Here is a 230,686-nt window from a genome sequence, read left to right as displayed (position 1 = left end):
TGCCTAATCAATGGAGTGTTGCGAACTGATCCGGCTCAGGCCGAATCTCCAATGTCTGTGCGTACAATTATTTTTGTGTACACAAGACAAAACCATAAAAGCCAACCGTCAGTTAAGCCGGTCAATTCGCACCCATAATGGTTTCAGCCTGGACAGCTTCCCCATCTCCATGTGCCCTGACCGACTGATTAACCGGTAATCATCGGCAGGTTCAGGCCTTGTTCCTTGGCGCAGTCGATCGCGATCTGGTAACCCGCATCGGCGTGACGCATAACGCCGGTCGCCGGGTCGTTGTGCAGGACGCGAGCGATACGCTCGGCCGCTTCGTCCGTACCGTCGCAGACAATCACCATGCCCGAGTGCTGGGAGAAGCCCATGCCGACGCCGCCGCCGTGGTGCAGGGAAACCCAGGTCGCGCCGCTCGCGGTGTTCAGCAGGGCGTTGAGCAGTGGCCAGTCGGACACAGCGTCGGAACCGTCTTGCATCGACTCGGTTTCGCGGTTCGGGCTGGCTACCGAACCGGAGTCCAGGTGGTCGCGACCGATGACGATTGGCGCGGACAATTCACCGCTGCGAACCATTTCGTTGAACGCCAGACCGAGCTTGGCGCGCAGGCCCAGGCCAACCCAGCAGATACGTGCCGGCAAACCCTGGAAGCTGATGCGCTCGCGGGCCATGTCCAGCCAGTTGTGCAGGTGAGCGTCGTCCGGGATCAGTTCTTTGACCTTGGCGTCGGTCTTGTAGATGTCTTGCGGATCGCCCGACAGTGCAGCCCAACGGAACGGACCGATGCCGCGGCAGAACAGCGGACGGATGTAAGCCGGGACGAAGCCTGGGAAGTCGAATGCGTTTTCCACGCCTTCTTCTTGTGCCATCTGACGGATGTTGTTGCCGTAGTCGAAAGTCGGTACGCCCATTTTCTGGAAGTCCAACATCGCTTGAACGTGCACCGCCATCGATTGCTTGGCGGCTTTCACCACGGCAGCCGGCTCGGTCTTGGCGCGAGCGCGGTACTCTTCCCAAGTCCAGCCGGCTGGCAGGTAGCCGTTGAGCGGATCGTGGGCGCTGGTCTGGTCGGTGACCATGTCCGGGCGCACGCCGCGCTTGACCAGTTCCGGCAGGATTTCAGCCGCGTTGCCCAGCAGGGCGATGGAAATCGCCTTGCCTTCCTTGGTGTATTTGGCGATGCGGGCCAGCGCGTCGTCGAGGTCGGTGGCTTGTTCATCGACATAACGGCTGTTCAGACGGAAATCGATGCTGACCTGCTGGCATTCGATGTTCAGCGAGCAAGCGCCGGCCAGGGTCGCGGCCAAAGGCTGAGCGCCGCCCATGCCGCCGAGGCCGGCAGTCAGGACCCAACGACCGGCGAGGTTGTCGTTGTAGTGTTGGCGACCGGCTTCGACGAAGGTTTCGTAGGTGCCTTGAACGATGCCCTGGCTGCCGATGTAGATCCAGCTGCCGGCGGTCATCTGGCCGTACATGGCCAGGCCTTTGGCGTCGAGTTCGTTGAAGTGTTCCCAGCTCGCCCAGTGTGGCACCAGGTTGGAGTTGGCGATCAGTACGCGCGGTGCATTGGTGTGGGTCTTGAACACGCCGACCGGCTTGCCGGACTGCACTAGCAGGGTCTCGTCGTCGTTCAGGTTGGTCAGACTTTCAACGATCTTGTCGTAGCATTCCCAGTTACGCGCTGCACGACCGATACCACCGTAAACCACCAGTTCTTTAGGGTTCTCGGCGACAGCAGGGTCGAGGTTGTTCATCAACATGCGCAGCGGCGCTTCAGTCATCCAGCTCTTGGCGGTCAACTTGTTACCGCGGGCAGCGCGGATTTCGACGTCACGCCGCTTTGTAAACGTAGGCGTAGGTTTCTGGGTATTGTCAGTCACGAAAAAGACTCCTCAGCAATCAATCCAAACCAACCCTGGCAGTGGGCAAACAGTGGACGATGGTCGAGTCTCCGTGACTCATACTCATACGTCTTTACTTGTACATACAAGCATATGCAATCAAGCGGCCAACTTGTTGGTGTGGCGTTCAATAAAACTCGGGTTTTTGCTGAAACGCCCTTGATACAAGGGTTTGCCGGGAGGCGTTTTTTTTTCTGAGGTTTTTTGCGGCGGGGGGCGATTGTTACTTGAGCCTGGAATTGCGCCACTCTGGGGCGCTCGGTGACAGTTTGGGAGAATTTAGTGCGCGTTGGGAAACAGTTGGAGCCCATGAGTGTGTGGCGAGGAGGGAGGGTGCGCGGCACTGCAAAGCCCGGATTCGGTTCCAGGCTCGGCCCCAAGGCAATCCTTCAGTCGTCGAGAAGCCGCGAAACGCATCCTCTTGACGGCCAAAGGACAGCCCTGGAGTACAACCGTTTTACTTCAGGGTTTTCTGCACCGTGGCCAGGATTTCACCACTGCGTACCTGTTCGGTAACACTCACCATGTCCAAATAGAATGCACGATCATTGTCGGCGACCGGCACTCGGCTACGCACCAGATCATAAACGGCCTTGGTGACACTGGAAGCCTTGTGCACATCATGGAAGTCCAAGGCTTGGCAGCCCACCAGCAGTTCAATCGCCAGCACCGACTCAAGTTTTTCGGAAACCTTGTAAGCCTTGATGACGGCGTTATAGGCGAGGCTGACCAGATCCTCCTGGTTGCCGCAGGTCGAGAAACTGTCAACAGAAGAAGGGAACGACAGCGTCTTCATTTCCGCATACAGGCCAGCGGCCGTGTATTGAAGGATCATGTACCCGCTGTTAAGGCCCGGGTTGCGTACCAGGAAGGCCGGCATTTCACTGAAGTGCGAGTTGACCATGCGGTCGATACGGCGCTCGGAAATCTTCGCCAGGCTGGCCAGCGCCACGCACAACGAATCCGCTGACATGCCGATGTAGGTGCCGTCGAAGTTGGCGCCTGAGATGGCAATGCCGTCGCCGTCATCAAGCGGGTAGATGACCGGGTTGTCGCCCGAGGAGTGAATTTCGTTTTCGATATTTTCCCGGGCGTGATCAATGAATTTTTTCGAAGCACCATGCACCTGGGGAATGGCGCGCAGGCTGTAGGCGTCCTGAAGTCGGTAATCGATGTTTTCGGCGACCAGTTGGCTATCGTGCAGCATTGCTTTTATATGCTTGGCAGTTTGCGCCTGTTCTTTGTGTGCCTTGACCGAATGATAGCGAGGGTCGAATGCGCGAATCGTGCCCTTTAACGCTTCAAGCGAAAGCGCCGCGGCGACATCGGCAACGGAGGCTGTCTGCATGGCGTTGTAGAGCGCCAGAATAGCGATAGCTGTAACTGACGTGGTGCCATTGAGCATGGCTAATCCTTCTTTGCACTGCAGGTCTGTCGGTTGCAGGCCGACCTGTTCAAGTGCAGTGGCGCCATCCACCCATTCGCCGCCGTTGACCCTGGCTTTGCCTTCGCCCAGCAGTACCAATGCCAGGTGCCCCTCGACTGCCAAATAGCCCACCGAGCCCTCGCCTGGCGCAAACGGCACCACTTCGTTGTTGAGCAGGCTGGCAATCAGCTCCAACAACTCCAGGCGCACCCCCGAAAAACCTTTGCCAAGACTGATCAGAATCATCAACTGGATAGCACGAACCTGTTCACGCTTGAGCGGCTCTCCCACTGCGACAGCGTGGGAGCGCACGATGTTGACCTGAAGCTCCTTGGCATTCTGCGGCGAAATCACGTGCCGAACGTTATCGCCGAACCCTGTGGTCACTCCATAGACCAAGCGATTCTCTTCGAGGAAACGCTCAACCAAACCACGGGATTTTTTCACGCGGTTCTTGTAGGTCTCGGAAAACGACACCTTGGCTGAATAACGGGAAACAGCTACGAACTCTTCGATGGAAGGTTCTCTATCACCGAGGACGACCTGAGTGATCTGCTGAGGATGAGCTTTCATTGCGAACTCCCAAAAAACCAAATGATTGAGGGTGCCGGGCCGACTGAGCTGTCAGCCCGATTGAGTGCGCAAGAAGACTAAAACGATTTAATAATTAAGAAAATATGGTAATTTCTGTCAGTTTTATTAGAAAAACTAAACATAAAATACTTTCGAGACCTTCGCATCGCCATGAGCCGCTTACCGCCCTTACGAGCCCTCCAAATATTCGAAACCGTTGGTCACTGCGGCGGTATATCCCAAGCCGCAAAGCGATTGAACATCTCTGTGGGCGCGGTGAGTCAGCAGATGAAGTTGCTTGATGAGGCGCTGGGCATGAGCTTGACGGTCAAGGAGGGACAGCGCTTGCGACTGAATGCCATTGGCCAGCGTTTTCATGCGCGGTGTTCTATCGCGTTTGAAGAATTGAGAGCCGCCGTTTCCGAAGTAGAGCGTTCGAAAAACCCCAACAATTTGTATGTCAGTGGCCTGCCTTCGCTCATGACCAAGTGGCTGGCGCCGCTCACTTACGAATGGCGGCACGAGGATGGTGATCTCGACATCTATCTCGATGGCACGCTGGCAGATACTTCGGAGGAGGAAAACGCAGATTTTCGTATCGGCTATGGCGAACCTGGCCAATATGCCGGGCATAGCGTTGTGCTGTTTCGCGATTGTGTGGTGCCGGCATGTTCACCGACGCTTTTAGGCCATCCGGGCAATGTGGAACACGCCGGTGACCTGCTCCAATACCCACTTATCCGTATCGATTCGCGGCCGAAATTTGACTCACCCCCCTCATGGGCCGAATGGTTTGAACTGGAGGGCGCTGCCGTCGAGCAGACGATTGCCATACGTCGTAGCTTTTCTTCGTCCAGCATGGCTATTCAAGCCGCCATCGATCACCAGGGAATAGTGCTGGCGCAGTTTTCGATGATTGCCCGTGACATCGATGAAGGGCGCTTGATCATTCCTTGGCAGCGAGCCATGCCGCTGCCCTCGCCGTATTACCTGAGTTGGCACCCGAATACTTTGCAGAAAGCGCAATGCCGGGCATTTCAACGCTGGCTGATTGGCCGAGGGAGAGCACAAGAGAACATTACCGACGCCTTGATAGCGGCACAGCCCGCTGGCAAAAAGTGATTCGCAACCACAGGGTGCTAGCGGGTTTCGAGCTTTGACAATCAGGGCCGATTGCACACTGGGCCAACACGCGTGAGCGCAACGGCATAAGTCAGCACGTTTGATTATTGGACAGGGAAAGTTCACCCGGTCGATGCTGGGGATCATCTTGAATAGGGAGTGTTTGCCGACCCGGCAACCGCCGGCACCACCGATCGGGAAAAGGCCATCGTGCAGTTCGCCATTGACCTGACCCTGGAGCCGGCGTCGCTGAGCGCCCGTCACATCCTCACGCTTCGCGATCAAGGGCTGGACGATGCACAGGTTTTGGATCTGATCCACGCGATCTCGATTTTCGCCTGGGCCAATCGACTGATGTTGAATCTGGGGGCGCCGGTGTTTAACTCTCCATAACACCATCACGCGGTTTTTTGCTTAGAACAGCAAACCCATCAAGGACGCTTTGACCGCTGCTTCGGCTTTGTTCGAAGCTTGAAGTTTGCGCATGGAATTGACCAAATGAAATTTCACAGTCCGCGTGTCGATATTTAGAATAATGCTGATTTCGACATAGGTTTTTCCAATGGCCGTCCACTTCAAGGTTTCTTTTTCGCGTGCGGTCAGTGGCCTATACATTCCAGGTATGCTTTTTTCGGAAAAAAAACGCGTCATGGACTCATGCACTAACTGGGTCAGCCAAATTAACTTGGTTTCTTTATTTTCCAGTTCTGTCGGTGAAATATATTCACTGGAACGGGAAACGGAGAGTAAGCCAATGCTGTTGAATCCGCGTTGCGAAGAAAGACACCAGCCATGATTGAGGTTGTAATGTCGCGCTTCTTCCCAGAATTTCAGACTTTGACTTTGTTGTTCAGCAGACCAAGTCATGGGGATGGAGCGTGTTAGCCCATGTTCAACGGTGGGGTCTTGGGAGAAATAATTTTCGGCTACATATCTTTTTTCCCAAGGGGCGGGATAGTTTGAAAGTAGAAAATATTGCGGGGATGTTAACGGCAAGTGGGTTTTTAGTCCGTAGGAACAGAACTCGAACCCCAAGTTGGAAGTTATTTTAATCAGTTCATTGAATAATTCATTTTCTGAGCAGCAGCCAGAAACTAACTCAATGAAGTCTTCGCGCCATTCTTTCACCAATATTACCTTCCGTGGTCAGCGCCCTTAGTGAGAAGGGCGGCGGCTATTATACAGAATTGGAGCGCGGCAGGGAGGTAGCCCTGATTTGTATCGGTTTTGATGTAGGCATTGGCAACACCACGTTCGGTAAGGGCTGTAGCCCAGATGACTCTCCTGCAAGGGCGCAGTAGTGCGCTATATTTTTTAGTACTGAAGTACTAGAAAGTCTGTATTTTTAAGTTTCGGAATTTTTGTCCTCGCCACGGGGATGACAGACTTTTCAATTCGTCCAGCTAAAAAATTAATCATTACCGAGCGATCGGTGTTGCTCGTTATTGGATGTTGATTTAATTAACCTGCCCATTTGGGCAGCTACTAACACAGCATTCGATTTGTTGTACTGGTTAAATAATATTTGCTGAGTGACTGTCATGCTAGCTGCGGTAACAGGGACTGTTAGTGATCTATTGCCTGGGATGGCTTTTGCGCTCGCTAAATATAGATATCAGGTGTTCGTTAAAGAGTTAGGGTGGCCGTTGCATTGTGAGGAAGGGATGGAGTTAGATGCTTTCGATCGCCCTGATACGGTGTATGTGCTGGCCTGTGATAATGAACGCGAAATATTTGGTTGTGCCCGGTTAATTCCCACTAATCGTCCATACCTGTTGAGGGATGTTTTCCCTCACTTAATGGGCGGGAGTCCGCCGCCGTTCTCTGAGGGTATATGGGAACTCTCTCGGTTCGCCATCAGCCAACCGAAAGGTCAGGTGTTGAGTGCTGAGCAAGCCTGGAAAAACACGGTGAGGTTAGTGAAGGAAGTGATTGACGTTGCACGCTCAAAGGGTGCGTTTCGATTGATCGCGTTTAGTGCGGTAGGGAATGAGCGTCTGCTAAAACGGATGGGAGTCAATACACTCCGAATTTCGCCACCGCAGCTTATCGATAACAAAAGTATCGTTCCCTTCTGGATCGAAATCGATGACAAAACCACCAGCGCTTTGTGTCTGGCCGCCTAGAAACCGTTCAGCAAATGATGGTCGAGAATACCGATGAGTAGAGTCATAGGCCTGGCGGCATGCGATTGGTATGCCCTGGAATGTTTGGATAAGCGTGTTTCGGTAGTGGGCCGCACCCAAGAGCAACTTGAGCAGCGAGTAACGGCTGCCTGCGAATACTCCGCAACTGAGCATAATTTACCGGTAGCCTGGAAGGATGAGCGTGGCGAGATCGTTGCTTTTTGCATCGTGCATTTCGACAAACAGTTCACGGTCAACGGGCTTGGCAATGCGTACTTTTCAACGCTGATAGCACTACCAGTGGCGAGTGTCTTGCAACAACTGATGCGCAGTTCGGTTGAGTATATAAACAGTACGCGGTTGCTACCTCGACAGGTGTCTGACTTGGTTGGCCCAATTCACAGTTCATTTTTGATTGAGCGAGGGCTGCGCACCTTTGAGTCTGATTTCAATGTGTTTTCCTTGCCATCAAATACGATTGAATTGACTGATGCCTTGGTACAAGCAGGATTGCGAAAGGAAAAAGACCTGGTTGAAATTGTCTTTCAACCGCCTGCCCAAGGCTATCAACAGCATGCGCTGGAAGAAAAACTCACTCAGCGGTTGACGGGTATTGAGTTTCATCACTATGGGCAAGATGAACTGGTCGCCAAAAGCCAATTGCTAGCCGATTGTTATAATCAATCCTGGGAGCGAAACTGGGGGTACAGTCCAGCATCCAAAGAGCAGTTTGAAATTGCTTCGCGCAATATTAAAAGCATATCGGCGCTGATTGCCGAGCATGACGCTAAAGTTGTTGGCTTTACGATGTTCGCTCCCGCCATGAATGAGCAGGGGTTGTACGGTCGCGCTTTTTTTACGGGCGTCGCGCCTGAGTATCAACGAAAAGGATTGTCGATAGCGCTGACCTTAAAGTTAGCTGCTATCGCGTTGAATAAGGTCGGTCGTAGCAAAATCAGCCTGTCCTGGATGCTGGAGGATAACGTCATGGTTCTTCGAACGATGCGCCATCTCACCAGGGACGGTATTTGCAATGAAAGAGCCTATCGCATTTATAGATATACCGCGCCGGTAGAATGAGAGCCTTATGCGTATTGATGACGTTGCATTAAAATCGAAAGAGTTGGGTTTTTACACATATTTTCCTAAAGTCCGTTCAGCCTGTGGTCGGGACATGACGCTCGCTGATGGTCGGAAAATGTTGAACTTTGCATCGTGCGATTATTTAGGGCTTTCAAATCACGAGCGCATGAAGGAATCAGCGATTACTGCCATTCGGGAATACGGTTCAAACATCGGCGGCCCGATGATTTTCAGTGGTTTTACCGAATACCACGAGCGTCTGCAAAATGGCTTTAGCGAATTGTATGCAGGACGTACATCGCTCATGTTTACTACCTCTTATCAGGCGAATTTTGGTGTTATCCCATTGGCCGCCGAGCGTGCTGACCTGATTTTGTTGGACAAGTTGTCACATGTGTCGATCTGGGACGGCGTGAAATTGTCGGGCTGTCCATTCAGGGCCTACAGTCATGCCAATGTCGAAATGCTCGAGCAATTAGTTCGACTGAATCAAGACAAGAAAATTTTAATCATTACCGACGGGGTTTTCTCGGCAGACGGTGATGTCGCTGATCTCAGAAAAATCGCCCGGTTGAAACAGATCCATCCGAGCCTCGAAATCTACATCGATGATGCTCACGGTGTCGGTATGTTGGGTGGCTCCGGCCAAGGGGCTTGCGAATCGGCTGGAGTGGTCTCGGAGATCGATTACATCGTCGGCACCATGAGCAAAGCCTTTGGCTCATCCGGTGGGTTTGTTGTATTCAAGGATGAGGCGTTCGCTGAAAGAGTCCGGTTCCGCTGTCCCACCTACAACGCTTCCCGATCGGTTTCACCGGGTGTCGCTTCAGCTTCATGTACGGCACTGGAGATCAACGCCACGGAAGGCGCTGCGCGTCGGCTTCAACTTGCTGAACTCACTCGTTATACACATGAGCAAATAGACTCACTTGGCGTTGATAAGCTCTATTCGAAGACTGCCGTGATCCCGGTGATATTCAAAGATCCGATGGAGGCCGCCCGGGTCAATGCCGAGTTGGTTGGCAAAGGGATCATGGGTTCACTGTTCGTGCCGCCCTTTGTGCCGAATCATCAATCCAGGATCAGATTGTGTCTGACGTACAACCACACCATTGCCGACGTGGATTACTGTGTTGATGCATTGCGAAAAATTATTTAAGCAGCTTGTATTTATCCGCTAGTCGTAACGGTGCGGTGCGGTGCAGGCCTGCCTATTATTTAAGATATCGATGAAGTGGTAATAAAATGGTCCAGGTCGGTTCGGCTCTGTTAGGTATTGTTCTTTTCTATTTTATGCTATGCAAGGGTTTGGGGCTGTTGGTCATCAATAAAGGAGTGCGGGTCAACTATACGAGGAAGGTGGGGCATTTTGCGATGTTCCTGCTACCCAGCCTTTTTTTCGCTTTATTCAACATTCAAAGTACTCATGAGCGGTTACTGCTATCTGTGGTGTCCACCGCTATTCTGTTCTTGGCTATGTGCGGCTGGGCGCGTCGCCGTTATTTGCTTGCTCAACATATGTTTGCGAGTATCGATCGGCCCGAAGACTCGCCGCATACACTTTCCTGGTTGGTGAGCCAAACCGTGGCGGGGTTGCTGGTATTGTGGGTGACGCAATATGTCTGGTTGGCAGCCGGTGTTCCGATTGAGTTGATCTATATCACTATTTTAGCCACCACTTTCGGTGATGGTTTGGCAGAACCTGTCGGCATCCGATTTGGAAAGCATGAATACGTCGCCAAAGGGTTTTTTGTCGATAAGAAATTCAAGAGAACCCTGGAGGGATCTGCAACCGTATTCGTGATGTCGATGTTGTTTTGTGTACTGTTTAAAGATTATTTTGAGTGGCGTCAGTTTGTATTGCTGTGTGCTATTTTTCCTCTTGCCCTTACCCTGACGGAAGCAAAGTCCCCTCACACGTGGGATACACCGTTTCTGTTTATTGTCGGTAATGCGATTGTAACGGGGGTCTATTTACTGTGATTTATTTAATACGTCACGCTTCACCGTTGGTCAATTACGAGCGCTGCAACTCCGCCTCGGCCAAAGTGCTTCTGGATGAATATAACCAGACCTCAACTATCGATGAGGATGAAATAAAAGGGTTCTTGAATCGGTCGGACTTGTCGCAGCCACTGTTAACGTCCGAAGCCAATGTCATTTCCTCACCTGTCAACAGAGCCTATGCAACGGCGTGCAGGCTGTTTGAGGTTGCGCGTATTCAACAGGATAGCCGATTACAAGAGTACGACCTGCGGTTAAGCGCCATTCCCTTCCTGAAAATGGGGTTAAGGCAATGGTTCGCTGTGCACAGAATTCTGTGGTTGCTAGGGGTTTCGCTGGGAGCTGTTTCCCGAAAAGCAGAATACCTTCGGGCTGTAGGTGTCGCCGAGGAGCTTTACAAGTCCAGCGCCGAGGCAGGGAAAACGATGATTGTCATATCCCACGGTATGTTCCTTAGAACCGTCAGGAAAACACTGCAAAAACAGGGCATGCAGGCCCGCACAATTTATCGCTCAGGGTGTTTCACGGTTGAGTCTTTAACACCATGAAAGGGATTGCGCACACGTGAAGAAGTTACTGCTTTTAGGGGCCAGTGGTTTTATTGGACGGGGCGTCTACGAGGCCCTGAGTCAGGAGAAGGATATCCAGGTCATCCGCCATTCACGCATGCCGCAGGCTGGTTATGATGTTTGCGAAATCGGTTCCACGGAATTTATCGAGTTAGTTAACGACAGTGACTTTATTGTCAACTGTACGGGGATCGGGCTTAGTCGCTTGGGGGCGGGCACCGACAGTAACAAGGTACTCACGGAGCAGATACTGGCGTCGATTCAAGCTGGTGCCGCTGACAAGAAGCATTTTTTTCATTTAAGCAGCGTCAAAGCGCATAACCCTGAAAAAAGACTGGATGCTTACGCCGACGATAAGTGGGCGGCCGAGCAAGCTATCCAATTAAATAGCCACAAAGTGCAAGGCGTGATTTTGCGGGTGCCGACAGTACTGGGTCGTCACGACAAAAACCTGTTGCCGATGATTTCACTGTGCAAATTGAAACTGCTGCCATTGGTGATAGATGAACTCCCGGCACTGCATGTCATTGGCGTGGATAGTATTGCGAAGTGCATTATCCAATGGTTGGCGCGCCGCCCTGACCAGGCACTGCAGACGTATTACCTACTCAGCGATGACACGGTGACCTATAACGATCTGGTAGGCGAAGTGTACGGCAGGCTCCAAACGGTTGAGGGCATTGCCAGGCTGCGAAGAGTAAAAGTACGCTCCCTGTTCAGGATTTACAAAGTACTGTCTTTTATGGACACCTTCAGGCGCCAGAGAAAATTATTTCCATGGGCTCGCTTCAACGATCTTTTCATCTATCCGTGGCATATCGAAAAGGGTGTGAGCGTGATCATGACTCCGACGAAATTATCGGTATTGGTAGGAGGATATTTTGAAAACATTCAGAGTTGATGTCGCCGCCAGTTTGCTGATGCCGCTATTGTGTTCTTCTGTGGTGCTGCTTTATTGCAGCGGTGTTGCGTTACTTCAGCCGATCATCATGGCAAGTGTTTTGCTGTTTGCAGAATTTTATTTCCTACAGGAGACCGACAGCGAAAGCACTTTTGATAAAGGTATCAAAAGTGGGTTTTTGGTGTCGTGTGCAATATCGATTGTCATGTTGTTGCAGTTGTTGATACGCAGTGATGTCTTATTTCAAATGATGGGCTCATTTATCATCTTGTGTGGCATCGGTCTGCGGGCTCATGGAAAAATCATACTGGGTCGGCATTTTTCGCACTCACTGCGCTTGTTGACCGATCATGAGTTGGTTAAGGCCGGTGCCTTCAGGTACATCAGGCATCCGGCGTATTTAGGAACACTTCTTGTGGTCACGGGTTTTGCTTTCTACACCAGTCTTTATGCTGCGTTGATTGTCTTCTCTGTCGCACTGTTGTTGATTCTTAAACGAGTCCATGGCGAAGAGAAAATGCTGGTTGGTTATTTTGGTGCGGACTACACGCAGTACCAACTCGATAGCTTCAAAGTAATTCCTTTTATCATCTGATACCGTCATTCCAGGAGGTTTTATGACTCATGTTCACGAAGCAAAAATCAAGGAGATTGTTTCTCAAGTATTGGGCGTCAGCGTCGCAGAGATCCGAAATAACGAAGACTTCATAGAGGCTTACGGTGCTGACTCGATGTCAGGAATAGAAATCCTGGCCGGTATCGAGGGCGCTTTTCAAGTTCGAGTCGATGAGGCTTACATTCCACGGATAACCAGCGTCGATTCAATTCTCTCGTTTATCGACAAGACCCTGCTTGAGGCTGAGTGTGCATGATGAGCTCCGACAAGGGCAGAAGGGTCGTCGTCACTGGGTTGGGGCCGGTCAGCCCGATCGGGATTGGGAAAGCTGCGTTCTTCCATGCGTTGAAAACAGGGGTGAACGGCACGGGACCGCTTTCGAAAGTCAACACGGACCGGTTTGAAAGAAAGTATGGATGTGAGGTGAAATCCAACATCAGCACATTGATTCCGGATTTCGGTTCTTTCGCTCGGTCCGGAACTCCCAGCCATTTTGCCCTTGCCGCCACCGGGTTGGCGCTCGCGGATGCGGGAATTGAGCGGGCAGCGATTTCCGGCAAGCGGGTCAATTGTTACTTCGGCACGACCTATGGTGAGTCCAATCTGATTGACGACATGGTGACGGCAATGGCCGAGCCCCGGGCAGGCCTGCATGCGGCGGTGCAGCATACGTTTGCGTCTGAAATAAGCCGCGATGTCTTGAGATCGATAGGTTCGACCGGCGAGTCAGTCACGATTGGCAACGCGTGTTCGGCCAGTAACACAGCGTTGATATTCGGTTATGAGGCCATCAAGTCCGGGGACTGCGAACTTGCCATTTGCGGTGGAAGCGATGCGGTCTACAAGGCGACGTTTGCAACATTCCATCGATTGGGCAGCATGACAGACAAAAACTGCACGCCTTTCAATTCGGGCCGTAAAGGCGTTTTGACCGCAGAAGGTGGCAGTGCACTGGTCCTTGAAGATTACGATCGGGCAATGCGTCGTGGGGCGCCGATATATGCCGAAGTCCTTGGGTTTTCGATGAACTGTGATGCCGATCATATGGTGAGACTCAATCATCATAGCGTTGGCGATTGCATGAAGTCGGCGCTTGGAAATGCATCGGTCGCGCCTGGAGCTGTTGGCTATATTTGCGCTCACGGTACCGGCACGGTTGCCAATGACAGCAATGAGTACAAGGCAATTGAGGCAGTCTTCGGCCATTCGCCACCGCCGGTTAGTTCTATCAAGTCAATGATGGGGCACAGCATGGGCGCGGCGGCTGGTTTTGGAGCAATTGCCTGCATGCTCGCACTAGGCGAAGGATTGCCTCCTACGATCAATGTTTGCGAACAGGACCCTGAAATACCCATCGACATCGTCGCGGAAGGCTTCAGACCCGGAAAAGTCGACGTGGTGGTTAATAATGCTTTCGCTTTTGGCGGGAATAATTCAATTCTTGTATTCGGTAATCTCAAATGACGGGTGACGCTATCGTTGCATTGGTCCTGAGCGATTGGGTCATGTTGCAAATGCCTGGTGTATTCGAGCACGGGGGAGTGGAGTTACATCGGGGAAGCAGGCCTGCGTGGGACCTGGCTTCCAGCGAACTTGTGCCGAGCCGTGAGCTGAAAAATTTCGATCGGCAATCCCTGTTGCTATTGGCCGCGATGTCGCTGATTGAAGATGGTAACCACGGTGACTCCCTGGCGCGTTCGGCCATTATCGGTGCAACGTCCAATGGTTCCATCGACACGGTTATCCAGCTGATAAAAGAGTCGAACGAGAGTCGTTTTGCATTTCAGGTGAATCCGGCACAGATCCCCAATACCGTCATCAATTCCTCATTGGGTCAGTTGGCGATCAAATATGGCATTAAGGGACCGAATGTTTCTCTGTGCGCGAAAGAGTTGAGTTTCTATAACGCCTTGGTACAAGCGTCAAGAATTGCCATGCGAGGCGAGTCTGACTATATCTACACGACGGCGATGGAAACGTTTAGCGGTGAGTTCGGAACGCTTTACGCACAGAGCATTAATCTCCCTGCTGAAGAACGGCTGGATACGGCAGCGATTTTCAGCTTTCAGGTATGTATTGACTTGAAAGCGCCGGGACTGATCGTCAGGTCATGCATGACGGGGCGTCTCTTACCCTCAAACGCGGCCGGGCTGATCGATCTGGTACTCTCGTTTCTAGCAGAGCAGGGTGTTGATCTTGATGAACTCAGCCGGATAAATCTCGCAGCTCCGGATTCATGGCAGATGTCCTCGAACATCCTGAATCTGGCCTTTGGGGGGCGGTTCGAGATGCTGGATCGGTCAAAGGCTTTGAGTCTGTCTTTGGTGGGCGCCTATCAATTGGCCGAAATCGCGAACGGCCTCCGGCCCCAAAGTTTTGGGGTGATGGTGTGTGTTGATGACGAAGGTTTTTATGGTGTCGCACTGATTGAACGTGTCGATGTTCGAGAGGGTTTTTTCACCGGCTCAAGTGATTCAGGCAAGGCGGATAATCTATGATTTCGTTTGTAAGATGGTTGCTGGTGCTGCTGTTCATTGTCCTGAGTTTTCCTTTTTTATGCTTATACATGCTAATCAACCCTGTAAAGAATAGAAATTTGCATGTGGCCTGCCGGTCATACTCGGTGATCAATAAAATATTCTCGGTTCGTGTCGCCGTCAGTGGATTCGACACGATCTCCAACGCCCAGCCTTACATCTATGTGGCCAACCACCAATGTAACTATGATGTTCTGATTGTTGCTGAGGCGCTGAAACCAGGTACGGTTATTGTCGGTAAAAAATCACTCAAATGGTTGCCTCTGGTTGGGCAACTGTATTGGCTGACGGGCAGTCTGTTCATTGACAGAAATAGCCCCCGGGCTTCTATTCTGAGCTTGCGCAAAATTAGCAAGAGTGTGGTTGCAGACAATACTTCCATCTGGATCTTTCCTGAAGGCACCCGAAACAACGGTGGGGAAATGCTGCCTTTCAAGGCAGGGGCCTTTCGGATTGCCAAGGACATGGGCGTGGGGATCATTCCCGTTACGATCAGTCCTGCTGTTGGGAGCATCGCTTACAACTCATTGCGCTCTACTGAAGTCAGTATCGTCGCCCATCAACCCATTGAGGCGGATGAGGTCGCAAGCATGAGTGCCAAGGAACTGGCTCGTTACACACGGGAGATCATCAACAATATGATCCCGGTCATTTAGTTGGGCGGCCCCCGCAAACCTATCCCTAAACCCTCTATTTTCGGGCTGTAAGAGCCTTGATGAGCTGCATCCCAAAGGTTGGATGCAACCGAAAAGCGCCCACTCAATCGAGTGGCGCTTTTATTTGCGCGTTTGGCGGGATTATCAGCCAGCGACTTGTGGCTGCATCTGCAGGTTGCCATCCACATCCTTGACCAACCCGCTGGCCAGAAACAGTGGGGCCAGCCGCTTGTGCAACTCGGGCTCGACAAACTCTTTGACGGTCGCCAGCGCCAGGTGGCCGTGAAGCTCCAGCTCCGCTTTGGTATACGACAGCCAGGCCTTCTTCAGCACCATTAGCACATCGCTACCGGCGGTGGATGCGAAGCGGCGGTTGAGCACTTGCCCGGCGAGGTTGAAAGTATGCGCGTTCTCGTAGCCGGTCTCGTCGCCAACGCTGTCGACACAACGGATGCAGGTACATTTACCCTCGCCGAAGGCCGCGCGCAGGTAGGTGTTGAAGTCCACGACAGGTTTGAGCCCCAGGCGTTTATCGACTTCGAACAAGTCCCCGGTCAGTTTTTCTTCAGTGCTCAACGTCAAATCCTCACAGTCATACGGCGTATTTTTACAGCGCTGCACAATACCAGCCGGATCGGCTTTGCGGGTATTTTCCGGGCGGCCAAAGGATCGCGAGCCAAAAAAGCCACTCAAGTGAGTGGCGTTTTTGTTTGGGCTACAGGGGTTGATCAGCTCAACCAATTCCCCCCATCAACGTTGTACGTCTGCGCGACGATGTACTCACTCTCGGACGACGCCAGGAATATCGCCATGCCCACCAGATCGTCTGCGGTGGCCATGCGCCCAAAAGGCACTTCCTCGCCAACCAGTTTTTTCTTCTCCCCGAGCGGTCGGCTTTCATATTTGGCGAACAACGCATCGACGCCATCCCAATGCTCGCCGTCGACCACACCCGGTGCAATGGCGTTGACGTTGATCCCATGCTTGATCAGATTCAAACCGGCCGATTGCGTCAGGCTGATCACCGCCGCTTTGGTCGCGCAATACACCGCCACCAGCGACTCACCCCGGCGACCGGCCTGGCTGGCCATGTTGATGATCTTGCCACCGTGCCCTTGGGCAATCATTTGCCGGGCGGCGGCCTGCAACGTGAACAGGGTGCCGGCGACGTTGATCGAGAACAGGCGCTCGTAGCTGTCGCGGGTGATGTCAGTGATTGGCGCCAGATCAAACAGCGCGGCGTTGTTTATCAGAATATCGAGCTTGCCGACTTTTGCGACGACGGCTGCAATGGCGGCGTCGATGGATGCCTGATTAGTGACGTCCATCTCCACCGCATAGGCCTGGGAACCCAATTCGGCTGCGGTCGCTTGCGCCCGCTCCAGGTTGATATCGGCAATCGCGACGTTAGCACCCTCGCGAATGTAAGCCTGTGCGAAGGCTCTGCCGATGCCCCTGGCGGACCCGGTAATCAGCGTGCTTTTTCCTTCCAGACGTTTCATTTCTTTCTCCGCTTATTGAAGCCATAGAGACGATCCAATGTGGGAGCGGGCTTGCTCGCGAAAGGGCCCCGTCAGTCAGCATTAATGTTGAATGACACACGGCATTCGCGAGCAAGCCCGCTCCCACATTGATTGCTACTTGGGGTACCCGGCGCGTTTCATCTCGCGTTCGGTGCTCTGTTGGGCATTGGCCAATGCTTGTTCAACCGACATCTGCCCGGTGAGGGCCGCAGACATCTGCTTGCCGACCGATGTGCCGATGGCCTGGAACTCGGGAATGGTCACGTACTGGATGCCGACGTAGGGCACAGGCTGGGCGGACGGATGCGCTGGGTCGGCGTTCTGCATCATTTGCAGCGTGACCTTGGCGAAGGGCGCGGCCTGCAAGTAAGCGTCGCTGTAGGTCGACTTCCGGGTGCCCGGCGGTACGTTGGTGATGCCATCCTTCTCGGCGACCAGCTGGATGTATTCCTTGGAGGTGGCCCAAGTCACGAAGGCTTTTGCAGCTAATTTGTGTTGGGAGCTGGTCGGGATGGCCAACGACCAGGCATACAGCCACGATGAACCCTTGTCCGTGACCTCGGTGGGCGCCGCAACGAAGCCGGCCTTGTCGGCGACATTGCTCTGGGTTTTGTCTGTGATGAAGGAACCCGCCACACTGGCATCGACCCACATCGCGCACTTGCCGCTGTTGAACAGGGCCAGGGTCTCGTTGAAACCATTGCTCGAGGCACCCGGCGGGCCGTAACGCTTCAGCGTATCGACGTAGAAGTTGGCAGCGGCGGTCCATTCAGGTCCGGTGAGTTGCGGTTGCCACTTTTCGTCGAACCAGCGCGCACCAAAGGCATTGGCCATGGTCGAGAGCAACGCCATGTTTTCACCCCAGCCGGCCTTGCCGCGCAGGCACATGCCGTATTGCTCTTTGTCCGGATGGTTCAGCTTGCCGGCAAACTCGCCGAGCTGGGTCCAGGTCGGGTGCTCGGGCATGCTCAGCCCGGCGTCCTTGAACAGGTCGGTGCGGTAATAAGTGACCGTGCTTTCGCCATAGAACGGCAGGGCGTAGAGCGTGTCGTTGAGCGAAAGCCCCTGGCGCACCGAAGGAAAGATGTCCTCGACGTCATAGCTGGCGGGCAGGTCCTTCATCGGTTCCAGCCAGCGCTTTGCCGCCCACAGCGGCGTTTCGTAAGTGCCAATGGTCAGCACGTCAAATTGACCGCCCTGAGTGGCGATGTCGGTGGTCAGGCGTTGGCGCAAGACATTCTCCTCCAGCACCACCCAATTGAGCTTGATGTCGGGGTGCGAAGCCTCGAAGGTTTTCGAGAGCTTTTGCATGCGGATCATGTCGCTGTTGTTCACTGTGGCGATGGTGACGGTTTCGCCGGCCTGGCAGAGCAGGGCGAAGGAAATACCGGCGGACAGGAATAGGACGTTGGGCAATAGCTTCATCGTGTTCTCCGCTCTGCGGCGTGGGCAGCAGAATCTTTTATTGTTGTAATCCGGGATGGCGAACCGATTACAACAGCTACCCACGTGCCCAACAAATGAACGGCATACGCACTACTGATACTTTTTTAACCGAGCACTTGCGCGGCAAAAAAGTATCAGTCACCACCGCTTATAGGGCTAGGCAACCCATACGCTTTGGTGTGAACCTTGGGCCAACGCTTGCCGGAGACTGTCCACAGTGACGAGCCAATACACAAAAACGGACAAACCGCCCGCGCTCGAAGTCATTCTCAACGAGCCACAGCACAGCTTTCGCTGGTATCAGCATGACTATCCCTTCGATCTGGCGCGCTGGAATCATCATCCCGAGTTCGAGATCCATCTGATTCGCGAAGGCAGCGGTCGGCTGTTGGCGGGTGATTACATCGGCCTGTTCGAGGCCGGCCATGTGGCGCTGATCGGGCCGGGCCTGCCGCACGACTGGATCAGCGATCTGGGTAAAGGCGAGCTGATTGCTGGGCGTGACGTGGTGTTGCAGTTCGACGGCCAGGCGCTGATGCAACTGCGCAACCTGGTGCCTGAGCTCAATGAGTTGCAGAGCCTGTTCCGGCAAGCGGCCCGGGGAATCGAGTTTGGTGGCGTTACCCGAAAGAAAGCCGCCGAGCTTCTGGAACAGATCGGGTTGAGCCAGGGGTTTGAGCGGTTGTGCCTGTTTTTGTCGTTGCTGCAACTGCTGGCCTCAGCGCCTGAAGCCGAAAGAAAGACCCTCGCCAGCCTGCAATACGCGCCGATGCTCGACGCCTTGACGGCCCAGCGCATGAGCATCGTTTTTGACTACATCCTCAACGACCTCGCCGACGAACTGCGGCTGTCCGTCATCGCCCAGCGTCTGGACATGAGCGAACCGGCGTTTTCCAAGTTCTTCAAGCGTGCCACCGGCCACACCTTCGTCGACCTGACCCGCAAGCTGCGGGTGCAGCGAGCCTGCCGGTTGTTGGCGCAAAGCGGCTTGAGTGTCGCCAACATCTGCTTTGAGGTGGGTTACGCCAATCTGTCGAATTTCAATCGGCACTTTCGGCATGAAATGCAGGAGACGCCGAGCGAATATCGGCAGCGGTTGCAAAAGGCCGTGGCGGCCGGTTAAAGAATCCCGGCAATCACGTACTGGATCAGCGCGTAAAGCTCGCCTGAATCTGGTGCATTGCTCACAGCTGCTCGCGGGCGTGTTGTTTGATCCAGGTTATATCAAGGCCGCGCAAATAGAGTGCAGTTGTGGGCATTTTATAACAACTAGATAAATTCGATAGATAACGCGTTTTAATTCTCCGCGGTCATAAATTCAATCGCGAAAAAAGAGAATAGGGCGCCCGCGTGCCCTCATCAGTTTAAATACTCAAAATAATTATCAGACCTTTCAGTCGAGAGCGTCTAACGGAGGATTAATGGATTTTTGGACGACCCTGCAAGTATTGATTTTAGGGATGGTTGAAGGCCTCACGGAATTTTTACCCGTCTCCAGTACAGGTCATCAGATTATTGCCGCGGATTTGCTCGACTTCGGCGGAGAGCGAGCCATGGCCTTTAATATCATCATTCAGTTGGGGGCTATCCTGGCTGTCGTCTGGGAGTTTCGCCGCAAAATTCTCGAGATCATCACGGGCTTGCCAACCGAGCGTAATGCTCAACGTTTCAGCCTGAATGTGTTGATCGGATTCTTGCCGGCCGTTGTACTGGGGGTGATGTTTGCCGACAGCATCCATGCACATCTTTTTAATCCGATCACGGTGGCCATAGCGCTGGTGGTGGGCGGGATTGTCATGTTGTGGGCTGAACAACGTGAACATGTGGTGCGCATCGTTCACATTGACGATATGCGCTGGACCGATGCCTTGAAGGTCGGTTTTGCACAGTGTCTGGCGATGATCCCCGGCACTTCGCGCTCCGGGTCGACGATTATCGGCGGGCTGCTGTTTGGTCTGTCACGCAAGGTGGCTACCGAGTATTCGTTTTTTCTGGCGATGCCGACGATGGTCGGGGCCGCGGTTTACTCCGGCTTCAAATATCGCCATTTGTTCCAGGCCAGCGACCTGCCGGTGTTTATCTTGGGGTTTGTGGTGGCATTCTTCTTCGCGATGATTGCCGTACGTGGTTTGCTCAAATTCATCGCTAACCATAGCTATGCCGTGTTTGCCTGGTATCGGATCGGGTTTGGCTTGCTGATTTTGGTAACCTGGTGGTTGGGCTGGATTCAATGGTCTGATCAACCCTAGGCAAGCCGATCCCCTGCGGCTGGAAGAGCAGGGGGGTTATCTGCCGTTGCAGGACGCCAGCCGAAGCTTGCTGATGCCTGCCAGCGGCAGGCTGATTCGCTGTTCACGGTGCAGAAAGTTCATCAGCAGCAACACGCGTTCCTCACCCTCCATGGCCAGGAACACTGCTTCGAGTTCGGCAAACGGGCCTTCATTGATGCGCACGTTTTCCCCAGGTTTCAATAGTGTTGTCACGATGGCCTGGTTGTCCCGCTCCTGGAGATCGTCGATCAGCGTATCGCTGATTGGCATTGGATGACCGCCGAATGCGACGACTCGTGACACGCCACGGGTCGAACGCAGAGGGCTCCAGCTGTCTTGCTGGCTCAGTTGAATAAACAGGTAGCCAGGAAACAGCGACTCGCTGATCAGCTGTCGCCGCCCCTTTAAAATGCGCTCACGTTTGTAGGTCGAGCGAAAACAGGCATAGCCTTGGCGCTGCAGATGTTCTTCGGCGCGTTCGTCTTGCCGGGATTTGCACTGGACCAGATACCAGGCTTTGGCGGCGTGTTGTGCATTGGCGTTCATGCGATGTCCTTCGTGTCTATGTGTCGATGTTCAGTCGACCGGAGTAGCAGGCGGGCGACAGGGAACCCCATCGTCAGCCTGCGCCGCCTCGTGGTTTCAGTCTGTTGCTGCGTCGATCTGCTCCAGCAGCTCGACAGTTTTACGCTGCATCAACGTGATGTCGCCGCGACTTTCCACATTCAGGCACGTCGTGCCGCCATTACCCGAAAGGCACAAGCTGAAGCGCCAGTCTGCAAAAACCAGGCTCAGCCCGTCGTCCTCGTTGATTTCCAGCGCTTGGGTGATGTAGCAGTTCTTGATACTTGCCAGCAGCGTGGCGCCATCCTTGACCTCACGGCGAATCTCCCCGGAAGAAGGAAAGACGCCGATGCGCTCTACCAGCAACGCCGGCGTTTTCGGCGCGCGGGGGAAGATCAGCTCCGAGGCGTAGGCACGGACGATAAGGTACGCAAGGTTGTTTTTAAGGTCAGCGCCATACGGCTGGCGACTGTCACCGGCCTTGAAACCGCTCAATGTCTTCATAGAGGTTTCATTCCTCGGGAAGAGAGGTCGCGTTGATGGCACTCAATCTGACGCGGGGCCAGATCCATCACAGGTTGTTTTGATGCAGGTTTTCGAAGCAGAAATTGGTCGCTTCGATATACCCTTCGGCACCTCCGCAATCGAAGCGTCGGCCCTTGAATTTGTAAGCCAGCACACAACCGTCCTTGGCCTGTTTCATCAGCGCATCGGTAATCTGGATTTCACCGCCCTTGCCAGGTTCGGTGTCGGCGATCAGGTCAAAGATGTCGGGAGTCAGAATGTATCGGCCGATGATTGCCAGATTGGAAGGTGCGTCCTCCGGACGAGGTTTCTCAACCATGCTGCTGACCCGATAAATGCCCTCACTCAGCAACTGGCCGGCAATCACACCGTACTTTTGAGTCTGCTCGAGGGGGACTTCCTGGATCGCCACGATTGAACAGCGGTACTGCTCGTAGAGCTTGAGCATTTGCGCCAGTACGCCATCACCACCCAGGTTCAGGCACAGGTCGTCCGCCAGGACCACCGCGAAGGGTTCATCACCGATCAGCGGGCGACCGCTGAGAATGGCGTGCCCCAGGCCCTTCATCTCTACCTGACGGGTATAGGAAAAACTGCAGGTGTCGATCAGCTCCCGAGTACCGGCCAGAAACATCTCCTTATCGGTGCCGCGAATTTGATGTTCCAACTCGAAGCTGACATCGAAATGGTCTTCCAGCGCTCGCTTGCCGCGACCGGTGACGATGGCCATATGTTGCAGGCCGGCATCGCGCGCTTCCTCGACGGCGTACTGGATCAGCGGCTTGTTGACGATCGGCAGCATTTCCTTGGGCATGGCCTTGGTCGCGGGTAAAAAACGGGTTCCATAGCCGGCAGCGGGGAACAGACATTTACGAATCATGAAAGCGTCCTTGAAAGTAGACTTATGTATTGGCTAGTGGCAGTAAGAAAATTCGATCCAGGCTGGCGGAACCGGCAACGCTGGGTGATTGGGAGCACTAAGCACGACCAATCACTTGACAAAAAATGCTCGCAACGCGAACTGCTAGAACGGCTATACATTATCCATTCGCTAAGTACCGGGTAATTTAGATGGATCGCCCGCGGGAAAACCGCAACTGTTAGAAACTGTCTGAATAAATATCGGTGATTGCTAACTTCTGCTTGTCTTCAGGCTGAGGTGTTATTTTTTGTCCGGAGAAAAACATGGGTGCAACTCAAGTGTCGTGGTAATAAATATGTCCTTGGTGTTGTAAAGCTGATGCTGCAATTCCTGGGCTTATAGAGGCTCAGGTTTATCCGTGGTTAAAAACTCTTATGTTCGGCAAGTGCATGTCACCGCCAATGTTGACAAGACGGGGAAATTTATCTTGCTTAAAAGGGTTTTGATTGTCTGTGTTGGCAATATATGCCGAAGCCCTACCGCGGAAAATCTACTGCGCGGGGCACTCGCTCATTCCGATATCCACGTCAGTTCAGCCGGTCTTGCCGCTTTGGTCGGTAAACCGATCGAGCCAACGGCGCGTGCGGTACTTGAAGCGCATGGTCATTCGCCCGATGAACACCAGGCCATTCAGCTTGAGCCTCAAGCGATCAGCGAGGCCGACCTGATTCTGGTCATGGAACGACAGCATGTCAGCGGCGTGCTCAACCTCGCCCCTGAAGCACGGGGCAAGGTGCTGATGCTTGGGAAATGGCAAGGCGAGCGCGAGATCGGCGACCCCTACCGGCAAGGCAAACCCGCTTTTTTTCACGCTTATGCGTTGATCGAAGAAGCCGTAAACGCATGGGCACAGCGCCTAGCACGCTGACGCCACTACTTTTTGAATCGTAATAAAGGCAAAGAATCCGACTTATGCAACAAGCGCCAGTAGTCACCGTACGGGAAGACGACAACGACGAGATCGATATCCTCGGTCTGTTTGGAACACTGATCGACCATAAATGGTTGATAGCCGCGATCACTGGCGCCTTTATGGTGGCAGGGGCCGCTTATGCGGTGCTGGCAACGCCGGTTTTTCAGGCGAATGCACTGTTGCAGGTCGAAGCAAAAAAGAATGACCTACTGGGTTTTTCGGATATTGGCAGCATGCTCGGCAAGGAGTCGCCGTCGGCCACCGAGATTGAGTTGATCCAGTCGCGCTCGGTGATTGGCAAAACGGTCGATAACCTCAAGCTCGATATTGTCATACAGCCCATTTACTTCCCCGTTATAGGCGAGTTTCTGGCACGTCGATTCAAAAATAACAACCCGGGTGAAATAGCCGATGCCTGGCTGGGACTTAACAGTTTTGCCTGGGGAGGGGAGTCGCTGAAGATATTCAAGCTGGACCTTCCCGAGTCGCAACTGGGCAAAAAGTTGACGCTGACGGCGGGTGAAAATGGTTATTTCACCTTGGTCGATGAAGATGACAAGTTACTGGCCGCGAGCCAGGCTGGTCAACTGTTCGAGAAAAACGGCGTCACGTTTCAGATCGAGGAAATGCGTGCCAATCCCGGGACTCGCTTCAGAATCGTCCGTAATTCTCGCCTGACCAGTATCCTTGACTATCAAGAGGCACTGGATGTCCTGGAGCGCGGAAAAGAGTCGGGCATGATTGGCTTGGCACTGGAAAGCACCGACCCGGACCAGGCTATAAAAATCCTCAATGAGATCGCCGACATCTATGTGCGGCAAAACGTCGAGCGTACTTCAGCAGAGGCAGCACAGAGCCTGGCTTTTCTGAAAGAGCAACTTCCAGTGGTCAAAAAGGACCTGGAAAGGGCTGGAAACGCCTTGAATGAATACCAGACTCGCAGCAAGTCGGTGGATATCACCCTCGAAACCAAAGCCATTCTTGATCAAATTGTCGGCCTGGATACCAGCATCTCCGAGTTGAAATTGCAGCAAGCCGAGATGGACCGCAAGTTCACCCGGCAACATCCGGCTTATCGCGCGTTGTTGACTCAGATCGGCGAGTTGAGCAGTAAGCAGAAAAGCCTGGCCAGCAAGGTCGAAAGCCTTCCGTCCACCCAGCAGGAACTGCTGAGCCTTACCCGGGATGTTGAGGTCGGCACCGCCATTTATACCCAACTGTTAAACAAGGCCCAAGAACTGGACGTGATGCGGGCAGGGACCGTGGGTAACGTGCGTCTGATCGACACGGCGGACGTCAATTTCCTGAAACCGGTCAAACCTAAAAAGGCCTTGATTGTATTGGTCGCCACGATTCTCGGCGGCTTCCTGGCGGTAGCTCTGGTCCTTGTGCGCAAGGCATTGAACCGTGGTCTTGAAAGCCCGGAAGCCATCGAGCAACTTGGCTTGCCGGTATACGCGTCGATTCCCTACAGCATCTTGCAGAAGGCCGAAGAAGAAAAAATCGGCCGCGCAAAGGGACGTGCCGCTACAGGTTATCCGTTGCTGGCCATCAACCACCCCACTGATTTGGCGGTCGAAGCACTGCGCAGCCTGCGTACCAGTCTGCACTTCGCCATGCACGAGACCGACAATAATCGGCTGATGATTTCCGGTCCAAGTCCGCAGGTGGGCAAAACGTTCGTCTCGGCAAATCTCGCTGTGGTAATAGCGCAAACCGGCCTGCGGGTATTACTGGTCGATGTTGATATGCGCAAAGGCTATCTGCACAAAGTCATGGGCATTTCTTCGGATAACGGGCTCTCCGATATTCTGGCGCGTCGCTGCGATTTGGCCACCGCAATCCATAAGACCGACATCGAGAATTTTGACTTTGTCAGTCGAGGGCAGATCCCGCCCAACCCTTCAGAGTTGTTGATGCATGCCAACTTCAGCGCGCTGTTGGCGCAGGTGAGTGAGCTTTATGACCTGGTGATTCTCGACACGCCACCTCTACTGGCGGTAACGGATGCGGCAATCGTGGGACGCCAGTCAGGGACCAACTTGATCGTTACGCGCTTCGGTCTGAACCCCGCGAAGGAGATCGAATTGACGGTCCGTCGGTTCTCCCAGAATGGCGTTGCCATCAAAGGGGCGATTTTCAACGGTGTGGAGAAAAAGGCCTCCAATAAGTATGGCTACAACGATTATGGCTACTATCACTATGAATATGCTTCCGACAATGCTTGATGCTTATTGATTAACTCAGCACGACAGTTGCTCAAGATGCTGAAGTTATAAACGCTGTCAGTGGTTATTGCCGAACGGGTTCAACAGCCTTTTAGGCACGAATAAGCCGACATTTCATAGATGCACCACGTCCTGAGGAATATGACGAAAAATCCTGGGGCGGTAGCGTGATCACAAATGACATAGGTTAATGAATAAGACAACAGCGTTCAAAGCTATATCGCTTCTCTGGATGGGCTCGCTGGCAGGCGCCGGATTTGCTTTTTTAACTCAGGTGTTACTGGCCAGGAAACTGGGCAGCAATGATTTTGGTGCTTTTTCGTCAGCACTCACGACCATTACCTTGCTCGCGCCACTGGCGGGCTTCGGAATATCGCAATATTGGCTCAAGGCTTTTGGCCAAGAGGGCTGGGCAGCCAAACGCTGGTTAAAGCCTTCTTTCGAATTCATTGCTCTGAGTACCTTGTTTCTCATCTGCGCCATCGTCGCCTGGGCTCTGCTTACAAACCATGACCGGTTAACGCAGCACCTGCTTCTGATACTTTCCCTGTACATATTGGGGCAGCTATCAGTGGAGTTGGTAAGCAGTAAATTACAACTTGAAGAGCGCTATCTGCGTCTGGCTCTTTGGCAGTTTTTGCCGCACTTTCTTCGTTGCTCGATGGTTTTCATCGCTGCGGTCGTAAGCGCTACGCCAATCGCCGCGGAGCTTTATGCGGTATTTTTCTCCGTTATTGCCCTGGTGTTTTTTTTGTTGGCAATCCCCCAGTTGCTGCAGATGATCAATGGGCGTTTGACCTTGAAGGGGCACGAGCTGACCGCTGAATTCAAGGATTTTGCTGCAAGGCCGGGGATGTTAAGTGTTGCCAGTGCCAGTTGGCCATTTGGGATCGCGGCGTTCTCCCATCTGATTTATTTCCAAAGCAACATTATTTTGCTAAAACACCTTTCAAGTAACAGCGCCGCAGGCATATACAGCGTTGCCTTTACCATCATGACAGCGGTGTACTTGCTGCCCAGTGTGATTTATCAACGCTTTCTACTGCCGAAAATGCACCGTTGGGCCAACCACGATCCAGACATGTTTTATCAGATATACCGTAAGGGTAACTGGATGATGTTGCTGCTCGGAACGCTGGCCATGTTGGTTATTTTGTTATTTGCAGACTGGGCAGTCCCTCTGCTGTTTGGTGAGGCGTATCGCGGCGCCGCAGCGGTGTTGAAAATTCTTTCCATTTGCGCGCCGGTTATATTCCTGGCCTTCAGTGCGGGGGCTACATTGGTAACCCAGGAACACATGAAAGTGAAAGTCAAATACATGGCGCTGGTTGCGGTCATCAATGTGCTGCTCAACCTTACATTAATTCCCCTGTTTGACCTGCGTGGCGCTGCGATCGCGACGGTTGTCAGTAATGTACTGTTGTTGTCCTTATATTTTTATGGCGCACAACGACTGGTTTTCAAAAGCAGACTTCGATAGCAGGTGCAGTCCCATATTTAAACTAACCATGACTATCGACTATCTGGAGATCAATTTACATGATGGATAACGTAAAAATTTATGCCCGGACAGTATTGGCAGGGTTCGGCTTTTTGTATGACCTGAGCCGATATGTAAGGTACTCGGGATGGCGATCTTCACTCAGTTCGGTGGAGGCCAGAAACTATTACATGGTCAAGGTGTATCACACACTTGAAAAGAGTCTGAGCTTTACCAATCGCAAACCAGGTTCCGGTTGGGCGGGTGCCAATACGCTTATTCATGCATTGGAACGTTCATTCATGCTCAATGGTGCGGGCTACCACGATCTGGTAGCAATCACCGTATTAAAGAAGTTTGCTGAAGCCGAAAAGGCCCACCAGCCGGAAAAAACCGCTGAACTTATAAAGCGTCTGGTAAAAGTTGAGAGTCTTAGCAACAACGCCGTTCCTTTTTTCTACAACAGTGGTGCAATCAACCATTCCAAGTCGGAATTCAATCAGGGACGACTGCTGGTTCCGGAGAGTTTCTTCATGTCTCGCTATTCGCTTCGTGAATTCTCTGATGCAGAGATCAGTGCGCAAGAGTTGAGAAGGGCGATGGAAATGGCCATGAAATCACCTTCTGCCTGTAACCGGCAATCGTGGCATGTTTATCATGTGGAAGGTGAATTGGCACAACAGGCTCTGGCGTTCCAGGATGGTAACCGCGGCTTCGGGCATAAAATAAAAGACTTGCTGATTATCACCACCGACTTGCGTGCCTTTGTTTCTCCGCGAGAGCGCTACCAGCACTGGATCGACGGCGGGATGTTCTCGATGTCGCTGATTCTGGCGTTGCACTCAATAGGCATAGCCTCGTGCTGTTTGAATTGGAGTCAGTCGGGCAGCGCGGATATTAAGTTTCGCAAGGTGATCAAGATAAGCCCGCAACATACAGTGATGATGATGTTGGCGATAGGTTATCCGAATGCGCAGAATACCGTATGTGCTTCTCCGCGGCGCCCTGTTGATGAAGTTTATACAAAACTCTCAAGTTAATACGTACTCATTCCGGGTTACAAAGGATTCAGCACCTTGAAAATTGCATTGATTACGATTCATCACGCCAACAGTTATGGCGGAACTTTACAAGCGCTCGCGAGTCAGGCAGTTCTGTCAAAATACGGTGATGTAAAAATTATTGATTACAAAAGCAAGGAGTTGGAACAGACCTTGAATTTGATTCGGATTGACCGTAATCCTCGCAGCATTTTTAGAGCGGGCAAGGATTTCTTTCGACTCCTGCCCAGAAAGAGACTGATCGCCAAGTTTAAAGAGTTTATGCGGGTCAACTATAAGCTGACCCCGGCATGTCCCGACTTACAAAGCCTTCAATCGATATCCAGTGATTTCGATTGCGTGGTGTGTGGTAGCGATCAGATATGGAACCCGAATATTACGGGGCAACTGGACCTGAACTACATGCTGGCGTTCTCCCGAGCGAAAAGGAAGATTTCGTTTTCCTCAAGTGCAGGCTCCTATAGCTATTCCGACGAGGAGACGGCCAAGGTCAGGAAGGCGCTGTCTACTTTTGACAGTATTTCCGTGCGCGAAGAAGACACGGCGCGCAAGTTGCGCAGCATGCTAGGCAACCAAAAGGTCGCTCACACCCTCGACCCTACTTTGATGCTCGACAAGCGCCAGTGGATGCAGGGTTTGCTGCTTACCGAAAAAGCGCCGGTACCTGCTGATCAATACATTCTCGTGTACACGCTGAAGAAAGACGCCTTGGTCAGGGAAACAATCAATCGGATAAAGACCCTGTTGGGGCTGCGAGTAGTGGCCATCGATCAGGACCCTTTCCTGGGATACAAGAGCGACAGGCATATCATGGATGCCAGCCCTGTTGATTATGTTTCGTTATTCGCCAACGCCTCTTTCGTCATCACCAATTCGTTCCACGGCACTGCATTTGCGTTGAACTTCGCCATTCCCTTTGTCACGGTGCTGCCCGAGAGCGGGTTGAATAGAATCAAGGGCCTTCTGGATAAAGTTGATTTGGCCGATCGCTTGGTCAGTCACCTGAGTGAAGTCGGCTCGGTAGTGGGGAAGCCCATAGACTTTACCTCCAGCCATAAAAAGCTGGATGCGTTGAGGTTGGTAACTTGGGATTACCTCGATGGCGCATTTTCAATCAATACAGTTAAAAAGCCCGTTAAGACTTCATGATGAATCAGCGTTCCGCCAGCTTGAAATTCCCGAGTGTCAGCCCACGTTACGTGCTGGCTGTCATCATCGGCATAACAGTGGTTTTTAACAATATTGAATGGTCGTTGGGCGGCAATAACCTGACGTTGGAACGATTGCTGGCTGCGCCAATATTTTTGATGGTCGTATTGCTGTTGGTTAGCTCGAACATCCCCCTGCGCCTGCCAAAAACAGGGGTTGTCCTGAGCATCTGGATTGTACTGGCTTTTTACGCGTCTGCTTCGGGCCCGGTTGCGGCCTGGTCGCTGAAAATGTATGCAGGTTTACTGTTCGCGGCCTCGTTTTATTATGTGGTTATCTGGTTAAAGGCTAATCCCTTTACGATTTTTAAATCCAGGACCTATCTGCTTCTGGCATGGTTTTGTGGCCCGTTTTTGTCGTTGATTTATATTCTTTCAATCTTGAAATTTCAACTTCCGGATTTGGCCGTTCACTGGTTGCAGGAAGGCAGTGGGGGGACTCGCATCCGCGGCGGGATTTATGAGGCCAATCTGTTCGGGGTATTTATATCGCTGATTACGCTGACGGTGCTGGCGCTGGCTTACCACCGAAAATTGTGGTGGTGGGTCCTCGTTATCGGTTTGCACACCTCGCTACTGTTTTCGTTCTCAAGAGCACCGTGGGTTTCCTACATTATTTCCGTCTGGCTTTACCACGGGCTGAGTTACCCAAGGAAATACAAAAACAGGGACTTGGTGAAGTATTTGCTGGGCGCTGTCCTGTTAGTCGTCGTCATGATGTCCTTGTCTTACTTGATCGTTTCTTCTTTTGGTGATTATGAGCTGATCGGCAGAACCCACTCGGTCAAGACGCGGTTCATCATGTGGGCGTTGGCGGCGAATTCCATTCTGGAAAACCCCATGTTCGGAAATGGTATCTACAGCTTTAGCGAAATATATTCTTTTGCACCGGAGTTGGTCGGCTCGGAGAATCATCGCAGTGCATGGATATCCAACCTGCCCTTGGCAATACTTAATGACACTGGCGCTGTTGGCTTCATCGTCTTTTTCACGTTTATCATTTTGGTGATCAAGCGCAGTTGGACCGCGGTCAGAAGAATAGCGGTTGATCCGGATGTCGATCGCTATCACGTCAGAGTGGGGGCGGCCCTGGTTGCATTTTTTCTGGCCATGGGTTTCTCAAGTCAAACCATTCCCGCGCATTCGATCGCTATTTTTTGGGTGTGTATGGCCCTTACCGAGCGATTCTCAACACTTAGTCGCTCCCTCATCAAAAGAGCATAAGCATGCCTGTAAAGAAGATGGTTTTCATTCATCTGTTCAACGACAGAAGTGGAAGCCCCAAGGTTTTGTCGCAAGTGATCAAGGCCGCGGCTGATAACAATATAGCCACCGAAGTGATTACCAGTGCTCATGGCGACGGTTTCTTGTCAGGGGTGGCGGATATCCAGAGCAAGCTTTTTTATAAACGATCGGAGAACAAGCTGCTGACCCTGGGTTATTACGTGATTTCTCAGGCGTTATTATTTATTCAGTGCTTGAAGTACAAGAAGCAGGATGTGGTGTTTTATGTTAATACCATGATGCCTTTTGGCGCGGCTCTGGCGGGGAAGTTACGAGGCATACCGGTTTACTATCATGTGCATGAGACATCGATAAAACCCAATATCTTGAAGAAGTTTCTCAGATTCATCATTGAAAAAACCAGCACAAAGGTTGTCTTTGTTTCGCATTACTTGATGCAGGCGGAACGCTTTGCCAGGCTCCCCCAGATAGTTATTCATAATGCTTTGGATGCGCTGGATGCAACGCCCTTTCCGATCAAGGAAGAGGCGGGCTTTACTTGTTTAATGATCTGCTCCTTGAAGGCTTACAAGGGAGTCCATGAGTTTCTGGCGCTTGCCCGCCGCAGCCAGAATGACAAAAACCTGAACTTCACCCTGGTGCTCAATGCCAGCCGAACTGAAATCGATAGTTACTTTTCGGGTGTCGATGTTCCGGGCAATCTGGCGATTTACCCGCGTCAGATCGATATGTCGGACTTTTATTCAAGATCCGATTTGCTGCTGAACCTCTCCCGGCCGGATGGCTGGATAGAAACATTTGGTTTGACCATTCTTGAGGGGATGTCACATGGCTTGCCCGTTATCGTTCCCCCGGTGGGTGGGCCTGCCGAGTTGGTCCGCAGCGATGTCGAAGGTTATCTGATTTCTTCATATGACATAGAAGAACTCTACCGCACGATTTGCAGAATCTCGTCGGACCCGAAGAAATATAAGTTGTTATCTGATAATGCCTTGTCCCGCACTCGGGATTTTAGCCTGCAAGCTTTTGAAGATAAATTCTTGAAATTATTTAACGAGATGCAGCATGACGTCTAAAAAACTTTATATTCTGGGCATAAGAGGCGTACCCGCCCAGCATGGTGGTTTCGAAACCTTTGCAGAAAAGTTATCTCTTTATCTGACAGCGCAAGGCTGGCAAGTCTTTGTCTACTGTCAGGAAGAGGGGAGCGGGGGAATCACCCACAGTACCTGGAATGATATCAACAGGATTCATATTCCGGTTACCCAGGGGGGCGCGTCAGGCACGGTTGTTTTTGACTGGAAGGCTACGCGGCATGCGACATCGCAACAGGGGTTGTTTCTGACCCTTGGTTACAACACGGCTGTCTTCAGCTTGCTGCAAAGGCTTAAAGGGCAAACCAACATTATTAATATGGATGGTATCGAGTGGCGGCGCGACAAGTGGGGAGTCATCGCCAAGACCTGGTTCTGGCTCAATGAGCGAGCGGGCTGCTGGATGGGCAATCATCTGGTCGCGGATCATCCCAAGATAAAAGAGCACTTGGCGACGCGGGTTTCTGAATCCAGGATCACCATGATTCCCTATGGTGGCGATGAGGTCAGCGGTGCAGACGCGACGTTACTGGCACGTTACGCCATAGAGCCCGGCAAGTTTTCGGTCATCATTGCGCGGCCGGAGCCTGAGAATTCGTTTCTGGAGATGGTTCGCGCGTTCAGCTCCAGGCCTCGCAATCACAAGCTCGTTGTACTGGGCAACTTTCAACCGAACAATACTCCATACCATAAACAGGTCATGGCAGCGGGCAGCGCAGAAGTCATCTTTCCGGGTGCTATCTATGAGACCGCGGTGGTCCAGGCACTGCGTTACTACTCTCGGTTTTACCTGCACGGACATCGTGTCGGCGGGACCAATCCATCGTTAGTGGAAGCGCTCGGTGCGGGTTGTGCGGTCATCGCCCATGACAACCCATTCAATCGCTGGGTGACGGAAAGCGCTGCTGCTTACTTTAAGGATGAAGCGGCTTGTGCCGCGTTATTTGACCAACTGCTTACCGACGATTCAGCGCTGGAGCAAATGAAAGCCGCCAGTGCTGCACGCTTTCGTCAGCGCTTTACGTGGAATCAAATCTTGCTCCAGTACGAAAAACTATTGACTGACTGGTATCCGAACAATCGATAGAGAGGCCGTTATGACTATCCGTATCCTGCTGACTGGCGGAGCCGGTTTTATTGGTTCTGCGGTCGTTCGTCATCTGATCCAAAATACTCGATATGAAGTTGCCAACCTCGACAAGTTGACCTACGCCGGTAATCTGGAGTCCTTGGCCAGCATCGCCGAGTCGCCGCGATATCATTTCTTTAGCGTCGATATTTGCGACGCTCAGTCGCTGGATCGTGTATTCACGGAGTTTCAGCCGGATGCGGTAATGCACTTGGCCGCAGAGTCGCACGTTGATCGTTCCATCGATAGTCCCGCGGACTTTATCCAGACCAACATCGTCGGGACCTATGTTTTGCTTGAAGCGGTCCGGCGTTACTGGAGCGGATTGCTGCCGGAGATCAAGCAGTCGTTTCGCTTCCACCATGTCTCGACGGACGAAGTCTATGGCGACCTGGAAGGCACTGACAGTCTGTTCACTGAAACCACGCCCTATGCGCCCAGTTCCCCCTATTCGGCGTCCAAGGCCAGTTCAGACCATCTGGTTCGGGCCTGGCAACGTACTTACGGCCTGCCAGTGCTGGTGACCCATTGCTCGAATAACTATGGTCCTTATCACTTCCCCGAGAAGTTGATTCCCCACGTGATTTTGAATGCCATTCAGGGCCGGCCTTTGCCGGTCTATGGCGATGGTTTGCAGGTTCGTGACTGGTTGTTTGTGGAAGATCATGCGCGCGCGCTGTGCGAGGTTCTATGTCGGGGCAAGATCGGCGAAACCTACAATATTGGTGGCCACAACGAGAAAACCAATATTGAGGTGGTGGAAACCCTTTGCGATCTGCTCGAAGAATTGGCTCCCGACAAACCTGCTGGCGTCGAGCGTTATCGTGACCTGATTACCTTTGTTGAAGATCGGCCAGGTCATGATCTTCGTTATGCCATTGATACCAGCAAAATTGCCCGCGATATCGGTTGGCAGCCAGAGGAAACCTTTGGAAGCGGCATTCGAAAAACCGTTCAGTGGTATTTGCACAATAAAGAATGGTGGCAACGCGTACTCAACGGCCAGTATCGGCCAGAGCGCTTGGGCCAGAAACACTGTCTCCCCAGTTCTCGACATTCATAGAAGGGAATCCTAGATGAAAGGTATTATTCTCGCGGGCGGCTCCGGCACTCGCTTGCACCCCATTACACGCGGCGTGTCCAAGCAACTGCTACCGATATACGACAAGCCGATGATCTACTACCCATTGTCGGTTTTGATGCTCGCGGGTATTCGCGAGGTCTTGATTATCTCCACCCCGCAAGACTTGCCCAATTTCCGCAATTTGTTGGGTGATGGTTCTTCTTTTGGTATCGAGCTCAGCTATGCCGAGCAGTCCTCCCCAGATGGTTTGGCACAAGCCTTTATTATTGGCGAGAGTTTTATCGGCGACAGTAATGTCGCACTGATTCTGGGCGATAACATCTTCTACGGTTATGGCTTCAGCGCCTTACTGCACGAAGCCTCGCAACGAAAGACTGGCGCTACCGTTTTTGGTTATCACGTCAGCGATCCGCAGCGTTTTGGCGTTGTCGAGTTCGACAGTGACGGCAAGGCGGTTTCAATCCAAGAGAAGCCTGAGCGTCCGAAGTCCAATTACGCGGTCACCGGCTTGTACTTCTATGACAACGATGTGGTGAGCATTGCCAGGCAAGTCAAACCGTCGATTCGCGGCGAACTTGAAATCACTGATGTGAACAATGCGTATCTGCAGCGCGGGGATCTGCACGTCAGCGTGCTGGGGCGCGGTTTCGCCTGGCTGGACACCGGGACCCATGATTCGTTGATGGAGGCCGGGCATTTCGTCCAGACCATCGAAGCGCGCCAGGGAATGAAAGTGGCCTGCCTTGAGGAGGTTGCTTACCGCCAGGGTTGGTTGTCGGCTGAACAACTGGATAGACAAGCCACCGCTTTACACAAAACCGGTTACGGCCAGTATCTGGCACAGGTGCTATCGACGGAGCCTGCGAAATGAATGTGATCAAAACCAGGTTGCCAGGCGTACTGATAATCGAGCCTAAGGTGTACGGCGATGACCGCGGGTTCTTTCTTGAGAGCTATCACCACCAGCGTTATCGCGACGCCGGTATCGAGTTGCCGTTCGTGCAGGACAATCACTCGCGCTCCCAACGTGGCGTATTGCGCGGTCTGCATTTCCAGCGCACCCGGCCTCAGGGCAAGTTGGTCCGGGTCACTCGCGGCGCGGTTTACGACGTCGTCGTAGACATCGATCCGGCGTCTGCAACGTGCGGTGAACACGTAGGGATCGAATTGACCGCCGAGGACCATCTCCAGCTGTGGGTGCCGCCGGGTTACGCCCACGGTTTCTGCGTGCTGACTGATACCGCCGATTTTCAATACAAGTGCACCGATCTGTATTACCCGGAGGACGAGGGTGGCTTGCTCTGGAATGATCCGGATCTGGACATAGCCTGGCCTCTGAGTTCACCACAACTCTCGGAAAAAGACCGGCAGCATCCGCGCCTGCGCGCGCTGTTGAAAGGGGAATGACCATGCGGGTTCTAGTGACCGGAGCACAAGGGCAGGTCGGGCGCGAGTTGCTGCAGAGAGTGCCGTCCGGGTTCAGCGTGATTGGCTATGGTTCGGGCGAACTGGATATCAGCGACCCGGCTCAGGTCCAGGATGTTTTGGTCCGGACCAAGCCGCAGTTAGTGATCAATGCGGCGGCCTATACCGCAGTGGACAAGGCTGAAAACGAGATCGAGCGAGCTTATGCGGTGAACCGCGACGGTGTTACGCACCTGGCGCTTGCAGCCGAGGAGCGGGGTATCGCGCTGCTGCATATTTCCACCGATTACGTGTTCAGTGGCGACAGCGATTGCGCCTACAAACCCGACGATGTCACTGCGCCTACAGGCGTGTATGGGTTGAGCAAGCTGGCTGGTGAGCAGCAACTGCAGCAACACTGTTCACGCCATTTGATTCTGCGAACCAGTTGGGTGTTCGGCGTCCAAGGCAACAACTTCGTCAAAACCATGCTTCGCCTTGGTCGCGACCGCGATGAACTCGCCGTGGTAGCGGATCAGCGTGGCTGTCCGACTTCCGCTGGCAGTATTGCCGATACCCTGTGGGCGCTGGCGGCGATTTTTCAACGTGATGGTGCGCTCAAGTGGGGCTTGTATCACTACAGCGGCGAACCCGCCTGTACTTGGTACGACTTTGCAGATGAGATTTTCAGCCAGGCCCAGGCGCTGGGTTTGCTTGAAAAGAGCCCAAGTTTGAAGGCGATTACCACCGCAGGTTTTCCGACTCCGGCCAAGCGACCCGCCTGGTCGGTGCTCGATTGCCAAGCCCTGGAACTCGACTATGGTTTGGCACCGCGAAGCTGGAAGCGCGAGTTGCATCAGGTATTACAACAACTGAGCTGAACCGCCTCCGAATTTTAATATATCGCTCACCGTCACAGCTCTGAATGTTCAGGCTATTGTTACTAATGGTCTATGTTTATTCGGCGGATGTTGTTGTCAGTCGCTGTTTTTTTCTGAAACTTACGGCTGTGCAAACACTTCAAGGGCCATTGGCCAGAAAGAATCCTGACGAATAATAACAATCAGTGCCGGGTTCGAATGACGCCCACTTGAAACTTTGCACGGAAAACGCCTTGTCAGGGGGTGGATGTCGTAAAACGTCGCCAATATCCTCCAATAAGCCCGTTCGTGCAGCTATTTTGCTCCAAGGGCATGAGGCGGGCGGTCTATGGCTTGCGACACCTATAAATGACATGCTCCAAAGGAGGAAAGTGCAGGGGCTGGCGCATTCGACCCTTGGGTTTGAGTCCATATACCTGCTGTTCCATTACTAGTCCCTTAGTATCAAATCTTATATAGAGATGATGTCGAGAAGGAGTCTGATATGAAAAAACTGTTTGCTGTCGGCTTGCTGGCGTTGATAAGTACCGCGGCGCTGGCCGAAGAGCCTCTGAGCTTGAACACCCCGTTGGTCGGGTCTGTCACTGTCGGGCATGGTGTCCTGGCAGGCGTGGCCATTATTGGTGGCGCGGTGGCCGCATCCAACTCCGGTGGTAGTTCCAATGGCGGGACCACTGGGTCCACGGGCACTACCGGAACTACAGGTACTAACTGATTCTCCCTGCGAAGTGTGTTGTTCAAGATCACTCAGAGTTCTCTGGGTGATCTTTTTTTAGCCTTGCCCTCGACTAGCGTAGTGCCATTATGATCCGTAGGTTTTCTGTTGTGATGCTGGCAAGTATTACCTTGCACGGTTGCATGTTTTCCCCTGGCCAACATATGGATACCAGCCAACTGGTTCGTGACGGTTCTCCCGAGAGTAGTCGGGTAGAGCTTATTCCCATCACGCCTAAATTGATTGCCATGGATGCCGCCTCGCAAGTTCGCGAGTCGGTGCCTTCTGAGTTGTTGTCCTATACGCCGGGTGGTTATCGCGTAGGCGCCAATGACTTATTGTTTATCACGGTTTGGGATCATCCCGAATTGACGGCACCTTCGGGGCCGCAACAACAAATTGATGCCAACGGTCGTCTGGTTCGTCCGGACGGTACGCTGTTTTACCCCTATATCGGTAATGTCCAGGCCGCCGGTAAAACCATCGAAGAGTTACGGGCCTTTATCGCCGAACGCTTGTCGCAGTTTATCGAAAGCCCTCAGGTTGACGTCAGCGTATTGCGTTTCGCCAGCCAGACCGTGGTGATTTCCGGTGCGGTGGCGAGAGCGGGTCAACAGTCGATCACCACCAATCCGCTTAGCCTGGTGGAAGCCATCGGCGCGGCCGGTGTGGATCCGCTGAATGCGGACCTGGCAGGGTTGACGCTGACGCGCGACGGGCGCGAGTACCGGCTTGATCTGGACACCCTCAATCGACGGGACTCGCAGTTGCACAAGGTCTACCTCAAAGGGGGCGACCAGTTGTACCTGCCCTATAACGATCTGAAGCGGATTTATGTCATGGGCGAGGTCAACCAGCCACGTGCCCTGAGTTTCAAGAGCAAATCGATGAACCTTTCCGATGCCCTGGGCACGGTGGGTGGCTTGAATCAGACCACCTCAAATGGCAACGCGGTGTACGTGATTCGGGGCGCGGATAATCTGGAAACCGAGCCGGCCAAGGTGTTCCAGCTCAATGCTGAATCACCTTCTGCGATGGTATTGGCTACTCGTTTCGACCTGCAGCCGCAAGACATCGTCTATGTCGGCCCGGCCGGCGTAACGCGCTGGAATCGCTTGATCAGCCAGCTTCTGCCTACGGCCAGTGTCCTCGGGACCGGTGCCAGCTCTGTCAACAATCTCAGTGAAGCCAACAGCAGATAAGGCTCAATCAATCCGTGAAAACTTTGCATACCTGCGCCTATCTGACGACGGCGCTCTTGCTGTGTGGGTGCAATCCGTTGATGACGGCCTCTTGGCAGACGCTTAAAGCGTCTGCCACCGGGCCAGCTCCGATCGAGTTGACCCGCGCCGGGGTCGATGCCGTGCCGTATCCGCAGATTCTGGTCACCACTACCACCAGCGAAGGGGTGATGGCCATGGCACGTCGGCGTGGCGACCTGGAGTTCTGGGTCGCTTCCGGCAAGCAAGTATTGATGATGCGTGACGGCCTGGTGGTGCGCAGTGTCGGACTGGGCGTTTCCCTGGACGGCACGCGTTTCAATGGCGAATCACCATTCAAGCGCGGTCTTCAACATTTGCCCGACGGTTATACCAGCACTCGCTGGATCGATATCTACGATGGCTACCGCGTCGGCATTGCGGTCAATAGCCGTTTCAGCATGCACGACATCGAACGCATCAGCATTTTGGACAAGGATTACGCCTTGCTGCGCATTGATGAGCAGGTGGATGCACCCGCCCTGGATTTCCACGCAACCAACCGCTACTGGGTCGACCCTCAGGACGGTTTTATCATGCGTAGCGAGCAACATCTGACGCCGCAGATTTCCCTGAAGATCGTGCAATTGCGCCCTGATCGGGGAGCGGTTCGGTGAAGTGCCAACAACTGTTATTGCTTGGCCTGCTATTGATCGGCCCGGGCTTGAGCCAAGCGGCCGTTACGGTCAGTGGCGATGTTCGAAGCCCCGGCGACCTCACCCTGAAACCCGGCACACGCCTGCGGGATGTGATCATCGCCACCCAACCCAACGCTGAAAGTTACTGGCTGGGCGCCGCGTGGCTGCACCGCTCACTGGAAGACAAGCAGACTCGGTTGAAGGCCGGGGTGTTATTCGATTTGAAACTGCTGCAGCGGGTGGCCTTGCTGGATGGACGGGACACACGAGCAGCCTTGAGCGCGCGCCTGTACGAGCAGATTGAGCGGATGCCGGTCACCGGCCGCCAGATCGCGGCGCTCGATCCGATCGCCCTGGAAACCGGGTTCGCGCTCAATGCGCTACTCGACGATGGCGACCGTCTGATTTATCCAGCCCGACCCTCCACCGTGGAAGTCTGGGGGGCCGTCGCGCAACCTTGTCATGTGCCTTTTGACGCCATGCAAGAGGCCCGTGCCTATGCCGAACATTGTGCCGTCCTCAGCGACGCTGAAAGCGATTATCTGTGGCTGATCCAGCCCGATGGCCAGGTGCGGCGCGTCGGCGTGGCGGCATGGAATCGTGAGGAAGGCATCGTGCCTGCTCCCGGCAGCAGGATCCTGGTGCCAATCAGGATAGACGATCTGGAATCGCCGACTCCTGAGCTCAATCAACAATTGGCCGAGTTTCTCGCCACGCAACCGCTGGCTGAGGTGGCCCCTTGAAGATACGTTTTGCTGCTGTTTTGCTCCTTCCCTGTGGATTGGTTCATGGCGAACCGCGTTACACCCAGAGTGATTTTGGTGGTGTCGGTTTATTGCAGACCCCTACAGCGCGGATGGCCCCGGCGGGCGAGTTGAGCGTCACTGCCAGTCGTACCGATCCCTATTCGCGTTACAGCTTATCCCTGCAACCGTTCGATTGGCTGGAAGGCTCGTTCCGTTACACCGCGATCACCAACCGCAAGTACGGCACCGAGGCGTTGAGCGGCGATCAGTCTTTCAAAGACAAGGCCATTGACGTGAAGGCTCGGCTTTGGGAAGAAAGTCACTGGGCGCCGCAAATCGCGTTGGGGGCTCGGGACATCGGCGGCACCGGATTGTTTTCGAGCGAATATTTCGTCGCCAACAAGCGTTATGCCGACCTTGATTTCAGCCTCGGTATTGCCTGGGGCTATTTGGGTAACCGGGGGGATTTCAGCAACCCGCTGGCGGTACTCGACAGCAAGTTCAATGATCGGCCCCAGAGCGATGCGGCCGTCGCCAGGGCCGGGGGGGTGAACTCCAACGCTTACTTCAGGGGGCATCCTTCGTTGTTTGGCGGTGTTGCCTATCAAACGCCCTGGAAACCGCTGAGCCTGAAACTCGAATACGAGGGTAACGACTACAAGAATGAGCCACTGGACAACCCGATCAAGCAAGACTTGCCGATCAATATCGGTGTGGTCTACAAGTTGGCCGACAGTATCGATTTGAGTGCGGCCTGGGAGCGCGGCAATACCGCGATGTTCGGCATCACCTTGCACACCAATTTTGTCAGCCGCAAGGCTCCGGCCAAAACCTACGACCCGCCTGCCGAGCCACTGCCGGCACAGGCGCCGTCGACCCCGCTCGATCAGGTCAACTGGGCGAATGTCTCCAGCCGACTGCAGCAAAATGCCGGTTACAAGGTCAAGCGTATTGCCCAGCGCGGTTCGGAGTTGTTGGTGTATGGCGAACAGTCCCGCTACTTCAACCCGGCCAAGGGCGTGGGGCGGGCCAGCCGGATTCTCGATAACAGCGTTAATCAGGACATCGACTGGTTCACCCTGATTGACCAGCGTTATGACATGTCGATAGAGGAAACCAGCGTGCCTCGGGAAACGTTCCGCGCGGTGGTGAACAATGATCAACCACTGAAGGATCTGCACCGCTCGACTGAGGTCAATCCGGCACTGGCGCACCAGGAAAACACCCTCTATTCCCAGGCCCTGGACCCGTTCAACTACGGCTTTGGCCTCGGCTACAAACAGAACATCGGCGGCCCCGACGGACTGCTCTATCAGTTCACCGCCGACGCCGATGCGCAGTACCGTTTGACCCGAAATATCTGGTTGAGCGGCATGCTGAGCGCCAACCTGCTAAACAACTACGACAAGTTCACCTACGATGCGCCGAGCGGGTTGCCCCGTGTGCGTACCGATCTGCGCAAATACCTGACCACCTCTGATGTAACGATGCCGACGTTCCAGCTCAACCACGCTGTGCAGCTGGATCAGAACCTGTATGGCATGGTTTACGGCGGCTACCTGGAATCCATGTTTGCCGGGGTCGGCAGTGAAGTCCTGTATCGGCCCATGGGGCAACGTTGGTCGGTGGGTGCCGACTTGAACTTCGTCCGCCAGCGCGACTTCAATCAGGGCTTTGGACTGCGTGATTACCAGACTGTCACGGGGCATGTGACCGGCTACACCGAGCTGCCCGGTGATGTGCATGCGGCAGTCAGTGTCGGGCGTTATCTGGCTCGTGACTGGGGCACTACCGTGGATTTGTCGCGCGAGTTCAACAACGGCGTGAAGTTCGGTGGCTGGGTTACGCTGACCACCGCCTCGAAAGAAGACTATGGCGAGGGCAGCTTCGATAAGGGGATCTACATTTCCATTCCGTTTGACGAATTGATGAGTACCTCGACGATGCGCCGGGCCAATGTAGTCTGGGCACCATTGACCCGCGATGGTGGCGCACGCCTGAACCGCGCCTACTCTTTACAGACCATGACTGACGGGCGTGACAGCGACCTGTTCTACAACAACTTCGAGAAAATCACTGAATGATTGTGCGGCTCAAGCGTTTGGTCGAATTGCCATTCTGGTGTCGGGGGCTGGCCTTTGCCGTGGTGAGCTTGATCCTGTTGACTGCCGGGTTGCGCCCGCAGCCAATCCCGGAGCTGTTTGTCCAGGAAGATAAGCTCCATCACTGGGTGGGTTTCCTGGTCTTTGCGTGTAGCTGTCGCCTGGCGTTCCCGGAAGTGAAGTTGCTGTGGATAGCCCTGGGGTGTTTGCTCACGGGCGTGCTCATCGAGGGTGCGCAGGGCTTGATGCCGCTGCGCACAGCTTCGCCTTACGACATGCTGGCAAACAGTCTGGGCGTGCTGACGGGATTGCTGATTGCCTGGCGCTGGATGCGCTGAGGAGAGGGCGGGTCGGGTTTGCTAACTCATACCAGCCCTATGCATTGCCAGGCGGCGACGCCTGGTGCGTCGGTTCGAATGAAGGTGATCGCGGAGCCTGGCGCCAACACTTTAAAAGGGCCCTGGTTCCCGAGCGCGAGGTTGCCCCCAGAGATGAATCTCACCGGATTGGAGCTCACCAGCAGGGTCAGGGTTTCGCCCGGCATGTGGTAGCCGTTGATGGTGTCGATTGTCAGCCCCGGGCCAAACTCGACGTTGACGAAGGCATGAGCTTTTACCTCCAACCCGCGTCCAGCGTTGAACGACACAGTAGAATGCACCCCCGTCGTCCCGACGCCGGCCTTGGACGGTGAGTCGAGCCTGACGCCGCCATGATTCTTGCCGACCACCAGGTTCGACATGCTGCCTGCCACGATAGGGGAGCGAATCGACGCCATGCAGTTTTTGCCGCAATCCAGGCCAGTGACGACGTTGGCGAAACGCGGTGCGATCAACTCCAGCCCGGACGACGAGTTATTTTGCCGGACGGCGGTAATGACCGTTTCAAACCATGGCGCAATCATCACGATATTTTCGCAACGGTCGATATCGATGCCGACGCTGGCGCGCTGAAAACTGGGGTTGGTGAAGGTAATGTTGTTGGGCCGTATGTCGTAGGCGGGATTGAACCTGCCGATGTAGGAGCCGACACCCACGGAACCCAGCCCGTACACACCGTCAAATCGACACTCGTCGAATTCGATATGTTCGCATTGTCCCATCAGCACCAACCCTCGCGATTTCGCCAGCGGCCGCTCGATCAGTACGTGGTCCACAAGACCAAATTGAATGGGCGCCTGAGTATTTTTATACCCCCCCACGAGCCGTAAACCGTCACCGGCAAATCCTTTGACGAATAGTCGCCGCAGCTCGAAATCCCACAAGCCACCGTCCGGCCCGCTCACCTTGCCCTCCAGGCTGATGCCATCTTGCAAAGGGTTATGTACGTAGTCGCCGGCGAGGGTAAAACCCTCCAGCAATACGCCCCTGATTTTCCCCTCCTGCATGCGCACGAATTGTGTGTGCGCAGACGCCAGGGCGCGGATCACGGTGCCGCTCCACTGACGTGTATCCTGGCGTCCCGCAATGTGCCCTTTGCCTATGGCGCGCGTGCCGTCGACCAGTTCGATGTACTGGGCATTGAGCACCCCGTCAGGCAATTCGATTTCATAACCCGAGGACAGGGCTCGATTGATCGCTGTCGTGTGGTCGAGGAGCGAGGCACCGGAGGTCACATCGCCTCGCTCGGCTTTCGTCATGAAGTCCAGCAGGCTGTGACTTTCCCGCAGCTTATCGCCAACGGTGCGTGATTCAGCGCCCGTTCCCGATTGCAGAAAACCCACCATGTTCGGCCCCATCTTGGGGTCCATGGAGTTGGCAAGGTCTTGCTGTAAATCCTGTGTGGGAACCAACGCCTGATTGGTATCGGCTTTGCGATTGCTCAGAGATGGCTGCGAGCCAGGCTCCGTGGGAATCCTTTCATCGGCCCCCAGCGCCAGGCCAGCGGTGGCGCCGGCGGTGGCAGCGAGTAGCTGGCGTCTGGTGAGAGGGCGCATGATCATCCTGATAGTGGAAGGACGGCGATCCGGGGCAGTCCGGCGCCGTCAGTGGCGTTATTGCCCGCGCCGGGGCGCCGTCGGGAACAGGCTCAAGCGTAGACCGCGTATGGGCGCAGGGGCGCCGTTGTTAATAGATGTCCTTGGAAAACAGCGTGAAGGGCGTCTTGATCAGAATCTTGATATCAAGCCACAACGACCAGTTGTTGATGTAGTTGAGGTCGATTTCCACGCGTTTTTGCATCTTGTCGATGGTCTCGGTTTCGCCGCGGCAGCCACTGATCTGCGCAAGCCCGGTGATGCCCGGTTTGATCCGATGGCGCGCCATGTATGCGCGAATTTTGCCGGTGTAGTAGTCGTTATGGGCGACGGCATGCGGACGAGGTCCGACCAACGCCATATGCCCTTGCAGAACATTGAAGAACTGCGGCAATTCATCGATGGAGGTGCGCCGTATAAAGCGCCCGATCGGTGTAATGCGAGTGTCCTGACGGCTGGCCTGTTGGACCTCGTGATCATCGTGCAGGCGCATGGAGCGAAACTTCCAGACCTTGATGATCTTGCCATTCCAGCCGTGGCGCTCCTGTTTGAAGATGACCGGGCCGGGAGAGGAGATTTTCACCGCTAGCGCAACAACCAGAAGCAGCGGACTGAAGCCGATCAGTGCCAGGGCCGCCAGGCTTCGATCGAGCAGGGCCTTGCTCAGCGCCGCCGTAGGGTAACTGGTCAACGGACTTTCATTGAGGTGGATGGCCGGCAAGCCATCCACCTCACTGATGGAATGATTGAGCAGGGTCATGCTGCCCAGGTCGGGAACCCAGACGACGTCCACATTCGAGTCAAGAAGATCGATGTACAGCGCTTCGACCTGTTTGGCTTCGCTCAACGACAGCGCAATGTATAGCCGCCGGATGTCGTGAACCCTGATGAGTTCGCGCAGCTCCTCCAGCGGGCCTATGACCCTGTGGGTGTTGACGCTGGTCGACAATTGGTTCGGTTTAGAACTGATCAGGCCAATCAGCGGCGGATACTCGGTCATGGCCAGCTTGTCCGCCAGTTTTACCGCCAATGGGTCGGTGCCGATAATCAGCGTGTTGTTTTGGCTGTGCAACTGCCGATGGTAGTGTCTGGAAATGGTGTGCAGTGGCAGATACAGCAAAGCCTGCAGGAAATAACCGGCAAAGGCCCAGATCAGGATCACCTCCCGGGAAAACAGCTCGCTGGTCTTGCTCAGGAATCCGATGCTGGTCAATCCCGTTAACGTCAGCATCCAGCCAAGCAACAGCCGTCCCAGGCCGTTAAGGTAACCATGCCGTTTGTGATAGACCTGCAGCAGCGAATAGGACGGAACCGAACCCAGGAAGGTGAGAACCGTCAGCACCCGATAGTGGGCGTCGATTTCACCGGTTTGATACAACGCGAGCGCAAATAGCAGTGCATTGACCGAAGTAATGGCAATTGCCCATTGCCCCCAAAAAGTGAGCCCTTTGGTTATGCTTTTGCGATTAATACGATGATGTTCCATAGCGGTATCCCTCGGGGCGTGCGCCACGTTGTATTCAAGTCGACGGTTAATAACTGGCAGCCGCGCGCAAAGAGCCAATGTGATTCCACCAACAGTTTTATTGTCGGGAAGGAATAACGACGGGCATCTAATGAGTCAGGTAGTTTTATTCTTATGAGGGCATCAGTTGGCAAGCTTTCTCAGTGAACGGTTTTATACTAATGCCTTAATCTTTGCGGGTGTCAGACGAATTATAACGGTCGTGGTTTTTCCAGGGAGTTATAAAAGGTCGTGTATTTTTATTTGGCGTGTGACGCAAAGGCTTCTATAACGATATGGCATTTACGTGTGTGCTTGCCGAATAGCAAGCAGGCGGCGGGGGGATGAAAAAAGACGGGTGTCATAACCGTTGCGCGCGGCAGGACAGGAGAGGCGAGAACACAGGGAGGGTCGGCAGTGAAAGTACGCGGTGTATCTGTTGGTGTGGGTTGTCGCTATATTCTTGTTTTTGTCGCGACGTCAATAATCAGTGAGCCACTCTAATCCTTTGTGCCAGGCAGTAGCCGCGATTCCGGACTGAACGTAGCAGCCGCTCTCCATTCGCCGCATTCTTGAACTTTGTCTGAAGCCGGCTCAAGCACATCTCCAAGCCACTGTAGTGTTCAGGGTCTTTATCAATACGCAGAATGAGATCTGTCTTGCTGAGTACTCGTTGGTCGTTAAGTACCAGTTGTGTGAGCATCAACGCTTCAGTGCCAGTCAGGGGGATAGTGATATCTTCTTTGACCAACGTGCGCTCATCGCCGTTGAACCACCAGGTTTCGGGGTTATGCGGTAATTCTTTAATTCGACTGACCGCAGAGATGAACTCTTCATCGGCCACCGGTTTTTTCAGAAAACCATCGACGCCAAAGTGAGAGAAGTGATTGAGTTCAGAGTGCTCTGAGTTGAGTGTGATCAAGATGATTTCTGCGTCTTTCTGGTTTTTTCGAATAAAGCTGACGTCGTTCAACGATATGTCTGCCTGATCGAGCAGAATATGACTGAAGCGTTTCTTTTTTATCCGTTCACAGCTGAGTTTCCCAGACTCGATTTCGAATTGAGAACACAGGCGTTGTGCAAGTAGCGCCTCTATAGCTTGTCGGGCAAGTTGGTCGCGGGTAAAAACTAGAAAGTTACTGCTGGGGGTATTCACAATTAAGGCTCCTTCCTACATAGGTGAAATCATTAAGGCTTAAGTAACCTCGGTGGGCGAGTAGTACCTGCCCTGGAAAAAATCGAAGGGCATGCTTCGGGCCAGCGTATGCAGCGCGCTATGCTCTACGCGGTCGGCGATGAATTTGATTTTGCTGTTGTGGATCATGCTGCTCAGGCAGTCATAGGACCGGTTGAAAAAGTCCTGGCTTTTGTCGACCATGATGTCGAAGTTCGATTTTGTCAGGTCGACTTTTACATAGTCGAAAAAGTCCAGGCTGATCAGTGTCTCGGCACTGTCATCGCTCAGGTCATAACCATCGAATGCGATTTCGACCCCGTTATCCTTCAACAAATGAATGTGACTGATAATGGTTCTTTTTTCTTTTAAGTTGATAGCCCTGAACGAGCCTTCCTGAATGCTGGGTACTAATTGTTGCCCAAGACCCTTAAGTGTCACCTGCAGGCTGGTCATTTCCTTGATCAAGGCGTTATCCAATAAAGAAGAATGACTCATGGTCACAAACTTCCGGTTCGGGGTCGTCGCGAACGCTGTTGGAGTAGCGGCAGAATGCGGAGTGGCATTCAATTGAATTCGCGCCAGTACCTCACGATAGAGGGCCAGCGGATGAGTAGGGCGCAGTGGCTGATACGCGTTAAGGTGCGCGTGATGTTTTATGGCCTTGGCATAAAACTCACTACCAAACAAATCATTGTTGCGTCTGAGTATCGACTGCCTGAAAAAACTTAAGGTGAAGCTTTCTTGAATTGAGTGTTGCTTGCTTGGTTCCATGACTCAGCTCCTTTGAGGGGATTAAGTTTTCTATTTGGCAGACATGACGCCTCGTAACAGTCGGTAGCCATAACCTCGAACGCTATGGATAATGTTGATTCCAAAGTTTCTTTTTATTTTGTTTCGAAGGCGGCTGATGGACTTTTCCAGGACGCGCGAATCGTAGAGTCTTATATTCAGTCCCATGGCTTCGGCAATACTGTCATGGTGCAAAATATTGCCTTGCGCGTTGATAAGCGCATCCAGTACTTTCATTTCTTGATAAGCAAGGTCCAGTTTTAGTTTGTCGTCACTTAAATGCAGGCACGTTTGATCCAGGGTTAACCTGATCGAAGGTCGCCATTCAGGACTGTCGAACAAGACAGATATCAACTCTGCCTTTTTGTCCGGGTCGTTAGGTGCGTAGATGCAATGATCGGCGCCGGCCCGGTAACATTCAATCTTGGCGTGCGGAGAATTATAGTTAATATTGGTGATGACAACTAACTCTGCATATTTCTCGCGTAACGTTCCGATAAGTTCCAGAGTGTCACTAAGAGCATAGGCATCGTCGATTTCTATCACTATGGCGCCAGGCGCCTCGCCTTCAACATCAGGTTTTAGAACATTAGTGCGATCTAATGTATGCGCGTGTATAGGGTTTGTTACGCTTCGCGGCTCTAACGCCTCTCCCGAATTCCAATTGTGTCCAATGGCAAGAATGCTCTTTTGGTCATTTTTGATCGTGTTATCCGTACTCATCATGCTAATGACTCTTATGTGCTGGCGTCGCAATCTTAATACACAAAATACTGAAGTTATCTGACGTTTTATAACATTCGCCTCGCTGGGAGACCCGCCGAACTGGTCAATTCGTAGCGATCAATTTCATTCGGCTCAACGACATAGCTACTTATCGAGGTTGTATCTCGCTTGTTTTTGTGAGAGGCGACTAGTTGATACGAGATTTGTCAGGCTGCCCGGGATCTCCGGGTTGACTTTTTCAAGGCTGCACTAGCAAGGGCTTCAAAAGTGGGATATGAGTGGGCCGCGTATCAGGCGCCATAAGGGGGCAGATCCAGAGAATTTCGGGTAGAAACTGTGCAGTGTTCGCATTTTTTATGCCTTGAAATTCACTTATAAGAATATTCTAGAATGTTCTATGAGTGATGCCGGTGCGCCGTTCAGAGTAGTCACCGCAATATCGCCTCTTTTTAGGGCGGAATGAGTGGTGGCGTATTTTAGTTAAGGTTTTTTGTATTGAGTTTGTAATGCGCAGCTAAAAAAGTCGGTTTTTTAACTAGTAGGTATTCTGCCTGATTATCGAAGAAACGATAAGTACTGATATCATTATGATATTGAAGTGACATCAATTTGACGTCATTCTTTATGTTGTTCGGAGCATCGCGTTTCGCTGTAGTGCTCGTGGGCACCAAGAGGGATGGCAGCGATGCATTCTGGTGCAGAAAGCAGATGATCCAGCGCCAAACCCGATCAGCTCTGGTAATCAAGAGCACTGACTTAGTGTCGGCCCAACGCAATGGGGTCGGTGTACGGCGACTGCAGATCCCGCTCCGGGATTTCCCAGATGATCAGGTTCGGCGGTGTCTCTTTGAAGGCTGGGTTATTGATATAGCTGTTTACGGCACCGGAAAACGCCCCCCCATCTTTTGCGAAATTGCCCACGGTGGCGCCCAGTGCCTGCTGCATGAACCCTGCGAAGTTCGAGTTGCGCGAAAATGAGGTTCCGATCAGAGCAGTGCCGGGCAGGTTGGCATCGCCAAACAGGGTGCCTTCATCGTCGGGGTTGTTGGCTGACACACCGGGAAGTTCGCGGATGCTGGTTTGGGCGACCATTTCGGGCGTCGGTTGCCATTTGAGCGGCAGCCAGTCGATGCCTGCCAGATGCACCAGATCCCCAGGCCGTAGCGCGAACGGAGCATGACTTTCGGTGAACGACCTGCGTGGCGTTGCGCTAATACCCAGGGTTTTCAGGTGCTGTGCGATGGACTCGGCGGCAGCCTTGGCGCCGGATTCGCTCCAGTGCGTGTCGGTACGTAAGTAGGCTCGGGGCCCCAGCGATGTCAGTGCGCCGGTCAGGTCCAGATTCGCCACCCCGGCCACATTCAGCTTCGAGGTCCATGCCTGGATTCGCCCTTCGAGAGACGCCGGGCGGTACAGTGAACAACGTTGCACAGAAGCGATGCGGCTCTTGTCTGGAACGATGACTACGAGCAGGTTGATGCCTTGTCGGAAGAGCTGCTCCTTCAGATCAATGACGGCCTGGGCCTTGGCATCGGCATTGAGTTGCGCCTGATGGTTGACCTTGAGTTCATCAGCCAGAAATAACCAGTCAGTGCAGCCTGTACGAACCCTCGGCCCCGTGTCGCCCAGGAGCAGCCAACTCGCCCCGCGCTCCAGCTCGGCGAACAGGGTCGCAACGGAAGCTTTCGACAGCGCCTTGGCGATTTCATGGGTGACACCTCCGTCGAGAGTCTGCGCAGTAGATAAATTTGCCGATACTGCGTCGAGTTGCCCTGATCCGATCAGCCGTCCAGAGGACAACAGCCCGAAGAACAGAAATATCAACAGCGCCGCGCCTGCCAATGGGCTGCCGCGTGCAGCCAAATCATCTGGCTGAGTTGGGGGAGTGCTGTGCTCTGTCATTGTCATCAGAATTGAAAGTACAGGAAGGGTACGGTTTCGCGACTGGCGATCAGCGCGAACGACAGCATGAAACCGACGATGGGCCAAAGGGCTGCGGTGCAGAACGCCAGGCCGGCCAGTTGTTTTTCAGCATAAGGGCGTAGCAGCGGCGCAACGACACCGAATACACCCAGCAAGGCCGCAAGGCCGTGTATCGGGCGCAGGGTCGTGGACAGTTCCTCGCCGAGAGCGATGCCTTGCAGGCCGAACTGTCCGGAATAGAGGCGCAGCGCGCTGTGAAAATCGGGGGCGCGGAACAGGGTCCAGGCCAGGCAGACGAACAGCAGTGTCAGCCCATGGGCAAGCACTGGCGGTATCGGGGGCAGGGTGGAACGGCTCCAGGCACGATCAATACACAATGCGATGCCATGGACGCAGCCCCAAAGCAGATAATTCCAACTATCGCCACCATGCCAGAGGCCGGCGATGGCCATGATCAGGAACAGGTTGCGATACGTTGTCCAGGGACCGTTGCGATTGCCGCCTAGCGGAATATAAAGATAGTCGCGTAACCAGCTGGACAGTGACATATGCCAGCGGCGCCAGAAGTCCTGGATACTGTTGGCCAGATAAGGACGGTTGAAGTTCTCCGGAAAGTGGAAGCCGAGCATCAGTCCCAGACCAATGGCCATGGCGCTGTAGCCGGCGAAGTCGAAGAACAGCTGCAAGGAATAGGCAAGGCAGCCCAGCCAGGCGTCAGCCAAGCTTGGGTTCTGCACCTTGAACGCCACATCGACCACGGGCGACAGGGTGTCGGCCACCAGAACCTTCATGCACATCCCGACCATGAACCGGCGTGCACCCAGCGAAAAGTTCTGCACGTTGAAGTAACGCCGGCGCAACTCTTGCCGGACCCAGTCATAGCGAATGATGGGGCCGGCGACCGAATGGCCAAACATCGAAATATAGGTCGCGTAATTGATGAAACTGCGTTCGACCGGCACGGTGCGACGATGCACATCCACCAGATAGGAAATCGCTTGTAACACGATAAATGACAAGCCGGCCGGCATGATCACTCGCTGCCAGGACAACGGCATGGCCCCGTACCAGACAATGGTTTCGTTCAACGTGCTGGCGACGATGTTGGCGTACTTGTACCAGCAGAGCACGGCGGTGTTGAGCACGATCAGTGCCACGAGTCTCCGCACACGGCCCTTGTCATCTTGTCGTGAAGCATCAATCAGCAAGCCGCCCACCCACGCCGTGATGGTCAGCATCACATGCACCGCGAGGAACCGTGGGCTCAGCCAACCATAAAACAGCCAACTGCCGATCAGTAGCGTGACGTTGCGCCAGTCGGGTGGGCTCAAAGCGTAGGCGAACAGGAACAGCGGCAGGAACAACGTCAGAAACTCGAGAGAGGCAAAAACCATGGTGGTGACGCAATCCGATTAGTGGGCCAGGACGTCAGTCGCAAGCAACAGGTACGGGCCATTAGCGCCAGGCAGGAGCACCACGCTGTAGCGCTCGCCGGCCTTGAGCTGACCGAGATCCAGCGGCACACCGACATCGGTCTGGGAGCAGACCAGTTGCACCGAAAGGCTGACGGGATTAATCGCGCGGCGCTGCACGCTACCGCTGGCCACATCCTTGAACAATTCAGCGTTCACCCGTGCGGCGCGCAAGCCGGCCTGGGGGCAAGTGGGATCGGCGTTAATAAACGCCAGTGAGGCTCTCAGGCTATTGAAATCATCGGGCTGCTCGCGGATGACAATCGGGCGCAGACCGTCAGTGCCGTCCGGCAATGCAATCACCGTAGCGAATTCACCGGCCATGACCTGAATGTTCAGCGGCTGGCTTTTGCCGCTGCGTTCAAGGGTGCCCTTGATCGGCTTGCCGACGGGCACCGAGAGGTAGTCGGACACGGCATTCTGGCCTTCGAGTTGCAGGTTTGCCCGCGAGCCTTCGGCCTGAATCTGCAGCGGTTGGTCGGCGGCGTTGATGAAGCGCAGGAACGCCGAGTCCTGATCCGGGCCCGTCGGGTACAAAGTAATGTCAGCGCCTTGGGCATGCAGGCTCAGCAACAAGGACAGGGCCGCTGCAAGTTCGGCTCGGGTCATTTGCCGGCTCCTTTGCTGGCGAGGCTGGCGGCGGGCAGTTTGGCCAGTGCGCTGCCGATCGCAGTGCCCCACGATTGATAGCCAGCGACGGTGAAATGCTGCCCGTCGGTGGTTATCCATTGCCCGGGTTTGGAGAACGCCAGCGAATCGATGAAGGTGCACGGCGCAACGTTGGCGGCCAGAAACTGAGACATCAACTGGGTGCGGGCATCGTTTTTCTGGTACATGCCACCCGCTTTGCCCCAGGCAGGACCTACCCAGGCGCAACGGGTGCCTGTGGCGGCGATGGCCTTGGCCAGGCCGGTGACGCTTTGCCAGGCCCAGGCTTTCGGAAACACCGGTTTGTCAAAGGACGCCATGGTGTCGCCGATGACCAGTACCACTAGGTCGGGTTTGTCGGCGGCGATCAGGTCCTGGATCGGTGTGGTGCTGGCTTCGCGGCCCTTGATCACCATCTTGTCGCTGCCTTTGCGCTCGGCACCGCAGTCGACCTTCTTGCTGATCAGCCAGTCGGCTGCGCTGGCACCGCAGGCACCAATGGAGTGAACGAGGGCGCCTTGGCGGGTCAGGTTGTCGTGCAGTGGCTCCAGCAAATGGTCCGAAAGGCTCATATGGCTCTCCCCAAGGACAAGGAGGGTCAGGCCGGCGAGGGCAGAAGTGGGCATCGAAAACTCCTGAATGATCAGTTGGAATAAGGTGAGGTATAGGGGCTGACCGGCAGGCTCATGGGGCCGCTGATGTCCTCGAAGAGGTAGCGCAGCGACAAGGCGCCGCTGAGTTGCTGGTAGTCGCGGGCGTTGTCCAGGCCCAGGTTGGCGCCCAGCAGGAAGTTCGAACCGAACTTGTATTCGGCCGCCGCGGCGAGGCTGTAACCGATCCCGGTTTTACTTTGCTCGGCGTAGCGCAGTCCCGATGCCGCTTGCAGGGTTTTTTCGGTAGGGAAATAGTCGGCGCTGTCTTGCTCGAAATGCTGCACGCCGACAGACGTCTTGACTTGATAGGTCAAGCGCCCGGTGCGTTGTGACCAGATCACCGGGATGCCCAGGGCAAAGAATGTCTGTGGGCTGAAATAGCCGCCGTGGCCGTAGGTGAAATAATCCTGATTGTTGGCGTAGCTCATGCCGGTCATGCTCAGGCCGACGGTCAGCTTGCTGTCTGTCACATTTTGCAGATACCAGTAGACGCCGCTGCCCAGTTCACTGCGGTTGTTGGCCTCGACATGGTTGCCCAGCAGTTGGTGCCAGGATGCGTAGCCATAGGCGCCGACTTCGCTGTCGTCATAACTCAACTGGCCGCGCGCGCCATTGGCGGTGACACCACCCCAGGACTGGCCGCTGCGTTTGTCTGTGGTGCCGGCAAACGAGGTGACGCTGTCGGTCACCGGGCGCCGGGAAATGTTCACGCCGTAACGGACATTGGAGGTGTCGCTCAGCGCTCGGTCGACGCTGATGCCACCCGTGGCGGTGGTGTATTTGAAGCCGAGCGGGGTGCTTCCAAGATCGGCTTTGAGTCCTTCAGCGGGTCTTTCAATAGCGACGGCAACGCCGACACCCTGGGCTTTTTGCGAACCGGCACTGCCGCCCTGTGCTCCGTTGCCAAACCGCTGCAATGACTCGCCGCTGACGCTGCCCGCGTTCAGCGAGACCGGCGTCACGCGCAAGGCGAGGCGACTCTCTTCCAGCGGGATGTTGATTTGCAGGGGCGTTTCAATATCCGTCAGTTTGCTCAGGCCGGACTCACTGTTGTTGGTGCGTATGCTCAGTCCCTGGACGACGTAGGCGCTACGCTCCTGGAGGAGCTGATTCAGTGCTCGTTGTGCGGGGCTGATGTCCTCGCTCACCACCACGGTGCGCGGCAGTCGCGACTCGAATGGATTACTCACCAGTGGTTGCCTCGCAGAGGCATCGACGCCCATGACAGGGGACGTGGGCGTTTCCTTGGCCGGCGGCGGAATGACGTCCGAGGATGTTTTGCGGCTGACATCGCTGCGTTGGCCGGATATCCCCGAAAAAGGGTTGGGCGCCACCCCCGAATCTGTCAGTTGGCCGTTCTGGAGTCGGCGTTTTTCGCTCTGCTCGATGGCCACGGCTTTGCTCAGTAGATCAGTCGCCGTGCCGGTCTGGCCCATGTTCTGGTAAAGGCGTGCGGCTTGCGTGAGCATTTCAGGGCTGTTGGAATCGATCTTGAGCAACTGTTGCAGCGCTTGTTGGGCAAATGCAGTGTCATGGGCCAGCACCGCGGCGTTGGCGGCACCCAGCAGCAATTGCGGGTCGGCGGGCTGGCGCTGCAACAGCGGCTTGTAGAGTTCAAAAGCTTTTGCCGTGTCGCCATTGGCCGAGTACATCCGCGCCAGGGCCGCGACTGCCGCGCTGTCACCGGGACGTTGCGCCAGTGCGGGCGCCAGCGTGTCATAGGCACTGACCAGATCGCCTCGTTCGCGCAACTGGTCAGCCTGACGGATGCGATAAAGGAAAAGCAGGTCGTCGAAACGCTTGCGAGTCGGCACGCTTAAAGGCTGGTTCTGAAGGTCACGCAGAATCGCGTTGACCTGGGCATCCTCTCCGGATTTCAGCAGCAGGGTGGCGTATTGCAGAACGAAGTCTGCCGTGGGCGCCGTTGCCTGATGCAGTTGGCTGCGCATAAGGTTGAGCGCTTTGCCCGAATCACCGACGTCGAGATAGGCCGAGGCCAGGCTGGCGGTGCGCTGCGGGCTATTGCTGGCCAGCAGTTGAAGGCGATCGAGCAGTGCCAGGGCTTCCTGACGTTGCCCGCGTTTACCTAACTCGATCGCATGGCTCAGTTGCAGGTTGAGATCGACATCCGCGGCCAGCGCGTCCATGTCCGGTGTGCGCTGGTCAGGACGCAAGCGTCTCAGGGTCGATTGGGCGTTGTTCCAGTCGCCCATCTGAACTGACAACAATGCGCTGACATACAGCGCATCGGCATTGTCGGGCCGGGCTTCAAGCATCGTGTTGATTAGACTTCGGGCCTTTTGCGGCTCGCCCATCGCCAGAGTCAGGCGGGCCAGGGCGAAGCGCGTCCAGATGTTGTCCGGCTCGTATTGCAAGGCATCCTGCAAGGCGCTTCGCGCGGCAGGCAGGTCGTTACGTTGCTCGGCGAGATTGGCCAGTTGCACCGAACGCAAGGCTTGCAGGCGTCCCGACTGACTAAACGTTGCCTGTTGGGACGCCGGCAAGGTGTTGAGCAGTTGCAGAGCTTCATCGCCTTTGCCATTCGCCACCAGAACATTCACCAGCCCTTCCAGTGCCTGCGGGTCATCCTTGCGCTGGCTTAGCACATGGCGATAGCTACGTTGTGCGTCATCGAACGCGCTCTCGCGGGTCTGAACATCGGCCAGGGTGAGACGAGCATCCAGCCCGTTAGGGACCAGCTGCAGCGCCTGGTTTACCAAGCTCCGCGCCTGCGTTGCCTGGCCTTTGACCAGAGCGTCCCGAGCCTGCTGCAATGCAAGCCAGTAGCGAACATCGGTCAGCGCTGTTTGCCATTGGTTGGCGCCATTTTGTCGTGTGGCCTTGGCCAAGAGCTTTTCCGCTTCGGCCAGTCGCTGTTGTTGCTGGCGGATAACACCAAGCCCACCCAACGCATCGGCATCGTCCGGCCGGGTATTCAACCGCGCCTCAAAGGCTTGTTCGGCCGTGACCTGATCGCCTTCTTTCAATGCTTTCAGACCGCGAGCCACCTCGGCTGGCGGTTGCCAGTCCTTGCTGCCCGCCGTCGTTACCTGTTGCTTGCCCTTGTTCATTTGCGCCCGGATTTCTACGTCATCCGGATGAGTCTTGAGGTACGTCTCGAACAACGGGGTTTGCGTGGCATCGGGCGGGCCGATCCAGCTCAACGCCAGGCGCCAGCTTTCGTCGGCATCCCCGCTGATATCGGCACGCCGGGTCAGCCTGGCCAAGGTGCGGATGCCCTCGGCGCGGCTGTCTTCATGGCGTACCAGATGCTTGGCGTAAAACAGCGCGACGATCGAGTCGTCGGGCATTTCACGCTGCAGGCGCTGAAACCCGCTTCGCGCTTCGGGCCAGTCAGCCTGATTGAAGGCCAGGTTGTTGTAATACTCTCGGCCGATCACGCCTTGAGCGGAACTGGCGCCAAATAGCCCACGAAACACGGCGGTTGCCTTGTCACGCTCGCCGGCATCGACGAGACGGCGTGCCTCTTCCAGACGCTGGCGGTTCTGCGGTTGTGCCAGAGCGATGTCCTGCGCCAGTTGCAGTGCCTGGCGCGGCAGTGGCTGGACCGCTTGCAGGCGGACGAGGTATTGCTGCGCCTGCTGTGGCTTTTCCAGCTGCACACCGATCAGGCCCAGGCCATACAGGGCATCGACCTGGACAGGGTCCAGCAGCAGCACTTTGAGCCAGACTTCCGCCGCGCGTTGTGGGTTTTTATGCAACTGCCAGTATTGTCCCTGCTCGATGAGCAATGTCTGCGGCGTCGGGTTTTGGGCGTGGGCAGCCGTGGCTGTCAACGCGCTCATCACGGCGATGGTTAGCGTGCGGTGGTGCGCGTGCATGGGGTCTCCCAGGACAGTTTTAGCGTTCCGTCTTCCCGGAATCGGTAGTTTTTATCTGCCCAGCCGAGCGCGAACAGGCTGAGCATCAAGTTGTAGTAGCGAGGCGGGCCCGCGCTGGCATCGGGTCTGGCCAGCGCTTCACGCAAGGCTTGTTCCGTGTTGTGCCGCAGCATGAGGGCGACACTGGATTGTCCCTTGGCATGAAAGTAAGGAATCAGGGCTGCGTGGAATCCGAACGGGCCCTGACCTTGAACACGGCCATGCAGAACCTGTACTGATTCCGGTGGGAAACCGTTCGCGGCACTGAGGCGTGCCATACCGTCGAGCTGCTTTAACAGTGGCGTCGCAAGTCTTTCCCTGGCGTCACTCATACCCAGCCAGAGGTATACGCGAATGGCGTCGTAACTCCCCGTTTCGCCCTTGATCGGATCGCTGACGAAGCCCCCCGATTGGGTTGAAGTACCTTGATAGCCGACCCAGTCGGCAACGAAACCGTGGTGGCTTGATTGGCTAATCATCGTCGCCGTGTTGCGTGCAATGGCTTGCCAGGGGCCGGAAGGTGCTTGCTTGGCCAGTCGCCGCAACAGGGGGAGTGGCAGATAACTGGGGTTCAGCCGCCAGAGATGATTGGGCTGGATGAAGCCCTCTGGTCCGGGCAATAGCATCGGCCCCAGACCGGGCAGATCAACGACCAATTGCGTTTCGATTATCGCCATGAGCCGCAGGGCGTCCTGGCGGTAGTCCGGCCGATGCCACAGGCGTGCGGCTTCGAGCAGGGCGTAGGCGAACCACAGGTCGGCGTCGGAGGCCGAGTGGTTGTCTTGCAGACGCCATTGACCGTCCTCGCCTTGCCCCCATAACCAGCCCGGCAGGCGTGTGCCAATGGATGACTCGGCGAGGTTCGCGGTGGTCCAGCGCCACAATTTGTCGAAGCGTTGCGGATCGTTGCCGATAAGGGCGAAGAGCATGCCGTAGGACTGGCCTTCAGACGTGCTGTGGTTTTTCTCGAGGCTGGACTCCAGAACCCGGCCATCGGCCTGAACGAAGCGCGATGCATAGGCTTGCCACAGCGGCCAGGCCGGCTCCGCGCAAGGTTGGCCGGCCGCCATCGCGGGTGTTACCAGCGCCAGCGCCAAAACGTTCAACCAGCGCACGGACCCGCGCAGGCACTGACGTAATGACGCGCGCTGGCAGTCCATGGCCGACGACGGCATGCGCGGCTTACTGACCAAGACGACGCTTGGCCCGCATGCGCAGGGACAGGTAGGCCAACGAGGCCAACAGCAGGACTCCGATAAGTGTGACCAGTGTGAGCGCCAATACGTTTTGCGAGAGATACCACTGCACAAAACGCAACGGCCCCAATCGCCCGACGTAGTAATCCTGTTCGGCGACCAGCGATTCAACGTGCTTGCCTTTGATCACCACCAGACTGCCTTGCAGTGCGTGGGTGTTTGCCTCGCTGCTGAGCAAGGCATCGGTCACATCGGCGAGGCCACTGGGCCTTGCGCTGGCGATAAACACCACACTGCGCCCACTCTTGAGTGGCGATTCGAATCCCGTCAGATAAGCACCGCCGTCTTCGGCGGAGAACCTGAGGCTGTTGCGCGCCTTGCGCACATTGATTTGCGTATCCGGGCTGAACCAGTTGCGCACGCGCAAGGACAGGTCGGACAGCTCGACGTACTGCTCATCCCCTTCGGCCCTGGCCGGCAGAAAACTCTGCCATTGCTCCAGCAGCGGCTGGTTATTGCCTGACGCGAGGACCAGTAAATCCCGATCGCGTTGCTCGGCCAGTTGGTCGGCGTGGACCACTTTCAGGCCCGTGGCCGGGTATCCGGTGGAGTCGCCGAAGCGACCGAGCAGGGTCAGGTAGGTGCTGAGGTCGGCCGGGCCCGGATCATTGGGTAAAATCACCGAGGTTTCGGAAAGATCGGCCATGCGTGTGAACGGAAAACCGCTGTCCTTGAACACACCGAGATTGGGCATGGCCATAAAGTGGTCGTAATGGCTGAGGTCCAGCGTCGAGTCCGGATCGATCGCACCGCGCATGTTGTCGATAATGATGTCGCGGCAATCGCCCTGCTTGATGTAGTCATACATAAAGCGCAATTGCAGGCGCGATTGCAGGGCTACCGAATTGAGCGGTAAAAGCATGCGCGATGTGCGGGCCAGGCTGTCGTCGGTTTTGAGCATCGCCAGCAGGCTGTCGCTATTGCCGAGTTTCTCGATGGAGGGGAGTTCGATCGACTTGATCAAAGTGTCGTTGAAGCTGACAAGTAACGAAGAGTTGGTGGCAATCGGTTGGGGTGTGTATCGGTACTTCAAATCAAGCTGCGCACCAGGCTCACGCCAGTTGAACAGGTCCGGTGGCAAACGCAGGGCAACCGTCATTTGCCCCGGGTTATAGCCCGACACGTTGAGTTCGGCAGCCTTCGCCAGTTCACCCAGACGAACCGGGCGATCAGAGGGCAGCCAGTTGGGCGCATCGTAAGGCTGGCGTGGCTTGATCGAGTCGATGCGATCAATCGCCACGCTTTGTCCGGAAAAGGCTGATCCGCCGAGCGCCAGTGCTGTTGCGGCGATTTTCAGATCGGCGCCATCACGCCCGGAAACGACCAGAAGCTTACCTTGAGGGTCATTCGGGTTGCTGATGATCGTCAATCTCGGACCCGCGACCTCTTTGATCTTGAGACCACTCAACGTCGCTGATTCGTTACTGCTGACAAACACCACGGCGTTGCCCGTGGGCGGCAGCTGGGTGAGATTGACGGGGAAGTTCGCGCCACGATAGCTGGCCAGGGCGCCAAACCAGGAGGACAGGATACCGGCGGCTTCCAGTTCGGCTGTACCAGGCTGTGAGATAAACACGAACGGCAGCTTTAAGGGCAAGGCGTCTCGTGGATCGAACAAGGGCAGCGGCAGCGAGGACAGATCATTGGGCTGTGGCACCGAAGACACTTGGAGGCTCAACTGGCTGGCGTTGTCGATCCTGGCCCAGAGACTGGAGTGCAAAGGGTCTTCGCATTGCATCGTGTAGTGACCGATGAATTGCAGGCTGAGCCGATTGAATTCGGTAATCATCTGCGGCGGGATCTGCACGGTCCTGGTCTGCGACCTGCCGGCCTCTTCCTTGGGCAGGGGCAGGCTGGCGGCTACCTGATCGTTAACCAGCACGTTGATCTGCGAAAGGTCGGCCAGCAGTGCCGGCGAGTAGCTGTATTGCAGCGTGACCTGCGCCGCCGTGACGACTTCATCGGCGCGCACATCGAAGTTCACGCTGTCCGTTGCCTCCACACCCTTGAGACTCATCGAATAGTTCTTGCCCAATTCCTTGAGCGTGCGGGTATAGCGGCTGGTCGCCGCATCGGTCAGAGGCTGCGGTGTGATCGTCGCCGTTGTGGTGCTGGTTTGGGTGACAACACTCAAGGCCACATCGCTCCAGCCCAATAGGGTGCAGGCGATAAACATGAGTGAGCGGCGAGGGGTAGAGGTCTGGCGAGAGGAGCGGTTCAAGATCGGTGCATTTCCGCAGTAGAGTCGATAGGTGATGGTGTGTTCGAACGCTTGCGCAGCAGCGCCTGGCCGTCTTTAAGGGTGGCCATGAACAAGCCGAGAATGGCGCGCAGGCCGATGCGGCTGACTTCCCGCAGCGCCGACATCGGGGCGTCGAGACGGCCGTTACCCCAAGAGCTGGCCCAGGTATCGGCCCGTGAAAACGTGAGTCGCACCAGTTCGCTTTGCAGGCGCAGCGGCATGGCATCGAATTGCACGCCTGCCACATTGCCGTGGTTGAACATCGCAGTTGCAGGAAAGAGGCTTGAGGGCGGTGTACACAGAATGCTGAGTTGCAGCGACTCATCGGGACAGAGTCGAGTGTCGTCTGGCAGGTTGAGACCAACGCCTTTCTGCGAGAAATTCTGGGTTGTGCAATCGAACCACGTGCCATCTTGACGGTGGACGCGCACGGGAAGATCGGCGGGCACCCTGGGTTCGGAGCGTATCTGGGAGGACTCACTGGCGACCGCTACGGCGGTGCTGACGATGATGATGTTGTAGAGAGTCCAGACCAGATTGATCATCAGGGTAGCGACCTCGGCGCCATCACCCCCGATCAGTTTCACCGAACCGATTGCCAGGCCAAGCATGTTTAAGGTCAGCAAAACGATGTAGGGCCGCGCGAGCTTCCAGTCGAAATATTCCTTTTCGGTGGTGCCACCCTTATCGGTCACGTTGAAGGTCCCCAGCGAAGGGTTGATCAGGGCGAACAGCACGGGCCGCATGATGTACCAGGCCAAAACCGACTCATAGACTTCGTTCCAGAAGGAATGACGAAAGCGTCCCTGGATGCTGGAGTTGGTCAGGCTGGAATGAAAAATATGTGGCAGCACATAGACCGTCACCATCAACGCGGAGGCGTGGAAAATCTGCGCGCCGAAAATCAGATAGGCCAAAGGTGCGGTCAAGAACACCAGGCGAGGCAGGCTGTAGAAAAAATGCATCATGGCGTTGAGGTAACAAATGCGCTGGCCCAGGTTCAGGCCTTTGCCAAGCAGCGGGTTGTCGGTGCGAAAAATCTGCGCCATGCCCCGCGCCCAGCGTATGCGCTGACTGATGTGGCGAGAAAGGTTTTCCGTGGCAAGACCCGCCGCCTGCGGAATAGCGAGATAGGCGGTATTGAAGCCCCGGCGATTGAGCTTGAGCGCAGTGTGCGCATCCTCTGTCACGGTTTCTGTGGCGATACCGCCGACTTCCAGTAGATGAGTGCGTCGCATGACCGCGCAGGAGCCACAGAAGAATGTCGCGTTCCAAAGGTCGTTGCCATCCTGCACCAGGCCGTAGAACAACTCACCTTCGTTGGGGACCGATCGAAATGTATCGAGGTTTTTTTCGAATGGATCGGGTGAATAGAAAAAATGCGGTGTTTGCAACAATGCCAGGTTCGGATCCTTGAAAAACCAGCCCATGGAAACTTGCAAAAAGGAGCGGGTGGGAACGTGGTCAGCGTCAAATATGGCGATGAACTCGCCATCGGTAACTTTCAGCGCTTCGTTGAGGTTACCGGCCTTGGCATGCTGATTGTTGTCGCGGGTGATGTAGTTGACACCGATCTGCTCGCAGAAAACCCTGAACTCCTCCCGACGTCCGTCATCGAGGACATGCACCCGCAACTTGGCCTCTGGCCAGTCGATGGATTGGGAGGCGAGCACGACCAGTTTGACGATGCTCAAGGCTTCGTTATACGTGGGTATAAAGATGTCTACCGTCGGCCATTGATCGGGCGCCTGCTGCAAAATCTGTGGCTTGCGGTGCAGCGGCCAGGCTGTCTGGACATAGCCAAATACCAGGACGAGCAAGGCGTACAGCTCGGCCAGCACCAACCCGTAGCCAAATACGGCATCCAGCCAACTGTCAAAATCCAGGGTGTCGGTCAGGCGCCAGTACATATAGCGTAACGATGCAATCAACGAGAGGGTGATCAGGGTCAGGATCGCTAATCGCCCGGCGTGTTTGCGGATGATCAGGCTCACGGTGAAACACACCGCGGCGAACGCAGCCTGGGAATACAGATCAAGGGGGGCGGTAAGGATGCCCAGCAGCAACAATGCTGCCATCAGCCCGGCCGAAATTTTCAGGCCCTGGCGACAGCGCTCGGGCCATCGGCTGAATCGAGCGTGGAATGTTTCCAGTAGCCCCTGCAACCGCCAGGTCTGCGCGGGACGCACATTGAGCTGGGCCGTCATGGCGCGAGCTGCCCGTCGGCTACATCCGGCGCAAGCAAGGCGCGAACCATGCGCGCGAGCGAAAATATGTCCTGACAGCCAATGCCATCCGGTGAGAACTGCAGCGGGTCGCGGTTATAAGCCAACGATTCGTTGAGCTGGTGATCGAGACGAATCGTGCTGATCAGATCACTGCCGAGGCGCCGCTGAAACAGCAGGCTCATGTCCCGGCTGAACGAACGGGAACCCTCCTGTTGGTTGAGCACATACCGGTGCTGTTGCGCACGTCTTCTGCTGGTTTCAAGCCACTGCGCCATGGTATCGAGCGCCAGGTAGGAGGCCGCATCGGCCACCGTGATGACCAACACCAGATCGGCAGCATCCAATGCCTGTTGCGAATAGACGTTCGCACCTGAAGGCGTGTCCAGGATCACGGTATCGTTTTCACTGAGATTCATCGACACAAGGTGCTGATTCAGCCAGTCAGAATCCTCGAACATCTGCAGCTTGAGCGACCTGCGATCGTTTGCGCTGCCAGCCCCAAAGGGCAGGTACTCGCTGTCGCAATAGCCAGGCAGACAATGGGCGCTCCAGTCGGCGTCGGGCTGTTTCAGCTGGATCAGCCCAGGCCCCTGTTTAATGGCGCTCAAGTGACTGGCCAGGGCGTTTTGAGGATCGAGGTCAATCGCGATGGTTCGCCCGCCAGGGTGCCCTAGTGCTTTTGCCAGCCCGGCAGCGACAGTGCTTTTACCCACACCGCCGTTTGCAGAAACGATAGCAATGACCTTTGCTTTGGTCTGCTTGCGGGGCATTGGCAGACCGTCTCTGCGAATCTGGTTCAGTTCGCGCAAGAGTTCGCTCAAGCGTTGGTTGTCACCCGGTGTGGAGGCCGTCGTTGCCTCGTTCGGCAAGGGGGCCGTCACGGGTGAAGGTAACGAAGTGACAATGTTTGTTGCACGTTCCATGTGCGGGCCAATCAGTAATAAAGGGGGGGTGGGTGCATCAAGCAGAAACACTGCGGTAGTTGCTTGGGGCAACGCCTCGGTGAAGTCTTGCTCAATCATGGATGTTGCAAGTGGGGTCAAGCCATCTTTGAAATTTTTGTAGCTGGGTTGTATTTCCTGGTAACTACCCGCAGTCTCACCGAAACTTTCAAAAAGTTTAGTCACGTCGTCTACATATTTCATGCGTTATACCGGGAATGAAATAATTCAGGAACTCAGAGTTCGTTAACCTGACGAGGCGGCTGCTTTTTGGTTGATGGCGTTATGGCGCCATCTTCTGGTGTCTGTGTCTGGGTGTCAATGATTGTTATAAAATGTCAGAGATAGTTGTGGGTCGTCCGATGCTGAAGTTTTTGATACAGCGGAGGCTATCGATGATGAGCCTGTAGGCCTTGTGCTAGACGCTGTACTGTGGAAGCTATTTAGGGGTTGGAAGTTTTATTCCGTCAATAGATGAGTGCGCTGAATTAAATGAGTTTCCCTGAAGGAATGACGGGTGGTGAGGGTTTTATATATGCGAGAAGTACTGGGTAGTTGGTTTTGTGATGGATGCGTATCTATTGAAATGTGGGGTTTGATAGGGGCGGGGTTTGTTATTGGGCTGGTGGCCGCAAATCTTCTATTGTTTTGCGGGGAGCGAGTGCAACACACCCGTCTTGTCGTCCGGGCGGTTGCGTTGCTGTTTAGTCTTTGAGTCAACAACTAGTTGCTGTCACCATTATTGTTCAGGTGATGCCAGCCATTCACCGACAACTTTCTGATAGTTTCCGGTAACCTTGGTCAGGTGCAGCCACTGATCGACGTATTGCTTCCAGGTAATGTCATCGCGTGGCAGCAAATAGGCTTTTTCGCCGTACTGGAAGTAGTGGCCTGGGTTGACCGCGCAGAGCCCGGGTTTGAGTTTCTGCTGATAGAGCGCCTCTGAAGCATCAGTGATCATCACGTCAGCCTTCTTGTCCAGCAGCGCCTGGAACAGCGTCACATTGTCGTGAAGCATCAGCTGCGCCTTGGGCAGGAAGGCATGCACGAACGCCTCATTGGTGCCGCCCGCCGGCTCGATCAACCGCACCGACGGCTGGTTGATTTGCTCGATGGTCTGGTAACGCGCCTGATCTTCACAGCGCACCAATGGAACCTTGCCATCGACATCCAGAGTGCTACTGAAATAGGCCTTTTTCTGCCGTTCCAGCGTCACCGAAATCCCGCCCATCGCGATGTCGCATTTGCCCGCGAGCAGGTCGGGCATCAGGGTTTTCCAGGTGGTCTGTACCCAATTAACCTTGGCCCCGAGGCTGTCGGCCAGGGAGCGGGCCATCGCGATGTCGATGCCTTCGTACTCGCCGTTTTCATTTTTGTAGGTGTAGGGCTTGTAGTCGCCGGTGGTGCAGACCGTCAGCAGACCTTGCTGCATGACGCTGTCCAGATGCGAAGGCGTTTCCTGTGCTTGCACGCCCCAGGGCAGGGCGAGCAATCCACAGAGGAGCAGGGCGTGTGGTTTGTTATTCATATGGTCGGCGCTCACTTTCAAATCCTATGAGAGGTGCGCCGAGTATCGCTGAAACCGACTGTCGTTTGTTGCTTCAACGATCAGTCTGAGGAAGACATCCCAATCCCTTCAACGTGGCTTCAACCGCTTGAGCCAACGGCGTGTGGGGTTCTGTTCCGAGCCCGGCCAGCAGGCGACGGTTGTCCATGCGCAGCGGTTGTTGCCACAGGTAACGCATCTCCATCAATTCCCGCAGGGTGACCATGAAGGGGGAGGCCAGACGCGTCAGCCACCACGGGAAGGCACGTTGTTTGGCGTGCCCGCCAGCCTGTTCGACGCACCGGGCAATGGCTGCGGCCATTTGCCTGCCATCGGCGTCCCAATGCCCGGCCATGTGGAAAGTCGAGAAGGGCGCAAGACCTTCCCGAACGTTTAGCAGTTGCACCATGGTCTGCGCGACATCCGGCAGATAATTCCACTGATGACCGACGCCAGGATCACCCGGCAAGTTGATGTGTTTTACTGCTTGCCCAGGCTTGATCAGGCCCATGGAAAACCAGTTGTTGCCGGACTGCGGACCAAAGAAATCCCCGGCCCGCAACACAATTGCCCGCGCACCTTGCTGCGTCGCGGCGTGCAATCGCTGTTCGAGTTGCACGCGGATCTTGCCTTTGCGAGTCAGTGGCCGCTGCGCAGCGTCTTCGGTCAACAGCGGGAAAGCGTCCGGGCCGTAGTTGTAGACCGTGCCGGGCAAGACAATGGTTGCGCCTTCTTTCTGGGCCGCGGCGATGGTGTTGTCGATCATCGGCAGCACCCATTCATTCCAGCGACGATAGCCCGGCGGATTGACCGCGTGGACCAGCACGCTGCAACCCTGCGCGGCGTGCATTACGTCCGCGCGATTCATTGCATCGCCTCGCAGATAAAGGATGCCTTCGCGAGTTTCGCTGCTCTGCGTGAGCCCGCGCTGCAAGGCCTGGACTTGCCATCCAGCGTCGCGCAACTGACGCGCCACTTCGCCGCCGATGCCGCCCGTTGCGCCCAGTACTAAAACCTTATTGCTCAGCGTCATTTCAGGAACTCCCAAAGTTGAGAGTCGATTCTGCTGCGCGGGCGTGATGAAAGAAATTGCCGAATTCTCTGTACTAGCTATACATTTATGTATGACTAAAAATATCGGTTGGGAACTCTATCGAAGCTTTCTGGCGGTGCTGAGCCACGGCTCGCTGTCGGCTGCTGCCCGTGCGCTGGGCATTACTCAGCCGACCGTGGGCCGGCACATCGCCGAGCTGGAAGCGTCGTTCAAACAAACCCTGTTCACCCGGTCAAGGACCGGGTTGATGCCCACCGAGGCGGCGCAGACCCTGCGCACTTACGCCGAAGCCATGCACAGCAATGCGGCCGCCCTGGAGCGAGCGATGGCCGGGCAGGGGCAAACCACGGGCGGCACGGTGCGTATTACCGCCAGCGAAGTGATTGCCGTGGAGGTGCTGCCATCTGCTTTGGCCCAACTGCGCCAGGCGTATCCGCAACTGACGATTGAACTGGTCGCTACCAACCGCGTGCAGGATTTGTTGCAGCGCGAGGCTGACATCGCGGTGCGCATGACCCCACCGAAACAGGAGCAACTGATTGCGCGCAGCGTCGGCAATATCGAGGTCGGGCTCTATGCGCGCGCCGATTACCTGAGCCGCGAGGGCACGCCGGCGATGCCGGCGGACCTGGCGCGGCACACGTTGATCGGTTTCGATACTGAAACACCGTTCGTGCGCGCTGCCAGCAAGCATGCGCCAGGCTGGACGCGTGAAGGGCTTTCACTGCGCGCCGACAGCGACCTGGCCCAGCTCGCCCTGATCCGCGCGGGCGCGGGCATTGGATTTTGCCAGTCGGCACTGGCCAAACGCGACACCCGCCTGGTGCGGGTATTACCCGAGCACTTCCCCTTCCATCTGGAAGCCTGGGTCACCATGCATGAAGACCTGCGCAACAGTCCGCGCTGCAAAGTGGTCTTCGATGCCTTGGTTCAGTGTTTGCTGGGGCATACCGCTATTTAACGGCATACACCTTGCGCACATACCGCGTGCTTTTCCAGGCGCACGGCGCACCTTGCGGCACGAACACACTGTCGCCGGTGCTGACCGTCACGCTGGATCCGGCGGGTGCGAGTAGCGTCACGCTGCCTTCGATCAAGTGCATCAGTTCATTGAGCTTGTGCGCCCGGCCGTGGCGTTCGTAAGGCGTCGAATCCCAGACCCCCACGCGCAGATCGGTTGCCGCGTCTTCGAAAGCATTGCGCGACCGGCATTGCGGCGCTGGGCCGATCAGGATTTGCGGTTCGGGCGCGGCGGAAGGCGAGAGCATCGCCAGCGGATCGAGAAAGGTCAGGCCGGGAGTCGGTGTTTCGGTGCTCATGGCACAAAAGGCCCATTGTGTGCCGGCGTGCGCTTCAATCCGCAAGGTGGTCCCGCGACCGATCACTGCGCTGGCGCCAACCCCCAGTTCCAATGTCTGCTCCTGGGTTATCAGCTTCACGTGGCCGGCATGCACCACGATCACTTCGGTGTGCGGGAAATCCTCGATATCAACGACTTCGCCTGCGTCGACGATACCGGCAGATACACCATCTGCCCCGGACCAGGCGATCTGGCGGGTATCCATAAACGGATCGGCCGCATTCAATGGCAGGGTTTTGAAAGGCGTGGCAACGCGGCTGCCGTCGGCGCGAGCCAACAGCAGAACGGTAGGTTGGGACATACGGGTGATGCTCCGTGTAAATGAAGGTGTCAGGTAGTCCGTCAGCCGATGGCTTGGGTCACCAGTGCAAACTGGCGCACGCCGTTGGCCGCTTGCGGCGGTGTGCCGCGAGCCATTTGTGCCACGGTGTCGACTTGCTTGAGGCCGGCGTCTGCCAGCCAGTCGCTCAAGCCGCAGTCCGATGGAATGTCGATGCGCACAAAGGTGTCCGGCACTTGAGCCAGCAATACGGCAATAAGGTGTTGCGCCTGTTCGAGGTTTTCTGCGACTACCGGGCCAATCCCGCGGCCACGGCCGTAGGGGCGGAGTATGGCGAAGGCGCGCACTTGACCGCCGCGCTCGATAACGACCGAATGCTCGACGACATCAAACAGATCGGTGAGCACTGCATGACGGTCCAGTCCGGTACCGGCGTTAGCCAGTTCCAGCACACGAGGCTTGTCGGTCTCTCGCAGCGGCCGACATTCTTCTCCGTCGGCCAGCGGCGCAGGGATTGGAGCTTGGGCCAAGCCCTGACACTGCTGAATCCGCCCAAACTCGACAAAACCCTGACTGACATAAAGCGGCGCACCGGCGAGGGTCGCATTCAAGATTGGCGTGCGCGATTGGCACGCCTCAAGCGCCAGTTCCATCAGCTTGCGACCGACGCCCTTGCCTTGATAATCATCGCTGACAATCACCAAACCGATGGTCGCGAAATCGCCTTGTGGGCAGGCGAACGCCGTGCCGATCAAACGCTCGCCATCCAGTGCCACAAAGCCGTCGCTGATGCGCAGCACCATGGCCCAGTCGTCCAGCCGATGGGGCCACTTCAACTGCACGGACAAGGCATGCGCTGCCGGGAGATCGGCCTCGGTCATCGGGCGATAAAGATAAGCAGAAGGTTGCGGGGCGGACATGGCGAGTCTCCGTTGAACAGTGTGCGCGAACGGCCGGTTTTCCGGCGTGATGGTGCCTGTATCCCATCTGTACGAAGGCCTGACAAGGGGCCTTGGAACATTCGGCAGATTCCGCGAGGCAGAGCCCACAAGACCACACTTACTACTTAATTGCACCGCAAGGTCGGCAGCAAATGCTTGGGCTTTTTTTCTACGATGGAGGCCTGAGTAAACGCCCCGCCGATCCTTTTTTGGAGTGCTCCATGGATAGCTTCGATCCTCGTTTTATCGCTGTGCGCAGCGCTCACTTTATCGGCGGAAAATACCGCGACGCTCAACCGGGACTGGAAGTGGTGCGGCCCTCGGATGGACAGGTGTATGCGGGGTTGCCGATTGCCGATGCCAATCTGGTGGACGAGGCGGTCAACGGTGCCTGGCAGGCGTTCAACCGCAGCGATTGGGCCAGCCGTCCACCACGGGAGCGCGCGCGGGTTATGCGCCGTTGGGCCGATCTGATCGAAGCAGATGCCGAGATCCTTGCACCGCTTGAAGCCGTCGGCTCGACCCGTCCGCATAAAGATGTGATCGCGTGGGACATTCCCTATGTCGCCGAAGGCATTCGTTTCTTTGCCGAACTGGCAGACAAGCACGGCGGCCAGGTCGCCGCGACCCAGACCGATCGCCTGGGCATGCAGATCGCCGAACCTTACGGCGTGATCGCGGCCATCGCGCCGTGGAATTTTCCGTTGAGCATGGCCTCCTGGAAAGTCGCCCCGGCGCTGGCCGCAGGAAATGCCGTGGTGCTCAAACCATCGGAACTGACACCGTTCTCCAGCCTGCGCTTTGCCGAACTGGCGTTGCAGGCGGGTATTCCGGCGGGGATTTTCAACGTGGTTCAGGGCGATGGTCGCACCACCGGCGATGCCTTGTGCCGCCACCCGCGTGTGGGCAAGGTGACCTTTACCGGCTCCACCGCCACCGGGTCGAGCATCATGTCGACCTGCGCGCTGGTGGGGCCGAAACCGGTGACCCTGGAACTTGGCGGCAAGAGTCCGCAACTGGTGTTCGCCGATATCCCGGACATCGCCAAAACCGCGCGCACCGTGGCACTGGCAATTACCGGTAATGCCGGACAGGTTTGCGTGTCCGGTTCGCGGCTGCTGATTCAGCGTTCGATCATGGAACCGTTTGTTGCGCACTTGCAGGCGTACTTCGAGGAGCTGCGTCCTGGCCCGACCTGGTCGCCGGAAAGCACGCTGTCGCCGATCATTTCCCGGCTTCAGGCCAGTCGTATTGACGGCATCGTCCAGCGTTCGCGCCAGGCCGGGGCTGAAGTGCTGACCGGTGGCGGATTGTTTGAAGGTTTGGGCGGTGCTTATTACCAGCCGACGCTGCTGGCCGGCCTCGATAATGAAAACCCGGCAGTCTGCGAGGAAATCTTCGGCCCGGTGCTGACCGTGCAGGCATTCGATGACGAAGAACAGGCGCTGAGCCTGGCTGCCCACGCGACTTATGGCTTGGCGGCGGGTGTGCACACTGCCGACATCAATCGCGCCTTGCGCCTGGTCCGCAAGTTGGAAGCAGGCACAGTCTGGGTCAACCGTTATGGCCGCAGTAACGACTACATCCTGCCGACTGGCGGCTACAAACGCTCAGGCATCGGCAAGGACCTGGGCCGCGAAGCGTTCGAAGCCAACCTGCGCTTTAAAAGCGTGCTGATCGACATCCTCCAATAACCCACAGTGGATCGGTTTTGTCTGCGAGGATTGGGCTTCACGCCGGACAAATGTGGGAGCGGGCTCGCTCGCGAAAGCGGTGCATCAGCCAGCATTGATGTCGACTGACACTCCCTCTTCGCGAGCAAGCCCGCTCCCACAGGTTCTCGGCAACTTCCGGATCTTCAATCAGCACCCAAACGGGCGCTTCCTCAGGGAAGCGCCCGTTTTCATTCACCCCGGCGCAGTTTCTGCGGCCAATGGCGGCACATGCAGGCCGCACAGGGCTATAAAGGTCCATAAGAGCGCACAAATACGGGGTTTGCCCAAGGCTGGAGCGGGCCGCAAAGTCTGCTGAGGGGGACGGCTAAAACGGTGGTTTGTATCGAGCGGAGGTCGCTTTTAACGCCATCTGCTGATTTCACGGTGTTGTAATGACGGTGTGCTGCAGCGTTGCATCACCGCTTCGAAACCGAAGCGAATGCTTGTCGCGCCATGACCTCAACGAACTTCAGGACCGCACTCAATGAGCTTCCTTCGCCCCAAATTCATTACGTTCGACTGCTACGGTACGCTGACCAACTTCCACATGGGCACGATGACCCGCGAGATCTTCGCTGAGCGCGTCCCGGCGGAGCAGATGGACCAATTCGTCAAGGATTTCTCGGCCTATCGCCTGGACCAGGTCATGGGTGACTGGATGCCTTACGACGAAATTCTCAAGACCGCCCTGGCGCGGACCTGCAAACGTTGGGGCATCGAATACCGCGACGAAGGTCAGCTGTATTACGACGCCGTCCCGACCTGGGGCCCGCACCCGGACGTACCGGCGGGCCTGTCGAAAATCGCCGACAAGATCCCCCTGGTGATTTTTTCCAACGCCAGCGACAGCCAGATCATGTCCAACGTCGACAAGCTCGGCGCGCCGTTCCACAAGGTCTTCACCGCCGAACAGGCCCAGGCCTACAAGCCGCGTCTGGCCGCGTTCGAGTACATGCTCGACAACCTCAACTGCGGCCCGGAAGACATCTTGCATGTGTCCTCCAGCTTCCGTTACGACCTGATGCCGGCCCACGACATGAAGATCAAGAACAAGGCCTTCGTCGCCCGTGGCCATGAAGTGCCGGGCAACGCGTTCTACGGCTACCAGCAGATCACCGATATCGGCGGTCTGGCTGCGTTGGTCGGGCTCTGAGTCGCAACGGTAACGGCACTTTTCCTGGCATAGGCGGATAGACATGGGCAGTGAATCCTACTGGCTCGACACCGCACCGGCCTTCACCGGTGCACAGCTCGGCGCATTGCCCGGGCAGGTCGACGTGGCCATCGTCGGTGGCGGTTTCACCGGGTTGGCGGCGGCTCGGGCGTTGGCCTTGAAGGGCGCCAGTGTGGTGGTGATCGAAGCCGGGCGAGTGATCGGCGAAGCCTCGGGGCGCAACGGAGGGCAGTGCAACACCGGGGTGGCCCAGGATTACGCCGGCCTCAGCGCCAGCCTCGGTGCCGATAAAGCGCGGGCCTATTACCAGGCCTACGAAAGTGCAGTGCAGAGCGTGGTGACGCTGGTGGAACAGGAGCAGATCGCCTGCGACCTGATCCGCAACGGCAAGCTCAAGTTGGCCGCCAAGCCGATGCACTACGAAGGCCTGGCACGGACCTGCGAGTTGATTCGCAAGGAAGTCGATGCCGACGTCGAGTTGCTGTCCGCCGAACAGACCCGTGCCGAAGTGAATTCGGCGCAGTTCCACGGTGGCTTGCTGCAACGCAACGGTGTGCAGATGCATGTCGGACGCTTCGGCGTCGGGCTGGCCGAAGCGGCGGCGCGTCACGGTGCGCTGGTCCATCAAGGCACCTCGGTGCTGGACTGGAAAGCCCAGGCCGGCGGCTATCAGGTCAACACCAGCAAGGGTTCGTTGCACGCCGGGCAAGTACTGCTGGCCACCGGCGCCTGTCAGCACGGTGGCTTGGGCTGGTATCGGCGGCGGATCGTGCCGGTGGGCAGTTTTGTCATAGCCACTGAAGTGCTCTCAAAGGAGCTGATCGAGCAGTTGCTGCCCGGCCGTCGTGCCTATGTCACCAGCCGCATGATCGGTAACTACTTCCGCCTGACTCCAGACAACCGCCTGCTGTTCGGCGGCCGTGCGCGGTTTGCCATGTCGGACAGCGTCAACGACGCCAAGAGCGGCAAGGTGCTGCAAGCCGCGATGGTGCAGATGTTCCCGCAGTTGACCAACGTGAAAATCGACTACTGCTGGGGCGGACTGGTGGACATGACGTCCGACCGCTTGCCGCGGGCCGGCCAGCACGGCGGGGTTTATCACTCCATGGGCTACAGCGGCCACGGGGTGCAGATGTCAGTGCACATGGGCCAGGTCATGGCCGAGGTGATGGCCGGCAACGTCGAGGCCAACCCTTGGCGTGAACTCGACTGGCCGGCGATCCCCGGACACTTCGGCAAGCCGTGGTTCCTGCCGTTCGTGGGCGCTTATTACCGCTTCCAGGACTATTTGCATTGAGTTGATGTTGTGGCGTCACCGTCGTTTGCGTTTCAACGCCCCGGATAACCGGAGCCTTCTCCTTCTCGACAGGTACAACTGATATGACTGACAACAAGATCGACTCACCCCTGATCTCCGGCCAGGACAGCATGCGCGTGTTCGAAGGCCTCAATCGCGGCATGTCGCGCCGCAACGCCCTGCAAATGCTCGGCGTGGCGGGCGTTGCCGCCGTGGGCGCCGGCAGCCTGTTCGGCGCCGCCGGCAAGCTGTTCGCTGACGAAGCCGCGACCCCGGGCAAAGGCAAACCCGGCGGGCGGATTCGTGTAGCCGGCATGTCCAGCTCCACCGCCGACACCCTCGATCCGGCCAAAGGCGCGCTGTCCACCGACTACGCACGCCACTACATGTTCTACAACGGCCTGACACGTTTTGACCCGCACCTGGTGCCGCAACTGGAACTGGCCGAGCGCATCGATAACACCGACGCGACGCTGTGGACCATCACCCTGCGCAAGGACGTGACCTTCCACAACGGCAAAACCCTTAGCGCCGCCGACGTGGTGTTCTCGCTGTCGCGGCACAAAGACCCGCTGACCGGTTCCAAAGTCATGCCGCTGATGGAGCAGTTCGTCGAGATTAAGGCCACCGGCACCAATGAAGTGCAGATCCGCCTCAGCGCGCCGAACGCCGAATTGCCGTCGATCCTCGCCGTGTCGCACCTTTTGATCGTTCCCGAAGGCACCACCGACTTCAATGCGGGCGTCGGCACCGGGCCGTTCAAGGTCAAGGAATTCAAACCGGGCGTGCGTTCGGTGGCTGTGCGCAACACCGGCTACTGGAAACCGGGCCTGCCATACCTCGACGAGATCGAATTCATCGCCATTGGCGACGAAGCGTCACGGGTCAACGCGCTGCTGTCTGGCGACGTGCACATGATCAACGAGGTCAACCCGCGTTCCACCACTCGGATCAAGGCCAGCGCCAAGCACCGGGTCGTCGATGCGCCGTCGGGCAACTACACTGACTTGATCATTCGCCAGGACCAGATGCCGGGTAAAAGTGCGGAATTCACTCAGGCGATGAAGCACCTGATGGACCGCGAGCAGATCAAATCCGCGGTGTTCCGTGGCTTTGCCGTGGTCGGTAACGACCATCCGATTGCCCCCGGTTCGCGCTACTACAACGCTGACCTGCCGCAAACCGTCTACGACCCGGAGAAAGCCAAGTTCCTGCTGAAGAAGGCCGGCATGGAAAGCATCAGCATGCCGCTGGTCGCGTCTCCAGCCGCCACCGGTTCGGTGGACATCGCGGTGCTGTTGCAGCAGTCGGCGAAACAGGCCGGGCTCAAGCTTGACGTCAACCGCTTGCCGAGCGACGGCTATTGGTCCAACCACTGGATGAAGCACCCGCTGAGCTTCGGCAACATCAACCCACGGCCGAACGCCGACGTGATGTTCTCGCAGTTCTTCCAGTCGAAGGCGCCGTGGAACGAGTCCGGTTGGCAGAACGACCAGTTCGACCAGTTGCTGATGCTCGCCCGCGGTGAAACCGACGACGCCAAGCGCAGCAAGATGTACGCGGACATGCAAACCCTGGTGCACGACCACTGTGGCATCGGCGTGCCGGTGTTCATCAGCAACATCGATGGCGTCGACCAGCGCATTAAAGGCTACGGCAGCAATCCGCTGGGTGGCTTCATGGGCTACATGTTCGCCGAGCAGGTCTGGCTGGACGCTTGATAGGGCCTTGATGGGCAGTCGGTAGTACGTCAGGGACAGTGCAGGAGGGTAGGCGATGAATAGCAACACACTGTGGTTGATCGGCCGGCGTCTGGGCGCCGCGATCGTGACCTTGTTGATCGTGTCCATGGTCGTGTTTGCGATCACGGCGGTACTGCCGGGGGACGCGGCGCAACAATCGCTCGGGCAGTTCGCCACACCGGAACAAGTGGCGGCGCTGCGCCTGAAACTGGGGCTCGACCAGCCCGGTGTGCTGCGTTACCTGCACTGGCTGATGAACCTGCTCAGCGGCGACATGGGCTTGTCGGTGTCCAACGCGATGCCGGTCACCGAACTGATGGCCGGCCGCGTACCGAACACGCTGATGCTGGCGGCCGCTACGGCGCTGGTCTCAGTGCCGGTGGCGCTGGTGTTGGGCATCGGTTCGGCGATGGGCCGCGGTGGGCGGATCGACAGCTTTCTGAGCTTCTTCACCCTGGCCATGGTCGCGGTTCCGGAGTTTCTGGTGGCGACCCTGGCGGTGCTGATTTTCGCGGTAAACCTCGGTTGGTTGTCGGCGCTGTCCTATGCCAGCGACATCACCTCGCCGTGGCAATTCATGCGCACCTACGCTTTGCCGGTGATGACGCTGTGCTGCGTGATCGTCGCGCAAATGTCGCGCATGACCCGCGCTGCAGTCATCGATCAACTCGACAGCCCCTACGTGGAAATGGCCCGGCTAAAAGGCGTCAGCCCGATGCGTATCGTGCTGCGCCATGCCTTGCCCAATGCGATCGGGCCGATAGCCAACGCCATCGCCCTGAGCCTTTCGTATCTGCTGGGCGGGGTGGTTATTGTCGAAACAATATTCAACTATCCCGGTATCGCCAGCCTGATGGTCGATGCCGTGACCAACCGTGACATGGCGCTGGTCCAGGCTTGCACCATGCTGTTTTGCACGGCGTACCTGGGGTTGGTGCTGATTGCCGACCTGTGCGCGATTCTGTCCAATCCGAGGCTGAGAAACCAATGAACAATCTCATTGTGAAATCGACGCCCAAGACCCCCGACCTGTCGGCTGGCAAGGTGTCCCATGGCCCGGCATGGCTGGGCCTGATCGGCGCAGCGATGTGTGTGGTCTGGTTGCTGGTGGCGATCTTCGGTCCGTGGCTGGCGCCGCACCCGGTGGGTGAAGTGGTCTCTGACAATGTCTTCGACAGCATCAGTGCGCTTTACCCGTTTGGCACCGATTACCTGGGCCGCGACATGCTCAGCCGGGTGCTGGTTGGCGCGCGGTTTACCGTGGGCCTGGCGTTGGTGGCGGCGATATTGGCCAGTGGCCTGGGCACCAGTTGCGCGCTGCTGTCGGTGGTTTCGCCGAAGTGGCTGGACGAAGTGATCAGTCGCTTGATGGATGCCTTTATCTCGATCCCGAGCAAGATGTTGGCGCTGATCATGGTCTCGGCGTTTGGCTCCTCGGTGACGTTGCTGATCTGCACCGCAGTCCTGAGTTTCGCCCCCGGCGCGTTCCGTATTGCTCGCAGCATGGCGGTGAACATCGAAGCGCTGGAGTACGTGCAAGTCGCCCGCACCCGTGGCGAACGCCGGTTGTACATTGCTTGCGTGGAAATCCTGCCGAACATGCTCAACCCGGTGCTGACTGACCTCGGCCTGCGTTTCGGCTTCATCGTCTTGCTGCTCAGCGGCATGAGCTTCCTCGGCCTCGGTGTACAACCGCCGGATGCCGACCTTGGTTCGCTGGTACGGGAAAACATCGGCGGCCTCAACCAGGGCGCGCCGGCCATCGTGATTCCGGCGCTGGCTATCGGCACGCTGACCATTGGTGTGAATCTGTTTATCGACAGACTGTCGTCCCGACGTAGTCGCCGTACGGGAGGTCATTGAGATGAGTGAATTGATTCGAGTCGAAGACCTGCGCGTCGTCGCCTGTGGCGAGCGCGGCGAGACGGAAATCGTCAAAGGCGTGAGCTTTTCCCTGGAAAAAGGTGAAGTACTGGCGTTGATCGGTGAGTCCGGTTCCGGCAAGACCACCATCGCATTGGCGCTGCTGGGCTATGCACGTCGCGGTTGCCGGTTGTCCGGCGGCGTGGTGCAAGTCGGCGAGCACGACATGCTGGCGCTGAGTGAAAAGGAACTGCAAGGCCTGCGCGGCAATCGGGTGTCGTACATCGCCCAAAGCGCGGCGGCCGCCTTCAACCCGGCGAAGAAACTGATCGATCAAGTGGTGGAGGGCGCGTTGATTCATGGCCTCGGTACTCGTGCGGTACTCGAAGCCAAAGCCATCGAACTGTTCCGCGACCTGGCGTTGCCGGACCCGGATCACATCGGCCAGCGCTACCCGCATCAGGTGTCTGGCGGGCAACTGCAACGGGTGATGGCGGCGATGGCGCTGATCAGCGATCCATTGCTGGTGGTGCTCGACGAACCGACCACTGCCCTCGACGTCACCACCCAGATCGACGTGCTCCGTGCCTTTAAACGCGTGGTGCGGGAACGTGGGGCGACGGCGGTTTATGTCTCCCATGACCTCGCGGTTGTTGCTCAGATGGCCGACCAGATTGTCGTGCTTAACGGTGGCCAGATCTTCGAACAGAGCGCTACCGCGCCGCTGCTCAAGGCCCCAGCGCACGAATACACCCGCAGCCTGCTGGCAGCGGCCCGGCCCGACACGACGATTCGTCCACCCAGCGGCATCGCCGAAGACGAACCGCTGCTGACGATCAAAGGCCTGACTGCCGGTTACGGCAACAAGAACATGCAAGGCATGCCAGCGATTCGGGTGCTCGAAGACATCGACCTGACCGTGCGCCGGGGCCAGGCTATCGGCGTGATTGGTGAGTCGGGTTCCGGCAAGTCGACCCTGGCGCGGGTAGTCGCAGGGTTGCTGACCCCGGCGCTCGGCGGATTGACCTTTGACGGCCAGCCGTTGGGCGGCTGCCTCTCCGAGCGGACTGACGAACAGTTCCGCCGCATCCAAATGGTCTTCCAGAACGCCGACACGGCGCTCAACCCGATGCACAGCGTCAGCACCATTCTGAGCCGTCCGCTGAAGATGTATTTCGGGCTCAAAGGTGCGGCGTTGCGCGAACGTATCGACGAACTGCTGGACTTGGTGCGATTGCCTCGGACCCTGGCAGAACGGCGGCCAAATGAGTTGTCCGGCGGGCAAAAGCAACGGGTCAACCTGGCTCGGGCCTTGGCGGCCAAACCGGATTTGATTCTCTGCGATGAAGTGACCTCGGCGCTGGACACAGTGGTCGGCGCGGCGATTCTCGAACTGCTGCGCGATCTGCGTCAGCAACTGGGGGTTTCCTATCTGTTCATCAGTCATGACATCTCCACGGTGCGGGCGCTGTGCGACGACATTGTGGTGATGTACAGCGGCCACAAGATTCAGGCCGGCTCCCGACAGTCGTTTGCCCAGGCACCGTTTCATCCGTACACCGATTTGTTGATTCATTCCGTGCCGGAACTGCGCCAAGGCTGGCTGGAAAACTGCGGCACCACCTGTGGCGAGCTGCCGCCGATTGGCGCCCGAGCCAACGTGCCAGAGCTGTGTACCTTCCTCAGTCGCTGCCCGGTTCGGGTCGATGGCTTGTGCAATCGCACCGCGCCGAACCGTCGGCTCATCGACGGTGGCAGTGAAATCCTCTGCCACCACGACAGCGCCGAGTTGCTGAAAACCCAGCAGGATCTGATCACCATGACCCAGGGAGCCTATGCATGAAGGGGCGTTTTGTGAGACTGGCCGAGCAGGGCCGGCCGACCGTCAGTTTGACGGTGGACGGCGCAGCCATCGAGGCGTTGCAAGGCGATACGTTGATGGTCGCGTTGCTGACCCAGGGCAATGCGTTGCGCCAGTCGGAATTTGATTCGGGGCGACGTGCCGGTTTCTGCCTGATGGGCGCGTGTCAGGATTGTTGGGTCTGGACCCGCAGCGGCGAGCGTTTGCGTGCCTGTTCCAATGAAGTCCGCGAAGGGCTGGACATCGTCACCACACAACCGGAGGCGACATGGCCACTGCACGGATAGTCATTGTGGGCGCCGGGCCGGCGGGTATTCGCTGTGCCGAAACCCTGGTGGCGGCGGGGTTCAAACCGATGTTGATCGATGAAAATCGCCGGGACGGTGGGCAGATTTACCGTCGGCAACCGCAAGGGTTTACCCGTAATTACGCCACGCTGTACGGCACCGAGGCACGCAAGGCGCAGGACCTGCACGAAAGTTTTGATCGCCTGCGCGGTGCTATTGATTACCGCCCCGACACCTTGGTGTGGAACCTGACAGCGGGGCAGTTGTGCTGCGTCAGCCAGGGCAAACATTCGACGGTGGATTACGACGCGCTGATCCTCTGCACCGGCGCCACCGACCGCTTGATGCCGATTGAAGGCTGGCAGTTGGCGGGCACCTATAGCCTCGGCGGGGCGCAAATTGCGCTCAAGTCCCAAGCGGTGTCCATTGGTCACAGCGTGGTGTTTATGGGCAGTGGGCCGTTGCTGTACCTGGTCGCGAGCCAGTACGTTAAGGCCGGCGCGAAGGTGGCGGCGGTGCTCGACACGTCGCCGTTCAGCAAGCGCATTGGCGCATTGCCAAAACTGCTGGCGCGGCCCGGATTGCTGTTCACCGGGATGAAGCTGTTGGCACAGCTGTATCGGGCGAAGATTCCGGTGCACCTGGGGATCAAACCGCTGGTAGTGCAGGGCGATGCGGAGACCGGCGTCAGCGGTGTGCGGGTACTGACTGCGCGTGGCGAGACGTTGAATGTGGATTGTGATGCCGTGGCTTTGGGGTACCACCTGCGCCCGGAAACCCAATTGGCCGATCTGGCTGGTTGTCGCATGCGTTTCGATGAAGCCTCCGGCCAATGGTGGCTGGCAGTGGATGAAGAAGGTCGGACCTCGGTCAGCGGCGTGTATGCCGCTGGTGACGGCTCGAAAATTCGCGGTGCTGACGCCGCTGAATACGCCGGACGCCTGGCGGCCATGGCACTGCTGGAAGACCTGCATCAACCCATCAACGCCGGATTGCGCGACGAACAACGCCAGGCATTGGCGGTGATGGACCAGTTTCGCCTCGGTCTGGCCCAGGCGTTTCCCTGGCCTGCCGAGCAAGCCAAAGCCTTGCCCGACACCGCCATCGTTTGCCGGTGCGAGATGATCAGCGCCGGTGAATTGCGTGCGGTGGTCAGCGAGAAGGGCGCCTGCGAAGTCAATCGGGCCAAAGCTTTTAGCCGAGTCGGCATGGGCCGTTGTCAGGGCCGTTATTGCTCCCAGGCTGGGGCCGAAGTGATTGCCGCCGCCGCTGGAGTCAGCGTGCAACAGGTCGGCCGCCAACGTGGCCAGGCGCCGGTCAAACCCCTTTCGATACTCACCGAGGAGGTCTCGCCATGACCGTTCAAAAAGCCGATGTGGTGATTGTCGGCGGCGGCTTGATGGGCTCGGCGGCAGCGTTTTTCCTGCGTCGTCGCGGGCAGTCGGTGATCCTGCTGGAACGTGACCAGATCGGTCAGTACGCCAGCGGCGTGAACTTCGGCAACGTCCGGCGTCAGGGTCGCTATTTGGGGCAACTGGAACTGGCCAACCGTTCCTGGGCGCTGTGGAAGCGCTTGCCGGAACTGATCGACGATGACCTCGAATTCATCGCCAGCGGGCACATGCGCGTGTGTTATCGCGAAGACGAAATCGCTGAGCTTGAGGCCTATGCCGCGGCACCTGAGGCGGCGCAACTCGACCTGAAAATCTATCGCGGCGCTGAGTTGCATCAGCGCTTTCCGTTCCTCGGGCCGGACGTGAAGGGTGGTTCCTACGCGCCTCACGATGGCCACGCCAACCCGCGTCTGGCCGCCCCGGCGTTTGCCCGTGCTGCCCGTCGACTCGGCGCGCAGATTGAAGAACAGACCGAAGTCGCCGAAGTGCAGAAGGTCGGCGGCGAGTTCAATATCACCACCACCGATGGTCGTCAGTTCAACGCCGCACAACTGCTGATTACCGCCGGGGCCTGGGGGCAGAAGCTGTCCCAGCAGTTTGGCGAGCCGGTGCCACTCGACACCCACGGCCCGCAAATGGCTGTGACCGAACCGGTGCCCTACGCCTTGCCAACGGTAATCGGCGTGTACACCAAGATTCCCGAGGAAGTGATCTACTTCCGGCAGATCCCCCGCGGCAACATCGTCATCGGCGGCGGGTACCGCAGCAAACCGGACATGCTCAATCGTCGGGCCTACGTTGAGCCGCGCAGCATCCTCAACCAGATGGAGCAAATGCGCCGTCTGCTGCCGGGCATCGGCAACCTGAACATCATCCGGGTCTGGAGCGGTATCGAAGGTTACCTGCCGGATTCCTTGCCGATCATGGGCCCAAGCGGTACGGTCGACGGCTTGTTCTACGCGTTCGGCTTCTGCGGCCACGGCTTCCAGCTCGGCCCCGGCGTCGGCGACGTGATGGCCGAACTGATCAGCACCGGCAGCACCAGTACTTCGATAGAGCCGTTCTCTATCCGTCGGTTCGCCCATTTAGCCGAGCAACGGAGCAAGGCCTCATGAAAGCCCGTGTACTGGATATTCTCAAACGTTTGATGGCGTTCGACACCGTCTCTTCGGAGTCGAACATGGCCCTGATCGAGTATGTGCGCGACCTGCTGCTGACCAAGGGCATCGAGTCGCTGATCGTCAAGGATGAAACCGGGAAGAAGGCCAACCTGTTTGCCAGCACCGGGCCGAAGTCGTTGCCGGGGATTCTGCTGTCCGGGCACACCGACGTGGTGCCGGCGGCCGGGCAGGCCTGGACCGTCCCGGCGTTTCAGGCGACGGTGCAGGACGGCAAGATTTACGGGCGCGGGAGTTGCGACATGAAAGGCTTCATTGCCCTGGCCATCGACGCGATGCTCGATGCCGCCGACCATTCCCTGAGCCGGCCGCTGCAACTGGCGCTGTCCCATGACGAAGAAACCGGCTGCGTTGGCGTACGTCGTTTGCTTGACGTGTTGCACTTGGCGCCGGTGCGGCCGTTTTTGTGCTTGATCGGTGAGCCGACCAATATGCAATTCGTGCTCGGGCACAAGGGCAAGGGCTCGTATCGCACCTATTGCCGGGGGCTGGAGGCGCATTCGTCGCTGGCACCGCGTTCGGTCAATGCGATCCACGTGGCTTGCGATTTCATCGCGGCGCTGCGTCAAAGTCAGCAACAACTGCAAGAACAAGGCGCTCAGGATGCCGATTACGACGTGCCTTACAGCACCGTGCATGTCGGGCAGATTGGCGGCGGCCGGGCGCTGAACATTGTGCCGAACCTGTGCACCCTGGATTTCGAAGTGCGCAATTTGCCGGCGGATAATCTGGATCAGTTTTTGGAACAAATGCAGGAGCGGGCGGAAGTGATCGTGCGCGAGGCCCGGTTGTTGTCGAGTGTCGCCGCCATCGAAATTGAAACCCTCAACGTTTATCCCGGCCTCGATACGCATCCGAGCGTTGAAGCGGTGCGCTTTCTGAAAAACTTCGCGGCGCCGGATACCGGCACCGCCAAGGTTTCGTTCGGCACCGAAGGAGGATTGTTCAAGCAGCGGCTGGATGTGCCGGTGGTGGTCTGCGGACCGGGCTCGATTGAACAGGCGCATAAGCCGGATGAGTTTATCGAGATCAGCCAGATGGAAGCCGGGGAGCGGTTTCTTGAAGGCCTGCTCCATTCCCTGAAGCAGTGATGTTCCCCTGTGGGAGCGGGCTTGCTCGCGAAGGCGTCGTGTCAGTTGATATTGATGTCGACTGATACACCGCTTTCGCGAGCAAGCCCGATCCCACAGGGTTTTGTGTTTTCTAACGGGCCACAATTCTGCCGTTACACCGCAAATTTCAGCATCCGAAGCTGTACTCAAATCGCTTTCAGCATCCTCCCCCGCAGCACCTCCATAGACTTAAGCATGTCTCGGATCAGGACTCGACCATGCTCAAGAATCGTTTGAAAGACCCCAGCCTTCTGGCAGAACTCGCCTATGTGAACGGGCAGTGGATCGGCGCCGATAACGCCGCGACCCTGGACGTCATAGACCCGGCCAGCGGCCAGTTGCTCGCCCGGGTGCCGGCCATGCAAGGCGCGGAAACCCGTCGGGCCATCGAGGCCGCCGACAAAGCCTGGCCCGCCTGGCGTGCACGGCCAGCAGCCGAACGTGCGGCACTGCTGGAGCGCTGGTATCAGGCCATGATCGACAACCTCGACGACCTGGCGCTGATCATGACCTGCGAACAGGGCAAACCGCTGAACGAGGCCAAAGGTGAAATCCGCTACGGCGCCGGTTTCGTTAAATGGTTCGCCGAAGAAGCCCGACGGGTCTACGGCGAAACCATGCCGGCCCCCAGCGGCGACCGCCGGTTGCTGACCTTGAAGCAACCGGTGGGCGTCTGCGCCGCGATCACCCCGTGGAACTTCCCCAACGCGATGATCACCCGCAAATGCGCGCCGGCCTTGGCAGCGGGCTGCCCGATCATCGTCAAACCTTCGGACCTGACCCCGTTGTCGGCCCTGGCGTTGGCAGTTTTGGCCGAACGCGTCGGCATCCCGGCCGGGGTGTTCAACGTGTTGACCGGCATGCCGACCGGCATCGGCGAAGAGCTGACCAGTAACCCGACGGTACGCAAGATTTCCTTTACCGGTTCCACCGCTGTCGGCCGTTTGTTGATGCGCCAGAGCGCTGAACACATCAAGCGCTTGAGCCTGGAACTGGGCGGTAACGCGCCATTTATCGTGTTTGACGACGCGGACCTGGAACAGGCCGTCGCCGGGATCATGCTCAGCAAGTTCCGCAACGCCGGCCAGACCTGCGTCTGCGCCAACCGGATTCTGGTGCAAAACGGCATCTACGAACGCTTCGCCCGACGCCTGGTGGAGGAGGTGGGCAAGCTCAAGGTCGGCAACGGCCTCGACGCCGACGTCACCATCGGCCCACTGATCAACCCGGCCGCCGTGAGCAAAGTCGCCCGGCACATCGATGATGCCCTGAGCCAGGGCGCGCGGTTGCTCTGCGGCGGCATTCCCGAGGGAGACAGCCAGTTTGTGCTGCCTACGGTGCTCGGCGAGACCCACGCCGGCATGCTGCTGGCCAACGAAGAAACCTTCGGCCCGGTGGCGCCGCTGATGCGCTTCACCGACGAAGCCGAAGCCCTCGCATTGGCCAACGCCACGCCTTACGGTTTGGGCGCCTACTATTTCACTCAGGACTTGCGCCGTTCATGGCGTTTCGGCGAGGCGCTGGAGTTCGGCATGGTCGGGCTCAACACCGGAATCATTTCCATGGAAGTCGCGCCGTTCGGCGGCATCAAGCAATCGGGCCTGGGCCGCGAAGGCAGCAAGTACGGTTTGGATGAATACCTTGAAGTCAAAGCCTTCCACATCGGCGGGCTGTAATTCACAGACACTGGGGGAGGCAAGTTGATGAGCAAGACATTCAGAATCGCTGCGATTGCCGGCGATGGCATTGGCAAGGAAGTCCTTCCGGAAGGCTTGCGGGTGCTGGAGCAAGCGGCGAAGAAATGGCAGCTGGATTTGAGCATCGAAGTGCTCGACTGGGCGCACTGCGATTACTACCTGGAACACGGGCAGATGATGCCCGACGACTGGTTCGAACAGCTCAAGGGTTTCGACGCGATCTACTTTGGCGCCGTGGGCTGGCCGGACAAAGTGCCGGATCATATTTCCCTGTGGGGTTCGTTACTGAAGTTTCGCCGCGACTTCGACCAATACGTGAACATTCGCCCGGTGCGGCTGTTTCCCGGTGTTCCGTGCCCGCTGGCCGGACGCAAGCCGGGGGACATCGATTTTGTGGTGATCCGAGAAAACACGGAAGGCGAGTATTCCTCGGTCGGCGGCAAAATGTTCGAAGGCACCGAGCATGAATTCGTGCTGCAAGAGTCGGTGTTCACCCGCCGTGGCGTGGACCGGATTCTCAAGTACGCCTTCGAACTGGCCCAGACCCGGCCGCGCAAGCGCCTGACGGCAGCGACCAAATCCAACGGGATATCCATCAGCATGCCGTACTGGGACGAGCGCACGGCATTGATGGCGGCGAAGTACCCGGAGATCACCTGGGACAAGCAGCACATCGACATTCTGTGCGCGCGTTTCGTGCTGCAACCGGACCGGTTTGATGTGGTGGTGGCGTCAAATCTGTTTGGCGATATCCTTTCCGACCTTGGGCCGGCGTGTGCCGGGACCATTGGCATTGCGCCTTCGGCGAATCTTGATCCGGAGCGGCGGTTTCCGTCGTTGTTTGAGCCGGTGCACGGCTCGGCGCCGGATATTTATGGGCAGAACATTGCCAATCCGATTGCGATGATCTGGTCGGGGGCGTTGATGCTGGATTTCCTGGGCAATGGCGATGAGCGCTATCGCGCGGCGCATGATGGGATTCTGCAGGCCATCGAACGGGTGATTGCAGAAGGGCCGATCACGCCGGATCTGGGCGGGAAGGGCTCCACTCAAGACGTGGGCAAAGCCATCGCCGCCAAACTCTAAACCCAACACATAACCAATTGTGGGAGCGAGCTTACTCGCGAAGGCGTCTTTCCAGTCAATATTGATGTCGACTGACACACCGCTTTCGCGAGCAAGCCCGCTCCCACAGTTGTTATGTGTTCTGGTCAGTAACCTTGGGTGCGGTTGATCTGGCCCACCATTGGCTCGCCCCGTTCAAACCGCCGAATATTCTCCAGCAACACCCCAAACGCGCTCTCCGGCTGGGTCATCGCCGCAATATGCGGGGTCAGCAGAATCTGCGGATGCCCCCAAAACGGATGATCCGCTGGCGCCGGTTCTTCCTGCAGCACATCCAGCACCGCGCCGCTGAGCTGCCCGCTGTCCAGCGCGGCCAGCAGATCAGCTTCCACCAGATGCCCACCCCGACCCATGTTGATCAACGCCGCACCGTGGGGCAGTTGCCGAAACAGCTCACGATCAAGAATGCCCTGCGTCTGCTCGGTCAGCGGCAACACGCACAACAGGATGTCGCACTGGCTAAGAAACGCCGGCAGTTGCTCATTACCGGCATAGCAATCCACGCCATCAATCCGATGCGCACTGCGCGCCCAGCCCTTCAACGCAAACCCCATCGGCTGCAACGTCGCCAGAATCTGCTGCGCCTGGGTGCCCAGCCCCATCACGCCGACCCGACGCTTGCTTGCCGGTTGCAGCAAGTGCGCCTGCCAGCACCGCGCCAACTGCTGCTGACGATAACGCAGCATGTCCCGGTGCAAACTCAGCACGGCAAAACTGGCGTACTCGCACATGCCTCGGGTGATGCCCGGGTCCAGCAGACGCACCACCGGCAGGCTCTGCGGAATGCGACTGAGGTCCAGTTGATCGACCCCGGCGGACAGCGCGAACAGTACCTTCAGATTTGGCAGCAAAGCTTCGAGATCATCCGGCGCCTGCCACGCGGCCAGGTATTCAATCTGCGAAGGATCGCCAATGTCCGGCCAGGCACGCCATTCGATATCCGGGGCGTGTTCGGCGAACAGCGCTTTCCACTGTTCGCCGCGTACAGGGTCAGCTTTATAAACCAGGGCCATGGGCATTTCCTGAAAGGGTGAAGGTGCTCTCATCATCGCGCACTGCCGGCGCAGGATCTGTCGAAAGCGCCGGGTTAAACGGCTTGCGTCACGCTGGATCAGTATGGCTGCGGCAGATTCGGCGGGCTGAAGGAATCTGCCGTTTGGCAGGGTGAAAACAGTCGATCCGAATTTCTCAGGGGCCAAGTTCGGCGTAGTTCGTTTCGCGCAAGCCTTAACCTGAACACCATCGCAACCACCTCCCGGTTGCCGGACTCACGATGGGAAATGCCATGAATAGCAAAGTCGACGACACCCCACATTTGCTCCGTCAGCGCGATCAATTCGTGCCGCGTGGCCTGGTTACCGCTCACCCGCTGGTGATCGATCGCGCCCAAGGCGCCGAGTTGTGGGACGTGGACGGCAAGCGCTACCTGGATTTTGTCGGCGGCATTGGTGTGCTGAACATCGGTCACAACCACCCGAAAGTGGTCGCGGCGGTGCAGGCGCAACTGCAGAAGGTTTCTCACGCCTGCTTCCAGGTGGTCGCCTATAAACCCTACCTCGATCTGGCCCAGCGCCTGTGCGAAATGATCGGCGGCAAAGAAGCCTATAAAGCAGCGTTCTTCACCTCCGGCGCCGAGGCCGTGGAGAACGCGGTGAAGATCGCTCGCGCTCACACCAATCGTTCGGCGGTGATTGCCTTTCGCGGCGGTTTCCATGGTCGGACGTTACTCGGTACCACGCTGACCGGCATGAGCCAGCCGTACAAACAGAACTTCGGGCCATTCGCGCCAGAGGTGTTTCACACGCCTTATCCGAATGCCTATCGCGGTGTCACCAGCGAGATGGCGCTCAAGGCGCTGGACGAATTGCTCGCGACCCAGGTTGCGCCGGAGCGAGTCGCGGCGATCATCATCGAACCGGTGCAGGGCGACGGCGGTTTCCTGTCGGCACCTGTCGAGTTCCTCAAGGGGCTGCGTGCGTTGACTGAAAAACACGGCATCGTGCTGATTCTCGATGAAATCCAGACCGGTTTCGGTCGTACCGGCAAGTGGTTCGGTTTCCAGCACGCCGGCATCCAGCCGGACCTGGTGACCGTCGCCAAAAGCCTGGCCGGTGGTTTGCCGTTATCCGGAGTGGTTGGTAAAGCCGACATCATGGATGCGCCGTTGCCCGGTGGTTTGGGCGGTACCTATGGCGGTAACGCGTTGTCTTGTGCAGCGGCGTTGGCGGTGATCGATGCCTTTGAAGAAGAAAAACTGCTGGCACGCGGCGAAGCGTTGGGCGAGCGGCTGCGCCAGGGACTGCTGCGCTTGCAGAGCCGTCACCCACAAATCGGCGACGTGCGCGGCGCCGGGTTCATGCTGGCCATCGAGCTGATCAAGAACGACGAGGCCCGTACCCCGGACGCCGACTTGAACCAGCGCCTGATCGATGAAGCCCGCAAGGGTGGTTTGCTGGTGATCAAGTGTGGCGTGTACCGCAACGTCCTGCGCTTCCTCGCGCCACTGGTGGCCACCGAAGCACAGGTCGACGAAGCCCTGCAAATTCTGGATGTCGCTTTGGCACGCGTCTTGAACTGAGCTCCTGCAGGCTCGGGGCGCTGCTGCAAGGCATCGCCCGTGAGCCTTTATGGAGCATGGAGGGATGGAATGCATCATTGGAGGCTTTGCACACCATGGGGCTGACTGATTATCGAGCGCTGCTCATCGATTGCGATGAAGTCCTGGTCGATCGCGACTCGGGCGTCTGGGCGGCGTTGCAACCGCTGCTCGACAGCCGGGGCGGGCACCCGGACAAGGAACAGGTGCTGGCCGAATACGGCGAGGTGGTGCGCGCACTGTATCCGCGCTTCGGTGAGCTAGGCTTCAGTGGACTGCTGTGTTTCGCCCATCGCCAGTTGGCCGAGCGCTGGGGCCTGAAAGCCAGTTGGGAGGAGGGCATGAGCTTCGCCCGTTCGGTGGCCGGCTGGTCGCTGTTCGAGGACGCGCCGGGGGCGATGTTGTACCTGCGCAAGTTCTATCGCTTGCTGGTACAGGGCGACCGGGATGCCGAGGATCGTGGGCTGCTTTGCGAACGATTGGGGATCATGGCCGACGATTTTATTTCACTGGCCAGCGACCCTTTGCAGGACCCGGACTGGCTCCAGGCCAATACGCTTAAGCCAAGCGAAATCCTGCAAGTGACTCGGCCTTCAGCCAGTCGGCAGGCGAGCAGCGATGTGTGCCTGATCTGTCGCAGCCGGGTCAAACACCCGACGCCATGTGCTGCGGATTACTGCATCAACAGCATGGCGGATCTGGTCGCTCAGCATCAGCTGTCTTTACGGCGCTGATTTTGCTAGAAGATTGTCTTACAAACGGCAGTCAAGAGGTACGCAATGGAAGGTTTAGTCAAACTGGACCGGATCGACATCAGCATTTTGGTCGAGCTGCAAAAGGACGGGCGCATGACCAACGTCAGCCTCGCCGATGCGGTGGGATTGTCGGCCAGCCCCTGCCTGCAACGGGTCAAGCGGCTGGAATCGGCTGGTTATATTTCCAGCTACAAGGCGCACCTGAACCTGGCGAAGATCACCGATTCGGTGACGGTCTTCACCGAGATCACCCTGAGCGATCACAAGCGCGAAGACTTCGCCAAATTCGAGTCCAACATTCGCCTGGTCGATGAAGTGCTCGAATGCCATTTGATCAGCGGTGGCTACGATTACCTGGTGCGCTTCATGACCCGCAGCATCCAGCATTATCAGGAAGTGATTGAAAGCCTGTTGGACAAGAACATCGGCATCTCCAAGTACTTCAGCTACATCGTCATCAAATCCCCCGTGCTCAAGGACGGCGTGCCGTTGCGTAAATTGCTGCGGCACTGACAGCCCCATTCCCAATCCCAACACAAATCCCCCGTGGGAGCGGGCTTGCTCGCGAAGAGGCCGTGTCAGTCGATAGAGATGTCGACTGACACACCGCTTTCGCGAGCAAGCCCGCTCCCACATTTGTTTTGCAGCGCTGCATGCACTGCGTTTGGACATTGCCTCGCTTGAACTCCTCAACCCGCCTCATCCTGGCGCAAGCCGCATAAACATCTGTTTCAACCCGCAAAAACAGTCACCGATGACTCCTCACGTACCGATTTCAGAACAAAGCGCAAAAGTCTCTGCGCTGTAATGCGTGCAGAGAGAGGGGAGCGGTTTGTGAAGTTGCTGATTTCGGGAGGATGAAGCGACTGCAACGAACCGCTGAATAACACCAATCGGAGCCAAAAAAATGCGAATGAGCAACGCAAAAGCACTATTGGGTTACGGCGTCTTCATGCTGGCCAGCAGCAGCGAGGCGCACCAGATCTGGTACGAGCAGCCACCGGGGCAACCCTTGGCGTTGTACTACGGCGAATATGACAAGAACATGCTGGAAGTCACACCGGGCGGGATGGACCGGTTCCAGCAACTCAAGGGCTGGTCGATTGGCAACAATTCGAAACCATTGAATCTGACCTTACAGCGTCAAGCGTTTGCGGTGGCGCATCAGGCGTCGGGCGATGACTCGCTGTTGGCCCAGGACCCGCATTATCCGATCTTTGACCTGCATGAAGCCGACAAAACCCTGAAAACCCACTGGACGCCGGCGACCCGATGGGTCGGCGATTTGCGTGTGCGAACCCCGGAACTGACTCTGGACATCGTGCCCACCGGCCGCGTCGACGGCAACAAGGCCCAATTTCAAGTGTACTATTCGCAAAAACCGCTGGCGGATCAGGACGTTATGCTGGAAACCGGCTCCGGCGAAGTCTTCACCCAGCGGACCGATGCGGCGGGCAAGGTCACCTTCGAGTTGCCCTGGCAGGGCACGTATGTGGTGGCGGTGGAATACAAGGACCGCACCCCCGGTGAACGCGTGAGTCCCCAAGGCAAGACCGAGCAGTACGACTTGAAGAGCTTCAGCTCGACGCTGTCGTTCTATCGCACGCAAGGCAAACAATCGTTGCCACGGGCCCCGTCGCAACTGCCAGCCTCCGAAGTCGCCCGGTTGAAGAAACAGGCCTGATCCATCGCCCCTACAGGAGTTACCGATATGTCCCAATCATCAGGATTGGCCGGGCAGGCGGGAAGTGTTTCCGCTGCGCTGGCTGCCCCGCTGGTAAAAGCCAACACCCGGATGTTGGCCATCGATGCCTTGCGCGGTTTCGTCATGCTGTTGATGTTGATCGACCACGTGCGCGAAACCTTTCTGCTGCATCGCCAGGTCACCGATCCAATCGACGCCTTGAGCGTAACGCCCGACTTGTACTTCACCCGGATGCTCAGCGAAATCTGCGCGCCAGTCTTCATCTTCCTCACTGGCCTGTCGGCCTGGCTCTACAGCCAGAAACACACCGCCAGTGAAACCTCAGTGTTCCTGCTCAAGCGCGGGTTCTTCCTGGTGTTTCTGGAAATCACCTTCGTCTGCTTCGCCTGGAACGCCGAGTTCCCGCCCAAGACCTTGTGGTTGCAGGTGATCTGGTGCATCGGCATCTGCATGATCGTCCTCGCCGGGTTGCTGCACTTCAAGCGCAGTTGGCTGATTGTGCTGGGGCTGGTCATCGTCGCCGGGCATAACCTGTTCGATAACGTCGTCGTCGGGTCAGAGTCGTCATTCTATGTGCCGTGGTCGATCCTGCATCAACGGGTGTTTATCGACATCACCGAGTTCACCCGGGCGCGCACTACGTACCCGGTGTTGCCGTGGATCGGGGTGATTCTGCTGGGGTGGGGCATCGGGCCATGGTTTGGCAAGGACATGGAGCCGGCCGAGCGCATTTCCCGGCTGGTCAAACTTGGCGTCGGCTTGCTGGTGGCGTTCGTGTTCATCCGGTACCTGAACGTCTACGGCGAGAAACCTTGGGTGCAGACCGGTGACTCGTTGCGCACCTTCATGAGTTTCATGAGCGCCAAGAAGTACCCGCCGTCGCTGATGTTCCTGATGCCTACCCTCGGTTTGGGGCTGCTCCTGCTGGCGTTGTTCGAGAAGCTGCAGGATCGCTGGTCCACCGCGACGCTGGCGATCTACGGCGGGGCGCCGATGTTTTTCTATCTGCTGCACCTGTATGTGCTCAAGGCCATGTACCTGGCGGCGGTCGCAATCTGGGGCGCCAATCAGGGCGCGTATTACGGCTTCGATAACCTGCCCACGGTGTGGCTGTGGAGCGTGATTCTCGGGGTGTTGTTGTTCTTCCCGACACGCTGGTTCGCTGCCCTCAAGCAGCGGCGTCGCGACATCGCGATTCTCAAATACCTCTGATTTGCCGAACGGTGTCCCCCGTTCGGCGGGACACCTTGCAGACCTCGAATTCTGTGGAGTTGCACTGTGAAAACCCTATCGACGCATACCCTGCTATTGGCATTGGGCGGGCAGTCGCTGCTCGCCTTCGCTTCAGAGCAAGACAACGCAAAAGGCTTTGTCGAGGACAGTCAGTGGAGCCTGCTCAACCGCAGCGTCTACGACCGCCGCGACTATGAGCACGGTTCGCTGAGCAATGGCGCACGCAATGCCTACAAACCTCGCGCCCAACGCAGCGACCTCGCCGAGGAATGGGCCTACGGCTTGATGGCCGATTTTACCTCCGGCTACACCCGCGGCACCGTAGGATTTGGCCTCGATGCTCACGCCTATTCCGGTTGGGAGCTGGACAGCGGAGGCGGGCGGGCCGGCAAGGCGCGGCTGCTCGGCGTCGACAATGACGGCCACCCCAAGGATGAATTCAGTCGCGGTGGCGCCGTGGCCAAACTGCGGTTTTTCTCCACCGAACTGCGCTACGGCGAACAGCGAGTGAAAACCCCGGTGTTCGGCTCATCTGATAGCCGCCTGCTGCCCGAAACCGCCACTGGCTGGTTGCTGACCAGCCGCGAACTTCCGGCCACCACGCTGTACGGCGGCCACTTCAACGAAAGCACCGACCGCAACGCCAGCAGCCATGACCAAGGCTTTGTGGTCAATTACTCCAATGGAAAACAGGGCGACAGCTTTGATCTGGTGGGCGTGCGCAACACGGCACTCAAAGGGCTCAACGCCAGCCTGTTCAGTGCGGTCTACGCCGACACTTGGCGCCAGCACTACCTCGGCGCGGTTTATACCCAGCCGTTGGCCGACGGCCAGGACCTGACTTTCGACCTTAACCTCTATCGCACCCAAGACACCGGTAAAGCCTTGTCCGGCCGGATCGACAACACCACCTGGAGTTTTCTCACAACCTACAAGGCCGGCTCCCACAGCTTCGGCCTGGGTTATCAGAAAGTCGACGGCGACACGCCCTACGACTACGTCACCCGCGGCGCAATCTACCTGAGCAACGCCGTGGCGCTGTCCGACTTCAACGCCCCGCAAGAAGCGTCCTGGCAAGCTCGCTACGACCTGAACATGACCGGCTACGGCATTCCCGGCCTGACCTTCGGCGCACTCTATGTCCGCGGCAGCGGCATCGACGGCAGCCACATGGACCCGAATGGCGGCTACAAATGGCTGGGTTACGGGCAGGGCGGCAAACATTGGGAACGCGACATCCAGGCCAAATACGTGGTGCAATCCGGCGCGGCGAAGAATCTCGCGTTTACCTTGCGCCACGCGGTACATCGCGGGAATGCGGCGCAAGCGGAACTGGATGCGAACCAGATCAGGCTGGCGATTGAGTATCCGCTGGGTGGGGAATTCTGATTCGCGAACATGACGTAGCGTGAAACCGGGTGCGATCAAGCGGGCAGAAATTTTTTTGAAATCAAGGGGTTGCCAGCCTCGGGAAATCAGTACATAATTCACGCCATCGAAAGCACAGACGGCTGAAAAAGCCTAATGTTTTCAAAGAGTTAGAGAATGATTTAATCAACTCTCGAAGCTCAGCGTTTGTACGCATTTGGTGTCGTGCTACTGACATCAGATGTTTGAGGCCGAGTAGCAAAATGGTTATGCAGTGGATTGCAAATCCACCTACGCCGGTTCGATTCCGACCTCGGCCTCCACTTTAAACGAGCTCCGTAGATCTTTGATCTACGGAGCTTTTTTATTTTCGCAGTCCTGCAAGATTTTGTCTTGAAAAGGGCATTTGCGAACTTGCTTCACCGGGGCGGGGTGTATATATTTCCCCCTCTGTTGCACAAGCGTCAGAACTGCCAGGTTTTTTGGGCAGCCGTAAGACCGCTTGATCGCGCTACCGCCCGAATGGCGAAATTGGTAGACGCATGGGACTTAAAATCCCCCGCTCGTAAGGGCGTGCCGGTTCGATTCCGGCTTCGGGCACCATATATATCAAGGGCTTGCGTGAGATTTCTCATGCAGGCCCTTATCTTTTGTGCTCCGCAATTTTAGAGCCTGCTCCGCAACTCACTTGGTCGGGGTGACTTTTTTACCGATCCTTTTCCGGATGTAATTCTCCGTCATCACCACGGTTGTGTGCCCGAGCTGATCCTTGGCTTGCATTATGTCTCCGCTGGATTCTGCTTTGTCGGTGCCGGCCTTGGCGCGAAGATCGCGCATCTGGAAATCTGCTTTATCCACTCCTGCGGCCTCGCGCGCCGCGTCAAATCGCCCTCGCAACATGCTGCTAGTCATTGGCTGGCCGTTATCCATGACAATCAGTTTGGTGGTCCGGATTCTGTGTCCCTCCTTCCTGGCAAGGATTCGATCAATCACGACCTTCAGTTCTCCTACAATCTCAATCCGCCTTTTCGCTCGTGTTTTGCCCTGCTGAACTGCAAGCCTGTCATCACGGATATCCTTTTCGTCCATTTTCAAAGTATCGGCGATGCGCTGCCCGGTCAGGTAAAACAGATCAAGAGCGTCTTTCAGTGGCTGATCTGCGTGCTTATATACCGCTGCAAGCATCTCATCCTCGATGTAGGCGTCTCGACCGACCTCTTTGTGACCTTTTACCCCCGCGCAAGGATTCGCCAGTGCGGTATAGCCACTTGTCCTCGCGAAGTTCCAGATCGCACTGAGCAGAGCTTTTTCCCTGTTTGCTCGGACAGGAGCTTCTTTGCCTCGTTGCCTGAGGTACTGGACGACGTGTTGCGGTTCGATCGCCTCAAGAGGCGCCGGAGGATCATCAAAAAACTTCAGTAACTGCTTTAACTCTCGGGAGTTATCTTTTTGTGTGGCCGGCGCCTTTGTTGGAACCACTTCTTCCATGTATTTTTCGGCAACGTAGGCGAAGGTCAGCACGACCTGAACCATCGCAGATGAAGCTCGGGTCTTTTCCAGTTTGGCGTACTCAACGATCGCCAGCCCGTAATCGCTGCCCAGTGGAATTTCTTTTCGAGGAGTACCGCCGGTGTCGTAGTAGTAATAGACGGTGCCACTGCGCTGTGGACGCTTCCGTAGGCGCGTGACACTGTCAGGCTTTGTCGGCTTTCTTCCCATTTAACCCACCAGCCGCGGCTGCCATTTCGGTTTTTCTGTTGCTACAACGGGCTCACCGGTCAGAGCCGAAGCCAGGACACAGGGCCAGCCACTGCGCTTGATGGTGTGCCGAATCCCATTTCTCTTGAGTACCAGAAGTTGTCCGGCTTTCGTTTTGGCTCCTGTGAGGGTGCAAACCTCTTCGTGCGACAGAAAATGAATGCCGTCCATGCTTATCTCCCGCCGCAGGCTTTGTGCGCCGCTGCTTTAAATATTTGTTTCATGTGTTGCTCCATGCCGCGTGGCGGCAGAAGGTGATTATTGGGTGGCTGCTTTGGCGTGGCCTACGCATACCTTTGTGGGCTCGCCCTGTTCGTCCAGGTGCGCGTGGCACATGAAGCCCTTGCGGTCGTGGGCCATGAACTCGGCATCGCAAGTGGTGATGGGGGACTGATTGGCAATTGACCCCAGCCTGTAAGCGCACCCATGGCACGCACCTTTGGGGTCGCACTTGCTGGCGATCTGGACGCCCTGGCATGCGCCGATGATGGTTGGCAGGTTCACGCTGGTGAATTTATCGGGATGGACGCCACATTCTTCGATAAGCACTTGGTCGCTCATCTCTGCGCAGTTCTCGGCCACCGAGTTGGCCATGCCGATAAACTGGGCCAAGAGTTCGACCAGTCGCTGCGAGCCGTTTCTTTGCAGGTAACCGGTGAGCGCCTCTCGGCGCATTGCCAAATCGAATTGAGCAATGCCGGCCAGTTCGATGGCATCGTCCCGGGTCATGCTGTATTCGCAGTTTGCAGGCATGCGGATTCCTCGCCCGCCGTTCACCGGCAGGTTGGTAGGTGTAAGAGGGGTCAGGAAGTTGCTTTAAAAGTCAGCTCGCAGTCAGCAGCAAGCTTCAGCAGGTTGCGGGTGGTTGGCCTGAAGGTTCCTGTGTCCGGATAGCCTTCAAACTCATGCCCTTCAGGGTTTGCCTCGAACGGGCCGTGCCAGAACCAATTCGATTTCCAGTCCGCCCACAAGGTGTATCCATCCTGACCTTCGCCCCAATAGTCGGTGCCGCCGCCAACACTTCGTACGTGACTCACTCGGGTGCGCTGTTTGTAGGCGAGCTCGCTGGGTTCGTCTTTGTCGACCCAAGCGCGGCGGTAGTGCCCGGGGTGCAGCTCAAACAGGCGCTTGCTGAGCTTCTTCTCGATGCGGGCCTTCATCACCGTGGCCCCTTGTAGCAGTACACGTAGGCGAACCAGGCGAGGGCGATTATTGGCATGTGGCGGTCCTCTCTGGATTTCCGTACCGGTCGTATTCTGGTCTTGCTGGTGGGTATGCTTCCGCCGTGCAGGCTTGGTCGATGGCGGCGCGCAGATTTTCGTTATAGTTTTCGCCGAGTACGCGCTCGAAGGGCTTGCCCATGTAGTGGCCGACGATTTCGATGTTGATGCTGCCGTCATCACCGCCCGGCGTTGGGCAATCGATGAACCGAACATCCCAGCAGCCAGACTCAAGGGCATCAATACGGGCTTTGTCCTTGCGAAGTGCCCCGAGCTCAGCCTGATCAACGAGGACGAAGTTTCTTTTCTTCATTGCGTCACCCGATCGGCAGCGATCTCGTCGATGAAGGACTGCGGCAGTGCGGCGGCAAACTTCCCTTCAGACCACGACAGCGGTTCAGATTTGCGGATCATCTCGTTCAGCAGGTCGAATGCCGCGACCAACTGTTCATCGCGAATCTCGCCATCCTCCGGCAAGTCATCACAGAAGACGTCCGACGGGTCGATCTGGCGAGGCATGTTCGGCTCGCAGATGCAAAGCCGCAGGTCAGCCAGGTTGATATCGTTGTCGATGATGTGATCGCGCAGGCTGTCAGCGTCGAAGAAATACTCGTCGCCGTCGAAGATAACCAGCGGCTCGCCAGTCCATTCCTTGACCGGCATTGCCGCGAACTTCGCTTGGCGACTTTCCTGGTAGCACTGCTTGCACCAACTGCGTACTTCGTGGATCGGGTGATCAGGGTTTTTCTCGCAATGACGATGAGTTGCGCCGCAATAGCGGGCCATGTGCTCATCATTCCCCCAGAAGCGACCATCGGCACCGACCCAGCCGGTGACAGTTTGAATGCTCGCCGCTTCCGGCGATTCGTACATCACAACCTTTTCTTCAGGCATGACTGTTCCTTTGCCGCTATAGCGGCTGACTTTGAAGGGGGGAGGGGTTATAGAGAGTGGAGTACAGTCCATCGCGGATACTGGTGCGTAACTAGGTTCACTCTAGTGAGATCATTCTGGTGCTGCTCAATGACCGATTTAGCTGACGAAGGTGGGGCATGGACTTAAATTTTCTGGTTGGCTTTGTGCCTGTGGCAACGCTTCTTTACGTGATGCATTTGCAGAAGAAAATTTCGTTACTCAAGGGGCAAATCGATGCAATCGAGATCGATCGAGCATGGTTTCGGCAAAAGCGTGACGAGCAGTTGACCGAGATCGAGATGACCCTTTATGCCATTCGCGATGAAGTGAAAGGCATGAACGATTATCAACATGGGCGAGGCTCGTATACCTACGATCCTGATCGACCTTGATCCAGCACAATTCTACGTAGGCGAGTCTCGAAACCATTTTGCGCTGAGTGGCAGGCCCCTGTGGGCATGGGGCGTCCTATCCGGGTCATGCCCGGCCAACTGGGTGCTACGATGCCGCCTCACTCAAGCGAGAAACACCATGACCAAGCACGACATTTATGACGAGCACGAAGGATTTCGGCTCTGGAACTACATGGAGTGCGAAATACTGGAGAGCGGCCAGGAGGTCTGGCGGATCAACGTCGAGGTGAAACGCGTTGATGAGGTGGTGATTCCGGTTGTTGCAGGTGACCAAACTTACGCTGACCGTGGACTCGCGCAAGTTGCTGGTCGGGAGCTTGGGGCGAGAATGGTTGCCAAGCACGCGTGATAGAGTTTGTGGGCATGGGGATACCTCGCGGTTATAGTTGGCCGCATATTCGGATGGGGGTGGTTGTGAGTCAGCGAGAATTGGGCGCAGTAGTTTCTGAGTTTCGGTCAGCACTGAAAGAGTTGGTCGAGATGGGGCATTGGTTCGGCGTCAGCATTGCCAAGGAGTTCCCACACGCCTCGTGCGATGACTCTTCATTGCTGTTGGCCGCTTACCTCGCTGATCAAGGCTATCCTGGCGCGCTGAGAATTCACGGGCGATCTGGAGGGCGTAACCGCGAACTGAACTCACACGTATGGCTTGACTTGAACGGTACGCTTATCGACATAACCGGTAGCCAGTTCGATGACTATAAACAGCCAGAAATCATAATTGCAGAGCACGATCCATTTCTTGCAAGCTTCAAGCGTGAGCGAGAGCGGAGAATTGCGGATTTCCGCGAAACGGAGCATCTGCCCAAATACCATTTCTATGAGGCTTACGAAGCAATCTGCGCACGCATACTTGCAACTTGAGGGGCTAGTCTCCGCAGAAGCAGTCAATGTCTTCCGCCAGATAATCGAAATCTAGGTCCGTTTGTCTCGCGCACTGGTCCGCTGACCAGGCCAGTGACCGGTAGTTCGGCCGATCCTGCCTGAACACCTGGCCGAATCGCTCCTCGGTGCCAGACCACCAGATCATCCTGGACGGGTCATCCATGATGGTCTTGATCAGCTTGCCTTCGTTCTTCTTCCAGCACAGGTCGCAGTTGCCGAAGTCGGAATCCATTCCGAGGTCGAAGGGCTGGGCCGCCCAGAAGGCGCCGACGTCCTCCTTGGTGACACCGGCCGTGTAGGAGGGGCAGACGTTGTCCCAGCGCGTGCCGCCGCGATCATTGGCGGCCATCATGCGGTGGTAGCGCTTCGGCTCGTCGTGGCGGATGCCGACGACGCAATCCCACTCGGTGTAACCCAGGGTGCGCATGTGCTTCTCGCCGATCTTCACCTTCAGGTAAGCGGTGCACATGTTGTTCGAGAAGTTCGGCAGCACCGGCGGCAGGTTCTTCTCTGCTTTCCGGTACGCAGCGTAATACTCGAGCATCATGGTGAAGGGCTCGCCGTTGCGGCTGGCCGTTGCGAAGTCAACCAGCTTGTACCACGGTGCGTCGTCAGGCTGACCGTACACACGGCACCACTCCATCCATACGATGTTCACGCTCCAGCGCCTGGCGATCTGATCTATGAAGACCAGCGTCTCTTCGCGCTCCTTGCCGGTGTTTTGAAAGAACAAGTGCACATACGGCGGCAGGGCACCGCCGTGAGCTTCGAGGATCTTGTAGACCATGTGCCCGCTGGTGCGGCCACCGCTGATGCCGATCTGGGCGGGGCCCGTGATTAGGTAGGGATTCATAACTGCTCCAGACAGCCGACGGCCTCGCCGGCTGGCGTGATTCGTTGAAGTGGGCTATTGATTTATGGCCCGGCATAAGGCCGGTAGGAGATCGATGTGAGCGAGCAAATAGAAGGGCTGGAGCCGATTGATTACGTTCACCCAAATGGCACTAAGGCGACGATCACATTTATGGGGGAGAGAGCGCGCGACCCAAACCAGATCCGGATTAACGTAGTGTTTATTGATAGCGGCATTGCTGGTTTTTTTGAAGAGGCTATATTCGGCAGCTATGAAGAGGCACGACGCAGAGGGATACAGGCCACTACTGGTTGGATCGACCGCTGGAAAGGGTGATCGCCGTCTTGCGCATTCAGCGTAATAGGTGAGGGTGGGTCAGGCCGTCGCAGCCAGCGCGAGGATGTCCTCCCCACCCCGTGCAATGCCTGCGTGCAGGTCAACGTCTCGTCCCGCCAGCATGCCCGCGATTTGGGCATTCATATCGAGCTCGGTCTCACGAGTCTTTCGGGCTTTGCCCACGCCATTGTTGGTGAGGTATTCGGCGATCAGTGCTTTGTCCTGTGATTGCACTGCCACAAGGTCACGACCATCGCTTGGCGTGACGGTGCTGTCTTCCTCGCCTTGCGGGATCAAAGCTCGAAGCTTTCCGTATACCTGGCCGACCCAGGCAAGGGCGAAGTGGTCACCAGCTGTTTCGGCAGAATACGAACTGCGATGCTTGCCTGAGCGGACACCGGCTGCGTACTCCTTGCGGGCCAGGGTCAGCTTCGTCAGAAGCGCTTCATAGGCATAGAGCGCGATGTGCTGAGCTGGTGTCACCCCGACGAATGATGCGCGCTCAACGATACGTTGCTTGGTTTCGCACCATTGCCTGTTGCGCAGCGAGCTGCAGCTGAACACTTCAGCAACGGCGGCGCCCAGATGCTGGTCCCACGTTGGTCGGCGCTCGTTGCGAGAGAATTGAGATTCGACCTCTCCGACATCGCTGAGCTTCACGTCCATTTCGGTCAGTCGATATTCACGCATCAGCGCTTGAGCCTGCCGAAGCGCCGTGGCTGCTTCGTTCTCGTTGGCGCTTTTCGACAGGGCCAGGCAGTGCTTGATCTTGCGGATTGCCCGCTCGAGTTTCTTTTCGTCGATGTGATTGTCGGACATAGGGGATCCTCGCCGGCTGGCGTAATGGGTTGGATTGGTCTATTTCTTGGTGAACCGGAAAGGATCCGGGTCAAGGAGGGCGAGATGAGTAAGAAACCCGTCAACAAGCTGATTGCTGAAGTTTCTGGCTTAACCGAAGTGGAGGTCGGCATGCACTTGGTTGAACTGAAGGAACAAGTAAACGGTGATTGGTTGGCCTATTTTGGTATTGAAATAGAACGATATCCCGAGGCCGGCAAGAAGCTTGAACCTTCGAAAATTGTTCGAATTCCGGTTGATCTCGCTAACAGTTGGTATGACCGAGGCAATGGATAGGTGTCTGCCTCGCCGGCTGGCGTGATTCGTTGAAGTGGGAAGAGGGTCTATAATTTCTGACTCATTACCGAGAGGACTCCCTCATGGCTACCTGCAAGAAGTGCAATGCTGAGTTCAAATCAGAACTTCATGACGACCCTGAAACGGGTGACATGAAATTTGAATGTCCGAAATGTGGCGCGAAGCACAAAGCTCGGAAGTTGCCCACGTCACCGGGCGCCCCAGCTGAGTTTGAAGTGACGCTGATAGTCAACGTAGGCGGTTACGATCATGGCAACGGTTAAGGCATCAGCGCCTAATTTTATGGGGCGGGCGCTCGCCAAGATCCAAACCAATCTGGCTGACCCGATTGATACATGTCGGGCTCAGCCAGACGCATTCGGTACGGCTCGCGGTTCCGCGGGCGGCGGATATTCTCGCCGAGGTGCTGTAGCTCGCCCAGCCGGGGAGAAGCTCAGCATATAGGTCACTCGGATAGCCAGACAGTACGACCATTCCCTCTAGATCGAGTAAAACGCCAAGCAATTCGCGGTGAGCGGCGTCATCCATTTCGTGCCTGTAATAGCGGCCGCTCGATGCGCCTCTGTACCTGGTGTCATGCAAGTAGGGCGGATCGACGTAGTGCAAGGTTTGAGGTCCGTCGTGCGCAGTGATGACCTCGATCGCGGGTCTGTTCTCGATCAGCACGCCGCTGAGGCGCTGGCCAACTTCGGCCAATTGCTCGGGGTAGGTTGCCCAGAGCGACTGAGCCGTACCGTACTGCCGCTTTGTGTCGATGCGGAAGCCGGTGACACCTTTCGTTGCGCCGGCGGACCCGAAACCCATCTGAGCGCGGATGATTGTCCGGCGCGCGCGCTCGACCGTTTCGGCACTCGGTTCCCACGACAGTTCGAACTCCTCGCGGGAGTAGGGCGTGAACACCAGGCGCTCGGTGAGCCCCAATCGCGTGACCGGATCCTGCAGGACGCGAAACAGGTTCACGATGTCGCCATCCAGATCGTTGTACACCTCGGCATAGGAACGAGGCTTCTGCATCAGCACGCCGGCCGCGCCGCCGAATGACTCGACGTAGCATGTGTGCGGCGGGAAGTGTTGCAGCACCCACGGCGCAAGCCGGAACTTGGCACCGTGGTAGCGGATGACCGGCGCGGTGATGGTCATAAGTGATTTCCAGTTAGGCGCCTGCCTCGCCGGCTGGCGTGATTCGTTGAAGTGGGGTATTTGTGTTCGGCCCGGCATGGAGCCGGTAAAGGAGATTCAGAATGACTGATGTGAAGCTTGCAGAAGACCGTCCTCGAAATATTAATTACCAAGAGTCTATCTACGATATTTCGTTGATTTTTAGCTGGGCTGACAAAGGAACAGTCCCATCAGGAGTCAGGATTCACGTCGAAGAGTTGGGGGCTCCAATTAATCATGCGAAGACCCCAGGGGGTTTAGATAAAGACTGGTCCTCGTTTGAGGAAGCTGTTGAAAAAGGCAAGCAATTCGCTGGACATCTTATTGCGCAGCTCAAAGAGTCTAAAAAGCAGTCTTGATTAGTAACTAAGCGCCAAGCGAGTCCCTGGGCGTTATTATTTCATCACCCGGGTCGCGCTTTAGCTCAGCCAGGCTTTCATTCCGAAACATCCGCGCCACGTTTTCGCTTATTTGCACTTTGTGGCGCGGACTGCCAATCGCCTGATACGACAGCGTCGGCCCGAGCGCGTGAGCGTTCAGAATCAAGTTCTGCACCGCCTCGCTCATTTCCTCTATATCGTTCCAGGCCATCAGCTCGTCAAGCTTCTGCCGGGTGCCGAGCCTGACCCGGTGCCGCAGTTCCTTCTCGTCGTACTCGATCCGCTTCTCGGCGGCCTTCGCTGATCGCTCTTTTCCAGTCTTGGCCATGGCCAACCTCTTCTATGCCACTGGCCGGCAGGTCCAGCCAGGACTGCCGGCGTCGTTGATTCACTACTCGCTTGATCTTGCTCATGCCGCAGCGTTCACCAGAGTTACGCCGGCCATGCTGAACTGCGAACCCTGCTGGGCGACCAGCGCATCCAATGCATCCCAGTCGACAGTTAGCACGCTGAGCGGCGCCAGTCCGCCGGCAACCGCGTGTACCAGGGCCTCCAGATCGGTGACTTTGGCGCGGTAGCCCACCGGTTTCGCTGAGGCAGCAGGCTTTACGATCGTTGCAACTGCGGGGACTGCTTTCGTTGGGGGAGGCGACGCCAATTCGGCCGCCGCAACACGCGCTGCTTCTTGCTGCTCCCGCTCCAGGCGCTGGCGCTCTTCGGTGCGAATCCGCTCGCGCTGCTCTTCTTCCTTCTTGGCCTCAGCCGCCTGATGCTCCGAAATCCGTACCTTGATCAGAGCAACCAAGTCGTCATTGGCCTTGAGCACCAACTGCTGGGTATCGTTGAACAGGAACAGGTGATCGGCGGCGAGCTCGACCAGGCTGGCCAAGTTAGCGCGGATGCTGTCACCGACTTGACTGGCGGCAATTTTGGCCCGGGCCAGCTCCGAGTCGGCAGCGTCGCGCAGGCTGCTGATGGACTTCTTGCCCTTGATGGCGCCGGCGAAGTCGGCGGGCACGGCAGGCATGCGGGCCTTGCCGCCCAGCGAGGTGTTGATCTGATCGATGTACGCCTGAAGCGCCTTGGCGGCATTCATGACGATGTCTTCGCGGATGCTGATCTTGCGAGCCGTCACCAGCTTGTTCAACTCTAGACGCTTGCGTCGCGCTTCAGCGGCGATATCGTCGATGGTCTTAAACAGATCGTCGATGCTTTCGGTTTGGCTCAGGGCGTGCTGCTTGGCAGCTTCCAGGCGCTCCTCGACATCACCGCACCACTTGACTGCTTTCTCGGCGTCGGCGAAGTGCTGATCCGTTTCGAGCTCGGTGTTGATCGAGTTAAAGACGGCCAGAGAGTGAGCCTTGAACTGCTCCAGGTTGCTGGCGGTGACCATGCCGGTGACTTCGATGCGCAGCGCCGGGAGGCTTTCCGGTGTCTTGCCGACTGCTTCGGGCACCACCTCGGCAGGGGTGAAGTCGAGCAAGTCAGCTTGGAACTGCTTCCAGCCGGCGACGAGTGTTGCAGCGCGTCCCGGTACCGGTGTGTATTCCATCGACACGAAATTGTCTTCGGTGCCGTCGGAGCAAACGAAGATTACTTTCTCGGCGCCGCTCACTAGCAGCTGCTGCTCTAGCTGCCAGTAATAGTGCGGGTCTAGGTTGCCGGCCAACACGTCGGCGGCCAATTGCTCGTTCCACATTTTGTGCTCGAACAGCGTTTCGCCGAGCATGGTGCAGCCGTCGAGCGAGGCGAGTAGATCGCCGTCGGTACCGACGACGGGAAAGAGGTCTTCACCGATCCGCGCTTCCAGAATCGGCCGGGCCAGGGCTTCAGCTTCGTGGCCTTTGTCGAACAGGTGTTTCTGCACCCACCACGACACGTCGCGGTCGAGGCCAGTCTTTTTGGCGCTTAGCAGTTCAGTGCGTTTCATCTGCTTCGAGGTGCCCATCATGGCTGGCGCCTCGGAGGCGGTGAAGTAGTTGGCGCGGAGCGCATGCCAGGCTTCGGAGCCCTGAGCTACGTTATGAATCTTCATTCGGTTTCTCCTGTAATGGGCGCCATGCGGTGGATGCGATCGGTCTGCTCGGCGCTGAGCGTGTATTTGGATTCAAGGAAGGCGATCAGGCTTTCAGCGTCTGTCTTTCCTTGGTCGACGCCGCTTTGCCAGGTAGGCAGCATCGTTTCGAACTTTTCTTCCGGGTAGTTGGGTAATGCCGTCGGCGCCGCGCCTTTTCGGGGTGAAACATCGCGGGCGGGCGGGGCGCTTTCCTCGAGTTCGTCCGGGCTGTACACGCCAAGGATCACGTCAGGGCAATACAAGCGTGACCAGCGTTTTGTGGCGAGGTAGGCCAGCTGCTGGCGCGGATCGTCAGCCCAGAGCGTGCTGTTGCGAGTGCGGGCCTGAGCGAGAAGCAGCTCCAGAACGCGCGGTTCGGCTTCACCGCGGAAGGTGGCCCAGACTTTCACGCCCAGGCCTTCCTCGTCTTCGAGTTTCCAGCCTGGCTGGCGGTATTGTTTGCCTTCGCTATTGGTCTTGATGTCGAACTTGCCAATCACCTTTTCCCAAGCGCCGTACCACTCGTAGTGGAGACGATCCAGAACCGGTGCGCAGGTGGTGATCACCGCGTTGACCAACTGGGCCTCGTAGCCGAGCACGCCGTTCACCAGGTGCGTTTTCTGTGCAACCGCGAAGGGGTTCATCTTCCACTGCATCGACTGCATGATCACTGCGAGGCAGTCGGCGGAGTTGCCGTTGAAGTGCTTCGGCACGGTGGCGCGGCCGGTGGCCATGACGTCGGCCAGGCGCATCATCTTGTCGAGGCTGTCGCCGTCGAGCACCAGGGCGCTGGTGCTGGTCGCTGCATGGGGAAGAATGTGCAGAGTTTGTTCGTGCGCCACCGGCGCCACGCTTTGTGCGGACATGACAATTCCTTGCCGCGCCCGGGCGCAGCTCTTGAATGGTGTGTGTTATTGAGGGATTGGCGCGCAGAGGGCGCCGAACAACATGAGGGCGGTGCAGGTGGCGAGCGCGAAGAACGAGCTGCGCCAGAAGACGATGCGGCGGCCGGGCTGGCGACTACTCATTGTCGCGAGTCTTTTTTCTGCACTCGGTAGCGCAGCACTTGGAGAACACGGCCGCCATATCCAGGCTCGGCGTATTGCTCGACTGGTGCACCGAAGAACCCGCGCCGTTCGGCCAGGCCGTAAGCCTCGCGAAGGTTGTGAGCGCTGATGTCTTCTAGCTGCTCGTCAATCAGCGATTTAACCGGTGCCGTACTCATGCTCCCTCCTTGCGCCGCTGACAGATGTCGCGCAGCCGCTTGCAGTAGTGGTTGAACTCGTCGATGGTGATCGCGCCGTCGGTGAAGAGGCGTGTGATCAGTGCCTGGACCAGTAGGCTGATGTCTTCAGAGCCGAATGGTGTGGCAACACCATCGAGGGCTTGGTCAATCAGAATGTGAGGGCTCACAAATCACCATCCACGTCGTCCTCGGCTGCTTCCTGCTCGGCAGCCACCGCATCGGCGGCGTGCGAGCGAAGAAAGGTGGCGGCGATTGCTTCGAGCTGCGTGACCGGGCTGTTACTGCCCAGCAAGTGCTTGGCGTGGGTCAGCGCCTCGGCCGGGCTACCTACGACCACCGCCAGCACCAGGTTAGCGAACGAGTCACGATCATCTAGTCCGTCGATCTGCCGCTGGGTCAGATGCAGCTGCAGGTGTTCGGCGTACTCCGCCTTGGTCACCTTCCGCTCCGGGCTAGATCGGCGCTTCCACGTTACGTCCGAGCCGCATACCAACTGTTCAGCGGAGTGCTCAAACCACTCTGTTTCCGCCTGGTCACGCTCGCTGACTGGCGGCGGCAGAAGTTCGTCGTACTCAAACTGAGCTTTGCGTAGTGCTGACATGGTCGGCTCCAAAGTGGCGGGTGTTTATCCAACAAAACTCGGCTGCACTCATCCGTTCCGCTGGTTGCCGTTGGGCGCGGAGGGGAGTGCATGCGGGTTTGGTCGGGGGAGGGTCGGCAGCGTGTAGCGGTGCGATGTCGCTGCTAGTGCAATCAAAAGACTTACTTGAAACGGTGATGAGTTAGCGTTTCGTGGCAGTACCTCTTATGATCTTCAGCGCTGTGAGCATGGACGAAAATCACTAACCCGCTGGGGGCTGCTTAAATGGAAAGAAGCTACTTTTTGACGACTCTTTTGCTGGTTCTACATCAGATAGATGCGGCCTTTTGGCGCGAATGGGAGATGCTTTATGTGCCCGGCGGAATACAGGGCTTTCTCCTTTTCAATGCCGTGGCCGTTCCCTTTTTGTTGATTGGTTATCGGCATGTTTTGCTTGGTACGAGCAGTGCTTTTTTGTACGCCAAAATTTGTGCTGGTCTAGGAGTGCTGACGTTCGTCATTCACACCGGCTTCGCTGTTGCCGGCTCCCACCTGTTTCACTTGCCACTGTCGATTGCTGTCATCGTTCTTTGCCTGATCAGCTCCATATGGTTGCTGGTCAAGACCCGAAATATTGAATCGCGGGTTAACGTGCCTGCGATTTGATGCAGGTGGGCGGTTATAGGCCGCAGTTTCGTCCGCATCGGGGTGTGATCTAGCCGCCACTGTGAAGCGATGCTCCGACAGCTGCCGGGCAAAACGGGTCTGGGTTAGATCACACTCCGATGCGGCCTGGTGCTGGGGAGTACCAAGTGCTCGGGCAGTTATCGTCAGGCTGACGTGGCGCTGGTTGGTAAGTAATTGCCTGCAGCCAGCTCACCACTGCCCAGGTGTCGGGTTTTGCGCTAGGCTCCAAGTTCCACCAAGCAGCAACGCAAACGAGGGTTAACAATGAGCGATAAGAAAAATTCAAACGGCGGAAGCCGCGTTGTGGTGCATGACCATCAGACAGTTTTTGCAAGAAAGCCACCACCACCACCGCCCACAGAGAAAAAGGAAGGTGGTAAATAGGAGTAATTCGATGAGCCAAGAACGCGTAAGCGATGCGAAATTCAATTTGTACAACTCGTTCTGCGTAGAGGAAGCCTGCGAGGCATTTAATCGTAGAATCGATCGCTTTCTGGCATTCCTGCTACTTTTTCTTGGCGCATCGATAATGTCTACCGTTACGTCGCGAACTGTTGTCGGGCTGTTGGTTGCATTCATCTCCGGACTTCAAATTACTTATAAATTTGGCGAAAAAGCAGGTAAGAGCAAAAGCCAGAAATTGAAATACGCAGAGCTTATGAGTGTGTGCGACTCCATGACCGAGAAAGCGCTCTCCTCCAAGCTTGCTACAGCATGCAAGTCTGATTCGAGTGTCTCAGGGTGGATGCGCGCAGTAGGCCATAAAAAAGCCTGCATCATGCTTGGCGAGGATACTGACGTGACGCTCACCAAGTGGCAGTGCTTCCTTGCAACAATTTCCGGCGTTGGTCCTCTCTCGAACCAGATCGCGGGGTGATTTCCCCAATGCCCTCGGGTAACCAGGTGCATCAGGAAAAGGTCAGGACAGGGCTTGAGCGGCGCGAGCAGCACGATCCAGCGTGCCATCTTCGACGAGAGCCTTGAATCGCTCCATGCTGGACGACAGCCCGTCAATTGCCGAAGTCAGGCGCACTATTTCAGATGTTTTCGTTTCGATAGAGCTGAGAGCGCTCTTCATAAATGCCGACTCAGCAGAGACTTGCTCAGTAACTGATTTGAGCGTTCTGAGCTTTTCGGATTTGCCATCAAACGCAAGGCACATCGCATCAATTACAAGGACGGCTTCTTGCTCAACTGCATGGCGCGACTCCACAAGGAATCCTATGAGCTGCCTGTTGACCGCCACACTGTCGGCAATAATAGAGGTCGCTGCAGAAGCAGTGACTGCCTCCATCTCTTTCTTTGCCTGCTCGAAGAACTCCTTATGACGAGGCTCTTTGATATCCGAAGGTTTCATTTCGTATCTCCATTACTTTGAATATGAAGCCATGTCTTAAGCTCTTCAGCCAAGATCAATTGGTTGTTTCCAATCTTGAAGCTCTTAAGTGAGCCCGAGCTGATGCACGCCAGAACGCCCCGCCTTGTTATGCCTATTACTCCGGCCGCCTCGTCAACCGACATCGAAAGCTTTTCAGCCTGGAGTGGCGCTACCCCTGGCCCGGCAGGCTTGTGGTTGCGCGCCAGCGCCTGGCTGTCTTTATTGGATCGAGCAGCCTCGCGGTACAGGTTGCGAGCAGCCAGCATTGCGCCCAGCTCGCCATAGCCAATCCCGCCAGCCATGATTCCGATAAGTTGCATTAACTGGTCTCGCTCTCGCTCTTCTTCGCTCACGCTGCTTACTCCGTTGATTTCCAATGCCGCCTCATCGAAGCGGCATCAGTAAATCTGTGGAGCCGTGGCCCGCTACTGGCGTCGGTCACCGGCCTATCTCAAATTGTTCTTCCAGCCACGGGCCTTTCGGCTTGTTCTCCCGCTGGATAACTGTTCTTGGCGCTTTACGCTGCACGCCCGGGTCAGTTGCCAACCCTCTGAACCGTTGAGGCCGGTTCATCGCTGCCTTTGAATCTGGGCCGGTGGTGATCCGGCAAGGTGAAGCGGTAGAGCTAAAGAGCGGCGAGCGTTGAGGCTCTTCGCAACGGCCGTCTGTCGCTGCGATGGCAACAAGTTAACCATCGGTAAATTTATTCGTCAATACCGATGGTTTATTTAATTTTGGCGAGAATAGCTTATGCTTTGCTTGATAACTGTATGGATGTACAGCTTTTGGAGGTTGGAGTGATTGAAAAGCAAAATCAGGCGCAGCAGATGCCACAGGCGATGACTGGCCTGGAGCGGCTCGGTTTGAGGGTGTCGGCGATGATTGGATCACCTGTTGCGCAGATTCAGCGTTGGGTAACGATTCACCGCCTGGACACAGATGGGGAGCGGGAGTGGGATGAGGTGCTTGGGGTCCTGGGCGGAACCGACGGTATTGACATGACATTCAACGACGACGGCACCGTCACGCTGAAGTGGAATGTACCGACTGACGATGACCGAGTTATTGAGCCTGAATACTTGGAGGCCATCGTCGAGTCGGCACCTTTCTAGTTGGAAAAGCTTAACTCCCTGTCGAATGGTATCGACAGGTGCAGGGCGACATATGAGTTATTGGTGTATTATTACGCAATCAGAGGTGCTTTAAACGCACCTAAAATCTTTTCATTGCGTCAAGCTTGTTGGTGATTTTGTGATCAAGGAAAAGGCCATTAAGGCAGCGCTTATCGATTGGCTTTATGCCAAAGGTATGGTGTGCGACGCTGTCGTAATCAACGAAATGGTGGTAGCGAACTGGGCTCGACGAGCTGATATTGCTGTTGCTAATGGTAGATTGTACGGATTTGAAATTAAAAGTGCCTTTGACTCGTTAAAAAGGCTTCCGGGACAAATTGAGTCGTTTAGGCGTCATTTTGATAAGGTCACCGTTGTGGCTGCATCGAAATTTATCTCTGATATCTCTGAGAGTTATCCTCCAGAGGTGGGGATATTAGAGGTGTATTTAAAGGCTGATAAAGTAGAGTTTAGACAAGTTAGGGCAGGGAGGATCGATGAAGTAAAAAACTCTCAATACCTTGCCAGTTTAATTACTAGAGTTGAAATTGAGCGGTTGCTAAAATCCGAAGGTATAGCCTTTAAGGTTGGAGTTCCAAGAAAAGAACTTCTTGGATATGTAGAGTTGGTATCCATAAAAAAAATGCGCTCATTTGCGCTGTCATGCATAAAAGAGCGATACCGACAAACGTTTATGGCTTTTGACAAAGCTAGAGTGGTCAATGGTTCTTTAGAAAGTTTACCGCTATTAAGCAAGAGCGAAAGTCTGCGCGCTGTTTTCTCTCAGGCGCAAGAGATACCGCAAAGCTTTTTTAGATCGGCCGGAGGAGAGTATGAGCGTAGTGTTGATATATCTGCGTTCGGAAATGAGTTTGGGGCGCTACCAGAAGGCATGCCCCAGACGGTTTTGGTAAGACGGAAAAAATCAAATTAAATCATCGTAGTCTTCTTCGTCATCAACTGTGCCGCTGCATCTAAAATCAATTTGTTTGGATATGTGCATATTCACGCGCGCTGCAATCCAGGATGCAGGGGTTTTCATGCCTTCGATGTTTCCTTGAGCAGCTTGTCTAATCATTTCTGCCCCCCAGGTCATATCATCTTCAATTTCTGCATATGAAGAAATCAGTTTTTGGGCTGCATCAATATACCCCGTAGAATTGTTTTCAGGTCGTCGTTCAAATATCCATGCATCATTCAGGGGGTAGTCAATTCTCGGTGTGTATCGGCCTCCGCCGGTTATATAAACTCGAGAGTGTATTGATCCGTGATCCCCATAGATCGCTGCACCTGAACCTATGGCGTCATGGATTTTGGCTTCAAACATGGCTATCAGACCTCTTTTGCCCCCGCTATTCGGATCTAAGAAGGAAACGACGGAAGACGGAAAGCTAGTGGCGGTAATAATTATTTCTGCGTCTTCAACTTCATCCCTGATTTCATTAATAGTAGAGATGCACCCGGCCAAGCAGGCTGGGAGAGTATCCCTAACATATCCAGCGTCAATAATTACTACTGAATTATCAATGGAGTCTAAGGACGAAAGTGCTGAAATTATTTTTGCAGTATCCTCACCAAAATTTCTTACTTTAAAGGCGACTTTGTTGCTGCCGATTTTTTCTAGTTCCCTGGCCTGTCTGATGATTTGAGATATTTTTGACTCAGGTGTTATTTGTATTATGGGTATTACAGGGGCATCTACGCTGCTGATGAAGTCTCTCCAGTATTTGAAATTGGTACTGGAATCTTTCAGTTTTTTTATGTCGTCGGTAAGGAATGACGGCTCAGTCGTTAAATCGAGCATGAATGGACGGCCAGCAGTGGCATTCACGATTTTTGATAGTGGGACTTCAATGTTTGGTTGGCGAGGCCAGGCGCCGAGTGTGAACGCCGGAATGATTGCGTCTTTATGTTCGTTACTAAGGTTTTCGTAACCAGTAATCTCTGCAGGCCTGCTACGAAGCGCTGGGTAATAATTGTATTCTTCGAAATTTATGTCCACGTTATGCTTCCTCTGCTGACTCTAGTTCTACCTGAACACTATTAGGGACTGGTGGATTTGGTTCGGTGGGTTTTCTTTCTCTTTTCGTGACCTGCTGTCGTACCGCTTTTGAAATTACATATGCATCAATTTCTAAGATCTTGGAATTGGCACTCTCAAGGTCGTTGACTCTAATTAATAGTTCAGAGTACGCCGAATGGAATTTGGTTAGCTCAGTCATTAATTTCCATAGGGGGATAGTCAGAAATATTCCAACCAATAGTGCTGCTGACCAACCAGAAATACCAAGCCAAATAGCTTTTTCGCCAGCCGCCAATGTGTATACCGAGAGCAAAACTCCGATAATACTTAATGTGACTCCCGCTATCCCGAGATAGATCCCAGCATTTGACTCACTTGAAAATGGTTTAAGTTGTTGCAATTGGCGCCTCCTTGCCTAGTTACGTCCGGTTTGTCTGATATGAGTACCAGTGTTATTCGATGATTTCGTCAGAAAAGTTTTTAAGCTAGGCTAGGTGACTTTGGTTTTTTTAAAGTTTTCGTGCATTCCAGACCAACAAAACCTTGGCATGGATAGTCACGTCATCGACGTGCGCTTCCAGGTCTTTGTTATTCTTGTTGTCTGAAATCAACCAGAAATTCTCCGCGTCCTTCATCTGAAGGCGCTTGATGTACAGCAGCCCGTGCCAGGTGACGACGTACACACCTTCACCAATAAACTCAGTGACCCCGCGATCTACGATCACTGGGTCCTTGTCATTAATGGTGCCTTCCATGCTCTGGCCCCAGCCAGTGATCATCGCGAGCGCGGACGCGGAGGTATAGGTCACACCCTTCTCGCGAAGAACTTCCTCGCGCACAACCAGGTTGCGAATCGCCTCGTTGTAGTCAGCAGGCACTTGACCATGCCCCATGGCAGCGCGCACGTCGTACTGTGGAATCAATATCTCGTCTGGCTTCGCGCGAAGGCCAGAAAAATCCGCAGAGATGACATTCCTGCTCTGCTCGTCAGTCAATCCCTCGGCTACAGCATCCGCAATCTTCTTCTGGGCTGCCTCATCTAGCGTCTTTCCCGCGTGCTTACGGATCATCTCAAGGACTTTAAGCGCGGCTCCCGTGCCGCCCGCGAGCGGATTAGCGGAGCTGCTCATAGATCTGATTTCAGCAGCAAGCCGCGGACTAAACGCCTCGATTGGTTCGTTAAGCATCTTGGATAAAACGGCGGCGAATTGAGCATTCAAGGGGTTTATCCCTTTGAAGTAAAGGTTCACGGCGGCAGGGGTCATCCCCGCAGCATCCGCGATTTTCTTCTGGCTTAACTTCAGTTCGTTCTTTTTGGACAAGAACAGAGCGTGAGCCGACTCGCACTCGGCCATACGGTCTGGGGGAAGAATTCGTTTTTTCGTCATCGCGAGAATTTAAACCAATGGTTAAAAATAAGAAGAAACCATCGGTATTGATTAAAAATTAACAGATGGTTAATATCTGCCTCGTCCACAAGAGAGGCATGCCAATGTATGAGACTCCCCTCGATAAGTTCGTGGCTGATAAAGGTCAGTCAGAGGCCGCACGACTTCTCCGAGTCACCGCCCCAGCCATTCACAAAGCACTAACCGCAAAACGGGACATTCGCGTGCTCGAGCTTTCGGATGGGACCTTTCAGGCGAGAGAGCAGCGTCCGTTTCCTTCGCAGAAATCTGCGGCTTAACCGATCTGCTTTCGCATTGATGTGAGCGAAACGGTCGCGCACTTAAATCCCCGCAATCTACCACCACCAAGAGGATCACGTAGCGGATTGGCGATCTGATCAAAAGCAGGCCACGGCCTGAGGTTAGATGACAGCGTGAGGGTGAAAGCCTGCGCTACCACCAAGCAACAAAGGGCTGATAGCTCGCCTTGTAATTCGGATTGATTGGTCATGGGTGCGCCCTGGTCAGTTGATGAACAGATGATCGCCTTGTTGGCGTAACGCCACCACGGAAACAAATTTGAGGTTTTACGAATGGAAGACTTTTTGGATGCGTGCCAGGCAGCCGTGAAGGGCAATGAGCCCAAGACCCTGGCTGCAAAGATGGGTGTTCCTCACGTTGGCCTGCTTCAGCGCGCAAATCCGGATAACGATGCTCACCACCTGACCGTGGAGCATTTGTTCGGGATCTTGCTGCACACCGGCGACATGCGCCCGCTGGCTGCGCTGGCAGATGAATTTGGTTTTGACCTGGTCGCAAAGTCTTCTCCGCAACCGCAAGCACTTACAAAATCTCTGATCAATGTCGGCAAGGAAGTCGCTGACCTGACCATCGCAGTACACCAAGCACTGGACGATGACCACGTCAGCACTTTCGAGAAATCCATCATCCGGCAAGAAATCAACCATGTCCGGCAGAGCCTGGACGTGATGGATGCCTCAGTGAAGGCCGCCTGATGAAAATCGAATTCACACAAATCGCAGGCGAAAAAAAACCGCCAGGCCCGGCGGTTTTTCCAACTGCAAACAACTTGTAAAGCATCTGTGAGGTGAATCATGCAGATTTCAAGCGCTCCTGTAAATACCCAGGCCAATGTCGCGACACGTTTTGTTAATTCCGAAAACGTGTCGCGTACCACGATGTCCTCACGCGAGATCGCCAACGTCACCGGGAAGCGCCACGACAACGTCAAGCGCGACATCATCGCAATGCTCAAAGACCTGAAAGTAGATGCACTCAGTTTTGAGGACATCTATCTGGATGGTCGCAACCGGGAGCAAGTCCAGTACTTGCTCGACCGCGAGCATACCGACTGCCTGCTCACCGGCTACAACGCCCCCATGCGCATGAAGGTGATTCGCCGCTGGCGCGAGCTGGAACAGCAGCAGGGCGCCCGCGAGCAAGTCATGCTAAATGGCACCAAGGTCGTCGGCGAAATCGCCATCATGGAGTGCTTTACACGCCTGCTGAAGCCCGCGCCATCGTGCCAGATGGCCATGCTCACGAAGATTGCCCAGAACAACGGCCTAGACCCTAAGTTCCTCCCAGGCTACGCCGTTGACGCCGCGCCAGATGCTGCCGGCGGTTCCTCGATGCCCACCAAGTCGGCCACGGCCTTGCTGAAAGACAACGGCATTCGCGTGTCACCGGAGGCATTCAACCGCGCACTGGAAACCAAGGGCTTCCTGAAGCAGCTGCAGCGCAAGAACTCCAAACAGGAAATGGTTCCGTTCTGGTCGGTGACCGAGAAGGGCATGGCCTACGGCAAGAACCTCACCAATCCCCAATCCCCTCGCGAGACGCAACCTCACTGGTACGTCGATCGCTTCCTTGAGCTGGCCGCATTGGTTGGGAAGGGCTGACATGCAATACACCGTCACGATCAACCAAGTGAAGGCGCTGGAGTGGGGGCTGAATTCTCAGCAGGCCCTGCTGTTTGCCTTCGTCTACGAGAGCCCGAGCTGGGCCAATCAAATCAAGACGGACACCGGGATCTACTTCGCGCGGAGTAAGAGCAAGATTATCGAAGAACTGCCTCTGCTCACTGACAAACCGGACACCGCTTACCGCCTGCTGAAAGCCCTGCGCGACGCAGGCTTGATCGAGCTATGTGCCGAAGGTTTTCGCCTCACGGAAAAAGGACGTGAGTGGAACCCAAACCGTATGGGTTACGCCAGTGCCCATCAGCCGGCCGTGCTACCTCCGCGGCGCAGGTCTAAAAAGGCTCCGATCCGTTCAGGTTTGCGCGCCCAGGTATTTGCTCGCGACGGCCATGCTTGCCTGCGATGTGGCTGCTCGGAGCCGTTGCGCTTGAGAGCTGACCACGTCATTCCCGAGAGCAAGGGTGGCGAGGCGTCTATGGCTAATCTTCAAACCCTTTGCATGTCCTGCAATAGCTGGAAAGGCGGTCAGACCATAGATTTCCGTGTCCTCGCCGGGGGTGCAGCATGAGCATGAGCCTTATGGTCGCCGCGATGAAGCTTCGCGTCGGCAATCCGCTGCGCAAGCTGGTTTTGATCAAGCTGGCTGACAACGCGAGTGATATTGGTGAGTGCTGGCCGTCCTATCAGCACATCGCCGACCAGTGCGAGATCAGCAAGCGCTCCGTCATGAACCACATCTCTGCCTTGTGTGAGTCGGGGCTGCTCCGCAAGGAAATAAGGAAGGGCGGTCCGAAGGGGAACTCGTCGAACGTTTATTTCCTGACCCTCGACGGTGGTGCACCTCCTGCACCAGGGGTAGCGCAGCAGATTCACCAGGGTAGTGCAGCAGGTTCACCCCCTAGTGAATCTCCTGCACTAGGGGGTAGTGCAGCAGTTGCACCCAGAATCAGTAACTCTCTTGAATCGGTCACTGAACCAGTCATTGAACCAATTACGCCCCAGGCTTCCGCCAAGGTCGCGACGGGGCTGCTCGTTCCATTCGCTCTCCAGCAACCGCGCCGTGAAATCCCCTCCGACATGCCCGGCCCAAAGGACCAGACCTGCAAGACGTTCAAGACCTGGGCGAACTACGCCATGGCTTACCGCAAGCGCTACGGCGCCTGGCCGGTGTGGAACGCCAAGGTCGGCGGCCAGCTCGGGCAGCTTGTCAGCCGCCTTGGTGCTGATGTCGCCCACCACGTCGCCGCGCATTTCCTGAAAACCAGCGACGCCGCCGTGCTGCGCAAGTGCCACAGCCTCAACGAGTTGCTGGCCAACGCCGAGAGTTACCACACCCAGTGGGTCACTGGTCAGCGTATCAACGGGACCACCGCCCGCCAGATGGAGCGTACCGAGGCGAACCTCTCCGCAGCAGAGCAGGCCGCGCAAATGGTCCTGGCCAAGCGCCAGGCGGGAGAGCGCAATGAGTACCTCTGAAATGAACGACGCCCAAGTCGCCGGATTGGCTTCCGCCATCATTGCAACGGCTGAGGCGATGGGTCAGGAAATGAACCCAGGCACTGCGGCGATGATGGCTGAGGATCTGTGTGCCTATTCCGTGCCGGTTGTCCGCGCCGCCTTGAAGGCCTGCCGGCTGGAGGTGAAAGGCCGCCTGTCCATGGCCGACATTCTGCAACGCGTCCAAGCAGCCGATGGACGCCCAGGCAAGGACGAAGCGTGGTCAATTGCGCTGACGGCAGGCGACGAATTTGAAACAGTCGTGATGACCGCCGAGATTCGCCAGGCGATGGTCGCGGCACAGCCGGCCTTGAGTCGACGGGACGTGGTCGGTGCTCGGATGGCGTTTAACAGCGCCTACGAGCGTCTGGTTTCTGCCGCCCGGGCTGAAGCCAAACCGACCACTTGGAGCGTTTCCCTCGGCCTTGATCCTGCGCGCCGGGTTACAGCGATCGAGTCGGCAGTCCGTATGCAACTGATCACTCAGCAGACTGGCACTCAGTACCTGGCTGATCTGCGAATCGCGCCCATCACTACCGATGGCCAAGCCATCGCCGGGCTTCTCACTGGTTCCGAAGCTAAACCGTCACCGCAGTTGCGCGAGAAGCTTGCTGAAGTGCGGCAGATCGTCGACGCGGCGAAGACCCAGCAAAAGCGCGAGCGGCTCAAGAAGGCTCAGGCAGATCGGGTCGACACATATCTGCGCAAGCGCAAGTTCCGCGCAGCCATCGTTGCTGCGCAACGCAAGGAGGCATCCCATGGGTAACGTAATTCACAAGTCGCGCCACTTCTGGTCTGCCGGCTCAAACCGCATTCGTGAAGTGTTCAAAGTCGCGTATGTGTTCGCCACCGAGCTTTCCGCCGCCGGCGCCGTCGAGATCATCGTCCGCCCGGTGAAGTCTCGCCGCACGTTGGAGCAGAACGCCAAACTCTGGGCAATGCTCGGCGACATCTCGCGCCAGGTGGAGTGGCCGGTCAACGGCCTGATGCAGCGCCTGGACAGCGAGGACTGGAAAGCGCTGATGACGGCGGCGGCCCGTCAAGAAATTCGCATGGCTCAGGGCGTCAACGGCGGGGTGGTGATGCTCGGCGTCAGCACCAAGCGCATGAGCGTCCAAGAGCTCGGCGACGTTATCGAATGCATGTACGTGTTCGGTGCCGAGAAGGGCGTCACCTGGAGCGGGCCGAAAGGGCAGATGCCTGAGCAGTGGGAGGCAGCTGCGTGATCAAGAAGTCAGGCATCGCTAAATCCCCGCGTGTGTTCCGGAAGAAGAAGTGCAAAAACGCCGAATGCAGGACCGAGTTTGTTCCGGTTAGAGAATTGCAGGCCGCCTGTGGCGTCCCGTGCGCCATTGCGATCACCAACGCCAACAAGGAGAAGGCCCGTAAATCACTGGCGCGCCAGGAGCGGGCAGAGATCCGCGAGAAGCGGGTAAAGCTCAAGACCCGGGCTCAGTACTTGAAGGAAACGCAGACCGTGTTCAACGAGTGGGTGAGGGCGCGTGACGCAGCCCTGCCATGCGTGAGTTGCGGCCGACACCACCAGGGTCAATGGCACGCCGGGCACTATCGCACCGTAGGAGCGAATCCGGAGCTTCGCTTCGAGCCGCTCAATGTCTGGAAACAGTGCGCACCCTGCAACAACCACAAATCCGGCGACATCGTGAATTACCGAATCACCCTGGTCCGGCGTATCGGCCTTGAACGTGTTGAGTGGCTGGAAGGCCCTCACGAAGCCAAGCGTTACACCATCCAGGATCTCAAGGAAATGAAGGCCGAATACCGGGCCATGATCAGAGAACTGAAGGGGGTAGCATGAAGATAAATTCCGCGCGCCAGGCATGGCACGACTGCAACTACAACCCGGCCCCAGGCCAGACTTCGGATGCAGCAGAGTTGGGGGTTGTCGTACAGAAGACCGAGCGCGGCCCGACTGCAAATCCAGCGATCCACGGCGCACTGGCTGGTCATATTCAGTCAGCAATAGCGCGGCTCCACTTTCAGTTGCGCGCCTTCGGCAATGCCATGTACGCGGCCGAGCCGACCGGTGATGACAGGGAGGAGGCCGAAGAGGCCGTATTCAACCTGGCTTGCTCGTGGGTAGAGCGTATGACCGCCAGTAAGCGGGAGCGGGCCGAGTATGTCGCCAAGGGTGTGTTTCGTCGTTACCGGTACATGCACCAAGGAGGGCAGTCATCTAACCTTGATCCGCTGATCAAGCCAGAAGTGTTCCGCGCCTGGATGAAAGAGGAGTATGGGATCGAGCTTCCATCCGTTGCATGGGGCAGAGATTGGGCGCCTTTCGTGCAGCTTTGTTTCGATGCCTGTCACGACATTGATGCTCGTGCTTTAAGCCCAATTGGCGGTGTAATTTACAAGATGAAACAGGCTGCTTGACTTCCCGCACGGCTGAGGGCATGATTTCCCCATAGTTAGTATTTTGCCTTTGGCAAGTTACTCAAGAAGCCGGCCACTAAGCCGGTTTTTTTATGCCCGCCAGAAAGCCAAAGGCCCCGACAAGTTCGGGGCTTTTTGTTACCTAAATAAAGCAATTTGCAAAAGGAATTTGCAGATGTTGAAAGAATGCAGATGTGGAAATTGCAAACGACTTCTCGCCCGAGTGGGTGAGTTTACCGAGCTCCAGATCAAATGTTCCCGATGCGGGACGTTGAATCATGAGAAGGCCGCGAGCCTCGAGCAATCGCCTTTGAGCGACATGAAAGCGGAATCCTCCGCGAACAATCATTCGACTTAAAAGGTGCAAAAAATGGAACCAGTAACTATTGGTGCAAAGTTCTACAGCTCGGACGTATACGGCGTTGACGCGATCATCAAGCCAGCTGACAACGTCGCAGGCGCTGTAATTCGTACCGCCTCGGTCAGTGGCACGGCGCTTTCCGGTCTTATCACCGGCACCGTAGCTCCGAAGAATGGCTCTGATTATTCTGGGAAGCCCATCGTGATGACTCTTGGTAGTGGCTCTCAGAATCTTTCGTATCCGATCCAACTGCCGCCTGGCTATGGTCTGTGGATCACTGCAAACAGCAGCAGCCCGAGTCGCGCTTGCGTGACTTACGATCTGCTGCCTTAAGGAGCGAAGGACTGCATAAGCAGCCACTTGTTCTTGCTCTGTGGTTACGTGACAGGGTTCAGGCCCCGGCATTTGCCGGGGCCTTTTTCGTTTTCGGCCCCACCCATTGCCCCGAGCAGGGAGGTATGCGTTCGGCGAAGACACCTACCTTGATGCAGCATTCAGGGCAATGATGACCTCTGCGACATTAACTCATAACTATTTCAGACCAATTCGAGTTGATAATTCAACCAAATATGATGAGTGCCATCGGTTTCGATTTTGATCCCTCCCGATCCCGATATCCCTATCAAATCACCTGTACCACTGCCTCCAACTATGCAGAAAAATTCATCTGCCCGATTAGTTCCGGTTGTGGAGGCGGAGTGGATGAAATTGAAGGCGCCTTCTTTCCCATTCACAGATCCTTTGAAGCTCTCAATTGCGATGTAACTACCCGTCTTGGTCGACTGGTCGAACGCCGCAGTAAAAACTGTTGAGGAAACCCCGTCGATAGCACCCGAGTAGCATTTCTCCATGGTGCTGATAGACACTGGCAAAGATGTAGCAATCTGAGGAGTTGGACTCAGGCCTGTTGGCTTGAAATTTTTGGTGGAAAAGGTGGCTAACGCTTCCATTCGCATCCGTCTCTATCCAATGAGTGAAGCTCTTATTCTACTCCACAGTACAGCGTGCAAGGAGCTAAAAGCGCGCTGCGAAGTCAAGCTTATTTCCATTATTCCAAGCCTCGGCACTTACCGGGGCTTGTTCGTTTTCGGCTCCGCCACACCCATCGCTCTGAGCTGGGAGTGCTGCTGGAGCTGATTCAAATCCACCGCAGCCAGGGCGGCGTCACGGAAGGCCTGGACACTAATAAGCCGGAGAGTGCAGTGACACGGAAAACACCGGCAGCCTGCGCACCCGGGCCGTAAATGCTCCAGAGTGGCGCGAGACTGGACTGCGAGATCGATGCAAAGGGGCGTCGACGCAGAGAAGGTCTTCGGTGGACAGTGTGGAAAGACACGCACACGAATTCAAAAAACGGATCAGGTCATATCAAACTGCAACGTTCCAGCGCACTTTGGTGACACCGACTTTTTCAGCTTTCTGCTCGGCAAGTTTTTGAGGAGTGCCGAGCGTAATCCAGTTGCCCAAACCTTCCGCTGCATGCCTTGTCGCCAAACGAATTGCATCGCCATCGTTGAGGTGCGATGCGAGCGCGTGAAAGTGCTTGCCCACTCCATTGAGGAGATAGTGGATTGTGTATTGGGTGGCAGTTGTCATTGGAGCCTCTTGGCCGAAGCTATACCCGAAGAGCGGGTCGTTCCACGTATCAAGGAATTCAGAAAGGTCTGCCGGGAAGTGAATCCGAGAGAAATAGCAATGCCTGAACCGCGGTTATAACGTTAAGTGCCGTGGTTAAAGTAGGACTATTGAGTATAGCAATCGTTCGATTTATCCATTCAACCCCATTTTCAGGCTTCGGCACTCGCTGAGGCCTTTTCGTTTTTTGCCCTACCACACCCATCGCGCTGAGCTGGGAGTGCTGCTGGGGCTAATTCAAATCCGCAGGTCACGGCCTGCCATATTCCTAACTCCCTGACGGGGAGGAACTGAGATGCCAAACATGCCAGACAAACCAGACACCTGGGCGATTGCGCTTGCGTGGTTGAGCCAGCATTCGCCAATCCTCTATGCGGCTGCGCTGTCCTGCGCTATGGCCGTTCTTCGGATCACCTACGGCGGCGGCACGCGGCGCCAGATGTTGGTGGAGGGGGCGATCTGCGGCGGCCTGACCCTGACCATCATCAGCGGACTGGATTTCTTCGGGCTACCCCAGAGCATGGCCACCTTTGCCGGTGGCTGGGTCGGCTTCCTGGGTGTGGAGAAGATCCGGAACATCGCTGACCGGGTGACTGACTTCAAGTTGCCGAGTCGCAAGGCCGAGTAATCCGCGACACGTTTCGCGAATGAGCAAATTGTGTCGCGAAATTTGAGATGAGCATGAGCAACGTCACCCGCCTGCGCCACGTTCTACCGATGAGCCCAGACATCAACAAGGCCGTCACTGATCTGGATAGCGCCATCGCCAAGGCGGTAGGTGCTGCCAAAGATGCCGGCTTGCCTCAAGGGTTGGTCGTATCTCTCTTGCACGGGCACGCCCAAGTGCAGACCAGCATCATGGTGAGCTGAGCGCGCGTCTGCTACGACTTCTCGTACTCACGGTAAAGCTTTTTTAATTCCCGGTTGTATTCGTCGTCGGTCAGCTTGAACTTTAGTGTGAGCATCTTTTCCTGTGCATTAGCTACGGCGCTCGCATCGCTTTTATTTTTACGCGCCGCCCATTCCCTGGCGGCCTGAACGACTAACTGTTCAGTTATGCGCTCGATCATTTCCATCATCCTTTTTGGGCTTATCAGGCCCTAAGCATAGTCCAGTAGCCCTGAATCCGGGGGATGGCCGATGAAACGTCTCTTTTCGCCGCAAGATTGCCGATGACCTTGAGTCGGGCGAACTCGGCGCGTGCAAAGTTGGCGTGCTGGCGATGCAGGCCGTGAGTGGAGAGGTCAGGGCCATTGGGTTTGGACCTGTCGCGGACGACCTTCAAGCGTTTGCCTGTTTCGACTGGGCGAACAGAAGCTGATTGATGTGCTGCTGAGGGGCGTGGAAGGGTAGGTGTGCCGCAGGTGAGTACGGCACGAGGGATCATTTAACTTTCAGTGCTTCCTGGATTTGATCGGCATAAACCGAGAGGCGCTCCATCTCCTCTTTCAGTGTCTCCGTCTTATCCGGGGAGTTCGCAGCTTTTGAGTTTATCAATACAAGTGCAGCCCCGACTGCCGCCTCGCGAGTGTTTAATGGTGTGCCGAGCCCAGACATACCGGCTCTGTTTAGATTTCTGAACAGTTCGGACATGTTGCTCTCCGTGCTTTGAGTTGATCCTCACCAATACCGGCAACCCACCATCATTTCAATCATTGCTTTACATTTCCCGAGAACATCTATGACAACCAAGCAACCCGACTGAGAGGCAACAGAACGCGCCTATCGGGAAATGTCGCAGCACATCACAACCATTCCGATCTCGGTCTTGTCGGTGCTAAATGGGATCTCACCTAGTATTTCGAAGCCGAAGCCCTCGTAGAAGCGCCTCGCACTGGCGTTGGTTTTTAGTACGTCGAGCCAAATGAAATGCTCTTTACGATCTTCGGCAAGTTGGCGGATGAATTTCAGAAGTTGTTTCCCGTAGCCTTTGCCTGCTTGGGCCTTGAGGAAGTAAATTTTTTGGAGCTCCGCACCGGCCTTGCCGGAAATAGGCATTGGCTTCGACCAGTTGACCTTTGAGAACCCTACCGCTCTGTCGTCTTCATCGAGGGCTATGAGCCAACAGTGATGTGCGGGTGCCCCTATCGACTCCTGAAGTGCCAGGACTGAAAAGTCTTCACTCAAGAAATGCTGCATGCCTGAGGGGGTCCAGATGTCGGAGAAGTGGTCTCGATACGTCTCCATGCCGACATCACGAAGTGCGTGGATATCTTCAGTGGTTGCCTCTCGAATTTTGATCACTGTCTCGCTCCTTGCGTTGAGTTGATCCCGACCAATACCCACAACGCTCCAGTATTTCAAGTATTAGGTAGCCCATGGACAGGCCACATCCCCCTGCGTCACTGCTTGAACTGTCTGACCTATCTGACTTCGGTATCCGCCTGACCCCAGCCCCAGAGATGTGGGAGTGGCTCCAAGCCGAGATCTTTGCCGACACCGGCAGCATTCACAACGAAGACCACGCCCATCTACTGGATGCAGACATCAGGATCATGTGGGCGTCCTCACACTTCGAGAAGCAGGGGCGCACAGTCCTGGGCCAGGCCGAGCAAGTAGCGTTCCGCGCTGGTGGTTGGCAGAAGGCTCGGATGGAACAACAGATGCGTGATTGGTTCGGCGATGTGCCGGCCTTCATCATCACCCTGGCTGCCGATTACTGCTTAGCCTGCAACGACGCTGACTTCTGTGCGCTGATTGAGCATGAGCTCTATCACATCGCCCAGGCGACCGATAAGTACGGTCAACCAGCCTTCACTGAAGAAGGCGCGCCCAAGTTGAAGCTGCGCGGACATGACGTCGAAGAGTTCGTCGGTGTAGTCCGCCGCTACGGCGCGAGCCCTGATGTTCAAGCGTTGGTGGATGCGGCAAACAGTCCTGCTGAGGTGGGGAAATTGAACATATCGAGGGCCTGCGGAACCTGTCTGCTCAGATCGGCCTGACCCCTGACAGACCTAAGACGGAATTTACCCTATGGCAACCCTGAACAATGAGGTGAAAGGCTTCATGGTTCAGGCCTTGGCGTGCTTTGACACTCCTTCTCAAGTTGCAGCTGCTGTCCGAGAAGAATTCGGTATCGAGGTCACCCGCCAGCAGTGTGAAGCCCAAGACCCGACCAAGCGTGCCGGAAGAGATCTGGCGAAGAAGTGGGTGACGCTGTTTCACGACACCCGTAAGCGCTTTCGTGAAGAGACGGCTGAGATCCCGATCGCAAACCGTGCCTTTCGCCTCCGCGCCATGAACCGCTTCGTGGAGAAGGCCGAGACGATGAAGAACATCGGCCTGGCCATGCAGATTCTCGAACAGGCCGCGAAAGAAACCGGCGACATGTACGTCAACCGCAACCGCAAGGACGAGCCAGACGACGAGCCAGCAATCCCGACCCGCATTCAGGTCGACGTGGTGGATGCGAGGAAGCCGAATGCCGAGCCTTAACGTTCCGCAGTCGAAGTTCCTTCTGTTGCCCCACAAATTCCGCGCATTCGTTGCAGGGTTCGGCTCAGGCAAGACCTGGGTCGGATGCTCGGCGCTGTGCAAGCACTTCATGGAGTGGCCCGGCGTCAACGCTGGCTACTTCGCACCGACTTACCCGCAGATCCGGGACATCTTCTACCCAACGGTGGAAGAGGTTGCCTATGACTGGGGACTGAAGACCAAGATCAACCAGGCGAACCATGAAGTTCACATTTACAGCGGCCGGCAGTATCGCGGCACTGTGATCTGCCGGTCGATGGAGAAGCCGCAGACGATTGTCGGTTTCAAGATTGGCCACGCCCTGGTGGATGAGCTGGACGTGTTGACGTCGATCAAAGCGCAGCAGGCTTGGCGCAAGATCATCGCCCGGATGCGCTACAACCTGCCCGGGCTGAAGAACGGTGTTGACGTAACCACTACGCCGGAAGGCTTCAAGTTCGTCTTCCTCCAGTTCGTGAAGCAGCTCCGCGACAAGCCGAAGCTGAATGAGATGTACGGCCTGGTGCAGGCCAGCACGTTCGACAACGAGCTGAACCTGCCAAGCGACTACATCGAATCGCTGATGGAGTCGTATCCACCACAGCTGATCCTCGCTTACCTGAACGGTCAGTTCGTCAACCTGACATCCGGTTCGATCTACCACACGTACAACCGCAAGCTGAACAGCTGCTTCGATACCGTGCAGCCAGGTGAGCCGCTGTTCATCGGCATGGACTTCAACGTCGGCAAGATGGCAGCAGTGACCCACGTCAAGCGTGACCAGGGTCTTCCCCGCGCAGTGGATGAGCTGATGGATGGCTACGACACGCCGGACATGATCCGCCGCATCAAGGAACGCTACTGGGAGCACACCGGCGACGACTACAAGAAGACCTGCGAGATTCGGATCTACCCGGATGCTTCCGGCGATTCGCGCAAGTCGGTCAACGCCAGCGTCACCGATATCGCCATGCTCAAGCAGGCAGGTTTCACAGTCATCGCGCCGGCCGCCAACCCTCCGGTCAAGGATCGGATCAACGCCATGAACGCCATGTTCTGCAATGCGCAGGGCGAGCGGCGTTACCTAGTCAACCCGTTCACATGCCCGACTTACGCCGACGGCCTTGAGCAGCAGATCTGGGCGCCCAACGGCGAGCCGGATAAGAGCCAGGGCAACGACCACGCCAACGACGGCGGTGGTTACTTCATTCACCGCGAGTACCCGATTATCAAACCGGTCACCGCTATCAAAATGGGATACGCCCGATGAGCAACGACGTCTCCTTCAAGCGGGCGGACTACATCGAAGTGCTGGACCGTTGGGCAACTGTGCGTGATGTTTGCGCCGGCCAGCACCGGGTTGTTTCTCGATTGCCGTACATCAACGCGCACGACAAGTCGCCGGAAAACGTCGATCGGAACAAGGCCTACCGTGAGCGGGCAGTGTTCAAGAACGCCACCGGGCATACACGCAACGGTTTGCTGGGCCTGGCCTTCCACAAAGACCCGACGCTCACCGTACCGAAGAAGCTGGAGTACTTGCAGGACAATGCCAACGGCTCCGGGGTGAGCATCTACCAGCACTCGCAAGGCACGCTGGAAAAGGTGCTCGAGGCTGGTCGTCACGGCCTGTACGTCGATTACCATCAGGACAAAGGCGTCGGTGGCCATTCGGTGATCCTGTCGTACTGCGCCGAGGACATCATCAACTGGCGCACCGGCATGGTGGATGGTCACAACGTGCTGACTCTGGTCGTGCTGCGAGAGATGTTAGAGATCGAGGATGGCTTCGGGTTCAAGGCTATCGAGCAGTTCCGTGAGCTTGCGCTTGAGGTTGATGGCTTTGTCTGTCGAGTCTGGCGCCGCTCTGGCCCAAGAGGTGGCGGCCCACTTGAGGTTACGGACACATTCACCCCGGAAGGCATTACGGGGCGCCTCAAGGAAATCCCGTTCACCTTTGTCGGCGCACAGAACAACGATCCAACTATCGACGAATCGCCGCTGTACGACATCGCGATGATCAATCTGGGCCATTACCGCAACAGTGCTGACTACGAAGACAGCGTCTTCTGGTGTGGCCAGGCTCAACCGTGGATCTCCGGTTTGGATGAGCAGTGGCGCGACTGGATGGAGAAGAACGGCGTTTACGTCGGTTCTCGGGCGCCGATGATGCTTCCGGTCGGCGGCGCCTTCGGCTATGCGCAGCCACTACCGAACACACTTGTCAGGGAGGCAATGAACGACAAGAACCAGATGATGATCGAGCTGGGCGCCCGCATGGTCGTTGCGTCCCTTGCAGCCAAAACGGCTACCGAGTCCCGCGGCGATCAGTCTGCGTCAACCTCGGTGCTGGCCGGTTGCGTGGCCAACGTCAGCGAGGCCTATACCCGGGCGATTATGTGGTGCGGCCTTTACATGGGCATCACCGACAAAGTCGCGTACCAGGTCAATCAGGAGTTCGTCGAGCTGACGGCTGATCCGCAGATGATCACGGCCTTGGTTGGCTTGTGGCAGAACGGTGGATTTGCGAAGGCGGACCTGCGGGCCTATTTGCGCAAGCTGGGCTTGATTGCCCCAGAGCGCACAGACCAGCAGATCGACGGCGAGCTTCAAGAGCAGGGCGATGGCTTGGGCCTGGATGACGAGGTAACACCAAATGGCGGCAAACCAAGCGATCCTTGACGCCACGATCCGGCATGCGGTCTTCCTTGAAAAGCTGAAGGCGGGGGAGGTCGGCAAGTTCGCGCCGTTTCTCAAGGAGATTGACCGCTCGATCCGGGACCGGCTCACTCAGTCGGACCTGACTGAGTACAACGTCAAACGGCTTGAAGCGCTGCTGAAGGAGGTCGACAGCCTGCTGCTGGGCATCTTCGATCGCTACAGCGTGCAGCTGAATCTCGATCTGATCGACATTGCCAACTACGAGGCTGAGTTCGAGGCGACGAGCCTGGCCAGGTCCGCGCCAGTTGGTGTGTCGCTGGACGTTGCGGCGCCGACGGCGGCAGCCATCAGGGCGGCGGTGCTGACGAACCCGCTCAGCGTGCGCGGCACTGGCGGCGGGAAGCTACTGAAGTCGTTCATCAAGGGCTGGACCACCGCTGAGCGCGAGCGCGTCACCGGTACGATCCGGCAGGGCTTCTTCGAGGGCCAAACGAACTTCCAGATCATCCGCAACATTCGCGGTACCAAGGCGACCGGCTACAAAGACGGCATCCTGGCCACCACCAACCGCAATGCCAGCACGGTCGTGCACACCGCAATTCAGCATGTGTCGTCTCAGGCGCGCATGGAGGTGGCCAAGGCCAACACGGATATCGTGGCTGAAATTGAAATGGTCGCCACGCTGGACAGCAAGACCAGCCAGCAATGTCGCTCGATGGATGGGCGCCGATTCCCAGTAGATTCCGGGCCAAGACCTCCGTTTCACCCGAACTGCCGCACCACCTTCATATTCCTGACGAAGCTCAGCGAGATTTTCGCCAAGGGTGCTACACGGGCATCGGTCGGTGCAGATGGTCCCGGGCAGGTCAATGCGAGCCTCGACTATTACCACTGGCTTCAGCAGCAGCCGGCGTCGTTTCAGAATGAGGCTATTGGCCCTGTTCGGGCAAAGCTATTCCGTGAAGGCGGGTTGAGCATCCAGCGTTTCGCGGAGCTGCAACTTGACCGCAATTTTTCTCCGTTGACGCTGGCGCAGATGAAGGCTTTAGAACCACTCGCATTCGCTAAGTCCGGAATTTGATCAAACACTTTCAATCAGCCGCCTCCGGGCGGTTTTTTATTGCCTGCAAAGCGGGCAACACATACCCAAGGGGTGCATCAACGTGGCAGAAGAAAACGAAATCGACCTGGAAAACCCGGCAATCAAGGCCGCTATCGCGACTGCCGTTGAAGCATCCGTCTCGGGCCTGAAAACCAAGAACACGGAGCTGCTGGGCAAGCTGAAAGACACTACCGGCAAGCTGACCCAGTTCGAAACCCAGTTTGAAGGCATCGACATCGACGCCGTCAAAGGGCTGCTGAGTCGTGCCGGCCAGGACGAAGAAACCAAGCTGCTGACAGAGGGCAAGGTAGACGAGGTCTTCAACCGCCGCACGGAGCGCCTGCGTGGCGACTACGACAAGCAGTTGAAGGCCATCAGCGAGCGCGCTGAGAAGGCAGAGTCCTTCGCTGCCAAGTTCCAGGGCAAAGTCTTGGGCGACTCGGTGCGTGGCGCAGCACTGAAGGCTGGTGCACTCCCTGAAGCAACAGACGACATCATCCTGCGCGCCAAAGGCGTGTTCACCCTTAACGAAGATGGCGATGCAGTCGCCGTTGATGAGTCCGGCCAGACCATCCTCGGCAAAGACGGCAAGACCCCTCTGACCCCGCTCGAATGGGCGGAATCCTTGCGTGAAAGCGCACCTCACCTGTGGCCAAGGGCTTCAGGGACATTTGCCCCGGGCGGGGGTGGCGGCAAGGCTGCATTCAAGCGCTCCGAAATGACCTCCGAGCAGAAGCGCAATTACCAGCGCCAGCACGGCCAAACCGCATATTTGCAATTGCCCAAGTAAGGGGATTGACCCATGGCTACAACCGTTAATAGCGACCTGATCATCTACAACGATGAGGCGCAAACCGCATACCTGGAACGCGTTCAGGACAACCTTGATATCTTCAACGCATCGTCCAACGGCGCGATCGTCCTCGACAACGAGCTGATCGAAGGTGACTTCCGTAAGCGCGCTTTCTACAAGATCGGCGGCTCACTGGAGCATCGCGACGTCAACTCCACCAGCAAGGTAACCGCCAAGAAGATTGGCTCTGGTGAAGCGGTAGGCGTCAAGGCTCCATGGATGTACGGCCCGTACCAAACCACCGAAGAGGCGTTCAAGCGTCGTGGTCGTCCGGTCGAAGAGTTCTCCCAGATCATCGGCGTCGATGTGGCTGATGCCACCCTGGAAGGTTTCATCCAGTACGCCACTGCGGCTCTGCGCGCCTCCATCAGCTCCAACGCCGGCATGGTGGTTTCGGCCAATATTGAAACCGACGGCAAGAAGACTCTGACGCGCGGCATGCGCAAGTTTGGCGACAAGTTCGGCCGCATCTCTCTCTGGGTCATGCACTCCAGCGCTTACTTCGACATTGTCGACGAGGCGATCGCCAGCAAGATCTACGAAGAAGCGGGCGTTGTGATCTACGGCGGCCTGCCGGGTACCCTTGGCAAGCCGGTACTGGTGACTGATACCGCGCCATCGGACGTGATCTTCGGTCTGCTGCCAAACGCCGTGGTGATTACCGAGTCTCAGGCCCCTGGCTTCCGCTCGTACGAAGTGAACGACGAAGTGAATCTGGGTATCGGCTATCGCGCTGAGGGCACCGTCAACATCGATGTGCTGGGCTACAGCTGGAAGGAATCCGCCGGTGGTGCAAACCCAACGCTGGCTGCTGTCGGTTCGGCAGCCAACTGGGCCAAGCATGCTGGCAGCGACAAAGTCACCGCCGGCGTGATGATCACCCTTACAGCCACCCCGCCGGTAACTGGCGGCTAAAACTCATCCAGCGCAGCGGCCAGCAATGGCCGCCACGGAGATTTCCATGGAATTGATTTATTCCACCCAGAGTTCTGGCTTTGACCCAGATAAGCGCTATCGCAACCCAGAGCACTTCGATCGCCCAGAAGCGGGCGTGACTGGCGTTGTCGTCGTGGGCGTGTGGCCGAAGGTGGTTGAAGCCTACGAGAATATCGGTGTCGAAGTGACGGCGATAGAAGCTGAGTCGCGCCAGGTGCTGGTTGTCGATTCGGGCGCTTACAAGGCTGAACTGGAAGCGCTGATCGGTAAGCTGCAGGCTGAAAGCGATACGATCCGCGTGCTGATTGCTGGCTTGGAGTCTGGCGAGATTGAGCGTCCCGAAGCTGGTGAGTTGCCAGTTCGTTTGTTTGATGCCCTCGACGGCATTCGCCTGCAGATGGTTGAACTGGCTGGTGAGCGCGATGCTGAAGCTGAGCGTGCAGGCAGCCTGCAAAAGCAGGTGGACGACCTCTTGGCTCAAGCAGCCCAAGCCAGGCTGGAAACTGACGAAGCCAAAGAGGCAAAGGACATTGCTGAGCTGAAGGCTAAACTCGAATCTGCTGGCGTTCCCTACCGGGCCAACGCCTCGAAAGAATCCTTGGAAAAGCTCGTCGCTGATCTGCCCAAGGCGTGATACAGCTGGCTGTCGGTGACCAGGCGGCCAATCATTCAAAACTCAATCCAGCGAGTTGATCCATGACACTCATCATCGAGGACGGTTCAGGTGTAGTCGGCGCCGAAAGCTACGCGAGCGCCGAGGACTTGGCCATGTACGCCGTGAAGTTCGGCGTGGTCATTCCTGCCGATGTTGTTGCGCAAGAAGCGCTGCTTCGTCGGGCCGCCTTGGCAATGGATGGCATGACCTGGAAGGGGCGCAAGACGGACAGCGATCAGGCTCTGGCCTGGCCGCGCCGGGGTGTCGAGCTGGATCAGCAGATCAAGCCCGACAACTACCTACCGGCGCGCATCCAATACGGCCAGATGGCTTTGGCTGCCGAGATTCACCAAGACGATATCGACCCTGTAGAGAAGCGCAAAGGCGCGGTTCTGCTGGACCGTGTCGAGGGGGCGGTGACGCGGCAGTACGCCGCGATTCCAAACACCAGTAACAGGCTGCTGCCAGCCGCGCCGGATCGTCCGAGCGCCACGCAGTTCGCTGACTACCTACAAAAGCGGGGCCTGTTCGCCGTCCGCGCATAGCTGAAACGGAGCTTTCATGGCCACCTTCTACGACGAAATGGCCGTGATGGCTCTGGAGATGATCACAGAGTTCGGCCAGCCCGTGATCATTCGGGCAATCACTATCGGCGAATACGTACCTGGTGCTGGAGCACCTGCTGAAACGGTGACCGAGCAGACCGCCCAAGGCATCCTGCTCGACTTCACCGGTCAAGAATTCCAGAACAACAGCCTCATTAAGCAGGGCGACAAAAAGCTCAAGATCGCCGCGCAGGGGCTTGAGTGGGCGCCCAGCTTACTGAACAAAGTCATCGTTCAAGGTCGCACCTGGTCAATCGTCCCGCCGCTGAAAGAGATCAACCCAGCCGGCACGCCGATCCTCTACGAGTTGCAGGTACGGTCATGAGCAAATACTCAGGCCTCAACGGCAGCTTCGCCGAGAACATTCGCCAGTTTGCTGAGCAGGCCCAGGCCGGTCTCGACGCCACCTTCCGCGAAATCGTTATCGAGATCGGCAGCAGCGTCATTCGCATGTCGCCGGTGGGCAACCCCGAGATCTGGGCGGCCAACGTTGCGCATCGCCAGGCGAACACTGCGGCGGCTGATGCCTACGACTTCAAGGTGGCCGTGCGCAATACGGTCATCAACCTGACCGACAGCAACTTCACCAAGGCCGGTAAGTTGAAGCGCGGCGTGAAGTACGCCAAGCCCCTGACCAAGACCGAGCGCGACCAGAACTTCAACGTGAATGGCTTGGTCGCGGGCAAGAGCTACGTCGGAGGCCGGTTCCGCGGGAACTGGCAGTTCTCAATCGATTCACCGGCTGACGGCGTGCTCGATCAGATCGACCCATCGGGCAACGTCTCGATTGCGGTGCTGAGGACCCAGGTGCAGTCGCTGACCATCGGCCAGACGGCGTACCTGGTGAACAACCTGCCGTATGCAGTGCCACTTGAGTACGGACATTCGAAGCAGGCGCCCGGTGGCATGGTTCGCATCACCCTGGCTCGCTTTCAACAGATCGTCGATGAAACAATCAGGAACAACCAGGTATGAGCCATAATCTAATCGCCACGATCTACGAGGCCAAACTGATCGCCTGGGCGAAAGCGTTGCCGGTGCCGCTGAAGGTCATGGTCGAGAACGAAGCCTACACGCCTGTTGATGGCGCCACCTACCTACGAGCCTTCACGTTGCCGGGCGACACCGCAAGCAACACGCTCGGCGGCGACCACAAGCTCTACACCGGCGTGTTTCAGGTCAGCATCGTGACGCCGTCGGGCAAGTACCGCGACGCTGCCGGCGCGCTTGCCGACCAGATCGCAACGCTGTTCCCGCTGTACGAGCGCAACACCAAGGGCGCGCTGACGGTGGTGACCATGACGCCGGTAGATCCCGGCCCAGGCATTCCCGACGACACCACATTCACCGTGCCGGTGTCGTTCCAGTACCGCGCTGACACCAACTAATCCGCCCATTGGGCAAACCCAGAACCCGCCCATTGAGCGGGTTTTGTCATTTCTGCAACGAGGAAAAACCCATGGGCTACAAGATCCCCAACGGCGGCACCTTCCAGCACGCTGCGACCTATGCCGCTGCGCTGGCATTTACTGCTATCTCCAACGCATCCGAGGCGGTGGCCACAGTCGTTGGCGGCACTCTGGCCGCTGGCGATATCGTCCTGCTCGGCTCAGGCTGGAGCAAGCTAGATAACAAGGTCGTGCGCGTGAAAGTGGCCACGGCCACCGCGATCACGTTGGAAGCGATCGACACCACCGACACTCAGGTTTACCCGGCCGGCAACGGCGCCGGCACCATGCGCAAGGTTCTGACCTGGGTGCAAATCCCACAAGTTTCCGATCTGGCTTTCTCCGGCGGTGAGCAGAACTACCTGGACGTGGCGTTCCTGGAGAACGACCAGGGCAAGCAGATCCCGACCGACAAGTCTGCGGCCAGCATGGTGCTGACCATCGCCGATGACCCGGTCCAGCCATTCAACGCAGTGCTTTTGGCTGCCGACGCCGGCAAGCAGGTGCAGGCTGCGCGCCTCAATCTTCCAGGCAATGACACGCTGTTCTACGGGGCCTACACCTCGTTTTCGAAACAGCCGGCCGTCTCCCGAAATAACCTGCTGACCCGCACCGTCAACTTGGCGTTGCAGTCCGAGCCAACCCGCTACCTGACTGCGGTGGCGTAACCCATGGCCAAGTTCACGCTTATCCAGAATCCCACTTTCAAAGCCGACGTCATGCTCCCGACAGTTGGCGGCGAACCGGTGAATGTGGGGTTTGAGTTCAAGTATCGCGACCGAACTGAGCTGGCAGATTTGTACGCCGACTGGGGCGAGCGGCATAAGGCGCTGGGGCTGAAATCGGAAGAGGTGGGACTGAAGCAGTTCACCACCTTGCTGATCGATCTGCAGGTGGAGCAGCTCAAGGCAATCGTCGCCGGCTGGGATGTGGACGAAGAGTTCACTGACGAGAATCTCCGCATCCTGGTCAGCTCAATCAGCGCGACTCCCAGCGCGGTGCTGGGGGCGTACTCCGATGCATTCAGCAAGGCTCGCCTGGGAAACTCCTAAGCGCCGCGCGCACCCTCTACGAGCAAGGACCTTCGGCTGAAGAGCTGAAGACCTTCGGCTTCATGGTGGGCGACCTGACTGGGCAAGACTGTGAAATCTGGCCGGATAACTGGCAGGCCTTTCTTGTCTTTGAGGCGCTGAGCACTCAGTGGCGTACAGGCGCGTGCGGCGCTACCGGCCTGGATTACACATCAATTCGCGATGTCGCTGGCTTCCTCGGGTTAACCCGGACCCAGTCCACCGACATTTTCCCGGATATCCGCATCATGGAAGCCGAAGCCCTGCAGGTGATGGCGGAACAGAGGGACAGTAAATGAGCACCAACTTCGCGTCCCTGGGCATCGAGGTCAATTCGTCGTCGGCGGTCAAGGCTGCTGACGATTTGGACAAGCTGGTCGATTCGGCTGTTGATGCCGAGAAGGCGATCGATGATCTCGGCAAGACCGGGGCCGAATTGGCCGGCACCGGCAAGAAGATCGTTCAGGCCGAGAAAGAAGTTGCTCAGGAGATCGACAAGGCCACTGAAGCCACCCAGCGTCAGTCCGATGCAAGACGCAAGTCAGGCGCAAGCGCGACCAGCGAAATCGCCATCATCAGCCAGCTCGACAAGGCGATGTCCAGCAACATCTCCAGCATGGAATCTTTGGTTCAGGCGGAAGGGTTGCTTGAGCGCGCCCGCAAGGGCGGCCTGGTCACTATCGAGCAGCAGGAGGCTTATCAGGAGCGGCTCGGTAAGTCCTACGACAAGATCGAAAAAGCCGAGATCAAGGAAGTCGCACAGAAACAGCGCCTGATTGACGCGGAAAACCGTCAGATTGAGGCGCTGAAGCGCACGGTCAATGGCATTGATCCAGTGACCGCGAAGCTGGCCAAGTTGGAGGCGCAGGAAAAGGCCGCTCATGAGGCTTTCCGCGTTGGTGCAATCAATGCCGATCGCTACAACGAGGCCCTGGCCAAGATTGGCAAGGACCGGGCCGGCATGGGGGAGGCAGCCAGTGCGTTCGACAAGCTAAAACTCGGCACCCGCCAGGCGCAGGAAAACGTCGTTCAGCTTGGTAATGCTCTGTCCTCGGGCGACTGGGGTAGCGGGGTGCGTGCGGTGGCTCAGTTGGGCGCTGGTGCTGGTAGTGCTGCAATCGGATTTGCAGCGATTGCCGCTCCGATTGCATTGGCCGCTGGCGCACTTGCCGTTCTCACCAACGCCTATTATCAGGGCAGCAAGGAGGCTCAGGAATACAACAAATCCCTGATCCTGACCGGCAACTACGCCGGCACCAACGCTGGCGAGCTCGCCGAAATGGCGCGGCAGATCAGCGCGACAGTGGGCACCACCGGAGCGGCGGCTGATGTGCTTGCGAACCTGGCAGGAAATGGAAAGATCGCCAGTGCGAGCTTCGTTGAGATTTCAGAAGCCGCTTTGGCGATGGAAAAAGCCACCGGCAAGTCTGTCGATGCCTCGGTAGCGGAGTTCGTCAAGATTGCTGATGATCCGGTTGCTGCTGCGAAGTCGCTGAATGACCAGTATCACTTCCTGACCGCATCAGTTTACGCGCAGATAGTGGCGCTCAAAGAGCAGGGCGATGAGATCGGGGCATCGAAGCTGCTGACCGATAGTTACGCCGATGCGGTGAAGGGGCGCGCAGGCGAGATCGTTCAGAACCTGAGCCTTGTTGAAAAAGCCTGGCTCGCGATTCGAGGTGAAACCGCGAAGACGCTGGACGCTTTGAAAAACGTCGGTCGTGATCAGGATGACCTACTGCGAATCACCGAAATCACCCAGAAGCTGGCCTATCTGCAATCGACCCTGGGCACAGGCTATGAGGATGGTGATGCGAAAAAGCGAATGGAGTCCCTGCAGGATGAGTTAAACCTGCTGCAAGACAAGCAGGTGGCCCAGAAGGAAAATGCGAAGTTTGACAGCGATCAAACTCGCATTCAAAAGGAGGGTCTCGAAGCCGAGCAGAAGCTGAAAGTAATCAGCGACTCGAACCTCACCAATGCCGAAAAACGCAACAAACTGATCAAAGAGTATCAGCGGTCAGTCGACGATCTTCGCAAGGCGAACCCGGATAGCCCGCTCGTCAAGCCTGATTACGTGGCGAAGACGATCCAGAACATTAAGGACAAGAACAAGGATCCCGCTGTAGCAGCGGGCAGTGTCGACCTTACCGGCTTCAACGATGCTAAAAACCAGCTCACAGCCATTCTGGCCGAGTACAGCAATGCGCAGAAGCAACTGGATGCGGCACAGAAAGCCGGGCTGATTTCCCAGTCTGAGTACGCGCTAAAACGTGAAGGCCTGATCGGCAACGAACGGGACGAAGTGACGACAGCCTACGAGGCCGAGATTGCGGCGTTGGAGGCTGTGAAGAACAAGTCCAGCACCACGGCAGCGCAGCGCGTCCAACTGGACCAGAAGATCGCCGACGCACGCACGGCCATGCTCAAGGCGCAGAAAGACGCCGACAGCCAGCAGGAGGTGCTGGCCACCGCCGAGAAAGGACGCCTCGACAAGCAGACGTATGCGGTCAGCCAGTACGTTGCAGCCCTCGGGCAGCAGCAGAAGGCACTGGAACTTGCTGGCCAGCGTGCAGTTAACGGCGTCGGCCAGGGCGACCGGCAAAACGCGCTATCCGGCGAGTTGAACAGCCAGCAGGACCGGTTCGCGCAGCAGTCGCTAGAGCTGGAAAACCAGCGTTCTGACCCCTCCAGAAACATGGACCCGGAAGAGTTCAAGCAGAAGTCGCAAGCCCTCGCAGATGCGAACAAGGCAGCGACTGACCAGATCCGGCAGAACTATGCCGACGTCGAAGCGGCTCAAGGTGACTGGACCAAGGGCGCGACATCGGCGTGGGCCAATTACTTGGATTCGGCGCGGGACATTGCCGGGCAAACGCGGAGTTTGTTCACGAATGCCTTCAGCTCCATGGAGGATTCGATCGTCAACTTCGCCATGACCGGGAAGGCGTCGTTTGCTGACTTCGCTAAATCGATCTTGGCGGACATGGCTCGCATCGCTGCGAGGCAGGCCAGTTCGGCATTGCTGGGCAGTCTGATCGGTGCCGCGACAAGCTACTTCGGTGGTGGCGGTGGCAGTAACGGGTTTGCTTCCGGCTCTGCCGGTGCCGCTTCGTCGGCCGCAGGGGCGTCGCAGTCCGGATATACCAATGTCGACTTCTCTGGCTACAGAGCCGCCGGCGGCCCGGTTGCGCCGAACTCCCTGTACGAAGTCAACGAATTGGGGCCGGAGTTGTACAACGAGGGAGGCAGGTCATTCCTTATGACCGGCGCCAATGGCGGCAGCGTTACGCCGCTGACTTCCGGCGCAGGGCCAGGTGTCGCGGCGCTCGGTGGTAGTGGCGGTGGCAGCGGCGGAGACACGTACAACTTTCCTGTTGCCGTATCCGTGCAAACCGGCGTTGCCGATTCACCCGAAAACAACCAGCAGGCTTCGGCAGACCTTGGCAAAGGCGTGCAGCAAGTTGCGCAATCGGTGGTTGATAGAGCGATCGCCAAGGAGCTTCAGCCGGGCGGCGAAATTTGGAAAAGGATCAACGGGAGATAGCCATGGCAATCGAGCGCTTCACCTGGCCAACACAAAACGGAGATGCGCCCGATATCACCTATCGGGTGCGCACCGCTCAGTTTGGTGATGGCTACAAGCAAGAGTCCGGCGACGGGCCGAACAACAAAGTGGACTCCTATCCGATCTCCTACACCGGGCCAAAAAGCAAGGTGCAGGAGATCATGGCGTTCTTCGACCGGCACGCCGGCGCCAAGGCGTTTCTCTGGACAACCCCGCTCGGTGAGCTGGGCCTGTTCACCTGCAAAAAACCGGTCCCTACCCCCATGGGCGGGGCCGTCTTCAAACTCACGGCCACCTTTGACCGGGCCTTCCAACCATAAGGGGCAACCATGCCGCTGATCAGTGATATCCAGGTTCTTCAGCCTGGCAGCGAAGTGCTGCTCTTTGAGTTGGACGGCTCGGACTATGGCGCAGACGTTCTGCGCTTTCACGGGCACGCCATTCCGCACACGCCTGCCGAACTTATCGCCGCCGGCGCCGATGCGGACCAACTTCCTGCGAAAGCAATCTGGTTCCAGGGAAACGAGTACGGTGCCTGGCCAATGCAGATCGATGGCATTGGGGCCAGCGGTGACGGTACGGCGGTCCGGCCCACGCTTTCGATTGGTAACGTCAACGGGCGAATCACGGCGCTTTGCCTGGCTTTCGACGACTTGCTCGAATTCAAGTTGACCATGCGCCACACGCTGGGCACGTACCTCGATGCGCAGAATTTCCCGGCCGGTAACCCGACGGCTGATCCAACCCAAGAAACGATCGAGGCCTGGTACATCGACCAGAAGACGAGTGAGGACGGGGAGACGGTCAGTTGGGAGTTGGCCAGCCCGGGTGATGTCGGCGGCGAATCAATCGGCCGGCAGGCGACCACGCTGTGCCATTGGGCGTTAACGGGCGGGTACAGAGGTCCAAATTGTCAGTTCATGGGGTCGTACTACGACATGGACGGAAGCCCAACCGACGCCCCTGAAAAAGATCAGTGCAATGGGCTGCTTACAACTGGCTGCGAGTGCCGATTCGGTGCTGGCAATGAACTTAGTTTTGGGGGCTTCCCCGCAGTGAGTTTGATAGCTCGGAGCTGATCATGCGCAAACATATCTTGAGCGCGATCCAGGCTCACGCTGTCGCCGAATACCCGAAAGAGTGCTGCGGACTCCTGCTGGGCATTGGCCGCAAGCAGCAGTACTACCCGTGCCGAAACATCGCCAGCGAGCCCAATGAAGAGTTCCGGATTGACCCCGAGGAATATGCTGCGGCCGAGGATATCGGCGAAGTGATTGGCGTGGTTCACTCGCACCCGGACGCCACCAGCAGGCCGTCTCCGCGTGATCTTGCCATGTGCTGTGCGTCTAGTTTGCCTTGGTGGATACTCAGCTGGCCAGAAGGCGACTTGAGGGAGATCCTTCCTGAGCCAAATACGCCGCTGCTGAACCGCCCATTCGTGCATGGTGCCTGGGACTGCTGGCAAGTCTGCGCGGACTGGTACAAGCGCGAGTGGGGGCTTGAGTTCGAAGCCTTCAAGCGCGTCGATGGCTGGTGGGAGAGCTCGGACAACGCCAGTCTGTACGAGGCGAATTATGAGGCGGCCGGGTTCTACCGGGTCGATCAACCGCAACGCGGTGACATGGTCGTGATGGAAGTAGGGCGGACGGCACACCCGAATCATGCCGGGATCTACCTCGGCGCCGATCCGGCACTGTTAGGCGAGGATGCTTCCACCTTCGGGCCTGGTCCGTTCCTGCTGCACCATCTGTATGGGCGGCCGAGCGAGATTATCGTCTTCGGCGGGCCCTGGCTTCAGCGCACGCGTCTGGTGCTGCGTCATAAGGATGCTCGGTGATATGGTTGGCACCTTTGCACAGGAGTGAACTGCATGAAATTGATCGTAGGGGCGTTGGCTGCCGCGCTGTTGGCGGGCTGTGTTTCGCCAGGTGATCTAGAGAAAAATGATCCAAGCATCAACACTTCTACTTCGAAGGATCCAAAGCGGTATGCCCTGTGCGTATTTCCCAAGTGGCAAAATGCTCGTAGCGATTCGTCAATGTCTGAAACCGAAAATGGGTATCGATTGCTTGTTGCCAACAGCAATATGTCTGACGAACTGCTGAATATCCGTAAAACACCTAGAGGTAGCGCGGTAACGCTTTACCAGCGTATGGCGTGGTCGCCGGGCTATGGTCGAAGCGACATAGAGCAAGCAGTCAAAGACTGTCTCTGAGAACAATGAATCAAACCGCCTACTCAGGCGGTTTTTTTCGGCAGGAGAAAACCATGACAAAGATGACGAGCCCCGGCAAGTTGATGACAACCATTTTGTTATCTGGACCGCTGATCAAGCTGTTTGGTAGAGAGCATTTCCGTGAGTTGGGTAGTAAATCTGTCGGAGAAGCTTTCAAGGCACTGAAGTGCACGCTCGATGGATTTGAGGCTGCGATCAAAGACCTTGAGCGACGCGGCATGCGTTTTGCGATATTCCGCAACCGCAGGAACATCCCCGAGAAAGATTTCGCTCTGGGTGGCGCTCAAGAAATTCGAATCGTCCCGGTTATTTCTGGCAGTAAGCGCGCAGGGCTGCTTCAGACAATCATCGGCGCCGTGCTGATTGCCGCATCATTCATCCCGGGCTTTCAGGGGTTAGCACCTGTAGGTATCGCGATGGTTGCCGGCGGCGTGATGCAAATGCTCAGCCCTCAAGCCTCCGGCCTGAAGCAGAGCGCATCCCCCGAGAACATGCCGTCCTACGCCTTCGGCAGTGCCAAGAACACCACAGCCAGCGGCAACCCGATCCCGATCTGCATCGGTGACCGCAGGTGGGGCGGCATGATTATCTCTGCATCGATCTACGCCGAAGACAAAACGTAACCAGAACGCAGCAAGCAGGCCGCCCATGAGGCGGTTTTTTTCGCCTGGAGGAAAGTATGGGTGCAGCACCGAAGATCGATATCCATGGCGAGAAAGGCGGCAGCAGCATGCCGAAGTCGCCGACCGAAGCCAGCGATAGCCTGCGCTCGACCAACCTGGCCAAGATCCTGATCGCCGTGGGCGAGGGTGAGTTTGACGAGGTGCCGACGGACTACAGCATCTTCCTCGACAACACGCCGATCCGGGACGCGAGCGGTAACTACAACTTCCCGAACGTGAAATGGGACTGGCGGTCAGGCTCCGTGGATCAGACCTACATCCCGGGCATCCCGGCGGTTGAGAGCGAAACTTCGCTCAACGTGGAACTACGCAGCGACAGCCCATGGGTGCGTTCGATCACCAACACCCAGCTTTCCGCTATTCGCATGCGGTTCGCGTGGCCCGCCTTGCAACGCCAGGATGACGAAGGGAATGTGGTCGGCTACCGCATCGACTACGCCATTGATCTGGCCACTGATGGCGGGGCCTATCAGCAGGTATATCCCGGCGCCGTGGACGGAAAGACCACTACGCGTTACGAGCGGTCTGTTCGCGTTGATCTGCCAAGCGCCACCAGTGGCTGGATGATCCGCGTCCGTCGGCTGACGCCGAACCAGAACAGCAACAAGATTGCCGACACCATGCTGATCGCCGGTTACACCGAAGTGATCGATGCCAAGCTGCGCTACCCGAACACCGCGCTGCTCTACATCGAGTTCGACGCTGAGCAGTTCACCAACATTCCGGCTGTGACTGTGCGGTGCCGTGCTCGTAAGTGGCAGGTGCCGAGCAACTACGACCCGATCGCCAGGACCTACACCGGCACTTGGGACGGCACCATGAAACAAGCCTGGACCAACAACCCGGCCTGGATCACCTACGGCATTTGCACGGAGGATCGTTTCGGCCTGGGCAAGCGCATCAAGTCGTTCATGGTCGACAAGTGGGAGCTTTACCGGATCGCTCAATACTGCGACCAACTGGTGCCGAATGGTTTGGGCGGCACTGAACCACGGTTTCTGTGCGACATGAACCTGCAGGGACGGCCCGATGCTTGGTCGCTGTTGCGAGATATCGCAGGAATTTACCGGGGCATGACGTACTGGGCCCAAGGGCAACTGGTGATGCAGGCCGACATGCCGCGCGCGCAGGACTTCGACTATGTATTCACCCGGGCAAACGTGGTCGACGGTAAGTTCTCATATGGCAGCGCCTCAGCCAAGACCCGCTACACCCGGGCCCTGGTCAGTTACGACAACCCGGCGAACAACTACGACACTGACGTCATTCCGTTCGCTGATCTGGCCTTGCAGCGCCGTTTCGGCGATAAACCGACCGAGCTCAGTGCCATTGGCTGCACTCGCGCATCAGAGGCCCAGCGCCGCGGTAAGTGGGCGATCCTGAGCAACAATCAGGACCGAACCGTGTCGTTCAAAACTGGCATGGAGGGCGTGATTCCGCTGCCGGGTCACATCATTCCAGTGGCCGACTCACTGCTGGCGGGTCGCGAGGTCGGCGGACGTATTGCGGAGGTGCTGGGTCGAACCGTGACCTTGGACCGCGACACCCAGGCCAAAACGGGCGATCGGTTGATCATCAACCTGCCCGGCGGGCGGGCCGAGGGCCGCACCGTGCAAAGTGTGAGCGGCCGCATCGTTACCGTGACCACCAACTACAGCGAGCTGCCTCTGCCGCAATTGCAGTGGGCGCTGGATGCCAATGATCTAGCGATCCCGCTTTACCGCGTGCTGAGCACTCGGCGCACAACCGAAGGCGACTTCGAGATCAGCGCGCTGCAGTACGACTCGAGCAAGTTCGCTTTCATCGATACCGGCGCTCGGCTGGAAGAGCGTCCGATCAGCGTGATCCCGATCACCGTCGTTCCGGCGCCGGCCAGCGTTACCCTCACGTCGAATTCGGTTGTGTCGCAGGGCATTGCTGTCGCGACCATGACCATCGCCTGGCCAGCAGTGAATGGCGCCGTCGGCTATGACGTGGAGTGGCGCAAGGACAGCGGCAACTGGATCAAGGTGCAGCGCGTCGGCACGACCAGTGTGGACGTGGTCGGCATCTACGCTGGCGCATACCTGGCCCGCGTCCGCGCGGTGAGCGCCTTCGACATCTCGTCGATTTGGCGCGCCTCGATCCTGACCAATCTTAAGGGCAAGGAAGGGCTGCCACCGGCGGTGTCATACCTGACGGCCACGCCGCTTTTGTTCGGCATCTATCTGAAGTGGGGTTTTCCGGCTGGCGCCGAAGACACCCAGCGCACGGAAATCTGGTACGGCCCGACGACCGGCCTGGAGGCGGCCACCAAGTTGACCGACCTGTCTTACCCGCAAAGCGATTTCTCGATGCTGGGGCTGCGCGCTGGCGTGACGTTCTACTTCTGGGCGCGCCTGGTGGACCGGATCGGCAACATCGGTCCGTGGTACCCGATCGGCCTGGGCGTGCAGGGGCAGTCGAGCGCTGACGCAGCGGCAATTCTGGAGATGATCGCCGGCCAGATTGGCGAAACTGAGCTGGGCCAGGACTTGCTGGACGAGATCAATAAAATCCCGGGCCTACAGGCGCAGATCGATGCGCTCGACGGCCTCAAAGGCTACGACCAGGACGCCACTTATGTGGAGTACGACCTTGTCGTGGTCGGCAAGCGGATCTACCAAGCTACTGGCGCGGTGCCAATCAACACACCACCGCCGAACGCCGCGTACTGGCTGGATGTTGGGCAGACCGTTCAGACGGCAAACGGGCTGGCGCAGCAGGTCGCTACCAACACTGCGGACATCACCGAAATAGACGGTGTAGTCACCGCGCAGGTAACTGCGTTTCAGGCCTTGCGCGCATCGTATCGCGATGATGGCGGTCAAGGGGAACTCGACGATGCACTGCAAGGCTGGAACAGCACGGCCAGCATTGCCGTCGAATCAAAAGTTAGAGCGTCGGAAACCGCTGCGGCAGCTCGCGAGCTGAAGACCTACGATGCCAAAATTACGTCCAATACCGACAACATCACAAAAATCTCCGCCAATGTTACTGACCTGACAGAGGTGGTGGCCACTAACAACACGGCAACTGCAACTAGGGTTGAGCAGTTAAATGTCGCGGTCGGCAGCAACTCGGCCGCAATACAGCAGACATCTACGGCCTTCGCAGATTTGAATGGCAACCTGAAAACGATGTGGTCTGTGAAGATGTCGGTGACAGCGAACGGGCAGTACGTCGCGGCCGGCATAGGCCTCGGCATCGAGAACGTGAATGGCGTGTTCCAAAGCCAGTTCCTGGTCAGCGCCGATCGGTTCGCCATCGTCAACACCATTGCCGGCGGCGCCATCTCAGTGCCGTTTGCGGTGCAGGGCGGCCAGGTGTTCATGAACTCGGCGTTTATCGCTGACGGCACTATCACCAACGCCAAGATTGGCGATTACATCTGCTCTACGAACTATGTGATGGGTCAGACCGGCTGGGCAATTTTCAAAAATGGGGGGTTTGAGATGAACGGACAGGGCGCCGGATCGGCAAGGATCGCCATCAATAACAGCAGCGTGAAGCTTTACCACCCCAATGGCGTCCTGGCCATCAACATGAGCGTCTGACATGACCGGACTGACCACGTACGACTCTGCTGGGCGCCTGCTGGTCGACATGACCATGAACATCAGCCAGATGCAGGGCTTTGTCGATACGGGCGGGGCCAATGGCTCGGCCGCTATCCCTGGGCCTCCTGCGGGGAAGACGCAGTACTACATTGTTGTCCCGCTAGTGGATTTGCAGCTTGAGAAAGGCAAGAAGCCGGGCGTCACGCTTATGCCAGGCTCTTTGTCATGGGTTTACTCATACGCAACGAACGGCTGGGGATACTTTTCGGCCAACTGCCGAATATTTTACGGGTATTACTAATTGGAAACTTTCCAGGCATTTAAAGATAATGGCCAAATTCTCTTTGACACCAACCTGATTTGTTACGGGCTGGTAAAGAGCGGGTATATGGCCTTACAGTCTTATTGGACGCGAAAACAATTGAGATCAGCCCAGCTTGACCCTAACGATGGTGCGAACTGGACCGTGTCAACCGCCAGCGCATCACCTTCTTTCGGTGACGGGCTGTGGGGCTTCACGGTATCTAACGCCATATCGCCCATTGTTTTTATTACCGGAACAGGAATTTTTAACGGGACCTCCGTATCAGGTAGCAGCATTACTTTTCATTATTCGAGCGCATCTACAAGTACAAAGTTCTACTGTTTCGATCTGATGGCCGACAATATGTCCGGGACCACGTTTCTAAAGACGTACGACACCAATGGTCGAATCACTTTCAACTCTTTGCAGCCGCCACTAAATATTATTGCGGCAATACAAGCGGCCGGACCTGGGGCGACCGATAAATATGGTAGATACTTAACCTGCTACTCAGGGGGGGCGAATCGAGTTCGCCAAATTTATCAGGTCGTAGGGGGAATTGTTTACACAGGTCAGGTCGATTCGTTTGTTGATATTCCTATCAATTCAGGTGTTGAGTATGCAGCGTTTTTGCCATGGTCGCGCGGCGTGATGTATTGGGACTTTCTATCTCGAAGCGAGTTCTACTCATTCTTAAATTACTCTGGCTTGGAGGGTGCCTACGGGCGTAGTGGTGGGATCTCCTTTATGTTCGGAGCCTCGCCTGCAACTACACAGGCCCATCCATTCAATCAAGGGTACTCACTTCCCATCTCGTTCTCTAATCTCCCCGTACTGCTGCCTACAGCACTGGTGATAACAACCGAAAACCTACCTTTCCCTTTCAATTAACCCGCCTTTACCAATCCATCCCATCACGGGTTTCTTATTCAGATCCAAGGACCACCCTATGCCCTGGTACAAAGCCGGGACGGTTTCCGTCGTCCAAAATTCGAATGCCGTGATCGGCACCAACACCGCATTTATTGCCAATAGCCGTGTTGGCGATGCGTTTCGCGGTCCCGACGGCGGCTGGTACGAGGTAACCAATATCGCCAGCGATACTGCGCTGTCGATTGCACCGCCGTACCAGGGCGCTACCAATTCCGCGGGAGCGTATGCGCTGGCGCCGATGCAGGGCTACGTCAAAGACTCAGCGGACGCCCTGCGCTCAATCGTCAATCAGTATGGTGCTAAGTTGGCCGCGCTTGGCACGACCGGCAACTACGAAATCCTGCCGATCACCAAAGGCGGAACGGGCGGGGCTACCTCGGGTGATGCGCTGACTGGGCTGGGCTTCTCTGATTTCATGAAGACTCTGGTAGATGATCTTAGTGCTCTTGCCGCGCGCACGACTCTGGTCGCCGCGAAAAGCGGTCAAAACTCTGATATCACTGAAATTACAGGCCTTACTAAACCGCTTACTAACGCTCAAGGTGGAGTGTCGGTCACCTTTATTGATGGTCTTATTATCTCGTGGAATAGCGCTACATCCATTTCAGTATCGGCGGGAAGTGCTTATATCCTGAGTACTGGTAAAGTACTGCCAGTATCCGCAACCCTAACTTTAAGTGGTATGAGTCTCGCCGCAAGTACGTGGTACCACATTTATCTATACGATAACTCAGGTGTGGCCGCTATCGAGGCCGTAACTACTGCGCCTACATTGGTTTATTTTGGTAAGGCTAGAGCAAAGATCGGAGATAATTCCCGTAGATACCTCGGTTCGATGGTTACCAACTCATCGGGTCAGCTGTACAAGGTGATTCACCTTCAGAACAACACAGTCTTTTATCTGGAGTCATTGAACTTGGCGCCGTTTCTGGTTGTAGCCGGCTCAGCAACTTCGTTCACCTCCGTCGATTGCGGTGCGGTCGTGCCAGTGACGGCCAGAGAGGCGAAGACCAGCTACCTATTAACGACCAACGTCGGCAACGCGTTCATTGCAAACTCGGAGGTGAACTTTACGCCCAACGCGAACAACTATCTTTTGGCTATTCCGATCGGAGCTGCAGGGTCTGCGGACTTTGTAATGGATGCGAGTCAACGATTTACATACGCTCTTGATGCAACGCCTGGTAGCGGCCTGTTCCGGGTTCGGGTTTCTGGATATCGGTTTGAGAGGTAAAAATGCCATACGCAATTACTAATTCAGGCTGGAGAGCAGTTGGTGCCGGATTTACCGAGGCGCAACTTGCGCCTGGCGAAAGTCTGGTTGCCGAAATCCCACAGTCGTTGGTCGACGCGATCGCCGAACAGGAAGTTTCGTGGGCGGCCACCGCCGACCTCAATGCACGTACGCGCTTGGCAACAGCCCAGGTGTCGGCGCTGCAAGGTCGAGTAGATGCAATCAATGACGCCATTGAGGGTGAGTACGCGCTGCCGGAAGAAGTGGAAGAAAAGTCCGGCCGGCTGACGGAGTTGGCAGCCTGGAAGAAGTACCGGGTCTTTCTCGGTCGCGTCACCGGTCAGCCGATCTGGCCGACTGCGCCAACCTGGCCAGAACAGCCTGAGCCCTACACCAGCGAGACGTCTTCCAGCCGGTCGACCACTCCGGTCCTTTAAAAGCCATCTGACTACCGGCCCGCCATCGAGCGGGTATTTTTTTGCCTGGAGAAAAGTGATGACTGCAATCGAGACTCGTGGGGTGCGCAACCGCAACCCCGGAAACATAGACTACAACCCAGCCAACCAGTGGCAGGGCCAGCTCAATCCAGACCCCGCTATCGAGAAACGCTTTGCCAGATTCGACGTTCCCGAGAACGGCATTCGAGCCTTGGGCAAGTTGTTGCTGACGTACCAGCGCAAGCACGGACTGAAGACGGTGAAGGCCATTATCAGTCGCTGGGCACCATCGGTAGAAAACGACACTGCCGCTTACGTGCGCGCCGTCGAAGCGAACACCGGTACCAAACCTGGCGCTGAGATTGATCTGGCCGTGCCGGCGGTGATGCAGGGCTTTGTCAAAGCGATCATCCATCACGAGAACGCCGGGTTTGCTTATCCGGACGCTGTGCTGGTGGAAGGCGTGCGTAGGGCGTTGCAGTGAACGTCGTGGCGTGGCGTCTGATCGGCATGCTCGTTTTGGTAGGGTGTTCCGTTTTTTCCACATGGAAAGTGGACGCTTGGCGTTACGGCCAGCAACTGGCGGAGCAGGCGAAACTCCACGACGAGACGCTGAATGAGTTGACCTTAGCCGCCGCGACCCAGCAACGGAACGAACAGGACAAACGGCTCGCACTCGAGCAGCGCCTGTCGGCCAGCGACCAAACCCACCACAAGGAACTGACCGATGCTCAAACCAATCAGGCTCGCCTGCGCGATCGCCTTGCCACTTCTGATCTGCGGTTGTCAGTCCTCCTCGACGCGAGTTCAGCCGATGGCTGTTCAGTGCCAGCCGGTACCGGCACCGGCGGCGTGGTTCATGGAGGAGCGCGCGCCCGACTTGACCCAGCGCATGCTCAACGAATTATCGGAATCACCGACATCGGCGACCGGGGATTGATCGCGTTGCAGGCGTGCCAAGCGTACGTGCAGGAAATCCAAAAAGAATAAAATTCAGCTTAAAGTCCGCTGCTATCCCGCGCCGTTCTTACCAGTCTCCGTGGGCGCATCAGGGCACTCATCTGCCCATCGCGTAACCGTCATGTCATTGAGTTGCTCGCCAATGGTGTCGACGCGCAGGCAAGTGCCTTTCTTTGAGTAGAATAGGATGCAACGCGAACTATCAAAAGAGCAGACATCGACCTCGAAAAACTTGTGCGCAACCAGCTCTCGCTCCACGCCACTGTATTCGTAGCCATCGGCGGTATGCATACGCGTCGGCTTCCAACCGTGTTTGACTAGTTTAGCCTTGGCCGCGACCAAAGGCTCCCCGACGGCAATGCCGGCCGGCCCGCGTTTGTCACCTGCCTCATGTGAACCATCGGCAAACGCTGAGCTAGTACCGATGCAATAAAGTGCGACGAGCGTGAGGATCGGAGCCTTCATTTGACAGTGCCTCCAGCCGATTTGTAGTTGGCCAGAAACTCTGGATACTCGGTATACGGTTGTGGCGGATAATGATTCTTTTTGCCAGGCCCCTCGGGAAGTGACGCCCATCTTGTTGCCGCCTTCGGCATTGCTCCCGGAATGTCGCCGGCAATGATCTTGTCGATCGCACCAATGGTGCGCAATATGTCGACTGCGATAAGGTCTTGCGTATGAGGGGAAAAGTCGGTTAGCGCCATCTTTTCGGTATATTCACGCCAAGTGGCAATATTAATTTGGTACCTACCCGATGCTGTAATTTTTCCACCATGACCTGCCCCCGGATGTGTGGACTCATCTGTAAACGTCCATTTTCCAGTCTGGAAACCTGGTGCCCAGCCGTAACCGTATTTCGCGTGGTAGTCACCGGCTTCGGCTTTAGAGATGGCATACAAAAAAGCCTTCACGTTCTTATCCTTCAAATACTTCTCGTTCTCGGCCCGCCTCACCTGCTTCTTGGCGTCCAGCTCTACAGTTTTTGGGGTGGAGTCTTTGACGGGCGTCACCGGTCTTTCGGCCACGAGAGACATTTTCTTTCCGTTCTTGCTAACCACTTCGCCCATAAATTAATCCTCCAGAAACAATTTGATTGTTTCAGGTAGGTGCGAACTCACTACATGCGTATATCCCATCGGATCACTTACACCGTGTTCCATGCTGCCGTCTGCACGCTGGATGGCATAATCAAGATTTGGTAGAGGCTCGCCAGAGTCTTTATCGATCAGTATGAACTTGTCGCTGAAGTGCACTGGCATCGGCAGCAGGCCGCTGAAGGGGGCTTGTACGAAGGTGTCGCCAATAATGACCGTGCCGGATCCGCCCACAACCACGTTGCCGTGGCCCCCAGTACTGTCTTGAGTTGCGGCATTCAGCCCATTGATGAAAACAGTAGCGCTGACGCCGCCCGTAATCGGGCTACCACATGCTGATTTATCAGTCATTCGAGCGGCAGCAAGGCCGTCGAAGTTCACGCTAGGAGAGCCGCTGACGATCGGATTCGTGCCATGCCCTGGAAGCGGGCAACTGGTGGGGTCTGTGACTCGGGCAGCTGGTTTTCCGCTCATGGGAAGTTCCTTTTCAAGGTTTCAAATGGGGTAAAAGTGGTCGATTGGCAAGTCGGAAAAGAGCCAGCATTCATCCATAGGGTTGAACAGCGCTCGGTGGCTTTCGCCTATGGGGCGGGAGGCCAACAACGTCTGCCAGGCGATTTCGATGCAGTCGTCCATGGCCTGAATGGAATAGCCATCAAGCTGGTTGAGCCAGGCGTTGTAATTGGGCATGCCGACGCTGCGGTAGGCTATAAGCAATATCTCAGAGAGTTCTTCGCCCCAGTGGATAAAGCGCCCCGGACTCCAGGGGCCTGTCTGGGTATAGATGAACCAGCCTAAGCTTTGCAAGTCACCATCTTCAAGTCGTAACGTGTCGCGTCCTGAGGAAAAGCCACAGGTGATGTGGACTGTCAGCCAACCTTGGTGTTGCTGGATAAATTCAGTGGGGTCAAATTGTGCCAGCGGTACGACATGATAGCCCGTGCCAGACATCGACCTGGCGACCAACTCAGCGTCCAGCCTTGAAACGAAGGCACGAATCGCTTTGCCTTCGCCGCACGCCGCGCAAAGAATCTCAACCGGCGTGCTCACAAGCGTGTCGCTGAATCCGACGATGCGAACCAGTCCATAAAGGTGTAACGAGGATTTCAGGCCGCTGGGATGATGCTCGGTATCGAGCGTGCAGGCGCAAGGGGAGGGTCCATCCATAGTTGAAGAACGCATAAAATTTTACTGTCCTTGTAAATTTTCGTGTCAAAGAATGCGCCAGGCATAAATCGCGCTCAAGAATATTTACAATGTTTATGTTGACGGCTAGTCCATGCATTGCAAAATGCGTGGGGCGACCGCTTTGGCGTTGGAGCCTGGCGCAGAGCATCTGGCGTGGTTGAGCTATTCGCGACGCAGGTTTATCCGCCGGGAATTGGTTGTAGCGGCGGGGGCGTACCGCTGAGCAGTCATCCATTCCCCTTGTGATCTCCGCCGGAAATCTCGCTGTCTGGCTGGATCAGTTCCGGTCCCTGGTTGCGGACATTGCCCACAGCTCGATCCACCTTGAACCACTCGAACGATTCCGTTGGCTCGCCCTGGAGCAGCACTATCTGCTCGGCGCGCTCTTTCGGCGTGGACGAGTCAAGCCATTCGCGAGCCAGTTCAGGCGATAGCGTCACCGGCCGCCGGTCATGGATGTCGACCATGCCGCCGGCACTGTCGGCGGTGATGATTACGAAGCCGTCGTGTTCTCCTGGGTCATGCTCAGCGTTCGAGTACTGGCCAATCGCTGCGCACAGAATCGGCGCCCGGTCCTTCCGGCGAATCAGGTAGGGCTGTTTCTTCGGGCCGCCTTCATCGACCCACTCAAACCAGTTATCGATCGCAATGATTGCTCGGTGCGGCCAGATCGCGCGGAAGAAGGGGCCGTGGGCGACTTTCTCCACCCGGACATTGATCGGTGCTGCCCGGTCTTTTGCCCAGTGTGGTCGCCATCCCCAGCGCACCATGTCGGCGTGCAGGTACTGGCCTTCTTGATGGAAGATAGCAAGCTGAGTTGTCGGCGCGGCGTTGTAGCGCTCGAAGGGCTTGTCACCGACGGTGCTGATCAAGGCGTTGGGCATGCTGAGCGCCGCAACGAAGTCATGGATGCCGCTGTATTGCGAAAGTCGTCCGCACATACACAATCCTCCAGCTGAAATAGGAGTTTAGCTGCGAGGCAATCTTGCGCGGGGATCGTCACCAGTGAGCTTTGTGATCTGATCGTAAAGGTGACTGACCAACTTCCCGTTAGCCATCATCTCCCAGTTGTGTTTTGTCTCGCTATCGACGGCCCTCCGGTTCGCACTCGACAGCTCTGTTTTGATCTTGCTCAGCTCGGCGCGTAAAGAGTCGCGCTCGGCGGAGGCTTCCCCATGCATCTTGACCAGGCCGAAGATGTCCTCCCGAGCTTTGCGCAATTGAAGGGTCAGCTCCTGGACTTCGTTTTCCAGCATGCGGTTGTAATGGGTGGCGGTTTCCAGTTCTGTCGGGCATCCAAGCCAGTCGCTGGTGTCTTCGATGTCGAGAGGGTCCACGGTCATGCCTTATTGATACTGTTCGGATATACAGTAATTGAGGCGCGAGGGTTGGGCGAGGGTGAGGCGACGAGCTGTAGGGTTTTGGATTGGTTATAGTCGGCAGAACACCGGGGGAGAGTGCAGCAGCGGGCGGAAAAACCGCACCGCAAAATTTTAAAGACGCTTGAGGATAAAGGCTTTCAGGGGCGTCATTTACAGCTCATTGCGTTGCACAACAAGACTTATCGTATTGATTTTAAAGGAAATATATCCGGACTTAAAATCCCCCGCTCGTAAGGGCGTGCCGGTTCGATTCCGGCTTCGGGCACCATCTTGCATTCCACAGAGCGCTTTTGAGTTCTCTGGAAGCCTTGAAAAACCTGCCTTCTGGCGGGTTTTTTCATTTTAGCATTCCGTCGGAATCTTGCCCATTCTTCTGGAATCCAGTCATTTAGAGGGTAAAGTTAGGGGTAGTCTTTGGTTCGATTAAGGATAGTACCCTTATGTCGCGCACAACTGCTCCGCTTACCGACGCTGCTTGCCGTTTAGCCAAGCCAACAGACCGTCCCTACAAGCTTTTCGACGGCGACGGTCTCTATCTCCTAATCCAACCCAATGGCCGTAAAGGCTGGCGTCTCAGGTACGTAAAGCCTGACGGCCGGGAGGGGTTGACCTCCCTCGGCAGCTATCCTGTGATTGGCCTTGCCGATGCGCGCCAGAAGCGTTTAGATGCGAAGCGGATGCTCGCAGACGGCATTGATCCCGTTGAGAACAAGCGTAAAGCCAAAACGGAAAATGCTGTCAACGGCCGTACCTTTGAAAGCGTTGCGTTGGACTGGCACAAGAACATGTCGTCCAGATGGACACCCGACCATTCCAAGAATGTGTTGAACCGTCTGAATAACTATGTTTACCCGTTTATCGGTGCTCGCGCGATTGCTGATCTCGATACTTATGATCTGATGCAACCTTTGGAGGCGATCAGAAAACGAGGAACGATTGACGTCGCCTTAAGGGTACAAAGATACCTGCAAAGTATTATGCGTGAGGCAAAACGCCTTCGTCTTATTCCGATAAACCCTGCGTACGATCTTCAGGGCTTGATCAAAGCGCCGCGAGTCTCCCATCGGCCTGCATTGCCCCTGTCACGCCTGCCTGAATTGCTGGCACGAATCCATGCCTACAAGGGCCGAGAGCTGACCCGGCTAACGCTCATGCTGTCGCTGCACGTGTTTGTTCGCTCGAGTGAATTACGTTTCGCTCGCTGGTGTGAGTTCGACCTCAAGCGTGGCGTATGGGAGATCCCGGATACTCGGCCGGAGCTGGAGGACGTACGCCATTCAACGCGGGGGACGAAAATGGCGGGCGATGTTCATCTTGTGCCTCTATCTCCGCAAGTTGTGGCCGTGCTTGAACAGATCCGCACCCTCACTGGCACATTCGATCTGGTATTTGCCGGTGATGCTAGGGCCTGGAAGCCGATGTCAGAAAACACCGTGAACAAAGCGTTGCGCACCATGGGGTACGACACGAAGACAGAGATTTGTGGTCACGGATTCCGCTCAATGGCCTGTAGCGCACTGGTCGAGTCAGGTCTGTGGTCTGAAACGGCCATCGAAAGGCAAATGAGTCATAGAGAGCGCAACAGCGTTAGAGCCGCCTACATTCACAAGGCAGAGTTTATTGAAGAGCGTCGGTTGATCATGAACTGGTGGAGCCAGTACCTTACGGCGAATCTTCGGGAGCATGTCACCCCTCATGAGTTTGCGAATCAGGTCGGCGAGAATGTCACTCGATTAAAAGTAAAACGTGGCGCAATGAAGTAAGCGTAGGGGTAGTGGTTCGTTAGGGTGTCGACTAAAAGATCGTTCGCCAATTGATGTCCTCACTCCGGATAATTTCGACGTGACCACGCAGATCGTGTGCAGTGTCCTGGGCTCAAACTGAGGTGTTAACTTCGAACGGTGACGATGGATGTTACCGCTACACTTGAGCGCTTCTGATGGGCGTTCGTTGTTTTTCGAGTTGCCGCTGGAGGGCTGGAATTCACGCGCCATCTGAGGTATCGGAAGATACTCGCAATATGACGGTCAACATCTGATTTCTACGGGCTAATGATCGCGATACGCTGCCCTTGAGTCGGATTTTTTATTGCGCAGGAGAACACCATTTGGCAAGACATCTCAGCTTCGAAGCAAAAATGAAGCGCGTGGGTTGAATGCGCCAGCATCCAGCCCTGCCGCCGGTACTGCCGATTGTCTCTGTAAGTCCAGCGATGGCTCTTGCTCCGCGCACAAAGCGCTGCGAGTCTAGAGTCTGTTATTTACAGTCAAACTCTTGCTTTCCAAAGAACATTTTGACTTGGCTCTAGAGCAATGCTTTCAAGCAGCAAAATTTCAGATATGCCCCCAGTTTTGCCCCAATTCGTGTGGCGTATATGAGCGTTCACGAATGACGCGCTGACGATATCGAGGCCGCACGGGGTGGTCTTCAATGTACTTTCGCGCGGGGATGGCCGGTAGCCGGACTGCCTCTATGGCAGTTGCCGACAGAGCTACGTTCACCCTCCAGCATGCGGAGTGCTTTTTAGGTCAGTGGCAACGCCGGGTCCACCTTGAGGCGTCACGCGCAACCGGGAATCTTGCCCACTGCTAACCGGTAAATCTGTCAGCAGGGTGGCCATGCGCGTGGCTAATTTGAACGAAAAGCGCCGAAGCTCAGGGACGGCGGTGGCTTCCCAATACTGCGCCTTGAGCATGGGCCCCACATAGCTAAGCCAAGGTATCAGTTGATGATGCTGATCCAACACGCGCAATTGCTCGTCCACAAGTATCCCGAAGCCACACGGGGCGGCGCTAAGAAGCCCTTGCTGCAGCAAGTTGTTGACCAAGGGGGTATCGACTCGCCGGATGTCAAGGTTGGGGCCGGTGCAATTGATGATGCTGCTGACCTTGAGCGATTCAGTTGCCTGACCGCTGCGCCGTTTAAAGTCCACAATCAAGCTTTTGCCCAGCAGCGCCACATTGCTCAACCTGCCGGCATGAACGGCCAGTTGTCCACTTTCCAGAAGACGTTGAAAATGTTCGAAAGTGGCGGGTGCCAAACGATGACGGTGGACGTCCCACCAAGGTTGGACATGTCGTAGAAATTGTCGCTGCTGCGGGGTATCCATCGCGCACCAGAGTTTTTGTACCCACGGACGCAAGCTGTCGACCACGGCTCGCCAATCGCCTCCTCGGCGCTGGTGTTCCTTGACCCGCTTGCGCAGTGTCGCCATCAGCTGTCGAGGTGAGCCTCGTCCCAGGTGCACAGGGGCGCTAAGGGGGGCAATGGCCTCCGGTGAGTGGCCCAGGGGCAAGAGCCCGCGCCGAGAGAGTAAATGGATTGGGCCGCTATGGCCTTTTTGAACCAGCTGCAGCGCCATGTCGACCGCTGTCAAGCCGGAGCCGATCAACAGCACCGCGGTGTCTGGATCGGACGCCAGACATAGGGGAGGACTCCAGGGATCATGCGCGTAGGTCTGCGGACGTAGGGTCTTGTTCAAGTTGCAGCAGTCGGCGGGAGGGAAGTTGCCAAAGGCGAGGACCACATGATCCGCCTCGAGGGTACACCCATCCGACAGCTTGAGCCGGGCGCCGTCGCCGCAGGGTTGCACCTGTATGACCTCCGCGACAATCCGTGACAACTGCACGCCAGGATTTAATCGTTCAGCGCGGTCGAGGACATCGTTCAAGTAGTTGCCATACAGGCTGCGACTGACGTACGAGGTAGACTCGACGTTGAGATGCCGGCTTTTGCAGAACCTCAAAAAGTCTTCGGGATCATCATCCAGCGCACTCATTTTTCCAACGTTGGCGTTCAATAGGTGGAGGGGGCTGTTGGTGCCGTAGGCCAGCCCTCGCGCCATGGCCCGCGTACGATTGACCAATATTATGCGCAGTTTGGTACCTGCGCTGCGCAGAATCTGTGCCGCAGTGGCCACACCGCTGAAGCCAGCACCGACGATAACCAGCGTCTTCATAATGGTTGCCCCGTGATGAACGTAACGGTCAATTCCAGAACCGACGGTTGTGCAGGAATGCTTCGATGGTGTGCGCGGCCTGCTCGACAGAGGTCGTTGCGCTATCGATCAAGATGTCGGGGGATAGAGGCCGTTCATAGGGGGAGTCGATACCGGTGAAATTCTTGATCAGGCCCTTACGCGCCTTGGCATACAACCCTTTGGGGTCGCGTCGCTCCAGGACTGCCAGCGGCGCATCAATGAATATTTCGATGAAATCGTCGGGGGCGAAGAGCGCTCTGGCCATGCGACGCTCTTGTTCGAACGGTGAGATCAGGCACACCAAGGTGATCACGCCCCCATCCACCATCAGTCTGCCCACCTCAGCGGTGCGCCTGATGTTTTCCTTGCGATCTTCATCGGCAAAGCCCAGGTCGGCGGTCAGGCCCTGACGAAGCCGGTCACCGTCTAACAGGCACGTATGCAGTTGACGCTCGTGCAGGTTGGCCTGGACCCGGTTTGCGATGCACGACTTGCCTGCGCCGGACATGCCGGTGAACCACAACAGGAGCGAACGGTGGCCCTTCAAATCGGAATGCTCCTGACGCCCGATCTCGAAGGGGTGGGAGACCAGGTCCGAATGCACCGGGACGGTTGGCGGTAGTGCCAGCGAAGAAGGCATGAGGTATCTCCGTGGAGCTTGTGTGGGTCAGAACTCGACGACGGCGCGATAACGCACTTGGTTGTTGCGCAGTGCATCCAGGGCCTGGTTGATTCCTGTCGCCGGGAATGTTTCGACCAGGGGCCAGACACGGTGCACGCTGGCAAACGCCAGCATCTGCAGCATGTCGTGGCGCCCGCCAACGTTGGCGGTGGAGACCGTCAGGGTTTTGTAGGTCATCGCCGCGATATCTAGGGTGACCGGGTTGGGCATGCCTGCAAAGCACAGGGTGCCGCGCGGCCGCAGCAAGGCGATGGCGCTCTCCCAGTCCTGATCGTTGGAAGCCGTCACCAACAGGAAGTCCAAGGTGTTTGCCTGGGCTTTCAGCGTGTCCGGGTCCAGGGTGTAGAAGTGGCTAGCGCCCAATTCCATGGCTTGGGATTTCTTGTCTTCGGAGCTAGACAGCGCGGTCACGGTGCACCCGAACTTGGCGGCGAACTGAATGGCCAGGTGACCCAGCCCCCCGATGCCCAGCACGCCGACCTGCATGTCCGGACGAGTGCCACGCAGCAGTGCGGTGAACACCGTCTGTCCCGCGCAAAACAATGGTGCCGCCATGGCCGAGGGCATGGCATCGGGGATGGGGAATACGAACCGTGCGTCGCAGGTCAAAAAGTCCGCGAAACCTCCTCGGTGCCCATCGCTGCAGGTAGGCACCACCTTTGGGCAATGCTGCTCTTCACCCTTTAGGCACCACTCGCACGCGAGGCATGCCCCCTTGTACCAGCCGACACCAACCCGTTGCCCCGCGACGAGCCCCGTTACCGAGGCCCCGCTGCGGACTACTTTTCCGACCACCTCATGACCACACACCTGCGGGTATTGAGAGGCTTCTCCCCAGTTTCCTTCGATCAAATGCAGGTCGCTCGTGCAGGCGCCGCAATGGGTGACCCGGATCTCGACTTCATTGGGGCCCGGATCCGGGCGGGGGTACGTAAAGGGCTCCAATGGCGAGCCTGGGCTATGGGCCGCCCATCCGGTGGTAGTCTGTGTCATGGGGTCTCTCCTGTGTGCAGGTTGAGTGCCGTGAGGTACTGCTGCGTCCATTCGGCATCGATCACCGGGCATTTCAGCTGCGCGATTTGCAACGGGGCCGGATGGCTGAAGTGTTTGAAGTCTTCGATGATCATTGGAAGGATCAGCAACGTGCGCTGCAGCACTGCGTTGCCGGGTGCCTGGGCTTCGAGTCTGACGCGCCATTGTGCGAGGGGGAGTGCGGTGAACCGGTCCGTCCCCAAGAGTGTCTGGACCCAACTGCAGATCTGTTCCCAGCGGGTGCTCTCTGGGTTGTAAAGGTGGTGGATTGACGTCGAGTGCGTCGTCGATTCGCCGAGGGCACAGTGCACGAAGATCCGTGCGACATGATCCACCGGCGTGAGATTCAGCGACCAGTCGCTTTCCGCCGGCCAGGCCTTGAGAGCAAGACAGCTACGAATCATCAGTCCGACATAGTCGTCGGGGTTGATGCGGTCGCAGGCATTGGCCCGGATGGGGGCGCTGATGTCCCCGCATCTCAGGATGTCCAGATCTATGCCGGTCTGCTCACGGAACCTTGTCGCCACGCTTTCGGCAACCAGCTTGGCACGGTTGTAGCCGGTGGTCGGGACCTTTTCAGGCAAGGTCGAGGCGATGACAACGCCGGCACCGCCCATGGCAGCCAGACGCAGCACTTCCAGGACTCCGCCTACGTTAGTCTCGGCCAGGCGTTCATAACGCTTGAGCCAGTTGACCTCGGCACCGCAATGAATGATGCAGTCGACCTCCGAAGACAAGCGACGGTAATCCTCGGGTGACAGGCCTAGCCCGGGCTGGCTCAGGTTCGCAACCACAGCCTCCACTGGTCCAAGATCCGCAACCCGTTGCTGTGCGTGAGCCGTGTCTTCGGCCCGCACCAGGCACAGAATGCGTTCCACCCCCGCGGCCTGTTGCAGCTGGCGCACGATCATCCGTCCCAGGTACCCCGTGGCCCCTGTAACCAGTATTGTCCGCCGTGCCTCGCGTGGAGGCACATGCGAAACAGGCGCTTGCAGCCTGGACAGGTAACGCTCGGTTTCGGTTTCGACAGAGAAGGGGACCTCCAGGACGGGCTCGCCTTGAAGCTCAAGCGCGATCAGCTGCGTAATGCCCGCCAGGGTAGCGTCGCGGGTGACATCGGCAACGGATAGATCGAAACGGAAAGTCCGGTTGATCAGGTTTATCAATTCCAACAGCAACAGGCTGCCGCCCATGTCGAGGAAGTCACTGTCGGGGCCCAGAGTCACACCCTGAAGGTTCAGGCAATCGCCCCATAAGGCTGCGACCCGAGATTGCAGGGGCGTGAGTGGCGGTTCGTCATCCGGCAGAGGAACCAGAGGCAGTTGCAGCAGTATGTTCGCACTCAGGCGCTTCTGACTGGCGCCGGCCGGGATCGATGGGGTCAGGAAATAGGCCACCGGAACGCTGAAGGCCGGCAAGTGCTGACTCGCCCATTGCCGCAGCGTGTTGGCATGGGGTGGGTGTTCGGCATCCGCTGGAGCGACAAAGGCTACCAGTTGCAGGTCCAGCCCGCGGCCGCGCGTGGTGACTAAGGCCGTGTGTACTTCGGGATGAGCAACCAGGATGCGTTCCACATCGGTGCTGAATACCTTGAACCCGCGCAATTTCAGATGCGTGCTGCTGCGGCCCAGCAGGTGGATATTTCCGCTTTCGCTGAGTCGCACCCTATCACCGGTTCGCAGCAGCTGCGGGGCCAGGTCCGGCCGGGTCGGCGCCAGCGGGTTGGATACGAAGGCCGCCTGGTCGGCCGTATCGTCCTTCAGATAACCCGGCGTGAGTCCCTGGGTGTACACGTAGAGTTCGCCAGGGCTGCCCAGGCGAACGCACTGTAGTGTCGAGTCCAGCACGAAGGCTTCGGTGCCGGGGGTGAAGTGCAGGCGGCCTTCCGGGCCGACCAGGGCAACGTCCCCGGCTTCGTTTGAGCCATACAGATCGAGCACCTGGCAGTCGGGCAGGCAATGCCTGAGCTGTTCGCGAATTGCGTCAGGTAGCGGCTCGCCGCTCAGCCACAGGGTATGCACGTTGGCAAACGCCTGCTGGAATGCCTGTTCGTTTTGCAGCAGGCCTGCCACCAGACTAGGGGTGATCATCAATTGAGAGAGACGACTGCCCTGGATAAAACCTGTGAGGGCGTGGGGATCCAGCACCATGGCGTCCGGAATCAAGCAGGCCACCGCGCCGCTGAAGATGGGGTAGTAGACATAGCCGGTCATCCAGGCATTGAGGCCGATGCGATCACCGCGGCGGATATGCTGACGCCAGAAGGCGAGTGAATCGAGGCGACCGTGTTCGCCAATTGTGACGACCTTTGCCATACCCGTCGTACCCGAGGTCAGCAAGCCATAGGCCACATCACCGAATGGCTGCGGCCGAAGCTCTGGTGCAGCGTCGCAGCGCTCCGGCAGGTGGTCCAGCAGTAGCGTGCGATAACGACCTGCCAGGGATTGGAGAGTAAGCGTATCGCCCACCACGACTACTGGATCGAGTTTCGCCAGGACGTTCGCGGTCGCGTCGGTGCCGTACCATTGCGGGATGTCCAGGTAAGGCCAGCGCAGCAGGCTGCAGGCGGTCATGGTCACCAGCGTGCGCAGGTCTTTGTCCAGGCGGATAGCCACCCACCCGCCGTGCGGGCAACTGTGCAAAAGCCGCTCAGCCAGCGTGCACGCCTGGGCATTCAGATCGCGGGCGCTCAGGCTTCGTTGAGGGCTTGCTGCGACCGTGCTGTCCGGGGCATCGCGCAGCAACTGACGCAGCTGCATGTGCCAGGACGGCGTTGTTGTGTGGGCTGGGGCGTTAGGACGCTGGGTCCTGATCTGCAGCTCGCGACTGTATTGAGCTGCCGCCCGCTGGTACTGGGCAATCCGTGGGCCGACTTCATCCATCGCCGGGTTATCTCGATCAACAATGATCAGCTTGACCTCGGTGTGGCGTGCCTGCGGGCTGTCGGGGCAGATCAGGCACAGCTGGCGATGACTCAGACGGCGCACGAACTCAAGCGACACCGGGTCACCAGAGGTCGTCAGCGTCACTAGGGGCAGGTCCTGCAACTGCTCGATTTCGCGGATGATTGCGTCGAAATGGCAGGCTGCGGGGCTGCTCCATAGCCAAACGGCGTAGTCGCCAGGCAATTGCGCTGCCCATTGCAACGCACGCAGGTGCTGCTGCCTCGTCGATGCCAGCAGCAGCACGCGCAGATGTGCCTCCGCCGGTTCATGAAGGCAGGCAAGGTGATCCTTCGTGGGGGGCACGCGTTGCCAGGCGGCTGCCAGATGGAAAAAGTTGTAGAGGGGTTGCTTGTCCCGAGCCGTACATTCGACGGCATCCGGAAACGTGATTTCGGGATGCGCGACGTGGGCGAAACCGCAGGAGCGCTCGGCATCGTCATGCCAGCCTTGGAAAAATTGCCATTGTTCGACCTTTTCCGGTGCCCAACTCAACAGGCGAGGCGAAAAGTCGATACCGGCGAAATCACAAAAGCGCGCCAGAGTGCCTCGCGTATCCCCCATCAGGTCCTCATCACTGTCCAGGTAGAGCACCTGACTGGCATCACACTGTTCGAGCACCCGCTCATGGATACGAGCCAGCTCATCGAAGCCGGATTCATCCGCATCGAAATAGGTGGTGCCACCGCTCTGGCTGACGCGATACAGCGAGCGCATCACATCCCGCGGCTGGCGGACCAGGAACACATGCCTGAATTGCGCCAGCCACGTGCTATCAATCGAGTCGAAGTCGACGAAGTAAGCAATCTCCTTGGAGAATTGCAAGCGGTGCGGTCGTGCTGGACGTTCGCCGAGCAACGCCATCGCCTCGGCGTAACCGGGAATGCCGGGCGGTCCGTTATTGATCCGGCGGGTGCGCTCAATCAGCGCATGTTTTTCGGGAAAATGCCTGGCCAGAAAAGGCTCGGAGAGCCTTTCGTGCAACACCCTGACGTCCGGATGCTGCATCACGGCCCGCTCGAAAGCGGTAGAGCGGCTGCGGGAAACCGCCCACAGAATCACATTGGGCAGGGAATCAGATGACGTCAGCATAAACAGCTCCTTGTTAAGGCCTGTGCATGTGAAGCGTTCAGCGCGTGGCGGTGGGCTTTTTCAGCAGGATGAAGCCTGAAATCAGGATAAGGGCCAGACCGGCCGCGGTCCGGCCATTGAGCACTTCATTGAACAGCAACGCCCCCCAGGCAATCGCGAAGATCAGGTAGGTGTAATCGAATGCGCCGATGATCGAGGTCTCGCCGATTTGATAGGCCAGGGCGATGCCGGTACTGACCAATACCATTAGAATCGCCAGCACGACCATCACGCCCCAGTCGCTGATCGCCATTGGCGACCAGCCGCCCACCAGAAATCGGAGGCCCTCGTTGGCCGGCAGGTGAGGGCCGGTCTGTGCGACGACAATGCTGCCGACCACCCCCATCAACAACAGGACGATGTTCAGCGCCAGGGCCAGGTGCATCGGCACCTCATTGGCGCACTTGCCCTTGGTCACGACCGCGGCGAGGGCATAGAAAATCGCAGCGAGCACGGGCAGCAGTGTCCATAGGTTGAAATCAGCCTGACTGGGCGCGAGCGTGACCAGCACCCCGGCGAACCCCACCAGAATGGCCACCCATTTTCGCGGTGTGACATGCTCGTCCAAGGTGACAGCCGAGAACAAAGCGATAAACAAAGGTGTCGTATAGATTGCCAATGCCGCTATGGTCAGGCTGATGAAGGGCAGCGCACTGTAAAAGGCGATCCACATCAGGGCGAGCAGCAGGCTTCTTGTCCCTATCCACAAGGGGGAAAGCGGCCGTTGCTGCGTTGTGCCGCGGCGGTACATCAACAAGGCGACGAGCATGCCGATGGCCAGGATCGAGCGAATCACGTAGAGCTGCCACATCGATGTCTCGGCGCTGGTGGCCTTGATAAGAGCGTCTGACACTGACAACAGGAACACCGAACCTACGACGATGAGGATGCTTTGTCGGTTTTCAGCGGCGGTAACGGTTGTGGTTGCAGACATGATGGATCCTGATGTGATCGACCTGGAGGATTCTGGTTGAGCTCGTATTGCATTTAAAGTGACTTATGGTTACGCAGGAGGAATGAAAATTATGGATAACTTCAAACGCTCACTGCCCCCACTTTCCAGCCTGGTTCCCTTTGAAGCCGCGGCGCGTCTGGAAAGTTTTTCCAAAGCCTCGGATGAGTTGCATCTCACCCAGGCTGCAATCAGTAAACAGATACGATCCCTGGAAGAATTCCTTGGCGTCGCGTTATTTACGCGTAGAAATCGCGCCGTATTTCTGACCGAGGCGGGCGCCGAGTTTCGCGACGCGGTGCGCACGGCGTTCCTGGGCATTGCTTCACGCGCCGAAGACCTGAAGTCAGGACGAGACAACAGTGAAATTGTCCTGGAGGTTCAATTGTGCGAAGCCTTTTACTGGTTGATGCCCAATATCACGCATTTGCACAGGAAGTACCCTGACCTGGAAGTTCGCCTCAATGCATCCATCCAACCGATTACCGAAACAGCGGAAAAATTCGATATAGCCATCCAAACCTCGGGGCGCCCATCCGGTGATCACACCCGGCTGTTGACCTTGAGTGACGACGTGTTTCCTGTGTGCAGTCCCGGCTACCTGGCCTCGTTGGGCGATCACCCACTGACCTTGCAAACCTTGGTGGACCTGCCTTTACTGCATCACGTTGCCACGCCTCAGTACTGGAGCACTTGGAGCGACTGGCTGGGGGAGTTTCACATCAGGCCCGGAGAACTCAAGGGTAAGTTCTATGACAGTTATCCGGTCATGATGCAGGCGTGTGTCGAAGGCCTGGGTTTTGCCCTTGGGTGGCGTCGGACCAGTGAAAAGATGCTCGCCAGTGGTGACCTGGTACGGCCTTTTTCCGAATCGATACACCTCCCTGAAGCCCTGAGCGTGTACAAATGGCGTGATGAAACCCTCAGCCCGTCAGTTCGCCACGTGCTGGAATGGTTGAATTCATCGTTCGCAGACTGACGCCTCGTGGTCCGTGTGCAGCAGTCCCAGTGCGGCCAGGGTCTTTTTCTGAATGTCGTGCACGGCATGTTCGCTGTTGGCCCCTAGTGCCGGGTCAACTATAAAGCGACCTTGCTGGTAGCCGTCGCTGTTTAGGCCGCGCTGCACACTGGCGCACAAGGGGATATCTTCTTCACGGATCACAGCGACGAAGTCGATGACCTCCTGTTCTTCCCGGGAGGGAGTTGCTGCCGTGCAAAACCATTCAACCACCTGCAGTGTCTTGTCCACGCTGACCGGCAGGTGATGCAACACATTCATGTACCCTCCTGGATAGACCTCCAGGCAAAAGTTCGGCCACAGGTACCAGGCGCCGAATTCGCGCGATCGGGCCGAGTCTTGCTTCATCGTATAGCCCTGGTTGACGCCACTATCGCTGCTGATATGTGCGTGATAATGCTCGTGGATCGCCAGGTGATAACTCTTCAGGTCGAGGGTTGCCGTCGAGAGCGTGGGATGGCACATCGGGCAGTGGTAACACTCCGAGTAATTTTCCACAGAGACCTTCCAGTTGGACTGCACGCCGTATTCCTTGGAATAGGCGTGAAACAGCTTTTCCGGGGCTGGCGAGAAGGTTCGGATCGATGCGTCGAGCCCAGGCAGCAGGACCTGCATGGGCTGCGCATTCCAGTCGAAGTTGATGAAGATGAAACCGCAGAACACCTCCAGGCGTACCGGGTTGAGTTGAACCTGATCCGTGCTGAAGTCCTTGAGGTGCTCGGATTTACGCGCGCTGATCAACTGTCCTCGGGTGTTGTAGGCCCAGGCATGATACGGGCAGGTCAATAACCCAGGCACATGGCCGCTGCCCTCGACCAGTCGATGCGCGCGATGCTGGCATACATTATGAAAGGCCTGCAGTGTACCGTCCTTGTCACGGACCACCAGCGCACTTCGCCGACCGAGGTCACGCACTCGGTAGTCACCCGCGTTGGGCAGCGCGGAGGTGTGGCAGACGTATTGCCAGGTACGTGCAAACACCGCTTCCATTTCCCGGTCGAATAACTGGTTGTCGATGTAATGTTCGTTAGGCAAGGTAAAAGAAGCAAAAGGGTCGATGTCGAACCCGCGGGCCAGGTGCAACGCGGAAGGGACGCTGGTCATGGAACCTCCATGGATCAGTTGGAAGGACAGTGAAATTTATCCGTACTGGGCGACGGGGTGCTCGAACTGCCGGGAGTCAAGCGTCAGCCCCAGGCCTGGGCTGTCACGCAGGTAGGCACGGCCTTGGCTGATTTCAAAATCCACCTCGGCCACGTGCATCTCATGGTGTCGGCAGCAATTCCAGCTGGCACGATGTAGGCGGCCAGGGGTCGAAGCTGCCAGATGCATAACGGCGCTGTCACTGACCTGGGTGCCGCCGACGTCTTCAATATTCATCCGGATGCCGTGGTAGATGCAGAAGTCCCGAAGCTGTCGGGCTTTGGTCAGTCCTCCGACGCGGCCAATCTTCAACCCTATCAGTTGGGCGATGTTCTGGCGCTGGCCTTGTACCAGGTCGCCAAGGGTCACAATGGACTCATCCAGAATGATCGGGTTGCGTGTCAGTTCCCGCACCGCTCGGCACTGCTCCAAAGATTCGCAGGGCTGTTCGAAGCACACTGTTGGGTCTTCCACGCTGTTCATTACGGCGACGGCCTCCGAAACCGTCCAGGCACGATTGACATCGAAGGTGATGACCTCTCCGGGCAGGCGCTGTTCGAGCAGGCGCTGGATCTGAGCCACATCCTCCTCCACCCCGATGCCGACCTTGCAGGAGTGGGTGCGATAACCCTCGCTGCGAGCCAAGGCCAGATGGGCCGCCATCTGCTCTGTATCGTCGGTGGGAATGCTGCTTTGCAAGGCTATCGACGCCTGGAACCGGCCGCCAAGCAATGCGTATACCGGCAGTTGGCAGTGTTTGCCGAGGATGTCCCAGCATGCCAGGTCGATTGCAGCTTTCACGTAGGGGTGACCCGGGAGCATCACGTCCATGCGTGCATTGATCTGATCCAGGTGCAGTGGATTTTCACCCAACATGTGCGGCGCCAATTCCTCTATGCCGGCCCGCACGCCTTTGGCGTAGGCAGGCAAGTAAGTGGCGCCCCAAGGGCAACTCTCGCCGACGCCCACCAGGCCACTGTCCGTGGTGACCAGGACGATGGTGGAGTCGAGTGAGTCATAGTGCAGTCGCCCCCCGCTGAGGCTGTATTTGTTCTTGAGCGGTATATCCAGCTGGTAGACCTTGATGGAGGTGATTTTCATGGTGCGAACGCTCCCTGCCGCACCGCACGCCCGACTGCGCGGGCAGGGGAGGGAAAGCCCAGAATCGACTGGTGAAAAATTTGCTCGATGACGGGCAGTTGCAGTGCCTGCTGGAGTTCGCCAACCGCTGCGATACTGTCCAGGCAAGGTTCATAGCTATCCAGGTGTTCGGCAACCCAACTGGGGCCGCAACTCCAGTTCACCACCTGCTCGATCAGCGTGTCCGAAAGACCCATTGCGCGACCGATTTGCCAGGCCTCGTCGAGGATGACCTTGTTGATGCAGGCCAGGAATTCCACCAGGTGCGAGGCCAGCTTGATCTTGTTGTCGTCGGTGAATACAAGGCCCGAATGAAACGTCTGTGCCAGGGCCGGAGTGATGCGGCCCAGGGGGTCCTCAATCACAACGCCGCTGTGGCGAAAGTCGCGGTTGGCGCCATAGGGCGAAGGCGCATGAAAATCGGGCAGGGTGAGGGATAGTCCGTTTTCCCGCTCGCTCATGGCGGCCACCTTTACGTGATTGTCCTGGCTGTCGAACAGCGTCCCAGCCTGGTGGTAGCGCTGCGCGACGATGCGTCCCAGCGGCATGGCCACCCCCAGTTCATCGGCCAATGCCTCGGTGAGGCTGGTGTCCTTGACGGTGATTTCCAACGTGCAGGAATGATCGTAGCTGGCGTCGAATATGAATGGGGTCAGTTGGTTGCTGACAAAGCAGTTTCCCCGCGAGACTTTCACGTAATCCCAGAGCCAGTGCAGCGGAATATCGTTGGCTCTGGCCATGACCAGCAGTTCGGCCCATACCACGGTGGCGGTGTAGAACAGCAGGTTGGTGAGCAATTTGACCGATTGGCCGGCACCGATCTCTCCCACGTAGAAAGACTTGCGTCCCATGGTGTCAAGCATGACCCGGCTCAATGGGTAGCCGCGTTCATCTCCGCCGATGTAGAAGCATACGTTGGCAAAATCCACGCCCATATGTGACAGGTTGCTGACGGGCGCTTCCAGGCTGAAGATATTTTTTTGCCTGGCCAATTCAGCGATATGTTGGGTGTTGTGATAGTCGGTGGTGGAGGTGTCGATCCAGACCGTACCTTCGGCCATTCCCGCCAGAGCGCCGTGCTCCCCCGTCATGTTTTCCAGCACGTGGTGCGGTAGCGGCAGGCATGTCACAACAATCTGGCATGTGTGGGCGCACAGGGCAGGGGTGTCTTTCCAGAAAGCGCCCAACTCGATCACCGGGCCAGCATGCGCGGGGTCGATATCATGGACCTGGACGTGATAACCCGCATTCAGCAGACGCTCTATCAATGGACGGCCCATATTGCCGGTACCGATGAAGCCGACTTTCGGCTTGGCAGCTTGCATATCGATTCCTCCTGATGGTGGGGTCAAGCGAGTTCGCGTGCCCTGCCGGCACCCTGGCCGGTTACCCAGATTGAGTTGAAGTTTTCAAGCATGACTTGCTGGCACGACACGACCTGGTCGCTGCCCAGAGGGTTGAACCTGGCGTCCACGTTCGGGTACACAAAAAACGGCAGCGATACCCTGCCACTGTTCGCACGGTGAATGACTTGGTGGGGTGTACTGGTAAAGAGGCCGTTACTCCACTTCATCAGCATGTCCCCCAGGTTGATCACCACTTCGTGCCCGCGAGGCGGCACATCGATCCAGCGTCCTTGGGAAAAAGCGCGTAGCGCGCAGGCATCACCGGCCTCCTGGAACAGCAAGGTGAATATGCCGTTGTCCGTGTGTTTGCCCGCGCCACTGCGCAGTGGTGGGTAGTACAGGGCACGCTGTATCAGCACCGGATCAGAAAAGAAGGGCTCGAAAAACAGCTTGTCCAACCCCAGGGCAAGCGCCAGCCCTTGTAATAATCGAGGCACCACTAGGTGCATGACTTGATCTTGCAGGGCCAGCATCGCCTTGGCGAAACCGGGAGCTATTTGCTCGTCGGGTAGCAAGTTCGGACCTGTGAAAGGTTTTTCGCACAGGGCGGCCTCTCGTCCCATGTCGAAGTGCTGTTTACAATCAGGACCGGTAGGGGCGTGCAATGTTTCGCCAAAGGTATGTACATAACCCCGGCAAGTTCTGGGGCTGACCTGTTGGTGGTCTTGGGGAAAATGATTCTTGATCTCCAGCGGCAGTGCGAAGAATTGTCGCGCCGCATTAAACGCCTGATCGATAAGCAGCGGACTTATACCGTGATCGGTTAAATAAAAGAAACCGTCCTTAATACAGGTTTCACGTAGACGTCGTACTTCGCGCGGCGTATCAATAGATTCAAGCACTTCAAGTGAAATGCGATTCAAGGCTTCCATGCTCGAGCCCCCTTATCGGGAAATTCTAAATGCTAGGTAGTGAGCATGTACCTCGTCTAAATAAGGAGCATTCATAAGTGACGGTAGGGGGGATAGTTTTTTTGTCGCGACTAAACTGTCCAACAGGTCCGCGAAGTTTTCTGCCTCATAGAACGTGCATCGCGTGCTAAACAGTAAAAGTCCGCCGGGGGCAGTCATGCGAATAAGTTCGTGAATGGCTTCTATGGGCAGGTGACCCTCGATGAACGCACCGCAGCACAAGGTTGCGTCATACCCGTTGTCCGCAATTAACGTGTTGTGTTCGGTCAGATCCACTCCGCCGTAGAGCGCCCCATATGCTTGGGTCTGACGCGCCAACTGAGTCATCGCCGGTGACAGATCGCAACCGTCTATAGTGCTAAAACCTCGCTGGGTCAGTTGTTTCCCCACCAACCCGGTCCCGCAGCAGGCATCCATGATGCGTAAAGCACTACAAAGTTTTCTGTTGTTTGTGTCTGCGTTGCCAAGAAGCGATGTCAGCAGGTCGCTGATTACGAGTGGACCGCAATAGTTCTCTTCGGACACATCGTTGTCATAATCAGTAGACCATGTTTCATAGTAATCCCTGAGGCGAAAGTAATCGCGATTGAAGTTGAGGGCGCGATTCACCGATGTCGAGGAATAAGCGGTAGAAGTTCTCGTGGCGTTATTTTCGCTGGCCATTCTGTATTCTCCGGAAAATTATTTTTCAGGTTGAATGAATCAGGGTGGGGCGTGAGTGGGGGTTCATTCTTATTCGCCGGTACCGCGCTGTAAAGACCAAATAGACGACTTATCCTTCGGATTTTTCCTACATGGATAACCAGGTGTTATACATGCCGTTTTCCTATGGGACGCTAGACAGGACTTATTGGAGTATTCCTACTTCACGGTACAGGTGGTTGATCTGTCCACTATTGCGCTGGAACACTGGGTTGCTCACACCCTTGGGCGGAGAGGAGCATCTCATCGGCCTACCTTCACTCAGCGGTGTTTGCGCAGAGTAATGGGGGAGTTTTCGAGAGGGGACTGTTGTACGTGAGGCTGGGGGCATCCGCTTCAAACCATCCCAAGCATGCCCTAAAATATACCTTCGAACGTAGCAATTCACTGGAAGTGCATGGACTTCCATGGTCTATCAAAAAGCAGAAGTGATCAGGATGAACTGGCTTCGTGACGATGCTTAGAGACTCTCAGGGTCGCCAAAAAACATTTTGACTAGGCTCTAGGACGGTATTTTTAGGCGGAAAAAATTCAAATGTGCCCCCAATTTTGCCCCCAGTGCATCAAGTTCGTGAGTGGCGATTTCCAGCAGAGCCAGATGGATTCAGATGGCTTTCAGTAGTTCATAAGTGCGGGGGAGGAGCTCACACTGCCTACCTCTCAGTCGGGAATGACCAGCGGCGTTGGATGGGGCTGTCTACAGTGCTGCGTATCTTTCAGTCCGACGCTGGATTGGCCTACGAACAATTGGATATTTATACAGCTGTTACGCGAACTCCGACGATTTGCACCAAAAATTGTCTTCGATCTTGTTTACCGGTCCCGTCAATCACGCTAACTTGCGGTAACGCTGGCACAGTGCCGCTATCGGTCATCCCTGACTAGATCTCACTCGCGCGCACAGCTGCTCAGCTGGTGCCTACCCTTAATCAGGGCGGGATGATTGATCGCGCGCAGCAACCGCAAGAGGATTCTGCGGTTTAGTGTTTGTAGGAAGTGTTATGGATGGCGTGAGCTTCAAGCAGGTAGACCAGTATGCCTTGTGTTGTGTCGAGAATTTTTCTGATGAGCTTAAGCTCGCGCTGAGGGAAAACCTCACCCGTATCTGCCATGGTGCTGATCAGGCCAGCAAGGACAGGGCGATCTACAAATACCCAGCGACGATTAAGCACTTCTGGAACGAGCGCTATTCCAAGAAACCGTGGGAAACCCGGATTGGTATGCTGGGTGAGCTCCTGTCTCACGTCATCATTCTGAAGCTCTTCCCCGACTTCGATGTGGTCTCCCCGTTCTTCAATATGGAAGAGAAGAGCATCCGGAAGGGCTTCGATCTCCTCCTATACGAGACCTCAACCAACAACGTCTGGATCACCGAGGTAAAGTCGGGCGGTAGAGGGGCAGACAAGACGTCTTGCTCGGCCACAAGTGCGCAATTGCGTTTGGCTCGGGATGACCTCAAGAGGCGTTTGGCTGAGCCGGAGCTCAATCACTGGCTCAACGCGATCAATGCCGCGAAAAATGCGATCCACAACAAAGCAAATTACCGGGACTCAGTTATTGAGATCTTGGAGATGGAAGGTGATTTGGCTGAAGAAGACGTGGCGAGTGCTTCGGACAACAATGTGTTTCTGGTCTCTGCCCTGTTCAGCGAAGTGTCCCAGGCTATCGCCGAAAATACCGTGTCAAATTTCACCACCAAGCTGGTAGCTGACGCTGTGTTCAAAACGGTGTGGGTGCTGTCGCTCCACAAAGGCACCATGGAAAAGCTGGAAGAGTTCTTGAGGCAGGAGGCGGAGCAGTAGCATGGAAGAGCTGACTATCAGGAAACTGGGCAACACCAAGTTCAAGGATCTGTATTTCCAACTCCTCAAGGGAGACGAACTGGGTAACACAGAGATTGTGAAACTTTTGGCTATCGCCGTGCTGCTCCTTAACCACAAGACCCTTGAAATTCGGCGTCTCGGCTACCGCATTATCCTGTTTTACGGTAACGCTTCGGGTCAGTACCAGGCGCTGTACGATGTAGCACTCAACAGTGGCCTGCACCCTGTCTCAGCAGTAATCAGCAGCTACTTTTCCGAGGGTGATCACCGCAGCGAGTCGTTCATCCGAAACATCGTGGGCAGCTACATCGATACCTTCCGTGATCAAGGCATCGTGCTGACTGAGCAACAGGATGCCCTGCGGACATTTGTTCAGTCGGAGTACCGTAAGTCGTCAGTCGTGGTTGCTCCGACCAGTTACGGTAAATCTGAGCTCATCATCCAATCGGTGAGGGAAAATCCAGGGCAGCGGATCCTGATCCTCGTGCCCTCTAAGGCTCTGCTGGCCCAGACGAAAAAGCGGTTGATCTACGCGGACATTGAGGGGTTGGGCAAGGTGGTGACCCACCCCGAGATGTATTCGGTTGAGCGAAAGAACAGGGCATTTGTCCTGACCCAGGAGCGGCTCAACAGGCTCTTGAACGAGAACGCCGGGCTGAGCTTCGATATGGTCTTCGTCGACGAGGCCCACAACCTGCTGCAGAGCGACCGCAGAAGTGAGTTACTGGCTGCCATGCTGTGCATCCTGGGGGCTCGTAACCCGGAAACATCGTTCAAGTTCCTGACTCCCTTCCTGTGCGATGAACTCAATGTCCGTGTGCGCTTCCTGGACATGATCCCGAGCGGATTCAAGATCGACGAGTACATCAAGTCTGAGCGCTTCTACATCAAGGATTTCAGGGCAGGGAGGGACCAGACGAAGCTCAAGCTCTATGACCATTTCCTGAACGACTGGATAGAGTTCGATCGGAGGTATGCAAACTGCTTCGAGCTCATCAAAGGCGAAGCACTGTCCAAAAACATCGTTTACGGCAACAGGAAGAAAAGCATTGAGTCATTTGCGGTTGAACTGGCAGCCGTGCTGTCGCCCGTAGATTGTCCGCTGATCCAGACGGCTTGTGCCGAGCTAGAAGAGCTTTTTGACCGACGCTACAAACTGATCGGCTGCCTGCGCAAAGGGGTTATGTACCACCATGGTTCGATCCCTGACACTATCCGTCTTTACTTGGAGAACCTGTTCAGCAGCTCCAAGCAGATGAGGTTTCTGGTTTGCAACTCCACGCTTCTGGAAGGGGTGAACCTGCCGATCGAACGACTCTTCGTCTTTGACTTTTTCAAAGGGAAGCAAAAGCTGACGCCATCTCAATTCAAGAACCTGGTCGGACGCGTCAACCGGTTCAGTGAGGTCTTCGCGCCTGGAGCTAAGGCTGCGTTGAGAAAGCTGGAATCCAGCATCTACCTGTTGGGCGTAAATGGCTACACACGCGACAGTGCAGCACTTGCGACTTTTTACGATAAATCCGTCAACGTCTCAAAGGTGGTCAAGGACACTGTCAGCAACGTTCTGCTTGAAGCCACCAAGATCATCGATGGGAAGGTGTCGGTTCTCTACGACGACGCCGTGGCTCGTCTTGAGAATCTGCATCCTGGCGTGGTTAAAGATCGAGAGTGTCGGTACGTTACCACTCAGGTGGGCAAGCTCCTCATCGCGAACAGTGTCAGTGAAATTGACGTGTTCTCAGAGGAGGAGGCTATTGAACGGAAGATCAGGCGAGGCATCGAGGCGAACGGCGTCATCAACACCGTTGACAGGCTGATGCTGGCGATCTCCAAATCGTTCGTCGATCACTTCGACAACAGCCGAGAGTACAGCGACCTGGTGCGTCTCAAGCAAGAGCCTGCCCGGAATTTCTACGCCATGATCCTGGATTGGAAGCTGAAGAAACTCAGCGTCAAGCAGACGATCCGACAGACGCTCGCGTACTGGAAAAAGCTGGTCGAGACTAGCCATAGCGATCACGTGTTCGTGGGTAAATGGGGTGATACCAAATATCGCGACAGCAAATACGAGAACTGGGTAAGGATCTCCCAAAAGGATGACGGCGAGCGTATTAACCTGGCAATCGTCCGTCTCAAGGACGAGGACGATTTCTTCGACAACAAGATTTTCAAGTTCGTCGAGGTACTGAATGGGGTAGATGCCCTGGATCCAGGGTTCTACAAACTCATCAAATACGGTACCGCGGATGACACCAAGATCAAGCTCATCCGCGATGGCTACAGCCATGGCCTGGTAGATTTGATGCTCGAACGGTACCCCGAAACTGTGCGTTCGACGCTCGGCGGCGAGATCGAAGTGAGCCCTCGCCTAGTCAACATGATGATCAACAACGAGGAAAGCGATCTGCTGATTTTTGAAGCCAAGATGAACCTCAAACCCATCTGATTGGGGATCTTGGAAACGCCTGAGAGTTTGATCAGGGTAGGCGACAAAATCTTCGTATGTCGGAATGGCTACTAAAGTTTTTTTCGTTAATGAACTGGGTGGTATTTTGAGAAAAGACAAGCTTCCTTGGGATGAATCGATTTCGTTTGATGACTACAAGCTTGATCATGTCTATACGCAGACAATGATGAACTTTACGTCAGTGGATAAATGGCTGTATCTAGGGGCCGATGCAGGTAATGACCGCTTCGCCAAGATAGGTATAACTATGGGGGATTTAGGCTCTAGGTCGTACAGTTCAGCAAATCCTAATTACTATTTGTTCTGTGCTTTTAAATGCAATCATGATGTGTCTAGAGATGAGCTGATACACATGGAGAATGTGGTGCTTGAAAGGTTGGACGGTTTATTTAAGTACGACTATGGTGCATCTAAAAGAATGTATCATTATGAGTCGGGTGTCCTGTCTGAGTGTTATCAAAATATAAATTTTCAAGAATTTTTTGTGACTCTACATCAGGAAATTTATGATGGGTTTAGGCACAAATTTGTTATTAGTGAAATGGTGAATGAGATTGGGATGGGGTATGGAGAGTTTGTGGATTGCCTGTTCAGTCACAAGATAACGAATCATCAATATTTTAGGGACATGATTATCCAGTACTAACGAACTGTTAAGAAATTTGGTGGCAATGCATTGCGAAAGGGCACCGAGGCAACGATACGACTCTGACATCGTTTAAGCGTAATGATGGCATTGCCAACCCTTGGGGAGCTTGTTGAAAGTTCAAATGAAAAGAGTGCCGGGCATGGTGCCTAGCCCTCTGCACGAAATCCTGAGAAACCCAATCGGTGCCCCTCGGGGGCTTCGTTGTAAGAAATGCCAGATCGCCTCGGTCCGTGGTCAACGGTGTGCCAACGTTTTCGAGGCTGGCGAAACCTAGGGACGTCCGATCAGATATTCAACCGCTTGCATCTCAGACTGAATGAACGGGCCTGATCTATCAGCAAGCTCGGATGGACGACAGAGCCGCTGTGCGAGCATCCTGAGCCTCGTGATGCTCTGCGACGCTAACTGTACACTTTTGCTTTTCCTCTTCTCAGTATAACGCGCTGCCCGCGATGCTCGGCCAGTCCCTCTTCGGCCAGGAAGTGAGCGCGCTGACTTGGCAGTCCGCATTTTCCGACTACGCTCTTTGCCGAGCTCCCCAAAGAGGGGGTGCGGTTACTTGATCAACATAGGGAGCGGTCATGTCGAGTTTACAGGCGGAATATCAGCGGTTTTTGGTCTATCTGGCCGGCCAGCCAGTGCACGATGACGTCCGGCGCATGGCGAACCTGATCATGGCAAATCTTCACACTCTGGCGGAGGTGGGTACCCAAAGACGGGGGCGCTCTACGAGGCTGGCTCCTCTCGCGCTTCAGCAGCTTGCTCAAACGCCTGCAGAGCTACCTGGGGCCACTCAGCTTGCTCAAGCCGCTGGCAGTCATTTGCGCCTGGATCGATTGGAGGTCGGCCCGTTTCGAGGTTTCATGCAGGCCGAATCATTCGACTTGAGCCGTGATATCACCTTGATCTACGGGCCGAACGGGACAGGGAAAAGCAGCTTTTTCGAAGCGCTCGAAATGGCCATGCTCGGCTCGATCAGTGAGGCAGAGGCCAAGCGATTTGATAATCGCGCCTACTGTAATAACGCACGCTTAGGACGTCATGTAGCGCCGCGGTTGATGGGTTCGCTAAATGGTGCTCCCGCGGCTCAGGTGCAGGCAAACGAAGAGAGCTTTCGTTTCTGCTTCGTGGAGAAAAACCGGCTCGATGACTTCGGTCGCATCGCCGCAAGAACTCCAGGTGATCAGCGCCAATTGATCGCGACCTTGTTTGGCGTCGACCAGTTCAGCGAATTTGTCCGGGGCTTCAATGCCACGCTGGATGAAAACCTTAGTATTTCCAGCATGAAAGCACTTCAATTGGAGGGAAGGCGCAACCAGGTTGCCGCCTCTCAGCAGACCTTGGATGCCTATCAACAACGGCTCGTAGGGATTGTTCAGGAAGAGGAGGCGTTGGCCGCCAGAATTTATCCGGGAAGCACTTATCAAGGCTGCGTCGACTGGATTTTTGGCACACAGGAGAGGCAGGGCCAATTGGCGTATTTGCAAGGTGTCTTGGAGTCACCGTTACCCATAATCCATGGGTGCACTGTGGCAAACCTATGGCAACTGCGCGCGCAGGTCTTTGAGTGGCATGGGGCAAGCCAGGCAGCGCAGCAGGCGCTCAGTGCCAGAGCGGCGGACGTTTCGTTTTCCAACCTCTACGACTCCCTTCTGCAGCTGGCAGAGGGTGCAGCGGCCTGCCCGGCGTGTGGTACGCCGCTGGATCGGGTCGCTTACGATCCATTTGAACGCGCGCGAACGGGCTTGGCGCAACTCGCCGAGCTCAGAACTTTGCAGCAGCGGTCAGTGGACGCCACCAATAACTGCAACGAAGCGTTGCGGTCGCTGCTCATCGAAATGCGGAGGGTGTGCGATGTCGCGTCACAGGTATGCCCAAACGAATTTCAGGCAGCACAATTGCCCGCACTTCCTCCCACTTCTGTCGGTCAGTGGCTGCAGCCCTGGATGAATGACAATGAGAGGGCATGGCAAGCGCTGGTGCAACTTATGATTCTCATTGAGCAGGCGGATGCTGCTAGCCGTCAGGTCGTCGAGCAAAGACAAACCTTTGCACAGCAACGTCAGACGCTCGATGGGTTCAGAGGTGACATCGAGCGCTGCAGGGTGATGCGCTTTCAAGCACTTCAAGAGTTTACTCAGGCGCAAGCAACGATCACCCAATTCGAGACTGATAATCAGCAATTGATCGAAGAGGTGGGGCGCGAGGCGCTGACGCTTGAGCACAATAGGCGGATCAAGGTTGCCTACGATGCCTATCTGCTCCAGCTGCAGGCGTACCTGGCCGCATTGCCTGCTCAATTGCTGCAGGGGCTGGGTGACAGTGCTCGGGATCTCTACAACCTGTTCAACCGGGAAGATCCACGGCCAGCTCAGATCAATGCGCTATGGCTGCCATTGGCTGAAAACGGGAAAATCGAAATTGAATTCGTAGGTCAGCCAGGTGAACGCTATGACGCCTTGCTGATCTTGAGCGAGGGACATATCCGATGCCTGGGTCTGGCGATTCTTCTGGCGAAAAATCTCGCAGAGGACTGCCCAATCGTGATCTTCGACGATGTCGTCAACGCGATTGATGATGAGCATCGAGATGGCATCTGGCGTACCTTCTTTGAGAGTGGTCTGCTCGATGCCAAGCAGGTCATCCTCACCTCGCATGCCGAGGAATTTTTGCACCGAATCCAGCAGGAGATTGGCGCCCAGCGGGCAGCGCAGATTCGTCGGTACCGCTTCCTTCCCCACCATGGCGAGCACCATCTACGCATCGACACCGACCCACCTACAAAGAATTACGTTTTGCTTGCCAATGCGGCGTTGCAAGCCGAAGAGAAGCGCGATGCATTGCGCCACTCAAGGGCGGCAATTGAGAGTTTGACGGATCGTGCATGGACATGGTTTGGGAAACGTCAGGATGGACGATTAGAGCTCAAGCTTGGCGGCCCCCGAGCCAAATGGGAATTGAACAACAAATGTCTCAAGCTTCGAGCTGCGCTTGGTCGGATTCCGAATCCTGCCCAAGGCCTTCAGGACTTTCTTGCTGGGCTTGAGGCTCTGCTTCACGTCAATGGGGCCTCCATTGAATGGAGTTATCTGAACAGCGGAACGCACGACTCGCAGCAAGATCATGAGTTTGATCGAGCCGCGGTCAACACAATTGTAACGGCTGCTCTGGCAATGGATCGGGGTCTAGAAGTGCTGAGGAACGGTTGAGGGTAGGGGACGGCGAGAGCTCGTGGATGAGGGCTCTGCTGTCCGAAACGCGAGGCACTATCTGCTGACAGTCCGCTGGGAAATGTGCGGGGGTAAGTGATTGAAAGCGATTGCCTCAGACCTTCTGAGAAAGCTTAATTTAGTTGTCGGCTCGTTTCGTATCGGCAAGCACGCATGTCAGAAAACGTGTTAACTGGTTTTTTGTGGTGTAAACGACGTAGGTTTACAGTCTAAAAAAATGGTTAACACGGCAATGTTTTAGGAGCAAGTCAGGTCACCAAGTCGTTCGGTTTGGAAGGTGCCTGAGTCGGACGCCTACGTCCCCGCTTTCAGTGTCTGTCAGTCCATGCATTGAGAGTGGCGGCTTGGTTGTGGGTAAGGAGACAGCTATTTCTTCTGAACGTCCGAGGCTCTGCGGGTGGAATGCCCCCCAAGCGGAAGGGCATCAATGTTTTCAGGGCTACCTTACTCGACCCGCTCGAATGTCTTCGATCAAGCTCAGCTGGGAGTCAAACTCATGGCGTTGGGCATCTGTGAACCCTGCGCGAAACGGTGCGATTGATGCCATCTCGCGGTCGGCGGATTCAAAGTCTCTGCAGTAGGCCAAGATCACAGCGTAGAAACTGCGAGCACTGGAGAGCTCACCTAGTAAATGTGCTTGCTTGATGAGAGGGATAATGTTGGTGCCCACCATTGTCCGCGCAGCTTGAAAGTCACGCATATCCATCATGTCCTGAGCAGCGTCCAGGCCAGTCCTCACCACTGAGCTGAATGACTGCGTACACACAAAAAATTTCCATGCATACAGACGATAGAGCTGTGGGTTCACCCCTCGTTTCTTTAGTAGGAGTGCTTTGACTTCGTAGGCGTTCGCAAGGTGGGTTACCAATGTTGCATCTGCAGATACCTCGCGGAGGTGTTCGATGACTGAGTTAGTCGTGCGCCCATGGATCCACTGCTCATTCATGTGGAGCAGCTTGAGATGTTCATTGATGACTTTCTCGATCAATACTTCGGCTGCCCTGTATTGATGGACTCGCCATAGCGCCACTGCACTGCAGTAATCCAAAGTACGACGCTGATCTTGAGACAGAGCGGGTAATTTCTTGATGAGTTCGATAGCGTCATGAACACCTTTGGCGTTCTGCTGTAAGCCTTGCCACTCCATTTCCTTTTGATGGTAGGAAAGCAATGCCCGATCTGACAGCTGATGGTTGGCAACCAATTGGGCCATTGAGGACAGATAGATCGATTTCTGTTCCGGGTTCTCTGTTCGATTCGTAATGAAGAGGAGAGAGTCAAACGCCCAAAATCTAGTCTCGGCATCAAGATCAGATGAGGTGGACGCCTTTTCGAGATAATCAATGAGCAGCGACGATAGCCCCGTCTCCTGGAGTAGCTCTTCCCCGGCCAGCTCAATGAGAAACTCGCTGTCTTCAAGATCGATCAACGTCTTGATGAGCAGCCTGAGCTTATGATGGCTACGCGTTTGCTTCAGGGAGGTCAGAAGCAGATCTTTGAGCACCACCTTGGTTGCCAGCAAGCGTGGGTCTGCCACGGCGTGCAACCCGCCTGCTCCAACCAATCGCATAGCATCGTGGAGTTTGATTTCGAGGCTGCCTTGCACCTCCAGGACGCCAAGCGCACGAAGTGCTCGGATGGCCTGATTAACCCCAGCAGTAGGTGTTGTTGCGTAAGCTGCCATCAAGCTCTGCAGCTCGTTTTGAGTAATGGCGACATCGACCATGCTCAGAAGGGTAACGATGTGCAGGCTCGTTTCTGGGAGCCCCTGGTACACCTTGGCAAGAATGAGTTCCTGTGCGGTCGTCTCCAGCGTGGCTTGTTGCTCCAGCGCGGTACAAAGCGCGGATAGATCCCCCGCATAGTCTTTGGCTGCGAGTCTGGTGGCGCTTTGGAGATACAGAGGCATGCCGGCAGTCAGTACGCGCAGCCTTTCCAAGGTCTCAACGTTACCCCTGGCACCCAGGCGAGAGGCCTCTGCCGCCACGGAGTCCAGGCTCCACCCCTGAAGCACCTCCCGACGCACCCCCGTCAGTTGCTCCACTTCCTGAATCGATCCGACGGGTTGGCACAGGAGGATGAAGCGCATATGCGTGGTACAACCGAACACGGCCTGTAGGTCTGCCGCAGGAATTTCATGAGCGTTATCGACGATCACCAGTGGCTCTATGCCTTGGATCTCCAAGTGACGACCCAGCGCTGTCATCGCGTCGATGCCAGATGCGCCTGGGGCGAAGAGTTCGCCAATTTCATGAGGCTTGTCGACTAGTCCGCCGGCGATCTCCCTCACCAGGGATCTTGCGAACGCTGGGCCCGCGGTCTCACGTGCATCGAAGTAGATGCACGGTTCCGGGGTGTGCATTGCGGCCTGAGCGCACCAGGATGTTTTGCCCGCACCGGAGAAGCCGCAGATGATCCGAATGCGCTCACCGTTGATGAGTGCAGGCTCGTCAATCTGCGGGAGATAGTGGGTTTGAAGCGCCGGCAATCTTTGCAACTGCGTCAGTAGCTGCTCGAACAGGGCAGGCAGCGATTCTGAGTGGAAGGTGTAACCACCTAGATTCTGGTGCCCAGTGGCGGCGGCTTGCACCTTTCCCGCCAGTTTCCATACCAGCGATTCGGGTACCAATGCCCCATGAGGAATCGTCTCTGCCAGCTTCACACAGTCGGCCACCGCGCGACTCAGATCAGTCCAGCAACTCGGTAGGCACGCAAACTCCGCAGGGAGCGTCTCGCCCGGATGGATGAATTGCACATCATCACCCAATTCACCATGCTTTATTTGGGTGCCGAGTTTCGGGCCTGGGGACTGGTTAGAGGCAACCACGAAAAGAGGAGTGCCGTGTCGAAGGCCTTGCTCGTGCTGCTCGCGGAGTAGCTGAAACCGATCTAGAGCGGTGCCGAGGTCGCTCGGGATAAGGGGATCGCTGCGAGTTTTAACCTGGACATAAATCCGGGTATCTGCGAGCACGATTTCGACGTCCTCATCTCGCTCGATCACCACACTCAGGACGTTTGATGCCTTGGCTTTGAGCAGGCACGCTACCGCGAATAGATGTTGATACAGGAAGCCGCCATGGACAGCAGCAATCCGCTTTTCCTGGGCTTCATCAAGGGTTGGGTAATTGAATGACATGACGTGTTCTTCCTGCGTTCCTTGGCATCAACCGCGGAGTGCGTGATTGCATTCCACTTGAGCAACCGTTTGCATCGCCAACGACCTCTCAATTGCATTCAACCTGACGAGTCGTTTGCACTGGATTTGGCCAGCGCGCTGAGTGTCCATGACCAAAACCCAGCGCTACGGTCTTTCATGGTGGGCGAAGGTTCACCCCTTGATCGGCACAACACCCAAGAAGGGCGACGCCTTAGAGTTCGTGGATATCCACCTGGTACCGCTTCGGATTCTTGCGAGCCTGGAAAAATTTTGGCTTGAACCCATAGGTTTCAATTGCGTTGATGTGGTCTTTCACGTCGGATTGACTCATGCGCATGCCAAACACGACTTCCTTAAGAGCACTTTGGTTGAAAACCTTGGACCCAGAACCTTCAATCGTCACATTACCCACTAGGAATGTGTATTTTTCTTTGAGTTGCTCTTCGGAGTAGTAGGGTGACTGGCTTGGATTCGACCTAAGCACCTCTAGTTCTCGTTCGTAGTGTTCATCAGGCGCAAAGCTGCTGTTGTACTCCATTTCGGGTTTAGCCACCGAACGCCACTCGCGCTCATATGCCCAGTCAGACGACTTCTGCAAAAGAGAAATCGCCGCGAATTCAGCTTCAGTGTGTGAATAGTATTCGAGCGTGCGATAGCGATTCTGGTAGATGACCTCTTCAGCCGGTGGTAGGCCTGTCTCGTCCCACTCGAATCCCAAGCACATTCCATAGTGGTTGGAGGCGTAGTGAGCCCAGAGCAGAAGATTGTCGGGATTTTCCGCTAACGACACTATTCCGAATGAGTCGATCATGTCCCGGTAGTATCGGTCGTGATCAATATGGGTGTCGTTCAATACCTTGTCGTATATGCGCTCGATGTTGAATTTCGCATTCGAGTGTGTACCTTGAACGCTGTCGATAAAGCCGCCCCTTTTACGGGCTCGCTCGCGCAATATTAACCAGTGTCGGTCTATGGCCTCTGCTCGGGACGAGTTAGGCTCTACATTGACTTGTGCGTCGAAGGGGTCGTTGAAGGTTGAGGCCTTGGCGTAATACAAACTAGACGACGAAAAAATTCGGCGTGTGTTGTCGTTGTCAGCGCTCCCCATTGCGGATCGATACTTGTACAAAAGCATGCTTTTTCCTTGCGTAAATTTAACCGCGTTCCGGTCATTCAGTCCGTAAGTGATATAAGGGTGATGTTGGCCACATCAATCGTGAAACAGTTTGATCCGAGGACGGCATTCAGTCTGAAGCAACCATTAATTCAAATTACTTGAACCACATGAGCCCGGCCCGCTGTCAGAGGGCAGAAGAGTACCGGGTGCATTCTCCTGCAAAGGGCCTTCAGTCGGTATTGGCACTTCTGATCAGAGGCTGATCACCTCGGCCCCAGGGTCAGCGACCCCGGGTGAACGGAACTACAACCCCTGGTTCGCTCGCAGGCTTGGCATGGGGAGCATCAACATTTTTGAGCTTGGCCAGATGCACCACAGCAGCGTTGCCGCTGAGGTAGCGCAGAGGCAAGCCGCTAAGCATCTCGATATCAGTTGCCGACAAGCCAATGTAGCTAGATACCGCATCGACGGGCATAACTCCTGATGACGCCAATAGCTCAATGGTGCGCTTGAGGAGTCGAGTTTGCTCCGGTGCACGGCCATCATCACCCGGTTCAGCCTTGACGCCCCAACGAGCAGAGCGGCGCTTGAAGAGCAAACTCTTGGTTTCGTCGTCGATGATCTTCAAGGCCCAAAGGCGCATGAACATGGCGGCAACGGATACGCCCCATCGTTGCTTTAGCAACAGCAGGCTGTCCAGCGTGACCGGGCTTCGCACATCGGCGGCAAAGGTTTCAGCCGGGAGCAGGAATGCACCCGCAAATCGGTGAGCCTGGTCTTCCATCATCTTGTGTCGAACAGGGTCGGTCGAGCGCTCGATGCCTTTGTGCAGGATCAGGTGACCCAACTCATGAGCCAAGTCGAAACGGCTACGGAAGCCATTTTGCTTGTCCGCTGACAGCAATATCATCGGGCGATCCAAAGCCTGGCTCCAGGAAGAAAGGCCTTCGATTGTCGCGATGCCTGTTTCTTCACGAACGAGAATTACCCCAGCGCCTTCAACTGCCATGGCCAGATCTGGGATAGCGCGTCGCCCCAGATTCCACAGCGCGCGGCATTCATCTGCAGCTTCCTCGATATCCGCGCTCGTGATCTGCTCCGGATCAGTGAATGAGCGCACAGGCAAATTCACGTCAGGAAAATCCACGAATTCGCTGAGGGCCAGCGCGATGTCTTGGGCCCACTCCAACCGGGCTTCGAGCATTTTTCGAGCGTCGGAATGCGCCGAGGCGTTGCTCCTGAACAGTGGGAGTGAGCACTTCTCTGGTAAGGGGCGAGTGAACCACTCCGGGGCCACATTGATGACCTGGGAGAGGCTCGTCAACGCCTCAGCTTCAGGGGATTGCTGGCCATTTTTCCACTTGCTCACGGTAGCAGGTGAAACCCCGACCATACTGGCCAGGGCAACTTGAGAAAGGCCGCGTGCCGAAAGCGCTTGTATCAGCCGCCCCGGCTCAAACCCTGTAATTCCACGACTCATGATGCTGTCTGCTGTCCTGTTTCGAGTAGGCCTTTCTTGAGCTTCGGCGTTGCCAGGTCGACTTGCAACTGAGGCGCCTCGTCGTAGCGAGCCAGGAACCGGCCCAATGGCTCACGGAAAAGCCAGCCCTTCATTTTGGTGTCTGGCACTGCGATGTGTATTTCCAGTGGCCGTTCAGGTTGGTTGGTCAACGAGCCGCTGAAGCACGCTACGAAGAAGAACGTAGCGGTGGTGATAGGTTCCGCAGCAAAAAGCGAAGGCTGCACCAGTTGGGTAATCGACTGATTGGCCTCGGCAAGCTGACGGCGGATCGCGCTGCGACCACAGTTGTTCCAGGTCTCCGAGGACATGTTCACCCGGCTGAATTTGAAAATTCCAGCATGCCCCACGACAACGCTGTTGCCTTTGAGCGGGGTGTGGACGGCATCCGCGGCGCGCAGGGTCTCGTCAAACGCTTCATTCATGAAAAACGCCCGCATCTGGCCCAACGCATTCTTACGATGGTTCTCGTCCATGTCCTTTGTCGCTTCATGGGCGCGAACTGCACCGACCTCGCAGGCGTCTTCAACGCCCATGATCAGGTCGCGCGGGACGTGCTGGATCAGCAACTTGGGAATGGTAAGGCTGCGGGGTTCAATCATTGAGTGATTCTCTGGTTTCGAATAACGAGATTATAGCCTCAAAAAATTTCGTGTGGATAGGCCTTGTGCCGTTCGTGTTGAGATAAGGGCGAGGTTACCGTCGATGGCCAGTCTGCGATGGGTCGCTGAGCCATCATTGGCCTTGGCAGTTTTATGCACCACGCTGATCCTTCCGATATCGCCTCTCATTGGAGATCGTTCCCACCTAAACGGATGTCCGGTTCCATTGTCCATGGGTGGAACTATGTCAGGTCGACAAGAATTTTCGGGAGGGGAGGTGACATGATTGGACGCTTGCTGCCAAGCATCGATGGGACACGCTTCATTTCTACACCGGCTGACGGGCGTCAATCTGCTTGTGCGCGAAAGAACTGGTATCAACCAATCCTTTCGCGCGCTGCAGCGCTTGGATTTCAAATCAGGCCTGATTGGTTGAGCAACCAAGACAATCCTGTTCTATCAGAGGGGCTCGACCTCCACGGCACCCCTGCGTTCGATTCACGCACGCTGGGAGCGGGTGACGGCGGGGGAGGCCTGCGTAGGAGCCCCCTCAATCTGATCTGCATGCGCACCGCTCTTGGGTAGAACGAGTGCAACGCCTGCAGCCAAGGCAAAGAAGCAGGCGCATACGATCAGGCCGCCACTGAAGCCAATGGCACCCGAGATTCCCGCGAGCAGGAACGGCGACATCGCGACTATTCCCCGCCCGACATTGAAGCAGAAGCCGGCGCCGGTGGAGCGTACCCCGGGTAGGGAAAAGCTCGCTGAGGTAGGAACCAAAGAGACCAAAGAACGCGGTGAAGAGGCCGAACAATGGCCCAAGCCACAGTAACGCATTGTGGTTACTGGTGATGGCGTAGATCGGCATCACTGCCGCTAGCCCCAGAAGCGTGATGATGATGGTGCGACGACGGCCAATGTGATCAGCCAAGAAGCCGAACCCGTTGTAGCCGACAAACATCCCGATGTTGAGGATAGTAACGAAGTAGGCCACGGAAGATGAAGACAATCCCCGCTCCACGGCTAGGTAGGTCGGTAACCAGGTCATCGCGCCCCAGTACCCGGTCAGCGCGAACGCTACCATGAGCGTCCCTAAAATGGTGGTACGACGCAGTGGCCAGGCAAAGACGTCCCGCACAACCACTGTGTTAGATGCATGCTGTGCTTTCTGTTCTGCCCAGGTCGCGGACTCTTTGAAAGTGAACAGGATGATTGAAACGGGCAGCAGCACAGCGATGCCGGCCACCAAAAACATGAGTCGCCAGTCAGGCAAGAAGTAACCAGAGACCAGTGCCGCTACAGCACCCTCGGCTGGAAATGCGCTGATCACGAAGGCGGCAGCACGGCCTCTACTCTCGACTGGCCATGTTTCGACGATATAGGCGGAAACCACACTCCACACCGACCCCAGGCCAACGCCGGCGAGGAATCGAAGCATAAGGAAGCACGCGAAATTCGGTACGACAGACAGAGCCGCGGTGAATATGCCAAAGTTAATCAGCGCCGCAATCAGCGCTTTCTTTCGACCGAAATTATCTGAGATATAGCCCCCGACCAGGCTACTGAAGCCGATACCGACCAGGGTCAGCCATTGCCCGGATACCCTCTCATCAGCGAAAAGCTTGCCCTGAGCTCGATCGCTTGCCATCCCCAGCAGACTTGCACTGCCATCCTTCTAACGCCGCTATTCACCTCCCAACGTGCAACGTTCCTGTCGACCGTTGGAGCATGTCCATTCCCTTGCAGTGCGCCTTCACCAGTGGCTCAAGCTCTCGCATGTCCGTGCGCGTTGTCTGCGATGCTGAGTGTTAAAAGGGGCGCTCAAGGCGTTTCCCGTTCTAGAAGGGCTCCCCGAATTATTAACTGGACGAATTAGTGGCAAATTGATGTTGCTGGCGCTTTTTATCCGTGTTAGTTGTCTTGAAATCGCAACGTATCAAGGACGACAGCATGGCGGTACAGCTTTTGATTTTTGATCTGGATGACACGCTGATCCGTACCGGTGACCTGGAGCAGAGATTTCGTGGTCAGCAGTTTCTGGGCAGGCAGTCGCAGCAGTACGTGGATGATCTACGCGCCGCTTACCGCCAAGATCCTGGCCGAGTTGTCTATTCTGCTTTCGCCATCATAATCCTGCGTGCAAGATACCCTGGCGTCCGGATTGGTGTTTTTACGAGGTCGCCAAGGCATTACGCCGAAACCCTGCTGGATCTTGCCTATCCCGGGCTGGCTTGGGACTTCCTCCTGGCGTTCGAGGACACTCCTCAACCCAAGCCAAGCGGAGAGGGTATTCGTAGGGCTATGGTAAGGTTCAATATTCCCGATCCCAGTACCGTTTGGATGGTGGGGGATTCACCCGTGGATATACGAGCCGCCTACGATTCAGGTTGCCAAGTCATTCTTGACACCACCACTTGGCCAAGAACGCCAGCCCCGCGTCGCAGAGATGATTGGAAGGCTTTGGAAAGAATGCCTGACGCAATCATTAGTAGCGCTGCCGATTTACAGACCACGCTCGACTCCCACATGTCTTACCTGCCCGTGGCAGAGAGGCTGCAGCAGACCGCGTGTGCCCCCATTCCGAACCGCCATCCTTTCGCGCGCATCGAGAAATTCGGCGCTTTCGATCACGAGCGAGAGAAGCATGACATCCATTACCTAGGACGGCATTTCTCTACCCAGGCGCAGCATCGTGCGAATTGGCACCAAGTCACCAATGATATCCATGCCATGAAGAATGCCTTGGTCGTTCCTAATTATTGGGTAGCGGCCATAGGCGCTTTCCTCCAGAATTTGGTGCGGAGAAACCCGCATCTCACCTTTGGTAGCTCTCTCGTAGTGACCGTTGTACCCGCAAAGCCGGGCAGAACCAGGCGCTTGGAGGCCATGCTGACCCAGCTATCGACCGTCCATGCTCAGAGAGCACTTGTGAATGCTGGGGTGTCGTTCACCCCTGACCTCATGCGGTATCGCGAGGGAGTGCTCTCTCACCATGGCGAGGGCCTGAGCAAGGAGCAGAGGATTGAGAACGTTAGGAATCACTTGGAGGTCATAGCAGGATCTGGCTACGAGAATAAGCATGTGGTAGTCATTGATGACGTCGCCACCACAGGGGCTTCACTCATTTACGCTAGGAAATATTTAATGGCAGCCGGGGCCAGGCAGGTTACTTGCCTTTCGCTGACAAAGGCCATCAATACTCAATGATCACGATTTCGCCTTCAACCCAAAAAATGCTCGCCTTATCCATGTTGTCCGGGGTGGGCCCTGCAACCCTTCGACGGGTTGTATCTCATGGCTTGGAGTCTGCTCCAATCATTGAGCTGTCGCAGAGAATACCTGCTATAGCCAAGGCGGTTGCTGACCCCAGTGCATGGGAGCTGGCTCAAGAGCTTGCACACAAGCAGCGCGAAGCGTCTGAGAAGGCAGGCGCGTACATCATCAGTGCTCTGGATGAAGGCTATCCAGCTTTGCTTTCCGCCACCAAAGACGATCCCTTTATCCTTTTTGTCAAAGGCACTCTATTCAAAACCCCTGAAAAGTCCGTAGCGATCATTGGCACCCGACAGCCTACGAAACATGGCGAGATGATCACTCACCGAATCACCGAATTCTTTTGTGGCCAGCGTTGGAGCGTAGTGAGTGGGCTGGCTCTGGGATGTGACGGGATAGCTCATCGAGCGGCCATCGCGGCTGGGGGACACACCGTCGCGGTGCTGGCTCACGGGTTGCAGACCGTTGCTCCGTCGCAGCATCGAAAGCTGGCCGAAGAAATCTTGAATAGCGGAGGCGCTTTAGTTTCCGAGTACCGATTTGGACAGGGAGCATTGCCCACCCAGTTCGTAAAGCGTGATCGCACACAAGCTGGCCTAGCCCAGGGCGTCGTGATGATTCAATCTGACCTCAAGGGAGGCAGTCTCCACGCCTCCAGAGCTGCGCTGGACTACGAGCGTTGGTTGGCTGTGCCATACCCAACTGCTACAGACGAGCTGGCCAATGAACCGAAGATCCAGGCGAATCTGATGATTGCGAATTCGCACGCAGACATCGACCGTGCCAATTTGCTCAAGTGTCACCTAAGTAAGCTTTCAAAAGTAATCGTGTTGCGGGCAAGGGAAGACTATCCCCGACTGGTCTCCGCGTCTGTAGGCGTGCTTGAGGCGGAAGAGGAAATGGCACTTGATGGCGAGGAGGGGGGGGAGCAAGCATCCCTGATGCTTAAGGGCGACGACCTGTCCAAAAGCAGCCCTGATGACCTTCATTCAAGTGCTGCGCCGGCTGAAGGAATTCGTCACGACCAGTCCGATCCTCAAAGCGAAGACGATGGGGGAAGATCTGAGCCAGGGAGCCCCGATCAGAGAGGTCAAATATCAGAGGTCTCCGGCGGCACTCACAAGGTCGACGCTACCTCTGAGTCTAAAGCAGACCTGACCGTCCAGCAGAAGCTGTTGTAGGGCTGGCTCAATATCTGTGAGCGGTGGTCTCGTCTGCCAATCCAAAACAATCCTACCGGTTGCCACATTGATGGCCGCCTGGGCCGCAGTACCATCAAGCCCCTTCTTTAGCCCATCGTTGGCAGCAAATTTCACCCATAAAAAAAGGGCAGCAAAGCTGCCCAAAACCCACACCAGAGCGAGCGTTAATCAGAATTTGGTCTCTAGCTTGATGCCAGCGACCAGAGCGTTGTCCACGTGATCAGTGCCGCCAGGATGGACGATGTATTGAACGTTCGGGCGAACGGTGAGCCAGTCCGTCACATGGATGATCGGGGTGAGGGTGTAGAGATTCGCCCGGAATTGCGGTGGCATCTTTTCTACGCTTTGCGTCGGAAATTGATCTTCGACGGGCACCTCACGGACGCCATGGTGGACGACCACATCAGTGCAGACCTGGGGCTGTGATGCTCGGGCCGTTCGGTTTCGTCGAGATTCTCCCGTGCCTAGAGAGTGCTTCAGCATCCGACTCGAATGAGCATCCTATCTGCTGGCTGGAGATGGCTGAGGCAGCTTATGTCGATGCCCTATGCCGAACTCGTGCCTGCGGTTGGCGGATAAACCGCAAGATGTTGCTGTAGTAAAAATAGGCAGGCTGTACCGGCCAAATTCACGCACATGGTGGCCACGCTTTCACTGAGATTGTAGGCAGCACTTCCACGACCATGCGCGTCACCAAACTCATTGCGTAAATCCCCAACAGTTTTCATCAGGGTGGCCATGTCCTGGACGGCTTGTTGCACCTTCGGAGGGCGCTGGTCTAACCGCAGGACTTTGCAGGTTGCCTTGAACAACTGATCTCCTTGTAGGTGGCGGTCATTCCCATGCTGGATCAAAATCCATTTTTGGGTCGCCTCCCAGAAGCTTCTTGCGGCTGTCAGGGCGCCGGCTGGGTCGTTGGGATGACGGTTGAGTGCTTTCGCCCACAGCGTATCAAGGTGTTCATCCCCTAAACGACCTAGCAGTTCGCCCAGATGGTAATCGACGGGTTCCAACTGTCCGATGGCTTCTCGCAACAACTGCTCGCCTTCATAAGTGAGCCCACCGATGACGGTGACCTGACTGCAAAGCAGATCACCACCCAACGACTCCATGTGCGGCAGCTGTTTCTTGATCAAGCCCTTTTTGCAGGCATAGTCGAGTGCCTTGGCCGCCCCCTGAAAGGCTTGCAGCGCTTCTCGGGTGTGATCAGCAGGTGAAAAATCATTTTCCCCCTGTTCGACCTGCCTGAGCACGTCCAGCAGTGTCCGATCCATGACCACATCCTCCCTGATGCCCTGCACCCTTGAGGGCCGTTGCCCGGCGATGTTGTACCTGAGCCCGATGGCTCAGGCGTTGACCTGCCGATTTACTCAGGTTTAGAGGCAGGCGTCTAGCAGGTTCCTCTGCTTGGAAGAACGACACCCTCTCTGAGGGTGCGTTCGGATTAGTTACTGCAGGCACTTCCTCGGTACGGATGTTCCAAACTTCCATGGCCATCGACTTTCCGGGACTTGGTAGTGCGTACGCCTACAGCATGAAGATGGCGATGCTCAAACGTAATCTAAGGATCTACCCATGTGTCTGCCGATCGCTCGGAGTGGACTCGGAAGGGCGCATGCGCTCCAGAGTCCCCAGCCGCACACCAGCGAGCAAACTGATGATCAGATTGTTGCCGGGCAATGGGGTGAGTTGGGGTAGAACAGCACGCAATTGTTGAGGCTCTTACAGCCAAGACCAGGACGTCGTTCTGAGCGAAAGCCTGATCCAGCACCCTCTGGGTGTTTACACCGTAGGCAACACACAGACGCACCATGCTTTCCTTAGACCGCACACATACGTTGGGTCGGACTTACTCCGCCAGCAATCAACCCTGAAATGAGCGCACAAGCCATGTTGCCGCCACCCAGAAAGGAAACCTTGAGGTTTCTCAGAGAGTCAGCAGGGGAAGGATCGAGCATGGTGCAGGTACTCCGCGATGAACAGTGCTGCTGGCCCAGACTGGCGGGGTACCGTGGCAGGCTGGCTGCCATGGAACGCCGCCAATCGTCAAAATTGGTAGGCAGGTATTGCGCCAGATTCTACCAGCAGTACCTAACGCAGACTCAGGATCAACGAGCGGATCGTTTATCTGACTTTCTGCTTCGTGTACTGGCGTATGTCTGATTGGCCGTCTTTGCGACGTCTTTGGCGATCGAATCAAGACTGGGATAGATGAAGCTTTCGTTGATGCCTAATTTTCCCAAGCTGGCCAGGATCGCTGTGGTAGACGTGTACGGGATGAAAATCTTTGAGATGAGGTCTTGTAAAGCGTTGTAGTAGTCAAGTGGTGCGATCTGCGCACCATGAAGTGTGAATGTACCGCTCTGGGCCCGGATTCGCGTTGTCATGTGGGGGGCGGTGATACATACCGGCAGCGTGGTTATATCTTTTGTGAAGGGATCGATGTATTTGTCCCAGCTTTCTGCGTGTGAAGCGATATCAATCGTCTTGGACTGCAGAATCGTTTGTTCATTGATCTTCGTTGGTTCAATGGCAAATACCGCGAAGCCTTCCGCACTGAAGTTATCGTCCTCAAATCGCTCGCACTCAGGCTTTCCATCGCCTTCGCGCACTTGAGCGCCCTGGGCTGCAAAATACAATGCCACTAGGGCATTGGTAGACCAGTCGAGCAGTCTCGTCGGCAAGCCGTGATGCTGAGCGATAAACATCCACTCGAATTCGTTCGTGGGTTGCTGCTCCAGAAATGGTCTGCCTAGCTGTTTGAAGTCCTGAAGCATTTTTTCGGAGTTCGGGCCAGAGAAGACTCCTCCACTGCTGAATCTTACTGCCGTGTCGTCAACCTCTTGGCCAAGGTGGTCGTGAGACTGATGGATATTTCGCAGTGCCCCAGGTATGAGCCGGTGACTGGCACTCGATTGGCCGCGGAACCACAGTGAATTAGGTTCTTCAGGTTTTAAGCTATCAATGATGCCTACGAATTCTACGAGCGTCCTGGCTGTATAGATTTTCACATTAGCCTCTTGGAATTTCGATTTTTGGATGTGTCATCCTATGCTACACGAGCAGCTCTGCAGCGCGCTTGACCTATGCCAATGTGGGGCTAAAGGGAGGGGAGCACAAAGCCTGTCATGAAAGCAGTGTGCTTTGCGTGATCGCAATCATGGGTGGTGGTGCTTTGCCGCGCCTGAACTTTTCACGAATCTAGGCTGACACAGAGATTATTTGAGCTGGGCGACCAGTGCTTTCGACACAGCTTCAGAGCTCGCCGGATTCTGCCCGCTGATCAGCTTGCCATCCTCGATTAGGCACTTTGCCGAAAGCGCTGAGCATCTCCGGTTGGGGGCATCCTTTTCAAACCATCCAAAGCATGCCCTCAGATGTGCCCCCAATGTAGCAATCCACCGGAAGTGAATGGAGCTCCATGGTTTGTGGAAAGGCAGAAATGATCAGCCGAACAGCCTGCCAGACGACGCCTAAAGACTCTCAGGGTCGCCAAAGAACATTTTGACTAGGCTCTAGCGCAGTATTTTCATGGCGGAAAAACTAAAATATGCCCCCAGTTTTGCCCCCCGTAGCGTGGGATATGCGGGCGATCGAGATTGGCGATCTCTGAGGCGGAGCAGGGTGGTCGTCGATGACTTTCAGTGTAACTCCTCATCGGATCTGGCGGGAGGGGGCAGGGCTCATCAAGGACCAGCTAATCCGCTCTCGGTCGAGAACAGCAACTCCGATCGGCTGTGCTCGACCTAATATTTGCATCCCTGTAATTGGTTTACTGGGCTTGGAGGTGTCTACGAAACCAAGAGCGATTCAGTTATGCCCTCGCACCATCAATATTTCATCCGTTGATGTGTTGGGGTGGCCTTTTTTGAAAGTGCGCAACTTCTTGCGCACTTGTTCCGCATATTTGGCTCGATAAATCGCTACAGCCCAAGTAGATCGTGGTCTCTAGCCAAGTGCGCAACTTCTTGCACACCACTGCGCAACTTCTTGCGCACTTTTCGATTATTTTCTGAGGATTTATCCCAGCCTTCGCAAGAAAAACGCTCGCAAGCCCCGGTTTATAAGGCCCAAAAAAAGTTGGCATGTAATTTGATGGCAAATGGCCGTCTCTTAGGTGATTTCACCTATGACTCATCCATTGATACAGCAAGGAGCGCCTCCCATGGCAACACCAGCGTACATGTCGGTTACCGGCGAAAAACAAGGCCTGATCACTGCCGGCGCATTCACCGCCGACTCCGTTGGCAACACCTACCAGGAAGGTCATGAAGACCAGGTCATGGTTCAGGCTTTTACCCACGACGTGATCATCCCGCGTGACCCACAATCCGGTCAGCCAACCGGTCAGCGCGTGCACAAGCCAGTGGTCATCACCAAGGTCTACGACAAGGCTTCGCCACTGCTGCAAGCAGCGCTGACTTCCGGCGAGCGCATGAGCGAAATCGTTATCCAGTGGTACCGCACTTCGGCCCAAGGGACCCAAGAGCACTACTACACCACCAAACTGGAAGACGCGATCATCGTCGCCATCAACAACAAAATGCACAACTGCCAGGACCCGTCGAACTCGCACTTCACGCACCTGGAAGAAGTGCAATTCACCTACCGCAAAATCACCTGGACCCACGAAGTCTCCGGTACTTCGGGTTCCGATGACTGGCGTGCTCCAGTCGTTTAATTACGGCTGATCGTTGTACCACTCGACCAGTTCCGCTGGTCGAGTTCACTTCTTCTTTAAAGAATTTTTCGCGTCAGTCCTTCGTGACTGATGCGCGTTGCAGCATTGCGCGAGGAACAAGGGATGTTCTCACCGGCCAACCAGCCTCATTTCAACCTGACCGTCGATGGCATCGACAGCGATTTCCAAGTCCTGTCGTTCACCGGTCGTGAGGCCCTCAACACGCCGTTCGAATTCGAGCTGGAATTGGTCAGCGAAAAGGCGTCGCTGAACCTCGAAAGCCTGCTGCACAAACTGGCGTTTTTGCAGCTCGCGCAAAACGGCACCGGCATCCATGGGTTGGTCTACAGCATCGCCCAGGGTGAGGCCGGCAAGCGCCTGACCCGCTACAAGATCTCGCTGCGCCCGCAACTGGCGTACCTGGCGCACCGGGTTAATCAGCGGATTTTTCAGCAGATGACCGTGCCGCAGATCATCAGTCAGGTCCTGGAAGAACACGGCATCCTCGCCAGCGAACACAAGTTCCAGCTCAGCGCCGTGTACCCGGAGCGGGTGTACTGCGTGCAGTACGACGAATCCGATCTGCAATTCGTCCAGCGCCTGTGCGAAGAGGAGGGGATTCATTACCACTTCCAGCACAGCGCCAGCGGCCATTTGCTGATGTTCGGCGACGACCAAACGGTGTTCCCGAAACTCGCGCCGGTGGCCTATCAGCAAGACACCGGACTGGTCGCCGATCAGCCGGTAATCAAGCGTTTTGGCCTGCGCATGATCACCCGCACCAGCCGCACCACCCGGCGCGATTACGACTTCACCAAACCGAAAATCGAGCTGGAAAGCGACGCCAAAAGCGCGGCCAAACCGGACCTCGAAGACTACGATTACCCCGGCCGTTTTGTCGACCGCGAACGCGGCAAACACCTGGCCAATCGCGCCCTCGAAAGACACCGCAGCGACTACCGTTTGGCTGAAGGCAGCAGCGACCAACCGCTGCTGGTCACCGGGCATTTCCTCGCCCTGATCGAACACGCCAACCCGGCGTGGAACGACCTGTGGCTGCTCACCGAAATCTTCCACGAAGGCAAACAGCCGCAAGTGCTGGAAGAGGTGATCAGCAGTGACGTCACCGACCTCAAGGACGATTTCCACCAGGGTTATCGCAACCGTTTTTCCGCGACCCCGTGGAACGTGCCGTACCGCCCGCCGCTCGATCACCCGAAACCGAAAGTCCTCGGCACCCAGAGCGCGGTGGTCACCGGCCCGGAAGGCGAAGAGATTTTCTGCGACCAGTATGGCCGGGTGAAGGTGCAGTTCTTCTGGGACCGCGAAGGTGAGCACGACGACAAGACCACCTGCTGGATGCGCGTGGCCTCCAGTTGGGCTGCCGAGACGTTTGGCTCGATCAACATTCCGCGCATCGGCATGGAAGTGCTGATCACCTTCCTCGAAGGCGATCCCGACCAGCCGCTGATCACCGGGTGCCTGTACCACGGCGCCAACCTGCCGCCGTACAAACTGCCGGACTTCAAGACCCTGGCGACGGTCAAGAGCAAGGAATACAAGGGCAGCCGCGCCAACGAACTGCGGATCGACGACACCACCAGCGAGATCAGCATCGCGCTGCGCAGCGACCACGGCGCCAGCGCGATCAACCTCGGCTACCTGACCCATCCGCGGCCGTCCGGTGGCCAGCCGCGCGGCGAAGGTTTTGAGCTGCGCACCGACCGCCATGGCGCGGTGCGCGCTGCGGCCGGTTTGCTGATCACCACCGAGCCCCGGCCGAACGAATCCAAGCACCATAAAGACTTGCCGGAAACGGCCGAACGCCTGGCCACCGCCAGCGAACAACAAGACGGTTTTGCGATTCAGGCCAAGGAACTGCAAGCCCAGGAACCCGGCGATCAGGACGACGTGGCCAAAGCGCTGCACGCCCAGCACCAAGGCATTCTCGGTAGCGGCCCGGCGAACATGAGCGCCAACGAATTTCCGGAGTTCACCGAAGCGCATCTGGTGCTCGCGAGCCCGGCCGGGATCGCCCTGAGCACCCCACGCTCCAGCCACATCGCCACGGGCGAGCATTTGGCGTTGAGCAGCACCGGCCACACCAGTTTGTCGATTGGCAAACGCCTGCTGGCCAGCGCCAGCCAGGGCATGCGCCTGTTCGTGCAAAACCTCGGTTGGCGGCTGGTCGCAGCCTCCGGCGACATCGACATTCGCGCCTTGAAAGACAGCATCAACCTGCTGGCCAAACTCAACATCACCGCCAACGCCGACCGCATTACCATCACCGCGAAAACCGAACTGGTCATTCAGGGCGGCGGCAGTGCCACCACCTACAACGCCGGCGGCATCACCCACGCCACCAGCGGCCCGTACACCGCACACGCGGCGAATTTCGCCTACACCGGCGCGAAAAGTCTGGCCGGGGTGTTCCCGGAACCGCCGAAACCGGGCAAGGGCAATCTGGAATTGTTCAACCAGTACGCCGGGCTTCAAGGCATCAAGGGTGGTGACTTCGAAGTGATCGATGCGCTGGGCAAAAGCATCAAGGGCAAGCTCGACGGCAAGGGTTTCGCCAGTGTCGCCGGCGCTGCGCCGGGGCCGGCGCGTGTGCTGTTCGGCAAGGATCCGGCGGACACCTGGAGCGATGGCAGTTACATCGGCAAGCCGGAGTGGCCGTTGAATCCGCCGAGTGCCGAGGACGTCCCCGGCCCGGTGCAATCGATGGTCGCGCAGGTGTTGCCGAGCAAAAACTGGGACGTGCTGGAGCAAGGCAAAGCCCTGGCCCAGACCGGCATGAGCGCCGTGCAAACCGCCCAGGGCGCGATGCAGACCGCGCAGCAAATCAAAGGCGCGGTGCAGGGCGGCGTGGCCGGGTTGCCGAAGCTGGCGAGTGCGGCCATGCCGAGCGCGTCGGGGATTCTGGGGGCGGCGAGCAAGGCGGGCAATTTGCCGAGCCTGCCTGCACCGAGTCTGCCTAAACCTTCCTTGAAAACCCCGGGCCTGTTGGCGGGTGAGATGCTGTCATGACAACGGAAACGATTTCAGTCAAAGGAGTGACGCAATGAAAGACGCTATTCGTTTGGGGGACTCCACCACCCACGGTGGCAAGGTGCTCGAAGCTTTCTCTAATACCGACCTCAACGGCAAGCCGATTGCCGGGGTCGGTCACAAGGTCAGTTGCCCGTTGTGCAAGGGGATTTTCCCGATTGCCGAGGGCAGCAGCACCTACACCGTCGATGGCACGCCAATCGCGCTGGATGGCATGAAGACCGCCTGCGGTGCTGCGCTTATTGCCAGTGGCCCGAAAGGCGCGGTTGTTAGTTGAATCACCCAAATTATTGCTTCGGCCTCATGAGGCTGCGATCTCGAATCGCGAACTCGACGAGGACCCGCGCCTTTCAATACATCTTCGAAACTCCAGCCTGTTGGCCGGTAAGACGCTTTCATGACAACTGATATTGCTGTTGCAAACAAACGTGAACCCCAGGTAGCCATCGTTCCACTCAATGCTATCGACATCAAGGATGTCGCAAGCAGTGCAGCGACATTTGATGCATGGCTACAGTCTGCTAGTGGTGGTGTGGTCACGCTTGACCGGATCAAAAACGTTGCCGGAGCACTGCCCGTAGTGGGTAACATCATGGCGTTGGTCGACGCTTTGGGTGACATCGTTACTTTGTCGAATGCGCAGAAACGAGATCTGCTTGCTTGGGCGAGCTTGGGTATCAACCTGATCGGTGTGTTGCCGTTGCCACCGGCGATGGCGGCGGCGCGCATGACTTTGCGTCCAACGCTGTTTCTTGTGCGTCAGGAGATGAAAGCCTCCGGCAAGGTACTGCTTAGTTCATCGGTCATTGAGGTCCTGATAGGGCACTTGAACGAATCCATCGTTGGTACTCTCGATGACTTTGTCGCACAAGCCAAAGGCAAGCTACCCGGTATCTTGGCGGACGCCGGCAAGCTCGGTGAAGACGTCATCAACGAGATTGCCAAAGGCTTGGAAACGGTTGCCAACGGTAAACTCGACGCCAAAGGCGACGCGCAGGCCGCCAGTCAAAAACTCAGCACCGCTGGCGACCAACTTCTGAACGATCCACTCGCGGCGATCGACAATATATTCGGAGCGGCTGCCAGTGCGTATAAGGCTGCAGGCAAGGGCTTGGCCAACAGTGCGGCGGATAATCTGCTACCTGATGATGTGAAGAAACGGGTGGTCACTGAGACAGCAAAACTCCGCGCAATGGGGCCTGAATTACGTAGTCAGTTGAGCAAGCTCGATGATGAGTCAGTTCAGAACTCTATTGGCTGGTTACTGCTGACCCTCTCCACTGCCGTCACTCTTTGGCGTAAACGTAATGCCCACGGCCAGAGTGCGGGCGTTCAACCGGACAAGACCAGTAAGGCGAATCACACCGCCTCAGAGGGCGGCCTAGGCGCCACCGGTCAACAGGCTGCGGCAGCGCATGCGCCCAACCCGGATAAAAACTGCGCTTGCTCCAGCACTCGTCGCAGCATCAATTTTGCTCTGGGTTCTGAAAGCCTCAGCCATACCGATTTCAGCCTTCCGGGTCCTTTTCCTCTTGAGTGGACGCGCACCTACAATTCTCGCCTGGGGGCATTCGACCATAGCGAGCTCGGTGCGCGTTGGATCAGCGAATTCACCACACGATTTGATTGCGTGGATGATGGCCTGACGTTCTACGACGCTGACGGCCGCGACCACAGTTATCCTTTACCCAAAGTCGGTCTGTTCCACTACGACGCCATTGAGAACGTCACGCTGATTCGTGCCAGCGAAGATCAGTTGTTACTGTGCCGCGGTTTTGAGCGCAAGGAAACCTACATACGGCTTGGCCAACGCTATGTGCTGACCAACATTTCGCGGCGCAATGGCGCCGGGGTCATGCTGCATTATGAGCATCGCCATGGCGAGCAGTCGGTACTCTCAGACCTGATCACGTATCAGGAAAACGACATCAGCAAAGTGCATTCGCACCTGGGCACGATGCTTGATGGTCAAGGCCGCTTGGTCGGTATCTGGGAAATTCGTGACGGCGTACCGCATCGCCAATTGTGCGCCTATCAGTACGACGCTTATGGCGATTTGACTCAGGGGCAAGATGAGAACGGTTCGGCCTGGTCGTATCAGTATCAGCATCACCTGGTCACTCGTTACACCGACCGTACCGGCCGAGGTATGAACCTTGAGTGGGACGGGCAGGGCTCCAACGCGAAAGCCATCCGTGAATGGGCCGATGATGGCAGTTTCGACACGCGTTTGGAGTGGGACGAGAACATTCGTCTGACCTACGTCACCGATGCCCACGGCAATGAAACTTGGCACTACTACGACATCCTTGGCTACACCTACCGCATTCGCCATGCTGACGGACGCTCGGAATGGCTTTTCCGTGACGACGCAAAAAACGTCGTGCGCCACGTACAAGCCGATGGCAGCACCAACCGTTACCGTTATGACGATCGCGGTAATTTGCTTGAGCATACCCGCGCCGATCATACCGTCATGCATTACGCCTATGACGATCAGGATAAGCTGATCAAGATCAGTGATGCCGAGGGTGGCCAGTGGCAAAGGGCTTATGACGACATGGGCAATCTAGTCGAAGCCATCGACCCACTGGGGAACAAAACCGAATACGCCTACAACAAGTCAGGTCTGCCTACGGCGATCAAAGATGCCAACGGCAACGAAAAGACCTTGGGCTACAACGATTCCGGGCAAGTAGTTGAATACGTTGATTGCTCAGGCAAGACCAGCGCCTGGGAGTACAACGAATTTGGGCAGATGATCTGCTTTACTGACGCTGCCGGAAACGCCACCGAGTACGATTACAAGGCCGGGCAAGTGGTGCTGATCAAGCACCCGGACAAGACTGAGGAGCGTTTTGAGCGCGACGCTGAAGGTCGTTTGCTGGCCCATGTTGATGGACTGGATCGCTGCACGACATGGAGCTACAACGCTGCTGGTCTGATTGCCGAACGCGTCGACGCCGCTGAGCAAACCTTGCGCTATCGCTGGGACCGTCTCGGTCGGTTAACGGCCCTGGAAAACGAAAACGAGCAACGCGCGCATTTTAATTACGACCCGGTCGGTCGCATTCTGGAAGAAAGCGGCTTTGATGGGCGGAGCACACGCTATCAGTACGACCCTGTCACGGGGCGCTTGGCACAATCGGTCAATGGCGAACGTGTGATTTCGATGAGCTTTGACCCGATGGGGCGCTTGACTGAACGTTGCGCTACTTTGGGGGAAAAATCACAAGTCGAGAACTTCGCTTACGATGGTAACGGTCGTTTGGTATTGGCCAAGAACACCGACAGTCAGCTGCATTGGTTCCATGACTCAGCGGGTAATTTGCTGCGCGAACACCAGCATTACCTCGGTCTTGAAAAAGCCACTGTCGCGATTTGGCAGCATGAGTACGACTTGCTCAACCAGCGTGTAGCCACCATTCGCCCGGACGGGCATCGCGTCAGTTGGCTCACTTACGGCAGCGGTCACTTGTTGGGCATGCGCCTGGATGAGCACGAACTGGTCGGCTATGAGCGAGATGATTTACACCGCGAAATTGCCCGTCATCAAGGTAACCATCTACTGCAGACCCAAAGCTGGGACCCGGCAGGGCGCTTGCAGGAACAGGTTTTGGGGCGCAGCGATGACAAATCTACCCTGCTCAAGCGCGAGTACAAATACGATGCTGTAGGCCAACTGACCGACATCAATGATAGCCGCCGTGGCCCTCTGGCTTATCGTTATGATCCGGTCGGTCGTCTGCTTAGCGCGACTACACGTCAAGGCGTAGAAACGTTCGCTTTTGACCCGGCAGGTAACCTACTTGACGAAAAAACGAATGAAATTCGCCGTCCACTGGATTTAACGCCACCGCGAAGCAAGCTAGTCGACAACCTGCTGCGTGAGTACGCTGGCACCCACTACGATTATGACGAGCGCGGCAACCAGATCCAGCGTTGGCATAACGGTCAGCGCAGTGACCTGCAATGGGATCTGTTTGATCGGTTGGTGCATTTCGAGGACTCAAGATTATCCGTCGATTTTGCTTACGACGCCTTGGGGAGGCGCCTGCGCAAAAACTCCCTTGCGCACTACAAACAGCGTCCGGAAGCTGGTTCGCTCTGGAACCGTAATGAGCATGCTCGCAAACAGCGAGAACTGGGTTGCGGTTTCACCTTGTATGGGTGGGACGGCGACAACCTCGCCTGGGAAAGTAGCTCAGCGCAGGCCGATGGTGAACCGGGTCGCACGGTTCACTACATATTCGAACCAGGCACCTTCGTCCCGGTCGCTCAAGCTGTGCGCCACGCACCGATCAACCTCATGGGCCAGCCGGACTACAGTGGTGAATACAGCCTTGATGAAGATCCGCTGTGGAATCACAAGGCTAGCGCGTTACCGTTTGATGCGTTGGCTTGGTATCAGTGCGATCACTTAGGTACGCCCCAAGAACTGACTGACTATCAAGGCAGCGTGGCTTGGGCTGCGCAATACAAGGCATGGGGGCAGGCGACGGAACAGCACTCAGGATGGGCGCGGCAGAATGGGGTGATGAACCCTATACGCTTCCAGGGCCAATATCATGATCATGAGACGGGACTGCATTACAACCGACATCGGTACTATGACCCCACGGTAGGGCGGTTCATCAGTAAGGATCCGCTCAGTTACGATGCCGGGTTGAACCTTTATCAGTACGCACCGAATCCGACAGGTTGGACCGATGCTTTGGGACTGTCTCGAAAAGGCACTACATCTGGCTCCAAAAAAACCAACACTGCCGAGGGTGCAGCAGACGCAGCGGTAGCAGGAGGGAAAACATCTGGGGCGGCATCTGAGTTTCGCCAAGGAGACCACGTTATTACGGGTGTAAGCGGTGAAGAAGTGCCGCATAATTCCCAGGTAACGGCGGGGCTGATGGGTACGCCAGCAGATAAACGCGCCCAATGGCACGGCGGATGCGCAGAGGTGGTTTGCTTGGATAAAGCTATGAATGCAGGCATTGATCCTGCTGGAGGAACCATTCGGACCGTTAATATTGGTGGCTCCGGAAATGGTCATGGCACAAACAAGGCTCCTTGCTCCTCGTGTGCCGACCTTTTACAACATTTCAAGGTTAACGTCGTATGAATCAAATTGATTTTAAGAAATATAACGTTGGCGCGATTATTCGGCCATCTGACAATCACGAAGCGCTTAAGCAACAGATCGGATTTTTGGTCAAGGTTGTGGATGCATTGGGTATCAAATTCTCTGATTGTGAGAATGATCCTTTGCGTCTTGCAAAAGACTATGTAAATGGCAAGATCCCAATTGAAGCCTGTAAGGCCGAGGCTTCGGTTTGGTGGGCGAAAATCGATGAGAAAGGCGCAATACGTGACTTTCAAGATAAGGACGTATTACTGGCGCGGCTAGCTATCTGCCTGCTGTCAAATGATGAAGATGATGTTTCTGTAATGGGAGATAATCTTTCATGGTTTCTTGAGGTGCTGGGATTCTTGAAAGTGGATATGATGACGCCAATGAGAATGATGATTGAGTATTTTGATTTTAAATAAAATTTAAGATCGCCAAGAACCGAGCATGCAATGAAGCTGGGAAGCGGAGTTCATTGCTGAAGCGAAAGGAGAGAGAAGGGCAGTGGTGCCAGTTGGCCATAATTGAGACTTCGCTTCAAAGACTGTCTGGAACGTTTCGAGATCTTTCGTACGTCTCTCAGGGAAGATACGAGACCACGGATGTTCCTGGCAGCTTGCAGCGCATGAGCGCTGCCGGATTTCAGCCATGATTGGACACACCTTCTTTAAAAGGCAAGCTAGTGTGATGCGCCATTGCGCTTTAAGCTGCGCGCCCTTTTAAGGGGCGTTAGATGCAAGGGTCGCTGAAATACAAACTGGTTTCATTGCTGGCCTTACCACTGCTAAGTGCTTGCTCATCACTTGGATCACTGGGCGTTGGGTGCACTGCGCCAGAGCTCCAGGTGGCACCGCAAACTACGACCAGCTCTCATCTGGTTAGAGTTGAACATTCCATTGAATGTCGTCGATGATCTGTTCTCTGATTTCGATAGGGCTATGCGGAATCTCACTCATAGTGCGCTCTCGGATGATTGGTTCTTGCATAAAAATGACTGGGGGGCGGAAAGTAAGAAATTCATAGATAAATATAAGGAAAGTAAAACGCTTGATTCTAATGAATGCGACGGTTCGCCGGGTAAATGTAGCGAAGCGGAGTAGCTCTCGACGACTCGATGCGTTTCGGTTGTTTTTACGGGGTAGGGTCGAGGGTTCATATCTCCCTCAGTCCACCCATCCTCATCAATAGCCTGCTTGGCCTCAGGCTGGGGGCATCCTTTTCAAACCATCCAAAGCATGCCCTCAAATATGCCCCCAATGTAGCAATCCACTGGAAGTGAATGGAGCTCCATGGTTTGTGGAAAGGCAGAAATGATCAGCCGAACAGCCTGCCAGACGACGCCTAAAGACTCTCAGGGTCGCCGAAGAACATTTTGACTAGGCTCTAGAACGGTAGTTTCAGCTTAAAACGATCTTGATATGCCCCCTGATTTGCCCCCAATCGCATGCAATACACGAGCGATTGCGAACGGCGATTTCTGGCAGGACCGAGGTGGCACAAGGCGGTCTTCAGCGTACCTCCACGCAGGGATGGCGTCTGTTCAGCGTCGTGTGACTGCTTCCCTTGCCGCAATGTAGGTCGCTCCTAGAGAAGCAGAGGTAGCGAAGGACTTTCGACCTGGATTGAAATCCGTGGTGTAAGGAAGTCGATTGGCGAACGCCAGCCTGTAGCCCAGTGCGCAGACGTCTGGAGCGGGTCGAAGACCGACCCAAGCCACCGATCGCGAGCTACTGCCTTCCATATCGCTGAGGCGAGTCAATTGAGCAATTCTGCATGGCTCGACGAAGGGTTTGATGCCATTGAGCAATGGCAACTGGGCGAAGCTCTAAAGGCTTAGCTCTCTCGCATGCGCGCAATTGTTCGTCTCGACGATTAGGGTCGCTACAGCGAAACGCGGCGTCAGATGTTTTCAAGCAGCTCCTGATCAAATGAGCCGCAGCAGAGCTTCAGTCGTCGACAGAGGGCGGAAGCTTTGTGAAGACGTTCCTGACGTTTGTTTGGCCGTTATACGGAACCAGGAGCGGAGGTGCACAGAGTTCTGCATAGAATGCGCAGGGAGCAGGCTTTTCGTTGAGCTGGCAGTATGCGATCGACTTACAAGCGTTATTACAATTGCTCGCTGTTTTAAGGCAAAATGCCATCTTTTCGCCTGAAAGCGGTATGGCCATGCATATATTACCTTTGCTAGATTTTTTCCCTCTGAGTGAGGGTGAGCACGATCCTAGGGAAGTAGCGTTGCATGCTCAACGAGTAAAGCTTGGCTGGCCGGGAGTGTCATTACGGCCCAGGCTGGTTGCAAATAACGCTCTTGAATTTGCCAATCACGCTGCTAGTACACGTGGGGCCGGTGGAAACATTTTCACACATGAACTCGAGAGAAAGCTGAACGCTGGCGTCTATCGTAGTTGGCTGAGTTGCATGCCTACTTTGAGTGCTTCCCCTCAAACAGAAAAATACCGCGATTGCAAACACGATACTGAAAAATTGGATCTTGAACTGGCATCGCTCCCAACCTTGTGCGCTGGGCAAAAGCTTTTTCATGGAGGTCATTGGCCTGGGAAACTGCAAGTTGGAGCGACCATTGGCGTCGATAGAGCTTTTTCCACGACCTTGAATGCTTATCGTGCGGCTTGGTTTTCCGATGAGGCTCAGCGTAAAAATGGCGGGGAATTCCATCTTTGGGTTATCACCATTTCAAGCTTTTTTATTAGTCCGGTCTATGTGTACAGCACTTTTTCAAATAGGCGTACAGGGCACGAGATGGAGGTATTAATTCGCCGTGGGTTTAAGGCAGTGTTGACGGCCATTGATGTTGGTTTTGGTTACAAAATTTTGCATGTAGAGTTTTCCTAGGTTCTGCATGAAATCCCGCGCGAGCAATTTCCACCCCTCATGGCTGAGGGCTTTTGGTAATGGCACCAAGGTGGCGCTGCATCGACGCAAGGAAGGCCTCGGTGATACACCGCTCAACGGGATTCACTGGACGCGTTCTCTAAAGCGCTCAGCAGGTCGTCGAGGGCATCACGCAACCGGCGATCTTCCCTCGAGGGAGGCCTTGCTGAGGTCGCGCATGAACTTCCTACTGCTTCTTCCGGGCGGGCGGGTTGTCATCGAGATTGACGGCAAACACCAGTATTCCGACTCAGACGGACGCCCAAGTCCCCTTCATGGGCAGTTTTTACACGACTGACCACGACTTCACCCTCGTGCACATCGAATGCGATCTTGCGCCTGGAATCCAGACCCAGGAGTTGGCAAACGGATCCCTCATTTGGAACCCGTCAAGGCGCGGATGGGCGCAGCACTCGCATGGAGTCACTCAAATACGAGATCCATGATGCGGGTTGCTCTGAAGCCGTGACTTCGTCGATGCTGTCCATGTGGGCGATGATTTTTCTGCTCAGCGGCGAAAGCCCAAGACGCTCCAGATCGCTGCGCCTGTCAAGCAGGTTCGTCTGAACTTCTAGTTTTGCTGTTAGTTCAGGCTGGCTGAGATCCAGTGGTCTGCTCAGCGCGACGGACCAAATATTGCGAAGCTCGTGCGCGGCAGTGGCCACTGCCTGCACGTTGCCCTCGCTGGCATGAATCAGACCGATGAAGATTGCGAAGTTCATGCACATGACCTCCTCGTGCACGGTGCCCATTGTGAGGTCCACCGGATCAAGCCATGTCAGCAAAACTTTGTGCACCGCCTTGGGAGCAGCAAGCTTTTCGCCAAAGATGCTCATCATCGACAACTGACCATCTGAGATGGCGAGCGCTGTCTCGTCGAGCTGTGAGGTCGCTTTGTCCACATTCACTTTGGCTTCCTCGAAGCGATGCATCAGGCTGTCTACGTTGTGCTTGTCGTAAACGGTCTTCACCTCACAGACCAACAATTCATTGGACTGAGTGTCGTATAGCGCCAGATCGACATCGCCCCCGGGAAACTTGCGTCTGACTGCGACCTTCAAGTGGCTCAATACTGGCAGGAGCGCCTTGAGCGTGTCTGCGGCACGCGCGAGCGTCGATCCTAAAGTGTTATTCCAATCGCGCTCATGGCGCCGAATAGCGATAGTTAATAGGCTGGCCGTCATGCCTTGCGCATTGATAAAGCAAGGGTTACGCAGGAATTTCCCATGCAATAGATAGAACGGCGGGTGAATCAGGGTTGTCGCTGATTCTGAGGGTGCCATGCTGAAGCGGGTGAGAGCATCCACCATTGATTGACCCGCGATCGTGCCATACAGCGGATACGCAAGGGTATATATACCCCACAACTGAATCAGCTTCGCCTCGTCGTACCAATAGGAGTGGTTTACCTGGTCTGCTGCGAACTGCAGGAATACTAGGAAGCCCGATAATGCGGCAAGCCGTTCCGCGTCCACGCCGATCGCCTGCTCAAATTTCAGCCAACCGGGCGGATCAGATTGCGTGAGGAAGTGGAGCATCTCTGGGCTGGATGCGATCGCATGGTTCAACTCGTCCAGCGAGAGTTCGGAGAGGCTCTTTCCGATAAGCATCTCAAGCAGCGCCATATTCGCCTTAGCGTCGAGCATCATCAATGCGGAGCCGCGGCGGCGCCGAGTGAGTCTTTGCTGAGCGATATCTTCCTTAATGTCGAAAAAGGGTTGCCAAATGCCCTGTTGAACGCGAGCGTGCTGCTCTCGATTCAATTCTTCCATGAGCTGCTTGCCGAATGCTGCATGGACCGAGGGATCCGGGTGTGACGGCCTCGAGAAATCGGGCTCTGTCGTTGACTGCTCGACTGCGACCAAGCAGTAGGTGAGCGCGAGTCCCGTAACCGGCACGCTGTAGTCGAGGTAATGCTCGGCGCGATCACCAATCTTGTCGACTGCGTGAGCCGCCATCCAGACAAACATCTCTGCGGCTTGGGGATGCAAATTGGTTGGAAGGCTCGGCGGCCTGCGTTTTAGCGCCTCCGCTGGAAGCTTCGCATAGCTGTCCAGAACCATTGTGGCGACGTCAATTTCTCGAGACTTCAATTCATCCTGCTGTATGCAAACAGGGCGACCACTCTGGTTCACCATTTTCTTGGAACCCAATCCGCTGCTCCCTCAGTTTGTTTGTGCTTTCTGCGCTGAAAAGTATGGGCCATTCCTCAGTGAGAATAACATCGGTATTAGGAGTAGAAGTGAATGGGCAGATCAATAACGTAAACAGGCTGATGCCTGCGATCGCGAGATCCTTTATTGACCACTTTGACGAGAGCCGTGAGTACAGCGACCTGCTGCGTCTGAAGGAAGAAGCAGCGCGTAATTTCTACGCCATGCTTCTGGATTGGAAGCTGAACAAGTACAGAGTGAAGCAGACCATACGGTTGACGCTTCGGTACTGGAAGAAGCTCGTGGAAAACAGTGGCCACGATTACGTGTTTGTGGGCCGCTGGGGTGACACGACCTACCGGGAGAGCAAGCACGAGAGCTGGGTGAGAATCTCGAAGAAGGATGACGCTGAGCGGATCAACCTGGCGATCGTTCGTCTCAAGGACGAAGACGACTTCTTCGACAACAAGATATTCAAGTTTGTCGAGGTCTTGAATGGTGTAGGCGCCTTGGATCCCGGCTTTTACAAACTCATGAAGTACGGCACGGCGGATGACACCAAGATCAAGCTCATACGCGACGGGTATAGCCATGGGCTGGCGGACTTGATGCTTGAAAAATATCCCGACACTGTTCGAGCCACGCTTGGTGGCGAGATCGAAGTGAGTCCTCGGCTCGTCAACAGAATGGCCGAGAATCAGGAGAGCGATTTGCTGATATTCGAGGCCAGGATGAACCTAAAGCCCGCTTGATCAACGCATGGTCTGATGCCTGGCAGGTTGAGCAGGATAGCCTGCCAGGCAGCTCTTTACCGGTTCTGAAACTGCGTGTATCGCCGTATCCAAGGGGCACGTTGGTGCACGTCTGGGTAGACCCAAAGCTACCCGGCGAGGCCGAGGTATGCGGCGATTGCTTTTGCAATGCCGGCAGCGGCTGCCTCGATGCTTACCCCCGCCACGCCTGAAGCGGCCTTTGCGGCGAGCTGACCAATCCAGGCACCTGCCGTCTTCTTTTTCACCTCTTCGTTTCCAGTTGCAAGTGCCTGTTCAATAGCCTCCTGGAGACCGCGGGTATCTCCAGCGGTGAGCCCCAGTTCCAACAGCCGAGCTTGAAGAGTCTGCCAGTTACCAGGTTCGATGCCCATTGCTGACGTTTGGCTGAAATCAGAGCTGGCGTTCGCAACGTTGCCCACGTTGCCAGTGATGTTGGTATTGAAGATCTGTGTCATTTTCTCACCGCTTAGTGGTGGTTGGCTGCCCACTGGAAGTTCTCCAGCGTTTGGTGCTTCTCGCTCAAGGTCGATCACAAAGCCAAGCACCCTGGTTTTAACTGAGTCCATCAACCTAACAATGGCTCCAATCGGTATTTCTTTCCAGGCTTGGAAACATTGCATATCAGGGGTGAGCGTCGATGCGTAGTGAACGGCGAGACCTACGGGCCATGGCTCTTGGACACTCCCTGACGTTCCCTCCGAGAGCAACGCTACATAGGCGCTGATGCTGCTGCCCATGTAGGCATGGCGATAATGCTCTTGGAGCTCAGTTGGCAGCACCGTGACAGGGATTTGAAGCTTGTGCGCCTGGCGGAAGGCACCGGTGAATGACCCGTACGAATCAACCCGGACTATCCGGTAATCAGGCAGAGCAGTGACGTTGGGGTAGCCGTTCAACTCATGGTCGACCCAGTCCGCGAACGCTTGATGAGAGATGCGGGCTGCAAGGAGTTTGCACATCCGTAGCAGGGTGGGGACATCATGATCCTTGGCTATTGAGGCTGCTTGTATGTCATGGATGAGGGACATCGGATGGTCTCGGCTGGAGGTTGCGCTGGGTCGGGCGCAGAGAGGACTATAGGTTACCGCTTCTGGATGGCACTTGACCGACAAGCTCATTGATGGTGCTGAGTCCTCCGCCGTAGCTTTGGCTTAAAGCGCGTCGCCTAAGAACGGCGGACTCACTCCGTGGAGCCGTAGCGGGCTTGCACCTTGCTGATGCCCATTTCAGCCAGGTATTCGGAGTATTCCATTAACGATCGCTGCTTCACCTCGTGGTTGAGGTAGTCGACCAGATAGAACACTGGAAGCGGCAGGTGAGGCTCCGGGACATCCAGCGCCAAGCGCAACTGTTGAGTAGCCCCATATAGCGTTGCAGTCACAGTGATTGCTGCCCGTCCTCCGGGCTGATTGACTTTGGTGAGAACGAATACGTGGTGATTGTCCGGGGCAGCGTTGAGTATCGCTTTTATCGAAGCATCCTCGACTATGTCGGCACTCAAGCGAGGAGTGCCCGTCAGTATGCTGTCCTTGATCTGCCGAAAACCGAGATCGCTCACATAATCTCGGCCTAGGTAATGAGCCAGCAGATTGATGCCAATCTTCGCAATTACACGCTCTATCACGCCGACGGTCACCGTCATCCCTACCGATACGATGGGCCCCTCGGTGTCCCTGGTTACCTGAGAATCAAATGAAAACTGCTCGACTGCGCGGGCGAAGAAATTGAGGGCATCCTCGACCGTGGCTTTTGAGGTCTTGAGCACGATGCTCCCATTCAGGTTCTGGAAAATCGTCGCGGCTGGGGTCGCGTCTCCTGCGTCAGCTTCATCGTAACGCTCCAGCCATAGGCCTCTACGAGGAGGCTTGGCCTGAAAGCTTGATTCAGCCGCCTGTGTGAAGGCCTTGCCCGCACGATGCATGGTAATGGCTTCGTACCTCAGCTCATGTTCTGGGCCTCGCTTGCGAATGCAGGTAACTTGACTGTCTTGGAGCAGGGTCGACAGAGACGTGACGAAGCTGCGCAGGTCGTCTGGGGCTGCGGCAGTGGAGTCAAAAGCATTCTCGCCGGTTATCTTCAACTGTGGTAGGACTATCGGCTTGGCGTGCTGCCCGAAGTCAATTTCATCCGGGTATCCTGATGCATTGGCCATCTGTTTGCGCCGCGCCTGGATACCTGGCGCAGCGGTGCGCTTACCTCGATCACGGCCATGCGGCTGCAGGAAGGCGCGAGCGAGGGCGATCGGTGAACTGCGCAGCACCTCTCGCTCCAAATTGCCTAGGATGTCGGTGTTGCATCGCTTGCACACCATCTCTACTAGCAAGAAGCGATCGTCATCGGCTCCAAGCCCTGCACTGATGACATGCTCGTCAGAGAAGGGGCCTGGCCTATCGCAGTAGATGCATAACCATGCAGAGGTTGTCGATTGAGTGGTCAATGGGTAACTCCTGCATGCCACCTATGGGAGGGCCGCTCTGCGGATATTGCCTGGAGCTGGCCCATAGCTATTCAATTCCGGTATGCCCGCCAGTACTCAACCACATGATTGAAGGCGTCCATGTAGAACGCTTCTTCGTTGTTAACATCGGCGCCGCATCGACGGGCCATGGTGAAAAAATCGGCACCTGGCATCCAATCATCTTGGTGCACAACCAGCGCAGTCAAAAAGCCTCGACCCTCGGAATACTCTTCTGTGGATATCTCATCGAGCAAAAAGCTAAGCCGGTGATCATCGTGCGAGATGGCTAATGGAAGCTGAGCAACGAGCTCCCCATAAGTCACTAATTCCCGGTTCTTGAGGCGAGCCCGCCTCACCAGCAGGTTTCGTGCAGCGGTTTTGGCTTGAGCCCAATCCGAGTCTGGGAAGCCGTGTGTATGACCGATCATGATTGCTTGCTCGGGTCGAGGTCTAGATGAACATCCTTTGCATCTATCACCATGATCTGCGGGTTGAGGTCGTGCAAACGATGTAGCTCGGCATGATCTTTAAGCAATTTTGCTACGACTGCGAACACCGCTTTGTTAGTGACCTTCTGTTCGGTGCGCAGGTAAAACATCGCATGGGGGAGGTCACGTCGGATGTTGTCTTGAGTCGTGATCGTCCGGGCAAACCTTGCCTCTTCCAGCATCTGGTGGACTTGGACGTAGTGACGTTCGTGGCTGAGCTGTACGCGAACGATGAACTCTTTTGAGTCGAGACGCGGGAGGAGGGTGTGCGGGTTGCCGTTACCCGCTTCGATGTTGGCAAGCAGCTTTTGCGCCAGGGTTAGTTGAGTGTTGTCATCGACCGACATTAGAAACATTCCTTGGAGGTGACGAGGGGCTACTCGTGAGCAGGGTTGAGATACACAAAACACCTGCTGGAATGTACCAATTTCCTTGGCGTTGTCTATCTCAAGGGGGGGGGCGAGTGGTCGGGGAGCCCTCGTCTTCCATGATGAGGGGCGGAGGGCGATCAGACGGGCAACTGTTTGGGGGCCTGATGTACCCGGGCGAGCTTCGCGAGGTACCACGTAGGCATGGGATGACGGTGCAGCCTGGCCGAAATAGCCATCAGTACTTCCCACGGCGTGTTGTGCCAGTCGAAATCCTCAGGGGACGCAGCCTGACTCGGTACCTTCACGGAGGCTTCAACTTCTTCTGCCGTCGTCTGCCGGAAACCGGCCAGCCCACGTGACACACCCACGGTATTCACGTAGTCCCCGGAGCTCGTCAGCGTCTGCAGCGCTTTTTGAGGGAACCACCTCTCCTTGGTCACGCCTTGCAGGTTCGGCACAATCTCAGCAGACAGCTGATCGAGACTCTCCTGATCCCCCAGCAGGGCGGCCATGGTTCCCAGCAGTGGCACTAACGTCGTGGTTTGAAAGAATCGTTCCCTCTGGCGTTCTTTTCCATAGCGTAAAGCCATGGCGTCTTCTAGGTCATCGGTGTCTACGGGCATGATCTTTTTCTGCTGAAGAGCCGCTTCAAAACGATCTATGCACTCGCGCAGCATCAGTCGGGTGCTGGCGGTGTCACCCACGGCCGCGATCGAGGCCATGGCTAGCGAGAGATCAATGGCCTGTCCGTCATAGACCGGCAACAAGCAGCCGTTGTGCGCATTGATGAAGGACACCAGGTTCCCGTGCATGGCCACGATGGTTGCTGGATCGGCCTTCAATGCTCGCAGTAACAACAACGTTGTGCCCAGCCGGCCGAGCTCTTCGCAGATCAAGTCGATGTAGAGCACCTGATCCGGGCGGTACCGCAGGACATTCCGACGATTGAGAAGTGACGGCATCACGCGCTCGTAGTACCGCAGCAGGGCATCGGAATGGAGCTGGGCAAGCGTTTCAAAACGCTTTAAGAATTGGGTGTCGTGCTGAAGGCCTTGCGTGATCGATTCGCCCCACAGGCGGAGCAAAAGGTACTCGCCCGCGAGAACACCTGGCTTCTCATTGCCTTCGCTTTCACCCCAAACGAGCAGTACGGCCCATCCCATCGCTGCAGCAGCAGCTCGCTTCTGGAAACGATTCTTGCGCGTTTTTTCGGATACCTCTTGGTCATCCTCAAGTGTGGTCATGCAGTCATCGACAAACCGAACAAATCTGGAGAACGAGACGTGCGTGTCCTCAAGGCCAGCCAGTGCTGCTCTCAGATCGGACTTGCCCTTTCCGAGCAGCAGCGCATCGTCAAAGAGATGCTGCTCAATGAGCGGACTCAACTGATCCATCCCCCAGAAATCCAGCGAGCATAGGGGTGAGAACTCAGACACCTCTTTCGACAACCCGGAATAATCCGACTGCGCGTCTTGCTTCAGGACGCCGTTGGAGACCAGGACAATCCGCTTTTTCAGGCCACGCAAAGGCTCTGGCAACCGATTACGGACGTACTCGGTCGACGCCTGGCGGATGGAAGGCAAGATTGCTTGCTGGGTGCTGTAGAAGTCGCTCCGGCTTACATCCCCGAATTTGATGACGAACAAAAAGACTTCCGTCTCCCCCTGGGTATCCTCCTTGGTCGACATCACGTCGACGCCACCCTGATTCACGCCGACCTGGGCACGGCTCAGCACCGAGTGGCCCATGGCTTGGAGAAGATCTGGGAGGAGGGCATCCAGTTCATCGCGTTCGCGAAGCCCCGAGAGGTAATGCGAGAGAACCAGCTGAATACTCATTGGCTATCGTTCTCCCAAAGATTAATCACGATGTGTCCGTAAAGCAGCGGATCGGCAGTCCAAGTCTGAGGCAATTCCGCACTCATTTCGTGAGTGAACATGGGAATCATCGCCTCCACCGTTTCTTGATCATTGTGGTACTCCACAGCCACTTGATTGGAGTACTTGAAGTGCTCTGCCGTCATGAACATCTCGAACAGGGACTGGCCGTGAGCCTGCTCTGTCACCGCGCGACTTTCATTACGGCGAAGGTAGCGCAAGCTCCGGCGCATTTCCGAAGACATCTGGAGCTCGACAAGGTGGGGCAGTGCTTCCAGCTCATGGAGTTCAGCAGCAAGCCTCTCTGCCAGATTCTGGGCGAGTGGCGAGTCAGTAAACGGTGATGATTCTGCTTTCAGAAGACGTTTGCAGGTGGACGGGTGCTCCACCGCCAGGAAGTCGATGACCCGGGACGTGGTGCTCGAAATCAGGGGGCTACGGGGCAGGTCTTCGTTCACGCTCAATAGCCAACCGAGTGCGACGGCGACGGGGACATCCAACGCACACAGCCTGCGTGCGACAGTGGTAGCGCATTGCTCTGTCGCGCCGACTAGCGCAAACCTGACCAATTTTGGATGTTGCAGGTAATGGACGCTGACCTCGTGGGTTAAGGCCTTGCTGAGCTTATAATGGCCCTTGTCACCGATCCATTCGCAGGCTGCCAAGACGAACAGATCAGTAGCTGCGATGTGGCGCAGGCAGTCCTTTGACTCCTCGGCCAGGGTATCGGTGTCCACCCCAGATGCCTCAACTTCGCGCCAGAATGCATAGAACTCTTGTAGCAAGGCTGGGCCATCGTGTTCGTGGTCAGTTCTGTAAAGGCGGAGGTAAAAATCGTTGAACCGCATCATTTCCACTTAAGTTGGCTCCGGGGGCGTGGGTATGTTGCTCTACAATCCGGATGATACCCCCACGGCGTGGGATACGGAGGATGGGTTCATGCGACGGACATTGTGCCGCATGCTTCGACAGATTGATCAGGAGAAGGGGGATTCTGCACCTCATGATCGCACCATGGCGCGCTGAACAGCTTTCAGGGGACGGTCAATGCACTCGGCCATCAAACAAGAATGGCTTCATCAAAGAGCAGGAGCCATACGCCCGTATTTCCGTCCTGTCTGAGATCTTCGCTACACCGAAGGCACACTGCCCGAGCGGCGGCAGACGCAGTATGCAATCTTAAATTCCCAGTTATTCTAAAACTACGAAATAGGCGGGTAGATGAGCCTGAAAATAATAGCGGATGCTTTAAAAGCGATCATGGATCGAGAGAAAGAGATTCTCAATCAGCATGAGGTTAAGCATGGTCCTACGATTGGCGATATGTACGAGGGGCTGACGAAATCACTGCTTGAAAGGCTGAACTTGTCCGGTCTGGGGTTGAAAGTTGTTTCTGGATTCATGAGAGCCGGCGAGGAGCTGTCAGGGCAGCTAGACTGCATGATTGTTCTGGGTCAAGGTCAGAAAATCAATTATCTGGATAAGTACGTTTACCCTGCTCGGCAAGTGCTGGCCGTGATTGAGATCAAAAAGACTATCTACGCTCGTCAATTTGAGGATGCGTATGGGCAACTTGCAGATGTGCTACGCGTATCCAAGCTGGATTTAAAGCGTCAAGAAGAGGAAGGAAGTCTGAAATTTAGCACTCTTCGTCCTGCCTTGGAGTATATGAAAGTGTTTGGAGAAAGGCCGCCTAAATATGATGATAAGAAGGTGCTTGGTTTGAATAGGCGGATGGTATATCAGTGGCTGGTCGATGAGCATTTGGCGCCTCTGCGTATCGCCATTGGGTATTACGGGTTTAAGACGCAGTCAGGTTTTAGAGAGGCCATAGGATCTTTTTATGAAGCTAAGGAAAATTTGGCAGGTTATGGTGTTCTGGACATGCCGAGCTTGGTGATTAGCGAGAACTCATCAATAGTTAAGACAGCTGGTTTGCCTTACAGTGGAGCTTGGCATGATGAGGCGGGTTGGTTGTGGCTGTGTTCAAGCGGCGCGAATCCAGCCCTCCTGCTGCTAGAATTCTTGATTGACCGTATTGAAAGAGTATTGGGTGTGACAATTGACCGTGGCGACGATGTCAATTTGGAGCTAAACAATCCTCTGGTCTCAAGCTTGCCTTTATCTCTCAAGGACAGAGTTCTACGCGTCACTCACAATATAGTTCCTGCCGATGAAATATACGAGAGCGGTGGTGTTGAACAATGGGAGCCTTACAGATTGACTCTAGAGGAGAAGGAATTGCTTGAGCTGGTTTCTGCTCGTGGAAGCCTGTTGGTGGCGGGGCAGATTATGAATTCCTTTAGAACTCGACACAAGATCATAGATGCTAGCTTATTTATAGGAAAAATGTTGGCGGCAAGGGTGGTTTTGCGAACAAATGGTGAACTTGCTATTTATCCTGGTATGGTGATTGTGAAGGTGCAAGATGAGTTTTATTGTGCTGACAACTCTGGCGGGAGATTTGCTCAGTGGGTTAGCCTTAGATTCGGGAAGTCTTATGATGAGACAGTCTACTTGGAAGTGGGAGAAATACTCTGAGCTCAATCTTCGTAATGCTGTTATGAATGGCTCGTCTCTGATCTCTGCCTCAGCGTAGGCGCTGGCTGAAGGGAGGCTTGGAGGCAGTCCCATAAATCAGCTTGACGTGGATTTTAGAGTCAGCAGGCGACCGCACAACTCGATTGGAGCACACGCCAGGCTGGCATCGGTATGATCAATGGGGGCGGGCACCAACCCAGCGCGCATGTTTGGGGCGCGACAGATCACGCCTGAATTCGGTATGTTGCGCGCCAATATCGAAAAGTTGGATTGAATCCCTCTATGTCAATTGCAAATCGTTCGGCGGCGAGCAGCGAGTGATTTTTCAAGAAGGGGATTGTTGAGCGTTAGGCTGGGGGCATCCTTTTCAAACCATCCAAAGCATGCCCTCAGATGTGCCCCCAATGTAGCAATTCACTGGAAGTGAATGGAGCTCCATGGTTTGTGGAAAGGCAGAAATGATCAGGTAAAGAGCCTATCCGACGACACCTAAAGACTCTCAGGGTCGCCAAAGAACATTTTGACTTGGCTCTAGGACGGTGTTTACAGCCCAAAAAAAACTAATTGTGCCCCCAATTTTGCCCCCATTCGCACCGGGTGCGCGAGCGATCGCGAATGGCGATTTCTGACGCGGACCTGGGTGGCCGTGGCTGGTATTCAGTGCGCCTCCGTATACTGGATGACCAACCCGAATCCGGCAAATCCTTGGTGGTTCGATGAGTCGATATCCTTAATCGGAATTGTCCAGGCTGTCTTTCAGCACCTGTCCTGAAATTGGCATCGCCAGATACTCATGCTCTGCGCGATGTTGCAATGGCGCTGGTTGTAAGGAGGATTGATCCGCGTGTCCATCGGAAGTTGGGGCGTAATGCCAGGCGTCTAGATACGCAATCGGCGTTAAAAGTGCGGGGCAAAGTTGAGCATCGTGTTTGTGGTCGTGGATCTCGATAGTGCACTCGGGCCTAGACCCTTGTGCTTCAATTGGCCGTCGAGTCGGCTGGTAGCGTGGGGGTTGAGGTTGAGATCTAGAGGGAGCGTCTCACCTTCGTTGTTCCTGGCCAGTCATGTCTGTGTTCTGGATCGCTGATCAGTCATCAGGCACATGCAACTGCACTTCCATGGCGTCATAAAGGAGTCGGACAATCTCAATCAGGTCGTCGTTTGCCATACGATAGAACACGATATGGCGTGGGCTTTTGACCGCCCCATGGGGGTGTTTGGCCTGCTGGCGTGAATAGATGAGGTGATAGCTGCGAAGGCCCGGTGCCAGCTCATCGCGTTCGTGGCTGCCAATGCGATAAGGCGTGTCGGCAATCGCTTGCAGCGCCGCGAGGATCAGCGCCTGATACCGCTGGCGTGCTTGATCGCCGAACCGCGTCTGGGAGAGCCTGAGGATGTCGACAATGTCAGCGCGCGCCGCGTTGGAAATCCGATACTGCGGCATGCTCAGTGTTTCTCGCGCGCGGGGAGGGTGGCCTCCAGGCTCAAGCCCTCGAGGTAGTGCTCCAGATCCCCTTCGTTCACCTGAGTAAAGCGCCCGTGTTCAAGATCCATGATGCCGATCGAGGTCGCCTGACGCAGGGCCTCAATTTTGGCGATGTCTTCGGCGACGCGCTGCTCCAATAGGCGCAAACCTTCTCGCATCACTTCGCTGGCATTCTGATAACGGCCGGACTGCACCAGGTCCTGGATAACCTGTTCCTGGTGAGGGGTGAGCACAACGTTTTGCGTCGCCATAATGAGCTCCAGCTTTTGGCAAACAGGTTCTTTCGAACATTGGCATATTATGCCATTTTACCCGCGAACACATAGTTTGAGAGCTGTATCTGACGAACTGTGTCGTATGGGGTCATCCTTTGCGCCGAACAGCGTGTACTGGCCCCGGACTGCATGCGCACAAAGTCCAAAAAAGGCTGTCGCAGGCGGGACGTCGGAGCTGCGTTGATCAGTGTGGGCCTTGGGCTCTCAGCTTGGCCAGGCACTGTTCGATGTGTCCGGCGTTTTCACCGATCGTATGAAGCGCGCTGCGGACATTGCCACCAATATCCGTCGCACCTTGGCGCTCGACCCTCAAGGTCAGCTCCATCAGGGCTGCCTCTAAGGCGAGCTGGTTTTGGTAGAGGCGCTCAAGGACATCAGGCCGCGAGTATTCAGTGGGCATAGGAGGACTCGAAAGCGTAGCCGCGGGGAGGGCTTACAACAAAAGGCCCGCCAGGGTGTTTGCTTACGGTTCTCAGGCGCATCACCGAAGAAATAAGTAAGAACCAGACCGGTTGGGCCTGGTTCTGATTTTCATTAGTGCATTAGTTCAAGATGCACGTGACATGAACTCGCCGATCCACTTATGCAGGGCTGTAACATCGGCTTCAAACTCATCAAGTTCAAGAGCGCTGCTAGGCATTTCTTCATATTGAGCATGTTCGAATACCGAATATCGTGTCATCAGGTCATCAGGTCATCAATGAAACTGCAGTCTTCTTTCGTCACTTTGGCAACCTTGTGTAGCTTGCCCTAGGTATTTATCGCACGTCTGAAGCGCCCAACGACATCAGCCAAAAGTATGAACTCAATCGTCTTCTCGACGATGATCCTCAAGTCGCTGTTGTTGTAGTGATGGGTTGAGTCATAAAGTTCTCGGCTATTACGGTAAGGCGGATTTAACACTGGTTGCTAGCACGAGAACATCAGCCGGTAAATTTAATTTTTGGGTGCCGTCAAGTTATAAGCCCAGCTTTGCTGGCAACATGCAGTTACTGAGAAAAAACACGTTCAGTCCGGTGAAATCCAACACCAAAGCGGGTAGCAATGAGCCGATCTGACCGGCGATTTTCGTTTGAAAGTATGGAACAAAGTCGTATGGTTGCAAATTATGCCCGCCCTCATCTTTATCAAGCACGACAGTGACCTGAACGTCGGCAGGCTGGAGTGCGAGATTCATAATCGTGCTGACGTTTGACATCGTGGTAATTGCGGCCAAAGGAAAAAATTTTGTTGACCACTACCTGTATATGCGCGGCAGCACCTTCGGTATAGACGTGTTCGTTTCCGCCGGCCCCTGACATCGTCCAGGCCGAGGTGGCTGTCGTGGTTTGCGTGATAGTAAGTGTGCTTTCATTAAAACTAAAGGAAAAAGGGTTTTGCGAGAAATCGAGAGTGAATTCTCTGAGCGTCACTGGTTTCGGAGCGCTGTAATTGACACTAAAGATTCGATGGCCCGAGATCGTCACCCCAGGCCCTGATGGATCAGCCAAGGTCAAGTTGGAGAAATTGCTCGCTTGAAGAATCCTTGTTAGATAAAGCGATTGGAGCGTTGACTTAGAGACGATCATGCTCGCGGTGTAATTTTCTGGAACTGGCACTGTTTCTTTGTTCCCAGGCATAAAGGTAGGTACAAGACTGCCCGGCGGATTTCCTGTATTCCAAGCCTGCAGATAAACGCTTAACACACCGCTATCGCCGGCACCTGCGGTGGCGAAAACAAATGATAGTGGGATCAGCACCTGTGCAGTGCGGTCGGTGCCAGGAACATTAGCCGTATTAATGCTCGTAAGTGTGTAAGCCAATTCGTCGACCGAATTTTGGAAATAATTAGTCAGCACTGAAAAAAAGTAGGGGCCGAGAGGATTTGCGTTGCCAGCGCTTGGCGTCGGCAATATAGCCCAATCGGTATTTTCGGTGGTCTTGAAATGCAGGCCCAAGTGAGCAACCTCAGGCATTCCAGAGACGATAGAGCTGTTGTCGAAGTTCAGGATGGCTCCAGCGTGGGCGGTCTGCTGTCCGTCGCCGCTGACCGCGGCCAAAGGGAGTGTGAGCTGAATGCTATAGACGTTGGAGGGGAAGTCTGTCTGGGCGCCAGGTGCCCCACCCTGCGGGGTAACCGAGTAATTGCCAGAAATTACCGGCATCAGCAGTTGAACATTGCCACTCGAACCAGCTATGAAAGTTAGTGCTGGCGTTCCAAGTAACACGTCGTATGTGACGCTTACATTTTGGCCTGTCACGATGTCTTGCTCTACCACCGTCACTTTCACTTCGTTGACGGCTGCCTTACTATCGTATCTGGTCTTCAATATTTCGTTAATCGAACTTATTCAGTACGAAACCACGGCATCCCATCCCTCCGTACACGGTCCGCTACTCATTAACTACAACAGAGTGGGTAGTGGGGGTAGCTGGTTGACTGAGCTAGATTGGATATTAGAAAGTTTGACTTCCTCGTTTTTTATCTGTTTTCATTGAGTCAATGTTTAGGGGCGGTAAACGGCCAGCCAAGAGCAGAGCTTCTGCCCCGTTATCGCAAGTATTTTATGCAGAGTTGTTGGTCTGAAGTAAATAGCGTGACCCCGTCAATCAAAGTCGTAGTGGAAAGCAATTTTGTCTGCGGCGCGACGGTAAATTTGTCTGCAAGGCCATGTTTATCGATTGTTTTTGAAAGGTTATAAAAAAACAAATAGTTGGAGGATGGTAAATGTCTTTCTAGTGGCCTGAGTGGCTAATACGTTGATTTATTTATTGTCGTGCTCAGCTTTGCCTTATGTGCCGAACTGATGATGGACTCAGCTGTTTTGCTCCATTTAAATGGCTCGACCGTGTGCTCATTATGACCTTCGATAAATTGACGGATAGCCGCTTTCAAATCGGCCACGCCGTGGATGGCCGGTTTGCACAACTGGAAAGGCAAGCAATGTACCGGGCTGTTTTACCAGCGTCGCGGAGCTGAAAACGGGCATTCGTCAATTCATCGAGGCCCACAATGAGAGCGCAGCAAGACCATTCAAGTGGAACAAAAAGGCTGAGTCCATCATCAGTTCGGTGCATAAAGCAAAGCTGGGTGAGATTAGAAATAGATTTTTGAATTAACCGCTCAGGACACTAGCGAGCAGTTGGACATCGTGCAGATGTAAATTCAGGTGCTCAAACATATCCGCAAAGTCTACGATTGTCATGGCTTCGGGACGGCTCCGGTTACCGCTGACAAGCCATCACAATTGATCGAAAAACGCATGGCCAGCCCTAGTGTGTTAGCCATGTTGTTGACCACCAAATACGTCGATGCCCTGCCGCTGCGCAGCATCGAGATGGTGCTCAATCGACACGGCATCGATATTCCATGGCCGGGTCGCTCAGCGAGAAGCAATTCTGCAACAGGTGAATGCGCAGCATGGTTTCCAATGGGTAGGGTTTGCGGCCACCGCCAGCCTTGGGGTAATACGGCTCGATCAAGCCCAGCAAGCCGCTCCAGGGCACGACCTGATCCCTCTCGGCGAGGAATCGTTAGCGGCGGGTTTGCTTGCGCTTGCCGGCGTATTCAAAGTCGAAAAAACTCATCTGGCTCATGGGCAGCTCGGATCAGGTGGTGAGAACGTATTTCAGAACGTTCGAGGACTTGTTCGTTTCCCTAAACGGGCACCCGGTTGTCGGCATCCCTGGACGATTTGGAGCTTGAAAGGCTTCGGATAAGAGGTTCGTTGGAGCATGGCGATCCACTTATTTTGGTTAAAAATTATGTCCACTTAATGAAGTTTATCAATCCTTACGCATATTTCATGGCAAGTTGCCTTCACGCTGATAGTGTGGGAGGCACGATAAAGATTTCAGTGTCGAAGACCCATCCCTCCAGTCCCTCGCCGGTGATTAACCAACAGGAAGCATGAACATGAGCAATGAAACCGAACCGGTTCCACCCTGTTTTGACCGTCCCGACCAGGCCCCTGAACGACTCACCGAGATGTTCGTGGGCATCGGTCAGGAGAACCGCATCAAGCTGGGCCAATGTCCCGCCGAACGGGCAGTTTTCCGCAAGTTGCATGGCGTGGCCAGCGGCCGGCTGGTGATGGAAAAGGATATTCCGGCGGCGTTGAAAGTGGGGGTTTTCGCCTATGAAAACCTCAGCGCGTGGGTGCGTTTTTCCAGCGATACCACGCCGACCTCGCCCGACCTGGGCAGCACCGTCGGCATTGGCATCAAGCTTTACGGTGTGCCTGGGCCCAAGGCGCTGGGAGATGATGGCAATACCGCCGATTTCATCCTGCAGAATTTCCCGTTCTTCTTCGTCGACAACGCCAAGGAAATGGTGGAGTTCACCTACGCCGGGGTGGTTGCCAAAGATTACCCCGGCTATCTGGAAAAACACCCCAAGACCAAAGACATCCTCAACCAGATGGGCCAGAAGGTCGAGGGCAGCGTGTTGACCACCCAGTATTGGGCCATCCTGCCATTCCACTCCGGTGAGCAGCATTACGTGAAATACCGTCTTGACCCTGAGACGGCGCCGCAGAACGTAGCCAGCGATGATACCGACTACCTGGCCACCGACCTGAGCCGCCGTCTCAGGCAACGCGAGTACCGCTTCCGCTTCATGGTGCAGTTGCGTACCAACGATGCCAGCATGCCGCTGGACCAGGCGACCGTGGAGTGGCCGGAGAGCGAAAGTCCCTTCGTGCACGTAGCCACGCTGACCCTGTCGCAGCAGGATATCGCCACCCGCGGCCAGGCCGAATATGGCCAAGGGCTGGCCTTCAATATCTGGCGCGTGCCGCCGGCGCAGGCCCCTGTGGGCTCTATTGCCGAAGCCCGTAAAGTGGCTTATGCCGCGGGCGCGCGGCTGCGACACGAAGCCAACGGCCAGGGCTTGCAGGACCCGCCCGAAGCCCGCCCGGCAGGATCGTGCCCGTATTCAGGTGCCAAGCCGTCAACCACCGCATTGCGAGATGCAGGCCCCTCGGATGATTGCATCGTCAAGGCGGTCATCTACCCGTCGATTGGCGTGGCGCGCATCGGCTCCAGTAAGTCGGAATGGTTTGTCGGCCCCGAGGTGCCCAATCCTGCGCCAAAACCCGCCGGTTTCTACCGTGACTCCAAGAAGCATCTCAAGCGCCAGGCCGCGCGGTTTCGCCTTTACGGCGTCAATGCCAAAGGGCAGATCGTGCGCGAACTCACCCCTGACAATGCCGACATCCGCTGGCAGGTACAACTCGCCAACACCAAGGCGGCCTGGTACGGCTTTCAGTTGGCACTGGATATCCCGGAGGCGGCGTCGGCTCCGCCCACCAGCTTGCGCAACGCCGCTATCGCCGACCGCACTCAGTTGGCGATCACGCCCCGCGAGCGCACCGTTTCAGGCAAGAACGCCGCGCCGGAAAAGTTTGATGACGGCCAGTTCATGGGCAAGAACGTCTGCCTGGGCGAAACCTTTACCGATGAAAACGGCCGCCTGATCGTGTTGGGTGGCCATGGAGTTTCTACCTCCTGGGACCACAGCCGCGCCATTACCTTTGCCAACAACGAAGGCTGGCATGACGACGTGTCTGACGGGCCGGTGAAGGCCGAGGTGGTCTACGAGGGGCAGGCGCTGAGGGTTGATCCTGCCTGGATCATCGTCGGGCCACCCAACTTCGGACCGCAAAGGAAATCCGTGCGCACCATGTGGGACTTGATGCGCGACGTTGCGATCAAGGCCGGTATGCTGCCGATGCCGGTACGCCCGAGTTTTACCTTCGACATACTGCCTATCTTTGAAAGGCTGGCGGGCCTGCAGTGGGTCAACGCTGGCTTTGCCGCCGGCTTTGGCTGGAAAGGCGCCAACGATCTGACCAGCCCGCAAGCGCTTGCACGTTTGTCTGACGCCGGCGTCGCCCATGCCGACCTGCGGCGTACCATTGCCAATCAGTTCCGTAACAACGCGGTGGACGGTTGGTCGCCCAAGCCCTGGCCCTGGTTGTACGGTGACGCCATGGCTACGCCCGGGGCCCACACGCCACGGCAGAACAGCTCGCTGAGTACGACCCAGCTGACCTTCCTGGCCGAATGGGCGGCCGGTAACTTTGTCGAGGATTATGACCCCAATCGGGAGTGGCCAAGCACTCTGGACGACGTGTCGCTTGCCGAACGGGGCGATACCTTGACCCAGGCGGCCCTAGAGTTCTGCCTGGCCGACGCCTTCCACCCCGGCTGCGAAATGACCTGGCCGGTGCGGACCCACACAATGTATTCGGCCCCGTTCCGTTTTGCCCACGCGCTGGACGGCTGGATCGCCCCGAGCATGGGCGAGACCATCACATACGATGCGATCAGGCTGAACCACGGCCCCCTGTATGGCCAGCAGGCCGGCGGCCTGACGCGCTGGATGGCCGTGCCCTGGCAGGCCGACTCCGCCAGCTGTCTTTCCGGCTATGACAAGAACTATGATCCGTATGTGCCTTCGTTCTGGCCAGCACGCGTGCCCAACCAGGTGCTGACCCGGGACAACTACGAGATCGTCATGGACCGAGAAAATCCGCTCGGTGAACGCTTGGCGGCCTTCGCCAACCGAGCCTCGTGGATCGAGCCGCTGGGCAACACCAGCTACCCGGACCAGATCAGCAACATGATCCGCCACTTTGATCATCTGGGGGTCGTCGAGGTCCAGCCTGGCCCTGGCGACGACGAAAACTTTCCCGCCCATATCGAAGTGGAAGACCAGCATGTGCTGATCAAGGACCAGGCCGACCCCCGTGTCCGGCACCACGGAGCGATGCACGATGAGCCACGCTTGCAGGTGGGCGCGCTGACAGGCCCGCGGGCGGAATCACTGGACGTGATGACCATTGAAAAGACCCGGCGCTTTCCCCAGGGTCTGCCGAGCTGATGTCGGCACCTGCTGGCCTGAAGGCCGATGTGGTGGTGCTCGGCAGCGGCCCTGCCGGGTGCTCCCTGGCGCTGAACCTGGCGCCGTTTCATCACGTGTTGATGGTGGATAAAGGCGCGGGAACGGGGCTGGGTATCGGCGAGTCGCTGCCCGCTGCCGCGGGCCGGCTGTTTCGGGACATGGGTTTACTCAGCGCCTTTTTGCAGCAGAACCATGCCCCCTGCTATGCCAGCCGCGGTGCCTGGGGCAGCTACGAACCCTGGGAGCAGCACGCCATGCGCAATCTGGACGGTCACGGCTGGCACCTGAACCGCGCGCTGTTTGATGCCTGGCTGTTGCGCGTCGCCCGGCAACGGGGGGCTGCGCTGTTGCAGCACACCCGGCTGCTATCCGTTGAAAGCCGCCTGGGCTCTGTGCCCTGGCGGCTGGAGATGGAACGATCAGGTCAGCGGCTGAGCGTGGACACCCGCTTCGTTGTCGACGCCAGTGGCCGCGGCAGCGCCTTCGCCAGGCAGTTGGGCCATAAGCGTATTGCCAAGGACAAACTGATCTGTGGCTGGTTGTTCGGGCAGGACTGCGTCGGTGGTGGCATCAGCGAGTTGCATGCCGAAGCTGGGGGTTGGTGGTACAGCTCTCCACTGCCCAACGGCAGGCGCTTGCTGTCTTTCTACACCGACGCCGATCTGCCCGCGGCGGCCTCTGCCCACAGCGTCGATGGGCTGCTCAAGCGCGTGCAGACCGTGCCCGCGTTGCGCGATGCGCTGGCGGCAGAGAGCTTTTCCGCCAGCGGACAGTACGGCTTTTGCGCGGCCCATGGCGCGACCCTTGACCAGACCGCGGGTACCGATTGGCTGGCGGTGGGCGACGCGGCACTGTCATTCGACCCGTTGTCGGCCCAGGGCGTATTCAATGCGCTTTACACAGGGCTTGCGGGGGCACAGGCGGCGCATTGCCGGTTGAGCGGGGAGGCTGGGGCGGTGCAGGGTTACCTGGGTGAGTTGCAGCGAATCGAAGCCGCCTACACGGCCCATTTACAAACCTGGTACCACGAGGAGCGCCGCTGGCAAGACCAGCCGTTCTGGCAGCGACGCCAGGCTGTGCCTGTTCAGGATCAACACCCCATTAATCATCCCGCAGACGTTGTCCACCGCTGATATTCAGGTACTGAGTCGCTTGAATGCCGGCAGATGCTGAAGGCTCCGACGGAAGGAGCCAAGTCGATCTACATTGAAGATCGGAACAACCACGGTATCCGTCCCGCAAACCTCCACTCCATAACTACCTAGGCGCTTGGTGATCACGATACCACGCCTTGCGAAGTGAGCACGTATCTCGGTGGTGGAAAAGATTTTCTAGGACTGTTGGCCAAGCTAAAGACAGCGGAGCTGTCCAGGCTTGGAGACGGTTTTCAAGGGCGCGTAGTGCGTCCTGAAACCCTCGATATCTCTCGCAAAAAAAAGCCGACGACTCTAGCAAGTCGTGTCTGGAATGCCCTGATGTAGACTGAACATTTCATCCTGCCAGAGAGGAGAACGGAAGACATGAGCATCAGCGATTATTTGAAAGAGGCGTTGAATTCTGGATCGGATGATGAGCTTGATGAGATCACCGATGTGTACGTGACCTTGCCTGAAGAGGCGATCATTTGCCTGGCTATCTCGCTTGAGGGGAATTGGAAGGAAATCGATAACGTTTGGTCGGCTCGTCTAGACGCAGCAGATCCAAAAAACAAAGCAAAATGCCATGTGCATATTGCGAAAACCAAACATAGATCGTCTAAAATCAAGCAGGTCGCTTGGAATGATGATGGTAGTCGGCATGATAAAAAAACATTTGACGTCCAGCTCGGGCAGAGTAAGAAGGTACGGGCGATAGCTAGGGAAATTTTGGGTCTTGGTGACACCATAAGTCTCGAAAGCCTGGAGTCCAAACAGCTTGTTGAGATGCCGCTCGTAAGCAGCACTCCGACCTTTTCGACCGATGGGAAAGAAGCCGCTATAGAGCTCTATGTGGAAACCACCACCGCCCGCCTTCCTGCATGGCTCCGATGGTAGCTTTAGGTGAAGTGGACGATCGCCCTGAAGGGCAGACCACTATTTTCCCCTATGAAGAAGCAAGCGCGTATGAATGACTAGGCTACTGATGATTGACACAGTAGGTAAATATCTGGGCAAAACCACGAAAGAGAAATATCAAGATCAGACCAACGTACAGGAAGATACTCGCGAAGGTATTTCCGATCCGCTGAAATACAAAAATATTTATGAATATCTGCTTGGCGTAGCTAATAAAGCCGAAGAGAAAGAAGTCCATGTCAGATAATTTTGGTAGACAACGACGTGCCTGACACATTTGTTAATCGGTACAAGGCTTACATTGTTTTTCACTATAGTTCTACTGGAGAAGATGGGCTGGACGTGGGGCTGATTGACGATATTGAACAATAAGTAATTAATTAAGGTATGGGTAAGCCGGAGGTGATTTGTGTGCCATCTCCGGAAAAATGCATTTAGTGAAATGCACGTATTATATATTGTCCTTTAAAGCAATCCATGGGTTCGGCTATTCCTAATGTCACTCAACCTTATGAAGGCATGATTTCTTACTATGATTCAGCGGTGTGAGTGATCTGGCCTAGATTTCGTATATACGTCTGAAGGACCGTATATGGACTCCCCCTCATTGCAAGCCCCGTTGCTCTGGCGCCCGTGCCGACTGCATACGTATATTCGGCCTCTAAATACGGCATCGTTTCGATGCAGGGCCATGATGGGCTATTCGCGCGCCGGCTCCCGATCGCTTTTTCGTGCTTTTCGCACTTGGACATTCAAGGGTTTTGCCGACGCCGGTTCGACCGGTTTGCCATCGTTCAGGTTGCTTCGCAATCGTGGTTAAGAGTTGTTTCTCTCGTAGAACACGTCGGGTAAATAGATCAGGCCGCTGCCTGATTCGGTTGGTAATCAGTGCCGTGACGCAGCATCGCCCAAGCCATGCGTGCAGTTTTGTTGGCCAGCGCAATAGCGGCCACATTGGGATGCGATCGCTCGGCTAAACGAACGGCCCACTGGCTGAACCGATCCTCTTTGGATTTGGCTGTGCGTAGCGCCGAGCGTGCGCCATGCACCATCAATGTTCGCAGATACGTATCACCGCGCTTGCTGATACCGAGTAGTCGATCCTTACCACCAGAACTGTGTTGCCTCGGTGTCAGTCCCAGCGAGGCGGCAAACTGTCGGCCATTGGCAAACTGACGGGCATCACCGAGAGCGACGACGAGCGCTGTGGCGCTCATTGGACCGACACCGCGCAGCTGTTGAAGGCGAACGGCGGACGGCTCGTTTGTCGCGATCGCAGTGATCTCGCCGTCGAGCTGGCAAACACGCCCATCCAGCGCACGAAGGTCGTCCCACAAACCATCCAGCAGACGACGAAAGCGTGCCGTCAAACCGTTATCCGCATCCCCTAGCCAGCATGGTATTGCACGACGCAGCATCAGCAATTCCTTCGGTGCAACGAGACCGTACTCGGTGACCAGCCCGCGGATCTGATTGGCTTTGGCCGTCCGCTGTTCGATTAAGCCGGCCCGGATGCGATGCGTCGCCTGGATATCGTTCAATGGTCTTGATGGCGACGAAGCGCATGCTGGGACGGCTCATCGCTTCACAGATCGCCTCGGCATCGTTCGCGTCGTTCTTGTTGCTCTTGGCGTACGGTTTGACGAACTGCGGCGCGACCAGCTTTACCCGAAATCCGTGGGCTTGTAGCTGCCGAGCCCAGTGATGCGCACCGCCACAACTCTCCATCCCGATCTCACAGCCAGGTTCGATCTTTTCCAACACCGTTTGCAGCCAGCGATCACGCGGTAGGCGCTGCCGCCAGACGGGTAGCTCATGACAATCCACGCCGTGGATCTGAAACACGTTCTTGGCCAGGTCGACCCCAATTCGCATAAGCTTCATGTGTGGACTCCTTCTCACCGTTGACTGTGGTTCGCACTTTCAGTCTGGCACTCAAGATGCCGAAGTGAGGAGGAGTCCATCCCATTGCTTTTGGCCGATTCTGTTGAAAAAGTCGGCTTCGGTTTTTACGGCAGAAAAGTACGCGTCGGAGATTGAAATCTGTGTTTTGAGCAGAAGGTTTAGGGCTCAGATTTTACATAGCAGCGTGCAAAAATGGCGCATTCACCGTTCAATGCGTGGGCAGTCAGGCCGGGTCGACTTTTTCAACAAGATCGACCCAAAGCAGACGCTCAAAGTGCTCGGCCTCTCAAAAGGAAACTCAGAGTGACGCTCCGCATGGGTGCGTATGATGGCGAGGCACAGCTAAGGGTTCAAGGCGTTCACGGAGGGCATCGAGCTTCAAGGTTTTGGTAGCCGCACAGTTATTGCTTATCAAGATGGGCATGGGAAAAAGCAGGTTGGTGTGCCGAATGACCATTTTATCGTGCAAAAAATATGTTGTGCAGGCAACGAATGCATCTAGGTGGCTCAATCAGTTCGGACTCACGGACCAAACGCCAAGCTTGGTCGAGAAAATGCGACTGCAGAATAATGGCGTTTTGCCAATTTTGTGCTTTTCTATTGGCTGGGCTATGACCAGATTGAACCCCACCACATCGAGCAGCATCTGAGCGAGGTTCCGCGCCTTGGGAATAGTTACCTGCAATAGATTGTTTTGGTGGCTGGAGTTGAGATACAGATTGGCTCGGGGGGCACCGGCAATTCGACCGTTCGACTCGTGCATCTTTGTTATAGACCCTGCAATCTGAGGCATACACATGTCTTGGGAAAAGTTTAACGACGACCATGGAGTGACCTCAGCATGAGCAGCGTAACGCAACCCAGCTTGGATGAATTAGTGACGGCTATGTCGGCGGGATCCGGAACGAACGGGTGGGACATTGTCTCTTCTTTTTCGGAGGATGCGTTGAACGGCATTCTCGCTGACAGTCACACCGCAGGTAAGCTGGTTACTCACGTTACCTTCGAGACGACGGTCGTCGATCCCTTCACCCAGCAGTCCATGGACATCAACTACGATTTCACTTTGGCTGCGCCAACCATTAAGTTTTTGAGCGGACAATCAGGTATGTGCTTGTTGAGCATGCCTATCTCCAGCGGCTCCTATACCATCAAGCCCACCGGCTCGGCGGGCCCTGGGACTACGACGCAAATGAAGTCCGGTTATGCAATCGTCGCTACTGTGCCGTTGGCTGCGATGTATGGCAATTCGCAGGTCTCAACTGTCGGCACTGTGATTGATTTTAGCAGCGCCGCCCCGGCGACGATTGTCATTCACTTCAGGTCGGGAGCAGGTTCGGGCACGAGTTTCACTATCACACCGACACCGGGGCCTGAAGACAAAGATCCCATGGACACCTACTTTCTTCCCAAGGTGCAACAATATTTCACCCAGACCGTCAGCGAAATTGACTACTCCATGACCAAGGTGACCCCCAGCGTCTCGCCCCCACCTGCTGCCAGCGTGACCCTTACGCCTAAAAGCTTCGTCTTTGCCTCCACGGCAGGAGTGTTGAGCCTCTATGTTCAAACCAACGAGTCCGGCTCGGCGCAAGGCAATATCAATCCGGCCTTCCAACCGGGTGGCGTCGAGACAATACCCGTGCCAGAGGGATACACCGCGTCGCAAATTTTTTCGAAAGCTTTGATCAAATCACTCTACCTCAAGCCTGGACTGTCTAGTCAGGGAACCGTCGCTTTCGATGACACGGCGGCCTCGGGTATTCGTGTTCTGTTCAACGACAACCAACCGACCATTTCATACAACCCAAGTCACCGTGGCAGGGAACAACTGAGCATCGAAACGATGACGATCGACTACAGCCGGCTTCCTTACACCATCTGGTTTCAAAGTGGGTCAGTGTCGGTGGCATGGGATTACTCGCAGCACCTCGATTGGAGTACGGATCTAATAGATATCAGATCCGGTGATGACGTTGAAACTGACGGGAGTTCCCAGGTTAGTATCTCGCTACACAAGTCCATCCCCATGCAGGGGCCGGATAGCAGCTTTTTCAATCTAAATTTCACTATCAACAGTTCCGATTATGTAAGCTCTGCCACCGGCACTACTTCTTGGTTTGGTTCTGATGACAGCATCATCGACGAATTGACCAAACATTTTCATCAAAACCCAGCTCCCACGATCTCTTTTTCTTTTGGTGGGCTGAACTACTTCGCGACAGCCAATATTATTTTTCCAGGTTCACAGGTGTTCACAGTCGACACGAAAGCTGGGGTCAAGGTACCCCAGGATTTGCTACTTGTCGGCCATTTGACAGCCTGAACACGGTTGATCCTCGCAGAGAAACTTATGCCTTTTCCTAAATCAGTGTTCGCATTGCGCATTCTAGGTGCGCGCGCCGTCAATAGACTCGTTACGCTTCCCTTCCAGAGCGTGTTGTCTCAGCGGTTACCCGACAATACTGTTTCGGCAGTATCGAGCGCGCTTTTCGGTAGAGCCGTTAACCCTAGGGAGGCGGTCGGTCTATTGCGACAGAGCTCGCTCAATACGCCCGACCAATATGCACAATCGGTCACCTCGACGCTTGGTGTTTTGGCGGACGCCAGTGTCACCTTGCATATCGACAAATATGGCTCCGACTCCACGCAATGGAGCCAGGAGGGGCGACGTACCGTTTATTCGTCTGACCCCGTGATTCCAGGCGATGGCCATTTCAGGGTCATCGTCACCATTGAGCCGCATCCCGATCCAATCAGTTTCGTACAGGACCCGGCTTATATGTGGCATTTGACACAGGCCTTTCCCAACCTCGCCTGCTCGTTGACCGGCGAGCAATATTTGCGGTACCTGCGTGGCTGGCGCGATATTGACGGCACGCCGATCTCGACTATCGCTCAAGACTTCCCCGATATCGCTACGCGAAACGCTCAGATGATTGGCGATGGTATGCCGTTGCGAGGACCGATGTTACTGGGCGGCAATTCATCGATCTACGCCGAGGCGGGTTTCAACTCCGGCGTCGTATGCGCAACGAACAACATCACCATGGCTGATCATGCGATGGACGGCATGGTGATCTGGGGGGGCAAAGCCGATCCGCGCCTTCCCAACGCGGTCGTGCTCACGTCCATTCACTACGGACTCAATCCGGTCATCGGGGGGGATGCTTTCAACTCGTCTGCCGCAGAACCTCTGTTCAAGACTGTATTGCGCCGAGGCGCTCTGTTGCATTCGCTCCAGGGCGAATTCGCAGAGAAATATGGCAAGCCGCGAGCCGCCTCCGGGCTGTTGGACTCGGAGATTCGCCATGATTTCGAAAGTCGTGTCTATGAGTTGGATCCGATGCTGTCGTTTAGCACCGGATTGCTGGCGATCATGGACCACGTCGGGGGAGCATTGCTGCGCGCGGTACGCCTTTTTGTCGGGGGCGATACTATCGCCACCCTCAATGCAGACGAACTTTCCGAGATCAAGGATGGCCAGGCACTGGAAAGTGCATTGATGGAGGGTGAGCAACGCACAAAGCAGGATGGCTATGACGGCGTGCCTGCCATCGTGCCTGCTGACTCAGATGCCGTTGTCATGTCCCCCGCCAGCGTGATGAGTGGCGCCGAGCGTGTTAGGGAGTTGCATGATCCGTTGCTGCTGCCGCAATACATGGATCTCGCTGCCGACTTGGCTGCGGCGGGTGGGTTAGTCGATCCCGCTTTACTGAAGAGCACCACCGACGCCTCCATTCAGGAAGCTGTTCGTAAAGGCATGGAAGGGGTTCATCCTTCAGCGACCGATCCCCAAGCCGTGGCCGAATTCTTAAACACCCAGGCATTGCGTGAGGCTGTTCGAAAACACGTGGGTGACACGATGGTTGCCGCCGTGGCGGGTTCCGACGCCTATGCCGCTTCAGAGAAAAGGCTTGGCGATCCAGCGGCTATGCAACTGGCCAGTCTGGCTGCGGGTGACGCGCTTTGGTCTCAGATCACTGCGGGTGACGAAAACAGTTATTTTACGGCCACCTTGATGACCTCGGTTTCCACGGAGGTGGACCATCGACTGGCCGAGCAATCCGGCGACATCCAGTCTCGGCTCGCTATGACGGCCGAGACACTTGAGAGCACCGCCAAAGAACGTGCAGCCAGCCAGGCGGCGCTCGATCAGGTGCTCAAAGAACTCAGCAAGACTCCGAACGATCCTGCGCTTCTGGCAGATCGCGACCATGTGCAGGCAGAGATCGACGCGACAGTGGATGCTGAGCGGGAAGCCGAATCCGAACGTGTCGAGGCCGAACACGAGGCGAGGGAAAACGTGGACGCCCGAAAAGAGGCAGAAGATGCTAGACGCGAAGCGGAGCAGGTGGCGCAAGAGCGCAGTCATGACGCATTCAAGCCAGTGGAATAGGGACATACGGTGAGCCAATCAACCGATGCCGCTTTGCTATTGACCCAACTCGACGAACGTCTGCGTTCAGTGCAGGTTGCCGACCGGCAGGTCATTATTTCGGCTTACGACACGCTCTCGCTTGGCGGTCCTAAAGATATCCAAAGCGACTGGACCAACGCAGCGGTGAAGCATGTAGCTATTTACGGCCAGTCGATTGTCCTGGCTGCTCCTTTTCTTGCTCTCGACGGCCTAGTAGCGGCCTCAAGTTTTGGTGCGCCACAAAGCGTGGCTTCGTTCAATGCTGTGGGCATCCTCGGTGAGACGCCCGCAGCCTCGCCAGGCGGAGCACCGGCTGACGGTGGCACAGGAGGGGATGGCGGCATAATCAACCTGTATTTTGAGGATCTCGCCTATGACCAAGCGCTGTCAATCAATGTCTCCGGAGGCCAAGGCGGGGGTGGCGAGCCCGGAGATTCGAACAAAGGTGGCGGGAACGGCGGCACAGGCGGCAACGGCGGTATCGTGACGGCCATCATGTCTCATCCGGGCAAGCGCTGGCTTGCCGACCTAGTCGACGTCTATACGCTCAAGGATCCTATCGCCAAGATTGACCGTCTCAATGCGACTGCCGCGTTGATCCCTTCATCCGGCGCGACAGTGAATATTGCCGCGCAACTTGCGCAGATGGTCATGCTCACCGATTCCGCACAAATCAATGATGCGGTCCATTTACTGGGTCTGCAAATCGTTGAGTACGTGCAGATCTGGGAAGCAAACCTTGGGTCGAACACCGTGGTAAAGGGCGGC

At 56.2% G+C, this 230,686-nt stretch carries 214 protein-coding genes, 2 tRNA genes and 10 pseudogenes (1 of these 226 running past the window's edge); 133 read left to right on the top strand and 93 right to left on the bottom strand.

Annotated elements, in window-relative coordinates; all coding sequences use genetic code 11:
- Nucleotides 1–188: 188 nt before the first annotated feature.
- Nucleotides 189–1,886, bottom strand: a complete 1,698-nt coding sequence (gene hutU / locus AC1MEW_RS22210; protein WP_201256845.1) for a urocanate hydratase — start codon at nt 1,884–1,886, stop codon at nt 189–191.
- A gap of 478 nt (nt 1,887–2,364) precedes the next feature.
- Nucleotides 2,365–3,906: an HAL/PAL/TAL family ammonia-lyase gene (locus AC1MEW_RS22205; RefSeq protein WP_201256930.1), complete on the bottom strand. Its 1,542-nt coding sequence runs from the start codon at nt 3,904–3,906 to the stop codon at nt 2,365–2,367.
- A gap of 171 nt (nt 3,907–4,077) precedes the next feature.
- Between AC1MEW_RS22205 and AC1MEW_RS22200 the strand changes: the two genes are divergently transcribed.
- Together AC1MEW_RS22200 and AC1MEW_RS22195 are read left to right on the top strand one after the other, a co-directional pair.
- Complete coding sequence (locus AC1MEW_RS22200) at nt 4,078–5,028, top strand: LysR substrate-binding domain-containing protein (RefSeq protein ID WP_201256931.1); 951 nt, start codon at nt 4,078–4,080, stop codon at nt 5,026–5,028.
- Nucleotides 5,029–5,187: 159 nt separating this feature from the next.
- Nucleotides 5,188–5,421, top strand: a pseudogene (locus tag AC1MEW_RS22195) (carboxymuconolactone decarboxylase family protein); the annotation flags it as partial.
- Nucleotides 5,422–5,442: 21 nt separating this feature from the next.
- Here the strand turns inward: AC1MEW_RS22195 and AC1MEW_RS22190 are convergent.
- A complete protein-coding gene (locus AC1MEW_RS22190) occupies nt 5,443–6,156 on the bottom strand; it encodes an autoinducer binding domain-containing protein (RefSeq protein ID WP_480423697.1) in 714 nt (237 codons plus the stop codon).
- A gap of 413 nt (nt 6,157–6,569) precedes the next feature.
- Between AC1MEW_RS22190 and AC1MEW_RS22185 the strand changes: the two genes are divergently transcribed.
- The 11 genes from AC1MEW_RS22185 (at nt 6,570) to AC1MEW_RS22135 (ending at nt 15,520) form a co-directional block, all read left to right on the top strand.
- Nucleotides 6,570–7,154 (top strand): acyl-homoserine-lactone synthase, encoded by a 585-nt coding sequence (locus AC1MEW_RS22185; RefSeq protein WP_480423696.1) that lies wholly within the window; start codon nt 6,570–6,572, stop codon nt 7,152–7,154.
- A gap of 33 nt (nt 7,155–7,187) precedes the next feature.
- A complete protein-coding gene (locus AC1MEW_RS22180; RefSeq protein WP_480423695.1) occupies nt 7,188–8,234 on the top strand; it encodes an N-acetyltransferase family protein in 1,047 nt (348 codons plus the stop codon).
- Nucleotides 8,235–8,241: 7 nt separating this feature from the next.
- Nucleotides 8,242–9,396 (top strand): aminotransferase class I/II-fold pyridoxal phosphate-dependent enzyme, encoded by a 1,155-nt coding sequence (locus tag AC1MEW_RS22175; protein WP_480423694.1) that lies wholly within the window; start codon nt 8,242–8,244, stop codon nt 9,394–9,396.
- 86 nt (nt 9,397–9,482) lie between these two features.
- The gene (locus AC1MEW_RS22170) at nt 9,483–10,220 is read left to right on the top strand and encodes a hypothetical protein (protein WP_480423693.1); all 738 of its coding nucleotides are present in this window, start codon (nt 9,483–9,485) and stop codon (nt 10,218–10,220) included.
- Between the two features lie 26 nt (nt 10,221–10,246).
- On the top strand, nt 10,247–10,789 hold the full coding sequence (locus tag AC1MEW_RS22165) for a histidine phosphatase family protein (RefSeq protein WP_480423692.1): 543 nt from the start codon (nt 10,247–10,249) through the stop codon (nt 10,787–10,789).
- Nucleotides 10,790–10,805: 16 nt separating this feature from the next.
- Complete coding sequence (locus AC1MEW_RS22160; RefSeq protein ID WP_480423691.1) at nt 10,806–11,711, top strand: NAD-dependent epimerase/dehydratase family protein; 906 nt, start codon at nt 10,806–10,808, stop codon at nt 11,709–11,711.
- The gene (locus AC1MEW_RS22155; protein WP_480423690.1) at nt 11,692–12,306 is read left to right on the top strand and encodes a methyltransferase family protein; all 615 of its coding nucleotides are present in this window, start codon (nt 11,692–11,694) and stop codon (nt 12,304–12,306) included. The genes AC1MEW_RS22160 and AC1MEW_RS22155 overlap by 20 nt, the downstream gene beginning before the upstream one ends.
- A 22-nt stretch (nt 12,307–12,328) precedes the next feature.
- The gene (locus AC1MEW_RS22150) at nt 12,329–12,583 is read left to right on the top strand and encodes an acyl carrier protein (RefSeq protein WP_480423689.1); all 255 of its coding nucleotides are present in this window, start codon (nt 12,329–12,331) and stop codon (nt 12,581–12,583) included.
- Nucleotides 12,580–13,791 (top strand): beta-ketoacyl-[acyl-carrier-protein] synthase family protein, encoded by a 1,212-nt coding sequence (locus AC1MEW_RS22145; protein WP_480423688.1) that lies wholly within the window; start codon nt 12,580–12,582, stop codon nt 13,789–13,791. Before AC1MEW_RS22150 ends, AC1MEW_RS22145 begins: the two co-directional genes overlap by 4 nt.
- Nucleotides 13,788–14,825 (top strand): hypothetical protein, encoded by a 1,038-nt coding sequence (locus AC1MEW_RS22140; protein WP_480423687.1) that lies wholly within the window; start codon nt 13,788–13,790, stop codon nt 14,823–14,825. The genes AC1MEW_RS22145 and AC1MEW_RS22140 overlap by 4 nt, the downstream gene beginning before the upstream one ends.
- On the top strand, nt 14,822–15,520 hold the full coding sequence (locus tag AC1MEW_RS22135) for a lysophospholipid acyltransferase family protein (protein ID WP_480423686.1): 699 nt from the start codon (nt 14,822–14,824) through the stop codon (nt 15,518–15,520). Before AC1MEW_RS22140 ends, AC1MEW_RS22135 begins: the two co-directional genes overlap by 4 nt.
- 144 nt (nt 15,521–15,664) lie before the next feature.
- Here AC1MEW_RS22135 and AC1MEW_RS22130 read toward each other — a convergent pair whose 3' ends face one another.
- From AC1MEW_RS22130 to AC1MEW_RS22120, 3 genes are all read right to left on the bottom strand, one after another.
- Complete coding sequence (locus tag AC1MEW_RS22130) at nt 15,665–16,096, bottom strand: hypothetical protein (protein ID WP_201256937.1); 432 nt, start codon at nt 16,094–16,096, stop codon at nt 15,665–15,667.
- 152 nt (nt 16,097–16,248) lie between these two features.
- Complete coding sequence (locus tag AC1MEW_RS22125) at nt 16,249–17,022, bottom strand: L-iditol 2-dehydrogenase (RefSeq protein ID WP_480423685.1); 774 nt, start codon at nt 17,020–17,022, stop codon at nt 16,249–16,251.
- Nucleotides 17,023–17,157: 135 nt separating this feature from the next.
- Nucleotides 17,158–18,468 (bottom strand): ABC transporter substrate-binding protein, encoded by a 1,311-nt coding sequence (locus AC1MEW_RS22120; protein ID WP_322268373.1) that lies wholly within the window; start codon nt 18,466–18,468, stop codon nt 17,158–17,160.
- Between the two features lie 238 nt (nt 18,469–18,706).
- Here AC1MEW_RS22120 and AC1MEW_RS22115 point away from each other — a divergent pair, with 238 nt between their 5' ends.
- The gene (locus tag AC1MEW_RS22115) at nt 18,707–19,612 is read left to right on the top strand and encodes a helix-turn-helix domain-containing protein (RefSeq protein ID WP_201256940.1); all 906 of its coding nucleotides are present in this window, start codon (nt 18,707–18,709) and stop codon (nt 19,610–19,612) included.
- Nucleotides 19,613–19,910: 298 nt separating this feature from the next.
- Nucleotides 19,911–20,738, top strand: coding sequence for an undecaprenyl-diphosphate phosphatase (locus AC1MEW_RS22110; RefSeq protein ID WP_480423684.1), 828 nt, complete (start codon nt 19,911–19,913; stop codon nt 20,736–20,738).
- 36 nt (nt 20,739–20,774) lie between these two features.
- Here AC1MEW_RS22110 and rfaH read toward each other — a convergent pair whose 3' ends face one another.
- The 3 genes from rfaH to galU all read right to left on the bottom strand — a co-directional run bounded on the left by rfaH (nt 20,775) and on the right by galU (nt 22,728).
- On the bottom strand, nt 20,775–21,305 hold the full coding sequence (gene rfaH / locus AC1MEW_RS22105) for a transcription/translation regulatory transformer protein RfaH (protein ID WP_201256942.1): 531 nt from the start codon (nt 21,303–21,305) through the stop codon (nt 20,775–20,777).
- Nucleotides 21,306–21,401: 96 nt separating this feature from the next.
- The gene (locus AC1MEW_RS22100) at nt 21,402–21,827 is read right to left on the bottom strand and encodes a phosphohexomutase domain-containing protein (RefSeq protein ID WP_201256943.1); all 426 of its coding nucleotides are present in this window, start codon (nt 21,825–21,827) and stop codon (nt 21,402–21,404) included.
- A 67-nt stretch (nt 21,828–21,894) separates the two neighbouring features.
- Complete coding sequence (galU, locus tag AC1MEW_RS22095; protein ID WP_201256944.1) at nt 21,895–22,728, bottom strand: UTP--glucose-1-phosphate uridylyltransferase GalU; 834 nt, start codon at nt 22,726–22,728, stop codon at nt 21,895–21,897.
- Between the two features lie 535 nt (nt 22,729–23,263).
- Between galU and AC1MEW_RS22090 the strand changes: the two genes are divergently transcribed.
- From AC1MEW_RS22090 to AC1MEW_RS22005, 18 genes are all read left to right on the top strand, one after another.
- A complete protein-coding gene (locus AC1MEW_RS22090; protein WP_242486388.1) occupies nt 23,264–23,638 on the top strand; it encodes an arsenate reductase/protein-tyrosine-phosphatase family protein in 375 nt (124 codons plus the stop codon).
- 44 nt (nt 23,639–23,682) lie between these two features.
- Nucleotides 23,683–25,911 carry a polysaccharide biosynthesis tyrosine autokinase gene (locus AC1MEW_RS22085; RefSeq protein ID WP_480423683.1) on the top strand — a complete coding sequence of 743 codons (2,229 nt, stop codon included), beginning with the start codon at nt 23,683–23,685 and terminating at the stop codon, nt 25,909–25,911.
- A gap of 190 nt (nt 25,912–26,101) precedes the next feature.
- Nucleotides 26,102–27,391 (top strand): flippase, encoded by a 1,290-nt coding sequence (locus AC1MEW_RS22080; RefSeq protein ID WP_323570247.1) that lies wholly within the window; start codon nt 26,102–26,104, stop codon nt 27,389–27,391.
- A gap of 59 nt (nt 27,392–27,450) precedes the next feature.
- Nucleotides 27,451–28,431: a nitroreductase family protein gene (locus tag AC1MEW_RS22075; RefSeq protein WP_201256947.1), complete on the top strand. Its 981-nt coding sequence runs from the start codon at nt 27,451–27,453 to the stop codon at nt 28,429–28,431.
- A 36-nt stretch (nt 28,432–28,467) separates the two neighbouring features.
- Entirely contained in the window at nt 28,468–29,601 is a 1,134-nt protein-coding gene (locus AC1MEW_RS22070; RefSeq protein ID WP_201256948.1) for a polysaccharide pyruvyl transferase family protein, read from the top strand.
- A complete protein-coding gene (locus tag AC1MEW_RS22065; protein ID WP_242486384.1) occupies nt 29,601–30,884 on the top strand; it encodes an O-antigen ligase family protein in 1,284 nt (427 codons plus the stop codon). Before AC1MEW_RS22070 ends, AC1MEW_RS22065 begins: the two co-directional genes overlap by 1 nt.
- Nucleotides 30,885–30,886: 2 nt before the next feature.
- The gene (locus AC1MEW_RS22060; RefSeq protein ID WP_480423682.1) at nt 30,887–31,981 is read left to right on the top strand and encodes a glycosyltransferase family 4 protein; all 1,095 of its coding nucleotides are present in this window, start codon (nt 30,887–30,889) and stop codon (nt 31,979–31,981) included.
- Nucleotides 31,971–33,086: a DUF1972 domain-containing protein gene (locus AC1MEW_RS22055; RefSeq protein WP_201256951.1), complete on the top strand. Its 1,116-nt coding sequence runs from the start codon at nt 31,971–31,973 to the stop codon at nt 33,084–33,086. Before AC1MEW_RS22060 ends, AC1MEW_RS22055 begins: the two co-directional genes overlap by 11 nt.
- A gap of 10 nt (nt 33,087–33,096) precedes the next feature.
- Entirely contained in the window at nt 33,097–34,191 is a 1,095-nt protein-coding gene (gene rfbB / locus AC1MEW_RS22050) for a dTDP-glucose 4,6-dehydratase (RefSeq protein WP_201256952.1), read from the top strand.
- Nucleotides 34,192–34,204: 13 nt separating this feature from the next.
- Complete coding sequence (gene rfbA / locus AC1MEW_RS22045; protein ID WP_201256953.1) at nt 34,205–35,083, top strand: glucose-1-phosphate thymidylyltransferase RfbA; 879 nt, start codon at nt 34,205–34,207, stop codon at nt 35,081–35,083.
- A complete protein-coding gene (gene rfbC / locus AC1MEW_RS22040) occupies nt 35,080–35,619 on the top strand; it encodes a dTDP-4-dehydrorhamnose 3,5-epimerase (RefSeq protein WP_201256954.1) in 540 nt (179 codons plus the stop codon). Before rfbA ends, rfbC begins: the two co-directional genes overlap by 4 nt.
- Nucleotides 35,620–35,621: 2 nt before the next feature.
- Entirely contained in the window at nt 35,622–36,497 is an 876-nt protein-coding gene (gene rfbD / locus AC1MEW_RS22035; protein WP_201256955.1) for a dTDP-4-dehydrorhamnose reductase, read from the top strand.
- Nucleotides 36,498–36,981: 484 nt separating this feature from the next.
- Complete coding sequence (locus AC1MEW_RS22030) at nt 36,982–37,212, top strand: hypothetical protein (protein ID WP_201256956.1); 231 nt, start codon at nt 36,982–36,984, stop codon at nt 37,210–37,212.
- A gap of 89 nt (nt 37,213–37,301) precedes the next feature.
- A complete protein-coding gene (locus AC1MEW_RS22025; protein ID WP_322268381.1) occupies nt 37,302–38,414 on the top strand; it encodes a polysaccharide biosynthesis/export family protein in 1,113 nt (370 codons plus the stop codon).
- Nucleotides 38,415–38,428: 14 nt separating this feature from the next.
- The gene (locus tag AC1MEW_RS22020; protein ID WP_322268382.1) at nt 38,429–39,088 is read left to right on the top strand and encodes a YjbF family lipoprotein; all 660 of its coding nucleotides are present in this window, start codon (nt 38,429–38,431) and stop codon (nt 39,086–39,088) included.
- Nucleotides 39,085–39,852, top strand: a complete 768-nt coding sequence (locus AC1MEW_RS22015; protein WP_322268383.1) for a capsule biosynthesis GfcC family protein — start codon at nt 39,085–39,087, stop codon at nt 39,850–39,852. The genes AC1MEW_RS22020 and AC1MEW_RS22015 overlap by 4 nt, the downstream gene beginning before the upstream one ends.
- Nucleotides 39,849–41,939 carry a YjbH domain-containing protein gene (locus tag AC1MEW_RS22010; protein ID WP_323570246.1) on the top strand — a complete coding sequence of 697 codons (2,091 nt, stop codon included), beginning with the start codon at nt 39,849–39,851 and terminating at the stop codon, nt 41,937–41,939. The genes AC1MEW_RS22015 and AC1MEW_RS22010 overlap by 4 nt, the downstream gene beginning before the upstream one ends.
- A complete protein-coding gene (locus AC1MEW_RS22005) occupies nt 41,936–42,295 on the top strand; it encodes a VanZ family protein (protein ID WP_480423681.1) in 360 nt (119 codons plus the stop codon). Before AC1MEW_RS22010 ends, AC1MEW_RS22005 begins: the two co-directional genes overlap by 4 nt.
- Nucleotides 42,296–42,321: 26 nt before the next feature.
- Here the strand turns inward: AC1MEW_RS22005 and AC1MEW_RS22000 are convergent, their stop codons facing one another.
- The 16 genes from AC1MEW_RS22000 to AC1MEW_RS21925 all read right to left on the bottom strand — a co-directional run bounded on the left by AC1MEW_RS22000 (nt 42,322) and on the right by AC1MEW_RS21925 (nt 65,948).
- Nucleotides 42,322–43,890 (bottom strand): hypothetical protein, encoded by a 1,569-nt coding sequence (locus AC1MEW_RS22000; RefSeq protein WP_242486405.1) that lies wholly within the window; start codon nt 43,888–43,890, stop codon nt 42,322–42,324.
- A 130-nt stretch (nt 43,891–44,020) separates the two neighbouring features.
- Nucleotides 44,021–45,415: an undecaprenyl-phosphate glucose phosphotransferase gene (locus AC1MEW_RS21995; protein ID WP_201257173.1), complete on the bottom strand. Its 1,395-nt coding sequence runs from the start codon at nt 45,413–45,415 to the stop codon at nt 44,021–44,023.
- A 505-nt stretch (nt 45,416–45,920) separates the two neighbouring features.
- Nucleotides 45,921–46,589: a response regulator gene (locus AC1MEW_RS21990; protein ID WP_322268389.1), complete on the bottom strand. Its 669-nt coding sequence runs from the start codon at nt 46,587–46,589 to the stop codon at nt 45,921–45,923.
- Between the two features lie 39 nt (nt 46,590–46,628).
- A complete protein-coding gene (locus AC1MEW_RS21985; protein WP_201257171.1) occupies nt 46,629–47,381 on the bottom strand; it encodes an EAL domain-containing protein in 753 nt (250 codons plus the stop codon).
- A 30-nt stretch (nt 47,382–47,411) separates the two neighbouring features.
- Nucleotides 47,412–48,125: a winged helix-turn-helix domain-containing protein gene (locus AC1MEW_RS21980; RefSeq protein ID WP_322268390.1), complete on the bottom strand. Its 714-nt coding sequence runs from the start codon at nt 48,123–48,125 to the stop codon at nt 47,412–47,414.
- A 756-nt stretch (nt 48,126–48,881) separates the two neighbouring features.
- A complete protein-coding gene (locus tag AC1MEW_RS21975; protein ID WP_323570252.1) occupies nt 48,882–50,033 on the bottom strand; it encodes an alginate O-acetyltransferase AlgX-related protein in 1,152 nt (383 codons plus the stop codon).
- A complete protein-coding gene (locus AC1MEW_RS21970; RefSeq protein ID WP_201257168.1) occupies nt 50,033–51,442 on the bottom strand; it encodes an MBOAT family O-acyltransferase in 1,410 nt (469 codons plus the stop codon). The genes AC1MEW_RS21975 and AC1MEW_RS21970 overlap by 1 nt, the downstream gene beginning before the upstream one ends.
- Before the next feature lie 18 nt (nt 51,443–51,460).
- Nucleotides 51,461–52,129: an alginate O-acetyltransferase AlgF gene (locus AC1MEW_RS21965; protein WP_201257167.1), complete on the bottom strand. Its 669-nt coding sequence runs from the start codon at nt 52,127–52,129 to the stop codon at nt 51,461–51,463.
- Nucleotides 52,126–52,794, bottom strand: a complete 669-nt coding sequence (locus AC1MEW_RS21960; RefSeq protein ID WP_480423680.1) for an SGNH/GDSL hydrolase family protein — start codon at nt 52,792–52,794, stop codon at nt 52,126–52,128. Before AC1MEW_RS21960 ends, AC1MEW_RS21965 begins: the two co-directional genes overlap by 4 nt.
- A gap of 17 nt (nt 52,795–52,811) precedes the next feature.
- Nucleotides 52,812–56,663 (bottom strand): cellulose synthase subunit BcsC-related outer membrane protein, encoded by a 3,852-nt coding sequence (locus AC1MEW_RS21955; RefSeq protein WP_480423679.1) that lies wholly within the window; start codon nt 56,661–56,663, stop codon nt 52,812–52,814.
- On the bottom strand, nt 56,639–57,877 hold the full coding sequence (gene bcsZ / locus AC1MEW_RS21950; RefSeq protein ID WP_201257164.1) for a cellulose synthase complex periplasmic endoglucanase BcsZ: 1,239 nt from the start codon (nt 57,875–57,877) through the stop codon (nt 56,639–56,641). Before bcsZ ends, AC1MEW_RS21955 begins: the two co-directional genes overlap by 25 nt.
- A gap of 7 nt (nt 57,878–57,884) precedes the next feature.
- Nucleotides 57,885–60,134: a cellulose biosynthesis cyclic di-GMP-binding regulatory protein BcsB gene (gene bcsB / locus AC1MEW_RS21945; RefSeq protein ID WP_480427314.1), complete on the bottom strand. Its 2,250-nt coding sequence runs from the start codon at nt 60,132–60,134 to the stop codon at nt 57,885–57,887.
- Between the two features lie 41 nt (nt 60,135–60,175).
- Nucleotides 60,176–62,407: a UDP-forming cellulose synthase catalytic subunit gene (gene bcsA, locus AC1MEW_RS21940; protein WP_201257163.1), complete on the bottom strand. Its 2,232-nt coding sequence runs from the start codon at nt 62,405–62,407 to the stop codon at nt 60,176–60,178.
- Entirely contained in the window at nt 62,404–63,573 is a 1,170-nt protein-coding gene (gene bcsQ / locus AC1MEW_RS21935; protein ID WP_480423678.1) for a cellulose biosynthesis protein BcsQ, read from the bottom strand. Before bcsQ ends, bcsA begins: the two co-directional genes overlap by 4 nt.
- Before the next feature lie 535 nt (nt 63,574–64,108).
- The gene (locus AC1MEW_RS21930; protein WP_201257161.1) at nt 64,109–64,897 is read right to left on the bottom strand and encodes a transporter substrate-binding domain-containing protein; all 789 of its coding nucleotides are present in this window, start codon (nt 64,895–64,897) and stop codon (nt 64,109–64,111) included.
- 73 nt (nt 64,898–64,970) lie between these two features.
- Nucleotides 64,971–65,948, bottom strand: a complete 978-nt coding sequence (locus AC1MEW_RS21925; protein WP_480423677.1) for an NAD-dependent epimerase/dehydratase family protein — start codon at nt 65,946–65,948, stop codon at nt 64,971–64,973.
- 91 nt (nt 65,949–66,039) lie between these two features.
- Between AC1MEW_RS21925 and AC1MEW_RS21920 the strand changes: the two genes are divergently transcribed.
- Nucleotides 66,040–66,930: a LysR family transcriptional regulator gene (locus AC1MEW_RS21920; protein WP_201257159.1), complete on the top strand. Its 891-nt coding sequence runs from the start codon at nt 66,040–66,042 to the stop codon at nt 66,928–66,930.
- Here the strand turns inward: AC1MEW_RS21920 and AC1MEW_RS21915 are convergent.
- Together AC1MEW_RS21915 and AC1MEW_RS21910 are read right to left on the bottom strand one after the other, a co-directional pair.
- The gene (locus AC1MEW_RS21915) at nt 66,923–67,630 is read right to left on the bottom strand and encodes a cupin domain-containing protein (RefSeq protein ID WP_322268395.1); all 708 of its coding nucleotides are present in this window, start codon (nt 67,628–67,630) and stop codon (nt 66,923–66,925) included. The genes AC1MEW_RS21920 and AC1MEW_RS21915 overlap by 8 nt on opposite strands.
- Before the next feature lie 41 nt (nt 67,631–67,671).
- Complete coding sequence (locus tag AC1MEW_RS21910) at nt 67,672–68,529, bottom strand: GNAT family N-acetyltransferase (protein ID WP_201257157.1); 858 nt, start codon at nt 68,527–68,529, stop codon at nt 67,672–67,674.
- Nucleotides 68,530–68,771: 242 nt separating this feature from the next.
- Between AC1MEW_RS21910 and AC1MEW_RS21905 the strand changes: the two genes are divergently transcribed.
- From AC1MEW_RS21905 to AC1MEW_RS21845, 13 genes are all read left to right on the top strand, one after another.
- Nucleotides 68,772–70,244, top strand: coding sequence for an aldehyde dehydrogenase family protein (locus AC1MEW_RS21905; RefSeq protein ID WP_480423676.1), 1,473 nt, complete (start codon nt 68,772–68,774; stop codon nt 70,242–70,244).
- 505 nt (nt 70,245–70,749) lie between these two features.
- Nucleotides 70,750–71,418 carry a haloacid dehalogenase type II gene (locus AC1MEW_RS21900; RefSeq protein WP_201257155.1) on the top strand — a complete coding sequence of 223 codons (669 nt, stop codon included), beginning with the start codon at nt 70,750–70,752 and terminating at the stop codon, nt 71,416–71,418.
- Between the two features lie 43 nt (nt 71,419–71,461).
- Nucleotides 71,462–72,736, top strand: coding sequence for an NAD(P)/FAD-dependent oxidoreductase (locus AC1MEW_RS21895; protein WP_201257154.1), 1,275 nt, complete (start codon nt 71,462–71,464; stop codon nt 72,734–72,736).
- 83 nt (nt 72,737–72,819) lie between these two features.
- Nucleotides 72,820–74,457 (top strand): ABC transporter substrate-binding protein, encoded by a 1,638-nt coding sequence (locus AC1MEW_RS21890; protein WP_201257153.1) that lies wholly within the window; start codon nt 72,820–72,822, stop codon nt 74,455–74,457.
- A 55-nt stretch (nt 74,458–74,512) separates the two neighbouring features.
- Nucleotides 74,513–75,469 carry an ABC transporter permease gene (locus tag AC1MEW_RS21885; protein ID WP_201257152.1) on the top strand — a complete coding sequence of 319 codons (957 nt, stop codon included), beginning with the start codon at nt 74,513–74,515 and terminating at the stop codon, nt 75,467–75,469.
- Nucleotides 75,466–76,341, top strand: coding sequence for an ABC transporter permease (locus tag AC1MEW_RS21880; RefSeq protein ID WP_201257151.1), 876 nt, complete (start codon nt 75,466–75,468; stop codon nt 76,339–76,341). The genes AC1MEW_RS21885 and AC1MEW_RS21880 overlap by 4 nt, the downstream gene beginning before the upstream one ends.
- Before the next feature lies 1 nt (nt 76,342).
- Nucleotides 76,343–78,184 carry an ABC transporter ATP-binding protein gene (locus tag AC1MEW_RS21875; protein ID WP_201257150.1) on the top strand — a complete coding sequence of 614 codons (1,842 nt, stop codon included), beginning with the start codon at nt 76,343–76,345 and terminating at the stop codon, nt 78,182–78,184.
- A complete protein-coding gene (locus tag AC1MEW_RS21870; protein WP_099238503.1) occupies nt 78,181–78,489 on the top strand; it encodes a (2Fe-2S)-binding protein in 309 nt (102 codons plus the stop codon). The genes AC1MEW_RS21875 and AC1MEW_RS21870 overlap by 4 nt, the downstream gene beginning before the upstream one ends.
- On the top strand, nt 78,471–79,847 hold the full coding sequence (locus AC1MEW_RS21865) for an FAD/NAD(P)-dependent oxidoreductase (protein ID WP_480423675.1): 1,377 nt from the start codon (nt 78,471–78,473) through the stop codon (nt 79,845–79,847). Before AC1MEW_RS21870 ends, AC1MEW_RS21865 begins: the two co-directional genes overlap by 19 nt.
- Nucleotides 79,844–80,998, top strand: coding sequence for an NAD(P)/FAD-dependent oxidoreductase (locus AC1MEW_RS21860; RefSeq protein ID WP_201257148.1), 1,155 nt, complete (start codon nt 79,844–79,846; stop codon nt 80,996–80,998). The genes AC1MEW_RS21865 and AC1MEW_RS21860 overlap by 4 nt, the downstream gene beginning before the upstream one ends.
- The gene (gene argE / locus AC1MEW_RS21855; protein ID WP_322268397.1) at nt 80,995–82,152 is read left to right on the top strand and encodes an acetylornithine deacetylase; all 1,158 of its coding nucleotides are present in this window, start codon (nt 80,995–80,997) and stop codon (nt 82,150–82,152) included. Before AC1MEW_RS21860 ends, argE begins: the two co-directional genes overlap by 4 nt.
- Nucleotides 82,153–82,391: 239 nt before the next feature.
- Nucleotides 82,392–83,849, top strand: coding sequence for an NAD-dependent succinate-semialdehyde dehydrogenase (locus AC1MEW_RS21850; RefSeq protein ID WP_480423674.1), 1,458 nt, complete (start codon nt 82,392–82,394; stop codon nt 83,847–83,849).
- 27 nt (nt 83,850–83,876) lie between these two features.
- Nucleotides 83,877–84,956, top strand: coding sequence for a tartrate dehydrogenase (locus AC1MEW_RS21845; protein WP_322268398.1), 1,080 nt, complete (start codon nt 83,877–83,879; stop codon nt 84,954–84,956).
- A gap of 125 nt (nt 84,957–85,081) precedes the next feature.
- Here the strand turns inward: AC1MEW_RS21845 and AC1MEW_RS21840 are convergent, their stop codons facing one another.
- A complete protein-coding gene (locus AC1MEW_RS21840; RefSeq protein ID WP_322268399.1) occupies nt 85,082–86,008 on the bottom strand; it encodes a 2-hydroxyacid dehydrogenase in 927 nt (308 codons plus the stop codon).
- A gap of 272 nt (nt 86,009–86,280) precedes the next feature.
- On the opposite strand from AC1MEW_RS21840, the gene gabT reads away from it, so the two are divergent.
- From gabT to AC1MEW_RS21800, 8 genes are all read left to right on the top strand, one after another.
- A complete protein-coding gene (gene gabT / locus AC1MEW_RS21835) occupies nt 86,281–87,573 on the top strand; it encodes a 4-aminobutyrate--2-oxoglutarate transaminase (protein ID WP_323570241.1) in 1,293 nt (430 codons plus the stop codon).
- Between the two features lie 95 nt (nt 87,574–87,668).
- Nucleotides 87,669–88,325, top strand: coding sequence for an HAD family hydrolase (locus AC1MEW_RS21830; RefSeq protein ID WP_322268401.1), 657 nt, complete (start codon nt 87,669–87,671; stop codon nt 88,323–88,325).
- A 45-nt stretch (nt 88,326–88,370) separates the two neighbouring features.
- Nucleotides 88,371–88,859 (top strand): Lrp/AsnC family transcriptional regulator, encoded by a 489-nt coding sequence (locus tag AC1MEW_RS21825; protein ID WP_008055821.1) that lies wholly within the window; start codon nt 88,371–88,373, stop codon nt 88,857–88,859.
- A 400-nt stretch (nt 88,860–89,259) separates the two neighbouring features.
- A complete protein-coding gene (locus AC1MEW_RS21820; RefSeq protein WP_242486246.1) occupies nt 89,260–90,030 on the top strand; it encodes a DUF4198 domain-containing protein in 771 nt (256 codons plus the stop codon).
- Between the two features lie 27 nt (nt 90,031–90,057).
- Entirely contained in the window at nt 90,058–91,263 is a 1,206-nt protein-coding gene (locus AC1MEW_RS21815) for an acetyltransferase domain-containing protein (protein WP_201255384.1), read from the top strand.
- A gap of 66 nt (nt 91,264–91,329) precedes the next feature.
- The gene (locus tag AC1MEW_RS21810; protein ID WP_480423673.1) at nt 91,330–92,673 is read left to right on the top strand and encodes an OprD family porin; all 1,344 of its coding nucleotides are present in this window, start codon (nt 91,330–91,332) and stop codon (nt 92,671–92,673) included.
- A 228-nt stretch (nt 92,674–92,901) separates the two neighbouring features.
- Nucleotides 92,902–92,975: transfer RNA gene (locus AC1MEW_RS21805), tRNA-Cys, on the top strand.
- 193 nt (nt 92,976–93,168) lie between these two features.
- Nucleotides 93,169–93,255: transfer RNA gene (locus AC1MEW_RS21800), tRNA-Leu, on the top strand.
- An 81-nt stretch (nt 93,256–93,336) separates the two neighbouring features.
- Here the strand turns inward: AC1MEW_RS21800 and AC1MEW_RS21795 are convergent.
- From AC1MEW_RS21795 to AC1MEW_RS21770, 6 genes are all read right to left on the bottom strand, one after another.
- Nucleotides 93,337–94,371, bottom strand: coding sequence for a site-specific integrase (locus AC1MEW_RS21795; RefSeq protein WP_480423672.1), 1,035 nt, complete (start codon nt 94,369–94,371; stop codon nt 93,337–93,339).
- Nucleotides 94,372–94,581 carry a DUF4224 domain-containing protein gene (locus AC1MEW_RS21790; RefSeq protein ID WP_480423671.1) on the bottom strand — a complete coding sequence of 70 codons (210 nt, stop codon included), beginning with the start codon at nt 94,579–94,581 and terminating at the stop codon, nt 94,372–94,374.
- Nucleotides 94,582–94,668: 87 nt separating this feature from the next.
- The gene (locus AC1MEW_RS21785) at nt 94,669–95,163 is read right to left on the bottom strand and encodes a hypothetical protein (protein ID WP_480423670.1); all 495 of its coding nucleotides are present in this window, start codon (nt 95,161–95,163) and stop codon (nt 94,669–94,671) included.
- A 50-nt stretch (nt 95,164–95,213) separates the two neighbouring features.
- Nucleotides 95,214–95,570: a hypothetical protein gene (locus AC1MEW_RS21780; RefSeq protein WP_480423669.1), complete on the bottom strand. Its 357-nt coding sequence runs from the start codon at nt 95,568–95,570 to the stop codon at nt 95,214–95,216.
- A 49-nt stretch (nt 95,571–95,619) separates the two neighbouring features.
- Nucleotides 95,620–95,943 (bottom strand): hypothetical protein, encoded by a 324-nt coding sequence (locus AC1MEW_RS21775; protein WP_480423668.1) that lies wholly within the window; start codon nt 95,941–95,943, stop codon nt 95,620–95,622.
- Complete coding sequence (locus AC1MEW_RS21770; RefSeq protein WP_480423667.1) at nt 95,940–96,524, bottom strand: hypothetical protein; 585 nt, start codon at nt 96,522–96,524, stop codon at nt 95,940–95,942. The genes AC1MEW_RS21775 and AC1MEW_RS21770 overlap by 4 nt, the downstream gene beginning before the upstream one ends.
- Nucleotides 96,525–96,682: 158 nt before the next feature.
- Here AC1MEW_RS21770 and AC1MEW_RS21765 point away from each other — a divergent pair, with 158 nt between their 5' ends.
- The 3 genes from AC1MEW_RS21765 to AC1MEW_RS21755 all read left to right on the top strand — a co-directional run bounded on the left by AC1MEW_RS21765 (nt 96,683) and on the right by AC1MEW_RS21755 (nt 97,822).
- Nucleotides 96,683–96,937: a hypothetical protein gene (locus AC1MEW_RS21765; protein ID WP_480423666.1), complete on the top strand. Its 255-nt coding sequence runs from the start codon at nt 96,683–96,685 to the stop codon at nt 96,935–96,937.
- Between the two features lie 139 nt (nt 96,938–97,076).
- Complete coding sequence (locus AC1MEW_RS21760; RefSeq protein WP_480423665.1) at nt 97,077–97,307, top strand: hypothetical protein; 231 nt, start codon at nt 97,077–97,079, stop codon at nt 97,305–97,307.
- A gap of 65 nt (nt 97,308–97,372) precedes the next feature.
- Complete coding sequence (locus AC1MEW_RS21755) at nt 97,373–97,822, top strand: hypothetical protein (protein ID WP_480423664.1); 450 nt, start codon at nt 97,373–97,375, stop codon at nt 97,820–97,822.
- 4 nt (nt 97,823–97,826) lie between these two features.
- Here AC1MEW_RS21755 and AC1MEW_RS21750 read toward each other — a convergent pair whose 3' ends face one another.
- Nucleotides 97,827–98,696 carry an adenine nucleotide alpha hydrolase family protein gene (locus tag AC1MEW_RS21750; RefSeq protein WP_480423663.1) on the bottom strand — a complete coding sequence of 290 codons (870 nt, stop codon included), beginning with the start codon at nt 98,694–98,696 and terminating at the stop codon, nt 97,827–97,829.
- 96 nt (nt 98,697–98,792) lie between these two features.
- On the opposite strand from AC1MEW_RS21750, the gene AC1MEW_RS21745 reads away from it, so the two are divergent.
- Nucleotides 98,793–99,032 carry a hypothetical protein gene (locus tag AC1MEW_RS21745; RefSeq protein WP_480423662.1) on the top strand — a complete coding sequence of 80 codons (240 nt, stop codon included), beginning with the start codon at nt 98,793–98,795 and terminating at the stop codon, nt 99,030–99,032.
- A gap of 39 nt (nt 99,033–99,071) precedes the next feature.
- Here the strand turns inward: AC1MEW_RS21745 and AC1MEW_RS21740 are convergent, their stop codons facing one another.
- Nucleotides 99,072–99,851: a DUF2786 domain-containing protein gene (locus AC1MEW_RS21740; protein ID WP_480423661.1), complete on the bottom strand. Its 780-nt coding sequence runs from the start codon at nt 99,849–99,851 to the stop codon at nt 99,072–99,074.
- An 84-nt stretch (nt 99,852–99,935) separates the two neighbouring features.
- Here AC1MEW_RS21740 and AC1MEW_RS21735 point away from each other — a divergent pair, with 84 nt between their 5' ends.
- A complete protein-coding gene (locus tag AC1MEW_RS21735; RefSeq protein WP_480423660.1) occupies nt 99,936–100,166 on the top strand; it encodes a hypothetical protein in 231 nt (76 codons plus the stop codon).
- A 288-nt stretch (nt 100,167–100,454) separates the two neighbouring features.
- Here AC1MEW_RS21735 and AC1MEW_RS21730 read toward each other — a convergent pair whose 3' ends face one another.
- Complete coding sequence (locus tag AC1MEW_RS21730; RefSeq protein WP_480423659.1) at nt 100,455–101,327, bottom strand: DNA adenine methylase; 873 nt, start codon at nt 101,325–101,327, stop codon at nt 100,455–100,457.
- 101 nt (nt 101,328–101,428) lie between these two features.
- On the opposite strand from AC1MEW_RS21730, the gene AC1MEW_RS21725 reads away from it, so the two are divergent.
- On the top strand, nt 101,429–101,704 hold the full coding sequence (locus AC1MEW_RS21725) for a hypothetical protein (RefSeq protein ID WP_480423658.1): 276 nt from the start codon (nt 101,429–101,431) through the stop codon (nt 101,702–101,704).
- A 7-nt stretch (nt 101,705–101,711) separates the two neighbouring features.
- On the opposite strand, the gene AC1MEW_RS21720 is transcribed toward AC1MEW_RS21725, so the two are convergent.
- The 6 genes from AC1MEW_RS21720 to AC1MEW_RS21695 form a co-directional block, all read right to left on the bottom strand.
- Nucleotides 101,712–102,053, bottom strand: coding sequence for a hypothetical protein (locus tag AC1MEW_RS21720; protein WP_480423657.1), 342 nt, complete (start codon nt 102,051–102,053; stop codon nt 101,712–101,714).
- An 81-nt stretch (nt 102,054–102,134) separates the two neighbouring features.
- A complete protein-coding gene (locus AC1MEW_RS21715) occupies nt 102,135–103,760 on the bottom strand; it encodes a YqaJ viral recombinase family protein (RefSeq protein ID WP_480423656.1) in 1,626 nt (541 codons plus the stop codon).
- Nucleotides 103,757–104,647: a recombinase RecT gene (recT, locus tag AC1MEW_RS21710; protein WP_480423653.1), complete on the bottom strand. Its 891-nt coding sequence runs from the start codon at nt 104,645–104,647 to the stop codon at nt 103,757–103,759. Before recT ends, AC1MEW_RS21715 begins: the two co-directional genes overlap by 4 nt.
- A gap of 158 nt (nt 104,648–104,805) precedes the next feature.
- Nucleotides 104,806–105,006: a hypothetical protein gene (locus AC1MEW_RS21705; protein ID WP_480423651.1), complete on the bottom strand. Its 201-nt coding sequence runs from the start codon at nt 105,004–105,006 to the stop codon at nt 104,806–104,808.
- Entirely contained in the window at nt 105,003–105,194 is a 192-nt protein-coding gene (locus tag AC1MEW_RS21700) for a hypothetical protein (RefSeq protein ID WP_480423650.1), read from the bottom strand. The genes AC1MEW_RS21705 and AC1MEW_RS21700 overlap by 4 nt, the downstream gene beginning before the upstream one ends.
- Nucleotides 105,191–105,466 (bottom strand): hypothetical protein, encoded by a 276-nt coding sequence (locus tag AC1MEW_RS21695; protein WP_480423649.1) that lies wholly within the window; start codon nt 105,464–105,466, stop codon nt 105,191–105,193. The genes AC1MEW_RS21700 and AC1MEW_RS21695 overlap by 4 nt, the downstream gene beginning before the upstream one ends.
- A 426-nt stretch (nt 105,467–105,892) precedes the next feature.
- Between AC1MEW_RS21695 and AC1MEW_RS21690 the strand changes: the two genes are divergently transcribed.
- Both AC1MEW_RS21690 and AC1MEW_RS21685 read left to right on the top strand, forming a co-directional pair.
- Complete coding sequence (locus AC1MEW_RS21690) at nt 105,893–106,273, top strand: DUF6713 family protein (RefSeq protein WP_480423647.1); 381 nt, start codon at nt 105,893–105,895, stop codon at nt 106,271–106,273.
- A gap of 415 nt (nt 106,274–106,688) precedes the next feature.
- A complete protein-coding gene (locus AC1MEW_RS21685; RefSeq protein ID WP_480423645.1) occupies nt 106,689–107,171 on the top strand; it encodes a hypothetical protein in 483 nt (160 codons plus the stop codon).
- A gap of 42 nt (nt 107,172–107,213) precedes the next feature.
- Here the strand turns inward: AC1MEW_RS21685 and AC1MEW_RS21680 are convergent, their stop codons facing one another.
- Both AC1MEW_RS21680 and AC1MEW_RS21675 read right to left on the bottom strand, forming a co-directional pair.
- Nucleotides 107,214–107,651: a hypothetical protein gene (locus AC1MEW_RS21680; RefSeq protein WP_480423643.1), complete on the bottom strand. Its 438-nt coding sequence runs from the start codon at nt 107,649–107,651 to the stop codon at nt 107,214–107,216.
- Nucleotides 107,648–108,025 carry an excisionase family DNA-binding protein gene (locus AC1MEW_RS21675; RefSeq protein WP_480423641.1) on the bottom strand — a complete coding sequence of 126 codons (378 nt, stop codon included), beginning with the start codon at nt 108,023–108,025 and terminating at the stop codon, nt 107,648–107,650. The genes AC1MEW_RS21680 and AC1MEW_RS21675 overlap by 4 nt, the downstream gene beginning before the upstream one ends.
- 417 nt (nt 108,026–108,442) lie before the next feature.
- Here AC1MEW_RS21675 and AC1MEW_RS21670 point away from each other — a divergent pair, with 417 nt between their 5' ends.
- Entirely contained in the window at nt 108,443–108,784 is a 342-nt protein-coding gene (locus AC1MEW_RS21670; protein ID WP_480423639.1) for a DUF1654 domain-containing protein, read from the top strand.
- Nucleotides 108,785–108,923: 139 nt separating this feature from the next.
- The gene (locus AC1MEW_RS21665; RefSeq protein WP_480423637.1) at nt 108,924–109,718 is read left to right on the top strand and encodes a sce7726 family protein; all 795 of its coding nucleotides are present in this window, start codon (nt 108,924–108,926) and stop codon (nt 109,716–109,718) included.
- Here AC1MEW_RS21665 and AC1MEW_RS21660 read toward each other — a convergent pair.
- From AC1MEW_RS21660 to AC1MEW_RS21650, 3 genes are all read right to left on the bottom strand, one after another.
- Entirely contained in the window at nt 109,710–110,786 is a 1,077-nt protein-coding gene (locus AC1MEW_RS21660; protein WP_480423635.1) for a beta family protein, read from the bottom strand. The genes AC1MEW_RS21665 and AC1MEW_RS21660 overlap by 9 nt on opposite strands.
- A gap of 1 nt (nt 110,787) precedes the next feature.
- Nucleotides 110,788–111,207: a hypothetical protein gene (locus tag AC1MEW_RS21655; protein ID WP_480423633.1), complete on the bottom strand. Its 420-nt coding sequence runs from the start codon at nt 111,205–111,207 to the stop codon at nt 110,788–110,790.
- A 109-nt stretch (nt 111,208–111,316) separates the two neighbouring features.
- Nucleotides 111,317–112,195: a S24 family peptidase gene (locus AC1MEW_RS21650; protein ID WP_480423631.1), complete on the bottom strand. Its 879-nt coding sequence runs from the start codon at nt 112,193–112,195 to the stop codon at nt 111,317–111,319.
- Between the two features lie 65 nt (nt 112,196–112,260).
- Between AC1MEW_RS21650 and AC1MEW_RS21645 the strand changes: the two genes are divergently transcribed.
- The 12 genes and pseudogenes from AC1MEW_RS21645 (at nt 112,261) to AC1MEW_RS21590 (ending at nt 118,726) form a co-directional block, all read left to right on the top strand.
- Nucleotides 112,261–112,494: a Cro/CI family transcriptional regulator gene (locus AC1MEW_RS21645; RefSeq protein WP_480423629.1), complete on the top strand. Its 234-nt coding sequence runs from the start codon at nt 112,261–112,263 to the stop codon at nt 112,492–112,494.
- A 294-nt stretch (nt 112,495–112,788) separates the two neighbouring features.
- Nucleotides 112,789–113,211 (top strand): phage regulatory CII family protein, encoded by a 423-nt coding sequence (locus AC1MEW_RS21640; RefSeq protein ID WP_480423628.1) that lies wholly within the window; start codon nt 112,789–112,791, stop codon nt 113,209–113,211.
- 183 nt (nt 113,212–113,394) lie between these two features.
- Nucleotides 113,395–114,117, top strand: a complete 723-nt coding sequence (locus AC1MEW_RS21635) for a Rha family transcriptional regulator (protein ID WP_480427312.1) — start codon at nt 113,395–113,397, stop codon at nt 114,115–114,117.
- 1 nt (nt 114,118) lies between these two features.
- Nucleotides 114,119–114,416 (top strand): annotated as a pseudogene (locus AC1MEW_RS21630) (phage replication protein); the annotation flags it as partial.
- Nucleotides 114,417–114,418: 2 nt separating this feature from the next.
- Nucleotides 114,419–114,706 (top strand): HNH endonuclease, encoded by a 288-nt coding sequence (locus AC1MEW_RS21625; protein WP_480427311.1) that lies wholly within the window; start codon nt 114,419–114,421, stop codon nt 114,704–114,706.
- Nucleotides 114,703–115,614 carry a helix-turn-helix domain-containing protein gene (locus AC1MEW_RS21620; RefSeq protein ID WP_480423626.1) on the top strand — a complete coding sequence of 304 codons (912 nt, stop codon included), beginning with the start codon at nt 114,703–114,705 and terminating at the stop codon, nt 115,612–115,614. Before AC1MEW_RS21625 ends, AC1MEW_RS21620 begins: the two co-directional genes overlap by 4 nt.
- Nucleotides 115,601–116,401: a hypothetical protein gene (locus AC1MEW_RS21615; RefSeq protein WP_480423624.1), complete on the top strand. Its 801-nt coding sequence runs from the start codon at nt 115,601–115,603 to the stop codon at nt 116,399–116,401. The genes AC1MEW_RS21620 and AC1MEW_RS21615 overlap by 14 nt, the downstream gene beginning before the upstream one ends.
- Complete coding sequence (locus AC1MEW_RS21610; protein WP_480423622.1) at nt 116,394–116,861, top strand: recombination protein NinB; 468 nt, start codon at nt 116,394–116,396, stop codon at nt 116,859–116,861. The genes AC1MEW_RS21615 and AC1MEW_RS21610 overlap by 8 nt, the downstream gene beginning before the upstream one ends.
- Complete coding sequence (locus AC1MEW_RS21605; RefSeq protein ID WP_480423619.1) at nt 116,858–117,454, top strand: recombination protein NinG; 597 nt, start codon at nt 116,858–116,860, stop codon at nt 117,452–117,454. The genes AC1MEW_RS21610 and AC1MEW_RS21605 overlap by 4 nt, the downstream gene beginning before the upstream one ends.
- Complete coding sequence (locus AC1MEW_RS21600; RefSeq protein ID WP_480423618.1) at nt 117,451–118,032, top strand: hypothetical protein; 582 nt, start codon at nt 117,451–117,453, stop codon at nt 118,030–118,032. Before AC1MEW_RS21605 ends, AC1MEW_RS21600 begins: the two co-directional genes overlap by 4 nt.
- A 175-nt stretch (nt 118,033–118,207) precedes the next feature.
- Nucleotides 118,208–118,390 carry a Com family DNA-binding transcriptional regulator gene (locus AC1MEW_RS21595; RefSeq protein WP_480423616.1) on the top strand — a complete coding sequence of 61 codons (183 nt, stop codon included), beginning with the start codon at nt 118,208–118,210 and terminating at the stop codon, nt 118,388–118,390.
- Nucleotides 118,391–118,402: 12 nt separating this feature from the next.
- Nucleotides 118,403–118,726 carry a hypothetical protein gene (locus tag AC1MEW_RS21590; protein WP_480423614.1) on the top strand — a complete coding sequence of 108 codons (324 nt, stop codon included), beginning with the start codon at nt 118,403–118,405 and terminating at the stop codon, nt 118,724–118,726.
- Between the two features lie 203 nt (nt 118,727–118,929).
- Here the strand turns inward: AC1MEW_RS21590 and AC1MEW_RS21585 are convergent, their stop codons facing one another.
- Both AC1MEW_RS21585 and AC1MEW_RS21580 read right to left on the bottom strand, forming a co-directional pair.
- The gene (locus AC1MEW_RS21585; RefSeq protein ID WP_480423612.1) at nt 118,930–119,343 is read right to left on the bottom strand and encodes a DUF3224 domain-containing protein; all 414 of its coding nucleotides are present in this window, start codon (nt 119,341–119,343) and stop codon (nt 118,930–118,932) included.
- 418 nt (nt 119,344–119,761) lie between these two features.
- Nucleotides 119,762–119,989 carry a DUF6555 family protein gene (locus AC1MEW_RS21580; protein WP_480423611.1) on the bottom strand — a complete coding sequence of 76 codons (228 nt, stop codon included), beginning with the start codon at nt 119,987–119,989 and terminating at the stop codon, nt 119,762–119,764.
- A gap of 334 nt (nt 119,990–120,323) precedes the next feature.
- On the opposite strand from AC1MEW_RS21580, the gene AC1MEW_RS21575 reads away from it, so the two are divergent.
- Entirely contained in the window at nt 120,324–120,656 is a 333-nt protein-coding gene (locus AC1MEW_RS21575) for a phage holin, lambda family (protein ID WP_085747314.1), read from the top strand.
- A gap of 53 nt (nt 120,657–120,709) precedes the next feature.
- On the top strand, nt 120,710–120,898 hold the full coding sequence (locus tag AC1MEW_RS21570; RefSeq protein WP_480423610.1) for a hypothetical protein: 189 nt from the start codon (nt 120,710–120,712) through the stop codon (nt 120,896–120,898).
- A gap of 11 nt (nt 120,899–120,909) precedes the next feature.
- On the opposite strand, the gene AC1MEW_RS21565 is transcribed toward AC1MEW_RS21570, so the two are convergent.
- The 3 genes from AC1MEW_RS21565 to AC1MEW_RS21555 all read right to left on the bottom strand — a co-directional run bounded on the left by AC1MEW_RS21565 (nt 120,910) and on the right by AC1MEW_RS21555 (nt 122,272).
- Nucleotides 120,910–121,098: a hypothetical protein gene (locus tag AC1MEW_RS21565; protein ID WP_201194723.1), complete on the bottom strand. Its 189-nt coding sequence runs from the start codon at nt 121,096–121,098 to the stop codon at nt 120,910–120,912.
- 313 nt (nt 121,099–121,411) lie between these two features.
- Nucleotides 121,412–121,621 carry a hypothetical protein gene (locus AC1MEW_RS21560; protein ID WP_322269072.1) on the bottom strand — a complete coding sequence of 70 codons (210 nt, stop codon included), beginning with the start codon at nt 121,619–121,621 and terminating at the stop codon, nt 121,412–121,414.
- Between the two features lie 129 nt (nt 121,622–121,750).
- Nucleotides 121,751–122,272, bottom strand: a complete 522-nt coding sequence (locus tag AC1MEW_RS21555) for an N-acetyltransferase family protein (protein ID WP_480423609.1) — start codon at nt 122,270–122,272, stop codon at nt 121,751–121,753.
- A 74-nt stretch (nt 122,273–122,346) separates the two neighbouring features.
- On the opposite strand from AC1MEW_RS21555, the gene AC1MEW_RS21550 reads away from it, so the two are divergent.
- From AC1MEW_RS21550 to AC1MEW_RS21415, 28 genes are all read left to right on the top strand, one after another.
- Nucleotides 122,347–122,970 (top strand): putative metallopeptidase, encoded by a 624-nt coding sequence (locus AC1MEW_RS21550; RefSeq protein WP_480423607.1) that lies wholly within the window; start codon nt 122,347–122,349, stop codon nt 122,968–122,970.
- Between the two features lie 31 nt (nt 122,971–123,001).
- Complete coding sequence (locus AC1MEW_RS21545) at nt 123,002–123,463, top strand: DUF2280 domain-containing protein (RefSeq protein WP_480423605.1); 462 nt, start codon at nt 123,002–123,004, stop codon at nt 123,461–123,463.
- A complete protein-coding gene (locus tag AC1MEW_RS21540; RefSeq protein WP_480423604.1) occupies nt 123,450–124,751 on the top strand; it encodes a terminase large subunit domain-containing protein in 1,302 nt (433 codons plus the stop codon). The genes AC1MEW_RS21545 and AC1MEW_RS21540 overlap by 14 nt, the downstream gene beginning before the upstream one ends.
- The gene (locus AC1MEW_RS21535) at nt 124,748–126,163 is read left to right on the top strand and encodes a DUF4055 domain-containing protein (RefSeq protein ID WP_480423602.1); all 1,416 of its coding nucleotides are present in this window, start codon (nt 124,748–124,750) and stop codon (nt 126,161–126,163) included. Before AC1MEW_RS21540 ends, AC1MEW_RS21535 begins: the two co-directional genes overlap by 4 nt.
- On the top strand, nt 126,138–127,223 hold the full coding sequence (locus AC1MEW_RS21530; protein ID WP_323570359.1) for a minor capsid protein: 1,086 nt from the start codon (nt 126,138–126,140) through the stop codon (nt 127,221–127,223). The genes AC1MEW_RS21535 and AC1MEW_RS21530 overlap by 26 nt, the downstream gene beginning before the upstream one ends.
- Before the next feature lie 82 nt (nt 127,224–127,305).
- On the top strand, nt 127,306–128,034 hold the full coding sequence (locus AC1MEW_RS21525) for a hypothetical protein (protein WP_480423600.1): 729 nt from the start codon (nt 127,306–127,308) through the stop codon (nt 128,032–128,034).
- A gap of 12 nt (nt 128,035–128,046) precedes the next feature.
- Nucleotides 128,047–129,012: a major capsid protein gene (locus AC1MEW_RS21520; protein ID WP_480423599.1), complete on the top strand. Its 966-nt coding sequence runs from the start codon at nt 128,047–128,049 to the stop codon at nt 129,010–129,012.
- A gap of 46 nt (nt 129,013–129,058) precedes the next feature.
- The gene (locus tag AC1MEW_RS21515; RefSeq protein ID WP_480423598.1) at nt 129,059–129,667 is read left to right on the top strand and encodes a hypothetical protein; all 609 of its coding nucleotides are present in this window, start codon (nt 129,059–129,061) and stop codon (nt 129,665–129,667) included.
- Nucleotides 129,668–129,729: 62 nt separating this feature from the next.
- Nucleotides 129,730–130,233, top strand: coding sequence for a DnaT-like ssDNA-binding protein (locus AC1MEW_RS21510; protein ID WP_480423596.1), 504 nt, complete (start codon nt 129,730–129,732; stop codon nt 130,231–130,233).
- 16 nt (nt 130,234–130,249) lie between these two features.
- On the top strand, nt 130,250–130,618 hold the full coding sequence (locus AC1MEW_RS21505) for a hypothetical protein (RefSeq protein WP_480423595.1): 369 nt from the start codon (nt 130,250–130,252) through the stop codon (nt 130,616–130,618).
- The gene (locus AC1MEW_RS21500) at nt 130,615–131,268 is read left to right on the top strand and encodes a hypothetical protein (protein WP_480423594.1); all 654 of its coding nucleotides are present in this window, start codon (nt 130,615–130,617) and stop codon (nt 131,266–131,268) included. The genes AC1MEW_RS21505 and AC1MEW_RS21500 overlap by 4 nt, the downstream gene beginning before the upstream one ends.
- A complete protein-coding gene (locus tag AC1MEW_RS21495) occupies nt 131,265–131,681 on the top strand; it encodes a phage tail terminator-like protein (protein ID WP_480423593.1) in 417 nt (138 codons plus the stop codon). Before AC1MEW_RS21500 ends, AC1MEW_RS21495 begins: the two co-directional genes overlap by 4 nt.
- 71 nt (nt 131,682–131,752) lie before the next feature.
- Complete coding sequence (locus tag AC1MEW_RS21490; protein WP_480423592.1) at nt 131,753–132,409, top strand: phage tail protein; 657 nt, start codon at nt 131,753–131,755, stop codon at nt 132,407–132,409.
- A gap of 3 nt (nt 132,410–132,412) precedes the next feature.
- Nucleotides 132,413–132,793 carry a phage tail assembly chaperone gene (locus AC1MEW_RS21485; protein WP_480423591.1) on the top strand — a complete coding sequence of 127 codons (381 nt, stop codon included), beginning with the start codon at nt 132,413–132,415 and terminating at the stop codon, nt 132,791–132,793.
- 62 nt (nt 132,794–132,855) lie between these two features.
- Nucleotides 132,856–133,110, top strand: coding sequence for a DUF1799 domain-containing protein (locus AC1MEW_RS21480; protein WP_480423589.1), 255 nt, complete (start codon nt 132,856–132,858; stop codon nt 133,108–133,110).
- Entirely contained in the window at nt 133,107–136,358 is a 3,252-nt protein-coding gene (locus AC1MEW_RS21475; protein WP_480423588.1) for a phage tail tape measure protein, read from the top strand. The genes AC1MEW_RS21480 and AC1MEW_RS21475 overlap by 4 nt, the downstream gene beginning before the upstream one ends.
- A 2-nt stretch (nt 136,359–136,360) precedes the next feature.
- The gene (locus AC1MEW_RS21470) at nt 136,361–136,699 is read left to right on the top strand and encodes a phage tail protein (protein ID WP_322269055.1); all 339 of its coding nucleotides are present in this window, start codon (nt 136,361–136,363) and stop codon (nt 136,697–136,699) included.
- A 9-nt stretch (nt 136,700–136,708) separates the two neighbouring features.
- Complete coding sequence (locus AC1MEW_RS21465; RefSeq protein ID WP_480423587.1) at nt 136,709–137,458, top strand: phage minor tail protein L; 750 nt, start codon at nt 136,709–136,711, stop codon at nt 137,456–137,458.
- Between the two features lie 2 nt (nt 137,459–137,460).
- A complete protein-coding gene (locus tag AC1MEW_RS21460; protein WP_480423586.1) occupies nt 137,461–138,216 on the top strand; it encodes a C40 family peptidase in 756 nt (251 codons plus the stop codon).
- 33 nt (nt 138,217–138,249) lie between these two features.
- Complete coding sequence (locus tag AC1MEW_RS21455) at nt 138,250–138,594, top strand: hypothetical protein (protein ID WP_480423584.1); 345 nt, start codon at nt 138,250–138,252, stop codon at nt 138,592–138,594.
- Between the two features lie 53 nt (nt 138,595–138,647).
- Nucleotides 138,648–139,238 (top strand): tail assembly protein, encoded by a 591-nt coding sequence (locus tag AC1MEW_RS21450; protein ID WP_480423583.1) that lies wholly within the window; start codon nt 138,648–138,650, stop codon nt 139,236–139,238.
- A 56-nt stretch (nt 139,239–139,294) separates the two neighbouring features.
- Entirely contained in the window at nt 139,295–142,873 is a 3,579-nt protein-coding gene (locus tag AC1MEW_RS21445; protein WP_480423582.1) for a TipJ family phage tail tip protein, read from the top strand.
- Between the two features lies 1 nt (nt 142,874).
- A complete protein-coding gene (locus AC1MEW_RS21440; RefSeq protein ID WP_322269050.1) occupies nt 142,875–143,177 on the top strand; it encodes a hypothetical protein in 303 nt (100 codons plus the stop codon).
- Nucleotides 143,178–144,071 carry a hypothetical protein gene (locus AC1MEW_RS21435; protein WP_480423581.1) on the top strand — a complete coding sequence of 298 codons (894 nt, stop codon included), beginning with the start codon at nt 143,178–143,180 and terminating at the stop codon, nt 144,069–144,071.
- A gap of 58 nt (nt 144,072–144,129) precedes the next feature.
- Nucleotides 144,130–145,347 carry a hypothetical protein gene (locus AC1MEW_RS21430; protein WP_480423580.1) on the top strand — a complete coding sequence of 406 codons (1,218 nt, stop codon included), beginning with the start codon at nt 144,130–144,132 and terminating at the stop codon, nt 145,345–145,347.
- Nucleotides 145,348–145,349: 2 nt separating this feature from the next.
- Complete coding sequence (locus AC1MEW_RS21425) at nt 145,350–145,784, top strand: tail fiber assembly protein (protein ID WP_480423578.1); 435 nt, start codon at nt 145,350–145,352, stop codon at nt 145,782–145,784.
- A gap of 58 nt (nt 145,785–145,842) precedes the next feature.
- Nucleotides 145,843–146,268: a structural protein gene (locus tag AC1MEW_RS21420; RefSeq protein ID WP_480423577.1), complete on the top strand. Its 426-nt coding sequence runs from the start codon at nt 145,843–145,845 to the stop codon at nt 146,266–146,268.
- Between the two features lie 26 nt (nt 146,269–146,294).
- Entirely contained in the window at nt 146,295–146,774 is a 480-nt protein-coding gene (locus AC1MEW_RS21415; protein WP_480427308.1) for a lysis system i-spanin subunit Rz, read from the top strand.
- 21 nt (nt 146,775–146,795) lie between these two features.
- On the opposite strand, the gene AC1MEW_RS21410 is transcribed toward AC1MEW_RS21415, so the two are convergent.
- From AC1MEW_RS21410 to AC1MEW_RS21385, 6 genes are all read right to left on the bottom strand, one after another.
- Nucleotides 146,796–147,209 (bottom strand): hypothetical protein, encoded by a 414-nt coding sequence (locus AC1MEW_RS21410; protein WP_480423576.1) that lies wholly within the window; start codon nt 147,207–147,209, stop codon nt 146,796–146,798.
- Nucleotides 147,206–147,811 (bottom strand): lysozyme family protein, encoded by a 606-nt coding sequence (locus AC1MEW_RS21405; protein WP_480423575.1) that lies wholly within the window; start codon nt 147,809–147,811, stop codon nt 147,206–147,208. The genes AC1MEW_RS21410 and AC1MEW_RS21405 overlap by 4 nt, the downstream gene beginning before the upstream one ends.
- 3 nt (nt 147,812–147,814) lie before the next feature.
- Nucleotides 147,815–148,312 carry a PAAR domain-containing protein gene (locus tag AC1MEW_RS21400; RefSeq protein WP_480423573.1) on the bottom strand — a complete coding sequence of 166 codons (498 nt, stop codon included), beginning with the start codon at nt 148,310–148,312 and terminating at the stop codon, nt 147,815–147,817.
- Nucleotides 148,313–148,333: 21 nt separating this feature from the next.
- Nucleotides 148,334–149,020, bottom strand: coding sequence for a hypothetical protein (locus AC1MEW_RS21395; RefSeq protein ID WP_480423571.1), 687 nt, complete (start codon nt 149,018–149,020; stop codon nt 148,334–148,336).
- Between the two features lie 233 nt (nt 149,021–149,253).
- On the bottom strand, nt 149,254–149,967 hold the full coding sequence (locus AC1MEW_RS21390; protein WP_480423570.1) for an SOS response-associated peptidase family protein: 714 nt from the start codon (nt 149,965–149,967) through the stop codon (nt 149,254–149,256).
- Nucleotides 149,968–149,994: 27 nt separating this feature from the next.
- Nucleotides 149,995–150,369 (bottom strand): hypothetical protein, encoded by a 375-nt coding sequence (locus AC1MEW_RS21385; RefSeq protein ID WP_480423569.1) that lies wholly within the window; start codon nt 150,367–150,369, stop codon nt 149,995–149,997.
- Between the two features lie 479 nt (nt 150,370–150,848).
- On the opposite strand from AC1MEW_RS21385, the gene AC1MEW_RS21380 reads away from it, so the two are divergent.
- A complete protein-coding gene (locus AC1MEW_RS21380) occupies nt 150,849–152,171 on the top strand; it encodes a tyrosine-type recombinase/integrase (RefSeq protein WP_480423567.1) in 1,323 nt (440 codons plus the stop codon).
- Nucleotides 152,172–152,905: 734 nt separating this feature from the next.
- Here AC1MEW_RS21380 and AC1MEW_RS21375 read toward each other — a convergent pair.
- The 6 genes and pseudogenes from AC1MEW_RS21375 to AC1MEW_RS21350 all read right to left on the bottom strand — a co-directional run bounded on the left by AC1MEW_RS21375 (nt 152,906) and on the right by AC1MEW_RS21350 (nt 161,108).
- Complete coding sequence (locus AC1MEW_RS21375; protein ID WP_480423566.1) at nt 152,906–154,366, bottom strand: FAD/NAD(P)-binding protein; 1,461 nt, start codon at nt 154,364–154,366, stop codon at nt 152,906–152,908.
- 28 nt (nt 154,367–154,394) lie between these two features.
- A complete protein-coding gene (gene cysC, locus AC1MEW_RS21370) occupies nt 154,395–154,934 on the bottom strand; it encodes an adenylyl-sulfate kinase (protein ID WP_234452650.1) in 540 nt (179 codons plus the stop codon).
- A gap of 120 nt (nt 154,935–155,054) precedes the next feature.
- On the bottom strand, nt 155,055–155,678 hold the full coding sequence (locus tag AC1MEW_RS21365) for a zinc-binding dehydrogenase (protein ID WP_480427305.1): 624 nt from the start codon (nt 155,676–155,678) through the stop codon (nt 155,055–155,057).
- Nucleotides 155,679–155,699: 21 nt separating this feature from the next.
- Nucleotides 155,700–156,062: pseudogene (locus tag AC1MEW_RS21360) on the bottom strand (alcohol dehydrogenase catalytic domain-containing protein); the annotation flags it as partial.
- Nucleotides 156,059–160,135, bottom strand: coding sequence for an SDR family oxidoreductase (locus AC1MEW_RS21355; protein WP_480423564.1), 4,077 nt, complete (start codon nt 160,133–160,135; stop codon nt 156,059–156,061). The gene AC1MEW_RS21355 and the pseudogene AC1MEW_RS21360, both read right to left, overlap by 4 nt.
- 37 nt (nt 160,136–160,172) lie before the next feature.
- Nucleotides 160,173–161,108: a DMT family transporter gene (locus tag AC1MEW_RS21350; protein WP_480423563.1), complete on the bottom strand. Its 936-nt coding sequence runs from the start codon at nt 161,106–161,108 to the stop codon at nt 160,173–160,175.
- 91 nt (nt 161,109–161,199) lie between these two features.
- On the opposite strand from AC1MEW_RS21350, the gene AC1MEW_RS21345 reads away from it, so the two are divergent.
- Nucleotides 161,200–162,105 (top strand): LysR substrate-binding domain-containing protein, encoded by a 906-nt coding sequence (locus AC1MEW_RS21345; protein WP_119740615.1) that lies wholly within the window; start codon nt 161,200–161,202, stop codon nt 162,103–162,105.
- Here AC1MEW_RS21345 and AC1MEW_RS21340 read toward each other — a convergent pair.
- Genes AC1MEW_RS21340 through AC1MEW_RS21320 form a run of 5 tightly spaced genes read right to left on the bottom strand, consistent with a single transcriptional unit; the run spans nt 162,088 to nt 167,407 of the window.
- Nucleotides 162,088–163,248 (bottom strand): aromatic ring-hydroxylating oxygenase subunit alpha, encoded by a 1,161-nt coding sequence (locus tag AC1MEW_RS21340; protein WP_480423562.1) that lies wholly within the window; start codon nt 163,246–163,248, stop codon nt 162,088–162,090. The two genes, AC1MEW_RS21345 and AC1MEW_RS21340, sit on opposite strands and share 18 nt — an antisense overlap.
- A 36-nt stretch (nt 163,249–163,284) precedes the next feature.
- Nucleotides 163,285–164,388 carry a mandelate racemase/muconate lactonizing enzyme family protein gene (locus tag AC1MEW_RS21335; protein WP_480423561.1) on the bottom strand — a complete coding sequence of 368 codons (1,104 nt, stop codon included), beginning with the start codon at nt 164,386–164,388 and terminating at the stop codon, nt 163,285–163,287.
- Nucleotides 164,385–165,752 carry an NAD(P)-dependent oxidoreductase gene (locus AC1MEW_RS21330; RefSeq protein ID WP_480423560.1) on the bottom strand — a complete coding sequence of 456 codons (1,368 nt, stop codon included), beginning with the start codon at nt 165,750–165,752 and terminating at the stop codon, nt 164,385–164,387. The genes AC1MEW_RS21335 and AC1MEW_RS21330 overlap by 4 nt, the downstream gene beginning before the upstream one ends.
- Before the next feature lie 23 nt (nt 165,753–165,775).
- On the bottom strand, nt 165,776–166,705 hold the full coding sequence (locus tag AC1MEW_RS21325; protein WP_480423558.1) for a 2-oxoglutarate and iron-dependent oxygenase domain-containing protein: 930 nt from the start codon (nt 166,703–166,705) through the stop codon (nt 165,776–165,778).
- A gap of 12 nt (nt 166,706–166,717) precedes the next feature.
- Nucleotides 166,718–167,407, bottom strand: coding sequence for a class I SAM-dependent DNA methyltransferase (locus AC1MEW_RS21320; protein ID WP_480423557.1), 690 nt, complete (start codon nt 167,405–167,407; stop codon nt 166,718–166,720).
- 1,040 nt (nt 167,408–168,447) lie between these two features.
- Here AC1MEW_RS21320 and AC1MEW_RS21315 point away from each other — a divergent pair.
- The 5 genes and pseudogenes from AC1MEW_RS21315 (at nt 168,448) to AC1MEW_RS21295 (ending at nt 175,594) form a co-directional block, all read left to right on the top strand.
- Nucleotides 168,448–169,248, top strand: a complete 801-nt coding sequence (locus AC1MEW_RS21315; protein WP_161428770.1) for a Hachiman antiphage defense system protein HamA — start codon at nt 168,448–168,450, stop codon at nt 169,246–169,248.
- A 1-nt stretch (nt 169,249) separates the two neighbouring features.
- Nucleotides 169,250–171,715 carry a DEAD/DEAH box helicase gene (locus AC1MEW_RS21310; protein ID WP_161428771.1) on the top strand — a complete coding sequence of 822 codons (2,466 nt, stop codon included), beginning with the start codon at nt 169,250–169,252 and terminating at the stop codon, nt 171,713–171,715.
- A 64-nt stretch (nt 171,716–171,779) separates the two neighbouring features.
- Complete coding sequence (locus tag AC1MEW_RS21305; protein ID WP_223451535.1) at nt 171,780–172,382, top strand: hypothetical protein; 603 nt, start codon at nt 171,780–171,782, stop codon at nt 172,380–172,382.
- A gap of 210 nt (nt 172,383–172,592) precedes the next feature.
- Nucleotides 172,593–172,703, top strand: a pseudogene (locus AC1MEW_RS21300) (IS5/IS1182 family transposase); the annotation flags it as partial.
- A gap of 263 nt (nt 172,704–172,966) precedes the next feature.
- On the top strand, nt 172,967–175,594 hold the full coding sequence (locus AC1MEW_RS21295) for an AAA family ATPase (protein WP_480423555.1): 2,628 nt from the start codon (nt 172,967–172,969) through the stop codon (nt 175,592–175,594).
- A gap of 460 nt (nt 175,595–176,054) precedes the next feature.
- On the opposite strand, the gene AC1MEW_RS21290 is transcribed toward AC1MEW_RS21295, so the two are convergent.
- From AC1MEW_RS21290 to AC1MEW_RS21270, 5 genes are all read right to left on the bottom strand, one after another.
- Complete coding sequence (locus tag AC1MEW_RS21290) at nt 176,055–178,751, bottom strand: ATP-binding protein (RefSeq protein WP_480423554.1); 2,697 nt, start codon at nt 178,749–178,751, stop codon at nt 176,055–176,057.
- Between the two features lie 232 nt (nt 178,752–178,983).
- The gene (locus tag AC1MEW_RS21285) at nt 178,984–179,907 is read right to left on the bottom strand and encodes a DUF2971 domain-containing protein (RefSeq protein WP_463953824.1); all 924 of its coding nucleotides are present in this window, start codon (nt 179,905–179,907) and stop codon (nt 178,984–178,986) included.
- Between the two features lie 262 nt (nt 179,908–180,169).
- Nucleotides 180,170–181,369 carry an XRE family transcriptional regulator gene (locus AC1MEW_RS21280; protein WP_480423553.1) on the bottom strand — a complete coding sequence of 400 codons (1,200 nt, stop codon included), beginning with the start codon at nt 181,367–181,369 and terminating at the stop codon, nt 180,170–180,172.
- A complete protein-coding gene (locus AC1MEW_RS21275; RefSeq protein ID WP_223451522.1) occupies nt 181,366–182,010 on the bottom strand; it encodes a hypothetical protein in 645 nt (214 codons plus the stop codon). Before AC1MEW_RS21275 ends, AC1MEW_RS21280 begins: the two co-directional genes overlap by 4 nt.
- 550 nt (nt 182,011–182,560) lie before the next feature.
- The gene (locus AC1MEW_RS21270) at nt 182,561–183,658 is read right to left on the bottom strand and encodes an MFS transporter (RefSeq protein WP_480423551.1); all 1,098 of its coding nucleotides are present in this window, start codon (nt 183,656–183,658) and stop codon (nt 182,561–182,563) included.
- A 302-nt stretch (nt 183,659–183,960) separates the two neighbouring features.
- On the opposite strand from AC1MEW_RS21270, the gene AC1MEW_RS21265 reads away from it, so the two are divergent.
- Together AC1MEW_RS21265 and AC1MEW_RS21260 are read left to right on the top strand one after the other, a co-directional pair.
- Nucleotides 183,961–185,217 carry an HAD family hydrolase gene (locus AC1MEW_RS21265; protein ID WP_223451518.1) on the top strand — a complete coding sequence of 419 codons (1,257 nt, stop codon included), beginning with the start codon at nt 183,961–183,963 and terminating at the stop codon, nt 185,215–185,217.
- Complete coding sequence (locus AC1MEW_RS21260) at nt 185,181–186,464, top strand: DNA-processing protein DprA (RefSeq protein ID WP_480423549.1); 1,284 nt, start codon at nt 185,181–185,183, stop codon at nt 186,462–186,464. Before AC1MEW_RS21265 ends, AC1MEW_RS21260 begins: the two co-directional genes overlap by 37 nt.
- Nucleotides 186,465–186,653: 189 nt before the next feature.
- Here the strand turns inward: AC1MEW_RS21260 and AC1MEW_RS21255 are convergent.
- The 3 genes and pseudogenes from AC1MEW_RS21255 to AC1MEW_RS21245 all read right to left on the bottom strand — a co-directional run.
- Nucleotides 186,654–186,773, bottom strand: a pseudogene (locus AC1MEW_RS21255) (carbohydrate porin); the annotation flags it as partial.
- A gap of 257 nt (nt 186,774–187,030) precedes the next feature.
- Nucleotides 187,031–187,759 (bottom strand): abortive infection family protein, encoded by a 729-nt coding sequence (locus tag AC1MEW_RS21250; protein WP_480423548.1) that lies wholly within the window; start codon nt 187,757–187,759, stop codon nt 187,031–187,033.
- An 834-nt stretch (nt 187,760–188,593) separates the two neighbouring features.
- On the bottom strand, nt 188,594–189,496 hold the full coding sequence (locus AC1MEW_RS21245; RefSeq protein WP_223451506.1) for an FRG domain-containing protein: 903 nt from the start codon (nt 189,494–189,496) through the stop codon (nt 188,594–188,596).
- Nucleotides 189,497–190,650: 1,154 nt separating this feature from the next.
- Between AC1MEW_RS21245 and AC1MEW_RS21240 the strand changes: the two genes are divergently transcribed.
- From AC1MEW_RS21240 to AC1MEW_RS21215, 6 genes are all read left to right on the top strand, one after another.
- Nucleotides 190,651–191,166: an Hcp family type VI secretion system effector gene (locus AC1MEW_RS21240; protein ID WP_480423547.1), complete on the top strand. Its 516-nt coding sequence runs from the start codon at nt 190,651–190,653 to the stop codon at nt 191,164–191,166.
- A 123-nt stretch (nt 191,167–191,289) separates the two neighbouring features.
- Nucleotides 191,290–194,196 carry a type VI secretion system Vgr family protein gene (locus tag AC1MEW_RS21235; protein ID WP_480423546.1) on the top strand — a complete coding sequence of 969 codons (2,907 nt, stop codon included), beginning with the start codon at nt 191,290–191,292 and terminating at the stop codon, nt 194,194–194,196.
- A gap of 34 nt (nt 194,197–194,230) precedes the next feature.
- The gene (locus AC1MEW_RS21230) at nt 194,231–194,494 is read left to right on the top strand and encodes a PAAR domain-containing protein (RefSeq protein WP_480423545.1); all 264 of its coding nucleotides are present in this window, start codon (nt 194,231–194,233) and stop codon (nt 194,492–194,494) included.
- Nucleotides 194,495–194,614: 120 nt separating this feature from the next.
- On the top strand, nt 194,615–199,333 hold the full coding sequence (locus AC1MEW_RS21225) for an RHS repeat-associated core domain-containing protein (protein ID WP_480423544.1): 4,719 nt from the start codon (nt 194,615–194,617) through the stop codon (nt 199,331–199,333).
- Nucleotides 199,330–199,761, top strand: coding sequence for a hypothetical protein (locus AC1MEW_RS21220; protein WP_480423542.1), 432 nt, complete (start codon nt 199,330–199,332; stop codon nt 199,759–199,761). The genes AC1MEW_RS21225 and AC1MEW_RS21220 overlap by 4 nt, the downstream gene beginning before the upstream one ends.
- Before the next feature lie 1,648 nt (nt 199,762–201,409).
- Complete coding sequence (locus AC1MEW_RS21215) at nt 201,410–202,192, top strand: hypothetical protein (RefSeq protein WP_480423541.1); 783 nt, start codon at nt 201,410–201,412, stop codon at nt 202,190–202,192.
- A 428-nt stretch (nt 202,193–202,620) separates the two neighbouring features.
- Here AC1MEW_RS21215 and AC1MEW_RS21210 read toward each other — a convergent pair whose 3' ends face one another.
- Nucleotides 202,621–204,384, bottom strand: coding sequence for a hypothetical protein (locus tag AC1MEW_RS21210; protein ID WP_480423540.1), 1,764 nt, complete (start codon nt 204,382–204,384; stop codon nt 202,621–202,623).
- Between the two features lie 89 nt (nt 204,385–204,473).
- Here AC1MEW_RS21210 and AC1MEW_RS21205 point away from each other — a divergent pair, with 89 nt between their 5' ends.
- Nucleotides 204,474–205,136, top strand: coding sequence for a hypothetical protein (locus AC1MEW_RS21205; protein ID WP_480423538.1), 663 nt, complete (start codon nt 204,474–204,476; stop codon nt 205,134–205,136).
- A gap of 128 nt (nt 205,137–205,264) precedes the next feature.
- Here AC1MEW_RS21205 and AC1MEW_RS21200 read toward each other — a convergent pair whose 3' ends face one another.
- The 6 genes from AC1MEW_RS21200 to AC1MEW_RS21175 all read right to left on the bottom strand — a co-directional run bounded on the left by AC1MEW_RS21200 (nt 205,265) and on the right by AC1MEW_RS21175 (nt 211,202).
- Nucleotides 205,265–206,185, bottom strand: a complete 921-nt coding sequence (locus AC1MEW_RS21200) for an AbiTii domain-containing protein (protein ID WP_480423536.1) — start codon at nt 206,183–206,185, stop codon at nt 205,265–205,267.
- 152 nt (nt 206,186–206,337) lie between these two features.
- Nucleotides 206,338–207,594 carry a hypothetical protein gene (locus AC1MEW_RS21195; RefSeq protein WP_480423535.1) on the bottom strand — a complete coding sequence of 419 codons (1,257 nt, stop codon included), beginning with the start codon at nt 207,592–207,594 and terminating at the stop codon, nt 206,338–206,340.
- A 71-nt stretch (nt 207,595–207,665) separates the two neighbouring features.
- Nucleotides 207,666–208,043: a hypothetical protein gene (locus AC1MEW_RS21190; RefSeq protein WP_480423533.1), complete on the bottom strand. Its 378-nt coding sequence runs from the start codon at nt 208,041–208,043 to the stop codon at nt 207,666–207,668.
- A complete protein-coding gene (locus tag AC1MEW_RS21185) occupies nt 208,040–208,450 on the bottom strand; it encodes a hypothetical protein (protein ID WP_480423532.1) in 411 nt (136 codons plus the stop codon). Before AC1MEW_RS21185 ends, AC1MEW_RS21190 begins: the two co-directional genes overlap by 4 nt.
- 161 nt (nt 208,451–208,611) lie before the next feature.
- Complete coding sequence (locus AC1MEW_RS21180) at nt 208,612–210,312, bottom strand: hypothetical protein (protein ID WP_480423531.1); 1,701 nt, start codon at nt 210,310–210,312, stop codon at nt 208,612–208,614.
- Entirely contained in the window at nt 210,309–211,202 is an 894-nt protein-coding gene (locus tag AC1MEW_RS21175; RefSeq protein ID WP_480427303.1) for a hypothetical protein, read from the bottom strand. The genes AC1MEW_RS21180 and AC1MEW_RS21175 overlap by 4 nt, the downstream gene beginning before the upstream one ends.
- 370 nt (nt 211,203–211,572) lie before the next feature.
- Here AC1MEW_RS21175 and AC1MEW_RS21170 point away from each other — a divergent pair, with 370 nt between their 5' ends.
- On the top strand, nt 211,573–212,892 hold the full coding sequence (locus tag AC1MEW_RS21170; RefSeq protein ID WP_480423529.1) for a DUF6602 domain-containing protein: 1,320 nt from the start codon (nt 211,573–211,575) through the stop codon (nt 212,890–212,892).
- Between the two features lie 1,087 nt (nt 212,893–213,979).
- On the opposite strand, the gene AC1MEW_RS21165 is transcribed toward AC1MEW_RS21170, so the two are convergent.
- The 6 genes and pseudogenes from AC1MEW_RS21165 to AC1MEW_RS21140 form a co-directional block, all read right to left on the bottom strand.
- A complete protein-coding gene (locus AC1MEW_RS21165; protein WP_480423528.1) occupies nt 213,980–214,336 on the bottom strand; it encodes a type II toxin-antitoxin system RelE/ParE family toxin in 357 nt (118 codons plus the stop codon).
- Nucleotides 214,337–214,338: 2 nt separating this feature from the next.
- On the bottom strand, nt 214,339–214,629 hold the full coding sequence (locus AC1MEW_RS21160) for a type II toxin-antitoxin system ParD family antitoxin (protein WP_480423526.1): 291 nt from the start codon (nt 214,627–214,629) through the stop codon (nt 214,339–214,341).
- 208 nt (nt 214,630–214,837) lie between these two features.
- Complete coding sequence (locus tag AC1MEW_RS21155) at nt 214,838–215,053, bottom strand: hypothetical protein (protein ID WP_480423525.1); 216 nt, start codon at nt 215,051–215,053, stop codon at nt 214,838–214,840.
- A 558-nt stretch (nt 215,054–215,611) separates the two neighbouring features.
- Nucleotides 215,612–215,788: a hypothetical protein gene (locus AC1MEW_RS21150; protein ID WP_480423524.1), complete on the bottom strand. Its 177-nt coding sequence runs from the start codon at nt 215,786–215,788 to the stop codon at nt 215,612–215,614.
- Entirely contained in the window at nt 215,781–216,917 is a 1,137-nt protein-coding gene (locus tag AC1MEW_RS21145; RefSeq protein ID WP_480423523.1) for a hypothetical protein, read from the bottom strand. The genes AC1MEW_RS21150 and AC1MEW_RS21145 overlap by 8 nt, the downstream gene beginning before the upstream one ends.
- Nucleotides 216,918–217,384: 467 nt before the next feature.
- Nucleotides 217,385–217,543 (bottom strand): annotated as a pseudogene (locus AC1MEW_RS21140) (IS630 family transposase); the annotation flags it as partial.
- On the opposite strand from AC1MEW_RS21140, the pseudogene AC1MEW_RS21135 reads away from it, so the two are divergent.
- Nucleotides 217,535–217,752: pseudogene (locus AC1MEW_RS21135) on the top strand (IS630 family transposase); the annotation flags it as partial. The pseudogenes AC1MEW_RS21140 and AC1MEW_RS21135 sit on opposite strands and share 9 nt — an antisense overlap.
- Nucleotides 217,753–217,760: 8 nt before the next feature.
- Nucleotides 217,761–218,003, top strand: a pseudogene (locus tag AC1MEW_RS21130) (IS66 family transposase); the annotation flags it as partial.
- On the opposite strand, the pseudogene AC1MEW_RS21125 reads toward AC1MEW_RS21130, so the two are convergent.
- Nucleotides 217,999–218,229, bottom strand: a pseudogene (locus tag AC1MEW_RS21125) (transposase); the annotation flags it as partial. The pseudogenes AC1MEW_RS21130 and AC1MEW_RS21125 sit on opposite strands and share 5 nt — an antisense overlap.
- Nucleotides 218,230–218,548: 319 nt before the next feature.
- On the opposite strand from AC1MEW_RS21125, the gene AC1MEW_RS21120 reads away from it, so the two are divergent.
- The 4 genes from AC1MEW_RS21120 to AC1MEW_RS21105 all read left to right on the top strand — a co-directional run bounded on the left by AC1MEW_RS21120 (nt 218,549) and on the right by AC1MEW_RS21105 (nt 223,840).
- Nucleotides 218,549–221,518: a LodA/GoxA family CTQ-dependent oxidase gene (locus AC1MEW_RS21120; RefSeq protein WP_480423522.1), complete on the top strand. Its 2,970-nt coding sequence runs from the start codon at nt 218,549–218,551 to the stop codon at nt 221,516–221,518.
- Nucleotides 221,518–222,672, top strand: a complete 1,155-nt coding sequence (locus tag AC1MEW_RS21115; RefSeq protein ID WP_480423521.1) for an NAD(P)/FAD-dependent oxidoreductase — start codon at nt 221,518–221,520, stop codon at nt 222,670–222,672. The genes AC1MEW_RS21120 and AC1MEW_RS21115 overlap by 1 nt, the downstream gene beginning before the upstream one ends.
- Nucleotides 222,673–223,059: 387 nt before the next feature.
- A complete protein-coding gene (locus AC1MEW_RS21110; RefSeq protein WP_480423520.1) occupies nt 223,060–223,572 on the top strand; it encodes a DUF6367 family protein in 513 nt (170 codons plus the stop codon).
- A 73-nt stretch (nt 223,573–223,645) separates the two neighbouring features.
- Nucleotides 223,646–223,840 carry a hypothetical protein gene (locus AC1MEW_RS21105; RefSeq protein WP_480423519.1) on the top strand — a complete coding sequence of 65 codons (195 nt, stop codon included), beginning with the start codon at nt 223,646–223,648 and terminating at the stop codon, nt 223,838–223,840.
- Nucleotides 223,841–224,450: 610 nt separating this feature from the next.
- Here AC1MEW_RS21105 and AC1MEW_RS21100 read toward each other — a convergent pair.
- Nucleotides 224,451–225,477 (bottom strand): annotated as a pseudogene (locus AC1MEW_RS21100) (IS110 family RNA-guided transposase).
- A gap of 862 nt (nt 225,478–226,339) precedes the next feature.
- Between AC1MEW_RS21100 and AC1MEW_RS21095 the strand changes: the two are divergent.
- The 3 genes in view from AC1MEW_RS21095 to AC1MEW_RS21085 are tightly spaced (at most 27 nt apart) and all read left to right on the top strand, a layout consistent with a single transcriptional unit that may run on beyond the window.
- Nucleotides 226,340–227,824: a hypothetical protein gene (locus tag AC1MEW_RS21095; RefSeq protein WP_480423518.1), complete on the top strand. Its 1,485-nt coding sequence runs from the start codon at nt 226,340–226,342 to the stop codon at nt 227,822–227,824.
- A gap of 27 nt (nt 227,825–227,851) precedes the next feature.
- Nucleotides 227,852–229,897, top strand: coding sequence for a hypothetical protein (locus tag AC1MEW_RS21090; protein WP_480423517.1), 2,046 nt, complete (start codon nt 227,852–227,854; stop codon nt 229,895–229,897).
- Nucleotides 229,898–229,906: 9 nt separating this feature from the next.
- Nucleotides 229,907–230,686, top strand: the 5' end (the start) of a protein-coding gene (locus AC1MEW_RS21085; protein ID WP_480423516.1) for a hypothetical protein. It continues 2,037 nt past the right edge of the window; the window shows 780 of its 2,817 coding nt (coding positions 1–780); its start codon is at nt 229,907–229,909; its stop codon lies beyond the right edge, outside the window.

It is taken from the genome of Pseudomonas sp. ASL4, from assembly GCF_056680395.1.
Note: the sequence above shows the minus strand (reverse complement) of the source record. Positions and strands in the feature narration are given on the sequence as shown.

Coding starts and splice junctions, on each gene's coding strand:
- AC1MEW_RS22145 (WP_480423688.1), top strand. CDS start 12,580: ATGATGAGCTCCGACAAGGGCAGAAGGGTCGTCGTCACTGGGTTGGGG.
- AC1MEW_RS21815 (WP_201255384.1), top strand. CDS start 90,058: ATGTCCCAATCATCAGGATTGGCCGGGCAGGCGGGAAGTGTTTCCGCT.
- AC1MEW_RS21190 (WP_480423533.1), bottom strand. CDS start 208,043: ATGATCGGTCATACACACGGCTTCCCAGACTCGGATTGGGCTCAAGCC.
- bcsA (WP_201257163.1), bottom strand. CDS start 62,407: ATGACGGCCCAGCTCAATGTGCGTCCCGCGCAGACCTGGCGGTTGCAG.
- AC1MEW_RS21730 (WP_480423659.1), bottom strand. CDS start 101,327: ATGACCATCACCGCGCCGGTCATCCGCTACCACGGTGCCAAGTTCCGG.
- AC1MEW_RS21465 (WP_480423587.1), top strand. CDS start 136,709: ATGCCGCTGATCAGTGATATCCAGGTTCTTCAGCCTGGCAGCGAAGTG.
- AC1MEW_RS21455 (WP_480423584.1), top strand. CDS start 138,250: ATGAAATTGATCGTAGGGGCGTTGGCTGCCGCGCTGTTGGCGGGCTGT.
- AC1MEW_RS21235 (WP_480423546.1), top strand. CDS start 191,290: ATGTTCTCACCGGCCAACCAGCCTCATTTCAACCTGACCGTCGATGGC.
- AC1MEW_RS21980 (WP_322268390.1), bottom strand. CDS start 48,125: ATGATGAGTACGGATAACACGATCAAAAATGACCAAAAGAGCATTCTT.
- AC1MEW_RS22170 (WP_480423693.1), top strand. CDS start 9,483: ATGGTCCAGGTCGGTTCGGCTCTGTTAGGTATTGTTCTTTTCTATTTT.
- AC1MEW_RS21480 (WP_480423589.1), top strand. CDS start 132,856: ATGGTGGGCGACCTGACTGGGCAAGACTGTGAAATCTGGCCGGATAAC.
- AC1MEW_RS21765 (WP_480423666.1), top strand. CDS start 96,683: ATGGACTTAAATTTTCTGGTTGGCTTTGTGCCTGTGGCAACGCTTCTT.
- AC1MEW_RS21285 (WP_463953824.1), bottom strand. CDS start 179,907: ATGCTTTTGTACAAGTATCGATCCGCAATGGGGAGCGCTGACAACGAC.
- AC1MEW_RS21850 (WP_480423674.1), top strand. CDS start 82,392: ATGCTCAAGAATCGTTTGAAAGACCCCAGCCTTCTGGCAGAACTCGCC.
- AC1MEW_RS21880 (WP_201257151.1), top strand. CDS start 75,466: ATGAACAATCTCATTGTGAAATCGACGCCCAAGACCCCCGACCTGTCG.
- AC1MEW_RS21775 (WP_480423668.1), bottom strand. CDS start 95,943: ATGAAGAAAAGAAACTTCGTCCTCGTTGATCAGGCTGAGCTCGGGGCA.
- AC1MEW_RS21575 (WP_085747314.1), top strand. CDS start 120,324: ATGCCAAACATGCCAGACAAACCAGACACCTGGGCGATTGCGCTTGCG.
- gabT (WP_323570241.1), top strand. CDS start 86,281: ATGAATAGCAAAGTCGACGACACCCCACATTTGCTCCGTCAGCGCGAT.
- AC1MEW_RS21115 (WP_480423521.1), top strand. CDS start 221,518: ATGTCGGCACCTGCTGGCCTGAAGGCCGATGTGGTGGTGCTCGGCAGC.
- AC1MEW_RS21615 (WP_480423624.1), top strand. CDS start 115,601: ATGAGTACCTCTGAAATGAACGACGCCCAAGTCGCCGGATTGGCTTCC.
- AC1MEW_RS21105 (WP_480423519.1), top strand. CDS start 223,646: ATGACTAGGCTACTGATGATTGACACAGTAGGTAAATATCTGGGCAAA.
- AC1MEW_RS21910 (WP_201257157.1), bottom strand. CDS start 68,529: ATGTCCGCCCCGCAACCTTCTGCTTATCTTTATCGCCCGATGACCGAG.
- AC1MEW_RS21965 (WP_201257167.1), bottom strand. CDS start 52,129: ATGACCCGAGCCGAACTTGCAGCGGCCCTGTCCTTGTTGCTGAGCCTG.
- AC1MEW_RS21995 (WP_201257173.1), bottom strand. CDS start 45,415: ATGGAACATCATCGTATTAATCGCAAAAGCATAACCAAAGGGCTCACT.
- galU (WP_201256944.1), bottom strand. CDS start 22,728: ATGATTCGTAAATGTCTGTTCCCCGCTGCCGGCTATGGAACCCGTTTT.
- AC1MEW_RS21420 (WP_480423577.1), top strand. CDS start 145,843: ATGACTGCAATCGAGACTCGTGGGGTGCGCAACCGCAACCCCGGAAAC.
- AC1MEW_RS21565 (WP_201194723.1), bottom strand. CDS start 121,098: ATGATCGAGCGCATAACTGAACAGTTAGTCGTTCAGGCCGCCAGGGAA.
- rfbD (WP_201256955.1), top strand. CDS start 35,622: ATGCGGGTTCTAGTGACCGGAGCACAAGGGCAGGTCGGGCGCGAGTTG.
- AC1MEW_RS21325 (WP_480423558.1), bottom strand. CDS start 166,705: ATGGAAGCCTTGAATCGCATTTCACTTGAAGTGCTTGAATCTATTGAT.
- AC1MEW_RS21830 (WP_322268401.1), top strand. CDS start 87,669: ATGGGGCTGACTGATTATCGAGCGCTGCTCATCGATTGCGATGAAGTC.
- AC1MEW_RS21515 (WP_480423598.1), top strand. CDS start 129,059: ATGGAATTGATTTATTCCACCCAGAGTTCTGGCTTTGACCCAGATAAG.
- AC1MEW_RS21335 (WP_480423561.1), bottom strand. CDS start 164,388: ATGAAAATCACCTCCATCAAGGTCTACCAGCTGGATATACCGCTCAAG.
- AC1MEW_RS21415 (WP_480427308.1), top strand. CDS start 146,295: ATGCTCGTTTTGGTAGGGTGTTCCGTTTTTTCCACATGGAAAGTGGAC.
- AC1MEW_RS21560 (WP_322269072.1), bottom strand. CDS start 121,621: ATGTCCGAACTGTTCAGAAATCTAAACAGAGCCGGTATGTCTGGGCTC.
- AC1MEW_RS21635 (WP_480427312.1), top strand. CDS start 113,395: ATGTCCTCACGCGAGATCGCCAACGTCACCGGGAAGCGCCACGACAAC.
- AC1MEW_RS21185 (WP_480423532.1), bottom strand. CDS start 208,450: ATGTCGGTCGATGACAACACTCAACTAACCCTGGCGCAAAAGCTGCTT.
- AC1MEW_RS21490 (WP_480423592.1), top strand. CDS start 131,753: ATGGGCTACAAGATCCCCAACGGCGGCACCTTCCAGCACGCTGCGACC.
- AC1MEW_RS21315 (WP_161428770.1), top strand. CDS start 168,448: ATGGATGGCGTGAGCTTCAAGCAGGTAGACCAGTATGCCTTGTGTTGT.
- AC1MEW_RS21925 (WP_480423677.1), bottom strand. CDS start 65,948: ATGACGCTGAGCAATAAGGTTTTAGTACTGGGCGCAACGGGCGGCATC.
- AC1MEW_RS22185 (WP_480423696.1), top strand. CDS start 6,570: ATGCTAGCTGCGGTAACAGGGACTGTTAGTGATCTATTGCCTGGGATG.
- AC1MEW_RS21310 (WP_161428771.1), top strand. CDS start 169,250: ATGGAAGAGCTGACTATCAGGAAACTGGGCAACACCAAGTTCAAGGAT.
- AC1MEW_RS21865 (WP_480423675.1), top strand. CDS start 78,471: ATGGCCACTGCACGGATAGTCATTGTGGGCGCCGGGCCGGCGGGTATT.
- AC1MEW_RS21550 (WP_480423607.1), top strand. CDS start 122,347: ATGGACAGGCCACATCCCCCTGCGTCACTGCTTGAACTGTCTGACCTA.
- AC1MEW_RS21885 (WP_201257152.1), top strand. CDS start 74,513: ATGAATAGCAACACACTGTGGTTGATCGGCCGGCGTCTGGGCGCCGCG.
- AC1MEW_RS21090 (WP_480423517.1), top strand. CDS start 227,852: ATGCCTTTTCCTAAATCAGTGTTCGCATTGCGCATTCTAGGTGCGCGC.
- AC1MEW_RS21785 (WP_480423670.1), bottom strand. CDS start 95,163: ATGCCTGCAAACTGCGAATACAGCATGACCCGGGACGATGCCATCGAA.
- AC1MEW_RS21715 (WP_480423656.1), bottom strand. CDS start 103,760: ATGAAGATTCATAACGTAGCTCAGGGCTCCGAAGCCTGGCATGCGCTC.
- AC1MEW_RS21295 (WP_480423555.1), top strand. CDS start 172,967: ATGTCGAGTTTACAGGCGGAATATCAGCGGTTTTTGGTCTATCTGGCC.
- AC1MEW_RS21975 (WP_323570252.1), bottom strand. CDS start 50,033: ATGACAATGACAGAGCACAGCACTCCCCCAACTCAGCCAGATGATTTG.
- AC1MEW_RS21540 (WP_480423604.1), top strand. CDS start 123,450: ATGCCGAGCCTTAACGTTCCGCAGTCGAAGTTCCTTCTGTTGCCCCAC.
- AC1MEW_RS22140 (WP_480423687.1), top strand. CDS start 13,788: ATGACGGGTGACGCTATCGTTGCATTGGTCCTGAGCGATTGGGTCATG.
- AC1MEW_RS21175 (WP_480427303.1), bottom strand. CDS start 211,202: ATGATGCGGTTCAACGATTTTTACCTCCGCCTTTACAGAACTGACCAC.
- AC1MEW_RS22175 (WP_480423694.1), top strand. CDS start 8,242: ATGCGTATTGATGACGTTGCATTAAAATCGAAAGAGTTGGGTTTTTAC.
- AC1MEW_RS21400 (WP_480423573.1), bottom strand. CDS start 148,312: ATGAGCGGAAAACCAGCTGCCCGAGTCACAGACCCCACCAGTTGCCCG.
- AC1MEW_RS21165 (WP_480423528.1), bottom strand. CDS start 214,336: ATGCCGCAGTATCGGATTTCCAACGCGGCGCGCGCTGACATTGTCGAC.
- AC1MEW_RS22150 (WP_480423689.1), top strand. CDS start 12,329: ATGACTCATGTTCACGAAGCAAAAATCAAGGAGATTGTTTCTCAAGTA.
- AC1MEW_RS21290 (WP_480423554.1), bottom strand. CDS start 178,751: ATGTCATTCAATTACCCAACCCTTGATGAAGCCCAGGAAAAGCGGATT.
- AC1MEW_RS21960 (WP_480423680.1), bottom strand. CDS start 52,794: ATGCCCACTTCTGCCCTCGCCGGCCTGACCCTCCTTGTCCTTGGGGAG.
- AC1MEW_RS22205 (WP_201256930.1), bottom strand. CDS start 3,906: ATGAAAGCTCATCCTCAGCAGATCACTCAGGTCGTCCTCGGTGATAGA.
- AC1MEW_RS22120 (WP_322268373.1), bottom strand. CDS start 18,468: ATGAAGCTATTGCCCAACGTCCTATTCCTGTCCGCCGGTATTTCCTTC.
- AC1MEW_RS21250 (WP_480423548.1), bottom strand. CDS start 187,759: ATGGATCGGACACTGCTGGACGTGCTCAGGCAGGTCGAACAGGGGGAA.
- AC1MEW_RS21915 (WP_322268395.1), bottom strand. CDS start 67,630: ATGTCCCAACCTACCGTTCTGCTGTTGGCTCGCGCCGACGGCAGCCGC.
- AC1MEW_RS21890 (WP_201257153.1), top strand. CDS start 72,820: ATGACTGACAACAAGATCGACTCACCCCTGATCTCCGGCCAGGACAGC.
- AC1MEW_RS21355 (WP_480423564.1), bottom strand. CDS start 160,135: ATGCTGACGTCATCTGATTCCCTGCCCAATGTGATTCTGTGGGCGGTT.
- AC1MEW_RS22075 (WP_201256947.1), top strand. CDS start 27,451: ATGATGGATAACGTAAAAATTTATGCCCGGACAGTATTGGCAGGGTTC.
- AC1MEW_RS22200 (WP_201256931.1), top strand. CDS start 4,078: ATGAGCCGCTTACCGCCCTTACGAGCCCTCCAAATATTCGAAACCGTT.
- AC1MEW_RS22080 (WP_323570247.1), top strand. CDS start 26,102: ATGAATAAGACAACAGCGTTCAAAGCTATATCGCTTCTCTGGATGGGC.
- AC1MEW_RS21530 (WP_323570359.1), top strand. CDS start 126,138: ATGGCGGCAAACCAAGCGATCCTTGACGCCACGATCCGGCATGCGGTC.
- AC1MEW_RS22100 (WP_201256943.1), bottom strand. CDS start 21,827: ATGAAGACATTGAGCGGTTTCAAGGCCGGTGACAGTCGCCAGCCGTAT.
- AC1MEW_RS21390 (WP_480423570.1), bottom strand. CDS start 149,967: ATGTGCGGACGACTTTCGCAATACAGCGGCATCCATGACTTCGTTGCG.
- AC1MEW_RS21505 (WP_480423595.1), top strand. CDS start 130,250: ATGGCCACCTTCTACGACGAAATGGCCGTGATGGCTCTGGAGATGATC.
- AC1MEW_RS21650 (WP_480423631.1), bottom strand. CDS start 112,195: ATGACGAAAAAACGAATTCTTCCCCCAGACCGTATGGCCGAGTGCGAG.
- AC1MEW_RS21725 (WP_480423658.1), top strand. CDS start 101,429: ATGACTGATGTGAAGCTTGCAGAAGACCGTCCTCGAAATATTAATTAC.
- AC1MEW_RS21580 (WP_480423611.1), bottom strand. CDS start 119,989: ATGACAACTGCCACCCAATACACAATCCACTATCTCCTCAATGGAGTG.
- AC1MEW_RS21475 (WP_480423588.1), top strand. CDS start 133,107: ATGAGCACCAACTTCGCGTCCCTGGGCATCGAGGTCAATTCGTCGTCG.
- AC1MEW_RS21450 (WP_480423583.1), top strand. CDS start 138,648: ATGACAAAGATGACGAGCCCCGGCAAGTTGATGACAACCATTTTGTTA.
- AC1MEW_RS21520 (WP_480423599.1), top strand. CDS start 128,047: ATGGCTACAACCGTTAATAGCGACCTGATCATCTACAACGATGAGGCG.
- AC1MEW_RS21330 (WP_480423560.1), bottom strand. CDS start 165,752: ATGCAAGCTGCCAAGCCGAAAGTCGGCTTCATCGGTACCGGCAATATG.
- AC1MEW_RS21720 (WP_480423657.1), bottom strand. CDS start 102,053: ATGGCCAAGACTGGAAAAGAGCGATCAGCGAAGGCCGCCGAGAAGCGG.
- AC1MEW_RS21385 (WP_480423569.1), bottom strand. CDS start 150,369: ATGACCGTGGACCCTCTCGACATCGAAGACACCAGCGACTGGCTTGGA.
- AC1MEW_RS22085 (WP_480423683.1), top strand. CDS start 23,683: ATGCAACAAGCGCCAGTAGTCACCGTACGGGAAGACGACAACGACGAG.
- AC1MEW_RS21470 (WP_322269055.1), top strand. CDS start 136,361: ATGGCAATCGAGCGCTTCACCTGGCCAACACAAAACGGAGATGCGCCC.
- AC1MEW_RS21620 (WP_480423626.1), top strand. CDS start 114,703: ATGAGCATGAGCCTTATGGTCGCCGCGATGAAGCTTCGCGTCGGCAAT.
- AC1MEW_RS21930 (WP_201257161.1), bottom strand. CDS start 64,897: ATGAATAACAAACCACACGCCCTGCTCCTCTGTGGATTGCTCGCCCTG.
- AC1MEW_RS21500 (WP_480423594.1), top strand. CDS start 130,615: ATGAGCAAATACTCAGGCCTCAACGGCAGCTTCGCCGAGAACATTCGC.
- AC1MEW_RS21740 (WP_480423661.1), bottom strand. CDS start 99,851: ATGTCCGACAATCACATCGACGAAAAGAAACTCGAGCGGGCAATCCGC.
- AC1MEW_RS22060 (WP_480423682.1), top strand. CDS start 30,887: ATGCCTGTAAAGAAGATGGTTTTCATTCATCTGTTCAACGACAGAAGT.
- AC1MEW_RS21445 (WP_480423582.1), top strand. CDS start 139,295: ATGGGTGCAGCACCGAAGATCGATATCCATGGCGAGAAAGGCGGCAGC.
- rfaH (WP_201256942.1), bottom strand. CDS start 21,305: ATGAACGCCAATGCACAACACGCCGCCAAAGCCTGGTATCTGGTCCAG.
- AC1MEW_RS21155 (WP_480423525.1), bottom strand. CDS start 215,053: ATGCCCACTGAATACTCGCGGCCTGATGTCCTTGAGCGCCTCTACCAA.
- AC1MEW_RS21610 (WP_480423622.1), top strand. CDS start 116,394: ATGGGTAACGTAATTCACAAGTCGCGCCACTTCTGGTCTGCCGGCTCA.
- AC1MEW_RS21920 (WP_201257159.1), top strand. CDS start 66,040: ATGACTAAAAATATCGGTTGGGAACTCTATCGAAGCTTTCTGGCGGTG.
- AC1MEW_RS21840 (WP_322268399.1), bottom strand. CDS start 86,008: ATGGCCCTGGTTTATAAAGCTGACCCTGTACGCGGCGAACAGTGGAAA.
- AC1MEW_RS21625 (WP_480427311.1), top strand. CDS start 114,419: ATGGGTTACGCCAGTGCCCATCAGCCGGCCGTGCTACCTCCGCGGCGC.
- AC1MEW_RS22180 (WP_480423695.1), top strand. CDS start 7,188: ATGAGTAGAGTCATAGGCCTGGCGGCATGCGATTGGTATGCCCTGGAA.
- AC1MEW_RS21595 (WP_480423616.1), top strand. CDS start 118,208: ATGTTGAAAGAATGCAGATGTGGAAATTGCAAACGACTTCTCGCCCGA.
- bcsZ (WP_201257164.1), bottom strand. CDS start 57,877: ATGCCGTCGTCGGCCATGGACTGCCAGCGCGCGTCATTACGTCAGTGC.
- AC1MEW_RS21275 (WP_223451522.1), bottom strand. CDS start 182,010: ATGATTGAACCCCGCAGCCTTACCATTCCCAAGTTGCTGATCCAGCAC.
- AC1MEW_RS21160 (WP_480423526.1), bottom strand. CDS start 214,629: ATGGCGACGCAAAACGTTGTGCTCACCCCTCACCAGGAACAGGTTATC.
- rfbB (WP_201256952.1), top strand. CDS start 33,097: ATGACTATCCGTATCCTGCTGACTGGCGGAGCCGGTTTTATTGGTTCT.
- AC1MEW_RS21180 (WP_480423531.1), bottom strand. CDS start 210,312: ATGAGTATTCAGCTGGTTCTCTCGCATTACCTCTCGGGGCTTCGCGAA.
- AC1MEW_RS21270 (WP_480423551.1), bottom strand. CDS start 183,658: ATGGCAAGCGATCGAGCTCAGGGCAAGCTTTTCGCTGATGAGAGGGTA.
- AC1MEW_RS21760 (WP_480423665.1), top strand. CDS start 97,077: ATGACCAAGCACGACATTTATGACGAGCACGAAGGATTTCGGCTCTGG.
- AC1MEW_RS22005 (WP_480423681.1), top strand. CDS start 41,936: ATGATTGTGCGGCTCAAGCGTTTGGTCGAATTGCCATTCTGGTGTCGG.
- AC1MEW_RS21425 (WP_480423578.1), top strand. CDS start 145,350: ATGCCATACGCAATTACTAATTCAGGCTGGAGAGCAGTTGGTGCCGGA.
- AC1MEW_RS21375 (WP_480423566.1), bottom strand. CDS start 154,366: ATGAAGACGCTGGTTATCGTCGGTGCTGGCTTCAGCGGTGTGGCCACT.
- AC1MEW_RS21820 (WP_242486246.1), top strand. CDS start 89,260: ATGAGCAACGCAAAAGCACTATTGGGTTACGGCGTCTTCATGCTGGCC.
- AC1MEW_RS21110 (WP_480423520.1), top strand. CDS start 223,060: ATGAGCATCAGCGATTATTTGAAAGAGGCGTTGAATTCTGGATCGGAT.
- AC1MEW_RS21870 (WP_099238503.1), top strand. CDS start 78,181: ATGAAGGGGCGTTTTGTGAGACTGGCCGAGCAGGGCCGGCCGACCGTC.
- AC1MEW_RS21280 (WP_480423553.1), bottom strand. CDS start 181,369: ATGAGTCGTGGAATTACAGGGTTTGAGCCGGGGCGGCTGATACAAGCG.
- AC1MEW_RS22135 (WP_480423686.1), top strand. CDS start 14,822: ATGATTTCGTTTGTAAGATGGTTGCTGGTGCTGCTGTTCATTGTCCTG.
- AC1MEW_RS21670 (WP_480423639.1), top strand. CDS start 108,443: ATGGATGTACAGCTTTTGGAGGTTGGAGTGATTGAAAAGCAAAATCAG.
- AC1MEW_RS21705 (WP_480423651.1), bottom strand. CDS start 105,006: ATGAGTACGGCACCGGTTAAATCGCTGATTGACGAGCAGCTAGAAGAC.
- AC1MEW_RS21970 (WP_201257168.1), bottom strand. CDS start 51,442: ATGGTTTTTGCCTCTCTCGAGTTTCTGACGTTGTTCCTGCCGCTGTTC.
- AC1MEW_RS21780 (WP_480423669.1), bottom strand. CDS start 95,570: ATGAAGGCCCGCATCGAGAAGAAGCTCAGCAAGCGCCTGTTTGAGCTG.
- AC1MEW_RS21395 (WP_480423571.1), bottom strand. CDS start 149,020: ATGCGTTCTTCAACTATGGATGGACCCTCCCCTTGCGCCTGCACGCTC.
- AC1MEW_RS22125 (WP_480423685.1), bottom strand. CDS start 17,022: ATGAAACGTCTGGAAGGAAAAAGCACGCTGATTACCGGGTCCGCCAGG.
- AC1MEW_RS21410 (WP_480423576.1), bottom strand. CDS start 147,209: ATGAAGGCTCCGATCCTCACGCTCGTCGCACTTTATTGCATCGGTACT.
- AC1MEW_RS21770 (WP_480423667.1), bottom strand. CDS start 96,524: ATGCCTGAAGAAAAGGTTGTGATGTACGAATCGCCGGAAGCGGCGAGC.
- AC1MEW_RS21845 (WP_322268398.1), top strand. CDS start 83,877: ATGAGCAAGACATTCAGAATCGCTGCGATTGCCGGCGATGGCATTGGC.
- recT (WP_480423653.1), bottom strand. CDS start 104,647: ATGTCCGCACAAAGCGTGGCGCCGGTGGCGCACGAACAAACTCTGCAC.
- AC1MEW_RS21955 (WP_480423679.1), bottom strand. CDS start 56,663: ATGCACGCGCACCACCGCACGCTAACCATCGCCGTGATGAGCGCGTTG.
- AC1MEW_RS21220 (WP_480423542.1), top strand. CDS start 199,330: ATGAATCAAATTGATTTTAAGAAATATAACGTTGGCGCGATTATTCGG.
- AC1MEW_RS21265 (WP_223451518.1), top strand. CDS start 183,961: ATGGCGGTACAGCTTTTGATTTTTGATCTGGATGACACGCTGATCCGT.
- AC1MEW_RS22030 (WP_201256956.1), top strand. CDS start 36,982: ATGAAAAAACTGTTTGCTGTCGGCTTGCTGGCGTTGATAAGTACCGCG.
- AC1MEW_RS21875 (WP_201257150.1), top strand. CDS start 76,343: ATGAGTGAATTGATTCGAGTCGAAGACCTGCGCGTCGTCGCCTGTGGC.
- AC1MEW_RS21200 (WP_480423536.1), bottom strand. CDS start 206,185: ATGTCCCTCATCCATGACATACAAGCAGCCTCAATAGCCAAGGATCAT.
- AC1MEW_RS21320 (WP_480423557.1), bottom strand. CDS start 167,407: ATGGCCAGCGAAAATAACGCCACGAGAACTTCTACCGCTTATTCCTCG.
- AC1MEW_RS21405 (WP_480423575.1), bottom strand. CDS start 147,811: ATGGGCGAAGTGGTTAGCAAGAACGGAAAGAAAATGTCTCTCGTGGCC.
- AC1MEW_RS21860 (WP_201257148.1), top strand. CDS start 79,844: ATGACCGTTCAAAAAGCCGATGTGGTGATTGTCGGCGGCGGCTTGATG.
- AC1MEW_RS22025 (WP_322268381.1), top strand. CDS start 37,302: ATGATCCGTAGGTTTTCTGTTGTGATGCTGGCAAGTATTACCTTGCAC.
- AC1MEW_RS21900 (WP_201257155.1), top strand. CDS start 70,750: ATGAGCTTCCTTCGCCCCAAATTCATTACGTTCGACTGCTACGGTACG.
- AC1MEW_RS21895 (WP_201257154.1), top strand. CDS start 71,462: ATGGGCAGTGAATCCTACTGGCTCGACACCGCACCGGCCTTCACCGGT.
- AC1MEW_RS21225 (WP_480423544.1), top strand. CDS start 194,615: ATGACAACTGATATTGCTGTTGCAAACAAACGTGAACCCCAGGTAGCC.
- AC1MEW_RS21380 (WP_480423567.1), top strand. CDS start 150,849: ATGTCGCGCACAACTGCTCCGCTTACCGACGCTGCTTGCCGTTTAGCC.
- argE (WP_322268397.1), top strand. CDS start 80,995: ATGAAAGCCCGTGTACTGGATATTCTCAAACGTTTGATGGCGTTCGAC.
- AC1MEW_RS21345 (WP_119740615.1), top strand. CDS start 161,200: ATGGATAACTTCAAACGCTCACTGCCCCCACTTTCCAGCCTGGTTCCC.
- AC1MEW_RS21230 (WP_480423545.1), top strand. CDS start 194,231: ATGAAAGACGCTATTCGTTTGGGGGACTCCACCACCCACGGTGGCAAG.
- rfbC (WP_201256954.1), top strand. CDS start 35,080: ATGAATGTGATCAAAACCAGGTTGCCAGGCGTACTGATAATCGAGCCT.
- AC1MEW_RS22055 (WP_201256951.1), top strand. CDS start 31,971: ATGACGTCTAAAAAACTTTATATTCTGGGCATAAGAGGCGTACCCGCC.
- AC1MEW_RS21590 (WP_480423614.1), top strand. CDS start 118,403: ATGGAACCAGTAACTATTGGTGCAAAGTTCTACAGCTCGGACGTATAC.
- AC1MEW_RS21350 (WP_480423563.1), bottom strand. CDS start 161,108: ATGTCTGCAACCACAACCGTTACCGCCGCTGAAAACCGACAAAGCATC.
- AC1MEW_RS21305 (WP_223451535.1), top strand. CDS start 171,780: ATGGCTACTAAAGTTTTTTTCGTTAATGAACTGGGTGGTATTTTGAGA.
- AC1MEW_RS21495 (WP_480423593.1), top strand. CDS start 131,265: ATGAGCCATAATCTAATCGCCACGATCTACGAGGCCAAACTGATCGCC.
- AC1MEW_RS21240 (WP_480423547.1), top strand. CDS start 190,651: ATGGCAACACCAGCGTACATGTCGGTTACCGGCGAAAAACAAGGCCTG.
- AC1MEW_RS21485 (WP_480423591.1), top strand. CDS start 132,413: ATGGCCAAGTTCACGCTTATCCAGAATCCCACTTTCAAAGCCGACGTC.
- AC1MEW_RS22065 (WP_242486384.1), top strand. CDS start 29,601: ATGAATCAGCGTTCCGCCAGCTTGAAATTCCCGAGTGTCAGCCCACGT.
- AC1MEW_RS21985 (WP_201257171.1), bottom strand. CDS start 47,381: ATGGAACCAAGCAAGCAACACTCAATTCAAGAAAGCTTCACCTTAAGT.
- AC1MEW_RS22000 (WP_242486405.1), bottom strand. CDS start 43,890: ATGCGCCCTCTCACCAGACGCCAGCTACTCGCTGCCACCGCCGGCGCC.
- AC1MEW_RS21585 (WP_480423612.1), bottom strand. CDS start 119,343: ATGGAAGCGTTAGCCACCTTTTCCACCAAAAATTTCAAGCCAACAGGC.
- AC1MEW_RS21795 (WP_480423672.1), bottom strand. CDS start 94,371: ATGGGAAGAAAGCCGACAAAGCCTGACAGTGTCACGCGCCTACGGAAG.
- rfbA (WP_201256953.1), top strand. CDS start 34,205: ATGAAAGGTATTATTCTCGCGGGCGGCTCCGGCACTCGCTTGCACCCC.
- AC1MEW_RS21905 (WP_480423676.1), top strand. CDS start 68,772: ATGGATAGCTTCGATCCTCGTTTTATCGCTGTGCGCAGCGCTCACTTT.
- AC1MEW_RS21545 (WP_480423605.1), top strand. CDS start 123,002: ATGGCAACCCTGAACAATGAGGTGAAAGGCTTCATGGTTCAGGCCTTG.
- AC1MEW_RS21340 (WP_480423562.1), bottom strand. CDS start 163,248: ATGACCAGCGTCCCTTCCGCGTTGCACCTGGCCCGCGGGTTCGACATC.
- AC1MEW_RS21440 (WP_322269050.1), top strand. CDS start 142,875: ATGACCGGACTGACCACGTACGACTCTGCTGGGCGCCTGCTGGTCGAC.
- AC1MEW_RS21510 (WP_480423596.1), top strand. CDS start 129,730: ATGACACTCATCATCGAGGACGGTTCAGGTGTAGTCGGCGCCGAAAGC.
- AC1MEW_RS21750 (WP_480423663.1), bottom strand. CDS start 98,696: ATGAATCCCTACCTAATCACGGGCCCCGCCCAGATCGGCATCAGCGGT.
- AC1MEW_RS21170 (WP_480423529.1), top strand. CDS start 211,573: ATGAGCCTGAAAATAATAGCGGATGCTTTAAAAGCGATCATGGATCGA.
- AC1MEW_RS21600 (WP_480423618.1), top strand. CDS start 117,451: ATGAAGATAAATTCCGCGCGCCAGGCATGGCACGACTGCAACTACAAC.
- AC1MEW_RS21825 (WP_008055821.1), top strand. CDS start 88,371: ATGGAAGGTTTAGTCAAACTGGACCGGATCGACATCAGCATTTTGGTC.
- AC1MEW_RS21685 (WP_480423645.1), top strand. CDS start 106,689: ATGAGCCAAGAACGCGTAAGCGATGCGAAATTCAATTTGTACAACTCG.
- AC1MEW_RS21535 (WP_480423602.1), top strand. CDS start 124,748: ATGAGCAACGACGTCTCCTTCAAGCGGGCGGACTACATCGAAGTGCTG.
- AC1MEW_RS21645 (WP_480423629.1), top strand. CDS start 112,261: ATGGTTAATATCTGCCTCGTCCACAAGAGAGGCATGCCAATGTATGAG.
- bcsB (WP_480427314.1), bottom strand. CDS start 60,134: ATGTTTATCGCCTGCACCCTATTGGGCTGGAGCGATGTGGCCTTGAGT.
- AC1MEW_RS21680 (WP_480423643.1), bottom strand. CDS start 107,651: ATGAAACCTTCGGATATCAAAGAGCCTCGTCATAAGGAGTTCTTCGAG.
- AC1MEW_RS21690 (WP_480423647.1), top strand. CDS start 105,893: ATGGAAAGAAGCTACTTTTTGACGACTCTTTTGCTGGTTCTACATCAG.
- AC1MEW_RS21640 (WP_480423628.1), top strand. CDS start 112,789: ATGGAAGACTTTTTGGATGCGTGCCAGGCAGCCGTGAAGGGCAATGAG.
- AC1MEW_RS21430 (WP_480423580.1), top strand. CDS start 144,130: ATGCCCTGGTACAAAGCCGGGACGGTTTCCGTCGTCCAAAATTCGAAT.
- AC1MEW_RS21120 (WP_480423522.1), top strand. CDS start 218,549: ATGAGCAATGAAACCGAACCGGTTCCACCCTGTTTTGACCGTCCCGAC.
- AC1MEW_RS21570 (WP_480423610.1), top strand. CDS start 120,710: ATGAGCAACGTCACCCGCCTGCGCCACGTTCTACCGATGAGCCCAGAC.
- AC1MEW_RS21460 (WP_480423586.1), top strand. CDS start 137,461: ATGCGCAAACATATCTTGAGCGCGATCCAGGCTCACGCTGTCGCCGAA.
- AC1MEW_RS21095 (WP_480423518.1), top strand. CDS start 226,340: ATGAGCAGCGTAACGCAACCCAGCTTGGATGAATTAGTGACGGCTATG.
- AC1MEW_RS21790 (WP_480423671.1), bottom strand. CDS start 94,581: ATGGACGGCATTCATTTTCTGTCGCACGAAGAGGTTTGCACCCTCACA.
- AC1MEW_RS21735 (WP_480423660.1), top strand. CDS start 99,936: ATGAGTAAGAAACCCGTCAACAAGCTGATTGCTGAAGTTTCTGGCTTA.
- bcsQ (WP_480423678.1), bottom strand. CDS start 63,573: ATGAAATATGTAGACGACGTGACTAAACTTTTTGAAAGTTTCGGTGAG.
- AC1MEW_RS22110 (WP_480423684.1), top strand. CDS start 19,911: ATGGATTTTTGGACGACCCTGCAAGTATTGATTTTAGGGATGGTTGAA.